At 68.4% G+C, this 186030-nt stretch carries 183 protein-coding genes, 1 tRNA gene and 1 pseudogene (1 of these 185 cut by a window edge); 93 read left to right on the top strand and 92 right to left on the bottom strand.

What is annotated here, in order from left to right:
* Nucleotides 1-153: 153 nt before the first annotated feature.
* Nucleotides 154-573, bottom strand: coding sequence for a DUF5318 domain-containing protein (locus TY25_RS41785; protein ID WP_158439950.1), 420 nt, complete (start codon nt 571-573; stop codon nt 154-156).
* Nucleotides 574-743: 170 nt separating this feature from the next.
* Between TY25_RS41785 and TY25_RS21635 the strand changes: the two genes are divergently transcribed.
* Nucleotides 744-1301, top strand: a complete 558-nt coding sequence (locus TY25_RS21635) for a PadR family transcriptional regulator (RefSeq protein WP_014989047.1) — start codon at nt 744-746, stop codon at nt 1299-1301.
* Entirely contained in the window at nt 1294-2391 is a 1098-nt protein-coding gene (locus TY25_RS21630) for an inositol-3-phosphate synthase (RefSeq protein WP_042258765.1), read from the top strand. Before TY25_RS21635 ends, TY25_RS21630 begins: the two co-directional genes overlap by 8 nt.
* Before the next feature lie 227 nt (nt 2392-2618).
* Here the strand turns inward: TY25_RS21630 and TY25_RS21625 are convergent, their stop codons facing one another.
* From TY25_RS21625 to TY25_RS21600, 6 genes are all read right to left on the bottom strand, one after another.
* Nucleotides 2619-3044, bottom strand: coding sequence for a GyrI-like domain-containing protein (locus TY25_RS21625; protein ID WP_014989045.1), 426 nt, complete (start codon nt 3042-3044; stop codon nt 2619-2621).
* A gap of 9 nt (nt 3045-3053) precedes the next feature.
* On the bottom strand, nt 3054-3512 hold the full coding sequence (locus tag TY25_RS21620; RefSeq protein ID WP_029900839.1) for a GyrI-like domain-containing protein: 459 nt from the start codon (nt 3510-3512) through the stop codon (nt 3054-3056).
* Between the two features lie 304 nt (nt 3513-3816).
* The gene (locus tag TY25_RS21615) at nt 3817-6075 is read right to left on the bottom strand and encodes a transglycosylase domain-containing protein (protein WP_042258762.1); all 2259 of its coding nucleotides are present in this window, start codon (nt 6073-6075) and stop codon (nt 3817-3819) included.
* Nucleotides 6076-6217: 142 nt separating this feature from the next.
* The gene (locus TY25_RS21610; protein WP_042258760.1) at nt 6218-7099 is read right to left on the bottom strand and encodes a carbohydrate ABC transporter permease; all 882 of its coding nucleotides are present in this window, start codon (nt 7097-7099) and stop codon (nt 6218-6220) included.
* A 115-nt stretch (nt 7100-7214) separates the two neighbouring features.
* On the bottom strand, nt 7215-8147 hold the full coding sequence (locus TY25_RS21605) for a carbohydrate ABC transporter permease (protein ID WP_042258838.1): 933 nt from the start codon (nt 8145-8147) through the stop codon (nt 7215-7217).
* Between the two features lie 135 nt (nt 8148-8282).
* Nucleotides 8283-9584: an ABC transporter substrate-binding protein gene (locus tag TY25_RS21600; protein WP_042258758.1), complete on the bottom strand. Its 1302-nt coding sequence runs from the start codon at nt 9582-9584 to the stop codon at nt 8283-8285.
* Nucleotides 9585-9727: 143 nt separating this feature from the next.
* On the opposite strand from TY25_RS21600, the gene TY25_RS21595 reads away from it, so the two are divergent.
* Together TY25_RS21595 and TY25_RS21590 are read left to right on the top strand one after the other, a co-directional pair.
* Nucleotides 9728-10594 carry a DUF2786 domain-containing protein gene (locus TY25_RS21595; RefSeq protein ID WP_226887127.1) on the top strand — a complete coding sequence of 289 codons (867 nt, stop codon included), beginning with the start codon at nt 9728-9730 and terminating at the stop codon, nt 10592-10594.
* A 129-nt stretch (nt 10595-10723) separates the two neighbouring features.
* Entirely contained in the window at nt 10724-11236 is a 513-nt protein-coding gene (locus TY25_RS21590; protein ID WP_042258757.1) for a TIGR04338 family metallohydrolase, read from the top strand.
* Between the two features lie 234 nt (nt 11237-11470).
* Here the strand turns inward: TY25_RS21590 and TY25_RS21585 are convergent, their stop codons facing one another.
* The gene (locus tag TY25_RS21585) at nt 11471-12448 is read right to left on the bottom strand and encodes an o-succinylbenzoate synthase (RefSeq protein ID WP_042258755.1); all 978 of its coding nucleotides are present in this window, start codon (nt 12446-12448) and stop codon (nt 11471-11473) included.
* A 90-nt stretch (nt 12449-12538) separates the two neighbouring features.
* Here TY25_RS21585 and TY25_RS21580 point away from each other — a divergent pair, with 90 nt between their 5' ends.
* Nucleotides 12539-12910: a hypothetical protein gene (locus TY25_RS21580; RefSeq protein WP_042258753.1), complete on the top strand. Its 372-nt coding sequence runs from the start codon at nt 12539-12541 to the stop codon at nt 12908-12910.
* A gap of 10 nt (nt 12911-12920) precedes the next feature.
* Here TY25_RS21580 and TY25_RS21575 read toward each other — a convergent pair whose 3' ends face one another.
* The 3 genes from TY25_RS21575 to TY25_RS21565 are packed head-to-tail and all read right to left on the bottom strand — an operon-like array spanning nt 12921 to nt 14247.
* Nucleotides 12921-13226, bottom strand: coding sequence for a hypothetical protein (locus TY25_RS21575; protein WP_146154115.1), 306 nt, complete (start codon nt 13224-13226; stop codon nt 12921-12923).
* A 50-nt stretch (nt 13227-13276) separates the two neighbouring features.
* Entirely contained in the window at nt 13277-13654 is a 378-nt protein-coding gene (locus TY25_RS21570; protein WP_042258752.1) for a TIGR03618 family F420-dependent PPOX class oxidoreductase, read from the bottom strand.
* A complete protein-coding gene (locus TY25_RS21565) occupies nt 13651-14247 on the bottom strand; it encodes a dihydrofolate reductase family protein (RefSeq protein ID WP_042258750.1) in 597 nt (198 codons plus the stop codon). The genes TY25_RS21570 and TY25_RS21565 overlap by 4 nt, the downstream gene beginning before the upstream one ends.
* 90 nt (nt 14248-14337) lie before the next feature.
* Between TY25_RS21565 and TY25_RS21560 the strand changes: the two genes are divergently transcribed.
* Nucleotides 14338-14790 (top strand): winged helix-turn-helix transcriptional regulator, encoded by a 453-nt coding sequence (locus tag TY25_RS21560; RefSeq protein WP_042258749.1) that lies wholly within the window; start codon nt 14338-14340, stop codon nt 14788-14790.
* Between the two features lie 44 nt (nt 14791-14834).
* On the top strand, nt 14835-15173 hold the full coding sequence (locus TY25_RS21555) for a hypothetical protein (protein ID WP_106387012.1): 339 nt from the start codon (nt 14835-14837) through the stop codon (nt 15171-15173).
* 34 nt (nt 15174-15207) lie between these two features.
* Here TY25_RS21555 and TY25_RS21550 read toward each other — a convergent pair whose 3' ends face one another.
* A complete protein-coding gene (locus TY25_RS21550) occupies nt 15208-16377 on the bottom strand; it encodes a thiolase family protein (RefSeq protein ID WP_042258746.1) in 1170 nt (389 codons plus the stop codon).
* Between the two features lie 100 nt (nt 16378-16477).
* Between TY25_RS21550 and TY25_RS21545 the strand changes: the two genes are divergently transcribed.
* Nucleotides 16478-16996, top strand: coding sequence for a winged helix-turn-helix transcriptional regulator (locus TY25_RS21545; protein WP_081868999.1), 519 nt, complete (start codon nt 16478-16480; stop codon nt 16994-16996).
* A gap of 113 nt (nt 16997-17109) precedes the next feature.
* Here the strand turns inward: TY25_RS21545 and TY25_RS21540 are convergent, their stop codons facing one another.
* A complete protein-coding gene (locus TY25_RS21540; protein ID WP_042258744.1) occupies nt 17110-18192 on the bottom strand; it encodes an ABC transporter ATP-binding protein in 1083 nt (360 codons plus the stop codon).
* A gap of 261 nt (nt 18193-18453) precedes the next feature.
* Between TY25_RS21540 and TY25_RS21535 the strand changes: the two genes are divergently transcribed.
* The 5 genes from TY25_RS21535 (at nt 18454) to TY25_RS41780 (ending at nt 23443) form a co-directional block, all read left to right on the top strand.
* Nucleotides 18454-19392: a tellurite resistance/C4-dicarboxylate transporter family protein gene (locus TY25_RS21535; protein ID WP_088607089.1), complete on the top strand. Its 939-nt coding sequence runs from the start codon at nt 18454-18456 to the stop codon at nt 19390-19392.
* A 104-nt stretch (nt 19393-19496) separates the two neighbouring features.
* The gene (locus tag TY25_RS21530; RefSeq protein ID WP_042258740.1) at nt 19497-20291 is read left to right on the top strand and encodes an LLM class F420-dependent oxidoreductase; all 795 of its coding nucleotides are present in this window, start codon (nt 19497-19499) and stop codon (nt 20289-20291) included.
* A 170-nt stretch (nt 20292-20461) separates the two neighbouring features.
* Entirely contained in the window at nt 20462-22258 is a 1797-nt protein-coding gene (locus tag TY25_RS21525; protein ID WP_042258739.1) for an ABC transporter substrate-binding protein/permease, read from the top strand.
* Between the two features lie 4 nt (nt 22259-22262).
* Nucleotides 22263-22988 carry an amino acid ABC transporter ATP-binding protein gene (locus tag TY25_RS21520; protein ID WP_042258736.1) on the top strand — a complete coding sequence of 242 codons (726 nt, stop codon included), beginning with the start codon at nt 22263-22265 and terminating at the stop codon, nt 22986-22988.
* A 158-nt stretch (nt 22989-23146) separates the two neighbouring features.
* A complete protein-coding gene (locus TY25_RS41780; RefSeq protein WP_029900819.1) occupies nt 23147-23443 on the top strand; it encodes a hypothetical protein in 297 nt (98 codons plus the stop codon).
* 85 nt (nt 23444-23528) lie between these two features.
* Here the strand turns inward: TY25_RS41780 and TY25_RS21510 are convergent, their stop codons facing one another.
* On the bottom strand, nt 23529-23813 hold the full coding sequence (locus TY25_RS21510; RefSeq protein ID WP_042258732.1) for a hypothetical protein: 285 nt from the start codon (nt 23811-23813) through the stop codon (nt 23529-23531).
* A 103-nt stretch (nt 23814-23916) separates the two neighbouring features.
* Nucleotides 23917-24690, bottom strand: a complete 774-nt coding sequence (locus tag TY25_RS21505; protein WP_042258730.1) for an AAA family ATPase — start codon at nt 24688-24690, stop codon at nt 23917-23919.
* Between the two features lie 125 nt (nt 24691-24815).
* Here TY25_RS21505 and TY25_RS21500 point away from each other — a divergent pair, with 125 nt between their 5' ends.
* Both TY25_RS21500 and TY25_RS21495 read left to right on the top strand, forming a co-directional pair.
* On the top strand, nt 24816-25655 hold the full coding sequence (locus TY25_RS21500) for an alpha/beta fold hydrolase (protein WP_042258729.1): 840 nt from the start codon (nt 24816-24818) through the stop codon (nt 25653-25655).
* Nucleotides 25656-25783: 128 nt separating this feature from the next.
* Nucleotides 25784-26071: a hypothetical protein gene (locus tag TY25_RS21495; protein WP_014989020.1), complete on the top strand. Its 288-nt coding sequence runs from the start codon at nt 25784-25786 to the stop codon at nt 26069-26071.
* Here TY25_RS21495 and TY25_RS21490 read toward each other — a convergent pair.
* Genes TY25_RS21490 through TY25_RS21475 form a run of 4 tightly spaced genes read right to left on the bottom strand, consistent with a single transcriptional unit; the run spans nt 26068 to nt 31295 of the window.
* Nucleotides 26068-27327 carry a CHAT domain-containing protein gene (locus TY25_RS21490; RefSeq protein WP_042258728.1) on the bottom strand — a complete coding sequence of 420 codons (1260 nt, stop codon included), beginning with the start codon at nt 27325-27327 and terminating at the stop codon, nt 26068-26070. The genes TY25_RS21495 and TY25_RS21490 overlap by 4 nt on opposite strands.
* Entirely contained in the window at nt 27324-28847 is a 1524-nt protein-coding gene (locus tag TY25_RS21485; RefSeq protein WP_042258726.1) for a tetratricopeptide repeat protein, read from the bottom strand. Before TY25_RS21485 ends, TY25_RS21490 begins: the two co-directional genes overlap by 4 nt.
* 1 nt (nt 28848) lies before the next feature.
* The gene (locus TY25_RS42795; protein WP_042258725.1) at nt 28849-29982 is read right to left on the bottom strand and encodes a hypothetical protein; all 1134 of its coding nucleotides are present in this window, start codon (nt 29980-29982) and stop codon (nt 28849-28851) included.
* On the bottom strand, nt 29982-31295 hold the full coding sequence (locus TY25_RS21475; RefSeq protein ID WP_042258724.1) for a hypothetical protein: 1314 nt from the start codon (nt 31293-31295) through the stop codon (nt 29982-29984). Before TY25_RS21475 ends, TY25_RS42795 begins: the two co-directional genes overlap by 1 nt.
* Nucleotides 31296-31471: 176 nt before the next feature.
* Here TY25_RS21475 and TY25_RS21470 point away from each other — a divergent pair, with 176 nt between their 5' ends.
* The 3 genes from TY25_RS21470 to TY25_RS21460 all read left to right on the top strand — a co-directional run bounded on the left by TY25_RS21470 (nt 31472) and on the right by TY25_RS21460 (nt 35121).
* The gene (locus TY25_RS21470) at nt 31472-32011 is read left to right on the top strand and encodes a lipoprotein LpqH (protein ID WP_042258722.1); all 540 of its coding nucleotides are present in this window, start codon (nt 31472-31474) and stop codon (nt 32009-32011) included.
* 86 nt (nt 32012-32097) lie between these two features.
* On the top strand, nt 32098-32901 hold the full coding sequence (locus TY25_RS21465; RefSeq protein WP_042258721.1) for a hypothetical protein: 804 nt from the start codon (nt 32098-32100) through the stop codon (nt 32899-32901).
* A 153-nt stretch (nt 32902-33054) separates the two neighbouring features.
* The gene (locus TY25_RS21460) at nt 33055-35121 is read left to right on the top strand and encodes a PhoX family protein (RefSeq protein WP_042258834.1); all 2067 of its coding nucleotides are present in this window, start codon (nt 33055-33057) and stop codon (nt 35119-35121) included.
* Between the two features lie 75 nt (nt 35122-35196).
* Here the strand turns inward: TY25_RS21460 and TY25_RS21455 are convergent, their stop codons facing one another.
* Together TY25_RS21455 and ggh are read right to left on the bottom strand one after the other, a co-directional pair.
* Nucleotides 35197-35931, bottom strand: a complete 735-nt coding sequence (locus TY25_RS21455; RefSeq protein ID WP_042258718.1) for a glycoside hydrolase family 25 protein — start codon at nt 35929-35931, stop codon at nt 35197-35199.
* 94 nt (nt 35932-36025) lie between these two features.
* Nucleotides 36026-37363, bottom strand: a complete 1338-nt coding sequence (ggh, locus tag TY25_RS21450; protein WP_042258716.1) for a glucosylglycerate hydrolase — start codon at nt 37361-37363, stop codon at nt 36026-36028.
* A 195-nt stretch (nt 37364-37558) separates the two neighbouring features.
* Here ggh and TY25_RS21445 point away from each other — a divergent pair, with 195 nt between their 5' ends.
* The gene (locus TY25_RS21445) at nt 37559-38260 is read left to right on the top strand and encodes an SDR family oxidoreductase (protein ID WP_042258714.1); all 702 of its coding nucleotides are present in this window, start codon (nt 37559-37561) and stop codon (nt 38258-38260) included.
* 93 nt (nt 38261-38353) lie between these two features.
* Here TY25_RS21445 and TY25_RS21440 read toward each other — a convergent pair whose 3' ends face one another.
* Both TY25_RS21440 and leuS read right to left on the bottom strand, forming a co-directional pair.
* Nucleotides 38354-38572 carry a hypothetical protein gene (locus TY25_RS21440; protein WP_042258713.1) on the bottom strand — a complete coding sequence of 73 codons (219 nt, stop codon included), beginning with the start codon at nt 38570-38572 and terminating at the stop codon, nt 38354-38356.
* A 17-nt stretch (nt 38573-38589) separates the two neighbouring features.
* Entirely contained in the window at nt 38590-41436 is a 2847-nt protein-coding gene (gene leuS / locus TY25_RS21435) for a leucine--tRNA ligase (RefSeq protein WP_042258711.1), read from the bottom strand.
* Nucleotides 41437-41788: 352 nt separating this feature from the next.
* Between leuS and TY25_RS21430 the strand changes: the two genes are divergently transcribed.
* The 5 genes from TY25_RS21430 to TY25_RS21410 all read left to right on the top strand — a co-directional run bounded on the left by TY25_RS21430 (nt 41789) and on the right by TY25_RS21410 (nt 45613).
* Nucleotides 41789-42196, top strand: coding sequence for an SdpI family protein (locus TY25_RS21430; RefSeq protein ID WP_042258710.1), 408 nt, complete (start codon nt 41789-41791; stop codon nt 42194-42196).
* A gap of 154 nt (nt 42197-42350) precedes the next feature.
* The gene (locus TY25_RS21425; protein ID WP_042258709.1) at nt 42351-43271 is read left to right on the top strand and encodes a TIGR04222 domain-containing membrane protein; all 921 of its coding nucleotides are present in this window, start codon (nt 42351-42353) and stop codon (nt 43269-43271) included.
* 15 nt (nt 43272-43286) lie between these two features.
* Complete coding sequence (locus tag TY25_RS21420; RefSeq protein WP_042258708.1) at nt 43287-44165, top strand: MbnB/TglH/ChrH family RiPP precursor modification enzyme; 879 nt, start codon at nt 43287-43289, stop codon at nt 44163-44165.
* On the top strand, nt 44162-44476 hold the full coding sequence (locus TY25_RS21415) for an SCO6045 C-terminal-like domain-containing protein (RefSeq protein WP_042258707.1): 315 nt from the start codon (nt 44162-44164) through the stop codon (nt 44474-44476). Before TY25_RS21420 ends, TY25_RS21415 begins: the two co-directional genes overlap by 4 nt.
* 132 nt (nt 44477-44608) lie before the next feature.
* A complete protein-coding gene (locus TY25_RS21410) occupies nt 44609-45613 on the top strand; it encodes a bile acid:sodium symporter family protein (RefSeq protein ID WP_042258706.1) in 1005 nt (334 codons plus the stop codon).
* Here TY25_RS21410 and TY25_RS21405 read toward each other — a convergent pair.
* The 5 genes from TY25_RS21405 to TY25_RS21385 form a co-directional block, all read right to left on the bottom strand.
* A complete protein-coding gene (locus TY25_RS21405) occupies nt 45610-46644 on the bottom strand; it encodes an aminotransferase class I/II-fold pyridoxal phosphate-dependent enzyme (protein ID WP_052383106.1) in 1035 nt (344 codons plus the stop codon). The genes TY25_RS21410 and TY25_RS21405 overlap by 4 nt on opposite strands.
* Nucleotides 46641-47663, bottom strand: a complete 1023-nt coding sequence (locus TY25_RS21400; protein WP_042258705.1) for a 3-oxoacyl-ACP synthase III family protein — start codon at nt 47661-47663, stop codon at nt 46641-46643. The genes TY25_RS21405 and TY25_RS21400 overlap by 4 nt, the downstream gene beginning before the upstream one ends.
* Before the next feature lie 7 nt (nt 47664-47670).
* Nucleotides 47671-48369 (bottom strand): SRPBCC family protein, encoded by a 699-nt coding sequence (locus TY25_RS21395; RefSeq protein ID WP_172595726.1) that lies wholly within the window; start codon nt 48367-48369, stop codon nt 47671-47673.
* Nucleotides 48353-50041, bottom strand: coding sequence for a thiamine pyrophosphate-binding protein (locus TY25_RS21390; protein WP_042258831.1), 1689 nt, complete (start codon nt 50039-50041; stop codon nt 48353-48355). The genes TY25_RS21395 and TY25_RS21390 overlap by 17 nt, the downstream gene beginning before the upstream one ends.
* A 117-nt stretch (nt 50042-50158) precedes the next feature.
* Nucleotides 50159-50929, bottom strand: a complete 771-nt coding sequence (locus tag TY25_RS21385; RefSeq protein WP_146154116.1) for an MspA family porin — start codon at nt 50927-50929, stop codon at nt 50159-50161.
* Between the two features lie 202 nt (nt 50930-51131).
* Between TY25_RS21385 and TY25_RS21380 the strand changes: the two genes are divergently transcribed.
* The 3 genes from TY25_RS21380 (at nt 51132) to TY25_RS21370 (ending at nt 53518) form a co-directional block, all read left to right on the top strand.
* Nucleotides 51132-51647: an EXLDI protein gene (locus tag TY25_RS21380; RefSeq protein WP_042258703.1), complete on the top strand. Its 516-nt coding sequence runs from the start codon at nt 51132-51134 to the stop codon at nt 51645-51647.
* 129 nt (nt 51648-51776) lie between these two features.
* On the top strand, nt 51777-52754 hold the full coding sequence (locus TY25_RS21375) for a daunorubicin resistance protein DrrA family ABC transporter ATP-binding protein (protein WP_042258702.1): 978 nt from the start codon (nt 51777-51779) through the stop codon (nt 52752-52754).
* Nucleotides 52751-53518, top strand: coding sequence for an ABC transporter permease (locus tag TY25_RS21370; RefSeq protein WP_042258701.1), 768 nt, complete (start codon nt 52751-52753; stop codon nt 53516-53518). The genes TY25_RS21375 and TY25_RS21370 overlap by 4 nt, the downstream gene beginning before the upstream one ends.
* 69 nt (nt 53519-53587) lie before the next feature.
* Here the strand turns inward: TY25_RS21370 and TY25_RS21365 are convergent, their stop codons facing one another.
* The 3 genes from TY25_RS21365 to TY25_RS21355 form a co-directional block, all read right to left on the bottom strand.
* Complete coding sequence (locus tag TY25_RS21365) at nt 53588-54313, bottom strand: anti-sigma factor family protein (protein ID WP_042258700.1); 726 nt, start codon at nt 54311-54313, stop codon at nt 53588-53590.
* The gene (locus tag TY25_RS21360) at nt 54310-54819 is read right to left on the bottom strand and encodes a sigma-70 family RNA polymerase sigma factor (RefSeq protein WP_042258699.1); all 510 of its coding nucleotides are present in this window, start codon (nt 54817-54819) and stop codon (nt 54310-54312) included. Before TY25_RS21360 ends, TY25_RS21365 begins: the two co-directional genes overlap by 4 nt.
* 62 nt (nt 54820-54881) lie before the next feature.
* Complete coding sequence (locus tag TY25_RS21355) at nt 54882-55526, bottom strand: YqgE/AlgH family protein (RefSeq protein ID WP_014988992.1); 645 nt, start codon at nt 55524-55526, stop codon at nt 54882-54884.
* Nucleotides 55527-55642: 116 nt separating this feature from the next.
* Here TY25_RS21355 and TY25_RS21350 point away from each other — a divergent pair, with 116 nt between their 5' ends.
* Nucleotides 55643-56404, top strand: coding sequence for a lysophospholipid acyltransferase family protein (locus TY25_RS21350; protein WP_042258698.1), 762 nt, complete (start codon nt 55643-55645; stop codon nt 56402-56404).
* Here TY25_RS21350 and TY25_RS21345 read toward each other — a convergent pair.
* Nucleotides 56398-56709 (bottom strand): GNAT family N-acetyltransferase, encoded by a 312-nt coding sequence (locus TY25_RS21345; protein WP_014988990.1) that lies wholly within the window; start codon nt 56707-56709, stop codon nt 56398-56400. The two genes, TY25_RS21350 and TY25_RS21345, sit on opposite strands and share 7 nt — an antisense overlap.
* Before the next feature lie 195 nt (nt 56710-56904).
* On the opposite strand from TY25_RS21345, the gene TY25_RS21340 reads away from it, so the two are divergent.
* The 5 genes from TY25_RS21340 to TY25_RS21320 all read left to right on the top strand — a co-directional run bounded on the left by TY25_RS21340 (nt 56905) and on the right by TY25_RS21320 (nt 62214).
* Nucleotides 56905-58494 (top strand): alpha/beta hydrolase, encoded by a 1590-nt coding sequence (locus TY25_RS21340; RefSeq protein ID WP_042258697.1) that lies wholly within the window; start codon nt 56905-56907, stop codon nt 58492-58494.
* A 149-nt stretch (nt 58495-58643) separates the two neighbouring features.
* Nucleotides 58644-59015: a hypothetical protein gene (locus tag TY25_RS40665; RefSeq protein ID WP_014988988.1), complete on the top strand. Its 372-nt coding sequence runs from the start codon at nt 58644-58646 to the stop codon at nt 59013-59015.
* A 141-nt stretch (nt 59016-59156) separates the two neighbouring features.
* Nucleotides 59157-59846, top strand: coding sequence for a nitroreductase family protein (locus tag TY25_RS21330; RefSeq protein WP_042258696.1), 690 nt, complete (start codon nt 59157-59159; stop codon nt 59844-59846).
* A 149-nt stretch (nt 59847-59995) separates the two neighbouring features.
* Nucleotides 59996-61315 (top strand): preprotein translocase subunit SecY, encoded by a 1320-nt coding sequence (secY, locus tag TY25_RS21325; protein WP_042258695.1) that lies wholly within the window; start codon nt 59996-59998, stop codon nt 61313-61315.
* A gap of 29 nt (nt 61316-61344) precedes the next feature.
* Nucleotides 61345-62214 carry a LuxR C-terminal-related transcriptional regulator gene (locus TY25_RS21320; protein WP_226887128.1) on the top strand — a complete coding sequence of 290 codons (870 nt, stop codon included), beginning with the start codon at nt 61345-61347 and terminating at the stop codon, nt 62212-62214.
* Between the two features lie 16 nt (nt 62215-62230).
* Here TY25_RS21320 and TY25_RS21315 read toward each other — a convergent pair whose 3' ends face one another.
* From TY25_RS21315 to TY25_RS21295, 5 genes are all read right to left on the bottom strand, one after another.
* Nucleotides 62231-63265: a medium chain dehydrogenase/reductase family protein gene (locus TY25_RS21315; RefSeq protein ID WP_042258694.1), complete on the bottom strand. Its 1035-nt coding sequence runs from the start codon at nt 63263-63265 to the stop codon at nt 62231-62233.
* Between the two features lie 73 nt (nt 63266-63338).
* Complete coding sequence (locus TY25_RS21310) at nt 63339-63908, bottom strand: TetR/AcrR family transcriptional regulator (RefSeq protein WP_042258693.1); 570 nt, start codon at nt 63906-63908, stop codon at nt 63339-63341.
* Nucleotides 63909-63978: 70 nt separating this feature from the next.
* Nucleotides 63979-64611: a TetR/AcrR family transcriptional regulator gene (locus TY25_RS21305; protein ID WP_081869004.1), complete on the bottom strand. Its 633-nt coding sequence runs from the start codon at nt 64609-64611 to the stop codon at nt 63979-63981.
* Between the two features lie 43 nt (nt 64612-64654).
* Entirely contained in the window at nt 64655-65023 is a 369-nt protein-coding gene (locus TY25_RS21300; RefSeq protein WP_042258690.1) for an MmcQ/YjbR family DNA-binding protein, read from the bottom strand.
* A 114-nt stretch (nt 65024-65137) separates the two neighbouring features.
* Complete coding sequence (locus TY25_RS21295; RefSeq protein WP_042258688.1) at nt 65138-65941, bottom strand: ArsR/SmtB family transcription factor; 804 nt, start codon at nt 65939-65941, stop codon at nt 65138-65140.
* A gap of 162 nt (nt 65942-66103) precedes the next feature.
* Between TY25_RS21295 and TY25_RS21290 the strand changes: the two genes are divergently transcribed.
* The 3 genes from TY25_RS21290 to TY25_RS21280 are packed head-to-tail and all read left to right on the top strand — an operon-like array spanning nt 66104 to nt 68107.
* Nucleotides 66104-67033 carry an ABC transporter ATP-binding protein gene (locus tag TY25_RS21290; RefSeq protein WP_042258685.1) on the top strand — a complete coding sequence of 310 codons (930 nt, stop codon included), beginning with the start codon at nt 66104-66106 and terminating at the stop codon, nt 67031-67033.
* A complete protein-coding gene (locus TY25_RS21285; RefSeq protein WP_042258684.1) occupies nt 67030-67881 on the top strand; it encodes an ABC transporter permease in 852 nt (283 codons plus the stop codon). Before TY25_RS21290 ends, TY25_RS21285 begins: the two co-directional genes overlap by 4 nt.
* Nucleotides 67871-68107, top strand: coding sequence for a helix-turn-helix transcriptional regulator (locus TY25_RS21280; protein ID WP_029900775.1), 237 nt, complete (start codon nt 67871-67873; stop codon nt 68105-68107). The genes TY25_RS21285 and TY25_RS21280 overlap by 11 nt, the downstream gene beginning before the upstream one ends.
* 68 nt (nt 68108-68175) lie before the next feature.
* Here TY25_RS21280 and TY25_RS21275 read toward each other — a convergent pair whose 3' ends face one another.
* Nucleotides 68176-69057 (bottom strand): NAD(P)-dependent oxidoreductase, encoded by an 882-nt coding sequence (locus tag TY25_RS21275; protein ID WP_042258682.1) that lies wholly within the window; start codon nt 69055-69057, stop codon nt 68176-68178.
* A 143-nt stretch (nt 69058-69200) separates the two neighbouring features.
* On the opposite strand from TY25_RS21275, the gene TY25_RS21270 reads away from it, so the two are divergent.
* Complete coding sequence (locus TY25_RS21270) at nt 69201-69551, top strand: winged helix-turn-helix transcriptional regulator (protein WP_042258679.1); 351 nt, start codon at nt 69201-69203, stop codon at nt 69549-69551.
* A 91-nt stretch (nt 69552-69642) separates the two neighbouring features.
* Here TY25_RS21270 and TY25_RS21265 read toward each other — a convergent pair whose 3' ends face one another.
* Nucleotides 69643-70764 carry a glycerate kinase gene (locus TY25_RS21265; protein WP_042258678.1) on the bottom strand — a complete coding sequence of 374 codons (1122 nt, stop codon included), beginning with the start codon at nt 70762-70764 and terminating at the stop codon, nt 69643-69645.
* Nucleotides 70765-70947: 183 nt separating this feature from the next.
* On the opposite strand from TY25_RS21265, the gene TY25_RS21260 reads away from it, so the two are divergent.
* Entirely contained in the window at nt 70948-71394 is a 447-nt protein-coding gene (locus TY25_RS21260) for a nitroreductase/quinone reductase family protein (protein ID WP_042258676.1), read from the top strand.
* A 37-nt stretch (nt 71395-71431) separates the two neighbouring features.
* On the opposite strand, the gene aroQ is transcribed toward TY25_RS21260, so the two are convergent.
* Nucleotides 71432-71872, bottom strand: a complete 441-nt coding sequence (aroQ, locus tag TY25_RS21255; RefSeq protein WP_014988972.1) for a type II 3-dehydroquinate dehydratase — start codon at nt 71870-71872, stop codon at nt 71432-71434.
* A 17-nt stretch (nt 71873-71889) separates the two neighbouring features.
* Nucleotides 71890-72501, bottom strand: a complete 612-nt coding sequence (gene abmR / locus TY25_RS21250; RefSeq protein ID WP_042258673.1) for an ATP-binding transcription factor AbmR — start codon at nt 72499-72501, stop codon at nt 71890-71892.
* 407 nt (nt 72502-72908) lie between these two features.
* Between abmR and TY25_RS21245 the strand changes: the two genes are divergently transcribed.
* Nucleotides 72909-74585 carry an NTF2-like N-terminal transpeptidase domain-containing protein gene (locus TY25_RS21245; RefSeq protein WP_226887129.1) on the top strand — a complete coding sequence of 559 codons (1677 nt, stop codon included), beginning with the start codon at nt 72909-72911 and terminating at the stop codon, nt 74583-74585.
* Nucleotides 74586-74610: 25 nt separating this feature from the next.
* On the opposite strand, the gene TY25_RS21240 is transcribed toward TY25_RS21245, so the two are convergent.
* From TY25_RS21240 to TY25_RS21230, 3 genes are all read right to left on the bottom strand, one after another.
* Nucleotides 74611-74991 carry a DUF3054 domain-containing protein gene (locus tag TY25_RS21240; protein ID WP_042258668.1) on the bottom strand — a complete coding sequence of 127 codons (381 nt, stop codon included), beginning with the start codon at nt 74989-74991 and terminating at the stop codon, nt 74611-74613.
* A gap of 65 nt (nt 74992-75056) precedes the next feature.
* Nucleotides 75057-76145 (bottom strand): lysylphosphatidylglycerol synthase transmembrane domain-containing protein, encoded by a 1089-nt coding sequence (locus tag TY25_RS21235; RefSeq protein ID WP_042258666.1) that lies wholly within the window; start codon nt 76143-76145, stop codon nt 75057-75059.
* A gap of 54 nt (nt 76146-76199) precedes the next feature.
* Nucleotides 76200-77699 carry an adenylate/guanylate cyclase domain-containing protein gene (locus TY25_RS21230; protein WP_172595751.1) on the bottom strand — a complete coding sequence of 500 codons (1500 nt, stop codon included), beginning with the start codon at nt 77697-77699 and terminating at the stop codon, nt 76200-76202.
* 182 nt (nt 77700-77881) lie between these two features.
* Between TY25_RS21230 and TY25_RS21225 the strand changes: the two genes are divergently transcribed.
* The 4 genes from TY25_RS21225 to TY25_RS21210 all read left to right on the top strand — a co-directional run bounded on the left by TY25_RS21225 (nt 77882) and on the right by TY25_RS21210 (nt 81742).
* Entirely contained in the window at nt 77882-79132 is a 1251-nt protein-coding gene (locus TY25_RS21225) for an AI-2E family transporter (RefSeq protein WP_042258665.1), read from the top strand.
* Nucleotides 79113-80294, top strand: coding sequence for a MacS family sensor histidine kinase (gene macS, locus TY25_RS21220; RefSeq protein ID WP_042258663.1), 1182 nt, complete (start codon nt 79113-79115; stop codon nt 80292-80294). Before TY25_RS21225 ends, macS begins: the two co-directional genes overlap by 20 nt.
* Nucleotides 80291-80959: a response regulator gene (locus TY25_RS21215; protein WP_042258661.1), complete on the top strand. Its 669-nt coding sequence runs from the start codon at nt 80291-80293 to the stop codon at nt 80957-80959. Before macS ends, TY25_RS21215 begins: the two co-directional genes overlap by 4 nt.
* Before the next feature lie 81 nt (nt 80960-81040).
* Complete coding sequence (locus tag TY25_RS21210) at nt 81041-81742, top strand: DUF1707 SHOCT-like domain-containing protein (protein ID WP_014988963.1); 702 nt, start codon at nt 81041-81043, stop codon at nt 81740-81742.
* 20 nt (nt 81743-81762) lie between these two features.
* On the opposite strand, the gene TY25_RS21205 is transcribed toward TY25_RS21210, so the two are convergent.
* Nucleotides 81763-82953 (bottom strand): helix-turn-helix domain-containing protein, encoded by a 1191-nt coding sequence (locus TY25_RS21205; RefSeq protein WP_042258659.1) that lies wholly within the window; start codon nt 82951-82953, stop codon nt 81763-81765.
* 147 nt (nt 82954-83100) lie between these two features.
* On the opposite strand from TY25_RS21205, the gene TY25_RS21200 reads away from it, so the two are divergent.
* Nucleotides 83101-83574, top strand: coding sequence for a hypothetical protein (locus TY25_RS21200; RefSeq protein WP_042258656.1), 474 nt, complete (start codon nt 83101-83103; stop codon nt 83572-83574).
* A gap of 11 nt (nt 83575-83585) precedes the next feature.
* Here TY25_RS21200 and TY25_RS21195 read toward each other — a convergent pair whose 3' ends face one another.
* The 3 genes from TY25_RS21195 to TY25_RS21185 form a co-directional block, all read right to left on the bottom strand.
* On the bottom strand, nt 83586-84620 hold the full coding sequence (locus TY25_RS21195) for an isopenicillin N synthase family dioxygenase (RefSeq protein WP_052383102.1): 1035 nt from the start codon (nt 84618-84620) through the stop codon (nt 83586-83588).
* Nucleotides 84621-84903: 283 nt separating this feature from the next.
* Entirely contained in the window at nt 84904-85323 is a 420-nt protein-coding gene (locus TY25_RS21190; RefSeq protein ID WP_042258653.1) for a PIN domain nuclease, read from the bottom strand.
* Nucleotides 85313-85507: a type II toxin-antitoxin system VapB family antitoxin gene (locus TY25_RS21185; RefSeq protein WP_042258649.1), complete on the bottom strand. Its 195-nt coding sequence runs from the start codon at nt 85505-85507 to the stop codon at nt 85313-85315. Before TY25_RS21185 ends, TY25_RS21190 begins: the two co-directional genes overlap by 11 nt.
* A gap of 1214 nt (nt 85508-86721) precedes the next feature.
* Here TY25_RS21185 and TY25_RS21180 point away from each other — a divergent pair.
* Nucleotides 86722-88446, top strand: coding sequence for a DUF2339 domain-containing protein (locus TY25_RS21180; RefSeq protein ID WP_042258648.1), 1725 nt, complete (start codon nt 86722-86724; stop codon nt 88444-88446).
* A gap of 64 nt (nt 88447-88510) precedes the next feature.
* On the opposite strand, the gene TY25_RS21175 is transcribed toward TY25_RS21180, so the two are convergent.
* From TY25_RS21175 to TY25_RS21160, 4 genes are read right to left on the bottom strand one after another with little or no spacing between them, the layout of a single operon-like run.
* On the bottom strand, nt 88511-91558 hold the full coding sequence (locus tag TY25_RS21175) for an MMPL family transporter (protein ID WP_042258645.1): 3048 nt from the start codon (nt 91556-91558) through the stop codon (nt 88511-88513).
* On the bottom strand, nt 91559-92287 hold the full coding sequence (locus TY25_RS21170; protein ID WP_014988955.1) for an NYN domain-containing protein: 729 nt from the start codon (nt 92285-92287) through the stop codon (nt 91559-91561).
* On the bottom strand, nt 92287-93138 hold the full coding sequence (gene trmB, locus TY25_RS21165; protein WP_042258642.1) for a tRNA (guanosine(46)-N7)-methyltransferase TrmB: 852 nt from the start codon (nt 93136-93138) through the stop codon (nt 92287-92289). Before trmB ends, TY25_RS21170 begins: the two co-directional genes overlap by 1 nt.
* 59 nt (nt 93139-93197) lie before the next feature.
* The gene (locus TY25_RS21160) at nt 93198-94541 is read right to left on the bottom strand and encodes a lipase family protein (RefSeq protein ID WP_042258821.1); all 1344 of its coding nucleotides are present in this window, start codon (nt 94539-94541) and stop codon (nt 93198-93200) included.
* Between the two features lie 154 nt (nt 94542-94695).
* On the opposite strand from TY25_RS21160, the gene TY25_RS21155 reads away from it, so the two are divergent.
* The 4 genes from TY25_RS21155 (at nt 94696) to TY25_RS21140 (ending at nt 100327) form a co-directional block, all read left to right on the top strand.
* Nucleotides 94696-95478, top strand: a complete 783-nt coding sequence (locus TY25_RS21155) for an SDR family oxidoreductase (RefSeq protein ID WP_042258640.1) — start codon at nt 94696-94698, stop codon at nt 95476-95478.
* 62 nt (nt 95479-95540) lie between these two features.
* Nucleotides 95541-96674, top strand: a complete 1134-nt coding sequence (locus TY25_RS21150) for a hypothetical protein (protein WP_042258638.1) — start codon at nt 95541-95543, stop codon at nt 96672-96674.
* A complete protein-coding gene (locus TY25_RS21145; RefSeq protein ID WP_042258636.1) occupies nt 96661-98250 on the top strand; it encodes a hypothetical protein in 1590 nt (529 codons plus the stop codon). The genes TY25_RS21150 and TY25_RS21145 overlap by 14 nt, the downstream gene beginning before the upstream one ends.
* Before the next feature lie 244 nt (nt 98251-98494).
* A complete protein-coding gene (locus TY25_RS21140) occupies nt 98495-100327 on the top strand; it encodes a phosphoenolpyruvate carboxykinase (GTP) (protein ID WP_042258633.1) in 1833 nt (610 codons plus the stop codon).
* A gap of 92 nt (nt 100328-100419) precedes the next feature.
* Here the strand turns inward: TY25_RS21140 and TY25_RS21135 are convergent, their stop codons facing one another.
* A complete protein-coding gene (locus TY25_RS21135; RefSeq protein WP_174484639.1) occupies nt 100420-100896 on the bottom strand; it encodes a hypothetical protein in 477 nt (158 codons plus the stop codon).
* 103 nt (nt 100897-100999) lie between these two features.
* Here TY25_RS21135 and TY25_RS21130 point away from each other — a divergent pair, with 103 nt between their 5' ends.
* Nucleotides 101000-101950 (top strand): GlxA family transcriptional regulator, encoded by a 951-nt coding sequence (locus TY25_RS21130; RefSeq protein ID WP_081868998.1) that lies wholly within the window; start codon nt 101000-101002, stop codon nt 101948-101950.
* Nucleotides 101951-102450: 500 nt separating this feature from the next.
* Nucleotides 102451-102654 carry a hypothetical protein gene (locus TY25_RS21125; RefSeq protein WP_042258632.1) on the top strand — a complete coding sequence of 68 codons (204 nt, stop codon included), beginning with the start codon at nt 102451-102453 and terminating at the stop codon, nt 102652-102654.
* 36 nt (nt 102655-102690) lie between these two features.
* Here the strand turns inward: TY25_RS21125 and TY25_RS21120 are convergent, their stop codons facing one another.
* Nucleotides 102691-104136, bottom strand: a complete 1446-nt coding sequence (locus TY25_RS21120) for an aldehyde dehydrogenase (RefSeq protein WP_042258629.1) — start codon at nt 104134-104136, stop codon at nt 102691-102693.
* Nucleotides 104137-104346: 210 nt separating this feature from the next.
* On the opposite strand from TY25_RS21120, the gene TY25_RS21115 reads away from it, so the two are divergent.
* Entirely contained in the window at nt 104347-104649 is a 303-nt protein-coding gene (locus TY25_RS21115) for a hypothetical protein (protein ID WP_014988943.1), read from the top strand.
* 26 nt (nt 104650-104675) lie between these two features.
* On the opposite strand, the gene TY25_RS21110 is transcribed toward TY25_RS21115, so the two are convergent.
* Entirely contained in the window at nt 104676-105461 is a 786-nt protein-coding gene (locus TY25_RS21110; RefSeq protein ID WP_042258627.1) for a class I SAM-dependent methyltransferase, read from the bottom strand.
* Nucleotides 105462-105683: 222 nt separating this feature from the next.
* Here TY25_RS21110 and TY25_RS21105 point away from each other — a divergent pair, with 222 nt between their 5' ends.
* Entirely contained in the window at nt 105684-106856 is a 1173-nt protein-coding gene (locus TY25_RS21105) for a glycosyltransferase family 4 protein (protein ID WP_042258625.1), read from the top strand.
* A 90-nt stretch (nt 106857-106946) separates the two neighbouring features.
* Here TY25_RS21105 and TY25_RS21100 read toward each other — a convergent pair whose 3' ends face one another.
* Nucleotides 106947-108851 (bottom strand): MmpA family trehalose lipid delivery protein, encoded by a 1905-nt coding sequence (locus TY25_RS21100; protein WP_500797171.1) that lies wholly within the window; start codon nt 108849-108851, stop codon nt 106947-106949.
* Nucleotides 108852-109020: 169 nt separating this feature from the next.
* On the opposite strand from TY25_RS21100, the gene TY25_RS21095 reads away from it, so the two are divergent.
* Together TY25_RS21095 and TY25_RS21090 are read left to right on the top strand one after the other, a co-directional pair.
* Nucleotides 109021-110253: a polysaccharide biosynthesis protein gene (locus TY25_RS21095; protein ID WP_042258623.1), complete on the top strand. Its 1233-nt coding sequence runs from the start codon at nt 109021-109023 to the stop codon at nt 110251-110253.
* Nucleotides 110254-110651: 398 nt separating this feature from the next.
* Nucleotides 110652-111056 carry a hypothetical protein gene (locus tag TY25_RS21090; RefSeq protein WP_042258622.1) on the top strand — a complete coding sequence of 135 codons (405 nt, stop codon included), beginning with the start codon at nt 110652-110654 and terminating at the stop codon, nt 111054-111056.
* A 143-nt stretch (nt 111057-111199) separates the two neighbouring features.
* Here the strand turns inward: TY25_RS21090 and pgfA are convergent, their stop codons facing one another.
* Nucleotides 111200-112345, bottom strand: coding sequence for a cell envelope lipid trafficking protein PgfA (gene pgfA, locus TY25_RS21085; RefSeq protein WP_029900918.1), 1146 nt, complete (start codon nt 112343-112345; stop codon nt 111200-111202).
* 206 nt (nt 112346-112551) lie between these two features.
* Here pgfA and TY25_RS21080 point away from each other — a divergent pair, with 206 nt between their 5' ends.
* Nucleotides 112552-113760: an acyltransferase family protein gene (locus TY25_RS21080; RefSeq protein ID WP_256656703.1), complete on the top strand. Its 1209-nt coding sequence runs from the start codon at nt 112552-112554 to the stop codon at nt 113758-113760.
* A gap of 37 nt (nt 113761-113797) precedes the next feature.
* Here the strand turns inward: TY25_RS21080 and TY25_RS21075 are convergent, their stop codons facing one another.
* The 5 genes from TY25_RS21075 to TY25_RS21060 all read right to left on the bottom strand — a co-directional run bounded on the left by TY25_RS21075 (nt 113798) and on the right by TY25_RS21060 (nt 120755).
* Nucleotides 113798-114298 carry a DinB family protein gene (locus TY25_RS21075; protein WP_236639136.1) on the bottom strand — a complete coding sequence of 167 codons (501 nt, stop codon included), beginning with the start codon at nt 114296-114298 and terminating at the stop codon, nt 113798-113800.
* 59 nt (nt 114299-114357) lie between these two features.
* Nucleotides 114358-118749, bottom strand: a complete 4392-nt coding sequence (locus TY25_RS21070) for an alpha-(1->3)-arabinofuranosyltransferase (protein WP_425342588.1) — start codon at nt 118747-118749, stop codon at nt 114358-114360.
* Complete coding sequence (locus TY25_RS41770) at nt 118746-118916, bottom strand: DUF2613 domain-containing protein (protein WP_014988932.1); 171 nt, start codon at nt 118914-118916, stop codon at nt 118746-118748. The genes TY25_RS21070 and TY25_RS41770 overlap by 4 nt, the downstream gene beginning before the upstream one ends.
* 134 nt (nt 118917-119050) lie before the next feature.
* Nucleotides 119051-120145, bottom strand: a complete 1095-nt coding sequence (locus tag TY25_RS21065; protein WP_042258618.1) for an isochorismate synthase — start codon at nt 120143-120145, stop codon at nt 119051-119053.
* A gap of 121 nt (nt 120146-120266) precedes the next feature.
* The gene (locus TY25_RS21060; protein ID WP_014988930.1) at nt 120267-120755 is read right to left on the bottom strand and encodes a universal stress protein; all 489 of its coding nucleotides are present in this window, start codon (nt 120753-120755) and stop codon (nt 120267-120269) included.
* Between the two features lie 160 nt (nt 120756-120915).
* On the opposite strand from TY25_RS21060, the gene TY25_RS21055 reads away from it, so the two are divergent.
* From TY25_RS21055 to TY25_RS21045, 3 genes are all read left to right on the top strand, one after another.
* The gene (locus TY25_RS21055) at nt 120916-122067 is read left to right on the top strand and encodes a glycoside hydrolase family 3 N-terminal domain-containing protein (RefSeq protein ID WP_052383099.1); all 1152 of its coding nucleotides are present in this window, start codon (nt 120916-120918) and stop codon (nt 122065-122067) included.
* A 99-nt stretch (nt 122068-122166) separates the two neighbouring features.
* Nucleotides 122167-122766, top strand: coding sequence for a TetR/AcrR family transcriptional regulator (locus TY25_RS21050; RefSeq protein WP_014988928.1), 600 nt, complete (start codon nt 122167-122169; stop codon nt 122764-122766).
* Between the two features lie 133 nt (nt 122767-122899).
* Entirely contained in the window at nt 122900-124081 is a 1182-nt protein-coding gene (locus TY25_RS21045; RefSeq protein WP_042258617.1) for a DUF5685 family protein, read from the top strand.
* A gap of 107 nt (nt 124082-124188) precedes the next feature.
* On the opposite strand, the gene TY25_RS21040 is transcribed toward TY25_RS21045, so the two are convergent.
* Together TY25_RS21040 and TY25_RS21035 are read right to left on the bottom strand one after the other, a co-directional pair.
* Entirely contained in the window at nt 124189-125055 is an 867-nt protein-coding gene (locus TY25_RS21040) for a MaoC family dehydratase (protein WP_042258615.1), read from the bottom strand.
* Nucleotides 125055-126413 (bottom strand): 3-oxoacyl-ACP reductase, encoded by a 1359-nt coding sequence (locus tag TY25_RS21035; protein WP_042258806.1) that lies wholly within the window; start codon nt 126411-126413, stop codon nt 125055-125057. The genes TY25_RS21040 and TY25_RS21035 overlap by 1 nt, the downstream gene beginning before the upstream one ends.
* A gap of 274 nt (nt 126414-126687) precedes the next feature.
* Here TY25_RS21035 and TY25_RS21030 point away from each other — a divergent pair, with 274 nt between their 5' ends.
* Nucleotides 126688-128010 carry an acetyl-CoA C-acetyltransferase gene (locus tag TY25_RS21030; RefSeq protein ID WP_014988924.1) on the top strand — a complete coding sequence of 441 codons (1323 nt, stop codon included), beginning with the start codon at nt 126688-126690 and terminating at the stop codon, nt 128008-128010.
* A gap of 69 nt (nt 128011-128079) precedes the next feature.
* Here TY25_RS21030 and TY25_RS21025 read toward each other — a convergent pair whose 3' ends face one another.
* Nucleotides 128080-129834, bottom strand: a complete 1755-nt coding sequence (locus TY25_RS21025) for an SDR family oxidoreductase (protein WP_042258613.1) — start codon at nt 129832-129834, stop codon at nt 128080-128082.
* A 434-nt stretch (nt 129835-130268) separates the two neighbouring features.
* Here TY25_RS21025 and TY25_RS21020 point away from each other — a divergent pair, with 434 nt between their 5' ends.
* Both TY25_RS21020 and TY25_RS21015 read left to right on the top strand, forming a co-directional pair.
* Nucleotides 130269-131540 carry a hypothetical protein gene (locus tag TY25_RS21020; protein ID WP_042258612.1) on the top strand — a complete coding sequence of 424 codons (1272 nt, stop codon included), beginning with the start codon at nt 130269-130271 and terminating at the stop codon, nt 131538-131540.
* Between the two features lies 1 nt (nt 131541).
* On the top strand, nt 131542-132867 hold the full coding sequence (locus TY25_RS21015) for a lipase family protein (RefSeq protein ID WP_042258611.1): 1326 nt from the start codon (nt 131542-131544) through the stop codon (nt 132865-132867).
* Nucleotides 132868-133020: 153 nt separating this feature from the next.
* Here TY25_RS21015 and gnd read toward each other — a convergent pair whose 3' ends face one another.
* Nucleotides 133021-134049, bottom strand: coding sequence for a phosphogluconate dehydrogenase (NAD(+)-dependent, decarboxylating) (gene gnd / locus TY25_RS21010; protein ID WP_042258609.1), 1029 nt, complete (start codon nt 134047-134049; stop codon nt 133021-133023).
* A 1010-nt stretch (nt 134050-135059) separates the two neighbouring features.
* Here gnd and TY25_RS21005 point away from each other — a divergent pair.
* From TY25_RS21005 to TY25_RS20995, 3 genes are all read left to right on the top strand, one after another.
* Nucleotides 135060-136685 carry a VanW family protein gene (locus tag TY25_RS21005; protein ID WP_226887130.1) on the top strand — a complete coding sequence of 542 codons (1626 nt, stop codon included), beginning with the start codon at nt 135060-135062 and terminating at the stop codon, nt 136683-136685.
* A gap of 508 nt (nt 136686-137193) precedes the next feature.
* Nucleotides 137194-137424: a hypothetical protein gene (locus TY25_RS21000; protein ID WP_014988918.1), complete on the top strand. Its 231-nt coding sequence runs from the start codon at nt 137194-137196 to the stop codon at nt 137422-137424.
* A gap of 445 nt (nt 137425-137869) precedes the next feature.
* A complete protein-coding gene (locus tag TY25_RS20995; RefSeq protein WP_146154117.1) occupies nt 137870-138964 on the top strand; it encodes a GGDEF domain-containing protein in 1095 nt (364 codons plus the stop codon).
* Nucleotides 138965-139031: 67 nt separating this feature from the next.
* Here TY25_RS20995 and TY25_RS20990 read toward each other — a convergent pair whose 3' ends face one another.
* On the bottom strand, nt 139032-140867 hold the full coding sequence (locus TY25_RS20990) for an acyl-CoA dehydrogenase (RefSeq protein ID WP_042258605.1): 1836 nt from the start codon (nt 140865-140867) through the stop codon (nt 139032-139034).
* Between the two features lie 263 nt (nt 140868-141130).
* Between TY25_RS20990 and TY25_RS20985 the strand changes: the two genes are divergently transcribed.
* Complete coding sequence (locus tag TY25_RS20985) at nt 141131-141727, top strand: alpha/beta hydrolase family protein (RefSeq protein WP_042258604.1); 597 nt, start codon at nt 141131-141133, stop codon at nt 141725-141727.
* Nucleotides 141728-141745: 18 nt separating this feature from the next.
* Here TY25_RS20985 and TY25_RS20980 read toward each other — a convergent pair whose 3' ends face one another.
* Nucleotides 141746-141970 (bottom strand): hypothetical protein, encoded by a 225-nt coding sequence (locus tag TY25_RS20980; RefSeq protein ID WP_042258602.1) that lies wholly within the window; start codon nt 141968-141970, stop codon nt 141746-141748.
* Between TY25_RS20980 and TY25_RS20975 the strand changes: the two genes are divergently transcribed.
* Entirely contained in the window at nt 141955-142185 is a 231-nt protein-coding gene (locus tag TY25_RS20975) for a hypothetical protein (protein ID WP_042258599.1), read from the top strand. The genes TY25_RS20980 and TY25_RS20975 overlap by 16 nt on opposite strands.
* A 108-nt stretch (nt 142186-142293) precedes the next feature.
* On the opposite strand, the gene TY25_RS20970 is transcribed toward TY25_RS20975, so the two are convergent.
* The 4 genes from TY25_RS20970 to TY25_RS20955 all read right to left on the bottom strand — a co-directional run bounded on the left by TY25_RS20970 (nt 142294) and on the right by TY25_RS20955 (nt 146391).
* Complete coding sequence (locus tag TY25_RS20970; RefSeq protein ID WP_042258597.1) at nt 142294-142977, bottom strand: class I SAM-dependent methyltransferase; 684 nt, start codon at nt 142975-142977, stop codon at nt 142294-142296.
* A gap of 26 nt (nt 142978-143003) precedes the next feature.
* Nucleotides 143004-144239 (bottom strand): erythromycin esterase family protein, encoded by a 1236-nt coding sequence (locus TY25_RS20965; RefSeq protein ID WP_042258595.1) that lies wholly within the window; start codon nt 144237-144239, stop codon nt 143004-143006.
* Between the two features lie 106 nt (nt 144240-144345).
* Entirely contained in the window at nt 144346-145431 is a 1086-nt protein-coding gene (locus TY25_RS20960; protein WP_236639135.1) for a glycoside hydrolase family 183 protein, read from the bottom strand.
* A gap of 198 nt (nt 145432-145629) precedes the next feature.
* The gene (locus tag TY25_RS20955; protein ID WP_042258591.1) at nt 145630-146391 is read right to left on the bottom strand and encodes a crotonase/enoyl-CoA hydratase family protein; all 762 of its coding nucleotides are present in this window, start codon (nt 146389-146391) and stop codon (nt 145630-145632) included.
* A 160-nt stretch (nt 146392-146551) separates the two neighbouring features.
* Between TY25_RS20955 and TY25_RS20950 the strand changes: the two genes are divergently transcribed.
* From TY25_RS20950 to TY25_RS20940, 3 genes are read left to right on the top strand one after another with little or no spacing between them, the layout of a single operon-like run.
* On the top strand, nt 146552-148081 hold the full coding sequence (locus tag TY25_RS20950; protein WP_042258801.1) for a TLP1 C-terminal extension domain-containing protein: 1530 nt from the start codon (nt 146552-146554) through the stop codon (nt 148079-148081).
* Nucleotides 148078-148842: a crotonase/enoyl-CoA hydratase family protein gene (locus TY25_RS20945; RefSeq protein ID WP_042258589.1), complete on the top strand. Its 765-nt coding sequence runs from the start codon at nt 148078-148080 to the stop codon at nt 148840-148842. Before TY25_RS20950 ends, TY25_RS20945 begins: the two co-directional genes overlap by 4 nt.
* Nucleotides 148827-149495, top strand: coding sequence for a TetR/AcrR family transcriptional regulator (locus TY25_RS20940; RefSeq protein WP_052383097.1), 669 nt, complete (start codon nt 148827-148829; stop codon nt 149493-149495). The genes TY25_RS20945 and TY25_RS20940 overlap by 16 nt, the downstream gene beginning before the upstream one ends.
* On the opposite strand, the gene TY25_RS20935 is transcribed toward TY25_RS20940, so the two are convergent.
* Nucleotides 149486-150268: an alpha/beta fold hydrolase gene (locus tag TY25_RS20935; protein ID WP_042258587.1), complete on the bottom strand. Its 783-nt coding sequence runs from the start codon at nt 150266-150268 to the stop codon at nt 149486-149488. The genes TY25_RS20940 and TY25_RS20935 overlap by 10 nt on opposite strands.
* 124 nt (nt 150269-150392) lie before the next feature.
* On the opposite strand from TY25_RS20935, the gene TY25_RS20930 reads away from it, so the two are divergent.
* The 4 genes from TY25_RS20930 to TY25_RS20915 all read left to right on the top strand — a co-directional run bounded on the left by TY25_RS20930 (nt 150393) and on the right by TY25_RS20915 (nt 152111).
* Entirely contained in the window at nt 150393-150617 is a 225-nt protein-coding gene (locus tag TY25_RS20930; protein WP_042258585.1) for a hypothetical protein, read from the top strand.
* Entirely contained in the window at nt 150604-150900 is a 297-nt protein-coding gene (locus tag TY25_RS20925) for a hypothetical protein (protein WP_042258583.1), read from the top strand. Before TY25_RS20930 ends, TY25_RS20925 begins: the two co-directional genes overlap by 14 nt.
* A gap of 121 nt (nt 150901-151021) precedes the next feature.
* Entirely contained in the window at nt 151022-151357 is a 336-nt protein-coding gene (locus tag TY25_RS20920; RefSeq protein WP_042258581.1) for a hypothetical protein, read from the top strand.
* Between the two features lie 100 nt (nt 151358-151457).
* Nucleotides 151458-152111, top strand: coding sequence for a hypothetical protein (locus TY25_RS20915; RefSeq protein ID WP_146154118.1), 654 nt, complete (start codon nt 151458-151460; stop codon nt 152109-152111).
* Nucleotides 152112-152114: 3 nt separating this feature from the next.
* Here TY25_RS20915 and TY25_RS20910 read toward each other — a convergent pair whose 3' ends face one another.
* Nucleotides 152115-152414, bottom strand: coding sequence for a DUF1905 domain-containing protein (locus tag TY25_RS20910; protein WP_042258578.1), 300 nt, complete (start codon nt 152412-152414; stop codon nt 152115-152117).
* A 138-nt stretch (nt 152415-152552) separates the two neighbouring features.
* Here TY25_RS20910 and TY25_RS20905 point away from each other — a divergent pair, with 138 nt between their 5' ends.
* Both TY25_RS20905 and TY25_RS20900 read left to right on the top strand, forming a co-directional pair.
* Nucleotides 152553-153776 carry an acyl-CoA dehydrogenase family protein gene (locus TY25_RS20905; RefSeq protein WP_042258797.1) on the top strand — a complete coding sequence of 408 codons (1224 nt, stop codon included), beginning with the start codon at nt 152553-152555 and terminating at the stop codon, nt 153774-153776.
* Nucleotides 153773-155209 carry an LLM class flavin-dependent oxidoreductase gene (locus TY25_RS20900; protein WP_042258577.1) on the top strand — a complete coding sequence of 479 codons (1437 nt, stop codon included), beginning with the start codon at nt 153773-153775 and terminating at the stop codon, nt 155207-155209. The genes TY25_RS20905 and TY25_RS20900 overlap by 4 nt, the downstream gene beginning before the upstream one ends.
* A gap of 10 nt (nt 155210-155219) precedes the next feature.
* On the opposite strand, the gene TY25_RS20895 is transcribed toward TY25_RS20900, so the two are convergent.
* Nucleotides 155220-155708 carry a free L-methionine (R)-S-oxide reductase MsrC gene (locus TY25_RS20895; protein WP_042258575.1) on the bottom strand — a complete coding sequence of 163 codons (489 nt, stop codon included), beginning with the start codon at nt 155706-155708 and terminating at the stop codon, nt 155220-155222.
* Nucleotides 155709-155805: 97 nt separating this feature from the next.
* On the opposite strand from TY25_RS20895, the gene TY25_RS20890 reads away from it, so the two are divergent.
* The 7 genes from TY25_RS20890 (at nt 155806) to TY25_RS20860 (ending at nt 162774) form a co-directional block, all read left to right on the top strand.
* Nucleotides 155806-157191 (top strand): styrene monooxygenase/indole monooxygenase family protein, encoded by a 1386-nt coding sequence (locus TY25_RS20890; RefSeq protein ID WP_042258574.1) that lies wholly within the window; start codon nt 155806-155808, stop codon nt 157189-157191.
* Between the two features lie 116 nt (nt 157192-157307).
* Nucleotides 157308-158423 (top strand): dimethylsulfone monooxygenase SfnG, encoded by a 1116-nt coding sequence (gene sfnG, locus TY25_RS20885; protein ID WP_042258573.1) that lies wholly within the window; start codon nt 157308-157310, stop codon nt 158421-158423.
* On the top strand, nt 158423-159640 hold the full coding sequence (locus TY25_RS20880) for an SfnB family sulfur acquisition oxidoreductase (protein ID WP_042258572.1): 1218 nt from the start codon (nt 158423-158425) through the stop codon (nt 159638-159640). The genes sfnG and TY25_RS20880 overlap by 1 nt, the downstream gene beginning before the upstream one ends.
* Nucleotides 159641-159685: 45 nt before the next feature.
* Complete coding sequence (locus tag TY25_RS20875; protein ID WP_042258571.1) at nt 159686-160198, top strand: NADPH-dependent FMN reductase; 513 nt, start codon at nt 159686-159688, stop codon at nt 160196-160198.
* Nucleotides 160191-160703: a flavin reductase family protein gene (locus TY25_RS20870; RefSeq protein ID WP_042258570.1), complete on the top strand. Its 513-nt coding sequence runs from the start codon at nt 160191-160193 to the stop codon at nt 160701-160703. Before TY25_RS20875 ends, TY25_RS20870 begins: the two co-directional genes overlap by 8 nt.
* A 182-nt stretch (nt 160704-160885) precedes the next feature.
* Nucleotides 160886-162001, top strand: coding sequence for a methyltransferase (locus tag TY25_RS20865; protein ID WP_370466191.1), 1116 nt, complete (start codon nt 160886-160888; stop codon nt 161999-162001).
* A 509-nt stretch (nt 162002-162510) separates the two neighbouring features.
* Nucleotides 162511-162774, top strand: a complete 264-nt coding sequence (locus TY25_RS20860; protein ID WP_014988890.1) for an FDXHR family putative zinc-binding protein — start codon at nt 162511-162513, stop codon at nt 162772-162774.
* 75 nt (nt 162775-162849) lie between these two features.
* Here TY25_RS20860 and TY25_RS20855 read toward each other — a convergent pair.
* The 7 genes from TY25_RS20855 to TY25_RS20835 all read right to left on the bottom strand — a co-directional run bounded on the left by TY25_RS20855 (nt 162850) and on the right by TY25_RS20835 (nt 167372).
* Nucleotides 162850-162920: transfer RNA gene (locus TY25_RS20855), tRNA-Gly, on the bottom strand.
* A gap of 292 nt (nt 162921-163212) precedes the next feature.
* Nucleotides 163213-163737: a barstar family protein gene (locus tag TY25_RS20850; RefSeq protein WP_052383096.1), complete on the bottom strand. Its 525-nt coding sequence runs from the start codon at nt 163735-163737 to the stop codon at nt 163213-163215.
* A 219-nt stretch (nt 163738-163956) separates the two neighbouring features.
* Complete coding sequence (locus TY25_RS20845) at nt 163957-164262, bottom strand: hypothetical protein (protein WP_042258565.1); 306 nt, start codon at nt 164260-164262, stop codon at nt 163957-163959.
* Nucleotides 164263-164385: 123 nt separating this feature from the next.
* Nucleotides 164386-164916, bottom strand: a complete 531-nt coding sequence (locus tag TY25_RS42790; protein WP_146154119.1) for a hypothetical protein — start codon at nt 164914-164916, stop codon at nt 164386-164388.
* 6 nt (nt 164917-164922) lie between these two features.
* Entirely contained in the window at nt 164923-165516 is a 594-nt protein-coding gene (locus TY25_RS42785; RefSeq protein ID WP_146154120.1) for a hypothetical protein, read from the bottom strand.
* Between the two features lie 169 nt (nt 165517-165685).
* Nucleotides 165686-166165, bottom strand: coding sequence for an MspA family porin (locus TY25_RS20840; RefSeq protein ID WP_226887132.1), 480 nt, complete (start codon nt 166163-166165; stop codon nt 165686-165688).
* Between the two features lie 22 nt (nt 166166-166187).
* A complete protein-coding gene (locus TY25_RS20835; protein WP_201773686.1) occupies nt 166188-167372 on the bottom strand; it encodes a serine hydrolase domain-containing protein in 1185 nt (394 codons plus the stop codon).
* A gap of 288 nt (nt 167373-167660) precedes the next feature.
* On the opposite strand from TY25_RS20835, the gene TY25_RS20830 reads away from it, so the two are divergent.
* Nucleotides 167661-168638: an MBL fold metallo-hydrolase gene (locus TY25_RS20830; RefSeq protein WP_226887133.1), complete on the top strand. Its 978-nt coding sequence runs from the start codon at nt 167661-167663 to the stop codon at nt 168636-168638.
* Here TY25_RS20830 and TY25_RS20825 read toward each other — a convergent pair.
* Together TY25_RS20825 and TY25_RS20820 are read right to left on the bottom strand one after the other, a co-directional pair.
* Nucleotides 168531-169328 carry a phosphatase PAP2 family protein gene (locus TY25_RS20825; protein ID WP_146154121.1) on the bottom strand — a complete coding sequence of 266 codons (798 nt, stop codon included), beginning with the start codon at nt 169326-169328 and terminating at the stop codon, nt 168531-168533. The genes TY25_RS20830 and TY25_RS20825 overlap by 108 nt on opposite strands.
* A 69-nt stretch (nt 169329-169397) precedes the next feature.
* The gene (locus TY25_RS20820) at nt 169398-170171 is read right to left on the bottom strand and encodes an SDR family NAD(P)-dependent oxidoreductase (RefSeq protein WP_042258787.1); all 774 of its coding nucleotides are present in this window, start codon (nt 170169-170171) and stop codon (nt 169398-169400) included.
* A 135-nt stretch (nt 170172-170306) separates the two neighbouring features.
* Between TY25_RS20820 and dcd the strand changes: the two are divergent.
* Nucleotides 170307-170884 (top strand): annotated as a pseudogene (gene dcd / locus TY25_RS44180) (dCTP deaminase).
* 55 nt (nt 170885-170939) lie between these two features.
* Complete coding sequence (locus TY25_RS44175) at nt 170940-171581, top strand: DUF3558 family protein (protein ID WP_081868996.1); 642 nt, start codon at nt 170940-170942, stop codon at nt 171579-171581.
* A 48-nt stretch (nt 171582-171629) separates the two neighbouring features.
* Here TY25_RS44175 and TY25_RS20805 read toward each other — a convergent pair whose 3' ends face one another.
* The gene (locus tag TY25_RS20805) at nt 171630-172019 is read right to left on the bottom strand and encodes a hypothetical protein (RefSeq protein ID WP_042258561.1); all 390 of its coding nucleotides are present in this window, start codon (nt 172017-172019) and stop codon (nt 171630-171632) included.
* Between the two features lie 101 nt (nt 172020-172120).
* On the opposite strand from TY25_RS20805, the gene TY25_RS20800 reads away from it, so the two are divergent.
* Entirely contained in the window at nt 172121-172612 is a 492-nt protein-coding gene (locus TY25_RS20800) for a tetratricopeptide repeat protein (RefSeq protein WP_172595724.1), read from the top strand.
* Here the strand turns inward: TY25_RS20800 and TY25_RS20795 are convergent.
* Together TY25_RS20795 and TY25_RS20790 are read right to left on the bottom strand one after the other, a co-directional pair.
* Nucleotides 172579-173424, bottom strand: coding sequence for an AraC family transcriptional regulator (locus tag TY25_RS20795; protein ID WP_052383094.1), 846 nt, complete (start codon nt 173422-173424; stop codon nt 172579-172581). The genes TY25_RS20800 and TY25_RS20795 overlap by 34 nt on opposite strands.
* Nucleotides 173425-173552: 128 nt before the next feature.
* The gene (locus TY25_RS20790) at nt 173553-174002 is read right to left on the bottom strand and encodes a hypothetical protein (RefSeq protein ID WP_014988876.1); all 450 of its coding nucleotides are present in this window, start codon (nt 174000-174002) and stop codon (nt 173553-173555) included.
* A 177-nt stretch (nt 174003-174179) separates the two neighbouring features.
* On the opposite strand from TY25_RS20790, the gene TY25_RS20785 reads away from it, so the two are divergent.
* From TY25_RS20785 to TY25_RS20775, 3 genes are all read left to right on the top strand, one after another.
* On the top strand, nt 174180-175574 hold the full coding sequence (locus tag TY25_RS20785; RefSeq protein WP_029901132.1) for a helix-turn-helix domain-containing protein: 1395 nt from the start codon (nt 174180-174182) through the stop codon (nt 175572-175574).
* 110 nt (nt 175575-175684) lie between these two features.
* The gene (locus TY25_RS20780) at nt 175685-176941 is read left to right on the top strand and encodes a pyridoxal phosphate-dependent aminotransferase (protein ID WP_014988874.1); all 1257 of its coding nucleotides are present in this window, start codon (nt 175685-175687) and stop codon (nt 176939-176941) included.
* A gap of 343 nt (nt 176942-177284) precedes the next feature.
* Nucleotides 177285-178559, top strand: coding sequence for a YibE/F family protein (locus TY25_RS20775; RefSeq protein ID WP_042258558.1), 1275 nt, complete (start codon nt 177285-177287; stop codon nt 178557-178559).
* Between the two features lie 13 nt (nt 178560-178572).
* On the opposite strand, the gene TY25_RS20770 is transcribed toward TY25_RS20775, so the two are convergent.
* Together TY25_RS20770 and TY25_RS20765 are read right to left on the bottom strand one after the other, a co-directional pair.
* Nucleotides 178573-179880, bottom strand: a complete 1308-nt coding sequence (locus TY25_RS20770) for a DUF7159 family protein (protein ID WP_042258557.1) — start codon at nt 179878-179880, stop codon at nt 178573-178575.
* 138 nt (nt 179881-180018) lie between these two features.
* Complete coding sequence (locus TY25_RS20765) at nt 180019-181344, bottom strand: UDP-glucose dehydrogenase family protein (RefSeq protein WP_081869000.1); 1326 nt, start codon at nt 181342-181344, stop codon at nt 180019-180021.
* Between the two features lie 131 nt (nt 181345-181475).
* Here TY25_RS20765 and TY25_RS20760 point away from each other — a divergent pair, with 131 nt between their 5' ends.
* The 3 genes from TY25_RS20760 to TY25_RS20750 all read left to right on the top strand — a co-directional run bounded on the left by TY25_RS20760 (nt 181476) and on the right by TY25_RS20750 (nt 184535).
* Entirely contained in the window at nt 181476-182009 is a 534-nt protein-coding gene (locus TY25_RS20760) for a YdcF family protein (RefSeq protein ID WP_052383092.1), read from the top strand.
* A 148-nt stretch (nt 182010-182157) separates the two neighbouring features.
* Nucleotides 182158-183387, top strand: coding sequence for an acyl-CoA dehydrogenase family protein (locus TY25_RS20755; protein ID WP_042258555.1), 1230 nt, complete (start codon nt 182158-182160; stop codon nt 183385-183387).
* Entirely contained in the window at nt 183387-184535 is a 1149-nt protein-coding gene (locus tag TY25_RS20750; protein WP_042258553.1) for an acyl-CoA dehydrogenase family protein, read from the top strand. The genes TY25_RS20755 and TY25_RS20750 overlap by 1 nt, the downstream gene beginning before the upstream one ends.
* A 21-nt stretch (nt 184536-184556) precedes the next feature.
* Here the strand turns inward: TY25_RS20750 and TY25_RS20745 are convergent, their stop codons facing one another.
* From TY25_RS20745 to TY25_RS20735, 3 genes are all read right to left on the bottom strand, one after another.
* A complete protein-coding gene (locus tag TY25_RS20745) occupies nt 184557-185126 on the bottom strand; it encodes a PIN domain-containing protein (RefSeq protein WP_042258552.1) in 570 nt (189 codons plus the stop codon).
* A complete protein-coding gene (locus TY25_RS20740; RefSeq protein WP_014988866.1) occupies nt 185126-185647 on the bottom strand; it encodes a helix-turn-helix domain-containing protein in 522 nt (173 codons plus the stop codon). Before TY25_RS20740 ends, TY25_RS20745 begins: the two co-directional genes overlap by 1 nt.
* 138 nt (nt 185648-185785) lie before the next feature.
* On the bottom strand, nt 185786-186030 hold the 3' portion of the coding sequence (locus TY25_RS20735) for a (Fe-S)-binding protein (protein WP_042258550.1). Its footprint extends 2950 nt past the window's final position; only the last 245 of its 3195 coding nucleotides appear in the window; the start codon falls outside the window, past its right edge — the gene reads right to left on this strand; its stop codon occupies nt 185786-185788.

Below are 186030 nucleotides of genomic sequence, written 5' to 3'. Positions count from 1 at the left end.
GGGTCATCGCCGTAGGGGGAAGTCTCGTAGGGCGAATTCACTGACAAGATCTCCATAACTCGTGACGTTGCTGGTGGCTCGGTGCGGTCACGCGGACCGCGGCGGACCCGTTTCGGCTCCGCGAGTCACCCGACGGGCAGATGACCAGGCACTTCATTCGGCTGCGGTACGCCGGTTGGCTCGGGTCCCGGTGCGGCGGCGCGTAGGCGCCGGCGCGGTGCCGAGCACATAGGACTGCACCAGATGATTCCAGCTGCAGGACCGGCATACCTCGACGACATGGACCGAGAACTCTTCGCGAGTCTCATCGAGACGCGCCAGCTCCTCCGGGGTGCGAGCCGAACCCGCCATCGGTCCCAGGCCGTCGCCGTAGACCCAAGATACAAGCGTGAGCTGTTCTTTCCGGCAGATCGGGCATGTGACCTCGCTCCCCCGACCATGGAACTTCGCCGCACGCAGGAGATAGGGATTCGCATCACATACCTCGGCGACATCGACACGGCCCGCATACACGTCGGCCAGCAGAGATCGCCGCCGGAGGGCGTAGTCGACCACTTGCCGCTGGATTCGCACGAGAACCAGAGTAGCGGTGTTGCCGAGGGGGTGCCCCGGCTCAGGGGTATGAGAAAGCCGGTAGATCGCGGGTTATATCGAGCGGGGCTGTGCACGGTTATATCGCTCCGATATAGTTAGGAGTCGCATCCATCAGTTAGGTCTGTACAAAGTCAGGGAGGTGAAGCCCGGTGCTCGAGCTGGCAATCCTCGGGCTGCTCCTCGAATCGCCCATGCACGGCTACGAGCTGCGCAAGCGGCTGACCGGCCTGCTCGGCGCGTTTCGTGCCTTCTCCTACGGGTCGCTCTACCCCACGCTGCGCCGCATGCAGTCCGACGGGTTGATCGCGGAGGAGATCCCGGCGGGCGTGGTCGCGCGCCGTGCGCGCCGGGTCTACCAACTGACGCCTGCGGGCCGGGAGCGGTTCAGCGAACTGCTGGCCGACACCGGACCGCAGAACTACACAGACGACGGCTTCGGCGTGCACCTCGCCTTTTTCAGCCGCACCCCCGCGGAAGCGCGGATGCGGATTCTGGAGGGCAGGCGGCGCCAGGTCGAAGAGCGCCGAGAAGGGCTGCGGGAGGCGATCAAGCGGGCCAGCGGGTCGCTCGATCGCTACACCCGCCAGCTCCATCAGCTCGGACTCGAATCAAGCGAGCGCGAAGTGCGCTGGCTCAACGAGTTGATTGCGGCGGAGCAATCGACGAAGGCGGCACCACAGAAAGAGGGAAATATCGGCCATGAGTGAAGCACAGAAGGCTGACAACGCCACCGAAGTACGCGTCGCCATCGTGGGTGTGGGCAACTGCGCCTCCTCGCTGGTCCAGGGTGTGCAGTACTACAAGGACGCGGACGAGACCGCGACCGTGCCCGGCCTCATGCACGTCAAGTTCGGCAAGTACCACGTCCGCGACGTGAAATTCGTCGCCGCGTTCGACGTGGACGCCAAGAAGGTCGGCTTCGACCTCGCCGAGGCGATCTTCGCCAGCGAGAACAACACGATCAAGATCTCCGATGTGCCGCCGAGCGACGTGGTGGTGCAGCGGGGTCCGACCCTGGACGGCATCGGCAAGTACTACGCCGAGACCATCGAGCTGTCCGAAGCCGAGCCGGTCGATGTGGTCAAGGTGCTGAAGGACAACAAGGTCGACGTTCTGGTGTCGTACCTGCCGGTCGGCTCGGAAGAGGCGGACAAGTTCTACGCGCAGTGCGCCATCGACGCCGGCGTCGCGTTCGTCAACGCGCTGCCGGTGTTCATCGCCTCCGACCCGGAATGGGCCGAGAAGTTCACCAAGGCGGGCGTGCCCATCGTCGGTGACGACATCAAGAGCCAGGTCGGCGCGACCATCACGCACCGCGTCATGGCGAAGCTGTTCGAGGATCGCGGTGTGCAGCTCGACCGCACCATGCAGCTGAACGTCGGCGGCAACATGGACTTCAAGAACATGCTCGAGCGCGAGCGCCTGGAGTCCAAGAAGATCTCCAAGACCCAGGCCGTCACCAGCAACCTGAAGAAGGAGCTCGGCGCCAACGACGTGCACATCGGCCCGTCCGATCACGTCGGCTGGCTCGACGACCGCAAGTGGGCCTACGTCCGGCTCGAGGGCCGTGCCTTCGGCGACGTGCCGCTGAACCTGGAGTACAAGCTCGAGGTGTGGGATTCGCCGAACTCGGCGGGCATCATCATCGACGCGGTGCGCGCCGCGAAGATCGCCAAGGACCGCGGCATCGGCGGCCCCGTCATCCCGGCCTCGGCCTACCTGATGAAGTCCCCCCCGAAGCAGCTGGCCGACGACATCGCCCGCGCCCAACTGGAAGCCTTCATCATCGAGGCCTGAGTTGTCTGCCGCGTGGCCGCGGCGTGTTCATGGCCCCTTGGTGTCTCGCGTCCGAGCGGACGAGACTTGCGCCTGCGGCGCGTGCGCTTCGTCCACTCGGACGCGAGACGGGCCATGAACGTGCTCGTCGGGCTCGCACTGTGTGGGCAAGGTTATCGATGCACGAGCCGCCCGGAGGTACTCCTCCGGGCGGCTTCGGTTTTCGGGACTCGGTGCGGTGGGTTGATTCAGTCGAGGGAGACGTAGACCTCTACGGAGGTGGGGCCGGTGTAGCGCTCTAGCTCGGCGGTGTGGGAGCGGGTGATGGTGCCGGCGCTTTCGGCTTTGCGGACCTGGGCCCAGGCGGTGCGGAGCAGGTCGTAGGGCTTGTCGGAGACGACGAACTTGGCGTAGCGGCCCTGCGGGACGCGGGTGAGCACGTCGCCGGCGTCCATCTCGGCCATGCCGGTGATCTCGTAACCGAGCACCGCGACGGCGTGATCGTTCTGGCCGATGTAGGCGGCCACCCGCGGCACGTTCTTTTCCCGCGCGAGGTAGCGGTCCCAGGTGAAGTTCACCAGGTCGAGGTCGCGGGCGGTCACCTCACGCCCGGCCAGCGGGACGGTCAATCCGGCGACCAGGCTCTCGTCCAACGTGACAATCTCGAAGTCCACAGTCTGTTCCTACCCGTCGACCTGATCGTCTGCCAGCGCTACGAAGACTTCGACCGTGCGCGCGTCGGGATAATGCTCCCAATCGCCGGTATAGGACCGCACGAAACGGCCCGCGGCCTCGGCATCCCACACCGAACGCCAGATGTAGACGATGGTGTCGCCGAGGTTGTCACCGCTGGCGATGAACCGCGCGAACCGTCCCGCGGGAACCCGTGCCAGTACGTCGCCGGGCAATAAGTCGTCGAGGCTGCGGCAGCGATAACCCACGATGTGGGTCAGATACGAATTGATCTCCGGCGCGTGGTCGACGTACGCGGTCGTCGGCGGTCCGGGCAGCTGGCGCGCCAGATTGCGCTTCCACGCCTCTTCGACTTTCGCGCGGCGCGGCCCCTCGACCGCGAGCGCCGGGCTGCGCAGTACCGTGCCCGCCACCAGCGTCTCGGGTTGGTCAACGACATTGAAATCCACCGGCGTAGCCCCTATGTCTCGTCTGTCTCCAATTGCGGCGCTCCCTGGCCCTTCGTGGTGCGCCTCCGGGCCGGTTCGCGGGTCGCTGTGTTCCGTTTCGAAGCCCATCGTGGTCAGGCAAGTCGCCGCCTCCGGGCCTGTCGCTCACACCGCTGTGTCGTCGTTCGAGCGCTTATCCTTCCGCATCGATCCCGGGACTCCGGCGTCGGCCTGTTCCGACACAGTCCCTGTTCGCTCTCACTCTGGCAAACGATGCTGCCATGCCAACCGTTCCCCCGGGTGCACGAAGGTCACAGCATCATCGCTATCCCGGGACCGGAATGCTCAGCCCGGGAAAGATCTCCACTTCCTTGGGCGGCTGCGGGGCGGGCGGGATGATGACGACCGGCTCACGCGGGGCGCCCGTCGGCGGGTCCAGGATGTCGTAGGTGCCGCCGGAGGGCTTGTTCGCGTTGGGGGTCGCGGCCGGGCCGGGCCCGTCCACGGCGGGGAACTGCTCGACCGGCGTGCCGTCGAGCGCGTTGTCCATCACCTGCTTCCAGATGTCTGCGGGCAGGCCGGAGCCGTAGATGTCCGACCCGCGGGCGGTGTGGATGGGCTGGGACTGTTCGGTCCCGATCCAGACGGCGGTGGACAGCGACGGGGTGAACCCGATCATCCACGCGTCCTTGTTGTCCGCGGACTCGCCGAGCTGGGTGGTGCCGGTCTTGGCCGCGGACGGCCGGCCACCGGCGAGGGCGTGGCCGTTGGAGTACGCGGCGATCGGCGTCATCGCCTGCGTGGTCTTGTCGGCGATCGCCTTCGGTATGCGCTGTTGCCCTGCGGGCATCTGTTTGCCGATCTGCTGTTCCGGAGCACCGCGGTCCAGCAGCACCCGTCCGTCACCGGTCACCACCCGCTGCACGAAGTACGGCTGGTGATAAACACCGGACGCACCGATGGTGCCATAGGCCGAGGCCATATCGATGGGACGAACGAGATACTGCCCCAACACGATTCCGTTCAACGGCCGCCCGCCGTCCTCGGTGAGCGTCTTTCCGGCCACCCCGGGGATCTCCTCCGGGATGCCCGCCGCGTGCGCCGCGTCGGCGATCGCCTTCGGTCCGTCGAACATCGACATGGTGAGCCGGTAGAAGCTGGTGTTCAGCGACCGTTTGAGCGCCTCGGCCATGGTGCATTTGCCGCACGATTCGCCGTCCACGTTGGTGATCTTCGTGCCGCGGTCGGTGACCGGGGAACTGTCCAGCAGCCGGGTCAGCGGGACGCTCTGCTGCTGCGCGGCGATCGCCGCGAACGGTTTGAACGCCGAGCCGGTCTGCAGCGGCGCCTGGGCGAAGTCGTAGCCGATGCCGTCGAATCCGCCGAAGTAGGCGCGCACCGCGCCGGACCGCGGATCGATCGACACCACCGCCGCGCGCAGTTCCGGCGGCTGACCGGCCAGCCGATCCTGTACCGCGCCGAGCACCGCCTGCTGCGCCTTGGCGTCGATCGTCGTGGTGATCTGCAAAGCCCCGGTGTTCAATTCGTGCTCGCTGATCCCGGAGGAGCGCAACTCCCGCACCACCTGGGCGCGGATCAGCCCCTCGGGACCACGGGCCACGTTCTCGTCGGGAATCTCGTTGAGCGGGATGATCGCCGGGAACGTCGTGGCGTCGCGGGTGCCCGGCGCGAGCACGCCCATCTCGACCATGCCGTCGAGCACGTACTGCCAGCGCGCGGTCAGCTCGGGCAGATGGGTTTCCGGGTCGAGGATGGACGGGGTGCGCACGAGCGCGGCGAGCACCGCGCCCTCGGCCAGGGTCAGCTGATTCACCGGCTTGTTGAAGTACGCCTTGGTCGCGGCCGCGATCCCGTACGAGCCGCGCCCGTAGTAGATGGTGTTGAGGTAGGCGGCAAGGATGTCGTCCTTGCTCCACTGGCGCGCCATCTTGGCCGCGATGATCAGCTCGCGCATCTTCCTGGTGAGCGTGCGCTCGGAACCGAGGAAGGCGTTCTTCACATACTGCTGGGTGATGGTGGAGCCGCCGCCCGCGTCGTCGCGGCCGAGCAGGTTGTCCCGGGCGGCGCGCAGGAAGCCGGAGGTCGAGTAGCCGGGGTTGCTGTAGAAGTTGCGGTCCTCCGCGGACAGCATCGCGTCGCGGGTCGACTGTGGCACCTCGGCCAGCGGGATCGGCGTCCGATTCCCGTTCGGCGGCACGACTTTGGCGATCACCGTGCTGCTGTCGGCGGCCAGGATGGTGGCGATCTGGTTGGTCTGCACCGAACTGGGATCGGGGATCTCGGCGCTCCAGTAGACGAGCACCGAGAGCAGCAGCGGCACCACGCCGAAGATGATGAACAGCGCGAGCACGAGCCGGCGGAACCGCTCCGCCCTGGTGCGCGGCGGGCGATTCGGATCCGGGGTGGGTTTCGGTGTGGCCGGTGGCCGGTCCTTCGCCGCGTGCGCGCGCCGCTTCGCGCGGGCGGCCGGTGAGGTCAGCTCGTTGAAGCCCGCGATGGAGGAGTAGGGCGCGGAATCAGTGCCGCGCCGCGCTTTCCGCCTGCGAATCGAGCCCACGATCATCTCCTCCCGGAGCGTCGGTCGAAACTCACCTGCACGAACAACGATCGGAAATGTGCCCCCACGGCACGACTGTACTCGTGCCGTGGGTGACCCGCGATGCTATCACCGGGCCGTTGCGGCGCACCCGGATGCTGCGCGTGAGCTAGCTCTTGACGCCACCGGCAGTGAGGCCGGAGATGATCCGGCGCTGGAACAGCAGCACCATGAGCACCAGTGGAATGGACACCATCGTGCCCGCCGCCATGATCGCCGCGTAGGGCTCCACCAGCGGGTTGTTCCCGGAGAACCGGGCGACCGCGACGGTCACCGGCTCGGTCTTGTCCGAGGAGAGCAGCCGGGCCAGCAGGTATTCGTTGACCGCCGCGATGAACGCGAGGATCGCGGTGGTGAACACCGCGGGCGCGGCCAGCGGCAGCATCACCAGGCGGAAGGCCTGCATCTTCGTCGCGCCGTCGATCCGCGCGGCTTCTTCGAGCTCCCACGGCAATTCGGTGAAGAAGGAAGCCAGGATGTAGACGGTCATCGGCAGCACGAACGAGATGTTCGGGATGATCATCGCCTGGTATTCACCGATCCAGCCGATGTTGGTGAACAGCTGGAACAGCGGTGTCACCAGCACCACCACCGGGAACATCGAGGCGCTCAGGATCAGGCCCGACACCAGGTACTTGCCGCGGAAGGTGAGCCGCGCCAGCGCGTACGCCGCCATTACGCCGATCAGCAGCGCGATCACCGTGGTGATCGAGCCGATGACCACACTGTTGATCAACGCTCGGCCGAAGTTGTTGCCGCGGCTGGTGTCGAAGGCGTTGCGGAAGTTCTCCAGCGTGACGTGCGTGGGCCACGGGGTGCTGTCGAAGGTGTAGTCCGGGTCGCGGAACGCGGTCACGGCCATCCAGTAGAACGGCCCGAGCCCCCACACCAGCACGATGAACACACCGGCGTACAGCCGCACCGACTTGAGCCGGTGCGTCCACGGAACCGACTGTGGCGGGCGAGTATTCAAAGGATTCGTCGTAGTCATGGGTGCACCGTGCCCGGGTAGGTATAGGTCGACCGGAGAAGCGGAGCGCCTCCGGTGGCGGACCAGCGTCTGGTGGGCAGGACGAAAGCCGAGCGCCAGCAAGGTGTCGTCCTGCTCACCCCGCCTCCCGCTGTTCCTCTTGGGTCCGGACGGCGTTGGCGCCCAAGACCTTCACCAGCACGAAGGCCACCGCGAAGATCAGCAGGAAGGTGATCGTCGACAGCGCGGCCGCGCTGTTGGGGCCCTGCCGGACCTGGTCGACCACCAGGATCGACAGCACCCGGGTGGACGGGTTGTTCAGCGTCATGATCGCGGGCAGGTCGTACATGCGCAGCGCATCCATGGTGCGGAACAGCACCGCGACGAGCAGGGCCGGGCGCAGCAGCGGCAAGGTGATCTGGGTGAAGCGCTGCCAGGCGGTCGCGCCGTCGACCCGGGCCGCCTCGTACACGTCGGCCGGGATCACCTGCAGGCCCGCCAGCAGCAGCAGCGCCATGAACGGCGTGGTCTTCCACACGTCGGCGGCGATGACGGCGAACCGGGCGGCCCAGGCGTCGGAGGTCCACAGGATATGGGTGCCGAACACCCGGTTCACCACGCCGTCGTACTGGAACATGAACTCCCACAGCCGCGCCGTGACCGCAGTGGGGATCGCCCACGGGATCAGCACCGCGGCGCGCAGCAGGGCGCGGCCGCGGAACGTCTTGCCCATCACCATGGCGAAGCCGAGGCCGAGCGTGGCCTCCAGCGTCACCGTGACCACCGTGAAGAACAGCGTGACGCCGATGGCCAGCCAGAACTGCGAGCCGAGGTTGCCGGTGGGACAGCTGACCGTCTCGCCGCCCGCCTGGCACTGTTGCAGCAGCCAGTGCGTGTAGTTCGAGAAGCCGGCGCTGCCACCCTCGGTGAACATGCCCGTCGCCGGGTCCAGCCCCGAATCCTTCTGGAACGACATCCACAGCGCGCGCACCACCGGATAGCCGATGACCACCGCCAGCGCCAGCAGGACCGGCGAGACGAACAGCCAGGCTTTACCGGAGCGCCGCATTTCCAATGCCAGGGTTTCGCCGAGGCCACGCTTGCGTGGCAGGAAATCCTCACTCGACACAGTGCTGGCCGCTCCCGAAGGATCCGACACCGTTTCTCTCTCCTACGGGTCTCGTCGGGTCCGTTGCGCTTCCGCCTACGATCCCGCGGTCTCGATGCCCTTCTGCATGCCGGTGATCGCGTCGTCGACCGACTTGGTCTGCTTCAGCGCAGCATAGGCGTTTTCCTGGATGGCCTTCGACACCGCGGGATAGAACGGCGTGACCGGGCGCGGCACCGCGCTGGCGATGGAATCCTTGAGCGCGGGCAGGTACGGCATCTTCGCGATCAGGGCCGGGTCGTCGTACATCGACGCGCGCACCGAGGGCAGCGCGCCGGAGGCGACGATGTGCTGGGCGTCCTCGCTGATCAGGAAGCGCAGGAAGTCGAGCGCGGTGGCCTTGTTCTTGGAGTAGGCGCTGATCGCCGCGTTGTAACCGCCGAGCGTGGACGCGCCGACACCGTTCTCACCGGGCAGCGGGGCGACCGCGAACTTGTCCTTCACCGCGGACGATTCGCCGCCGACGTCACCGTAGGTGGACGGCCACGAACGCAGGAACATGAGCTTGCCCTGCGCGAACGCGTTGCTGCTCTCCGGCTCCTTGAAGGAGATGGCCTCCGGCGGGATGTCGCCGTTCTTGTAGGCGTCGACCAGCACCTTGAGCCCGGCCCGGGACTGCGGGCTGTTCACCGTCGGGGTCTTGCCGTCGGCGCCGACGAAACTGCCGCCGTAGGCGTTGATCACCTCGGCGGTGTTCACCGTCAGGCCCTCGTACGGCGCGAACTGACCGGCGTAGCAGCCGATGTTCTGCTCCTTGGCCAGCGGGCACTGGGCGAGCAGCTCGGTCCAGGTCTTCGGTGCGTTCGGCACCAGGTCCTTGCGGTAGAACAGCAAGCCGCCGTTGGTGTTTCGCGGGGCCGCGTACAGGGTGTTGTTGTAGGTGGCGCTGGCGACCGGCGGGGAGAGCAGCGCGGAGGTGTCGATGGCGAAGGCGTCCTTCAGCGGCTGGATCCAGCCCTTCGCGGCGAACTCGGCGGTCCAGGGCACGTCGAGGGCGACCACGTCGTAGTTGGACTGCTTGGAGCGCATGTGCTCGACCAGGTCGTCGTACTGCTGCGAGGCATCGTTGGACTGTTCCTTGAACGTCACCTGCTCGTCCGGGTGCGCGGCGTTCCAGCGCTCGATGAGCTGCTTGACCGCACCGGTCTCGGTGGTGTCCTTGCCCTCGACATAGGTGATCGGGCCGCGCCCGGTCAGGTTCTGGCTGGTCGGGCTGCCGCCGCTGTCACTGGAGCAGGCGCTGGTGAACGTCGCCGTCAGCAGCGCGACCGAGACGGCCGCGACCGCGGCCTTCGGTACGAGCGACGTACGTAGGGACGACACCTTTTTCACAGCCATCGCGGACACTCCAGATCGATCGTGAGCATTAGCACACCCTGCCGGTTGCACAACGCAAGATACATGGTGTGGGAGTTACTCGGGGGAATGTGGCGGGAAGTCCTCGCTACATCGCCGCGTCCCGCCGCCTAAGCTCGCAGGTGATGACATCGCCGAACCCGGTTCCCGAACGGATGCTGACACGCATCGGCGGACTGCTGCGCCAGGCCGAGTCCACCGACAACGAACACGAGGCCGAGGCGTTCCTCGCCGCGGCGCAACGCCTCGCGACCCGCTCGTCCATCGACCTCACGGTGGCGCGTGCGCACGTCGCGGGGCGCGAACGCAGGCCGGCGCCGATCCAGCGGATGATCCCGATCGGTGAGCCGGGCAAGCGCGGATTGCGCACGTACGTGCAACTCTTCGTCGCGATCGCGTCCGCCAACGATGTGCGCTGCGATGTCGCTCGCACCTCGACCCAGGTGTACGCCTACGGTTTCGACTCCGACATCGACACCTGCGAGGCGTTGTACGCGAGTCTGCTCGTCCAGATGGTCCGCGCGTCGGATCAGTACATCAAGTCGGGGCAGTACCGTTCGGCGACCGTGGAGAAGGTGGTCACCGAAAAGCGCTGGGGGCGAAAGGTGCAACGCCGGGTGCAGGCGCCGGTCGCGGGCGTGACGGCGCGCCTGAATTTCCAGATGGCGTTCGCGGCGCGGATCGGGCAGCGGCTCGCCGCGGTGAAGGCCGAGGTCGAAGCCGAGGTGGTGCCCGCCGACGCACCCGCCACCGGCACCGCGCTCGCCTTGCGCAACAAGGAAATCGAGCTCACCGACTTCTACGCCCGCACCTCCGAGGCCCGCGGCACCTGGCGTGGACCGCAGGCCTCGGCCGGGCATTCCGCGGCGGCGCGGCGCGCGGGGGACCGCGCGGGCAAAGCCGCCCGCTTGGGCACCTCACCCGAACTCGGTGCGGTGCGCGGACAATTGACCACGCGGAAGGCACGCGGCGGGGGCGACGGATCGGAGTGAGTGCGCCGCGGATTTCCCGCCCGGGTCGCGCATTCGGGTACGTAGGACGATGCTCGTGAGCGTGTGTCAGCTGAGTGACCTGAGCCACAGTGGGTTCGGGCCGAGAACGTACTCGCCAGGAGACCCGTCGTGAGTGCGCGAGATACCCAGCGCGCCAAGGTGTACGACGCGGAGCAACTGGTGCGCGGGGTCTTCGATCGTGCCGACGAGCACGGCAATCGCACCGTCGAACTCTACGGCTCGCACATCACCCTGCCGATCGAACGCCGTTTCGCCTCGGTGGACTCGGTGCAGACCTACGCGGACAAGGTGCTCGCCCTGAATTGGGTTCGGGCGCACTGGGATCGCGCCGACGTACCGGTGCGGGTGCGCGCCAGGTCGGGCGCCACCGCCGCCCACTACGAGTCCGCCGACGCCGTGCTCGCCGTCCCGCTGCACACCGGCGGAACCGCCTGGGCGCTGCGCGAACTCGTCGTCCTGCACGAACTCGCCCACCACCTGGAATCCGCGCCCGAGAAGGTCGCCCCCCACGGCCCCGAATTCTGCACCCGCTACCTGGAATTGGTAGACGGCATCATCGGCCCCGAAGCAGCCCTGATCCTCCGCGCCACAATGCTGGGCTGCGGCGTACGCCTGGGTTGACCAACTCCGGTGCGCCCCAGCGAGCGCGCCTTCCCGGCGCCCTGCGGCGCACCCCGCTGAACCCAGGCGCCAGAGCGAAGTGACCTCGGCGGCGTGCACGCGCCCTGCCGCCCCGCGGCAGTGCTGGGTCAGTTCTGGGCGCCGCTGGGTCGGCGCACGTCTGGGGCTAGGCCGCGAACTATGGGGGAGGCCACGACCCTTCGGGTAGCCGCCGTGACCGGGGGTGGTGGCGAATCAGGTTGCGGCTGGGATCAATTGGAGGGTGCGCGCGAGGCGGTTTTCCCACCAGGCGACTCGTTCGGGGTCGCGTTGGCGGTATTGCTCGAGCAGGGCCGGATCGGGTTGGGGGGCGGTACGGGGGACGGGGAGGTAGCCGTCGGCAGGGCGTAGCGAATCTCGCACTGTGTCGCCGGTGAGCAGGGACAACGTGCCCAGTCCACAGGCGAAGTCGAGTTCGGGCAGAGCGCCGGCGAGGGCCAGTTGAGCGGCCAGGCCGACGCTGGTTTCCAGTGCCGAGGAGATCACGCAGGGTAGTCCGGCGGCCTCGGCTACCCGCAGTGCGCGCCGGACCCCGCCCAGGGGCGTGCATTTGAGTACCGCGATATCGGCGGCTCCGGCGACCGCGACGCGCAGCGGGTCGTCCGCGCGCCGGATCGATTCGTCCGCGGCGATCCGGACGTCGACGCGTGCGCGCACCGCCGCCAACTCCTCGATCGTCCGGCACGGTTGCTCGACATACTCCAAACCGCCTGCGGCCCGGTCGATTCGGGTGATGTGCGCGACCGCGGTCTCGACCTCCCACACCGCGTTGGCGTCGACCCGGATCGCCCCGGCCGGACCCAGGGCGTCTCGCACCGCCTCGACCCGGGCCAGATCTTCGCTCAGCGAATCGGGATGGTCCGCGATCTTCACCTTCGCCGTGCCGCAGCCCGATCCCGCGACGATCGCGTGTGCGCGCTCCGCGTCCACCGCGGGCACCGTGCAGTTGATCGGGATCCGGTCGCGGACCGGCTCCGGCCATCCGGCGCTCACCTGCTCGAGCGCCGTCGCCAGCCACCCGGCCGCTTCCCGGTCGTCGTATTCGACGAACGGACAGAACTCGCCCCAGCCGAGCGGTCCGCGGATCAGCATCCCTTCGCGCACCGTGATACCGCGGAATCGGGTGCGCATCGGTATGGCGTAGACGAAGCTCTCCAGCACTTGATCGCTCATCGCCGCCAGCGTAACCGGCACGGAATCCCCTCATCCGGCCTGAGTAGTTTTGCGGTACTCGCCGTCGGTCGCGCCCAGGATGCTGAAGCCATGACCTACTACCCGGCCGCTTACCAGTCGGCCCAGCCGCAGCAGCGGACCTGGGACGTGATCCTGACCGTCGTCCTGTATTGCGCCGCCGCGGTGCTCGGCCTGCTCGCCGCCTACTGCACCGTTTTCTTCGCCTTCGCCGCCGATGCCTGTGGACCCGGTCGCAACTGCAAGGACGAATATCTGAGTGCGGCTTTCGTCGTTTCCTGGGGTGGCACCGCCCTCGCCCTCGCCGGCTCCTTCGTCATGATCATCATCGCCGCCGTGAAGCGCTGGCTGATGTGGTACTGGCCGGTCCTCGCCATGGTCCTGATCGTGGCCTCGTTCTTCAGCGGTGCGGCCCTCGCCAACGAGGTCTACAACACTGCGTGACGCTCGCGAATTACGTCACCGATCCGGCTGCCAGCCCGGCGAATACGACCACCGGCACCGCGACGATCCGCCACGACCACTGCCGCTGCCTGCCCACCACGTACAGCGTCTTGATCGCCCAGATCAGCAGGCAGACACCCAGCAGTGTCCCGCCGAGCACGATCCCGACCAGCTGATCGGGAGCGGTCAGCGCACCGGCGAACGGAACTCGCCCGAGCCGGACGCACAGCAGAATCACCACGCCGAGAACGGTTCCCGCCAGCACCGCGGCACCCGGCGCGGTGGCGAGGTCTTCACCATCGGGTGCGACAGTCATCACCCCATCCTGCTGCACCACGCCCGAACTCTCAACGGGGCCAAGTGCTCTTACCCCGCGCGCTGGTGGTCGGGCGCGATCAGGGCGACGACGCGGTCGAGGTCGCGGGAGTAAGGCCGGCCCGTGTATTCGATCGCGAGCCGGTCGATGATCGCCCAGGCGGCGTCGCCGTCGAGCCATTCGACGACCCGGCCGCGCAGGATCACCGGGTGAAAGAGGTTGTCGGCGGGGGTCATCGACAACGCGACGCGGGGGTCGCGGCGCAAATTGCGGGCCTTGCGGGAGTCCGGGCCGGTGAAGATGACGACGTGGTCGCCCTCGGTGCCGACGTAGACGGGCACGGCGTGGGGTGAACCGTCGGGCAGCAGGGTGGCCAGGTGCGCGTGCGGGGCACTGTCGAGTACCTGGCGGACGGCGGGGTCGATCATCGCTGAACCTCGTAGTGCAGGTGGGTGACGCCGGGGGCGGGGACGGCTTCGATCAGCCGCAGCTGCACGTGATCCGGGAGCGACTGGAAGAACGGCCGACCGCCGCCGAGCAGGATCGGAACCTGGTGCAGGAGCACCTCGTCGACGAGCCCGGCCCGCAACGCCGCGGCGAGCACACCACCGCCCATCAACCCGATATCACCGCCCCCGCCCCCGGCCGCGGCGCGGGCCGCCGCGATCGCGTCTTCGATCCCGGTCGTGACCAGGATCTGCTGCTCGCTGACCGGCATCGGCCGATGGCTGAGCACGACCAGCCGGGCGTTCGGATGCGGACTGCCGCCGTTGAATCGTTCCGAGTCCTCGTAGGTGTTGCGGCCGGCGACGATCGCGCCCACCCGCCCGCCCGCGGCGTCGAAGACCCGGGCGCTCGGCGCGCTCAGCTGGAAACCATCGAACACCGCGCTGGGTGTGTCGCCGTCGAAGTACCAGTCGAACAGCAGCCCGCCGTCGCCGAGTCCGTGCCCGGCTCGGGGGTCGCGCCCGGTGATGTATCCGTCGACGGATACCGAATGAGCGCTGATGACCTTGCTCATCGTCGCCTTCCTTTCTGAGTTCCTTCAGGAGACTTCAGAACGGTAGCAGTCAAAGTTCCCTAAGGGAACCCCAATTGCTAGACTGATGTCATGCAGCGGACGAACTTCGGTGAGATGGCCTGTTCCATCGCGCGCACCCTCGATGTCATCGGCGAGGCATGGTCGCCGCTGATCCTGCGCGACGTGTTCGTCGGCATGACGCGCTTCGATCAGCTCCAGGCCGATCTCGGTATCTCCCGCAAGGTGCTCACCGAGCGGCTGAACCACCTGGTCGAGCACGGCGTCCTCGAGCGCAAGCCCTACGACCAGCGCCCACGCTACGAATACGTACTGACCCAGCAGGGCATCGAACTGTTCGAAGTGCTCATGGTCATGAAGGGCTGGGGCGACAGGTGGCGCGCGGGGGCGGCCGGCCCGCCGGTCCGCTATCGTCACCACGCCTGCGGCGAGATCAGCGATGTGGAGCTCCGCTGTGACCACTGCGGCGAACCCATGCGCGCCACCGACATCGACCTGCTACCCGGGCCCGGCGCGGCAACCTGAGGGTCGCGCGTTTGGTACGGCGCCGTTGCGGGCAGGAATGAGGGGTGAGTTCGCAATTGCGGGGGTGGGGAGCGGATATCGCGCGGGCGGTGCTCGGGTCGGTGTTCGTGATCGGTTTTGCCTGGGTGGTGGCGGCATTCGTGTCGGTCTACGACGTGGTGGCGTGGGAGGACGCGGACGGCGGGGCGCGGCGCTATCTGGCGGTCGCGCAGTTCGTCGCGTTCGCGGGGATCGTCGGCGCGGTGCTCTGGGCAGTGCTGCTGATGGTGGGAAAGGTCCGGGCCCGCAGGCCCGTTGGGTGGACCCCCGTGGTGGCGGTGCCGGTGATCATCGGGGCGTGGGTGGCCGGACTGCTGGTCGCGATCGTGCTGGTCGCGGTATGACGGTGCCCACCCCGCGAGGTGGGCGCCGATTCGATCAGAGGCGTTCGAGGATCATCGCGTTGGACAAACCGCCTGCCTCACACATGGTTTGCAGGCCGTAGCGGGCGCCGCGCTCCTGCATGGCGTGCACCAGGGTGGTGGCCAGGCGGGTGCCGGAGGCGCCGAGCGGATGGCCGATGGCGATCGCGCCGCCGTGCACGTTGACCTTGGCGAGGTCGGCGCCGGTCTCCTGCGCCCAGGCCAGCACGACGGGCGAGAAGGCCTCGTTGACCTCGAACAGGTCGATGTCGGAGAGCTGAAGTCCGGCCCGCTGCAACACCTTTCGGGTCGACGGGATGACAGCGGTGAGCATCAGCAGCGGATCGTCGCCGGCCACCGCGAAGCTGTGCAGCCGCGCCAGCGGGCGCAGGCCCAGCTGCTTCGCACGCTCGCTGGTCATGATGAGCACCGCGGCACTGCCGTCGCTGACCTGGCTCGCGGACGCCGCGGTGACCGCCCAGCCGATCTGCGGGAAGCGGGCAGCCATGGCCTCGTCGTAGAACGCGGGACGCAGCTCGGCGAGGGTGTCCAGGGTGCTGCCGACCCGGATGCCCTCGTCGGCGTGCAGCCCGTTGAGCGGCGCGAGTTCGCGGGTGAACAGACCGTTCTTCGTTGCCAGGGCGGCCTTTTCGTGACTGCCGATGGCGAATTCGTCGAGCTGTGTGCGGTTCAGGCCCCATTTGGCGGCGATCAGTTCGGCGCTGATCCCCTGCGGTACCAGCCCTTCCGGGTAACGCTCGGCGAAGCCGACGCCCGAGACATTGTCGGAGCCGACGAGGTTGGCGCCCATGGGAACTCGGCCCATCGATTCGACGCCGGCGGCGACGACGATGTCGTACGCGCCGGCGAGCACGCCCTGCGCGGCGAAGTGGATCGCCTGCTGACTGCTGCCGCACTGCCGGTCGACCGTGGTGGCGGCGACGGATTCGGGGTAGCCGGCGGCGAGCGCGGCCCGCCGGGTCATGTTCATGCCCTGCTCGCCGACCTGGGTGACGATGCCGCCGATGACGTCATCGATGAGTACCGGGTCGACGCCGCTGCGGCTGACCACCTCGCGCAGGCTGTGCGCGAGCAGGTCCACCGCGTTGACCTCGTGCAACGCGCCGTTCGGCTTGCCTTTGCCGATCGGGGTGCGTACCGCTTCGACGATCACCGCGTCTCTCATGGTGCAACCTTTCCGGTCCGAGAACCCGGCGACCCTGCCTGGCTCTATCAACACATAGTCAGGTTACACCTGGCAATAGTTGAGGCAAGTCAGCTCGGCTATGATGTCGGTCATGGCAGCAGTGATGGAAGGTCGGTTGGCCGATCTGAGCGCGTGGCAGACGACGGACTGCTCGATCGCCAAGGCGATGGATCTGGTCGGCACCCGCTCGGCCGTCCTGATTCTGCGCGAGGCGTACTACGGCACCACCCGGTTCGACGGCTTCGCGCAGCGCGTCGGCATCACCGACGCGGCCGCGGCGAGCCAGCTGCGCAAACTCACCGCGGCGGGCCTGCTCACCAAGCAGCCCTATCAGGAGCAGGGCAAACGCACCCGCCACGAATACGTGCTGACCGAGATGGGCCGCGACCTGCTCCCGGCCGTCCTCGCGCTGATGCAGTGGGGCGACGCGTATCTGCAGCCGGGCCCCGCCCCGCTGCTACTGGTCGAAGAAGCCACGGGCGCACCCGTGCGCGTCCAGGTCCGCAGCGAATCAGGCCGCGAGATCGCGCTCGAAGAACTCGGCGTCCGCGTCAACGACGACTACCTCGCCGCCAAGCGGTCCCCGCGCCGCTCTTGAATTCCCGCACCCTTTCCGTCTTCCCGCACTCGCTGCGCCACGCCAGAGCGGGTGCGGGAACGCAGAAGTGGTGCGGGAACGATCGACCTGCGCGCGCGGGGGCGCGGTTGGGCTCAGTTCAGACGGCGGCCGTCGGCGGCCGAGAAGAAGTACGTGTGTACTGGGTCGGTGGAGAGCCGGACGCGCGTGCCCTTCGATGGCGGGTTGCGCCAATCTGCCCGCGCCACAATGGTTTCCCCGGCGGCGTTGCCCTGCGAGGTGGTGCGGCCGTAGATGTAGGCGTCGGAGCCGAGTTCCTCGACCACGTCGACTTCCATCTCGATACCGCCGCCCGCGCCGTTGAGTTCGAAGTGCTCGGGGCGGATGCCGACCGACACCGAACCCTCGGCCGCGTCGACCACCGAACGGGGCAGTGGCAGTTCGTGGCCGCCGAGCGACACGGTCCCGCCGGACACCGGCAGCGTGAACAGGTTCATCGCGGGGGAGCCCATGAACCCGGCGACGAACACGTTGACCGGATCCTGGTACAGGTCGCGCGGGGTCGCGCACTGTTGCAGCAGACCGTCTTTCAGCACCGCGACGCGATCGCCCATGGTCATCGCCTCGACCTGGTCGTGCGTGACGTACACGGTGGTGGTGCCGAGCCGGCGCTGCAGCTGCGCGATCTGGGTGCGGGTCTGCACGCGCAGTTTCGCGTCCAGGTTCGACAGCGGCTCGTCCATCAGGAACACCTGGGGCTGGCGCACGATCGCGCGGCCCATCGCGACGCGCTGGCGCTGACCACCGGACAGGGCCTTGGGCTTGCGGTCCAGGTACGGCTCCAGGTCGAGCAGCTGCGCCGCCTCGAGCACGCGCTTGTCCTTCTCCGCCTTGGCGACCTTGGCCAGTTTCAGCGCGAAGCCCATGTTCTCGGCGACGGTCATATGCGGGTAGAGCGCGTAGTTCTGGAACACCATCGCGATATCGCGTTCCTTGGGTTCGGCGTGCGTCACGTCGTTGGCGCCGATCAGGATGCGCCCGTCGCTCACGTCCTCCAAGCCGGCGAGCATGCGCAGCGAGGTCGACTTGCCGCAACCGGAAGGGCCGACGAGGACCAGGAATTCACCGTCTTCGATCTCCAGGTTCAACTGGTCGACGGCGGGTTTGGTGGAGCCGGGGTACAGCCGCGTCGCGCGGTCGAAGGTCACTGTGGCCATGCGAAATCACTTCCCATCACCGGCAGGAACGTGCCGGACGATCCGAGTAAGGGTTGACCCGCGATATTACTGGTTCTGCGCGATTCCTGCTCGAAATGCTCGAGTTCGCGCGGAATCGATCGCTCAGCGCTGGTGGGATCGAGCGCGGGGCGCTGGTGGGATCGAGCGCTGGGCGCTGCCGCTGTTGCGGTCCCAACCCCTCGGCCTCGATCGCTCTCCAGTTGTTTGACCAGGGGCGAGCGCTCGAGTTGTGATACTTGCGTGGCACAGCGATGGTGGCGTGAACTACCGCCCGCGGCGGGGTCGTTCGTGATGGCCACGGGCATCGTGTCGATCGGGCTGCACTTGATCGGATTCGAGGTGGTGTCCTGGGTCCTGCTGGCGCTGGCCGTGCTCGTCTGGCTGCTGCTGGTCTTCGATTTCGCGGAGCGGTTGCTGCGCAACCGCTCTCGCTGGATAGCGGAGGCCGATACTCCGCCCGCGCTGACCGGTGTCGCGGCGACCACGGTGCTCGGCAGCCGGATCGCGCAACTGGGTCTGCCCGATGTGTCCGTGGTGCTGCTTGTCGCAGCGATGGCGTTGTGGCCGTTGCTGTTACACGGTGTGCTGCGGCATACCCGGCGACGCATGCCTGGCGTCGTTTTCCTGGTGTGCGTCTCGACGCAGGGGCTGGCTGTCTTGGCGAGTACCTTGGCGCTCGCCGGGGCAGGCGATTGGCTGATCCTCGCCGCGTCGGTGTTCTTCTCGCTCGGCCTGTTGCTCTATATCGGGGCACTGGTGCATTTCGATGTCGAACAGGTGTGGACCGGGGCGGGCGATCAGTGGATCGCCACCGGGGCGCTGGCCATCTCGGCCCTGGCCGCGTCGAAACTCGTTGCGGCCCACCAGCTGACCGGCGGCATGCACGGACTGCTGCGCGTCGTTGCCCTGCTCGTGCTTGGCCTCGACCTGATCGGCTACGCCGTGCTGATGGTCGCCGAGATCGTGCGCCCGCGCCCCGGTTACGACATCCGGCGCTGGGCCACCGTCTTCCCGCTGGGCATGACCGCCGTCGCGACCCTGTCCACCGGCGCCGCCGTCGGTGTGCCGGCGCTGCATCTCCTGGGGGAACTCCTGCTGGTCGTGGCGGTGGGCGCCTGGGTGCTGACCTTCGCGGTCCTGCTCACCGACCGCAGCACCTTCCAGCCGCATCACGCCTGAACGCTGCGCCGGTCCGCCGGCCGCGGGTAGCCTCGATCGGGGGAAGTGCCGCCGACGTCGAGGAGGAGCGTTGCCATGAGTGAGCGAATCATCGGGGCGCACGGATGAACCGGCCGGTTCGGATCGCAGTCCAACTGAAGCCGCAGCACGCCCCGAAGTACGGACTCATCCGCGACGCCGTGCGCCGGGCCGAGGACGCGGGCATCGACATCGTCTTCAACTGGGACCACTTCTATCCGCTCACCGGCGATCCCGCGGGCGCGCACTTCGAGTGCTGGACCATGCTCGGCGCGATCGCCGAACAGACCGAACGGGTGGAGATCGGCGCGCTGGTCACCGGCGGCGGCTACCGCAACCCGGATCTGCTCGCCGATATGGCGCGCACGGTGGATCACATCAGCGACGGCCGGCTCATCCTCGGCATCGGCGCGGGCTGGTTCCAGAAGGACTACGACCAATACGGCTACGATTTCGGCACGGCGGGCAGCAGGCTCGCGCTGCTGAAGGAGAACATGGCGCGGCTCACCGCCCGGCTGCGGGCGTTGAACCCGGCGCCGACCCGGGAGATCCCGATCCTCATCGGCGGCGGTGGCGAGCGTAAGACGTTGCGCCTGGTCGCCGAGTACGCGCACATGTGGCACAGCTTCTCCGGTCTGGACGAACTCGCGCACAAGAACAAGGTGCTCGCCGAGCATTGCGGCGCCGTCGGCACCGACGACGCGCGGATCGAGCGTTCCGTGCAGTGGCCGGGGCTCGCGCAGGCGCCCGCCTTCGTCGCGGCGGGTGTGTCCACCTTCACGATCGGCGTCGACGGACCCGACTACGACCTGAGCGAGGCCGAACGCGCGATCCGCTGGCGCGACGAGGTGAACCCGGAACAGGTCAGCGGGCTCGCCTGAGCCGGTTCTGCCCGGTCGGAGCCCGATTGCCGGTCCGGGACGGCCTTGGTGCGCCGGAATTCGGATCACGCTGATCCGAATCCGTGCGGTCCTGGTCCGACTTGTCCCGTTCCGGGCGCCGCCGGGGTAGCTGCGGGTTAGCAACCCGCGCGCCGCTAGGGTTGTCCATCATGGCTGGTCTGCCCGCTGTGCGGTCTCGTGCGTTGATCGCCGTGATATTGCTTGCCGTCGGTCTCGCGGCCACGGCGTGTGGTTCCGGCTCCGATGATGCTTCCTCGGAGCGCAACCTGTGTTCCCCGCCCGGGGTGAGCGCGGCCTCGGCCGCGCCGACCAACCTGGCCTCGGCGCAGACCGCGGGCGCGGACAAGTACACCACCGCGACCACCGCGCCGGTGTCCGCGATCGACGTCTCGAAGCTCGGCTTGATCACGCCGGGCAAGCTCAGCGTCGGCACGCTCTCCGACGCGCCGCCGAGCATCTGCGTCAACGGCGCGGGCGCCTTCACCGGCTTCGACAACGAACTGTTGCGCGCGATCGGCGCGAAACTCGGTCTGCAGGTGGAATTCTCGGGCACCGAGTTCGCCGGGCTGCTGGCGCAGGTGGCGGGCGGGCGCTTCGACGTCGGCTCGTCGAACATCACCACCACCGATGCGCGCAGGCAGCTGGTCGGCTTCACCAACGGCTACGACTTCGGCTACTTCTCGCTGGTCGCGCCGGCCGACAGTGCGATCAAAGGGTTCTCGGACCTGAACCGCGGCACCCGGATCGCCGTCGTGCAGGGCACGGTGCAGGACGAGTTCGTGGTCAACACGCTGCATCTGGATCCGGTGAAGTTCCCCGACTACAACACCGCCTACGCGAATCTGAAGTCCGGTCAGGTCGACGCCTGGGTCGCGCCGTCGGCGCAGGCGGAGGGCGCGATCAAGCCCGGCGACGGAACGACGGTGTCGCAGAACACCTTCAGCCTGGACAACTTCGTCGGCTACGCGGTGGCCAAGCACAACCAGCCGCTGATCGACGCGCTCAACAGCGGCCTCGACGCGGTGATCGCGGACGGCACCTACGCCAAGCTCTACCAGGATTGGGTGCCGCGCGAACTGCCGCCGGGCTGGCAGCCGGGCTCCAAAGCCGCGCCGCTGCCGCAGCTCCCCGATTTCGCCGCCCTGGCCGCTCAACAGCAGCCGGAGGACACCGCGCAGAACGCCCCGAAATCCACACTGCAACAACTGAAGGACACGTTCTTCGATTGGTCGTTGTACCGCAAGGCTTTTCCCGATCTGTTCAAGACCGGCCTGCCGAATACCCTGATCCTGGCGGTGGTTTCGGGTGTGCTGGGCACCGTGCTCGGCATGCTGCTCGCCGTGGCGGGCATCTCCCGGACCCGTTGGCTGCGCTGGCCCGCCCGGGTGTACACCGATATCTTCCGCGGCCTGCCCGCGGTGGTGATCATCCTGTTGATCGGCCTGGGCATCGGGCCGGTGGCGCGCAACGTGACCGGGAACAATCCGTACTGGCTCGGCGCCGTCGCACTGGCCCTGCTGGCCTCGGCCTACATCGGTGAGATCTTCCGCTCCGGTATCCAGTCCGTCGAGGCCGGCCAGCTGGAGGCGGCCCGCGCCATCGGGTTCGGTTACCGGCAGGCGATGACGCTGGTGGTGATCCCGCAGGGCGTGCGGCGGGTGCTGCCCGCGTTGATGAACCAGTTCATCGCGTTGATCAAGGACTCGTCGCTGATCTACTTCCTCGGCCTGCTCGCCACCCAGCGTGAGCTGTTCGCGGTCGGCCGGGACCTGAACGCGCAGACCGGAAACCTTTCCCCGCTGGTCGCCGCGGGCCTGGTCTACCTGCTGCTCACCATCCCGCTCACCCACCTGGTGAACTACATCGACCGCCGGATGCGCACCGGCAGGCCGGACCGGCCGATCGACCCGGTCGAGACCGCCACGATCACGGAAGGGCGCGGGTAGACCCATGAGTGCTTCCCTCACCGGTACCGGACTGCATCTCACGCTCGGGCACAACCACGTGCTGCGCGGGATCGATATCCACGTCGACGCGGGCAAGACCACCACGGTCATCGGCCCGTCCGGCTCGGGCAAATCGACGCTGCTGCGCGTGCTGAACCGGCTGCACGAGCCCGACCAGGGTGATGTGCTGCTGGACGGCGAGTCGGTGCTCACCGAGGACCCGGACAAGCTGCGCCAGCGCATCGGGATGGTGTTCCAGCACTTCAACCTGTTCCCGCACAAGAGCGTGGCCGACAATGTCGCGCTCGGCCCGCGCAAGCTGCGCGGGTTGTCCAAGGAGGCGGCCCGCGCGTTCGCGGTGGAACAGCTCGAGATCGTCGGGTTGTCCGACAAGGTCGACACGCGGCCGGCGAACCTGTCCGGCGGGCAGCAGCAGCGCGTCGCGATCGCCCGCGCGCTCGCGATGAAGCCGGAGGTGATGTTCTTCGACGAGGCCACCTCGGCGCTGGACCCCGAGCTGGTCAAGGGTGTGCTCGCGCTGATGGCCGACCTGGCCTCGGGCGGTATGTCGATGATCGTGGTGACCCACGAAATGGGCTTCGCCCGAACGGTTTCCGACAGCGTGGTGTTCATGGACGAGGGCCAGGTGGTGGAGACCGGGACGCCCGACGCGCTGTTCGACAACGCGCAGACGCCACGCTTACAGCGATTTCTGTCGCAGGTGCTCTAACGTCTCCGATGCCGTGGCGTCCGCGTTCCTGCAGCGCGTCGGACGCCACGGTTCCGGGCGGGGCCGGCGCACCCCCAGCAACCTTCATTGATGCGCACATGTTAATGTGTTGGCGATCACAAGTTCCATCTGTCCACGCTGGGAAAGAGGGAGAACTGATGACGACAGCGCATATGCAGCACACCGAGCACGATCACGCGCACGGCCCCGGCTGCGGGCACACCGCGGTCGAGCACGGCGACCACGTCGACTACGCGCACGATGGTCACCTGCATCGCGAACACGACGGCCACTACGACGAGTGCGAGCCGTCGGGCCACACCGAGCACGCCGACCACACCCACGAGCACGGCGAAGGCTGCGGCCACGAGTCCGTCCAGCACGGCGACCACGTCGACTACCTGCACGACGGCCACCGCCACGCCGCCCACAACGGCCACTACGACGAACACTGAGCTCGCCCGCCCGCGAACCGGCCGAGCCCGGTCCTCGCGGGCTCGGCCGAGTCGAGCTTCGGCTACGGCGGCGGGGGTGTCCGGGTCACAGGTGATACACCAGCAGTAACCACAGGGTTCCGCTGGTCTTCGTCTCGTGTGGCAGGCATACCGGCACGTTGCCTGTCCGGCGATAGGCCGCCGAGGCGGATCGGCAAGCCCGTTCGGTATCGAAGGCGCGAACCACCAGATCCCAGTCGATATCGGCGGTGTTCTCGATGCGCACCGTGGTCCGCGCGGGTTCTCGCTCGTCCGGCATGGCGAGCGCGGTGGAAACGGAAACCAGGGCAAGAAAGACGAGCGCTTTCGCGGCAACGATCTTTCGAACCATAGATGCCCAGCCCACCCAACCTCTGCGGCCACCGTATCAAGCGGATCCTCGTTCCGCACAGCCGTTTCCCCGCCGAGCCGATGCCGGCACCGCGCTCCCTCGGCTACCGCCCGTCGGGCAGCAGGTGGCGCAGGAACTTTTCTGGGGCGGCGAGGAAGTCGCGGGTCAGGCGCACCGGGAGTGCGTCGTCGTAGTCCACGGTGCTGATCGTGCCGTCGTCGGCGAGCTCGAGGATGGTCGCGTCCGGGAGTGCGAGCAGCACCGGGGAGTGGGTGGCCACGACGATCTGGCTGCCCTGCGCTGCGAGTTCTGCGAAACGCGCGAGCACCGCCAGGCAGCCACGAACCGAGAGCGCCGCCTCCGGCTCGTCCAGCAGATACAGCCCGCGCGGACCGAAGCGGTGCAGCACCAGATCGACGAACGATTCGCCGTGGGAGCGCTCGTGCGGTGAGACGCCGCCGTAGGCGGGCAGCAGCGGCGGCCCGCCGCCACGATCGAGCCGCTCGATCTCGGAAGCCACGTTGTAGTACGACTCCGCCCGCAAAAAGAAGCTGTTCTGCGGCTTGTGGATGCTTCGCTGCAGGACCAGATGGTCACCCAGCGACGATTCGGTGGCGCGGGTGGCGAACCGGAAGTTCCGGCTTCCGCCCTCCGGGTTGAATCCGGCCGCAACCGCGATCGCCTCGAGCAGCGTGGACTTGCCGGAACCGTTCTCCCCCGTCAGGAACGTGACTCCCGGCGGCAACGGCAAACCCTGGGACCCGGCCAGATACCGCACGGCCGGCAACGTGAACGGGTAGTCGTCGGTGACCGCGTCCGGATGCAGCAGAACGCGGCGGATGAAACCACCTCGCGATGCGAAACGGTCACTCGTCACCAGCGTCGTCCTAAGTATCCGGTCCCCACGACATCACCGTACGTTCCGCCGAGCTGCTCCACTGACGCGCGCCGCCACGCGCTGGGCCGCGACGTGGGCGGGAGGGAGGATCTAGAGTCGGTCGGGTGATCGAGGCGACGGAGATTACTACGGGGGCGGGGACGTTCGATGTGTTGACCTGCGGGGACGTGCGGGGGCGGGAAGTCATGCTGTTGCACGGGTTTCCGGAGGGGGCCATCGAATGGGAGTTCCAGCTGCATACGCTCGGGGGTGGCGGGTGCTATGTGGTGGCACCGGATCAGCGGGGGTATTCCGCGGGGGTGCGGCCGGAACGACCGGCCGAGTACCGGGTCGAAGAGCTGGTCGGCGACGTGCTCGCGATCGCGGACGAATTGGGTTGGCAGCGTTTCGATCTGGTGGGCCACGATTGGGGTGGGTACGTCGGCTGGGCGGTGGCGGCCGAGCATCCGCAGCGGGTGCGGACGTTCACCGCGGTCTCGCAACCGCATCCCGGCGCGCTGCTGAAGGCGATGAAAGAGGACGAGGACCAAGCGCTGCGGTCCCAGTATGTCGCGCGGCTGCGCGAGCCGCGGACCGCGGAGCGCGCCTTGCTCGCCGACGGTGCCATCGGCCTGCGGCGCCTTTTCGAATGGAAGGTCCCGGAAGAGCGCGTCGACCACTACGTGGAGCGGCTCAGTCAGCCGGAAGCGCTGACGGCGGCCCTGAATTGGTATCGGGCCGCGCATTTGTCGGGCCGGGTCGGCGAGGTCACGGTGCCGACGCTGTACGTGTGGAGCACCGAGGACAGCGTCATCGGCTCCACCGCCGCGCTCGCCACGGCGAAATACGTGACCGGTCCCTACCGCTTCGAAATGCTCGAAGACGTCTCGCACTGGATCCCCGAACAGGCCCCGGAGGACCTGACCCGGTTGATCATGCAGCATCTGCTCGCCCATCGGTCCTGAGCCGGGACACCTTCGCCCGGCAACCCTTTCGCGAGCGCGTGCCTCGGTGGGGCGGCCGAGCCGGACGATTGTGTTAACGAATCGGTGACACGCCGATCCAAAGGGGCACGCCGCTCCGAATGCGGAGCATGCCCAACTCGAATACGCGCACTCTGCACGAACTGCCGCCGGCCGTCGCGGCGGTCGTCCGCGAAGTGGTGGCAACCGGCGCGGACGCCGTCGTCACCGACGGCGACACCGAGATCGCGGTGATCATGACGATGGCCGACTACGAACGGCTGCACCAGTACGCGGATCTGGCGGACGCGTCGCGACCGGACTACGCGGGCGAGGTGCAGGCGATGTCCATCTCGCAGATGCTCGACGTGCTCGGCGTCGATCCGACGGTGGTCCGGACGGTCCGCGGCCGGGCTTAAGCTCGCAGCGTGGCGAAGGCCGACCAGAGCAGCGGCGAGTGCTCGATCGCGCCGTCGCTGCGCCAGCGGTTCAATTGCGCGCGTTGCCATTCGGCGAGCGCGGTGACCGGGTCGTCGGCTTCGTGCGCCGCGTCGATCGCGCAGATCGCCTGCTGGAGCGGATGGGCGTCCGGCGGGGCGCCGGCGAGCCGGTGGAAGGCGAGGTCGGTGGGCAGCGGCCAGCGGCTCGCCGTCACCAGCTCGGCGCCGCCGTTGATCATGGCCGCGGTCAGGCCGAGCGCCTCGGTGAAACGCATGTCGCCGCCGCTCTCGCAGGCGATCAGGGCGACCCGGCTGGGGATGGGCCAAAGGTCTTGGCCGCTCTCGGGTTCCGTGGTCAGCGTGTGGGTGCCGAGCAGAAAGTCCTTGGCGGACAACGGCCGATGGGTGCGATCGGTTGCGGCGAAGCCGAGTGTGTCCGCGGTGCAGGACAGATGGAGTTGTGCGGCTTCGCTCTGGCCCGACTCGGGCGGTGCGGCGGTGACGTGGCCGACGTAGACGAGCCTGCTCGGCCCGGCGCGCAGGATCGCGCCGAGCCAGGTGCGATCGAGGTCGGTGCGGCGGAAGATCTCGGTCGGCGCATCGACTGCGGGCAGCAGGCGACCCTGCGCCGCGTAGTCGGCGATACGCCGGGTCAGTGGGGCGTCCTCGGGCATCCGGCCGAGCACCGAGCCGAGGATCGAGTCCGCGCGGAAGCCGGGAACGCGCGGATCGAGCACGGCGACAACGGGTTCGCGCCGTGACCGAGCCCAGCTGCGTGCGGTGCGGCCCGGCGCCTGCACGATACCGGCCGGCGCCAGCAGGCTGATATCGGCGATGTCGATCAGGCGCAGCTCGGGCGCCGGTGCGAGCAGCTCCCACGGCACCTGCGCCACTCGCGGCGACGGTTGCAGGCGGATATGCGGTCGAATGTCCTGCCGATACAGCTCGTACAGCTGGGCGGCGAGTCCTTGGGGCAGCAATGCACGGGAAAGCGCCTGGGCGACCAGGTATTCGGTATCGAGTGCGGCGAACGGGCCGGCCGTCATGGCGTGTTCCAGCCCGCCGGGTTGTTCCGGGTGCGGGAGCGCGTCGGTCAGTCGTCGGACCGCGTCGCGCACCGCATCGCCGGGCAGCATGGCCGCGCCGCGCGCCGCGGTGCCGTCGGGCCAGCGCCAGGACATGTACACGTCGCCCGCGTCCGCCATGCGCACCAGGACCGTCGGCTGTGGCGTCATACGGTGAGCACCTTGCTGTCTCGGATCGGCCGGCCGTATCGCTGCTCGGCGGCGGTGATGTAGGGGTCCAACGCGATCCGGCCCTCCGCCGCCAGCGCCAAACGTGGCGGCGGCGATACCGGGAGTCCTGCCTCGGCCGCCACCTCGGCGAGCGCGGCACCGAGCTGTAGTGCGTCGACGCCGGGATGTGCCGCCGACTCGGCGGGCAATTCGAACAATTCCAGTGGCAATCGCACGGCGGCGGTCGTTTCGGCTCGGCCGAGGTTCAAGGTGGTTCCCGCGCACTGGGTTTCGATCAAGTCCGCGAGCAGTAAACCGTTGCCGGAAAGGTAAGCGAAGCGGAACGCCAAGCGCATGGCTGGATCGGCGATCTGCCGGTTCCACTGGTCTCGCTGATTGCCGTTGGGCAGGGTGTAGCGCACCGCATCGATGGCCAGTGCCGCCGGGACGGCCACGCCTACAGCCTGTGCAAGCAGCTCTGCTGAGGGCGACTCCGCTGCGGCCACCGCGCCTTCCAGCAACGTCGCGTGCCAGTAGTCGAGTTGGGCGCAGTGCAGTCCGAGGCCGCGTTCGGCGTAGGCGCTGAAGGCTTGCGCGAGCAGTGCCTCGCACTCCGCGACCCGGCCGTTCTTGAACGCCACGGTTGCCAACCGCATTCGCAGATCCGCGGCGTCCAGGACCGCGCCGGACTCGGCGAAGTAGGCCAGACTGCGCTCGTAAAGGTCCTGTGCCTGGGCGAGATCCGCGCGGCCCTCGGCGAGGAAGGCCAGGGTCTTGAGCCCGATACCCGCCCGGTGGCCCAGCCCCGCCTGCTCGAAATACCGCTGACTGGCCCGCAACGGCGGCTCGGCCTCGTCCAGGCGCTCCAGCCGGACCAGCATGGTGGCGAGATTCTGCTGAGTCTCGGCGACGGCATTGCGGTCGCCGGCCGCATCGAACGCGGCGAGCGCTTGCCGGGCGAAATCGATGGCCAGCTCGCGCCGCCCGGTCTCGAAATAGGTGGCGGCCAGGTTCATCAGCGGATGCCCGGCCAGCTGCGGGGCGAATCGTTGTGCCGCGTCCAGTGATTCGCGGGCCAGCTCGGCGGCGTAGGCCCAGTGCTGTCGATGCAGCGCGACGGCGGTCAGCGACAGCAGACAGGCGACCCGGAGCACACCTTGATCAGGATCGGTGCTCGCCGCCAACAGCGTGCGCGCCTGCTCCAAAGCCTCCTGCGCGGCGTCGAGTTCGCCGAGATGCTGTAGCGCCTGCGACATATTGACCAGCGCATTGGGCCGCAACCGCGGAGCGTCCGCCGGCATGGCCGCCAACGCCGCCCGATAAAGCCGCAACGCCGTCGCATGCTCCCCGAGTTCGTCGGCCATACTCGCCGCGTTGACCATCGCCCCGATCCGCACATCCCCGGTCGTGGTCCGCGCGGCATCCTCGAAAATACGCAGCGCCCCGGCCGTATCACCGCGGGTGTAAGCTTCCGCCCCCGCCGCCAGCAGTGCGCGCCCGTCATCCGGTGTCTCGGCCATGTCAGAAGTCCGAATCCGAAGCGGCGGCGGCGGTTTCGGCCGCCAGGGGTGCGGCGTCCGGGTCGGTCGCGCGCAGCAGGCGCGCTGCGGCGAAATCCCTGATGCGGCGGCGCATCTCCGCATCGCCCGACCCGCCGCTCGGTTCACTTCCACCTTGCCGGGCGTTGCTCGAGGCGGTCCCGCCGGACTCGCTGCCGCTTGGTCCGGGGTTACCCTGTGCAGTGCCGCTCGACCCACTGTCCGGCTCGGCGCCGCCCGAGCCATAGTCGACATCGCCTACGCCCGGTATTGAAACCACCACGCGCACAGCCGGATCCGCGATATCGGGCGCGGCTACCTCGGCGGTCCACTGGTCACCGTGCAGCGCCAAGGCTGTTTCGACGGTTCCGGTGCAGGTGTGGATCGCGGCGTGGGGGTGTAGGTGTTCGGGGACTTCGGCGGGCAGGCCGGGGGCGGCGACGGCGCGCACCGCGACGGTGGTGCGGCCGCCCTCGCGCCGGACTTCCCAGGAGATCGCGCGTTCGGAGGCGTCGAGCAGGCCGGGTGGGCAGCAGCGCCAATCCCAGCCGGTGCTGCCTCGGGCGAGGACCAACGCGCCGCTCGGCGCGGCAGCGGGTCCGGCGGCCAGCGCGTAGTCCTCGGCGCGCCCGGCGTACACCGGCAAGTCCACTTCCTCGACTACCTGGTCGGCCCCGTCGACGAGCATCTCGCATTCCGCGCTGAGCACGGCGATCTCGTCGAGCAGCAGCCGCTCGTCCAGCGGCGCGATCCCGTCGAGCACGGACGCGGGCCACCAGCGGGCCGCCCAGTGCGCGTAGCCGAGCCGCCACGCACTCAGCACCAGCTCCGGCAATTCGGGGGCGGCGGGCAGTTCGACGTCGTCGCCCGCTTCGACGGCGAGCGCGACCTGTTCGCCGAACACCGCCCACACCCACTCCTGCGCGAGGTCGGCACGATCGAGCACCGCGGCGGGCAGCGACCCGCCGTCGAGCAGGCTCCACGTCAGATGCCCGCCCAGCACCTCGAGCACGGTCACGTCCAGCCGCGCCGCCGCGTCGAGGACGGTCGGCGCGCCGGCGGGGGCGATCACCACGAGCCCGTCGTCGGCTCGGTGGATGTGCACCGCATCGTTCATCAGCTCGCCCTCGATTCGGTCGAATCCGGCTCGGCCGCCATGACACTCAACGCCTGTTTGACCCTGGTGCGGTGATCGAGGATGACCGAACGAGCGACACCGTCGAGCAGATCCCACAGTTCGTCCGGGTCGTAGACCGCGAACTCCCGGACATCCCGGCCGTGCAGCCGCACCCACAGCCGCCGCAGGTACGGCCGCCACGGAGTGGACAACTCCGCGGCGATGGCGGCGAGCGGCCCGGCGGGCGGCGGTGTGGCGGCGCTACGGACCACCAGCCGCCGAGCTTGCAGCACATACGCTTCCCGCCGCCACCGGCTGTTGATCACGCGGTGCGCCGCGGTTGCCGGACCGCGGGCCTCCTGCCCGCCGATCGGCGCGAGACCGTGTGCCAGCGTGACACCGATGGTCGCCGCCACCCGCAGTGTTTCGTCCAAAAACGCCCAGGGTGCACAACTCCGGGCGATCTCGGTGCGCACCAGCTCGGGAATCGGTGGTAGATCGGCGCGTTCGGTCGAGGCCTGTAGCGCGGTGAACACGCGCTCGTAGACGGTGCGGTCGAACGGCAAGCCGAGGGTGGCCGTCGAGGCCGAGACGCCGACCTCGGGCGGGCGCGGCACGGGATGCATCGTGAGCCCGAGTTCGCCTGCGGAGCACGCGGATTCGTCCTGCCACAGCCGTATCCCGGCGTGGGTGCCCGCGTGTGCGGCGACCAGCCGATCCAGCGCCCCCTGACCGTTGTCTCGACGCTGCCCCTGTCGCGCGGCGGCGCACGCATCGAGCAGCTCGATGATCGCGGCCGTGTGGTCACCGCCCGCCGGACCGCTCAACGGCCTGCGCCGCCAAGCGATTTCGATCAACCCGGCGAGTTCGGCCGTGCGTTGCGCGACATACTCTTTGAGCGCCTGGGTGGTCCGGCCTGCCGCGAGATCGTGCACGTCGCGCAGTGTCGCCTCGGCGACCGCGCGGTCGCGTACCGCGTCCGGCGGGCCCGCCGTCGTCGCGAGTTCGAAGCAGCGCTGGAAGTACAGGTCCTGCGGGTTCCCCTCGGTGATCCGCAGGGCTCGGCGCACCTGCTTGAGCAGCGTGAACCAGGACGCGGTCGCGCGCAGCACGTCCGCCGCGGCGTGCACACGGGTGGCGAGCAGCACCGCACCGTCGGCGCTGAGGACCGGCCCGGCGCAGAGCGGATGCTGCACGGGCCGGATCACCAGCGGATCGAGCACGAGTTTCACCGTGCGGCGCAACGGCCCGCCGTGCGGACCGCTGAGCGGTTCCACTCCGTCGAGCTTGCGCCACACCTCGTCGAGCACCATGGCGCGCGGTCGTCGCATTCGACCAGGTTAACGGACATTTGTCGGATTCGGACCGGCGCAAACCTGGGATCGGTAGGGCGCGAACCGTTCCTACCTTTCTCGTATCGGCCCAGCCACACCGGGCCGGCCGAACTCCAGGAAGGCACCGAGCCCTCCACAGACAGTCAGGAAGCATCATGAACACCAAGTCCGTCACCGCCGTCCTCGTCACCGCCGCCGCCGCTACCGCGCTGTTCGTCACCGGATGCAGCGACGACGCGAGCAGCAGCCCGGCCAAGTCCTCGGCCGCCGCGACGCCGTCCGCGCAGGGCAACCCGGGGCCGGCGGGCAAGTCGACCGCCTCGGTCGACGGCAAGGCCCTCACCGCGACGTTCACCACCACCTGTGCGAAGCAGGCGGGCACGCTGGCGCTCGCGCTGACCGACACCGCCAACGCCACCTACGGCACCCTGTCGGTGAGTGCCACCATCACCGGCACCGACACGGTCCAGGCGGTGGGTTTCGCGGGCACCAAGGGCGGCGAGTCGGGCCAGCCCTACGCGATCGGCTTCGGCAACGGCATGCCGGGCGGCTCGGCCACCCTCACCAAGGACGGCAACACCTACAAGATCTCCGGCGAGGGCGTCGGCGCCCCCGACCTGACCAACCCGCTGGCCGGCCCGAAGACCTCGAAATTCGACGTCACCTTCGCCTGCTCGGACATCGTCGGCGGCTGATCGCCTTCGGCACCAACTCTTTCCGCCCCACCCCGTCGTCGCGACCACGATCGTGACGACGGGGTGGGCTCGAATCCATCAGGAGCATCATGAAATACCTGCGCTGGGGCGCCGTCGCGGTCGGGGCGCTCGCCATCGGCTACTACGTCTTGCACGGCCTCACCTACGCCCGCACCGATGTCTACGAACCGGCCGGAATGGGTTGGCTCGGTTGGCAGATGGTGCTGCCCATCCTCGCGCTCACCCTCGTCCCGACCGTGTTCGCGTTCACCGGCGAGGGCATCGCCGCCGCGTTCACCGGCCGTAACAGTGCGGCGTTCCGCGACGGTCTGCTGGGCCTCGGCACCATCAGGTCGGTCGGCCAGACGGGGATAACCGTCAACGATCAACCACAGGTGCGGATCGAGTTCGCCGTCGAGGGCGCCGATGGGAAGAACTTCGTCGCGGCTGCGAAAATGATTGTGCCGCTGACCGAATTGGCTCTGTTGCAGCCCGGGGTGGTGCTGCCGGTGCGCTACCTGCCGGACCGCACCGACAAGGTCGAGGTGGATCTTTCCGGTGATACCGCCCAGGCGCAGCAGGCCATGAACGAGTCGATGATCCGCAAGGGCATCACCACGCGGCACAAGCTCGACATCGCCGAGCGGGGCATCGCGACCCAGGCGGTGGTGCGCTCGCTCTCGGTGACCGGCGAGATCCGCGACGGCCACTCGAAGATCGCCCTCGGGCTGGTCGTGACCAGGCCGGACGGGTCGACCTTCAGCACGCTGGTGGAGAAGTTCCTGGCCCCGAGCAGTGTCGGCCAGGTGCAGGTCGGTCGCATCCTGCGGGTGCACTATCTGCCGGAAGCCGAGCACGAGGTCGTCATCGCGCTCGCCGTCAATGCCTGAACCCCGGCGAATGCCGCGCTGCTCCGAATCATGCGGAGGGCGCGGCATTTGTTCGTGCCGAGTGGCAGCTGGGCAAACTGAGGGTTACCTAATTGGTCAGCTGTTCACCTTTTGTCCGTTTCTGGATTGTCCGGATCGTTTAGCGTGCCGTTCGTGAAGTTGCAGCCCCTCGCCTTGTTCGTGAAACACGACGGCCAGTCCTCGCGCGCCGCGGTCACGTGTGAATACAAATGCGCGAACGCGTGTTTCCACGAGGTCCCCAACACCTCGGCGGGCGCCTACTTCGGCGACATCGTCAGCTCGCTGAACCGCCGCGGCCTGATCAAGGGCGGCGCGGCGGCCGTGCTCGCCGTCGGCGCCGGCAGTGTGCTCGCGGCCTGCGGCGACGATGTCGAGCAGACGGGGTCGATCAGCCCGTCGCCCAGCGGCCCGCCCGGGACCGGCACCGACTTCGCCGCGGTCGCGCCGAACAAGGAAGACGCGCTGGTGATCCCGGAGGGCTATGAACAGGGCGTCGTGATCCGCTGGGGCGACCCGCTTTTCGCGGACGCACCCGCGTTCGATTTCGACAAGCAGACCGCGGCCGCACAGGCCGAGCAATTCGGTTACAACAACGATTTCGCCGCGCTCTTGCCGATCGAGGGGCAGGCGAATGCCTTCCTGCTCGTGGTGAATCACGAATACACCACCGGCCCGCACATGTTCCGCGGGTACAACAAGGACGCACCGACCGATGAGCAGATCGCGATCACCCAGGCCGCACACGGCCTGACCGTGGTCGAGGTGCGCGGCGAAGCGGGCACGGGCAAGCTGACGCCCGCCTTCGGCAAGTACAACCGCAGGATCACCGCGACCACCGAGTTCAAGCTCACCGGCCCGGCCGCGGGCAGCGATCTGGTCAAGACCTCCGCCGACCCGACCGGCACCAAGGTGCTCGGCACCTTCGCCAACTGCGCGGGCGGCGTGACCCCGTGGGGCACAGTCCTTTCCGGCGAAGAGAACTTCAACGGCTACTTCGCCAACGGCGACAAGCTCACCGAGCCTGCCGCGGCCGCGCGCGCCAAGCGGTACGGCTTCGCCGCGGGCAAGACGCCCAACCAGTGGGAGCGTGCCGACAAGCGGTTCGACCTGGCCCAGGAGCCCAACGAGGCCAACCGATTCGGCTACGTGGTGGAGGTGGATCCGTGGGATCCCACCTCCACGCCGATCAAGCACACCGCGATGGGACGGCTCAAGCACGAGGGCGCAACCATCTACGTCACCGCGAAGGGTGAGGTCGTTTCCTACACCGGCGACGACGAAAAGTTCGACTACATGTACAAATTCGTGTCGTCGCGGAAGGTGGAGCCGGGTGCGGGCGCGTCGAGCATGCGGCACAACCTGACCATCCTGGACGCGGGCACGCTCTACGTCGCCAAGCTCACCGGCGACCATCCGGACAAGGTCGACGGCACCGGTGCGCAGCCCTCCGACCAGGGTTTCACCGGTACCGGCCAATGGATTCCACTGCTGGAGACCGGCGCGGACGGCAAGGGCAAGTCGCTGGTCGACGGCATGAGCGCGGAAGAGGTCGCGGTGTTCACCCGGCTGGCCGCGGACAAAGTCGGCGCCACCAAGATGGACCGTCCCGAGGATTTCGAGGCCAACCCGTACACCGGCAAGGTCTATGTCGCGTTGACCAACAACGACAATCGCGGGGCCGCCGGCAAACAGGGCCCGGACGAGGCGAATCCGCGCAACCTGAACAAGAACGGTCAGATCCTGGAGATCGACGACGAGCACGCGGGCACGAAGTTCACCTGGTCGCTGCTGCTGGTCTGCGGTGACCCGAACGCCGCGGACACCTACTTCGCCGGGTACGACAAATCGAAGGTCAGCCCGATCTCCTGCCCGGACAACCTGGCCTTCGACCCGTACGGCAACCTGTGGATCTCCACCGACGGCAACGCGCTGAAGTCGAACGACGGCCTGTTCTCCGTCGTCCTCGACGGCGCGAATCGCGGTGCCACCAAACAATTCCTGACGGTGCCGCGAGGCGCGGAGACCTGCGGCCCGGTGGTCACCGAGTCTCGCGTGCTGGTGTGCGTGCAGCATCCCGGCGAGTCCGACGACGCCACCCCCGAGAACCCGCTGTCGCATTGGCCCGACGGCGGCACCGCGCAACCGCGTCCTTCGGTTGCCGCGGTGTGGAAGAAGAACGGCGGCCGGATCGGCGCCTAGCGTCTTCGGTGCACCGCCCTGCGAAACCGCCACTGTATCCCTGCAGGAGTGGCGGTTTCGTGGTTTCCGGGTGCGCTACATGTTGGCGAAGCGGGCGAAATCGCCCTGCGCGCCGCTGTAGCGGTTCAGGTCGGTGTTGCCCGCGATGCCGTCGATCCGGCCGCTGTCGGTGGTCTGCCAGAAGGTCCAGTGCGGCCAGCCGCCCGGCACCTCGGGATCGTCGTTGTCCCGGTAGTCGGCGATCCACAGCGGATACCGGGTGAACTCGTCGGTATCGGCCATCGCCGTCCGCCAGAAGTGTGGATAGGTGTAGACGATCGGGACGCGTCCGGTGAGGGCCTGCACCGTGCCGAGATACCGCCGCGTCCAATCGATCAGCGCGGCGGGCGGCAGTCCGCCGGTGGTCTCCAGATCGAGCACCGGCGGCAGGTCCAGTGCGCCGTTCTGCCCGAGTACCACGGTCGCGTACAGCGCGGCCTGCGGCTCGGGCGGCAGGTTCGGCCGGGCGTAATGGTAGGTCCCGCGAGCCACCCCGGCCGCCCGCATCAGCAGGCTGTCCGGAACGAAATACGGGTTGATGTAGCTCAGGCCCTCGGTGGCCTTCACCATGGCGAAGTCGTGGCCGGAACGCTTGACCGCGAACCAGTCGATCAGCCGTCCGTCGATGTGCTGCCAGGACGAGACGTCCGGACCGGTCGGCGTGGCCACCGCGGTGCCGGGCAGGGTTGCGGTGAGGATGCCGGTGAGCGCGAGCAGGGTCAGCGCCGAACCGCGGCGACGGATGGTCGAGCTCCAACGAGGGATGTCCATGGCGTTCGACGATAGCTATTTGATCTTCCTGTGACCAGTGTTGCGTAAGAGGCAGTTGCGGAACATTTACCCAACGGCATGCGAACTCGGTGGTTCAGCCCAGCCAATCCAGCACCGACGCGGCGGTCCACGACTGCTGCATGCTGCCGAGCGGTTCGCCGGTGAATGGTTCGTAGTACTCGGCGAAGCTGCCGTCGCTGGCCTGGCGCAGGCCCTCGGCCCGCAGCATGAACGAGCGTTCGGCCCAGCCGCGCCGGGCGAACACCCAGGAGAACAGCCAGCTCATCACCGGCCACACCGGCCCGCGCCAATACTCGCGGGACCGGAACTCCCGCGACACCGGCGAGGTCGAGGGCGGCAGCGCGTAGCGCAGATCGGGATGCCCGCAGAAGCGCGGACCCTCGAACGTGCGCAGCAGTGCCCGCTCGGTATCGCGCGCCAGGCCGCCGCACAGCAGCGGCGCGAACATCGCCAACGTCTCGGTGCTGATCCAGCGCTGCAGGCGCACATCGAAATCCCGGGCCGCGCCGGTGCGCGGATCCGTCGTCGCGACGACGCCCGCCCGGAAACGATCTGCCCACGCGTACAGCTCGCGCACGTCGGCGTGCGGCTGCTTGTACTCCTCGCCGATATTCGCGAGCACCTCGCACGCCAGCGCGAAGATCCCGGTGACGAACACGTCCTCGACGGCGAAACTCATCGTCGAGGAGAGCTGGTAATCGTCGTAGCCCGCCCGCCGCATCTGCTCGACCAGCCAGAGATAGCGGTCGTACTCGCGATCGCTCGGGCGCTGGGTGGGATCGGCGACCACCGCGGTGTCCTCGCGCCGGTAGGGCGGCAGATCCTCGGGAACCACGTTGGCGTAGGCCCGATCCCAGCGCGGCGAATTGTCCATGCCGGATTCCCAGCCGTGATACAGCGTGATCCGGCCGGTCTCCTTGGGGTCGCGGGCGTGCGCCAGCCAGCGATGCCAGCGCACCAGGTCGGGCCAGCGCCGGTGCAGGAAGTCCTCCGCGACCGCGCGGGTGCTGCGGCCGTGCCTGCGCGAGTGATCGAGGATGCGCTGCACCGCGATGGCATGCACCGGCGGCTGGGTGATCCCGGAGGTGTCCGGCCCGTCGGGCGCGTTCGCGGCCAGCCTGCGGCACTCCCACCGCGAGGGACCCGGAAAATAGCCGTCGACGCCGTTGGCGAACACGATGTGCGGGATCATGCCGTTCTTCCACTGCGCCGAGAGCAGCGTGTCGAGCTCGATCACGGCCCGCTCCACGCTCAGCGGGGCCAAGCCGACCGCGACGAACGCGGCGTCCCAGCTCCACATGTGCGGATACAGCCGCGGCGCCGCGCTGGTCATCGTGCCCAGGTCGTTGCCGCGCAGCAGGTACGCGGCGCGAGCCGCGAGCTGCGTGGGCGTGAACCCCGGGTGTGCCATCCCCCTATTCTGCGGTGCCACCCGCAAGTACGCCCGTTCTGTGATGTCCGACTCGGCCTCGTCCCACCTGGTGGCGGGGGGCTCGTGCGCGGCGGTTGTCACTCTCGAATGCCCCGTCCGTATTTCACTGCTCGAGATGGTCGATCGATATATGCATGCATCGCTCTGTTTTCCTGGGCTATTACGGTGGGGCGCATGACCAATGCCGTGACCAGCTCCCCGAAGCCGACCGCGCTGATCACCGGTGCGAGCCGTGGGCTCGGCGCCGCGATCGCCCGAGAGCTCGCACCGACCCACGACCTGCTGCTCGGTGCCCGCTCGGCCGACGCGCTGCGCCCCGTGCTCGACGAGCTGCCCGGCGCGACCGCGTGGCCGGTCGAGCTGACCGACTACCCGGCGGTGGCCGCGGCGACCGCGCAGATCCCGCGCCTGGATGTGTTGGTGCACAACGCCGGTGTCGCGGATCTGAACAGCATCGCCGAGTCCACCGTAGAGCAGTGGCGACATACGTTGGAAGCCAACGTGATCGCCGTCGCCGAGCTGACCCGCCTGCTGCTGCCGGCGCTGCGGGTCGCGAACGGCCATGTGGTGCTGATCAATTCGGGTGCGGGCCTGCGCGCCAACGCGGGCTGGGCCTCCTACGCCGCGAGCAAGTTCGCGTTGCGCGCCTTCGGCGATGCGCTGCGGCTGGAGGAGCCGGCCCTGCGCGTCACGGCCATCCATCCCGGCCGGATCGACACCGACATGCAGCGCGAGATCATCGCCCACGAGGGGCGCGAATATCAGCCGGAACAGTTCCTGCGCGCGGAGACCGTAGCCGGCGCGGTCCGCACCGCCGTCGAAACCCCGCGCGACGCCCATCCCACCGAAATCGTGCTCCGCCCGATACCCGGCTAGCACCGGAAAAACTACGGCCCCTTCCCGTTCCGTCTACCGGAAAGGGAAGGGGCCGAACCAGTTCGCGCAGGAACCGGTCACCCGTGCCGTCGATCAGTCGGCGCCGTCGGTCCTGGTGTAGTAGACCGTGACCGACGGCCAGTCACCTTCGGCGGTCACCTCGTTGTGCAGCACCAGATCCTGCACGCTGACCGCGCCGAGTCCCTCCACCGTCGCGGCGATCCTGCGCAACAGCGCAGGCACGTCCCCCTGCCCAGCCCCCCGCGGATTCGCCTGCGAGAAATGCAGCGCACTGTATTCGGTCTTCGACATACCGATTCCCGGGTGGGTCAGGCGACGATGTTGATCAGGCGGCCGGGGACGACGATCAGTTTGCGGGGGGCGGCGCCGTTGAGGAGAGCCGCGATCTTTTCGTCGGTGAGGGCGGCGGCTTCGATCGCGGCGTTGTCGGCGTCGGCGGGGACCTGGATGCGGCTGCGGACCTTGCCGTTCACCTGGATCGGGTACTCGACGGACTCCTGCACCAGCAGCGCGGGATCCGCCACCGGGAACGGGCCGTGCGCGAGGGACTCGTTGTGGCCCAGGCGTTCCCACATCTCCTCGGCGATATGCGGAGACAGCGGCGCCAGCATCAGCACCAGCGCCTCCACCACGGTGCGCGGCGCGCCGTCGGGATAGGTCTTGGTGAGATGGTTCGTCAGCTCGATCAGCTTGGCGCCCGCGGTGTTGTCGCGCAGCGCGGCGTAGTCCTCGTCCACACCGGCGATGGTCTTGTGCAGCAGGCGCAGCGTTTCCGGCGTCGGATCCAGTTCCGCGACGCGCACCGCGCCGGTCTCCTCATCCACCACCAGCCGCCATACCCGCTGCAGGAAGCGGTGCGCGCCCACGACGTCCTTGGTCGCCCACGGCCGCGAGCTGTCCAGCGGGCCCATCGACATCTCGTAGAAGCGGAAGGTGTCCGCCCCGTAGAGGTCGTACATCTCGTCCGGCGAGACCGCGTTCTTCAGCGACTTGCCGATCTTGCCGTACTCCTGGAACACCTCGATCTCGGTGCCGCCCGGCTCGGTCCAGAAGAACTTGCCGTCCCGCTCGACGATCTCGGCCGCGGGCACGTACGCGCCGCGCGCATCGGTGTAGGCGTAGGCCTGGATGTAGCCCTGGTTGAACAGCTTCCGGTACGGTTCCCGGCCGCTGACATCACCCAGATCGAACAGCACCTTCTGCCAGAACCGCGCGTACAGCAGGTGCAGCACCGCGTGCTCCATGCCGCCGATGTACAGATCGACGCCGCCCGGATCGTCCGGGCCGTGTTCGGCCGGACGCGGGCCGAGCCAGTACTGCTCGTTCTCCTTGGCGCAGAACGCTTCCGAGTTGGTCGGGTCGGCATAACGCAGCTGATACCACGAGCTGCCCGCCCAGTTCGGCATGACGTTGGTGTCGCGCCGGTACATCTTCGGGCCGTCGCCCAGGTCCAGTTCGACGTTGACCCACTCGGTGGCCTTGGCCAGCGGCGGTGACGGCTCGGAGTCGGCGTCGTCCGGGTCGAAGGTGACCGGGGCGAAATCGTCCAACTCCGGAAGCTCCACGGGCAGCATCGATTCCGGCAGCGCGTGCGGCCTGCCGTCCTCGTCGAAGACGATCGGGAAGGGCTCGCCCCAGTAACGCTGCCGGGCGAACAGCCAGTCGCGCAGCTTGTACTGGATGGTGCCGGTGCCGTGACCGTCGGCTTCCAGCCGGGCGATGATGGTCGCCTTGGCCTCCTCGACGGACAGTCCGTCGAGATAGCCGGAGTTCACCAGCTCGCCGCCGCCGGAATACGCGGCCTCGGCGAGGTCGCCACCGGTGATGACCTCCACGATCGGCAGGCCGAGCACGGTGGCGAATTCCCAGTCGCGCTGGTCGTGGCCGGGCACCGCCATGATCGCGCCGGTGCCGTAGCCGCTCAGCACGTAGTCGGCGACGAAGACCGGCACGGCCTGGCCGTTGGCCGGGTTCACGGCATGGACGCCGAGGAAGACGCCGGTCTTCTCCTTGTTCTCCTGGCGCTCCAGATCCGATTTGGCCACGATCGACTTGCGGTATGCCGCAACGGCATCCGCGGGATTCGCGGCGCCGCCGTTGGTCCAGCGGGGATCGGTGCCGGCCGGCCACGCGGCCGCGGTCAGCTTGTCGACCAGTTCGTGTTCCGGCGCGAGCACCACGTAGGTCGCGCCGAACAGGGTGTCGGGACGGGTGGTGAACACCTCGATCTGCTCGCCCGCGACGTCGAACTTCACCTGGGCGCCGCGCGACCGGCCGATCCAGTTGCGCTGCATCGCCTTCACCTGATCCGACCAGTCCAGGTGGTCCAGGTCGTCGATCAGCCGGTCGGCGTAGGCGGTGATCCGCATCATCCACTGCCACAGGCGCTTACGGAACACCGGGAAGTTGCCGCGCTCGCTGCGGCCGTCGGCGGTGACCTCCTCGTTGGACAGCACCGTGCCGAGGCCGGGGCACCAGTTGACCATCGAATCGGTCAGGTACACCAGGCGATACGAGTCCAGCAGTGCGCCGCGCTCGGCGGCCGAGAGCGCGTCCCATGTCTTGCCGTCCGGGACCGGCCGTGCGCCACCGGCGAATTGAGCTTCGAGCTCCGTGATCGGGCGCGCCCGGTCGAGTTCCTGGTCGTACCAGGAGTTGTAGATGCGCAGGAAGATCCACTGGGTCCAGCGGTAGTACGCCGGATCGGTGGTCGCGAACGAGCGCCTGCTGTCGTGGCCGAGTCCGAGCCTGCTCAGCTGGCGCTGCATGTTGGCGATGTTCGACTCCGTGGTCGCCCGCGGGTGCGCGCCGGTCTGCACCGCGTACTGCTCGGCGGGCAGGCCGAAGGCGTCGAAGCCGAGCGCGTGCAGCACGTTGCGGCCGTGCATCCGGTGGTACCGCGCGAACGTGTCGGTGGCGATGTAGCCGAGCGGATGCCCGACGTGCAGGCCCGCCCCCGACGGGTACGGGAACATGTCCTGGATGAACAGCTTGTCCGCCGGGGTGTCGCCCGCCAGCGGACCGACCGGGTTCGGCGCATGGAAGGTCCCGCGGTCGGCCCACGTCCGCTGCCAACGCGCTTCGATACGGGCGGCAAGCGCGGCGTTGTACCGATGCTCGGGTACATCGCTATCGGTCGCACGAGTGTCCTGCACGGTCCTGCCTTCTTGTTATCGCCGATCCCCGACAAACTTCGTCTATCAGGGTAGAACGTGCACACCGCAGTACTGAAAATCGGGCTGTGCCGACTCCGGTCGCGCCGCCGTGCCGATCTCTGTTCCGGGGTTACCCACCCGTCGGTATGCGGCTGTGGCACACCGGTTTCGCGGTACCGCAGGGTTGGCATTCTCCGCTCGGCGGACCCAACAGTGCGTTTGGTTGCTGGGTCCGCGAGCTGCCCCGGCGCAGTGTGGAAAGCGCTTGTCCGCAGCGGTGACGCGCCGGGTGCTGCAGGGTTGCGCGGGAGCTGTCGGCGGTCCGCCGACACCGATGCGATAGCCTGCATGGGTGTTCGTCGTCGCTCTCGTCTTGTTCGTGCTCGGCCTCGTCGCCCTCGCGACCGGAGCGCTCGGGCTGACCGGCCGGCTGCCGCGCAACCGCTTCGTCGGGGTGCATACCGAGGCCGCCCTTTCCGATGACGAGACCTTCCGCGTCGCGAATCGCATCGCCGCCCCCACCTCGCTGGCCGCGGGGGCGCTGCTGGTGGCCGGTGGCCTCGTCGTGCTCGCCGCGGGTGGTTTCGTGGCGCTGTTCGTCGCCGTCGGTGTCGCCGTCGTCGCGCTGTTCACCCTGGGCGCGGGCGCCAACGTCGCCGCGGCCAAGGCCGCGGCGATCGCCCCGCCCGCCGAGGTCGGCGGTTGCGGCAGCGCGTGCGGCGCCTGCTCGCTGCGCGACGCCTGCCAGCCCGCGACCTAGCCGCCGGCCCGTTTCACTCGGTCGAACCATTCCACCGGCCCGCTCGTAACCCTATTCGCCCAGGTTTCGATGCGGTCTCCTCGCCGAATCCGGTTGGCACCGGTGTGCGGCGGTCCCATACTGGGGAAACTACTGGCACGACTCCGGGGTGGATATGGGTACGTTCGACCGGAGCGCGGGCTCCGACCTCGTCGTCGCGGCAGGCGATACGTGGGGCATCTCCGGATCCGATTTCTTGGCGATCTATCTGCCGTTCGCGCTGCTCGCGGTGGTGCTCGGGGTGTGGATGCGGCTACGGGTGACGCGCGCTGCGCCGGACCCGGGCCCCGCGCAACCCGGCGCCGAATTGTCCGCGCCCGAGGTCGGCCTGCTGTTCGACGACCGCCGCGCGGTGCTCACCGCGCTGGCCCGGCTGCGCAGCGCCGACCTCATCGATTCCGGCGCCGCGCCGACCCGGCCGCTGGAGCAGGCGGACGAATTCCGGTTGGACCCGTTCACGCTGGCGGTGCACCGGCAGATCGTCGCCGGCACCAAGCCGACGGTGGCGGCGCTCACCGTCGCGTTGTCGGGCACGCTCGCCGAACTGCGCGATTCGATGGTCCGGCGCGGCTACTTCCCGGATGCGGACTTCAAGCGGCGGATCTGGGACGCGGGCCTGCCGACACTGGTCGTCATGACGGTCGGCGTGGTGCGGCTCATCGCGGGCATGCTCAACAACAACCCGGTCGCGTTCCTCGTCCTCACCCTGCTGGCGCAGTTCCTCTGCTACTGGTTCCTGGTGGGCAAGCCGCGGCTGACCCCGCTCGGCAAGCGGGCCCGCACCGACGCGAGGACCAGCAGTCAGCATCTGCGGCCGGCCAACTCGCCCGCCTACGCCACCTACGGGGTGGAGAGCGCCGCGCTCGCGGCGGCGGTCTTCGGTGGGGCCGCGCTGTTGTCGCTCGATCCCGGGCTGGCCGGTGCGGTCGAACCGCCGAGCTCGTCCGGTGGCGACAGCGGCGGGAGCGGGGACAGCGGTGGCGGCGGTTGCAGCGGCGGCGGTGGCTGCGGTGGCGGTGGCGGCTGCGGTGGGTGACGGTCCGGCCGTCCGATGAATGGACTGTTGCCGGCGGCGGCGCTCGGCATCGGCTGGCGGCCCGAGATCTGTGGCCTCATCGCCGAACTGGACGGGCTCGGTTTCGCCGAGGTGATCGCGGAGTCGCTGCCGCTGCGGCGGCGGTCGCGGCTGCGCGGCGGGCTGACAGCCGTGCCGCCCGCCGAGCTGACCGCTCTGATCGATCGCGGCGTCGCCGTTGTGCCGCATGGTATTTCGCTGTCGCTGGGCGGGGCCGAGCCGGTCGATGAGCAGCGGATCGCGCACCTGGCCGCCGGTGCGGCGGCGCTGGACGCTCCGCTGGTGAGCGAGCACATCGCCTTCGTGCGCGCGGGCGGGGTCGAGGCGGGACATCTGCTGCCGGTGCCGCGCTCGGCCGCGGCGCTGGCTGTGCTCGAACGCAACATCGCCCGGACCCAGGCCGGGCTCGGGGTGCCGCTGGCCGTGGAAAACATTGCCGCGCTGTTCGATTGGCCAGACGACGAATACACCGAATCGGAGTTCCTCGCCGAGTTGGTCGAGCGGACGGGGGTGTATCTGCTGCTCGATATCGCGAATGTCTATGCCAATGCACGCAATCGAGGCCGCGCTCCGCTCGGCGAACTACAGCGCCTGCCCGCCGACCGGGTGGCCTACTGTCACGTCGCCGGCGGTCACGAGGCCGGTGGCCGCTACCACGACACGCATACCGACCCCGTTCCGGCCGAAGTGCTCACCCTCGTAACGGAATTCATCGCCCGGCAGCCGGTGCCCCTGATGCTCGAGCGCGACGGCGACTACCCGCCCGCCGCCGAACTCCTGGACGAGCTCGACGCGATCGCCGCCGCGGCGCACCGCCCGTCGATCACCGGCCGGGCCCGGGCGGTGCGCGCATGAGCGCCGAATTGGCCGAGCAGCAAGCGGCTCTGGTCCGCGCCCTGGTGGCCGGTGCCCCGGTGCCCGCGGGATTCGACCGCGCGGCCGTCGCCGCCGCCGCGCACGCCCTGCTTCGCAAGCGCGCGGACGAGGTAGCCCGCCGCTTCCCGATGCTGGCCCAAGCCTGCGGCCCCGACTATCGCGAACGTTTCCTCGCCTGGGCCGACGGCAGACCGAAGACCAGCACCGCGGCGGATGCCGCGGCGTTCGCGGCGTATCTGGGTCTACCCGCGCCTTCCGGCACCACCGCGAAGAGATGGCCGCGCCACTGATCCCGGCGCACTCGCGACCCCGATGAGCGCGAACGTTCGGCTTCGTCCGGAGTGATATCGCAATTCATGGGATGTGAGAAAGTACGCACGGTGTGGGCGCGCTCGGGGCCCGGTGCGGCGTTAGCCTGGGCTGTGCGATTCCTCAGCAAGTTCTATATCGACGGATTCATCCTGTCGATCCTCGCTTCTGTCGCCCTGGCCAGCGTTTTCCCGGCCAGAGGTACCGCGGCGGACGTGGTCGACGTGCTGACGAAGATTGCCATCGCATTGCTCTTCCTGCTGTACGGCACGCGGTTGTCGCCGAAGGAGGCGCTGGCCGGCCTCACGCACTGGCGGTTGCATCTGGTGGTGCTCGCCTGCACCTTCGTCGCCTTCCCGTTGCTGGGGCTGGCGGCCCGGGTGCTGGTGCCGAGCGTGCTGACCGACGACCTGTACACCGGTCTGCTGTTCCTCTGCCTGGTCCCGTCCACCGTGCAGTCGTCCATCGCGTTCACCTCGATCGCGAAAGGCAACGTGCCGGGCGCGATCGTGAGCGCGACGACCTCGAACCTGCTCGGCGTGTTCATCACCCCGCTGCTGGTGATTCTGTTGATGAACACCACCGGCCATGCCAGCGTGGACTTCTCGTCGATCGGCGACATCGTGCTGCAGCTGCTGGTCCCGTTCGCGATCGGGCAGCTGATCCGGCCGAAGGTGATCGGCTGGCTCAGCCGCTACGCCGAGCCGACGAAGCTGGTGGACCGCGGCTCCATCCTGCTCGTCGTCTACGCCGCGTTCAGCGCGGGCATGGTGGAGGGCATCTGGCACATGCTCTCGCCGTGGCGGATTCTCGCCCTGGCCGGTGTGTGCTGTCTGCTGCTCGCGCTCGTCATCGCGTTGACCATGCTGATCGGCCGCTTCGCCGGCTTCTCCCGGGCCGACCGCATCGTGATCGTGTTCTGCGGCTCCAAGAAGAGCCTCGCGACCGGATTGCCCATGGCGACGGTGCTTTTCGCGAGCCAGCCGGTGGGCCTGATCGTGCTGCCGTTGATGATGTTCCATCAGATCCAGCTGATCACCTGTGCCGCGCTGTCGCAGCGCTGGGCCAAGCAGGCCGACGAGCCGGGGGAAGCCAGCGAATTGAAACCTGCCGCTTAACGCAGTCCCGCCAGCGCGTGCCGCACGGCCCGGTCCGCGTCGGGGTCGCCGACCGAGATACGCGCGCTCCCATCGGGATACGCCTTCGCCGCGATACCCGCCCGGCGCAGCGCGGTGGCCACGCCGGGACCGGGCAGGAACAGGAAGTTGGCCTGGCTGCGCGGCACCGCGATACCGCAGTCCCGCAACGCGGTGCGGAGTTCTTCGCGCGCGGCGGTGATGCGCAGGGTGCGCGCCGCGAGCTCCGGCGCCGCGGCGTAGGAGGCGCAGACCGCCGCTTCCGCCGTCGCACTCATCCCGAACGGCAGTTGCAGCCTGCGGACCCGGGCCGCCAGTTCGCGCCTGCCGAACGCGTAACCGATGCGCAGCCCGGCCAGGCCGTAAGCCTTCGAGAAGGTGCGCAGCACAAGCAGGTTCGCATGTCTGTTCAGCAGGGCATGCGGGTCGACGTGGTCGGCGGCGTCGAGGAATTCGACATAGGCCTCGTCCAGGATCACCGGCACCCGGGCGGGCACCGCGCGCAGGAACGCGGCCAGCTCTGCGGCCGGGACCACGGTGCCGGTCGGGTTGTGCGGGCGGCACACCACCACCAGCCCGGTGCGCTTGTCGACGGCCTTGGCCAGCGCCCGCAGGTCCTGATCGCCGCCGGCGTCCAACGGCACCGGCACCGGGTCGAGCCCGGCCATCTCCGCCATGATCGGGTAGCCGTCGAAAGTCGGTGATCCGTAGACAATTCCGGCGCCCGGTGTGGTCAGCGACTGGATGATCTGCCACGCGACCCCGGTCGCGCCCGCGCCGACCACGAGCTGATCCGCTCGGACGCCGAGGTGCCGGGCGATCAGCCGGGGCAACCGGTCGGGCAGGAACTCGGGGTACCGATTCGCCCGCGCCAGTGTGCCGTGCATTGCAAGCAGTACGGAAGGCAGTGGCGGGTAAGGGTTTTCGCTTAGGGTCAGATCGAACCGCGACGGCGTAGCGGTGCCGCGCTGCTGTCGTGACGGCGTGGTCTCCTCGACGAGCCGGACGTTCATCGGGCCGCGCCCCACCGGATGGCCGCGGCGGCCGCGAAGTCTCCCGCGTGCGCGAAGGCCGACAGCAGGACCACCGAGCCGTTGCGCAGCCGGCCCGCTTGATTCTCCACATCCAGGGTCACCGGAATGCCCGCGGCGAACAGGTTTCCGCACCGGTCGAAGGTGTCGGGGTGCCGTTCGGCGGGCAGCTCCAGCGCGTCGTGCCAGTTCCGCAGGAACAGGCGGTTGGGTTGATTGGTGACGAAGGTGTCGATGTCGCGGCCCTTCACCCCGATCCGATCGCACACGGCCAGCGCCACTTCCGGCACCAGCCGGTTACCGCGGGCGAACACCTTGGTGATCTTCGATTCGGTGAAGCTCACGCAGCCCTGTCCCTCGCCCGGCTCCCAGTACTTGCGGTCGCCGTTGGTGGAGAACTCCATGTCACCGGCGAACTCGGGGTAGGTGCGGCATTCGATGTCCAGGATCGGCGCGCTGTCGTCCTTTACCAGCAGGCCGACGCCGCACCCGTCGCCGGGCACCGGCGCCTGGGGCAGCTTGCGGATCTCGGGCTGGGTGAAGACCGGTCCGGCGCAGTTCTGGGTGGCCGCGATCAGCGCGGTGCGCGCGTCGGTGGTCTGCAACACCATCTGCGCCATCGACATCATGTGCACGAAGGCCGCGCAGCCGCCGTTGTGCACGTCGTAGACGAAGCCGGGGCGGGCGCCGAGCCGCCGGGCGACCTCGGGCCCGCACCCCATGACCGGATTGGTCGGCAGCTGGGTGTGCGTGATCAGCACGTCGATCTGCGAGAGGAATTGTGCCCCATGCCGTTCGATCAGCGGCGCGACCGCGCGCTCGACCATGTCCACCGCGGTCTCGTCGCGATCCACGTGATGGCGGGCCTTGGGCGACCGGAACATCACGTTTTTCGCCATCCGGTCCGAGCGGGAGAACTGGGTGAAATATTCGGTGCCGACCGGTTCGCCGGGCAGATACCCGGCGACGTCGACGAGGCTGACCGTGGGAAAGGAGTGCATACCGGGCTCAGTTCATCCAGTCGGGCTTGACCGGCAGGCCGTTGGCCGCCCGGTACTCGCAGATCGCTTTGAGGTTGTCCATTTCCAGCTGATGGCCCGCGGAGAACATCTCCCAGAAGTCACCGACCCACACCGGTCGCTGCGGCGGGGCGGTCTCCGGGTAGGGGTTCTCGTCGTAGAAGGGATGCTTGCAATTGACCCACAGCACAACCGATCCCGGCTTGTCGAACACCGTCTGGGCATCGATCACACGCAGCAGGTAGATCATCCACAGGTGCGCCGATTGATCCCAGGCGCAGTGGTAGTCCACGGTCATCGCCTCGGGATGCGCCACGGTGCGCGTGAAGATCTGGGTCTCGTCGCCGAGCCGGTCGTAGGCCAGCCAGAGGCCGGGCTCCCCGGTTTCGACGAAGCCGCGCAGGCTGTAGGTCCACTCCTCCAATGACCTGGTGTCCGCCAGGTATTCGTAGACCTCGCCCGGCGGTGCGGCGATATACGCCTGCACCGGGCAGTACTCGCCGAAGATCTGGTCGTGCGGATACACCGACCGCAGCATGTCCATGATGATCGGGGTGGTGGCGTCCTTGTCGGAGTTCTCGATGCGCAGCACACCCGGAACGACCGCCGCCGGGATATCGCTGAGGGCGGGCAGCGTGCCGGTCGTCCGGACACCGCTGCTGCGGGAATCGCTACGCGATGCGGTCATTTCTACTCCTGGAGTGTTCGATGGTCGTCAGGAACGGGAGGAAGGGCGGGACCTCGTCGGGATCGACGTCGATCGAAAGGAACGACGGCCCAGGGGTTTCCAGGCAGGCGCGCAGTGCCGCGGGGAGTTCGCCGGGCGCGCGCACCGACACGGCGGGCAGCGCCGGGAACATCGCGCCGACGCCGTCGCCGAGTTGCGCGGGCCGGAACCTGTTGTAGCTGTAGCGATCCCGGTAGTACAGCTGCTCCCTGGTCACGCACATGGCGTGCGCGTTGTTGTTGAGCACGATGAAGGTGATCGGCAGCGCGTGCTCGACCGCGGTGTGTATCTCCATGCCGTGCATGAAGAACGCGCCGTCGCCCGCGATCACCACGGTGCGCCGGCCACCGGCGCGCCGGGCGAACGCGGAACCGATGGCGGCGCCGAACGCGTAGCCCATGCCGCCCATCCCGAGCGCCACGGCGAACCGGCCACCGCGCGGCACCCGCAGCTGATGCACCACCGCCGCGCCGGTATTGCCCGCGTCGGCGAAGACGTCGGTGCCCGCGGGCAGTGCCGCCTCGATGGTTTCGACCAGTTCGCGATAGCGCAGCCCGGGGCCGGTCGCGGCGGGCACGTGCAGCGGTGTGAGCGTGGTGGCCGTGTGCGGTGCGGAAGGTACTGCGGTGGTGGCGAATTCGTCGGCCAGCTCACCCAGGGTGCGCGCCAGGTCCGTGCTCGTCGCGTGGATCGCGGGCAGGTGTGGCGCGACGACGCCGAGGCTCGCCACGGCACAGCCGGTCAGCGTGTCGTCCAGTCCGGTGCGCGCCGTGATCGGCATGGGGGTGCCGATGATCAGGCACAACGCCGAGGTCCGCAGTGCGGCGGCGAGTTCGGGATGGCCCATGCTGCCCGCGACCCCGCAGAAACCGGGGTCGGTGTTGTCGAAGGTGTCCTTGGCGTCGGGCGCGACCCCGACGGCGGCGTCCAGCACCGCGGCCAAGCGGGCCAGCTCGTCGCGGGCATCGTCCCTGGCCACCTGGTCACCCGCGATGAGCACGATCTTGCCGATCTGCCGCGCCGCCCGCAGTGCGGTGACCACGCGCGTGAGCCCCGCCCGATCACGCCGATATGTCTTCACGGGCAACCGGAACGGCGGCGCCTGGCCGAGGCCGGCCTGCTGCACGTCCTTGGGCAGCAACAGCACCGCGGGGCCGCCGCGGCGGGCCGCGCCGACCGCCGCGGCGACCTGTTCGGGCAGGTCGGCGGCCGCCTCGACGCGGGCACAGTACCGGGTGATCGCACCGAACACGCGGGCGGCGTCGATGGTGCCCGCCCGTCCGCTGGTGTCCTGGAAGGCGCCGTGGCCCGCCGACGCGGTCGGCGGCTGACCCACCAGCGCGAGCACCGGAACTCGAGAAGCAAACGATTCGGCAAGGCCCGCAACGAGATTCATGGCGCCGCCGCCGGAGGTCGCGGCTACGACGCCGAATCCGCCGGTGGCGCGGGCATAACCGTCGGCCATGGTCGCCGCGCCGAACTCATGTTTGGCGACCACCGCGGTGAGGTCGTGCGCCGTGTCGAAGACGGCGTCGTACAGGTCCTCGATGTTCGCGCCGTCCACCCCGAAGATGTGCCGTACGCCCAGTTCCGCGACCACTTGGACCAGATAATCCACGACCCGCGTCTGCATCGGCACTCCTCCCCGCGTGGCCGTGTGCCGGGCTCCGCGAGATCACTTCCTGCGTACAGAGGTGATACGGGTGAGCCCGGCAGACGGTTCAACGGTGAACCAGTACGTGCCCGCGGGTCAGAGCGAGATGGGGTCGCTGTACACCGCGTCGCTGGCCTGGCCCGCGCCGGTGACCAGGGTGAATTTCACGAAGGTCCGGATGGTGACCGGACCGAGGGCGCCGGTGACGGTGAGGTGGGTGTTGGACAGATCCGCGTAGGCGAACGGCTGGGTCAGCGTGAATTTGGCCAGCGACACCTCGGTGATGCCGCCGTGCCCGACCTGGAAGGACAGCTGCTGCGAGGGCAGGATGGTGGCCTGGGCGCCCAGTTCGGCGCCGAGTTTGGCGCCGAGCGGGAATTCGATCTGCGCGCCGGGGGTCGGCGCGATGTTGATCTGCGGGGTCACCCCGGCCGACAGTTCGGGGCGGACCGCACCGGAGACCGAGACCGAGGGTGAGTTCAGGGTGACGGTGATGCCGTTCGGGGCGAACGACATCGGATAGCCGACCTCGTAACCCACCTCCATCACCGCGCTGGCGACGTGCGCGTCGGGTGGTCCGTCGACCTGCCCGATGCCGATGCCCGACAAGAACGCCTCGCGGCTGAACGGGCTGCCGTCCAGCGGTGGGATGACCCGCGCGTTGGTGTTCGCCTCGGTGGTCATCATGGCGAAGCCGTCGAGCGTGGGTTTCACCTCTTGGTGGCCGATGCGGATGTTCAGCGTCGCCGGATCGACGAACTGGGCCGACGCGGGGGCCGCCGTGCTCAGCAGTAGCGTCGAGACGAGGAGGCCGATCGCGAGCGCCACCGGCGCCGGTAGCTTCCGCAGGTTCTTCAGAGAGATCACCACAGCACCTTTTTCGCTTTCCGGGCGGCACCGGGTGCTCACCCAGCATCCTGCCGGTCGAGTCCCTGAGCTCAGGCAGCGTCGGCTGAGTAAATCTCAGTGAATGTTCAGCAACTTACAAGAAGATGTTTCGCAATGGAAGCGTCGGCGGACGTCTTCTTCGCCACTTGCGTGTACGTATACATCTACGTATAGTCGTGTCATGCCCAACAAGACGATCTATGTTGCCGATGACGATCTGGCGCTGTTCCAGCGAGCCCAGGAGCTGGTTGGCGGCAATCTCTCCGGAGCGGTGACCACGGCGCTGCGCCGTTTCATCGAGCTGGAAGAGGGTCGCCAGGAGGGGTTCGAGGAGATTATCGCCCGGGTCGGCCACAATGGGGTCCGGCAGGTCCGCTTCTCCGGTGCGCTGCTCATCGAATCGAACGAGTACACCGACGAACGGCAGGAACACATCCGCGTCTATCGGAGTCGCAAAGGCAAGTACGTGCTGCACGCGCACTACAACGACTGGTCCGAATATCCCCAATCCAGCAACTGGGTCAAGGATTTGACGAACTGGCGGCGCATGCTCGGTGTCGGCGACCAGGACTGGGGCGAGTACGTCCTGGAGGTCGTCGACACGATCGAGGAGTTGAAAGACAAACTGCCCCCGAAGCTCTACGAACGGGCGGTCGATCTCGCGAAACGTCCCCAGATCGAAGACCTCGACATCTAGTCGAATTCCCTTTCTGCACAACTGAACAGCAGCTGACCGGCCCCCATGCCGCCCCGGGACACCGGGAGCGGTGTCGATCGGTCATGCACTCATGCGCATTCAACGATGAGAAATATCGAAAGGACCGTCATGGTCAACGGCCATCGCGCACCCGCCATTTCGGCGGTGGGGCTGCGCAAAGCATTCGGCGAGCAGGTGGTGCTCGACGGGATCGACATCGTCGTCCCCGAGGGCACGATCTACTCGCTGCTCGGTCCGAACGGTGCGGGTAAGACCACCACCGTGCAGATCCTCAGCACGCTCATCCATGCCGACGGCGGCGAGCTGCGGGTCGGCGGCTACGACGTGGCGGCCGAGCGGGCGTCGGTGCGCGAAACCATCGGCGTCACCGGTCAATTCGCGGCGGTCGACGAACTGCTCACCGGCCGGGAGAACCTGCTGCTGATGGGCGACCTGCACCATCTGCCGCGGCGCGACACCAAGCGGCTGGCGGACGATCTGCTGGCACGGTTCGACCTGGTGGAGGCCGCGGACAAGCCCGCGTCCACCTACTCCGGCGGCATGACCCGGCGCCTGGACCTGGCGATGACGCTGGTCGGCGATCCGCGCATCATCTTCCTGGACGAACCGACCACCGGCCTCGATCCGCGCAGCAGGCGGGTGATCTGGGAGCTGATTCGCGGCCTGGTCGACGACTACAACGTGACGGTCTTCCTCACCACGCAGTACCTCGAGGAAGCCGACCAGCTGGCCGATCGCATCGCCGTGCTCGACCACGGCCGGATCGTCGCCGAAGGCACCGCGGCGGAACTGAAGCGGATGGTGCCCGGCGGGCACATCCGGTTGCAGTTCGCGGTGCGCGAGGACCTGTTCGCCGCCTCGGCCGCGCTGGGCGTGGCCGCCAGGATCGCCGCCGACGACGAGGACGAGGACCTGACGCTCGCCGTGCCGAGCGACGGCAGCGTGAAATCGCTGCGCGCCGTGCTCGATCGGCTCGACTACGAGCAGATCGAGGTCGAGGGCCTGGCCGTACACACCCCCAACCTCGACGATGTCTTCCTCACCCTCACCGGTCAGCCCACTTCCGAAAAGGAAACCGTCGCATGAGCATCTCCTTCGCCCTGGCCGATTCGGCGACGATGTTGCGGCGCAACCTGACTCATGCCAAGCGCTATCCGAGCATGAGCATCGGTGTCATCATGATGCCGACGCTGTTCCTGCTGATCTTCAAGTTCGTCTTCGGCGGCGCGCTCGAAAAGTCCTCCGGCGGTAACTATGTCGACTATCTCGCGCCTGGCATGCTGCTGATGGTGCCCGCCTACATCACGGCGTCGGTGGCGGTGTCCATCGCGAACGACGCGGCCAAGGGGATCGTCAACCGGTTCCGGACCATGGGCATCACCCAGTCGTCGATGCTGACCGGTCACGTGCTGGGTGCACTGCTGCAGGCCCTGCTCGGTATCGCGGTCATGTGCGTGGTCGCGCTGCTGATCGGCTGGCGGCCCGATGCCAACCCGGTCGAATGCGTCGCCGCGCTCGGCCTGCTCACGTTCATGATCTTCGGGCTGAACTGGCTCGCCGTGGCACTCGGGCTGCTCTCGCCGAATGCCGAGGGCGCGAGCAACATCGTATTCCCGATCATCATGCTGCCGTTCCTCGGCAGCGGCCTGGTCGCGCCCGACACGATGCCCGCCGGCCTGCGCCAGTTCGCCGAGTACCAGCCGTTCACGCCGATCACCGAGACCGTCCGCGGTCTGCTGATGGGCAGCGAGATCGGCAACAACGGGCTCATCTCGATCGGGTGGTGCCTGGTGCTCACCCTCGGCGGATTCTGCTGGGCCAACGCGATTTTCCGGCGCAAGACCGCCTGAGCCGCCGTCGCCGGAACCGAGATCCCCCGCCAGGAGATGGGGCTTGGCGGGGAATCTCGCTGTCCGGGTCTAGACCGCGCCGCGCAGGATGGTCTGATCCGACTTCAGCGACCGGATCTCCACGCTCTGGATCCGCTCCGGGGCCACCTCCGTGGTCCTGGTCAAGGTCAGGGCGTCGCCCGGTCCGGCCGTCCAACCGGCCAATTCGGCGGTGCTGCCGTCCTTCAGCGTCATCCACATCTCGAAGTTCCAGTTGTAGTCCGGACCGCCCGCGGCATAGCTGCACGACATCTCGACGGTCGTCTTACCCTCGTTCGCGAGCAGCTTGAAGCTCGCCTGCACCGGCGTCGGCACCAGTGGATCCATCTGCCGCTGGGCGAAAACCTCTGCGGTAGCGGGCGAATCGTGGGCGGTGACAGTACTGACCACGGGTACGGCGATGGCTACCGCCGCGGCGGCGGCCGCCACCGCGGCGCCGATCGAGACCCAGCGGCTGCGGCGCCTGCGCCGCTCGGCCGCCTCGGCGAGCCGCGGCAGCAACCGCGGTACCGGCGGACTCGTCTCTACCGGAACCGGCTCTGCCGCAAGGACTTCGGTCGGTTCGAGCAGCGCGAGCGCGGTGTCCTGGTCGACCATGGCGAGCATGCCCGGCAGACCGGAAAGTTCCGCCACGGCGGCCTGGCAGGCCGGGCAGCCCGCGAGATGTGCCTCGTACTCCTGACGTTCGGTGCGAGTCAGGGAGCCGAGCACGTACGGGGCATCCCACGTGGTGTAGTCGTCGGCAAGGTCCGTCATTGGTTCGTCACCCCCATCTCCTGTAGTGCCAGTCGTAGCGCCCGCATGCCGTAGTGCATCCGGGACTTCACCGTGCCCGGTGGGATGTCGAGTTCCTCGGCGATCTGGTGGGTGGACAGACCCCGATAGTAGGCCCGCACGATCACCTCGCGATGGTCGGAACTCAGCTTGCCGAGCGCGTCCGCGACCAGCCATTTGTCCAGGGCGCGGTCGGCCTGGTCCGGCGTGGCCTGCTCGGGCGGGCTGTCGGTGCGGTACTCGCGCCGGTTGCGGGCGCTGCGGTGTTCATCCACGGCGAGATTGCGCGCAACCGTGAACAGCCAAGCGCGCGCCGAGGTCGTGGCCTGATCCAACACGTTCGGGCGTTGCCAAGCCCGCAGCAAGGTCTCCTGCACGATGTCCTCGGCCCGGCCCGGATCGCGGACCAAACCGAGGGTGTACCGCCACAGCGCAGACGCGTGTTCGTCGTAAAGGACCCGCAGCAACTCGCTTTGGTCGTCCGGCATTGCTCACCTCCCGCACATCCCACGAATCAGCAGGGGCGAACGGTTCAATACCGACCGACATCTCAATTGCGTTCGAGTTCGATCGGGTGGGTGGCGAGCAAGGAAAGGGGGAGGGGCTGGCGACGGAGTACGTGTGCCCACAGGTCGGCGCGGCCGGTGCTGATCGGATCGGAGGGCAACGCGGACAAGACGATCCAGTCGTCGTTTTCCAATTCGCCTTCCAGCTGACCGAAAGTCCACCCCGCATAGCCTGCGAAAATGCGGATGCCTTCGACCAGCCGGCCGATTTCTTCCGGGTCGGCGTCCAGATCGACGAGCACCACGCGTCCGTCGATCCGGCGCAGGCCGGGCACGCCGTCGATGCTCGCGCCGACCCGGACGGTGCCCAGGCACAGCGCCGCGTCGCGTTTGACCGGACCGCCGATGAACAGGGTGCGCGGCGCCGCGGTCAGCTCGGTCCAGCGGGGCAGCACGTCGTGCACGGCGGTATCGCTGGGCCGGTTCAGCACGACGCCGAGGCTGCCCGCCTCGTTGTGCTCGATGATGTAGACCACGGTGCGCCGGAAGGTCGGTTCAGCCAGTTCTGTCGCCGACACCAGCAGGGTGCCGGCGCGCACCACCTGCTCGCCGTGCCGGAAATCGCGCCGCTTGCGGTCGCCGTGCCCGCCGCGAGTTTTCCGATCATCCGGGTCGTCTGCGCGTGCCACTCGGACATCATCGCAGTTGTTTCGGCGATTTGCTCCTTCTGCGGCGGAGTTCGGGGTAACGGATTTCGGCTCGGGGGCTCGAACTCGGCACCGCGCGGCGTCGTAGAGTCCGTGTCATGGAACCGCCCGAGGTGCGCCTCGAGAACAGCGACACCGTGTACGACTTCTATCTCGATCACCGGCAGAATCGGCTCAAAGCCTGGGGTGCCTACGCCATTCTCGCCCGCCGCTACTACCCGCGCGTCGCCTATGCCGAGGGTGCCCGCGAGGGCTTGCGCGCGGCGATAAAACAGCGCCGACCGCTGTTGATCTCGATCAATCATCTTTCCGAGAACGATCCGTATACCGTCGCGGCCGCGGCGTGGCGCAGTGCCCTGCGACCGGTGATCGGCCGGGTGCGGGTGCTGGCCAAGGACGAACTCTTCGAAGAGCCCGAGCAACGGCGCAAGATCGACATGATGGGCGGGATCCCGGTGTTCCGCGGCAAAGACCACGGCATCCGCGCGGTGAACGCGGCCGGTCAGCGCATGATGGACATCTGCGCCCAGCGGATGGCCCGCGGTGACGGCGTCGCGGTGTTCCCCGAGGGCACCTGCAACGAGGTCGATCCCAGCCAGGTGCAATCGGTCGGCAGCGGCATCGGGCACATCGCGTTCCGCGCGATGAAGCTCGGGGCCGAGCCGGTGCTGGTGTCGATGGGACTGAGCTACGGCAAGCGCGACGATCCGACGGTGCAGCCGACGAAGGAGCAGGCCAAATCGGCGAGCTTCTATTTCGGCGTGCCGATCACCGAACTGCCGGCCAAACCGGGCGAGATCGCGCGACTGGTCCGCACCGATCTGCAGCGGGCGCTCGACGGGGCGGTCGCCGCCTACTGAGGCAGGTTGAGGCTGTCGCGCGCCCAGTGCGGCACCATCACCAGGTATTCCGGCCTGGTCTGGATGAAGTGGTGCACCATCGGACACATCGGCAGTGCGCCGAGCTTGTCCGCCGCCGTGCTGTTCAGTGCCGCCTCGAGCAGGTCACGGCCGTAGCCCTGGCCTTCGTAGCTGGGGTAGATCTCGGTGTGCACGAACGCGCGTTCGGACTGGGTGTCCTGGTATTCGGCATATCCGGCGATCGCACCGTCGACATGGATCTCGAAACGTTCCAATGCGGTGTTGAGACGGACCTCGGTCGACATGGCTCGACGCTACTCCCGTGCGACGTCATCCGCGTATTCCAGAACATATCTCGCGCTATGCCGACCCTCGCCGTGGCCCGCGCGCTGACCGGCGAAAACCGGTGTTCGACTTGTCTGTTGCTCCCCACCTGCGCAGAATGCTCATGATCGGGGTCGCGCGCGTGCACGCGGCGGCGGCCCGGGGAGGTACGAAACATGATGAAGGTACGGCTGTTCTCGCGGGCGGCGGCTGCCATGGGCGCCGTGTGCCTGCTCGGTCTATCGATCGTGCCCGGCTCGGCCGTCGCCGCGCCCGGGGTCGGCTTCGGCGCCTGCCCGGACGGTGCGGTGGTCGCGGGGCACGGCGTGCGGTGCGCGGTCGTCGCGGTGCCGATGAACTACGCCGACCCGGACGGGCCGCGGATCGAACTGACCGTCAGCCGGATCGCGGCGAGCGGGGAACGCCGCGGCGTACTGTTCGCCAACCCCGGCGGCCCGGGCGCGGACGGACTGGACTTCTGGGGGCTGCGCACCGATGTGGTGCCCGCCGAGCTGGCCGCCCATTACGACCGGGTCGCGGTGCAGCCGCGCGGTTTGCGCTGGGCCACGCCGCTGCTGTGCGCGGGTGCGGTGAAAGCCGAAGAGGGCGCCCAGGTATCGCTCGGCGGCGGCAATCGCGACGAGATCAAGCAGGCGTGCGAAGCGTCCCGGCCCGGTTACCTCGACACCATCACCACCGAGAACACCGCGCGTGACCTCGACGCCGTGCGGGCCGCGCTCGGGCTGGAGCGGATCAGTTATCTCGGCACCTCCTACGGCACCTACCTCGGCGCGGTGTACGCCTCACTGTTCCCGGACCGGGTCGAGCGAATGGTGCTGGACTCCAACGTCAATCCCGACTGGGTGTGGACCGAGGAGTTCGCCCAGCAGCAGGTGGCCGGCAAGCAGCGCCTCGACGACCTGTTCGCCTGGATCGCCGAGCACAACGCCGAATACCACTTGGGCGACACCGCTTTACAGGTCTATCAGCACTGGGTGCGGCTCGCGGTCGACCAGGGCGGCGGCTGGTACGCCAACCTGACCCCGCCGCCCGCCAGCCTCGCCGACCTGCCCGGCGCGCTGCCCGAGCCGCTCGCCGAGATCGCGCGCGACGGGTACAGCGGCAGCGTCGAGCAGGCGGGCAAACTGCAGAACCTGGTGCGCACCTTGATCTCCGGCGGCGTCTCGGCCCAGGGACCGCTGCTCGGCGCCACCTCCGTCGCCAGCTACACCCGCACGTTCTGGCCCCCGTTCGCGCGCGCCATGTCCGAGGCCGCCGCCGATCCGGCGAACGTGCAGCGCCTGCGCACCATCGCGGGCGCCACCTCCACCGACCCCACCGGGCGGTTCGTCTTCGCCGCGATCACTTGCAACGAGAACGCGATTCCCGGGCGGGTGGACGTCATCGGTTCGGCGATCGCCACGATCGTCTCCGGCGGCAACGCGATGGACGCGCGGGCCGATCTGGTGCGTTCCGGAATGAGTTGCGGCACTTGGAAACCTGTTACGACGCCAGTGAAGATCAGCGGCGCGGGCCTGGCCACACCGCCGCTGGTGCTGCAGAGCCGGCACGACGCGCTCACCAAATACGAAGGGGGACCGGCGATGGCGCACGCGCTGAACGGTTCGCTCGTCACGGTGGCGGGCGGCGATCACGGCAACTTCGCCCGGGGGAACCCGGTCGTCGACGACGCCGTCATGACCTATCTGCGCACCGGCCAGGTCACCATCACCGAAGCGGCCGAGGCTCCGATACCCGGCCGTTGACGAACACCGGTTTTTCCTCCTGAAAGTGTTCGGCACACCTCGATTATTCTCGGCCCCGAAACTCGCGGGCAGCCGATTCGGCGGCGGCAAATGTAACGTTTCCGCGCGCGGCCCCGACGAACAGCACAATGCAAACCGGAGGAGTTTTCATGAGAAGTGCAATTGCCACCGCCGCTCGGGTCGCGGCCGCGGGCATTTCGGGGCTGGCGTTCGTCGGCGTCGTCGGCGTGGCCGGGGCGGGCACCGCCCAGGCGGCCCCGCAGGACTGCGTCGTCGAGAAGGGCCTGTTCGACGCGTCGGCGGTATGCCAGGCCGACGGTGGTTCGAACTATGTCCTGCACCTGGACTGCGTCGGCCTCTACGCCGGGCCCGCCTTCCCGATCTACAACATCGGGCCGTACAAGGTGCTCAGCTATCCGTTCACGCCGTCGGGTCAGCGTACGACCGCCGCGTGCACGGGTATGGGCCCCGGCGTTTTCGCCTTCGCCACCAATGCTTATGTGGAGATCTATAACGGGTGAATCCCGTCGCGTAGCCCGTCTCGGGAATGGACCCGGCCGCCACCGGGCCATTCCGAGACGGGCTTTTCGTGCGTCTGGTGGAGTGGACAGTAATCGCGCCGTAGCGTTGTCCGTTCCGGCGGCGCGGTTCACACTCCACCTATGATGACGTGGACTCCGCTGCATGGGCACCCGTACGAACCAATTCCCTACCACCCGAACCGGATTCCGGTGGAGCAGGCGCTCGCCGCGTCCGCCGTGCTGCGCGCCAGAATGGACGAGCGCCGCACGGTGCGGATGTTCTCCACCGATCCGGTACCCGAGCAACTCGTGCTCGACGCCATCGCGGTGGCGAACACCGCGCCCTCGGGCGCGCATCAACAACCGTGGACCTTTGTCCTGGTGGAAGATCCCGAGGTGCGCGCCCGCATCCGGGAGGCCGCCGAAGCCGAGGAGCGCATCTCCTACGGCGGCCGCCTCGGCGAGGAATGGCTCTCCGCCCTGCGTCCGCTCGGCACCGACGAGCACAAACCGCATTTGACCGATGCCCCTTACCTTTTGGTGGTCTTCCAGCAGCGCTACGGCCTGCGCGCGGACGGCACCACCTACAAGCACTACTACGGCGACGAATCGGTCGGCATCGCCGTGGGCATGCTGCTCACCGCCCTGCATCTGGCCGGCCTGGCCGCCCTCACGCACACGCCGAGCCCGATGAAATTCCTCGGCGAGGTGCTGGCCCGTCCCCGCAACGAGAAGGCTTTCGCCGTCATCCCCATCGGCTACCCTGCCGACGACTCCGTCGTCCCCAACCTGACCCGCAAGTCGCTGGACCAGGTGCTGGTTCGCGTCTGATCATCCGACCGCATCGCCCGCGTTCCCCCGATGGAGGGAGGCCGAATTCCGACTCGCGGGCGACGTGAGCCGCCCCCGGTGCTCCGTACCGTTCGAAGGCCACGGCAGGTATTCGTCCTGTCCGACACTGCCTTTCGTCAGGAGGACCCGTGCTTTCCGCCCTCGTACCGGCCTTTCGGACTCCGGACCTGCGGCGGAAAATACTCTGCACGCTGGGGTTGCTCGCGCTGTATCGCCTCGGTGCGGCCCTGCCCTCGCCCGGGGTCGACTTCACGGCGGTGCGCACCTGTGTCGCGATCGCCTCCGGCGGCGACGCCGCGGGCATCTACCAGCTGATCAACCTCTTCTCCGGCGGGGCGATGCTGCACCTGTCGGTGTTCGCGATCGGCATCACGCCCTACATCACCGCGGGCATCATCACCCAGCTGCTGACCGTCGTGATCCCGCGGTTCGAGGAGCTGCGCAAAGAAGGCGCCACCGGTCAGGCGAAGATCACCCAGTACACCCGCTACCTGGCGATGGCGCTGGCGGTGCTGCAGGGGTCGACACTGGTCGCGCTGGCCGCGCGGCGTCAACTGCTGCGCGGGTGTCCGCAGGACATTCTGGCCGACGACGGACTGTTCGGCATGGTCGTGCTCGTGCTGGTGCTGACCGCCGGTGCGGCGCTGGTCATGTGGTTCGGTGAGCTGATCACCGAACGCGGCCTGGGTAACGGGATGTCGCTGCTGATCTTCGCCGGTATCGCGGCCCAGCTCCCGAGTCAGGGTAAGGCGATCCTGGACAGCAAGGGCGCGTTCGTTTTCGCCGGCGTCTGCGTCGCGGTGCTGCTGGTGATCGTGGCCGTGGTCTTCGTCGAGCAGGGGCAGCGCCGGATTCCGGTGCAGTACGCCAAGCGGGTGGTCGGCCGGAAGATGTACGGCGGCTCGTCGACGTATCTGCCGTTGAAGGTCAATCAGGCCGGCGTCATCCCGGTGATCTTCGCGTCCTCGCTGCTTTACCTGCCGAACCTGCTCACCCAGCTCACCCAGGGCAGCGCGGGACCGACCGCGACCTGGCCGGAGCTGATCCAGAAGTACCTGGTGAACCCCAACAACCCGGTGTACGTAGCGAGCTACTTCGCGTTGATCGTGTTCTTCACCTACTTCTACGTCGCGATCACCTTCAACCCCCAGGAGCGCGCCGACGAGATGCGCAAGTTCGGCGGATTCATCCCGGGGTATCGCCCCGGTAAGCCGACCGCGGACTATCTGGCCTTCGTGCTCAGCCGGACCACGCTGCCCGGCGCCTGCTATCTCGGTGCGGTCGTGGTGCTGCCGAACGTACTGCTCGGCGTCGGTGCGGGCGGCGGGGTGTCGAGCCTGGCATTCGGCGGCACCTCGGTGCTGATCATGGTGAGTGTGGGGCTCGACACCGTCAAACAGCTCGAGAGCCGGCTGATGAGCAGGAGCTACGCGGGATTCCTGCGCTGACCCGCGGCGTGGAACATAAGGTCGCAACCATGACACACCCATTGCGTCGAGTGGCGTCGTCGCTCGTGCTCGCAGTCACTGCGGCCACGCTGTCGGTGAGCGCCACGCACAGCGAGCCGGCCGCGGCCCGCTACGCCGCCGAGGAGCAGCGGCCCACCGCGACCGACCGGCACGACGATCGCACCCCGGATCGGATCGAAACCACCTCGGGTTCGGCGATTTCGGTGGTGCTCGCGGACAACCACGCGATCTTCCGGTCCGGCCTGCGCGCGGCGATCGGTACCCAGTCCGATATCGAATGCGTCGCCGAGGCCGACCACAGCGCCGCCGCGGTCCGCGAGATCGAGCGCCTGCGCCCCGACGTGGCGCTGCTCGACCTGGACTTGCCCGGTTTCGAGAGCCCCGCCGCCGTCGACGCCATCGCGGCGCTGGGTGGCAGCACCCGGATCCTCACCCTCACCAGCAGCGACTCCGACGAAAACCTCTACCGCGCACTCTGTCTCGGTGCGACGGGCTTCCTCGTCAAGACGCTGCCCGCCGACGGGCTGATCTCGGCCATCCGGATGGCCGCGCGCGGGGACGCCCTCATCGACCCGCACCTGACCCGCCGCCTCGTTACCCGGCTGACCGCTGGCATCGAGCCGTTCCCCAGTGCGCCGGAAGTCGAAACCCTCACCGCCCGTGAGCATCAGGTGCTGCTGCTGATCGCCAAGGCCTATACGAATCCGGAGATCGCCGCGGTGCTCGGGGTCGGCGAGCAGACGGTCAAAACCCACGTGTCCAACGTGCTGGCCAAACTCGGTGTCCGGGATCGGGTGCACGCGGCGGTCTACGCGCATACCCGCCGGATCGTGCCGCTCCCGCACCGACCGTGGCTGCCCGACCCGATTCGGGCCTAGCCCCGATGCTGCGCTTTCAGCGCTGCACGTCGGGGACGAGCACGACTTTGCCGGTGACGGTGCCGGATTCGGCGAGTTCCATGGCCCGGGCCGCCTCGGTGAGCGGGAAACGCGCGGCGACCTGCGCGCGCAGCGTGCCCTGGGCGGCGAGTTCGAAGACCGCGCCGAGGTCCTCGGTGATCCGGTTGCGGAACCGCGCGGCGTTACGCTTGCCCGCCCAGATGTTGTAGAAGTGCGCGTTGCGCTTGTTGGGCAACGCATTCCACCAGAGCAGGCGGGCGAACAGTCGCAGCACGGGCAGCCGGGAGTTGCCCTCGTCGTTCTTGGTCGCCGCGGTGCCATAGGAGACCAGGGTGCCGCCGGGGGCGAGCAGCCGGAACGAGTCGACGATGCCCGGCCCGCCGACGTGGTCGAAGACTGCGTCCACACCGTTCGGGGCCAGGACCCGAACCTGTTGCGCCACATCGCCGCGGTAGTCGATCCAGGTCGCGCCGAGCGCCTGCACCGCCGCCGCGTTACGGGCCGATGCGGTGCCGATGACGGTGATGCCGGCGGCGCGCGCCAACTGGACCAGGGTCGAGCCGACGCCGCCGTTCGCTCCGTGCACCAGGATGGTCTGGCCGCGGCGCACCGCGGCGGTGCGGTGCAGCATCTGCCATGCCGTGATCCCGTTCACCACAAAGGTTTCCGCTTCGGCCGGATCGAGTGCGCCGGGTACCCGCACGAGTTCCGCGGCTTCGAGCAGGACCATGCTGCTCCAGCCGCCGACCTTGGTCAGCGCGGCGACGCGACGGCCGAGCAGCGCGGGATCGACGCCGGCGCCGAGTTCGGCCACCGTGCCGACCAGGTCGTAGCCGGGTACGAAGGGGAAGGCCGGCTGGTCGTAGTACTTGCCGCGGCGCATCTGCTGTTCGGCGAAGGAAACGCCGGAGGCTTCCACCTGGACGAGTACCTGGCCCGGTCCGGGAGCGGGCAGCTCGCGCGTGGTGACCCGCAGGCCGTTCGGCTCGACGCGGTCCGGCAGCACGATTTCGAGGGCGGTGGTGGTCATGATGTCCTCCTGGTGTGTGACTGGTCAATCACTATGGCGGTAAAAAGAGTGCCCCGGTCGGGGCGCGGTCGGACTAGGGGGTGTTCGGGTGCCGAATGCCCGCGGTCAGGATGGCGGCCCAGGGGCCGTCGCCGGCGTCGAGGCCGAGGGTGGTGATCATGTGGCAGAGCTCGCCGTAGGCGATGAAGCGCTGGACCTGCTCGTCCCCGGCGCCCGAGCGCTGCTTGGCAAAGGTGGTGATCTGCTGGGTGCCGCGCCGCATCGCGTCGGCGACCTCAGGGATGTCGTTGGCCGAGCGGGCGTGCACCTGCAGCATCAGCAGCCGCTTGTCCGCGATGAGTTCGGCGTAGGCCCCGCCCATTTCGTGCAGGATCTGGTCCGGGCTCGCCCCGGCGGCGCGAGCCGCGCCCGCCGACATGGCCTGCTCGACCAGTTCATAGCAGCGGTCGAGCGCGGCCACGAACAGGGCGACCTTGCCGGGAAACAACTTGAAGACGTACGCGGGCGAGATCTCCGCCCGTGCCGCCACGTTGTTGATCGGCGTGCCGTGATAGCCGGTCTTGGCGAACTCGGTGATGGCCGCGTCCACGACGGCGTCGCGGCGGACCTCCGATGTGGAGAGAGTGGCACCTCGCTTGCTCATGTGAGTGACTGTACACTCACTCTTCGGGCAAGGTCAACGGTTCGATCGAACCTGCTGGTAGACGTGGCCTTCAGCGCATCTTCAGAGCTGCGGCGTAGGTGGCGAGCATGTCGAGGGTGACCTCGAGGATGCGATCCTGGATATCGGGGCGCGGGTACGCGACGCGGGTGAGGGCCTCGCCTGAGAACAGGTGCACCACGATGAACGTGAGCGGCTCGCGGACGTGTGCGGGGAACTGCGCCAACGCGTCCGTCTGCTCGGCGTGCGTGGTGAGTTCGCTGTAATAGCTGCTCACCGCGGGCGCGATCCGGGCCTGCAACTCCGGATCGTGCAGGGTGGCGATATAGATCTGGCGCAGGGCGTGAGTGAGCGGCGTGCTCATCGCCGAGCGCAGGAAGCCAACCGTCGCCTCGAGCGAACTCTCGCCCTGCGCCAAATGGTCGACCACCGCATGGAACTGGCGCAGCAGACGGGCCAGGATCTCCTCCGAGGCCGCCGCGATCAGCTCCGGACGGCCATCGAACTGCTTGAACATCGCGCCGCTGGACAGTCCGGCGCGACTGCAGATCTCGCGCACCGAAGCCCGATCGATGCCGACCTCGCAGATCGCCTCGATGGTCGCGTCGATCAACTTCGCGACCGTGGCCTCGCGGCGCTGCTGCATGGTCCGGCGCCGGGGCGCTCGTTCGATCGCACTGCTCATGCGATCCATCCTGCCGCCTGGCCGATTCCCGCGCCCGGCGCGGCTACCGCGATTGCCGGTGCGGTGCCGGACTCCACTCGGGCACCTCGTCGAGCAAGGCATCGGGGGCGGACAGGCGCCATGCCTCGAAGACGAGTTCGGCCAGTTCGTCGGCCTCGATGCCGTCCAGATGGACGACGACCCAGCCGAAACCGCCTGCGGTGAACTGCTCTTCGAAAACCTTCGGCCGCTCGCAGACCAGGGCCTGCTGCTCCGACAGCGTCTGCTTCAGGCCGACGGTCTGGGTGCGCGGCCAGTAGTAGCCGAACAGTTTCCCGCGCACCTTGTAGGAGGTGTATTTCTCGCCCGCAGTGCTGCGCACGTCGACGAGCGCGTCGATGATCCGGAAGAACTCGTCACTGTGTACCGCCACCGCAAACCTCTGGCCTTCGAACTCGCTCGGTGCTGACCGGCGTCCGTCACCTCGGGTGCGGCCTCGATGCCGGAGTCCGAATATACAACGGCCGCCGCCCCGCCGGTGGTGCCGTCAGGACTGCGCAGGTTGCGGGTCGGGCAGCGGCTCGCCGGTCTCCAGCAGGGTTTTGAGCCCGGACAGGATCGCGGGCCAGCCGCCGCTGATGCCCTCCAGCACCGCGCTGCCCGGCGCGAAGCCGTCGTGCACGACGGTCAGCTTGACCACCTCGCCCGCCGGCTCGAGCTCGAAGGTGACCTTGGAGCGCGGTTCGCGGCCCCAGGCGGCGACCTCGTCGGGGTTCATCTCGAAGGTCGCGGCGAACTCGGCGTCGAAGCTGTGCCAGGTGTAGGACAGTCTGGTGTACGGGTCGGCCTCGAGCACCACCTGCTCGGAGTCCTTGCTGCTCCAATCACGTTGGTGCCACACCATTTCCGAGCCCGGCCGCCAGTCGGTGTCGAACGTCGCGCCCCAGTAGCGACTGGTGAACGCCGAATCCGTCAGCGCCCGCCACAGCTGCTGTGCGGTGGTTCTGATGTAGGTGGTGTAGACGAATGTGTTGTCGCTCATGGGATGTGCCTCCAGTGCTTGCTTCAGGTCGGCGAGTGCGCGCACTCGCGAGCGGTCGTACCGGTTGATCCAGCGCTCGGTGATGGCGTTGATCGGCTCGGCATTGAGGTAGTGCAGTTTTTCGCGGCCGCTGCGCCGGGCGGTGATCAGGTTCGCGGCCTCGAGCACTGCGAGATGTTTGCTGACCGACTGCCGTGCCATCGCCAGCCCCGCGCACAGTTCGCGCAGGGTCTGCCCGTTGCGTGCGTTGAGACTGTCCAGCAGTCGTCTGCGGTGCGGATCGGCCAGCGCTTTGAATACCTCGTCCATGCCCCACCTTACCGGGAATATGCACCCTTCCGGCTGCCTGTTGCAGGATAGGCAGCCGTTTGGCTGCGTGTCAACCGGGGATCGATCAGTGCTGCGCATTGTCGCGGCGGAATGTAGTAGTTATGCTACGAATCGAGGGATGCCCACCATCGGGAGGGAATTATGACAGTGGGTCAGGACGTCGTCCTCGACGTCGAAAAGCTGCGGATGCGTTACGGCTCGACCGACGTGCTGCACGACGTGACCTTTCAGGCCCGCCACGGTGAAGTGCTCGTGCTGCTCGGGCCGAACGGGGCGGGCAAGACCACCACCATCGAGATCCTCGAAGGCTTCCGGATGCGGTCGGCCGGCCGGGTCGAGATCCTCGGCGTCGATCCGGCACACGGCGACGAGACGTGGCGGGCCCGCGTCGGCGTCGTCTTGCAGTCGTGGCGCGATCACGGCAAGTGGCGTGTGCGTGAACTGCTCGACTATCAAGGCGCCTTTTACGCGCCCTACGGCACGGATCGGATCCGAAGGCCGTGGGACACCGACGAACTCATCGAGGCCGTCGGTCTCACGCATCGGGCGAACCATCGGCTGCGCGACTTGTCCGGTGGCCAGCGGCGCCGGATGGACGTGGCGATCGGCATCGTCGGGCGTCCCGAGGTGCTGTTCCTGGACGAGCCCACCGCCGGCTTCGATCCGGAGGCCAGGCGCGAGTTCCACGACCTGGTGCACCGGCTCGCCGACGACCAGCAGACCACCATCCTGCTCACCACACACGACCTCGACGAGGCCGAGAAACTCGCCGATCGGATCATGATCCTGGCCGGCGGCCGGATCATCGCCGACGGCTCGGCCGACGAACTGTCGCGGCGGGTCTCCGGCCAGGCCGAGATCAGCTGGACCAACGACGGGCAGCGGTTCGTGCACTCGACCGCCGAATCGACCGAGTTCGTGCACGAACTCTTCAAGCAGTACGGCAGCGCGATCGGCGATCTGGAGGTCCGGCGCGCCTCGCTGGAGGAGACGTACATGACGCTGGTGCGCCGGTACGAAGCCGGCGAACTCGAGTCCGACGTGCACACCCTCGAGGAGGTAGGACGATGAACCCGCTGCTGCCCGCGGTCCGGCAGGGTCTGATCCGCGGCCGGATCGAATTGCGCCAGGGACTCACCAACGGGCAGGACCTGTTCGGGCTGCTGTTCTGGCCGTTGGCGATGCTGGTCGTGCTGTTCTTCATGCGCAACGCGTCGTTCGAGTCGAGCGGGCTGCTGCTCGGCTCGCTCGCGCTGCCCAGCGTGATCGGCATGCTGGTCGCGATCAACGGGATGATCGGGATGGGTCAGCAACTGGCCATGGATCGCGAGGACGGCACGCTGTTGCGCGCCAAGGCGACCCCCAATGGCATGGTCGGCTACCTGCTGGGCAAAATCGTCCAGGTGTCCGGTTGGGTTGTCATTCCTGGTGCCATCGTCCTGATCCCCGGGATGTTCTTGGTCGACGGCCTGGCGTTGAACACCGCCGGGGCGTGGCTGACGCTGATCGGGGTGATGGTGCTCGGACTGCTCGCCACCCTGCCGATCGGCGCGATCTTCGGGTCCATGTTCGACAACCCGCGCAACTTCTCGTTGATGACCTTTCCGATCATGGGGGTGATCGCGGTGTCCGGCATCTTCTATCCGATCACTTCGATGCCGGGTTGGGTGCAGGGACTCGCGCAGGTGTTCCCGGTGTACTGGCTCGGGCTGGGGATGCGCTCGGCGATGTTGCCCGGCGAGGCGGTCGCGATCGAACTCGGACAGTCCTGGCGGCATCTGGAAACCGTTGCGGTGCTCGGTGTCTGGGCCGTGGTCGGCTTGGTGGTCGCACCGTTCGTGCTACGCCGGATGGCCCGGCGGGAATCCGGTTCGAGCGTGGCCGAGCGCCGCGAGAAAGCGATACAGCGTGCCTACTGAGGTCATCTACAACCGCATCGCGATGCTGCGCGCCGAGCGTGGTATCTCGCGGCGTGAGTTGGCGGAGGCGCTCGGCGTGCACTACCAGACGATCGGTTACCTGGAACGCGGCGAGTACAGCCCCAGCCTGCATCTCGCCCTGCGTATCGCGGCCTACTTCGAGGTGGCGGTGGAAATCGTCTTCTCCACCAACCCCTTTCCCCGCCTGGGCACCGAAACGGCTTGAGCGGGCGGCACTCTCGTGCCGGGGATGACCGCCGCCCGGTGTGGCGGCGGTCAGCGGTCCCGGTCGGCTCACGCGTCGGCGCCACGCATCAGGGCGTAGGTGGAGACGGCCTCGCCCTTCTCCTCGCTGGCCGCGATGGCCTTGCGCCAGTAGGCCTGTGCGGTGTGCGAGAACGTCGCGTCGACACCGACCTCCTCGCTGGCATCGATGATGTGCTGCGCGCCCGCGTCCATCATCTTCAGGCTCGCCAGCGTGGCCCAGCCGCCGTTCTGGTTGGCGACCGAGAACTCCTCCATGAAGTAGGGGTACGCGGCCGCGGAACGCACGGCGAACGGGATGAACTGCGCGATGCTGTTGCCGGACCGCTCGATCATCGCGGTCGCCTGGTCGAAGGCGAGCAGCCACGGGTGGAAAATGGTCAGCAAAGCCTGGTAGAAGACCTGCGACAGACCGTCGTCCGGGCCGAGGTACTCCTGCGGGCTCAGCGGGCGCAGCAGTTCGGCGTGTGCGTCGAAGACCTCGCGCGGACCGCTGTAGAAGATGTACGACGCCGGGTGGGCGATGTTGTCACCCGCCGACATCACACCGCCGGCCAGGAATTCGGCGCCGTGCGAGCGGACCCACTCGGCGCCCTTGCGCGCCTTCTCCGGGGAGTCCGAGGACAGGTTGACGATCACCTTGCCGGCCAGCTGATCCGCCGCCTGCTCGAGCACGCTGTACATGGCGGCGTAATGGGTGAGGCTCAGCACGGTCACCTCGTTGGCCGTCAGCGCCGCCGCGACTGTATCGGCTCGCTTGGCGCCCAGTTCGACCATCGCGTCGACCTTGTCGGTGCTGCGATTCCACACCGTCACCTCGACGCCGGCGTCGAGCAGGGCCCGGACCATGGACTGACCCATCGGCCCGAGGCCCACTACGGAAACGGAACGGGGGGTGTTCTGCTCGGACATTGTGTGTCCCTTCGGTTCTCGATTCGGATGGTTCGGCGCCGAGATCCATGGTCGTTGTCGCAGGTAGAGTCGGGAAGACCGCACGTTCAGGTGTGGTTGCTTACCTCGAGGTTCGAAACGAGGTCAGAAGGAGTGCGGGGAACATGAGTAGTGACGCGGATCACGACGTGTGCGGCATGTCCGTGGCGATCGATGTCGTGGGCGGCAAGTGGAAACTGCACCTGATGTGGGCGCTCGGCGCCAGCCCGCAGCGCTTCGGCGAGATCCGCCGCCTGCTCACCGGCGTCAGCGAGAAGGTGCTCGCGGAGAACCTGCGCCAGCTCGAAGCCTCCGGTGTCGTGCACCGCGAGGTTTATCCCGAGGTCCCGCCCCGCGTCGAATACTCGCTCACTCCGCTCGGCCAGGAACTCGCCATCGCCTTGCGGCCGCTCGAAGAGTGGGGCGACAAACACCGCACCGAACTGCTCGGCAATCTGCTGGCTTCGGCGAGTTAGGCAGTCCGAGCGCTCGGCCCTGTGCAGTCGTGGCTGGGATCAATGGTTGCGAAGCGGCGCTGTGCCATTCAGCGAAGCGGCGCTGTGCAACTCAGAGGTGACGGCGAGCGATCTGCGTGCCGATCTGCTCCAGTAGCGTGGCGGCCGCCGCGATCGAGCGGTCCGGATCCGGTTCGAGATCGCTGAGCGCGTAGCAGTCCGTGAAGCCCGCCGCTCGAATCTCCTGTGCGGTGAGCGAGGTTCGGCCGACGGCCGCGACGGCGGGGACGTGCAGCGAATTCGCGACTGTGCAGACACCGATCGGCGCTTTGCCGTGCAGACTTTGCCGGTCCAGGGCGCCCTCACCCGTGACGACCAGTGCCGCTCCCTCGAGAAGCGTTCGGAAATCGAGCAATTCGAGGATCACCTCGATGCCGCTGCGCACCCGCGCGCCGAGCACGGCCAGCGCCCCGAATCCGGCCCCACCCGCGGCGCCCGCCCCGGGGTGGTCCGCGAACTCCGGCCCCGCCAGCCGTGCCCAATTGGCGAGCGCCGTCTCCAGTGTATCGAGATCCGTTGCGTCCGCGCCCTTCTGCGGTGCATAGACCGCGACCGCTCCCGCGGGGCCGAGCAGGGGATTGTCCACATCGGAGGCGACCGTAACGGTGACGGAGCCGAGGCCGGGATGCAGGCGTGACCGGTCGAATCGCACCGCCTGCGCCAAAGCCGCACCGCCGCGGGGTAATTCGCGGCCCTCGGCAGTCAGGATGCGTCCGCCAAGCGCCTGCACCATGCCCGCGCCGCCGTCGGTCGAGGCGCTACCGCCGAGTCCGAGCACGATATCGGTGACGCCGTGGTCCAGTGCGTGCGCTATCGCAACGCCCAGCCCATAGGTACTCGCGCGGAGCGGATCGGGTTGTCCCCCTGGAAGTTTCACCAACCCGACCACAGCGGCCAGTTCGATGACGGCGGTCGTGCCCTGCACCGCATACGACGTGTCCGTCACGACACCCGTCGGGCCGGGCGCGCGCAACGCCACCCGCTGCCATCCCGCCGCCACGAAGGCGTCCACCGTGCCGTCGCCCCCGTCGGCGACCGGTACCGGCTCGACCGTCACGTCCGGTGCGCCGCGAGTGATGCCGTCGGCCAGTGCCGCCGCCACCCGCGGCGCGGGCAGCGACCCCTTGAACTTGTCCGGCGCGAGCACCACCCGGCGCGAGGCTTCCCGTGTCATCCCCACATTGTCCGGTGGGGTCGCCCGCGCGGGTTATCCACAGGCGTTGTCGACGGCGGCGCGGGTCTGAATGTCGGGGTCTACCTGCAACTATACAAACAGAGAGCGGTGCTCTTGTTTTCTGAATCGCCCTGTGGAACACTTATCGCAATAGAGAGCAGTGCTCACGCAAGGAGTGAAGAAATGGACCTCAGCACCCGGTATATCGGCCCGTCCGGCCTGGATCCGATCATGAACCGGATCGCCAACTGGCTGCCCCGGCTGGGCATCAGCGTGCTGGGTTCGCGGCTGCTCGCGGTGCGTGGCCGCAAGAGCGGGGAGTGGCGGACCACGATGGTGAATCTGCTGGTGCGCGAGGACGGCGTGCGATTCCTGGTCGCCCCGCGCGGACATACCCAGTGGGTGCGCAACCTGCGCGTCGCGGGCACCGGTGAACTGCGGCTCGGCCGCAAGGCCGAGGAATTCACCGCGATCGAGGTGGCCGATGCGGACAAGGTGCCGCTGCTGCGGCTCTACCTGCAGAAGTGGGGCTGGGAGGTGGGCAAGTTCTTCGAGGGCGTCACCAAGGACGCCACCGACGACGAACTCGCCGCCATCGCGCCGGGCTTTCCGGTCTTCCGGATCGCCTGACCCCGGCTCGACGAGACCTCGAGCCGGAATCGACGGATCAGGCGGAGCGGACCAGGAATTCGATGGCTGCCGCGTACCCCTGGATACCCATGCCGGCGACCACCGCGGTGGCGATCGGCGAGATATAGGAGTGGTGCCGGAATTCCTCCCGCGCGTGCACATTGCTGATGTGCACCTCGACGATCGGCACCTCCGGAATCACCAGCGCGTCCCGCAGTGCCACCGAGGTGTGGGTGAGTCCGCCCGGATTGATCACGATGGCCGATTCCACACCACGCGCGCGATGGATGCGGTCGATCAGCGCGCCTTCGGAATTCGACTGGAACGCCGCGATCTCGCGACCGTAGCGTTCGGCGGTCTGCCTGCAGAGCTCGACGACGTCATCGAGCGTCGCCGACCCGTAAACCTCCGGCTGCCGGGTGCCGAGCATGTTCAGGTTCGGGCCGTTGAGGACCAGGATCGGACCAGGTGCGGACATGCCCGCAACACTAGTCCTTACAGACCCTGCGGCCCCTCCGCGCGCAGATCATCCACTTTGCGCATGGCGTCGCGCAGTTCCGCCAGCCACGATTCCGCATGCTGCCCGGCCAGTTTCACCGTCCAGGCCAGCGCGTCGGCGCGCGAGCGCGCCACGCCCGCGTCGACCAGGGTGTCGAGCACTTTGCGCTCGGGCTGACGCAACCGCGTCATCACGGGCACGGCCAGGTGGGTGAACAGGAGGCGTTCCCCGTCGACCGAGACGCCCCAGGCCACGCTGCGACCGTAGCGGCGCTGCGCTTCGTCGGCGATCTGCATCCGGGCGGCGCGGGTGGATTCGCGGAACCGGGAGACGGCCCCCTCCTTGGTCGCCCGCGGAACTTCCTCGGTCGGCGCTTCGGGATCGCCTTCCGCGGGTGGGTCGACCGGGGTCTGCTCCGGCTGCCTGATCGGCAACTCACCGATCACGACGATCTCGTCCCGGTCGATCTCGATGACGGGCGGGCCGGCGAACCAGTCGGCGGGCAACCTGCCCGCGAACCAATCCGGGGCATCCGCGGGATCCGGGAGGTCGGCTTGCTGCCAGCCGCCGGGTCGGCCGAAGCCCCGTCCCCGATGGTGCTGTCTCATGGGGAATCACCTACTTACCGTGTAGTGCTGCTTACGTTGATTACAAGATTACGTCGCAATTCGCGCGAATGGTTCCGCTCTGTGCGAACAGAGTTCGCCGCTGGTTCAGGCGGTGGTCGGGCGACTGTTCTACGGTTCGTCCGGACCCCGTCTGGGTACCCATTGATCCGAAACGCCGAGTAAGTCAGTAAGCGCACGACTTTGCGGGAGTGCCCGGTACGGTAGCGGCGCCGGTTGTCGCCGTAGCACTGGACACCGATCATGATCGGGCCCCCGAGATGGGAGATTTCGGGCACAATTGAGATGCTGAGCATGGGTAACGTCCTTGCGGCGGAGGCACCGCAGACAGGTCTTTTTCAGGTACGGTGGTCTTGTTACTGGAGTGACAAGAGTGAAGAGTGGGCGACATGGATGTGTGGGGATCCCGCCGCTTCCGCGTCCGGGGCGCTATGGCACTCGCGGGGGTGGCGGCGCTTGCGATCGCGATGGGATCGTGCGGGATACACGAGGGTAAAAACGAGGCCGAGGCGGTCGTCGAGCGTTTCACCGAACTGCTCGACAAACAGGACTACACCCGCGCCTCGGAACTCACGTCGTATCCCACCGCAGCTTCGGCAACCCTGAAGCAAATGTTTGCCGGCCTGCAGCCGGGCAAGGTGGATTATCGGAAGACCCAATTCATCGGGCTCGACGCGGAGTCGGCCATCTTCAGCATGGATGCCGACTGGAACTTCGGCGACCGCAAAAACTGGAACTACAGCCTGCAGGGCAACGTGCGCAAGCTCGCGATCGGCTGGCGCATCTCGTGGGATCCGGCGATCGTCATGCCGCAGCTCGATCACAACCGCACCGTGCGGCTGGTGCGTACCCAGCCCGCTCCCGCGCCGAAGGTCAACGACATCGCGGGCCAGCCGCTGATGACCGAGCAGCCGATCAACGTGATCAAGCTCGACCCGGCGAAGATGCCCGACCCGGTCGGTTCGACCAACGCGCTGGCCAAGGCGATCGAGCCGGTCGCCCCGCTGATCACCGGGCCGTCGCTGATGCAGCAGGTGGCCACCTCGCAGGGCAAGCCGGTGGTCGCGGTGAACCTGCGGGAATCCGATTTCGAACTGCTGCAGCCGGATATGGCGCCGATCCCCGGCGTCGTGATGGAGAAGCAGCAGCGGCTCATCTCCGCCGACCGCCGCGTCTGGTCGCCCATGCTGGACGCGCTGCGCAAGGTGCAGCAGGAGAGCCAGGATCAGCATTCCGGCTGGGGCGTGCAGGTATTCGAGCAGGACGGCCGGTTCGTCACGCAGTTGGCCGGCGAGCAAGGCCCGCCCGGCCCGGATATCGCGGGCACCATGGACCAGCGTTTGCAGCGCGCCGCCGAGGACGCGGTGGTCAGCGCGCCGACCCCCGCCTCGATCGTCGCGATCCAGCCCTCCAGCGGCGCGGTGGTCGCGGTCGCGCAGAACACCCAGGCCAGCGAGCACGGGCCGGTGGCGTTCACCGGGCTGTACCCGGTCGGCGGCAATATCGAGCTGTTCCGCGCCGTCGCCGCGCTCACCAAAGGTAAGGCGCCGCAAGATGTTCCGGTGCCGGAGGCGGCCGAGTTCGCGCCCGCGCTCGGGGTCGGCGTCGATTTCAAGGTGCCCGGCCTCGACGAGGTGACCGGGCGGCTCGCGGTCGCGGGACGCAGCGAGCAGGTTCGGCAGGGCGGCGGCTCGGACGCGGTGCTGGCCAGCCCGTTCGGCATGGCGATCGCCGCGGCGGCGATCGCGCGCGGCTCGGTGCCGCCGCCGCTCATCGAGGTCGCGCGGCCGAGCACCACCGACGCCCAGCTCGCGCCGCTGGCGCCGGAGATCACCGAGCGGCTGCGCGCGATGCTGCGGGACGCGACCAATGCCCCGGAATTCGCGAGCCTGCGGATGTATCGCGACGTCACCGGTTTCGCGGCGACCGCGGGACGCGACGGCTGGCTCATCGCGAACATGGGTGACCTGGCCTTCGCGGTGCACATCAACGATGTGGACAGCGGCGACGCGACCGCGCGGATGGCGGTGCGGATGCTGCAGTCGCTGGCTGCCCCCGAGCCCTGAAACAGCGGTCAGGTCAACGCAGCGATCAGTTCAACGCTTTGATGGCCGCGCGCCAGCCGAGCAGGAACAGCGCCAGCACCACACCCGCGACCAACACGAAGCTGAACGCCGTGCCCTGACCGCTGACCACGCGCAGCAGCATGCCGCCGCCCAGCGTGCCGAGCCACACCAGAATTCCGGTGGGCCACAGCGCCGTGCCGTCGAAGCGCGCGACCCGCCCGGCGTCGCCGAACAACCTGCTCGCCGCGGCGACGGCGACCAGCCAGCCCAGGGCCAGGCCGATCGCGAACGGCCAGAGCGTGCGCAGCAGGCCGGTGAGTACCGCTTCGTCGTGACTGCGCCTGCCGATCGCGCAGAACAAGATCACCAGCAGCGCATCGACGACCAACGGCACCAGTTTCTTCACGCGGGCCAGCGTAGTGGGCGCGGCCGCGCCGAATGTGAAGCACCTGCGGCACTGCGTGTTCGCGCTCAGAACCGCCGCTGGGAGAATTCCTTCTCGTATTCGGCGTCGTCGTCCTGCGGGGTACGGAACAGGAAGAGGAAGACGATCCAGCCGACGATCGCCACCAGGATGAAGCTCACCAGCCGGTAGACGAACGCGGCGGCCACCGCCTGCGCCGCGGGCAGCCCGGCCGCCGCGGTGAGGCCGTAGATCAGGGTCGCGTCGACATAGACGATGCCGCCGGGCGCGAACGGGATCGAGCCGACGGCCTTACCGATGGCGAAGGCGAGCAGCAGTCCGGCCAGCCGTGGGTCGGCGCCGACGGCGTAGCAGGCGGCGCCGAGACAGGCCACGTCCGCGAAGCGGTGCAGCAGCGCCCACAGCGCGACCAGCGCCCCGTCGCGTTTGCCGAGTTGCACCGACTCCAATTGCGCCAGCACGTCGCCGACCTTGCTCGCGCCCTGGTCGGCGGGGCGTTTGCGGAGCCGGTTCAGCAGCCCGAGCGCCCGGCGCAGCAGGGCCTCCAGCGAGCCGGGGTTGTTCGAGACATAGTTGCCGCCCCACACCAGGGCGATCACTGCGGCGACCGACAGGACCAGTTTGAACGGCCCGATGCTGCCGCCGGACAGGAACGTGCCGCTCACCCCGAGCAGCGCGAGTCCGACCGCGGCGACCACGCCGGAGAACACGAGTTGCCAGGACGCGACGATCGGGCTGGCGCCGAAGCGCCGGGTCTGCCGGTAGGTGAACGCGGTGGAAAACACCTGCCCCGCGGGCAACGTGACGGACATGGCGGTGGCACCGTAGACCACCGCGACGGATTTACGCTGGCTCACTTCGACGCCGCCCGCGTTCAGCAGTTGTTTCTGCACGCGGCCGAATCCGCTCATCGACAATGCCTGCAACCAAATACACGCGGCGACCCAGCCCCAATGTATGTCGCTGAGTTTTTGCCACGATTCGTGCAGCCGGGGCCACAGGTAGATGCCCTCGGCGATCAACAATGCCAGCAGGGCAATGCCGCCGACCCATTTCAGCCACCAGAATTTGCCACGGCGGGTCTGGTCCGTGTGCGCCGGCGCAGGTTCTCCTGCCAGTTCCCCGTTGGCCGTCACCCAGTCAGCCTAACTCGGGAACGCTGGTGTTTCATCGGTCTACCGCGTGGTCGGCTAGGTGGCGACCTGCGTGTCGACATCGAAGCTTTCTTTCGGCCAGGCGAGCATGGTTTTTCGGCGCCGGCCGCGCAGTTGTACTTCTTCGCCGGTTTCCCACTTGTCCTGCTCGCTTTCATCGGCGAAATACAGCGCGCTGCCCGAGGCCAAGGTGCGCCCCGGCTGATCTTTGGCGAGCTCGGTCAGCCGGGAGGCCTCGTTGACCGGATCGCCGATCACCGTGTATTCGAAACGATTTGCCGCGCCGATATTTCCGGCGACGGCCAGTCCGGCCGATACCCCGATCCCGATATCGAGGCCGGGCACCTCGCGCAGTACTTCGCGTAGTTCCCGGGCCGCGGCCAGCGCCGCGGTCGGCGCGTCCGGGCGGTCTAGCGGCGCGCCGAAGATGGCCAGCGCGGCATCGCCGACGAACTTGTTGACGAACCCGTTGTGCCGGTCGATCACGTCGACCACGATCCGGAAGAATTCGTTGAGCAGGCTCACCACCTCGGTGGGCGGTCGCTCGGCGGCGGTCGCGGTGGACCCGACCATATCGACGAACAGCACCGCCACGAACCTGGTCTCGCCGCCGAGTTCGGTGCCGTAGTCGAGCGCGCGCTGCGCCACCTCCTCGCCGACGTGCTGGCCGAACAGTTCCTGCAGCTGGCGGCGTTTGGCCGCCTCTTCCATCATCCGGTTGAAGCCCACCTGCAGCAGGCCGATCTCGCTGCCGTCGAAGACCTCGACCTGCACGTCGCGCGCGCCCTCCTGCACCCGGTCGATGGCCTGGCTGAGCTGGCGGACCGGATCGGAGATGCTGGAACCGGTGAGCATCGAGAGCGCGAGCGCCTGCAGGATGACCACACCGCAGAGCAGCAGGATCGAGATCGCCAGCGATTGGGCGGAGAATTTCACGTCCGAGGAGATCTGCGTGATACAGAGCAGCACGATGGCGATGGTGGGGGCGAACGTGCCCATGCCCCAGGTCATGGCCATCCGGGTGCCGACGCCCGGGGTCAGCGTGTGATCGAAGGTGCCCGCGGTCAGCGCCTCGGCGGCGACGGGGCGCAGAATCCGCTCGCCGAGCATGTAGGTGAAACCGAACACGATGGTGGCGGCCATGCATTCGGTGACGATCACCGCGCCCGCCAGCTTGGGTTCTTCGGAAATGATCAGGGCCGCCAGGATCGCGCCGCCGATCAACCACAGCGCCAGATGCAGGATCGCCTGGCGCAGCGGCGCGTGCAGCGCGGCCATCTGTTCCTGCCTGCTCGGCGGTCCGCCGCGCATCTGCCAGCGCATCACCGGGCGCAGCATCAGCGCGGACGCGGTCGCGCTGAGCACGCCGCCGGTGATGAACACCAGACCGGGAATCACCAGGCCGGTGTGCCTGGCACCGCTCTGCGCGTCTTCGGGGACCGGGAGGCCGTACTGGATGAACGCCCACACCAGCACCGCGCCGAAGGCGTTGGCCAGCAGCATCGATGCCAGGTACAGCGGCCAGCGCGTTCGCATGGTCTGTTTGACCGCTTCCAAGGGCGCTGACACAACCAACAATCTAGCGTTTCGATCACGCGTCCATCGCTGCGGCGCTGTTGCGCCGGTCCGGCTCAGCTTCGGTCCGGGTGCGGTTCTGCCCCGGCTCGGCGCGGGTCGACGCGGGACTTTGCCCTGATGCGCCCGTTAAGCTCGGCGAGGTGACCGACCCCAAGCCGAACACGAAGCGGAAAGCCTCTCTGCCGCGGCCTGCCGCTGACTCCGTGCATCCGATCGTCCGGGTGTCGGCGGAGTGGGGTTGGCGGCTGCTGATCCTCTTCGCGGTCGCGCTGGCGCTGGTCGCGGTCATCCAGAAGCTGGCGACGGTGGTGATTCCGCTGGCCATCGCCCTGCTCGCGGCCGCCCTGCTCGCGCCGCTGGTGGACTGGCTGCAACGACTAGGGGTGCCGCGCTCGGTCGGCGTGTTCGTCGCGCTGGTCGGTTCGCTCGGGCTGGTCGCGGGCATCATGACATTCGTCGTGGAACAGTTCATCGCGGGCGTGCCGCAGTTGTCCCGCGAGTTCACCAACAGCATTCACAAGATTCAGGACTGGCTGATCACCGGTCCGCTGCATATGAGCAACGATCAGATCGGCAATGCCGGCGACCAGATCGTCAAGGCCATCCAGTCCAATCAGGACCGGCTCACCAGCGGGGCGCTGACCACCGCGACGGTCATCTTCGAACTGCTCACCGGCATCTTCCTGACGCTGTTCATCCTCATCTTCTTCCTCTACGGCGGCGATCAGATCTGGCAGTTCGTCACCCGGATCGTGCCCACTCCGCAGCGGGAGCGGGTACGTACCGCCGGGCAGCTCGGCTTCGGCACGCTGGTCGGATTCGTGCGCGCCACCGTGGCCGTGGCGGCGGTGGACGCCATCGGCATCGGCGCCGGGCTCGGCATACTCGGTGTGCCGCTGGCGCTTCCGCTGGCCTCACTCGTGTTCATCGGCGCGTTCATCCCGATCATCGGCGCCTTCGTCGCCGGGTTCGTCGCGGTGTTCATCGCGTTGGTGACCAAGGGACTGATCACCTCGTTGATCGTGCTCGGCATCATCATCGCGGTGATGCAGCTGGAAGGCCATGTGCTGCAACCGCTGCTGCTCGGCCGGGCGGTGAGCATCCATCCGCTGGCGGTGGTGCTGGCGATCACGGCGGGCGTGGTGCTCGGCGGGATCGCGGGCGGTCTGCTCGCAGTGCCGTTCGTCGCGGTGATGAACACGGCCATCCGCTCGCTGCTCGCGGATACCCCGGCGGAGTTGTTCGAGGATCTGCAAACCGGCGAGGTCGAACCCGACGAGCCGGACCCGGACCGCTTCGACGTGGCGGCGACCTTGACCAAGGCCGCGGACGAGACCCCCGAGGCCCGGTCCGCCGAGCCCGGATCCGGTGATGGCGCGCCGCGGGGCTGAGCCGCGTTCGTCCGACGTGGCCACGACGCCGCTGTGGCGGGCGGTGCAGGCGCTGCGCCTGGTCACTCTGCTGTACGCGGTCGGTCAGCAGGTCGCCTCGGTGCCCTATTACCAGAACCAGCGGTTGAGCTGGGTGCTCGTCGCGCTGATGGCGGTCTGGTCGGGTGCGTCGGCGATCATGCTGTCGCAGTGGCAGTTTCCCGATGTGCGGCGGCTGCGCGGCTGGGTGGTGCTCGGTGACCACGTCGTCGTGATCGCGCTGATGGCCGCGACCCGGCTGGTCGCCGACTACGACTGGTATCACGGACATCAGACGCTGCCGACCACGCTCTGGGCCGCCAATGCGGTGATCGGGGCGGCGATCCTGCGCGGGCCGATCGCGGGCGTGCTCTCCGGCGCGCTGATCGCCTCGGCGGCACTGACCGTGCGCGACCAGTGGGGACAGGACGTGTGGACCGATGCGACGGTGCCGGTGCTGGTCTCGGTCGGCCTGGCCCTCGGCCTGGCGGCGAACACCGCGCGCCGCTCGCAGGACCAGCTCGAACGCGCCGTCCGGCTGACCGCCGCCGCCGAAGAGCGCGAACGGCTTTCGCGCGAGGTGCACGACGGCGTGCTGCAGGTGCTCAGCTACATCAAGCGGCGCGGTACCGAGATCGGCGGTGCCACCGCGGAACTGGCGCAGCGGGCCGGGGAACAGGAAGTGGCGCTGCGGGTCCTGATCAGCGAGCAGGCCGATCGAGGCGATTCCGGCGGCGCCGAGGTAGACCTGCGGCCGCTGCTCACCGTGCACGCGAAGCCGACCGTGTTCGTCTCCACCCCCGGCGATCCGGTGCTGATCGGACGGTGGGCGGCGGGCGAGCTCGCGGCCGCCGTCGCCAACGCGCTGTCCAATGCCGAACTGCATGCCGGGCCGGACGCGAAAACGTATGTGCTGCTGGAGGACACCGGCGACGAACTGGTGATCTCGGTGCGTGACGACGGCGTCGGCATCGCGCCCGGCCGGCTGGCCGAAGCGGAAGCCGAAGGGCGACTGGGCGTTTCCCGATCGATCGTCGGACGGATCGCCGCGCTGGGCGGTACCGCCGATCTGCTCACCGAAATCGACGGCGGTGTCGGCTTCGGCACCGAATGGGAATTCCGGGTACCGAGGAGCGGACTATGACCGACAGTGCTGCGACCGAAGCGATTTCGGTGATGGTGGTGGACGATCACCCGATGTGGCGCGACGGGGTGTCGCGCGACCTCACCGAGGCCGGGTTCGAGGTGGTCGCCACCGCGGACGGGGTGGGCAGCGCGACCAGGCGGGCCGCGGCCGTGCAACCCGCGGTGGTGCTGATGGACATGCAGCTGACCGACGGGAACGGCGCGCAGGCGACCGCCGAGGTGCTGCGCGTCTCGCCGCAGAGCCGGGTGCTCGTGCTCTCCGCCTCGGCCGAACGCGACGACGTGCTCGACGCGATCAAGGCCGGAGCCTCGGGGTATCTGGTGAAGAGCGCGTCGGTGGCGGAGCTGATCGAGGCGGTCCGCGCGACCGCGGCCGGGCAGCCGGTGTTCACCCCCGGCCTCGCCGGGCTGGTGCTCGGCGAATACCGGCGGATGGCGACGGCGCCCGCCGCGCCCGACGAGCCGCACCGTCCCGCGCTGACCGAACGCGAGACCGAGGTGCTGCGCATGGTGGCGAAGGGGTTGTCCGCCAAGCAGATCGCGTCCCGGCTCAACCTGAGTCATCGCACCGTGGAGAACCACGTGCAGGCCACGCTGCGCAAGCTGCAACTGGCCAACCGGGTGGAATTGACCCGCTATGCGATCGAGCAGGGACTGGAGTAGTCCGGCGGAGGTACGAAACGCCCTGCGGAATCCGGGATCGCCCTGATACGCCGGAGCCGGTGAATCGGTAATCTCGAAACCATGGGCGGACCCGAATCGACATCCCACGGCGTCGGCCCCGGTGACGCGATCGGCGACCGGGATCTACGCGTGTCCGACGCCGAGCGCGAGCACGTCGGGCAGCTGCTGCAACGTGCCGTCGGGCTCGGCATGCTCTCGCTGGGCGAGTTCACCGAGCGGATGGACACCGCGCTCGCCGCGAAGACCCGCGGTGAGCTGAACGCTGTGCTCATCGACCTGCCTGGGGTCCGGCTGGTCGGTCAGCCCACCGCGCCGCCCTCCACCTTTGTGAACACCACGCCCTCGTTCGTGAAGCACCGCCCGGCGCCGCCGCCGATCAGCCCGGTCACCGGCAACGGCAGCGTGATCCGCAGCAGGCTGTCCGGGGTGAACCGGCGCGGGCCGTGGCAGGTCGCGCCGACCCTGCACCTCAACAACTGGCTCTCCGGCGTCACCCTCGACTTCACCGAGGCGATCATGTCGACCCAGGTGGTCGAGGTGAACGTGGACGATTTCTGCAGCTCGCTCACCCTCATCGTGCCGCGTGAGGCCACCGTGGACCTCAACGAGGTGGACCTGATCGGCTCCAGCGTCAACAACAAGGTGCGCACCGGCCCGCCCATCGGACCGCTGCACGTCGTGGTCCGCGGCCGGATCCGCTTCGGATCGCTCACCGCCAAGCACACCTTCATGGCGCACTGGCGTCGCATGATGGGCCACTGAGCAATTCGATCGGCGTCGGCTCAGGTGTTGACGCCGATGCGACGGGCGAAGGCGCGCAACGGGACTCTGCGGTCGTGATCGAGCAGCTCGGCCACGATGTGGCGGGGCAGCGACTGATACTTGAGCCAGTCGGTGCCGCCCACCCGTTCCGCGGTGAGCAGGGCGCCGAGCGCGCGCTGATGCTGGCCGGTGCGGGACAGGGCGACGGCGGTATCGGTGAGGTGCCGGGCGCGCGAGGACTGCGGCAGGCCGCCGTTGGCGGGCATCTCGCGCGCGGCGGCCAGCGCCTCCGGATAACGCTCGGACGAGACCTGCACATCCACCGTCTGCATGACGATTTGTGCTGGGCCGAAATAGGTTTCGTAATCCGTGCGGTCACTGCCGATCCGCTCCGCGACCGCGCGCGCGGCCTCGACCAGCGACAGCGCTTCGGGCACAGCCTGAGCCCGGCCCGCGGCGGTCGCGCCCTGCAGTACCAGCGAGCCGTAGGCGGACAGGTGCGCGAGCGGGACATCACCTTTCGGCTCCAGCTCGGCCGCCGCGCGCAGCGCGACGCCCCTGGACTCCGCGTAGCGGCCCTGCACCAGCAGTTGCCAGGCGACCGAGCCGCGGATGGTGCCGAGCAGCAGCGGGTCGTCGCCCGCGGCCGCCGCCAGCAGCGCCTGCCGGATCGCCAGGAACGCCGGATCGGTCTGTCCGAGGTGTACCAGCGTGCAGCCGGTCACCCAATACATCCGCGCCAGTAGCTCGTTCGCGACCGGGACCGAGCCGTTGCGCGCGGCGTGCACGGTCGCGCGCAGCTGGGTGATCCCGGTCGGCAGCACCGAGGTGAGCAGCTCGTAGCGGCCGGCCCAGTACGCGCCCCACGCGTAGTCGACCGCGCGCTGCCCGTCCTCGAGGCTGACCGCGGCCTCCTCCTCGGTCACGCCGAGCAGGTCGTCGACCGGGGTCAAGGCGCGGCGGATCGCGACGATGCCGGAATCCGGGTCGCCGGACGGCACGCCCGCGCGCTTGCCGATGAGGTCGGCGATGTCCACATCCAATGCGCGCGCGAGCTTTTGCAGGCTGGCGATGGACGCGGTCTGCCTGCCGCCCTGCTCGAGTTTGCGCACCAGGTCGACGCTGACCCCCGCCTGATCCGCCAACTGACGCTGGGTGAGCGCCCGGCCGCGGAACCTGCGGATGCGGACACCGATCGACGAATCGTCCATGGACCCAATTCCTTTGTTAAATCTGGGTTTCAGAGTACGACGCTAAGTCACGGTGTTCGGCCGAAGTGGGACATTACGTACGACTCGTTTTCCGGCGCGTGGAATATCGTTGCCTTTCTGCAACTTTCATAGCAAAGGGCGGCGGCAATGAACATCGTGCCGAACACCGAGCGTTGTCATTCATCCCACGAGATCGCGCACCGGCTGCGCCATTTGCACGGGCTGCCGGTGCAACTACTCGGCGGACGCCCGATGGTGGTTACCGGCTCGGTCCTCGGCGCCGTCGCGATGCCGCCGGACCTGGGCCGCGCCGTGCTCGTCGCCCTCGAGCGCACCTACACGGCGCCCGTGATCGCCGATCCCGGCGAGCACACCTGGATCTTTCTGGTCGCGCCGCCGAGCCCGGCCAGTCCCGTCGAAGTGCCGATGCGCCGATATCTGGCCGGGTATCAGGTCACCGTGCTGCCCGGTGGGCAGCACATCATGGTGCCCACCGGCGACTGTGCGCGCGGCTGGCACTGGGCGGGCGAACCGGCCCCCGGCGTGCTCCGGATGCCGCCGCGCAGCGCGGTGCTCGACGCCGTCCAGCAGGTGACGACCCGCCATTCCGGTACGGCGTGAGCCTCCGGCGCTCAGTCGGCCGTCCGGTAGTGCTGCGGATCGGCGGCGAACGTCTTCTGCATCTTGCGCGAAATCCATTGGCCCGCGGTCTCCGCGCCGAACTGCTGCTGCGCGGCATGACCCGCGAAGGAGCCGATCGGGTCGATCGCCGCGTCGTGACTCGGCAGGTAGAAGAACGGGATCGACAGGCGTGCGGACGTATTGCCCCGTTCGGGATTGATCACCCGGTGCAGCGTGGAGACCCAGCGGCCCGCCGTCCACAGGGCCATCAGATCGCCGATATTGACGATGAAGCCGCCGGGAACGGCCGGGACGTCACGCCACCCGCCCGTGCCGTGACGTACTTGGAGGCCGCCGACAGCGGTGTCCTGATACAGGATGGTGAGGCTGCCCCAATCGGTGTGCGCGCCCCGGCGCAACTGGCCGGGCAGCGGCGCTGCGCGTTGCGGGAAGTAGTAGTTGACGGCCACCGACGAGACGTGGCGGGCGAAGATGTCGTCGAAGAAATTTTCCGGCAATTCCAGTGCCAGAGCGAACAATCGCATGAGATCCGCCGCCAAATCGGTGAGGGCCGCCATGTATTCGCGCCAGGTGTCCGCGAAATTCGCGGGCACGGCAGGCCAGATATTGGCCAATTTCCAGGACGCCCAATAGTCGCCGAGGCCCGCGCGTTCCTCCTCGCTCAAATCGCCGGTCACGTGCGCCGAGAAGACTTCGCACAGGTCCGGCGGTGACGGCTGGTCCAGGCTGTGCGCGGTCGCGCCCGCCATCCGCCGGAATCCGGATACGCCCGGCCGATGTGCGACCGAATCCTTCAGCGCATCGGGCAGCTCGAAGAACTCCCTGGTCGTCTCGCACATCCGCGCCACCAGCTCCGCCGCAACCCCATGACCCACGATGGTGAAGAACCCCGATCTCGCACAAGCCTGTCCGATCGCCCGCGCAATGTCCCCACGTCTGTCGGCACAGTGCCGGTCCGACAGATCGATCACCGGCACGAACCCCTCCAGCACCGTCACCCCGTCACCCGTCGCTGTTCCACTCAATGTCGTTGTCCTTCCTCGTCTTACGAGCAGACACCGAGTATTCGACCCACACCCCACGAAGTCGCCACCTGAGCTGGTCGCCGAGTTTTTCCGCTGGAACTCGACACCACCACACGAAAATCCTCCACCCACCAGCCTCCCGACCGCCCAAATCCTGCGCCTCGACCTGGCCACGCGATCGCCAGGTGCCGGTGGGGGCAATGCCTGCGAGCGCTGCCGCGTGGTGATCAGCCCCCAAGGCCGGGCAAACGTCGATCATGTGCTTGCGCCGCAACGACGTTCGTCAGTCGGCGTGGCCGGCAGGAACCACCCAGCTGCTCGGGTGGCCGGTGATGGCGGCGATCAGGTCGTAGTCGCCGTCATAGTGCAGGACGGTGTGGCCGTGGCGTTCGGCCGTGGCGGCAATGATCAAGTCGGGCAACGAGATCGCCCGATGGGTGCCTGCGCGGATCAGGTCGAGTTGGATGTCGTTGACACGGTCCCAGACTTCGTCGGGTGTGGGCAGCCAGTCGAAACCGCGCAGCATGTCGCGGACCGACTCGAGTTCGGTGGACTTGCGGACGTTGTACAGCACCTCGTATTCGACGGCACCGCAGATGGCCAGCGTCCCGCGCGATGACAGGTCGTCGAGGATCGGCGCGACGGCAGGCCTGCCCCAGCGGGCGAGGGCGGATTTGTCGACGAGGTAGCGCTCACTGCTCACCGGGAGCCGACGGTTCGTCGTTCAGTCCACCGGACTTCACCCATGCGGCGAACTGCTCGCGTTTGCGGCGGCGCACCACGTCGGCAAGGGCGGCGTTGACGGTCGCGACCTTCTTCGAGGTGCCGAGAACCTCTGCGGCCTGGGCCAGCAGATCGTCGTCGAGATCCAATACGGTGCGAGCCATCGGGACCTCCCGAACTGATATCATTTGCCGCTTCAAAGTATATCATTTCCTTCCTTTTCGCTGGTAGAGCTAAGTTGTGGTCGCCGTTGCCACCCGCGAGGACCAGGATCGGCGTCTGGATGGGGGCGGTCGGTCGAGCGATGTGGTCTTCAGTAGGTATTCATCGGTGCGGGATCCGGCGGATCGGACGTAGACAAGGCCGAGTAGAGGTTGGCAGTCCTGGCAGTCGGGTAGATCTCGGGTGGTCAGCAGGGGTTACTACTCATGTTTCGGGGGCCGGTGGGGGTGAGCATGGGTGCATGACCACATCTATCGATCCGGCGCTGATCTCGCGCCTTTCGGGGGAATTCGCTGCGTTGGGGACGCAGATGGGTGTGCTCGGGCGGGACCTGGAGCTGTTGCGTACTCAGGTAGTGACAGGTTCTGCTGGGGCGCAAGGGGTTTCGGCTCCCGAACGGGGCTCGGCCGCGACGACCGGCGCAGCTGCGGGAACTGCGACCGCGCCGGGAGCGGGACGGGTGCCGCCCGCATTGGCCGCGACTTCGGGCGCGGTGCCGGCTGCCGCGCCGGGGCAGATTGCCGGCGCTGCGACTGCGGCACAGGGACAAGCCTTCGCAGCGGGTCGCACCCCGGGCCCAACGGCCGACGCGATTGCGCACGGCCACGGCTCGAGCGCCGCTTTCACTCCGGACATGGGTGCGCAACCCGATGACTTGGCCGCGCCCGCGGCGGCTGATGCGGCGGGTGGGGTTCCGGGAGAACAGGATTCGGCGGCGCGGACGCCTGGCGCGGATAAGTCCGCGGCGTCTTCTGCGGCAGCGGGCACGGCACCGGGTGAGTCGGCAGGTCCGGGTCTGGATCGGGTTCCGGGAGTGGGTTCGGCACCTCAGGCGCATGGCTCGGGCACGGCTCCTATCTCGGGTGCCGGTTCGCCGGGGCTGGGTGTCCAGGCGGGGGCAGCCGGGGTTCCGCCTGCGGCCGCTCAGGTCCCGGGCGCTGCGCTGGCGCAGGGTGCGTCTGCGGCGGGCACGGGCTCGCCTGTGGCGGGTCGAATCCCCGGTGTCGCATCGGCGCAGGGTGCGCCTGCGGGGGCCCAGATGCCGGGTGCGGTACCGCCTGCACAGGGCTTCGGTGCGGTTCCGCCTGCGGCAGCGCAGGTGCCGGGTGTGCCGGTGGGGTCTGAAGGGGCTTGGGCGGCAGCAGGTTCTGGGGCGATGCCGCCGCCGTACGTGCCGATGCACGGTCCGCCGGGTGGGGCGTGGGGTGGGCGGCCACCGATGCCGGTGCGCGGGATGCCGGGGCCGGGGATGCGGCCGCCGGTGCCGCCGCGGGCCGGGCCGCCGGTGCCGCATACGCCGTGGTGGCAGCGGGACGGGTTGATCAGCAAGCTGCTGGCGGTGGCGGGGGTGGGCGTCACGTTGATCGGCGTGGTGATGCTGCTGGTGCTGGCGGCGCAGGCGGGGTTCTTCGGGCCGGTGCCCAGAGTGGTTGCGGGCGCAGCGTTCTCGGCCGTCCTGGTGGCGGCGGGCATGCGGGTGTTCGATCGGCCGGGTGGCCGGGTCGGCGGTATCGCGTTGGCGGCCACCGGTATCGCGGGCGCGTACCTCGATGTCGTCGCGGTGACCGCGATCTATCACTGGCTGCATCCGGTGCTCGGTTTCGCGGTGGCGCTCGGCGTCGCGGCCATCGGGGTGGCGTTGGCGATGCGCTGGCAGTCGCAGCCGTTGGCGGTCCTGGTGGTGCTCGGCGCCGCGGTGCTGTCGCCGGTGCTGACCACCGAACTGGTGTTGCTCGCTTTCCTGATCGTGTTGCAGCTGGCCTGCCTGCCGGTGCAGCTGCTGCGGGACTGGCCGTATCTGCACGTGGTGCGGACGCTGCCCGCGGCGTTGGCCACCTTCGTCGCCGTCGCCGGTGCGCTGCTCGACACGTCCGGCGACCGGCTGCGCCTGCTGGTCGCGGCCGTGGCGGTGGCGGCGGTCGGACTGGCCGGAACCATCCTGGTGGTCCGGCGGCGGCCGGCCGATATCACCGCCTCGCTGGCGCTCGCCATCGCGACCGTCCCGCTGCTGAGCGCGCCGGGGATGTACAAGTTCGATCGACCGGTCGCGACGCTGATCGCCGCGGTCTGTGCGACGGTGCTGCTGCTCGTGGCCGCCACCGCCCTGGTGCCGAGAATCGCGGCGCTGGTGCAGATTCCGGGTCACACCGCAACGGTCGCGGCGGTCGCCGGATCGATCGCGCTACTGGAGGTCTGCGTCGCCGTCACCGATGCCCGCACCTTGCCGATCGCGTGGTTCCTGGTGGCACTTGGCTTCCTCGGTGTGGCCGGACAGCGCCGCTCCGGTGTCGCCGCCGGTCTCGGTGCGGCCTTCGCGGCGCTGGGCGCCCTCGCGTTCCTGAACATCGCGAGCCCGGAAATCCTTGCCGCGCAGCATCGCTCGGAGCAGAGCCTGAGCTTCGCGACGGCGCTGGCCGCGGTGCTCTTGATGGCAGTCGTGGCGGTGGGGGTGTGGTGCGCGCGCACCGTACCGGCCCTGCGGAACACCGCCGAGTTGCAGTGGATCGTGGCCGGTATCGCGGGGTTGTATGCGGTGACCGCCGCGGCGGTGTCGATCGCCGTCGCGACCGGCGCGGACGACGGTTTTGTGATCGGGCACAGCGCGGCGACGATCCTGTGGATGGCGGGCGCGACCGCGTCCCTGTTCTACGGCCTGCGCAACCTCGGAAAGGCCTCCGCCGTGGCGAAACTCGCCCTCGGTTCCGGTCTGCTGGTCACCGTCGCCGCACTGGCCAAACTGTTCCTGTTCGACCTGGCCACCCTGGACGGTCTGGTGCGGGTCGCGGCCTTCCTCGTGGTGGGCGTCCTGCTCCTGGTCGTCGGCACGAGGTACGCCCGCGCTTTCGCGGAGGCTGCGGCCACGCCGCCCCCGGCGGACTGACCGGCCGAAAAAGCACCGCCCCCGCGCCGAGATATGGCGCGGGGGCGGTGCTTTCGTGTGCTGACTATTCGGTGTCGCGGCGGCGCAGCAGTTCGTTCACGCTGACGGTGCGGCCGTCGCCACCGGAATGACGACCCTCCTCGACCTTGCCGGGCGCTTTCCCGCCGCGCCGCGAGGAGCGCAGTTCGGCCATCCAGTTCTCGATGCTGTTGCGGTTCGGATCGTCGGGTTCCGCCGCGGTCTCCGGCGCTCCGTGCTGGGCCGACCGGTCTGCCGAATCGTCCTGTGTCGCATTGCGATCGACGAACCTGGGCAGCGGCATGGACGGCCGCGGGTCCGCGCCGGCGAAGGGCGCGACGGACGGCGTGGGCTGTGTCGGCTCGAATTTCGCCTCGGGACGCCGGGCACCGTCCTGCGGCGCGGCCGGTGGCTCGAAAGGCGCCGGGGCGGGCGGCTCGAAGGTGTTCGCCGCGGGCGACTCGAACGCCGAGAACGGGGCACCGGCGGACGTTTCGGTCCGGGGCGCCGGCGGCGGCGTGGGCCGGGGGCCGGTGGGGTCGTGCGGGATGGACGAAAACGGGCGGGCCGCAGCCGAATCCGGTCTGCTCGTGGTCGGCGGGCTGACCCGCGGCGTGATCGGTTCCGGCGGGGCCGCCGCATATCCGGTCGGGCGCGGCATGTTCGGGTCCGACAAAAAACCGGCGGGCGGGATCGGCCGCTGCCGCGTCGGGTCGAGCGGCGGCGGCGCGGGCGAGGCCTGCGGCGGCTTCGGGGCGGCGGGCTTGATCTTGTCGAGGTGCTTGGTCGGCGCCTCGGCCTCGATCTCCTCCACCGTGCGCGGTCTGCGGGGCTTGCGCGGCTTGTTGGGGTCGGCCACGGCGGGGATCTGCATGGTGACCGGGTCGGTGATCGGCGTGGTCTTCACCAGGTCGACGACCTCGCCGCCGCCGGGCCGTTCGTCGTCGAGAATGGGTTCGCCGAGCCCGATCTTCTGCTGGATCTTCTTCATCCAGGCGGGCGCCCACCAGCAGTCGTCGCCGAGCAGCTTCATGGTGGCGGGCACCAGCAGCATGCGCAGAATGGTGGCGTCGATGAAGAGCGCGGCGATCATGCCGTACGCGAGGTACTGCATCATCACCAGGTCGGAGAACGCGAACGCGCCGGTGACCACGAGCAGGATCAGCGCGGCCGCGGTGATGATCCGCCCGGTCTGCGCGGTGCCGATGCGGACCGCCTCGGTGGTGGACGCGCCCTGGGTGCGCGCCTCGACCATGCGGGAGAGCAGGAAGACCTCGTAGTCGGTCGAGAGACCGTAGATCACCGCGATGATCAGCACGAGCACCGGCGACATGATCGGCTGCGGGGTGAAGTTCAGCAGCCGCGCGCCGTGCCCGTCGACGAAGATCCAGGTCAGGATGCCGAGCGTGGAACCGAGGCCGAGCGCACTCATCAACGCGGCCTTGATCGGCAGCACCAGGGAGCCGAAGGTCAGGAACATCAGCAGCGTGGTGACGAACAGCACCAGCGCGATCATCAGCGGCATGCGATCGAGCAGCGCGTCGATGCTGTCCTTCTGGATGACCGGCTGCCCGCCGACGTACATGGTCACGCCGTCGGGCACGTTGATCGAGCGCAGGTATTCGATCGTCGGGTCGGCGTTCTCCGAGTCGGCGAGCGTCGCGCTGGTGCGGTAGACGTTCGGATCGGTGTTGGAGCGCGACGGCACCTCGAAGGTGCCGGCGAGTCCGGGGGCCTGTTTGGCTTCGGCCCACGCCTTGCCGACCTCGTTGCTGTTGTCCGAGACGAACACCAGCTGGATCGGGTCGGACTTGCGCAGCGGGAAGATCGAGTCGAATTTCGCCTGCGCGAGCCGGGTCGAGTTGTCCGGCGGCAGGTACCGCTCGTTGATGCCGCCGAAGGCGAGGTTCTTCACCGGGATGATCAACAGGAGCAGCAGGATGCAGATCGGGATGGCGATCTTGAGCGGATGCCGCATCACCCAGCGGGTGCACTTGCCCCAGAAGCCGTTCTCGACTTCCTCGGCGGTCTTGGTCTTGCGGAACCGCTTGAGCCCCAACGCGTCCACTCGCGGCCCCAGGACGCCGAGCATGGCGGGCAGGATGGTGATGGAGGTCAGCGCGGCGAGCGAAACCGTCGCGATGGAGCCGTAGGCGATCGACTTGAGGAAGCCCTGCGGGAACAGCAGCATGCCGCCGAGGCTGGCGATGATCATGGTCGCGGAGAACACGACGGTGCGCCCCGCGGTCATCACCGACCGGCGGACCGCGGCGGAGGTGCTGTAGCCCTCGGCGAGTTCCTCGCGGAACCGGCTCACGATGAACAGGCCGTAGTCGATCGCCAGGCCTAGGCCGATCATCGAAACGACCGGCGCGACGAACGAATTCACCTCGGTGAACTTGGTGATGAACAGGACGATGCCCTGCGCGCCGATCACCGTCAGACCACCGACGATCAGCGGCAGCCCGGCCGCGATCAAGCCGCCGAAGATGAAGAACAGCAGCACCGCGACCGCGGGGATGGCCAGGATCTCCATCCGGTGCTGGTCTTCGGCCATGGTGTCGTTCAGCGTGCCCGCGACCGCCTGTAGCCCCGCGACCTGCACCGTGACGCCCGGAACGTCGAAGACGTTCTTGACCTTGCGGAAGTTGTTCAGCATCTCGGTGTCGTTGTCGCCCTTGATGGCCAACGACGCGAACGTGTACTTCTTGTCCTTCGAACCGAAGGTGAGCGGAGAGGCGGGGCCGGTCTCGGTCTGCCAGTAGGCGCCGTTGACCTTGGTGATCTCCGGGTACTTCTTCGGCAGGCTGTTCAGGCTGTCGAGCACCTTCGCCTTGAACTCGGGATCATCGATCGTCTTGCCCTCGGGCGCGGTGTACAGCACGATCACGTCGCTGGTGTGATCGCGGCCGAACGCGGCGTCGGCGATCTTGGCGCCCTGTGAGGATTCCGACGTCGGGTCGTCCCACCCGCTGGAGCTGAGGTGGCTGCCCAGACCGAGGCCGTACCCGCCCAGCGCCAACAGCGCGGCCGCGACGACACCGACCACGCCGAAGCGCAGTTTGTAGACCAGATCGCCCCAGCGTGTGAACACTTAAGCGACTCCTTGCGCGGGGCGAGAGGTGAGCAGCGCCGACAGCGGCCGGAACGGCTGCAGCCAGGCGCCCTCGTCGGGCAGCGAGTCGAGGCTGACCCTGGGCAGCGGTTCACGGAACACGCCCGGGATGTCCTCGAGATCGATGAACTCGAGGGTATCGGATGTGACGGCCCAACTCGCGTGCTCGCGGAACCCGAGTACCTGAACAGGGATTCCGGCGGCGGCGAGTTCCTCGAGCGGCTCCCGGAACGCCTGACCGTCGGCCGAGGCGACCATGATGCCGGCCAATCCGGCACCGCGGCTGCGCAGTTCGATGTGCGCCAGCATGTCCGCGTCGACGTCGGAGTCCTCGTCGATCTTCGGCTTCGCGAAGACGGCATAGCCGACGTTGCGCAGCGCCTCTACCCACGGCCGCACCACATCGGCGGTGCCGGGGGCGATATTGGTGAAGACGGTCGCTTCCGGTTCGACCCGGTGCACCGTGCCGACGGACAGCTCGGCCGTGCGCGCCAGCAGCCACCGGCCGAGCGCGTCGAACCGGGGCCGGTAGGCGGCGGTCGGCCGCCCACCGAGGATGGCCCCGAGACCCATGTCGAGGTTCGGGGCGTCCCACACCAGCAGGACCCGGCGCACGTCCGGCGTCGCGCCACCGAGACCCTCGGATCCGGTGCCCTGCACCTCCCCGGCAACTTCGACCACCTCGTGGGCCATCTCACTGACACTCATTATTCGATCTTCCCCCATATGAGCTCCGTGATGGCGCTACCCGCACGATGTGCCTTGCCTTCGAATTTCGTGACGGGCCTTTCGAAGCCGATCGCAGCGCTGTCCCGATGGTCCGCGCTGACCCCGCCCGTGCTCTCGTTCAAGCCTCTGAGCTGGGTTTCTTGCGCGCCGACCTCGGCAATATGTTCGGCATAGCCGGCATGGTCGGTCGCGACATGCAACACACCGCCGGATTTCAATTTATTCGCGATCAAGGTGAATGTGGCGGGTTGCAAGAGCCGGCGTTTGTGATGGCGGGCCTTCGGCCACGGGTCCGGAAAGAAAACGCGGACGCCTGTCAGCGACTCGTCAGCAACCATGTTTTCCAGCACGTCCACGGCGTCACCGCGCAGCAGCCTGATGTTCGGGATCTGCTCGCGTTCGATCCGCTGCACCAGTTGCGCCAGGCCGGGCTGATAGACCTCGATCCCGATCAGGTTCAGGTGCGGCTCGGCCTGTGCCATGGCGGCGGTGGCGGTGCCCGTGCCACAACCGATTTCGATGACCAGCGGAGCTTCGCGGCCGAACCAGGCGGCGGCGTCGAGCGGTTCGTCGGCCACCTCGCGCCCGATCGTGGGCCACATGCGGTCCCACGATTGCTGCTGGGTCGCGGTCAGCGCGCCACGGCGCGACCGGAAACTGGTCACGCGTGGGTACAGGCGGGAGCCGGTGGTGCTCCGGGGGGCACGGTCCGCGGGACGGCCGGCGGCGGAGCCGACGGGGTGGGTGGGTTCAGTCGGGGCCGATCCTGTGGACGGCGGGCCCGGAACTGACTCGGCAGTATGGTTCGCGGCGTCGTTCACGGCGTCCATTGTCCAGCATCCGGCCAGTGGTGCGGCAATCGACTGCGCGCAAGCCGGCGAGCAGGAGGTCAGGCGGCGCGCGCGGGGGCGATCGGGACCGCCGCCGCACTCTCCTGGCGCAGCGGACGGCCGAGCGCGACCTTGGCCGCGGTCACCATCATCTCCAGTAGTCCGCGCGCCGCCGCCGGCGACGCGGCGACCGACCAGACGGTGCTGTCGCCCTCGTCGCTCACCGGTTGCCCGGCCAGCCGGTCGGCGAGCCAGTCCAGGCTGAGCGGCGTGGACAGCGGCAGCAGCGAGAAATGCTCGCTCAACCGGTCTCGCACGTAGCTGACCAGCGCGCCGCCGCGCCGGTAGCGGTCCACCTGGCCGTCGATGCCGTCCATGTGGATCACCTGATCGTGCACCGGCTGCACCACCAGCAGCGGACAGGCCGGCGTCGAATTACCGAGGCGCAGATCATCGAACATCGCCTGGAACTCGGGGGTGGCGATCACCTCGTCGAGCGGGCGGGTCAGGTAATCGTCCATGCGCTTGTTGGCCAGGCCGAAGATGGCGCCGAAGGGCGTCGAGGTCTCGGCGCGGGCGACGAAACGGTGCCCGTCCAAGGTGAGTTCGTTCTGCAGCAGCGCGCCGAGTGCCGGGTAAAGCCTGCGCAGGGCGGAGATCACGATGGCGGGCAGGCCCGCATAGCTGGTGCCGTTCAACCGGGCGAACACCGCACCCGGATCGCCCACCGGCGCCCCTAGTACCGCGCCGGCGATATCGAGTTCCGGGGCGTAGGTCGGGGCCATCTCGACCGTCCACGAACTCGCCATGCCGCCACCGGAGTAACCCCACACCGCGATCCGGGTGTTCGGACGCAGGCCGAGCGGCGCGAAACGCAGTGCGGCGCGCATGCCGTCGAGTGCGCGGTAGCCGGGTTCACGTGGGGCGCCGAAGTTTCCGCGCGGGCCCTCGTGATCGGCGATGCTCACGGCCCAGCCGCGGCGCAGCGCGTTCGCGACGAGCAGCCATTCGAACTGGGTGACCGAGCCGAGCGCGCGGGCGCCGTAGCGCAATGCATAAGAAGGAGAACATCTCTCGGTGACCGCGTCCATCGCGGTCTGAAAAGCCAGCAGCGGCCGGTCTTGCGACGGGTCGGCGTCCTGGGGCAACAGGACGGTGGTGATCGCGGCCTCGGGTGTGCCGTGCATATCGCTGCTGCGGTAGAGCAGTTGCCAGGCGCAGACCTGCTGGGGGACAACGCCGAACAGGGCGAGTTCGATCTTGCGGCTGCGCAGGATGGTGCCGGGCGCCTTGGCGGCGTACCCCTTGGGCGGCCGGTGGAACGGATCGGCGCTCGGCAGCAGTGGTTTGCGACCCGCTAGGGCGGGCTCCGAGGCGCCGGCGTCGACGATATCCGCGGTCATCTCGACCTCCTCATCCGTGAGGCCGGTGTACCGCACTCGAAAAGCGAAGTTACGCACCAACTATGGCGCCGACCATATCGAAGCAGGGTAAATGACCGGCGCCGGGTCTGGGAAGACGGCAGGATCCTGCCAGTTCCCCACTACACTCGCCGACATGGGCAGACCAGCAGTGTTCATCACCGGCGCCGCAGCGGGTATCGGCCGGTCGACGGCACTGCTTTTCGCTGCGCAGGGATATCGGGTCGGCGCCTACGACATCGACGAGGTGGGCCTGGGCAGGCTCGCCGCGGACATCACCGGCCAGGGCGGCAGCGTGCACACCGGCGTGCTGGATGTGACGAACGCCACCCAGTGGGCCGAGCGGCTCGCCGAGTTCCACGCCGCGGCCGGTGGCTTGGACATCCTGATCAACAACGCGGGCATATTGCGCGCGGGCCAGTTCGAGACGCTCGAGCTGGCCGCCCATCAGGCGATCATCGACGTCAATCTCGGTGGGGTGCTCATCGGCACGCACGCGGCGTTCCGCTATCTGCGGGACACGCCGGGCGCCCAGGTGGTGAACCTGTGCTCGGCCTCGGCCATCTACGGCCAGCCCGAACTCGCCAGCTACGGTGCGAGCAAGGCCGCGGTCAAAAGCCTTACGGAGGCACTGGATCTCGAATGGGAGCGCTTCGACATCCGGGTGATCGCGATCTGGCCGTTGTTCGTGGACACCGCGATGACCGACGGGGTGCAGACCGGCACCACCAAATCGCTCGGCGTGCGGCTGACCGCACAGGACGTCGCCGAGGGCATCTGGGAGGCCACCCGTAAGCGCGCCAGGTTGCCCCGTGTGCACTACGAGATCGGGACGCAGGCGAAAGTATTGGCCACCGCCGCCAAATACGCCCCGAACTGGGCGGTGCGCACCGTGAACAAATACTTCAGCGGCACCTGACCGGTCGCTGCCTGCTTCGCCGCGACTTCTGCAAGAATTGCGCACCGTAAAGGGGGTGCAGCATGCCGACAGCCACCGAGCACGAGGGACCGTTGCGCGAACGCGGCGTGCCGACGGGGGAAAAGGACTACCTCGATCAGCTGCTCGCGGACCTGGCCTTCGGGACCGGGCGGGACGCGCAGATCGGGTACGCGGCGGGGGCCGCGGTCAGTACGTGGCGTAAACCGCCGCGAATCCAGGTCACCGGCCGGGCCAACGCCGGCCGCACCACGGTGCTGCACGCGCTGGCCCTCATGTCCGCCGTGGAAACCGGGCCGGTCGACGAACCGGAGACGCCGGAGCCGACGCTCGACGCCGACATCGTCGTCTACGTGCTGTCGGCGGCTCCGTCGCCCGCGGATCGGCGGCTGCTCGCCACGTTGCCGTCCGAGCGCACCGTCGTGGTCTTGAACAAGGCCGATGCGATCGGCGCGCGCTGGGCCGACGCGGTCACCGCCGCGGAGCAGTACGGCAGGGAACTCGGCGTCGCCGTGCTGCCGGTGGTCGCCTCGCTCGCCGTCCGCACCCGAGCCGGCGCCATGACCGACGTCGATATCGCCGCGCTGCGCCGCCTGCTCGCGAACGACGATGCGGCGCTGACTCTTTCGCCGGACCTCTTCGTCGCGCCCGGCCCGGACCAGGCCGCCCGCGTAGAACTGCTGCAGCGCTGGGATCTGTACGGGGTGACCTGCGCGCTCGCCGCGCTGCGGCACGATCCCGACCTCGCGCCGCAGACCCTGCTGCAGATCCTGCACGCGGCGAGCGGTATCGACGCGCTGCACCGGCTGCTGCATCGGCGCTACGAGCAGGTCTCCGCGCTGCGCGGCGGCGAACTGCTCGACGAACTCACGCGCCTGGCCGCCCGCGCGGTGCCTGCGAAACAGAGCCGGGCCCGCGACATCCTGGAGCAGTATCTCTTCGGGGACGACGCCCGCTGGCTCGGTCTGTGCGCCGGGCTGGCGCATCCGTCCGTCGCCCACCTGGCCGCGGGCTACCCCTCGCCCGCGCCGGCCGACGCCGACGACGCGATGGCCCGCGCGGCCCGCTGGCGCGCGGTCGTCGCCAGCGATATGCCCGCCACCGCCCGCCGCGCGGCGTTACGGGTGCACAACGGCTACGTCCGACTATGGGAACGGATGAGCAGTGCCGGTCTCTGACATACCGGACGGATCGCCGGGCGCCGTTCCGGCGGCCGATTCGCTGGACCTGCCCGCCGAGGACGAACAGCCCGGATCGGCTGCGCGCCCGTCCGGTCCGCTCGCGCCCGACGTCGAAGCGGTCGTCGCGCGGTGGAATCCGCAGGGGACCGCGCTGCTGCGCGCCGTGCGGGAGGGTGGGGCGGCGGGTTCGGTCCTGCTCATCGGTCCCCTCGACGCCAACACCACGCTGCTGCGGACCGAACTCGCGCGCTTCGAACCGCGGATTCCGCTCGCCGACCCGGTGGCCGAACCGGGCCTGCCCGCGGAGACCGGATCGGCGCCCGCGTCGCTCGCGCTGATCCTGCTGGACGCGGGCACCACGCTCGGCGCCGACACGCTGCAGATCGTGCGGCGTCTGCGGTCCGACGGCACGCGGATCCTGCTCGCGATGAACGGCATTCACGCGTATCAGGACTGGCGCGCCGTGCGCGAGCGAGACCTGACCCTGCTGGCCGGGCAGGGCGCGGGCGAGCTCGACATCCTGCCGGTCTCGGCGCGACTGGCGGCGGCGGCCCGCGCGTCCGGGGACGCCGGACTGATGGACCGCTCCGGGCTGGGCGCGCTGCACGCGCAGCTGGCCGCGGCGGCGCAGAGCGCGGAAGCAAACGGCGGTGACCGGCTCGCCGCGGTGACCGCGCGCGTGCTGACCGAAACCCGCCAGCGGGTCACCGAGCAGGTGACCACCCTGCGCTCCGGCGTCGAATCGGCCCGGCTGCGCGAGGAACGCGCGGTGCTGCTGGCCGGCCGCGACGGCGGCCGGGCCACCGCCATGTCGACCCTGCGCGGGCAGTTGCACCTGGCCCGCGTCGACCTGATGACCGAGGTGGGCGCGCGGATCCGGGCGTTGCACACCGCGACCCGCGGCGATCTGGACCGGCTGCGCCGCCGCGACCTGACCGGCTACCCGGATCGGTTGCAGCACGCCGTGACCGAACTCACCGGCGGCGTCGACCAGGCCATCGACCAGCGGCTCGCCGAGCTGGCCGCGCACATCGGCGGCGTCGCCGCGCCCGAGACCGGACTGCCGCCGCGCCGCCGCGACCCCGCGCCCCGAGTCGGTCCGGACCCCGATCCGCGGCACCGGGGTGTCGAAGATCACCTCATGATTGTGCTCGGCGCGTCGGCCGGTGTCGGCCTCGGCCGCCTGCTGGTTTCGCCCTTCGCGCTCGTTCCGGCCTTGGACGTGGCGAGCGTGCCGGTGACCTTGTTACTCGGCGCGGGCGCCGCGGGCTGGGTGGTGCGGGCGCGCGGGCAGCTCGCCGATCGCGCGCACGTGCGGCAATGGGTCTCCGATGCGCTGATCAACGTAAAAGCCCAGCTCGAGCAGCGCGTGGCGACGGCGCTCGTGGAAACCGAGACGGTGCTGGCGGATCGCGTCGTGCGCGCCAGCGCCACCCGCATGGTCGATACCGATCGCCGGGTCGCCGAGGTCGAAGCGCGATTACGCCGGACCGTCGCCGAACAACCCGGACAACTCGCCGCATGTGAACGCGACATCGAGATCCTCGACCGCTGGATCACGCCGGTTGAATAACTATTGAGAATGGGTACATAGTGACGAACCCGATTCCGTACCGGTCGTCACATCGCGTTAACCTCTAATCAGGAACTTGGGCGTCCGCTAAGTCCTCGTCCGCCGTCCAGCCGGGGCGCGGCTTTCGACTGGTCGTAGCGGGTGCCTTCCCGCCAATGGTGGCGCTCGGTGTGTTACCGCTGGTCAAGGGCCTTGGGCCAAGCGGAGGCAGATCGTAGGGACCGCCCATCTCAGGAGAGTTTTCATGACCTCAGCGACCATTCCTGGTCTTCGTGGATCCGACGGCAAACCGCCGACCGAGCACAGCGAACTACTCGCCTGGGTACAGGAAGTCGCAGAACTAACTCAGCCAGAGCGCGTGGTCTGGGCGGACGGTTCCGACGAAGAATGGGATCGCCTCACCACTCAGCTCGTCGAGGCGGGCACCTTCAAGCAGCTCGACCCGAAGAAGAAGCCGAATTCCTTCCTCGCGCTCTCCGATCCCTCCGACGTGGCCCGGGTGGAGTCGCGCACCTACATCTGTTCCAAGAGCGAGTCCGACGCCGGACCGACCAACAACTGGGTCGACCCCGCCGAGATGCGCGCCACCATGACCGAGCTGTACCGCGGCTCGATGAAGGGCCGCACCATGTACGTGGTGCCGTTCTGCATGGGCCCGCTCGGTGCCGAGGACCCCAAGCTCGGCGTGGAGATCACCGACTCGGAGTACGTCGTCGTCTCGATGCGCGTGATGACCCGCATGGGTACCGCCGCGCTGGAGAAGCTCGGCACCGATCGCCCGTTCGTGAAGGCGCTGCACTCCGTCGGCGCCCCGCTGGCCGAGGGTCAGGCCGACGTGCCGTGGCCGTGCAACGACACCAAATACATCACCCACTTCCCGGAGGACCGCGAGATCTGGAGCTACGGCTCCGGCTACGGCGGTAACGCGCTGCTCGGCAAGAAGTGCTACTCGCTGCGGATCGCCTCGGCCATGGCGCACGACGAGGGCTGGCTGGCCGAGCACATGCTGATCCTCAAGCTGATCTCCCCGGAGAACAAGGCCTACTACATCGCCGCCGCCTTCCCGAGCGCCTGCGGCAAGACCAACCTCGCGATGATCCAGCCGACCGTCCCGGGCTGGCGCGCCGAAACCCTCGGTGACGACATCGCCTGGATGCGGTTCGGCAAGGACGGGCAGCTGTACGCGGTGAACCCGGAATACGGCTTCTTCGGCGTCGCGCCCGGCACCAACCGCAGCTCCAACCCGAACGCCATGGCCACCATGGAGGCGGGCAACACGGTCTACACCAACGTCGCGCTGACCGACAACAACGACGTGTGGTGGGAAGGCCTGGAGGGCGAGCCCGATCATCTGATCGACTGGAAGGGCAACGACTGGTACCTGCGGGAAACCGAGACGCTGGCCGCCCACCCGAACTCGCGCTACTGCACGCCGATGGCGCAGTGCCCGATCCTGGCCCCCGAGTGGGACGATCCGCAGGGCGTGCCGATCTCGGCGATCCTGTTCGGTGGCCGGCGCAAGACCACCGTCCCGCTGGTCACCGAGTCGTTCGACTGGCAGCACGGCGTTTTCATGGGCGCCACCCTGTCGTCGGAGCAGACCGCGGCCGCCGAGGGCAAGGTCGGCACCGTGCGCCGCGACCCGATGGCGATGATCCCGTTCATGGGCTACCACGTCGGTGACTACCTGAACCACTGGATCAATCTCGGCAAGAACGCCGACGCCACCAAGCTGCCGAAGATCTTCTACGTCAACTGGTTCCGGCGCGGCGAAGACGGCCGCTTCCTGTGGCCCGGCTTCGGCGAGAACTCCCGCGTGCTGGAGTGGATCGTCGGCCGCGTCGAGGGCACGGCCGAGGCCGAGGCCACCGCGATCGGCAACGTCCCCGTCGCCGCCCAGCTCGACCTCGACGGCCTGAAGGTCGACCCCGACGACGTCGACGAGGCGCTGAAGGTCGACGCCGACGAGTGGCGCAAAGAAATCCCACTCATCGAGGAATGGTTCGAATTCGTCGGCGACAAGCTGCCTTCCGGAGTCCGTGACGAATTCGAGGCCCTGAAAGAACGCCTCGGCTGATCCCCCCAGTCCGAACCGCCCGCACCGTTTCGGTGCGGGCGGTTCTCTTTTGCCCCCCAACATTTCCGAGCGAATAGCAGCGGCGGGCGGAGTTATTCGGCGAAGGGGGCGTGGGTTATCAAGGGGCGCATGGCGGCTCGGGTGAGGAGCCATCGGGTGCGGCCGCGGGGGACGGCGGCGGCCTCGTCGGTGAGGGCGGCGGACATGTGGGCGGCGAAATTGTGGCGGGGGTGCCGGTGCAGGAGTTCGGTGACCCAGGCGGGGTCGAGGTCGGCCATGCGGGCGCCGACGACGTCGACGGACGCGCCCGCATAGATGAAACGGCCTGGCTCGCTGAGGTTTTTGCCGGTGCTGGGGGTGATATGGGTGGCGATGGCGGTGCCGATCGCGGCGGCCTGTTCGGCAGTGGCGCCCGCGCCGGTGACGAACTCGACGGCCCGTTCGGCGCCGGTGACCGCGAAACAGCGACCGGGCGTGGGGTGTTCGAGTTGCAGGTCGTGCAGCAGGCTGGCGACGTAGACGAGTTCGTCGTCGTAGCGGGCACCGTCGATGCCGCTCGGCGTGCCCATGCGAACTCCTCTCCACTGACTCGAGTTCAGTGAATCGCACGCAGGAGCGAGCAACGAGTGGCGGAGATGCCACGGATGCTCGGATTCGTGCCAAACTGCAGGGGTGAAACAGGTCGTCGCGCTCGCCTTGGACGGCGTCATGACTTACGACCTGGCCTGCGCCGTCCAGGTCTTCCGGCACGGTCCGAGCAAGTTCGGCGAACCGGTGGGCTTCGAGATGACCACGTGTGGCTTGCGCAGTGGGCCGGTGTGGACGCCCAACGGATTCGATCTGCGGGTGGAGCACGGGCTGGAAGCGCTCGAGCAGGCCGACATCGTCGTGGTCCCCGGTATCGCCCTGCCGACGCTGCCACCACCGGACGACGCCCTCGCGGCACTGCGTGCCGCGGCGGCCCGGGGCGCGATCCTGGTGAGCATCTGTGTCGGCGCGTTCGTGCTGGCCAGGGCCGGGCTACTGGACGACCGGCCCGCGACCACGCACTGGGCGTACTGCGACGAGTTCGCCGACCTGTTTCCCGCGGTGAAGTTGGACCCGGCGGCGCTCTACGTGGACGACGGCGACGTCCTGACCTCGGCGGGTTTGACGGCCGGATTCGACCTGTGCCTGCATATCGCGCGCCGGGAGTTGGGCGTGAGCCCCGCGGCCGAACTCGCCCGGTGGAACGTGACGCCGCCGCACCGGTCCGGCGGTCAAGCGCAGTACATCCCGGATCCGTTGGCGGGTGGCAGCTTCCAGGGCGGTTTGGCCGCGACGCTGGCGTGGGTGACGCGGGACCCGGCTGTCGCACCGGATGTTTCGGCGATGGCGGCGCACGCGCTGATGAGCGAACGGACGTTCATTCGCCGGTTCAAGCAGGAGGTCGGCACGACACCGCGGCGGTGGCTGGACGCGCAGCACACGGTGCGCGCCCGCGAATTGCTCGAAACCACGGACCTGCCAGTCGAAGTGGTGGCCGAGCGGTCCGGTTTCGGCAGTGTCACCGCATTGCGGACGCATCTGCGTGCCGCGACCGGTGCGACCCCGGCGGACTATCGACGGTCGCTACGCCGTTGACGTGTGCTCCCCAGTTCCGCTCGGGTGCGAAGTGGGGATGACGCGACAACGGGGTGCGCGCGAGCCTTTCGGTCGCGCACCGGCTTTCGCGGTGACGGGCTCGAATCCTGTTCCATACCAATAAATACCCGCCGAGAACGGCTCAGGAAGAGCGCGAAAATCCTGGCCGGAAGCAAGGCGACGCCGCCCGGTCGATGACACATCATCCACATCCGTTGCGCGTGTTTCCCGCCGCGCGAGCCGGAATGTGTGGTGCTATTGGTCATGGTCGGTGGTCACGGAATCGCGAGCAGGGGGCGTTTGCCAAGACGCGGCATGGGGTAGTTGCCTGATGTGCGAGGTTTGCGCAGAGGTGGCTTATGCTTGCAGTGTTCTTGGTCTCATGACCTGTCAGTCCGATTGCTAACCGTTAACTGATCGACTGAACTACTTCCCTATCGACATCGAATTCCCGCGCTGCGGCAAGACGATGAGATCGACGCGCGAGAGGTGGTTGGAGCATGACCGATCTGGAGACGGGCGCGTCCATCGCGCCCCTGGTGGCCGGCTTCGAGCTGACCACGCTCAGCACGCCGTTGCGCCGCGCCGCCGGGCGCCTGCAGGCCGTCCTGCCGCCGGGATGGCGCGTCGAGATCGTCGACGCGCCCGGCCTGACCGGCCGCGAGAGCGAGCCGGTCCTGCGGGTGGTCATGCCGACGGACTGAACCGCCGCCGCCTCCCGGCCGGTTCCGCCGCGCGGACTAGCCGGTCCACCCCATCGGCATGAGCACCGACTTCTGCTCGCAGAACGAGTCGAGCCCTTCGGGGCCGTTCTCGCGGCCGAGCCCGGAATTCTTGTAGCCGCCGAACGGTGAGCTGGGGTCGAACGCATACCAATTGATCGCGTAGGTGCCGGTCCGCACCCGCGCGGCGATCTCGGCACCGTGCTCGACGTCGGTCGTCCAGACCGAGCCCGCCAGGCCGTAGACCGAATCGTTGGCGATGGCCACCGCCTCGTCCTCGGTCTCGTACGGGATCACCGACAGCACCGGCCCGAAGATCTCCTCCTGCGCGATGGTCGACTTGTTGTCCACATCGGCGAAGATCGTCGGCTCGACGAACCAGCCGCGATCCAGGCCCGCGGGGCGGCCGCCGCCGAGCACGAGTCGCGCGCCCTCCGCCTTGCCCTTCGCGATGTACCCCTCGACCCGTTCGCGCTGCCGCTCGGAGATCAGCGGGCCGAGTTGCACCGCGGGATCCGCGGGATCGCCGACCTTCATCGTCTGCACGTGTGCGACGAGCGCGTCGACGGTCTCGTCATAACGACTGCGCGGCGCGAGAATTCGGGTCTGCGCGACGCAACCCTGCCCGCTGTTCATCAGTCCGGAGAAGGCGAGCACGGGAATGGTGGCCGCGATGTCCATGTCCGGCAACAGGATTGCCGCGGACTTGCCGCCGAGCTCCAGGGAGACGCTCTTGAGCTGACCGGTGGCGATCGCGCCGATCTTCCGCCCGACCGCGGTGCTGCCGGTGAAGGTGACCTTGTCGACGCCCGGATGCGAAACCAGGTATTCCGCGGCCTCGGGCTCGGCGGGCAGCACCGAGAGTACGCCCTCGGGCAGGCCGGCCTCGGTGAAGATGTCGGCCAGCAGATTGGCCGTGATCGGTGTCAGCGGTGCGGGTTTCAGCACCACGGTGCAACCGGCGAGCAAGGCCGGTCCGAGCTTGTTGGCGGCGAGGAACAGCGGGACATTCCACGCGGTGACCGCCGCGACGACCCCGCGCGGCTCCCGGCTCACCCGCGCGGTGCCGAAGAGTCCGGTGCGAGTCTCGTTCCAGGGGAACGTTTTCGCGAGCGCCGCGCACGCGTCCAGCGCGGCGACCGCGGGAATCTGGTTGAGCGTCATGGCGATCATCTGCGGTGCGCCCATTTCCGCGGTGAGCGCGGCGAGCAGTTCGGCCGAACGCTGCTCGATCAGCCGCGCGGCGCGGGTGAGTACTTCGGCCCGTTCCTGCGGCGGCGTGGCCGGCCACGGGCCGTGGTCGAAGGCGTGCCGGGCGGCGGCGACCGCCGCGTCGACGTCGGCCCTGGTGACCGCGGGGACGCTGCCCACCGGCTCGACCGTGACCGGCGAGATGACCTGAACGCGCTCGGTGGTGGCCGGCGCAGTCCAGCGGCCGCCGATGAACAAGCTGTCGTAATGCATGAGAACACGTTACAGTTTTGTGGTCCGATTGTCTGTAACCTGTTCCAGTTCTGCTCGGGGAGGGTGGCGCTGAGCTGGACGGATCCCAACCTGTCGGTTCGCTTTTCGTAGAACGCACTATTGCGTTCTGTTGCTGAAAAGAGGATGCTATTAGCTACTGATCAGCTCGCTCGATTTCTGAACCGATACCGCAATTGGGGAGACCGAGTCATGGCGGTGCAAGTAGTCGGCAGATCGCTGATGACCAGCGACCAGACCGAACATCAAGCGAAGAGCGTAGGCGCGGGCGGCTGGGTGGTGTCCTTCCTACCGGGGCGCACGCTGACCATCGAGCAAGCAACCGCCGCCATGCAAGCCGCTGAAGCCGTAGCCGTCGTGGGGGCTTTAGCCGACCAGGTCGGTCTCACCACACTGGAAACCGTCGGTCTCGCGATCCAGGAATCGCCGTGGAGCCGGCCGCTGCACGAACCGTGTGGCAGGCGCACCTGGCGGCGCGGCTGGCTCGAGCACTGAGCCGTCCGCTGAACGCGGAGTAGTCGCTATTCCTTGGTGGCGACCACGACGAGATTGCTCACCAGTAACTCGCGCAGCGCCGGAATGCGCACGAGCCACCACGCCCAGCGCGGATGATAGCGCGGGAATACGGTGCGCACGTCGGCCGAAGTCGCTGCCGCCCACCGTAATCCGTCCGAAGCGCGCACCGCGAACAGAGACCTGCCGAACCGGTTCTTCGGTTCCCGCCCCTGCTTACGCCGGTACCGCCGCGCCGCGTACTCGCCACCGAGGTAGTGCCACGGCCCCGTTTCGTGCCCGCCGAACGGGCCGAGCCACACCGTGTACGACAGCACGATCAACCCGCCCGGCCGGGTCACACGCACCATCTCGTCCGCCATCAGCCACGGATCCGGCACATGCTCGGCGACATTCGACGAGAAGCAGATGTCCACCGCGTCATCGCGGAACGGCAGCGCCATCCCCGAACCGCGCACCGCACCCGCCGCCGACAAACCGGCCGCGTGCATTTCGGAGGGGTCCGGCTCCACCGGGATATACCGCGCGCCCGCGCGCCGGAACTCGTCGGCGAAGTAGCCCGGGCCGCCGCCGACATCGAGAATCGTCGCCCCGGTCAGATCCTGGCCGGTGAGGTCTGTGTAGAAATCGCCGAGCATCGCCGCGCTGTCCTCGGCGAGGCCGCCGTAGAACACCGCCGGATCGGACTGCTCGAACCGGAAACTGCCGAGCAGGCGCAGCGACCGGCGCAGCGTCGCGCGGCGCGCGAACCGGGGGGCCGCGCCGTCGGCGGGCGATTTTTCGGCTCTCAACACGGCGCCGAGTCTCGCATAACGGTGTTGTGGCGCTGTCGTCCGCTCCTGCGCTCGCGCGGGGCCGCGCACGCTCGTCGATAACCAGGTCGGCGGGGCGCGGTTGCCGATCATGTGCCTGCACAAGCGCCGGTGATCGGCTTTCCGGCGGGTCGCCGGGTTAGGGTGTAGCGCGATATCCGACGTTCCCGATGCCGGGACCACCTGACCGAGAGAAGCTCGACCGTGCGCGAAGTCCTCCTGCTGTGCTGGCGCGACACCGGGCACCCGCAGGGCGGCGGCAGCGAACGCTACCTCGAGCAGGTCGGCGCGCAGCTCGCGGCACGCGGTGTCAAGGTCACCCTGCGCACCGCTCGCTATCCGGGCGCGCCGAAGCGCGAACACCTCGACGGCATCGAGATCAGCCGGGCCGGTGGGCGCTACTCCGTCTATCCGCGGGCGCTGGCCGCGATGGCGTTCGGCAGGCTCGGTCTCGGTCCGCTGCGCGATGTGCGACCGGACGCCATCATCGACACGCAGAACGGCATCCCGTTCTTCGCCACCGCGGCCGCCAAGGCGCCGTCGGTGGTGCTGGTGCATCACGGCCATCGGGAACAGTGGCCGGTCGCGGGGCGGCTGGTCGGCCGGATCGGCTGGTGGATCGAATCGCGACTCTCGCCGCGCGTGCACAAGCGCAATCAATACCTGACCGTTTCGCTGCCCTCGGCCGAAGAACTCGCCACCCTCGGCGTCGAGCAGACCCGGATCGCGGTGGTGCGCAACGGGGCTGAACCCGTCCCCGCCGACGCGCCTACCGGCGCCGCGGAAACCCGCACGGACAACCCGCGCATCGTGGTGCTGTCACGGCTGGTGCCGCACAAGCAGATCGAGGACGCGCTCGCGGTCGTCGCGCGACTACGCCCCGGCATCCCCGGCCTGCATCTCGACGTGATCGGCGACGGCTGGTGGGCCGACAACCTGAAGGCCGACGCCGCGCGCCTCGGCATCGCCGACGCCCTCACCTTCCACGGGCACGTCGACGAACGCCGCAAACACGAATTGCTTTCCCGCGCTTGGGTGCACGTGCTGCCCTCGCGCAAGGAAGGCTGGGGACTCGCCGTCATCGAAGCCGCCCAGCACGGCGTCCCCACCATCGGCTACCGCAGTTCCCGCGGTCTCACCGACTCGATCATCGACGGCGTCACCGGACTGCTCGTAGACGACGTCCCCCAATTGTCCGACGCGGTAGGCGAACTGCTCGGCGATCACGCCGCGCGCACCGTAATGGGCGAGAAGGCGCGGGCCCGAGCCCGGGAATTCTCCTGGGAGCAAACGGGAAACGGGGTGTACGAGGTGCTGGCCGCAGTCGCCCGCGGCGAGCACACGTCAGGGTTGATCGCCCCGCGCCCTGTCAGTTGAGTTCGCGCCGCCCTTTTTTGCGCCACTGTGCGGCGGGCTCGGCCCTCTGCGACTTCGTGCGTGACCTTTTCGCAGGTGCTGCTGGTGGTTCTATGTGTGGCTGGAATCGCCCGGCTGAGAACGTGGTGCGCGTGCCCCGGGGTGTTGCGGTCTCGGCGCGAGGATGCGCACCATGACTGCGAGGAGTAGGCCGCCGAGAAGTAGTGCGGCCCATAAAACGTGGGCGGTGATGACGAGTAGGCGATTCGTGGCGGAGCCCGTGCGCTCGTCGATCGGGCCGGGCACGCGGTACAACGTGAGGTCGGTGTCGGTGTACACCTGATCCAGTTGCGCGAGCGTCGTTTTCGAGTCGCCGAGCGGTCCGGGGGTGCCGCGTTCCAGCAACACCCAGCCGACACCTTGCCCGGCCAACTCCGCAGCCGAACCGCCGTGCAGGAGCAGACTTTCCACCGTGCGGGCCCGCGTGCCCTCCCCGGCCACGGTGCGCCCGCGCACCGGCAGCTCGCCGGTCTGCAACACGTCGCGCGGCAACATCCGCGGCGCCGGGTCGAGCACCGGAACCGTCCCGCTGTACCGGAACTTCCGAAACATGCCCCCCGGCAACACCGCAACGTCCCCCGGCCCATCCATCCGCTCGCCAACCTGCTGCCACCCCGCGGGATAGTGCACCGGCCGCAACGCACCACCCGCGCCCCAAGCGAGATCCAGCAGCGGCAGCACCAGCAAAACGATGAAAACGGCTGCGACCGTACGGGTCAGCGCTCTGCTCCGAGTAGTGGGTAGCGTGCCGACATGCGATGCCGGGGCGGAAAGAGTGGCGTGGCCGGAGTGGAAGCGGGCGGCGAGCAGCGTGCAGCTTGCGGCGGCGCACAGGGCGTAGGCGGGCATGGCGAGGGCGACGTATTTTTGGGTGTCGCGCAGTAGTCCGGTGCCGGGGACGTGGGCGACGAGCCATTCCAGCAGCTGCATGCCCCAGGGGGTGGCGCCGAGCGCGGGCAGCAGGATCGCAAGTGCTGCAAGAAAGACGAGGGCGCGGAGCACGTAGCGATTGCTCTGGGCGGTCCAGACGGATCGCACGCCGGTGGCGACGATGGCGAGCAACAGGAGCGTCCCGATCACCGCGAGCAACGTGGTCCGCGTAGCCGGTACCGCGTCCCCGTTCCAGATCCCCCCGAGACCCGCCAGGCTTCCCAGCGTGCCGAGACCGGGTTCGGCCCGAGCGGCGAACGCGGCGATCCCCGCCGGATCCGACGGTTCGCTCCCGGACCCGGACACCGCGGTCGCCACCAACCACGGCACGGACGCAAGCGCGACCAGCACCGCAACCCCGGCGAACCGCCGCCGCCCGACCACCACCAGCGCCGTAACCGCGCCGAGCACCGCACCCGTCGGCGTAAGCCCCGCCGCCGCCAGCACCCCCGCCAACCCGGCCCAATCCCGCAGCGCAGCAAACCGATCCGGCCTCGGATCCGTCTGCGCGTGACCGGTGAATGTTCCAGGTGCATGACCGCTGTGCGACGGCACTCGAATGCGGTTGGCGGTCAGGATGATCCAGGGGAGGGCGGCGTAGCCGGTGAGCAGGCTCCAGTGTCCTTGAAGGAGTCGCTCGGCGAGGTAGGGGTTCCAGAGCGCGACGGTGCTGGCGACCAGTTGGGCGGGCACGGGTGCGTGGAGGAGTTCGCGCACCAGTGCGGCGGCGCCGTAACCGGCCGCCCACAGCGCGAGGAGCAGGATCGCTTTGACGATGAGGCCGCCGTCGAGCAGCGGTGACAGCACCGCCAGCAGCGCGTCCTGCGGGACCGCGCGCGGGGCCGCGTCACCGAGTCCGAGGGCAGAGCCGGTGAGATAGGAACGCGGGGTACTCACCGCGTCGCGCAGCAGCAGATATCCCGGGCCCAGCAGCGGTCCCATGATGAGCAGCGTGAGCACCGCGCTGTACCCGGCGGGGACGAACTTCCCCCACCGCCCGCGCACCCTCGGCTCGCTCTCGTTCACGCTTGTGCACCCTACGTCCATTACGCCGAGGCATCCCCGGCGGACGCGTTCATGATCAGGGGGAACTGACGGCGGCGGCTCCTCGAACGATGCCGCCACCAGTTCCTCCTGATCTCGAACACGCGCGACCAGGGGGTGCGCAGCCGCCGACGCGCCACCGGGTGGGACGATGGCGAACGTGTCTGCGGTCCGTCGGTTTCCTGTGGTGGCGGATCTGACGTTGGTGACGGCGGGTGCGATGACCGCCAACGTGGCCGGCTATCTGTTGCAGTTGCTGGCGGGGCGGTGGCTGGGCGTCGCCGGATACAGCGAGTTCGCGAGCCTGCTCGCGGTGCAGCTGCTGTGCGCCGTGCCCGCGCTTGCGTTGCAGAACGTAGTGGCCAGAGAACTGGTCCGGGGCGCGAGTGCCGCCGCGTTGCGCGGGTTGCAGTGGCGGTGCGCGGTGATCGTGGCGGTGGTTGTCGCGTTGTTGATTCCGGTGGTGACCACGGCGTTGAACGTCGGCGCCGCCGCCTGCGCCGCCGCGTTGTGTGCGGCCCCCGCCCTGGTGCTGCTGTCCGGTGAACAGGGAGTGTTGCAGGGCGGCAGGCGGTTTCGGGCGTTGGGCGTCGTGCTCGGCGCAGCCGGGATCGCCAGGGTCGTGCCCGCGCTCGTCGTGCTCGCCGCGGGGGGTGGCGCGGCGCCGGCATTGATCGCGGCGGCGGCGGGTATCGCGGTGGCGGCGGCGTTCGCCAGGTTCGTCGCGGGCTCGCCTGCTCCGCGCGACCGCACCGCCGACGTGGACGAAGACGGAGTAGGGCAGGCCATCGGGGTGCTGCCGGTGCTGCGGGCCGCGCAGGTGCAGGCGGCGCTGATGGCACTGTCCTCCGCCGATCTCATCGTCGTTCGCATGGTCCTGGACGACGCGGACGCCAGCCGTTACGCGCTGGGCACCATCGCGACCAAGATCGCGTTCTGGCTGCCGCAGGCGGTCGGCGTGGTGCTGTACCCGCGGATGGCGCAGCCGACGCATTCGGCGCGCGCGATCCGGTCGGCGCTGGCTGTGCTGTCCGGTATCGGTATCGCCGCCGTGCTGTGCGCCGTCCTGGCCGCACCGATCGCGCCGGTGCTGGCGGGCCAGGACTACGCCCCCATTCAAGGACTGCTGTGGCTGTTCGCCTTGCACGGTGCGATCCTCGCCGTGCTCCAGGGCGCGATGCTGTCCGCCATCGCCGTCGACCGCACCGCCCTCGCCGCCCTGACCTGGCTGGGCTTGGCGATCGAGGTGACGCTGATGGTCGCGTTCGCCCGCTCCACACCCGCCCTCATCACCACCGCCGCCGCCTGCGCCGCCACCACGACCCTCGTGGTCGCCGCCATCGTCCTGCGCACAGCAGAGCGCGACCGTCGCCAGATCCGCTGACGCATCCGAGATAGGCACGGCGGCAACGTCTCCCGCCCCGCGCACTTCTCGTCATCCCGCGCGCATGTCGGTCAGCTGACACGCGCGCGGGATGACATCAGGTGCGCGCGGTGGTGTGAGGTGCGCGCGGGTGGCGTGGGGTGGCGTGAAGTGCGCGGGTGGCGGTGAGGTGTGCGCGTGGCGTGCGGTGCGCGACCTCGCGCCAGGGACCGCGTCGCGACCGTCGCGTTCACGGGCTGGGGAAGACCCCGGCCTGCGCCCACTCGGTGTCAGCGGGAGTGTCAGTTGGCTGTCAGGGCGGTGTCAGGCGACCCGGCGAAAGTACATCCATCGAACAAAGCGGCCGGCGCCAACGGGGTTCCGGCCACTGCCACAAACGATTTCGAGGAGTACCCACCATGAGCATCATCACCAGCACCCTGACCGACCAGGACAAGGCCACCCTGCGCACCGCCGCGTACGGCGCGGTTTCGCTGATCGCGGCCGCCGGCGCGTCGCACAAGGGCATCGCGCAGGGCTCCACCGCCTTGACGTCGGCGACCGGCCTGGTCGGGCATGTGCTCGCGGCCAAGTCCCGGGACATCCACCTGCCCGGCAAGTCCGTCGCCGAACTCGCCGACCAGGTGCTGCCCGCCCTGACCGCGGCCATGCACCTGCTCGGCGAGCAGTACCCGGCCGAGGCGGTCAACTTCCGCGACACCGTCCTGGTCGCTGTCGACGCGGCCCAGTCCGGCAAGGGCACGCCCGCCCCGGCCGTCGCGGCAATGGCCCGCAAGATCGGCGCGGCCCTCGACGCCGCCTGACCGATGCACCGGACCGGCTGTGCCGCGGGCTCCGCTCCGGACTCGCGGCACACCGCATGCCGAGCCGATCGCCGAATTCAGCTCGGCAGCCGGCAAAGAAACGGCCCCCGGTCGAGGACCGGGGGCCGAATCATGGTGCTACATCACGGTTGTTTCGTGATCTTGATCTGTTCGGTCGGCGGATCGTTGTCCACGGGCCGCGTCCCACCGGCCGCGGCCGAACCACCGGAGCGCCGGTTCAACGGCCCGCCGCTACCTGCCGGGGCGGCCGCGGAGCCGCCGCGCACGCCGAGGATCACGCCCACGATCAACGCGATCACGCCGAGCACACCGAGGATGATCGGCATGATCCGGCCGTACAGCGACAGCTTGTCGATGTTCTCCTTGGCCACCGCGATCTGCGACTCGATGGTGTTCTCGTTGAAGACGATATGCGACTTCAGCGCGCTGACCTCGGGCTTGTCACCGGAACGCGCGTAGAACAGGTGCAGCTGCTCGCCGCCCTTGATCACGGTGCCGGTCTGCGGCTCGACCCACACGTCGCGGGTGTTGCTGTACCAGCGGGCCATGGTGACGTCACCCTCGCCCTCGACGCCCCATTTGGCGGCCGGGAAGGTCAGCTTGTTGGTCGGCGCGGGCACCACGTCGTAGAGGTTGGTCGCCGGGATGGTCTGCTGGAAGTGGTAGACCTTCAGGCTGTTGATCTCGGTTTCCTCGACGAAGTTGATGTCGTAGGTCTTGCGCACGTTGAGATCGAAGTACGGGTAGGTCTTCTTCTCGGTACCGATCGGGAAGCGGTACTGCAGGCCGGTGTGCTGCACCGGGTCGGCGACCGACTGCATTTCCTTGTTCACCGTGACCGCGATCGAGCCGTTCGGCTCCTTGTCGACCGGCTCGCCGGTCTTGCGGTCGATGGTGACGCGGTCGATGGTCGCGGTCAGCAGGCCGGTGTCGCCCTGCTTGTCGGTGCGCCGCAACGTCGAACCCGCCTGCACCGTCATCTCGGAGGCATCGGAGGGCTCTTCGACGGTGAGGAAGCGCTGCGAGACCAGGTTGACGTCCTTGTCGATCTTCGCGACGCCGTCGCCGGTGAGCGACTTGGAGTCCAGCACGAGACTCTCTTCACCGGGTTGGTTGGTCGCGATCGTGGTGATCTCGAGATCGAGAGGAGTCTTCGCCAGTTTGCCGACGGTGTATGTCGGGATCATCAGCGCGGCGACGATCAGCAACGCGCCGAGACCCACGAGCAGGCAGGCCACCGTCCTTCTGGTTCCGGCACTCAGTGCCATGCAAACTCTCCTCGTCGTAGAACAGGGTCGTTCCGGCGAATGCCCCGGGCTCAACCCCCGTGGCACTCGTGAGCCCCGACACTAACAGTCCGATGTCGTACCATGCGGCGTCGAGGCCGGAAACGGCCGAGAAATCGACCGAGTTTAGCGCGAAATGTGAAACGTAGAGTTATCACCTGAAAATCGGCAAGGCAGACTGGAGCCCGATGACCGCAACGCTGCCCACCGCCGACGCGACCGTTCCCGCGGCCGCCGAATCTGTCCCCGCGCGCGCATTTCTGCCCGCACTGGAAGGTATGCGCGGACTGGCCGCGCTCGGAGTGTTGTTGACGCACGTGGCTTTTCAAACCGGTGCGGCCAATACCCCCGTGCTCGGACGGGTGTGGGGACGGTTCGACATGGCGGTCGCGGTGTTCTTCGCGCTCTCCGGTTTCCTGCTGTGGCGTCCGCACGCGACGGCGGCGCGCGGGCTGGGACCGGCCCCGTCGGTCGGCTACTACCTCCGGCATCGTGCCGCGCGCATTCTGCCCGCGTACTGGGCGGTGGTCATCGCGGTGCTGGTGCTGCTGCCCGGTGCGGCCGGGACCGCGGGCCTGCGCGTGTGGGTGTCGAATCTGGCGCTGCTGCAGGTATTCGTGCCGTTGACGCTGACCGACGGGCTGACTCAGATGTGGAGTCTCTCGGTGGAGGTGGCCTTCTATCTGGTGCTGCCGTTGCTCGCGTTCGCCCTGGTGTGGTTGCGCGGGAACGCCGCCCGCTACCGGGTTCCGGTGCTGCTCGTATTCGCGGCGGTGTGCCTGGGCTGGAACTTCATTCCGGTGCCGACCCCCGACGCCATCCATTCCGATAATTGGCTGCCCGCATATCTGCCCTGGTTCGCGATGGGAATGGTGCTGGCCGAACTGTCACTTCATAGCGATCGGCTATCGAAGGGTTGGCGTTTGGTGGGGAACCAGCCGCTGATGTGGGCGCTCGCGGCGGTCGCGTTCGGTGTCTCGGCGACCGATGTCGCGGGCCCCGCCGGACTGACGCACGCGCAGCCGTGGCAGTACGCCGCGAAGATGGGTCTCGGCGCGATCATCGGCTTCACCCTGCTCGCCCCGCTGGTCCTCGGTGCGCCGGGCCGGTCGCACCGGTGGCTGGAGTCCCGGCTGGCCGCGACCGTCGGGCGCTGGTCCTACGGCATCTTCATCTGGCATCTCGCGGTGCTCTCGGTGGTCTTCCCGGTGTTCGGGATCCTGCCGTTCGCCGGCGATTTCGGCTACGTCCTCGTGCTCACCATCGCGCTGACCCTGCCCGTGGCCGCGGCCAGCTATGCGTTGATCGAGGAGCCGGTGCGGCAGTGGATGCGGCGCTGGGACCGGCCGAAGCCGCCGCGCGAAGTCGAGGAAGAGGACCGCCTCGCCGCCCCGTGAGCCGGATCGCCTCGCGCGGCAGCCGTCCAGCCGCGCGTCAGCTGTCCAGCTGGAGGTGCATGTCGCGCAGGTGATGGCGCAATTCGTGCAGGGTGTGCAGCGCGAGCCAGCGCACCGAACGTTCCTGGCGCTCCGGGAAGCTGTAGATCAGGGTGCGCTCCCAGTCCTCGCCCTTCAACCGGTCCAGCACATTGGCGAACAGCTGCGCGGCGTCGCGAAGCTGCCTGCCGACATCCGACGGACGCTGATCCGCGTAGCCGTCGTGCTCGACACGTTCGTCGCGGCCCATCGGCGTCGCCTCCGGGGTGTCCCAGCGGCGGGCGGCGAGCGCGCGTTCACGTTGCACGAACAGCACATCGCGCATGTGGCAGGCGTATTCGAGCGGCGACCACACCTCGGGCGCCGGGCGCTGCCGTAGTTTCGGCGAATCGGTGAGGAGCAGGTCGGCGTATTCGACGGCGTGCTCGGTGGCCAGTGACGCCACGTCGGTCGCGCGGGTCAGGTCGTACACGAAACCACATTCTGCACAGGTGTCCACGCCGGGCCACATTAGCAACGAGGTCCGTTGCGCCGCAGCCTGAATCGATACCCGGCCGGTCAGTTCTTCCGGCGCGCGGGCGGCAGCGCCGCGACTCCCACGGCGACCACGGCGAGCAGCGCGGGCAACTGTGCCCAGAGCGAGCCGCCGAGATAGCCGTCGCCCGAGCGCCACGGCCCGGTGGACAGCACCGCCGCCGACAACACGGTGCCGACGCCCGCGACGACGACCAGCGCGCGTGCCGCATACCGGGGCCGGAACCGGATGGCCGCGAGTGTGCCTGCGGTGAGCAAGGTTCCGACCGGACCGGCGATCACCGTCGCGGCAGCGGCGAGCCCGAGCGCCCCGAGCCAGCGGGTGCCCCACGTGCGCGGCGCGGAATCCGGCTCGTCGGCAGGGGCTTTCGGTGTTGCGGCTATGTCGCGCGGGATGTGGGGTTCGTCGGCGCCGGTTTTCGTTGCCGCGCCTGTGTTGGGCGTGGTGTCCGGCACTTCGGAGTCCGGTGAGGCAGCGTTTTCGGGCGCGATACCCCCCTCGGCGGCAGCCTTTTTCGAAGTACGCGTACGGCGGGGAAGCGCGAGGAAGAACAGCGGGAACAAGAGCAGGAGCCCGCCGAAGATCCCGAGGCGATACCAGCGATCGATCGGGAACGACACCGTGACGGGTCCGCGGGCGTCGGCCGGGACCAGCCAGGCCTGCTGCCAGCCGTCGACGACCACGGGTTCCAGCGCACGCCCGTCGGCCGTTTTCGCCTGCCAGCCGACGTTCGTGCTCAACGGCAGCACCAGCACGCGGGTACCCTGGTCCGCCGGGGTCGCGGCCGTGAAATCGGTGCGGTCCAGGCGAAGCCGGTCGACGAAGAACAGGTCGGTCGGGCCGACGGTGACCTCTGCCCGGCCCGATGCGAGCCCGAGCGCGTCGGAATCGGTCTGCGGCGCAGCGTCGTCCGCGCACACGCGCGCGGCGACCGGTGCACCGGAGCGCAACTCGTCCGCGGTGGCGGTGACCGACGTATGCCGGATCTGTCCGTCGACGGTGATCGTCGGTCCGAGCGCGCAGGGGACGGTGATCTCTCGATCCAGCGGCGCGGGGGCCGGGTAGCCGGGGCCGAGCACCTCGACCTCGGCCAGTCCGGGCGGTTGCGAGAGCACGAAGCCGAGCGCGGTCTGGTCGAGCACCGGCCGCCAGGACTGCAGGCTGAGTTCGATGCGGTCGGTCACGGTGGGGTGCAGCGAGATCCGGCGCGGGGTGCCCGGATCGCCCGGCTCCAGTTCCCGCACCTGCGGTCCGTCGCCCAGGTTCACCACCACCGCGGTGGGCGTGGCCGGGAGTCCACCCAGCGGCGGCGTGAGGTCGAGGCCCGTCACCAGCGCCGGCTCGGGAAGTTCGAGTGTCAGTGTGGGTTTCGGACCGGTCAGCGCGCGCACCGAGTCCTCCGGCGCGGTCCAGCTGGTCCGCGGATCGCCGTCCGTCGCCGCGAACGCGGCTCCGCGCAGGTCCCCGACGTCGGCCTGGCCGCGGGCGACCGGCCGGCCGGGGTCGGTGAGCAGTGCCTCCAGCGCAGGGCCCTGCCGAGTGCGGACGGTCAGTTCGGGTGTCACCGACATCGGTTCCGGCACCGAGAGGGTCCGCTGGAAGGTACCGGGTTCCTCCGGCGCGAGGGCCAGTCCCTTGCTGCAGCGCACCCGATTCGGCGAATCGAAACAGCCACTGCGACCAGGGAATTCCTGCCCGAGATCCCAGCCGCGCACCTGGGCGCCGGGCTGCGTCGGCGGCAGCACGGTCCGGTGCCGGATATCGACGCGGACCGGTTGGTCGCGCACGGAGTAGTCGTCCAGCGTCAGCTCGCTGATACCGAACTGCCCACCGCGCTTGCCGGTTTCGGTGCGGACGGCGGTGATGGTGACCCAGTTGGTCTTGCCCGCGGGCAACGAAACCGACACCGGCGTCCCGGGTTCGGGAATCCTGGTCGTCACGGTGCCGTTCGCCGTGCGTACCTCCACCCACTTCACCGGGTCGCCGATGGCGGCCGCGCTGGTGCTGAAGGTGAGCTGTCCGGCCTTGACCGGCTGGTCCAGCTCGAGCCGGAGCCACTGTCCCAGTGCGTGTTCGGTGCCGTTGCTGATCCAGGCGGTCGCCGGATCGCCGTCGACGGCGGCCGCGGTCGAGCTGCCCGGCGCGGCACCGCCGAGTTGTGTGGCGTCGGCGGCGGAGCTCGACGCCGTGACAGTTGCCCCCGACCATTCTCCGCGCACCGGTTCCGCGCCGTCGACCGGGTAGTCGGGCACCAGATTGTGCGTGCGGCGGGCGTCGCCGGGCGCGCGCAGCGCCGAATTGTGGTTGTCCACCCGGCCGAAGTCGGCTTCGCGATCCATGGGGGTGTCGGTGACGGTCAGCGGTCCGATCGGCAGCCCCGCGCGCACCGCATCGGCGGCGAGCAAGGCGGGGGTATTGGCCGTGCCTGGGTCGCGGCGCAGCCGTTCGAGCACCTCGGGCCCGCCTCGGACGACCGGCATCGTGCCGAGCGGCACCGTGTACGCCCCCGGGAACGATTGCGGCGCACCGGTTCCGCTGCGCACCTCGGCAGGTGCGCCCGGTGCCGGAGCGCCCACCCGATAGATCTCGACGGCGGGGTAGGCAGGCCGCAGATCGCCGTCGGCGACCAGATCTTCGGCGATGACGGCAGATTCGATCGGCGCGCCGAATTCGGCGACCTTGGTCAGGCCCGGCGAACCCTCGATCGCCCGGTGCGCCAGCATCGGCCGGGTCGAGCGCGCGGTCTCGGCGTCGAGGTCGTTGCGCAGCACCAGGATTCCGATGCCCTGCCCGGCCAGGGTGGGGGCCAGGCCGGAGGACGGCCTGCCGTCGGCGATCAGTCGCTGCACCGAATCCATCGCGCGGATCGTGCCCGGCGGGTTCAGCGGCACCGAGTCCCGGACCGCCCACGGCGTGCTCGCCAAGGCCTGCAACGGTTCGTCCCGGGTCAGCCCCCAGACCTGGCTGCCGAACGGTGCACCGGGCACCACCAGGGCGCGGGTGTCGGCGGCGTGGTCGTGCAACCACTGCGCGGTCTGCTCCCAGTACGCGGGCACCCGGTCGTAGGCGCCGCGTGGTGCCAGCCGGCCGGTCCAGGCCAGCGACGTGGCTAGGGTGAGCGCGGTCAGCACCAGGGCGGCGACGGCGACCACCCGGTCCCGCTCGGGATGGGCGAACGCGCTGCGCCACACCGGCATCGGCACCGAGGCCGGTAGCGGCACCCGGGCCAGCAGCTGGGCGAGGCCGAGTACCAAGGGAATTCGGATCAGCGGCTCGAGTTTGTGCACGTTGCGCAGCGGTGCGCCGCCGGAGTCCAGGAACAGCCGCACCGATTCGGCGAACGGACCGCCCAGCTCGCCGACGTATCCCGCACAGATGCCGACCAGGCCGACGCAGAGGATGAGCGCGAGCCGCCCTCGGTACGGCATGGACCGCAGCGCCAGCCCGGCCATGCCCGCCGCGGCGAGCAGTCCGGTGGCGAGTACCGCGGCGGGCTGGGTCACCAATACCGCGCCCGCGATGCGTTCCGGTGAGACGAACGGCGTCCAGCTGTCCGTGCCGCGCAAGACCTCGGCGAGCGAGGCCCATTGCGTTGTCACGCCGGAGGATTCGATGTAGTCCAGGAACGGCGGGCTCACCTTGCCCAGCAGGAGCAACGGCACCGCCCACCAGAACGTGGCGAGCACCAGCAGCGGCACCCAGGCCCGGGTGAACCGCCACCATTCGCGATTCGGCCGGTAGGAACCCCACCAGAGCAGCGCGGGCAGGAACGCGGCGACCGTCGCGACCGCGTTGACCGACCCCATCAGCGCCAGCGCGAGCGCGCTGCCCGCGGGCGAGGCGGCCCCGCCGCGCCGGCCGACGCGACCGCGGAGCCCGAGGGCGGCCGGCGCGAGCAGGACCCACGGGGCCAGCATCATCGGCAGGGTTTCGGACGAGATCGAGCCCAGCGTCGTGAGCACGCGCGGCGAGAGCGCGAAGGCGATCGCCGCGACGATCCGGGAGCCGCGGGTGCCGATGCCGAGGGTCTCGCACAGCCGGACGATGCCCCAGAATCCGGCGAGCAGCAGCAGCGCCCACCAGATCCGCTGGGTCGCCCAAGCGGGTACGCCGAGCACATGCCCGGCCGAGAAGAAGGCGCCGTGCGGGAAGAAATACCCGTAGGCCTGGTTCTGCACCTGACCCATCGGAGCCTGACTGCTCCACAGATGGCTGGCACGTTCGAGGAAACCCAGCGGGTTCTGCGCCAGGTCGTATTTGGTGTCCGCGACCGTGCGCCCGGGAGCCTGCAGAAAGGTCAGCAGAAACGCGGCGAGAACGGTTCCGGCGAGCCAGCGTCTACCCAGCGGCGCAGTACTGTGCCGCCGCGACGCCGCGGCCGGTGCGAGCGAGTCGGCGGTTAGGGCCGAGGTCAGCGACTGCCGTACTCGACGTTGTTCAGCAGCGACGAGTCCTTGTCGCCGCTGCGGTCGATGTCCGGACGCGTGTTCTGCTGCACCGCAACGGTCACGAGGAGCACCGCGATCACACCGAGCACGGCGCCGCCGACAGCACTCGCAACACCAGGAACAGCAAACTTCATTGCGGCACTCCAATACATCGATGCAGGCACATTCCCGGTCAACCTAGCAGCCCGCTCGCCGATTCGGTGCGTTCAGCCCGCCGATTCCCCGGTGATAGTCGATGGATATCGCCGGGTACGGCTCCGGTCCATGGTCAGTGGGCGGGGATCGCGCAGTGCAGGCTGCCGAGCAGCGTGCGGAGTTTGGCGGTGGTCTCGTCGAGTTCGGCCTTGGGATCCGAGGCGGCGACGATGCCGCCGCCCGCGTAGGCGTGCACCGTGCGGCCGTCCGCGGACAGCTCCGCGCAGCGGATCGCCACCACCCAGGAACCGTCGCCGTGCGCGTCGCACCAACCGACCGCGCCGCCGTAGAAACCACGGTCCTCTTCGAGGTCGGCGATGGTCGCCAGCGCCAGGTCGGTCGGGGTGCCGCAGAGGGCGGGCGTCGGATGCAGCAGCAGGGCCAGCTCGAGCGCGGTGGTCGCGGGATCGCGCAGCGTGCCGGTGATGGGCGTGGCGAGGTGCCAGACCTCGTGGGTGCTCACCAGTTCCGGCCCGTCGGGAATGGACAACTCGGCGCAGACCGGCCCCAGCTGGTCCCGGATCCAGTCGATGACGAACGCGTGCTCGTCCCGGTTCTTGCCGCTGGCCAGCAGCTCGCGCGCCCGAGCGGCGTCGGCGTCCGGATCGGCCAGGCGGGGCACGGTGCCCGCCAGCGGATGCAAGGTGACGGTCCGGCCGCGGCGCTCGATCAGCACCTCGGGGGTCGCGCCGACCAGTGTCGCGCCCGTGCGTCCGGCCGCGCTCAGATCCACCGCGAACACGTTCGCGTGCGGATGGCGCGCGAGCAGATGCGCGGCGACCACCTCGGGGTCCAGCGCCGACGCCGCCTCGGCGAGGACGGAGCGGGCCGCGACCACCTTGCGCAACGGCTGCGCCGGATCGCCGAGCTGCTCGACCAGCTTCGTCACTCGCGCGATATGTTCAGCGGCACTGGGGATTTCGGTGAGGAACTGCACCGCGGGCAGCTCCGGCAAGGCCGCGGGCCGCCACGGTCCCGCCGTGTGCTCGGCCTGTTCCGGCACGGTCAGCGCGGCCGGTTCGCGCGGATCGAACGGCAACGCGCCGACGATCAGATCGGCACTGCCCGCACGCAACGCGGCGACCGCGCGTTCGGGCTCGCGGAAAGCGATCCGGCTACCGGAAGCCCGGACCACCCCGCCGGGCTGAGCAAGCAGGAATCCGTCCATAGTCTTTCGACCCTAACCCCGCTCCGGCCGCCGCCGCGGCCCGCGTGACGGCACTCACGGTCACACCGCGCCCGCGCTCCAGACCCGTATGCGCGCAGCGACTTCCGTGCCCGCGAGCGGGTCAGCGGGATTTGGCCGCGGGCTCCTTGCCGGGCGGAACCATGAGGACCGGACGGTGACAATGCTTGAGCACGGCGTCGGCCACGCTGCTGTGCATCAGCGCGCGGATGCCGGTGGCGCCCCTGGTGCCCGCGACGATGATGTCCACATCGAGGTCGTCGGCGCATTCGACGATGGCGTTCCAGATGGTCGTGGTGCATTCGGCGGTGCGCGCCTCGGCATTGAGCCCGGCGAGTTTGGCCAGGCGCACGCCCTCGGTGTTGATGGTGCGCGCGTCGACGTAGGCGACGTCCTCGACCTCCTCGTCGGGCACCCATTCGGGCTGCATCACCCCCGACAGCCCGGAGAGGCGGGCGGCTTGGCGCACCATCGGTTCCCACGCGGTCAGCACGATGGCTCTGTCCGCGCTGAGGAATCGCCCCGCGTATTCGATGGCGCGCTTGGCGTTTTCGGAACCGTCGTAGGCAATGAGCATCAGATCGCACGGCACGATGGACCTCCTGGTGGGAGTCTCCCGGCTACAGGTCAAGGTTACCGTGGGAAACGCTTGTTCACCTGCTGGCGCGCGGGATCGGACCTTCCACTCGGAAAGGGTCCGGCGGCCCACCCCACCGTGGCGCAACGGCGCTCGAACAGTACCGTTGACCGTCATGCGGAAGACGCCCCTGCTCGTGTTCGTCGTGCTGGCCGCCGTCGCGACGGCCTGCTCGAGCGGCGGCGACGGCAGTCCCACGCCGTCGCGCGCGGTCATCCCCGAAACGGCCACGCAACCGAGCGCCACCCCGAAACCGGATTGCACGGCGGGCTACCTCGCGCAGTTCACGCTGCGGCAGAAGCTGGCGCAGCTGTTGACGGTCGGTGTCGCCGACCGCGCCGACGCCGCGAACGTGGTGCAGACCGAGCAGGTCGGCGGCATCTTCATCGGCGGCTGGACCGACCCGTCGCTGCTCGGTGCTGGGCAGATCGAGCAGGTCAAACAGGCGGCGAAGGTGCCGCTGATGGTCACCATCGATGAAGAGGGCGGGCGGGTCTCCCGCGTCCGGTATCTGATCGGCCCCGCGCCGTCGGCCCGGACGACAGCGCAGAGCAGCACACCCGAGCAGTTCTACGAAGCGACGCTGACCCGGGGCCGTGCGTTGAAAGACATCGGCATCACGGTGAATTTCGCACCGGATGTGGATGTGAGCGCGCAGCCCGACGATTCCGTCATCGGCGACCGCTCCTTCTCCGACGACCCCGCGGTGGTCACCCGCTACGCCGAGGCCTACATCCGTGCCATGCGTGAGGTCGGCGTCGGCACGGTCATGAAGCACTTCCCCGGCCACGGCTCCGGGTCGGGCGATTCGCATCGCGGCGCGGTCCGCACACCGCCGCTGGACAGCCTGCGCACCGTCGATCTCGTCCCGTACCGCGATCTCATCGGTTCCGGTGCCGGGGTGATGGTCGGTCACCTGGACGTGCCGGGCCTGACCACGCCGAACGTGCCGGCCAGCATCAGCCCGGAGGCGATGGCGCTGCTGCGGGAGGGGACCGGCTACGGTGCCGCGCCGTTCCAGGGCCCGATCTTCACCGACGACCTCAGCGGCATGGCCGCGATCACCGACCGGCTGTCCATCGAAGACGCGGTGGAAGCCGCGCTGGTCGCCGGGGCGGACAACGCCCTGTGGATCAGTACGGACGCGGTCTCGACGGTGCTCGACCACCTCGAAGCGGCCGTGACGGCGGGACGGCTGCCCGCGGCGCAGGTGAACGCTTCGGTGTTGCGGATGGCGGCGTTCAAAGGGGTGCTGCCGCGCTGCTGAACGCGCGCGGCGGCATTGGTTCCGCGACTGGGGAGCAAATCCGACCCGCGGAACTTACCTTGGAGTAATATATGAGATTCACCATTGGTAGGAGAGCGGATGGCGGGCGGAACGAAGCGACTTCCTCGGGCGGTTCGTGAGCAGCAGATGCTCGACGCCGCCGTCGAGGTGTTCTCGCGGAAAGGCTTCCACGATACGTCGATGGACGCCATTGCCGCCGAGGCGAAGATATCGAAACCGATGCTGTATCTCTACTACGGCTCCAAGGACGAACTCTTCCGCGCCTGTATCCAGCGCGAGGGCCTGCGCTTCATCGAATCGGTGGTGCCGGCGGGTAACCCGCAGCTGTCCCCGCACGAACAGGTGCGGGTCGCGCTGGAGGGCTTCCTCGGCTACGTCGACCGCAACCGTCGCTCCTGGCAGGTGCTCTACCGGCAGGCCATCGGCCAGCAGGCGTTCGCCTCTGAGATCGAGAACGCCCGCGAGCGGTTCATCGAGCTGACCGCCAAGCTGCTCGAATCCAGCGCCAAACACCCGGAGCCGGGCACCAACTTCGACGTCGTCGCGGTCGCGGTGATCGGCGCGGGCGAGGCCATCGCCGACCGGGTGGCCAGCGGCCGGATCGAGGTCAGCGAGGCCGTCGACCTGCTCGACGATCTCGCCTGGCGTGGTCTGGCGGGGCGCAAGAAGACGGAATAGCGGCACCGCGGCGGGTGCGCGACGAGTAACCGGCGTGTAGCGGTTGCCGCGTCGCGGGCGGCCTGCCAGAGTGCGGGGGTTCGATAAGCACAGACCGGCTCCGACGAACGAGCCGGGAGGAAACGGGGCGGAATTGTTCGGGTTGCTCAGGCCGTGCGCGCACGGGGCGGCGAAGTACGGCATCGATGCGGCGCAGTGGCGCAGCCAGCTGTGCGGACTGTGTCTGGGGCTACGGGATGAGCACGGCCAATTGGCCCGTGCCACAACCAATGTCGATGCCATCGTGCTGAGCATGCTCACCGAGGCGCAGGCCGGTGGTGCGGTGCAGCGCACCGCGGCCGGGCGGTGTGCGCTGCGCGGCATGCAGCGGGCGTCGGTCGCGTCGGCGAGTTCACCGGGGGTGCGACTGGCCACCACCGCGTCACTGTTGCTGGCCTCGGCCAAGATTCACGATCATGTGGCAGACGGCGACGCCGGTGTGCTGGCCCGCGCGCCACTCGCCCAGGCCGCGACCCGCTGGGCCGGGCAGGCGCGGGTGAGTGCGCAGCAGATCGGCTTGGACGTGGCACCGCTCGTCGCCGCGCTGGGCGCGCAGTCACGGCTGGAGCGGGCGGCGCAGGAACTGGCGGTGATCGATCGCACCGACGCGCTCACCTCGCTGACCATCCCCACCCAGCTGTGTGCGTCCGAATTCTTCGCCCACACAGCGGTTTTGGCCGAGCGGCCGGAGAATGTCGACGCGCTGCGCGCGGCAGGCTGGCAATTCGGCCGGATCGCGCACCTGGCCGACGCGGTCCAGGACTACGAGCAGGATCTGGCGCGCGGGCGATTCAATCCGCTCGCGGCGACCGGCACCACCATGCCGCAGGCCTACGACCTGCTGCGGGAATCGGATGCGCGACTGCGGGAATCGGTCGCCGACGCCGAACTGGACCGGGTGCCCACCGTGCGCTGGATGCTGCTCGATCCGCTGACCTCGGTGCTGCGCAAGCTCACCCGCGGTATCGGCGCGGCGGTCGCGCACAGCTGCGCCGTCACGCCCGGGGACGTGGCCGCCGGGCCGCGGGCGCAGCGCACCGGTCATCGTCCGCCGACTCGGCGGCCGGGTATCGGCGAATCGCTGACGCTGATCCTCGGGGCCTACTGCACCGGTTACGCGTGCTGTGCCGACCACACCCAGCCGTGCACCGGCGAGCGCAAGGACGCCTGGATCAAGAACTGCGACTGCAGCGGCTGTAGCGATGGCGGTTGCGGCGGCTGCTGTGAATCCGACTGTTGCGGTTGTGATTGCTGCGGTTGTGATTGCAGCTGCTGAACAGTTCTGCGGTGCACCGCTGCACGTGTTGTGCGCGGGAACCGAACGGCCGGAAACGAACTGCGCCGCACCCCTCGAAAGAGGTGCGGCGCAGGGGTTTTCGTACGTCAGCGCAGCGTCGCGGTGAGGTGCGGGTAGCCCTTCTTCGGGTTGCGCAGCGCCAGATCCCAGCCGCCTTCGACCTGGTCGGTGTACACATTGACCTTGGCGGGCAACAGGATCGGCTTGCCGAACTTCACCGTGTAGGTGGCCTTCGCGGGCACCCGGCCCTCGATCTCGCCGAGGATGTGCGCGGCCGACCACATGCCGTGCGCGATCGGCCGCGCGAAGCCGAGCGCCTTGGCGCCGAGCTTCGACACATGGATCGGGTTGTGGTCGCCCGAGGCGGCGGCGTACTGGGTGATCGTCTTCTGATCGATCTTCCACACGCGTGACGTCGGCGGGGCCGCCTCCTCCGGCTTGGGTTCGGGCTTCGGCCCACCCGAAAGCGAGGTGCGCTGCTGATGCAGGAACGTGGTGACCTGACGCCACACCAGTTCCCGCCCGACGCTGATCTCGCTGATCGCGTCCACCAGCAGGCCCTTCGGGTGTTCGCGCAGATTCTCGATGTGCGACCGGATGTCCAGCGGCTCGCTCACCGAGATATCGCGCGTCCGCTCGATCACGTTCTCCGCGTGCACCGCGCCCACCGCGACGAACGGGAAGTCGCGCTGCACCACCAGCTGCATCACGATCGGGAAGGTGAGGATGAAGGGGTAGGTCAGCGGCAGCGCGTCGCCGAACCGCAGGCCGGTCGCCCGGCAGTAGGCGGCCAGGTGCTCCGGGTCCACCTGCAGTCCGTCCAGCTGGATCGCCCGATCCGGCAGTGCCGGCTTGCGCGCCGAGACCAGCGGCAGCGGCACCGCACCCAGCGCGGCCTTGAGGTAGAGCGGGCCGTTCTTGGGCGGTTCCGTCAGCGTGATCATCTGGGTCATCATGCTCCGATCAGGCTCTGCCCGCAGACCCGAACGATGTTGCCGGTCACCGCGTTCGACGCCGGGCTGGCGAAGTAGGCGATGGTCTCGGCGACGTCGACCGTCTGACCGCCCTGCAGCAGCGAGCTCATCAGGCGGCCCGCCTCGCGGGTGGTCAGCGGGATGGCGGCGGTCATCGCGGTCTCGATGAAGCCGGGCGCCACCGCGTTGATGGTGATGCCCTTCTCGGCCAGCTTCGGGGCCTCGGCGTTGACCATGCCGATGACACCGGCCTTGGACGCGCCGTAGTTGGTCTGGCCGCGGTTGCCGGCGATGCCCGCGATGGAGGACACGTCGATCACGCGGCCGCCGTCCTTGAGCGCGCCGCGTGCCACCAGGCCCTCGGTGATCCGGTGCGGCGCAGCCAGATTCACGTTGAGCACGGAGTTCCAGCGGCCCTCGTCCATGTTGGCGAGCAGCTTGTCCCGGGTGATGCCGGCGTTGTGCACCACGATGTCGATGCCGCCGAAACGCTCGGTGGCGAACTCGGCCAGCTTCTCCGCGGCGTCGGGCGAGGTGACGTCGAGCGCGAGCGCGGTGCCGCCGACCTTGTTCGCGGTCTGCGAGAGCGCCTCACCGGCGGCCGGGATATCAGCGACGATCACGGTCGCGCCGTCGCGGGCGAACACCTCGGCGATGGTCGCGCCGATGCCGCGCGCGGCACCGGTGACCACGGCGACCTTGCCGTCGAGCGGGCGGTCCCAGCTGGCGGGGGCGGTGGCGTCGTCCTTGCCGACCCGGATCACCTGGCCGTCGACGAAGGCCGACTTGGCCGAGAGCAGGAAGCGCAGGGTCGACTCCAGGCCGGTCGCGCCGGTCGACGCCGCCGGGTGCAGGTAGACCAGCTGTGCGGTGGCGCCGCGCAGCAGTTCCTTGGCCACCGAGCGGGTGAAGCCCTCGAGCGCGCGCTGGGCGATCTGCTCGTCCACCGATGCGGCCAGCTCCGGGGTGGTGCCGATGACCACGATGCGGCCGGAGGCGGCGATGCTGCGCATCGCGGGCTGGAAGAACTCGAACAGCTGCGAGAGGTCCTCGATCGACCCGATGCCGGTCGCGTCGAACACCAGCGCGCCGTACTTGGTGCCCGCGCTCGCCGTATCGGCGAAGGTGTAGTCCGTCAGCAGGGTGCGCAGCGGTTCGGCGACCCGGCCCTTGCCACCGAGCAGCACCGGGCCCGGAAGCGCGGGCTCGCCCTGCTTGTAGCGACGCAGATTCTCCGGCTGCGGCAGCCCGAGCTTGCTCGCCAGGAACTGACCCGGGGAGGAGTGTACGAACGATCCGTAGAGGTTGGGCGCACCCTTGCTCTTACTGGCTGCCACGGTCCCTGCCTTTTCTGTGTGGTCGGCGGCGTGCACGGTCCCTGCCAAGCTACCGCCGCCGGGGACTGTCGCTCACGCCGCGATTCTGTTCTCGGGTCTGCCGTTTCCCCGGCATTCGGTCTGCTCACGCACATTTGCGGGGGTACGGTGTCGACAACAAACTTACTCCAGAGTAAGTTTAATGTAAACCAATCGCGACGGGGCGCCGATCTGTGGAGAACTTCCACGCGGACTCCGGAGCGCCGGACATCCCCAACGAGACCTGGAGACTCGAGTGACAACCAAATCCCGTTCGGCGAAGAGCACCGCCAAGACCGGTAAGACCGCCCGCCCGGTCGCGATCGTGGGCGGCAACCGGATTCCGTTCGCTCGCTCCGACAAGGCCTACGCGCACGCGTCCAACCAGGACATGTTCACCGCCGCGCTGGACGGCCTGGTCAGCCGCTTCGGCCTGCAGGGCGAGCGGCTCGGCATGGTCGCCGGCGGCGCCGTGCTCAAGCGGGTCGGCGAGCACGGCATGATCCGCGAGAGCGTGCTCGGCAGCACGCTCAGCCCGTACACCCCCGCCCACGACCTGCAGCTCGCCTGCGGCACCGGCCTGCAGGCCGTGGTCACCGTCGGCGACGCGATCGCCGCGGGCCGGATCGAGGCGGGCGTCGGCGGTGGCACCGACACCACCTCGGACGCGCCGATCGGGGTCAGCGAGGGCATGCGCGAGTGGATGCTCGACGCCAACCGCGCCAAGTCCAACAAGGACCGGCTCAAGCTGGTCGGCCAACTGCGCCCGAGCATGCTCGGCATCGAGATCCCGCGCAACGCCGAGCCGCGCACCGGGCTGTCCATGGGCGAGCACGCCGCCATCACCGCCAAGGAATTCGGCATCGCGCGCGAGGCGCAGGACGAACTGGCCTACCTCTCGCACAAGAACATGGCGGCCGCCTACGACCGCGGTTTCTTCGACGACCTGGTCACCCCGTTCCTGGGCCTGACCCGCGACGACAACCTGCGTCCCGGCTCGACCATCGAAAAGCTCGCCACCCTCAAGCCGGTCTTCGGCGTCAAGGCGGGCGACGCCACCATGACCGCGGGCAACTCCACCCCGCTCACCGACGGCGCCTCCGCCGTGCTGCTCTCCAGCGAGGAGTGGGCCGCCGAGCGCAAGCTGCCGGTGCTCGCGCACCTGGTGGACAGCGAGGTCGCGGCGGTCGACTACATCCACGGCCCCGACGGCCTGCTGATGGCACCCACCTACGCGGTACCGCGCCTGCTCGCCCGCAACGGCCTGACCCTGCAGGACTTCGACTACTACGAGATCCACGAGGCGTTCGCCTCCGTGGTGTTGGCGACGCTGGCGGCGTGGGAATCCGACGCCTACTGCAAGGAGCGGCTCGGCCTCGACGGCGCGCTCGGCTCGATCGACCGCAGCAAGCTCAATGTCAACGGTTCGTCGCTGGCGGCCGGTCACCCGTTCGCCGCGACCGGCGGCCGCATCGTGGCCTCGACCGCGAAGATGCTGGCGGAGAAGGGCTCCGGCCGCGCGCTGATCTCCATCTGTGCCGCGGGTGGCCAGGGCGTGGTCGCCATCGTCGAGCGGTAAGCCTCACGAAACAGCAAGTGCCAGATGGTGCCCGGCCGCTCGCGGCCGGGCACCATCGGTGTTTTCAGTTCAGCGCACCAAACTCGTTCGGGCAGCGGCGAATCGGGCCAGCGCGGGTGCGATGCGACCGAAGACGTACTGCAGGCGGGCTTCCGGGGTCACCGGGACCACGTCGCGCTGCTGTCGTACCGCCCGCACGATCTGATCGGCCACCTTGGCGGGCTTGTATCCGCGCAACCGATACAGCCGGTCGTAGCGTTGCTGCCTGCGCTGCTCTTCCGCGGCCGAGACACCGGACATCTTGGTGTTGCGGACGATATCGGTGTGCACGATGCCGGGGCAGATGGTGCTGACCCCGATTCCGCTGCCCGCCAATTCGGCACGCAGACAGTCGGAGAACATGAAAACCGCTGCCTTGCTGGTGGAATAGGCGCTGAAGGCCTGCTGCGGCGTGTAGGCCGCCATGCTGGACAGATTGACGATGTGCCCGCCCGCCCCGCGCTCGGCCATCGCGCCGGCGAAAGCCCGGCAGCCGTTGACGACGCCGTGCAGATTCACCGCGAGCACGCGGTCGAAATCGGCTGAGGGGGTGTCGAGGAAGCGCCCGGCCTGCCCGATGCCCGCGTTGTTGATCAGGATGTCGGGCACGCCGTGTTCGCGCAGCACCGCGTCGGCGTGCTTGCGCACCGCCGATTCGTCGGAGACATCCAGTTCATAGGCGTGCCCCTGCCCGCCCGCCTGGGCGATCAGCGCCACGGTCGCCTCCGCCGCGATGTCGTTGACATCGGAGACCACGATTTCCGCACCCGCCCTGGCGAATGCGAGCGCGGTCGCCCGGCCGATACCGCTGCCGCCGCCGGTGATCACCACGAGCTGATCCTCGAAAGGCTTGCGCGGCACCCCGATTCGGGACCGGCGCAGGGCGCGTGCCGGTGGCGCACCGGTGACCGTGTCGATCAACTCGACGGTGGCCGCGGCGAGCAGCCGCGGATGTGAGAACGGCAGCCAGTGCCCGCCTTTCACCACACGCAGCCAGACCTGCTCGGCCCAGCGATCCTCGTCGGCGAAGCTCGATTGCCGCACCGCGGGATCGCGGGTGCCGACGATGATCTGGGTGGGCACCGCGGTGCGCTGCTCGCGCGTCCGGAACGGGTTCGCGGCCCAGGTGGAGCGGTAGATGCGCAGCCCGTTCGCCATGTCCGTGGTGAAGGTCGGCCCCAGATGGATCTGCTCAGGCGGCGCGCCTTCGGCGGTGGAAAGCGCGGCGCGCCAGCGATCTTCGCTCATCCCGAGCTTGATCGCGGCCTGCGGGAGCACCGGCAGCGCGAGGAAGGTCGAGTAGGCGAAGGAGCCGAGCTGCACCAGCGGCAGCGCGATATTGCGCGGGGTCGGCCGGGCCAGGCGCCGCCGGGCCCACTGGGCGACGTGCGCGATATGCGGTCCCGAGACCGAGGTGAACGAGGCGATCAACCGTTGCGAATCCGGGCCGCAGACGATTTCCCAGGTCGCGACGCTGCCCCAGTCGTGGGCGAGCACGTGCACGGGTGCGCCGTTGCCGAGCGCCTCGATCACCGCGACGTAGTCCGCCGCCAGGGCCGTCGTCGAGATAGCTTTACTACCGGGCGGGTTGGTCGACGCGCCGTGCCCGCGGTTGTCCACGCACAACACGCGGAACCGTTCGGTCAGTTCCGGCACCACGCTGTCCCACAGCCGATGCGAGTCCGGCCAGCCGTGCAACAGCAGCACCGTCGGGCCGTCCGGATTGCCCTGCTCGTACACGGCGATGTCGACCTCGCCGTTGCGCACCACATGCTTCTCGGCCATGGATTCACCCCACTATCCGGGCCGCGAGCCGCGCGGTCCGTGGACGTAGTTGTCCGCCTCATTCTGTCTGAGACGGTGCGATTCGGGTAGTCCCCGGTTGCCGCGATGCGGGGCCGGGTGCTGCTGTGAGGTTTGTCATGAATGTCTGTCACGATTCGAGTCGCATTTCACTGTATTAATTCAATGATTTATTAGCTACTAGCAGGCAACTTTCGTGTTACAGCTTTAATTCGGTTGCTGCCGATCGGTCACATTCGTTCTTGCGGCGGGGCTGATCTGTGTGTTTACCTGCACGTCACCTACTGTGCTAGCGGTATCCGGTGGTGAAACGTGCGTTTTGTCACCGCGCAACGAACACGCAGCTACTGAAAAGACATCTCTTCGCTCAACGAATTGTTCGACTCGAGCAAGCAGAGAGGAAGGCTGAACAGCTGATGCGAATCGGTATGGCGCTGCGCGCCACCGCGCTGGCCCTCACGGCCGCGGTGGGTCTCGGACTCGCCGCCGCGGCCCCGGCGGGGGCGGCCGGTGACCTGGCCCGCTACCTGGATCTACCGCTGGTGAATCGGGACGCGGCGAGCGGACCCGGCGGAGTCAACCCGGAATTGCCCTACGACGCGGCCGAATTGCGCGGTCTGCTCGACGAGGCGCGGGCACAAGGTATCGCGCCGACTCGGTACGCCGCGCTGCTCTATCAATATTGGCTCGTCGACGCGACCGGCAAGGCCGGTATCGACCTGCGGTCCTGGGACCCGCGCGCGGGCGTGGAAGCCAACCGCGCCAACCTGATCAAGTCCTACCGCTATTACGAAGACCTGCAGTTGAGCCATCGCGAACTGCAATGGGCGGGCATGGGCGGCCAGGTCGGCGCCGACTTCGGCGGCGGGCTGGTCGATTTCGAGCTGATGGGCAATATCTACAGCCTGCCCGGCCTGTCCGAATCCGCGCGCGGCATCCTGGCCGCGGTCGAGCAGACCGCGGGACCGCAAGCGGTGGCGCAACTTCCGAGCGGCCTGCGCGCCCTCGCCGCGGCCGGTCCGCAGATCACCCCGGCGGACCTGCACTACCTCATCGGGATGATCCTGGTGATGCAGAAGAACATATTCTCGGATCTGATGCCGATGCACGATGCGTACGTCACCGAGGGTCTGCCGGCGCTGGCGGAGTTCCACGCGGCCGGACTGTTCGACGGCGAGGTGCTGGCCGCCTGGCGGGACGTGGCCTCCGGCGATCAGGACCGGATCGCCGCGGGCAACGCGGCACTGCTGCGCCGCGAACAGTATTGGGCCATCCGGGATCAGTGGGACGAGACGCGCAACTACAAGGGCGTGGTCGGCGAAGCGATCACCTACGTCAGCGGCGCGGCGGGATCGCCGTCGGTCGCCGGTGTCGCGCCGCCGCGGGAATTCCACCCCGTGCGCATCCCGGTCACCATGGCCGACGGGCGCCCGGGGTTGTTGACTTTGCCGCTGCCGGACTGGAATTGGTCGGAGTTCGATGCGCGCTGGGACTACATCACCACCGAGTTGCTGCCCAAGTACAAGTTCCAGGTCGAGAACAACTGGCCCGCACTGGAAGCTGTGATGCGTACCCCCTACGAGGTGCAGCTGGAATCGCATCGTCCGCTGTTCAACATCCCGCAGCTGCTGGACTCGGCGGCGCGCCAGCTGCAAGTGACCCCGACCGAGACGATGGCGGTGCGCTGAGATGAAACGATTGACCGTGGCGGTCGCGACGGCCACCGCCCTGCTGTTGTCCGCGGGCACCGCGGCGGCGGAACCGGGTCCGCAGGGCACACCCGGACTGGACAAGGTCTTCAACGGCTTCGTCGTCGGGCAGATCCAAGGCGCGCAACCGGTTCCGCCGGATCAGGCGTTCCAGGCGCTGCTCGCCAATGACCCGTTCTACGAGGAACCGCCGCTGACCGGCACCGAGCAGCCGGGCACGCTGCTCAAGGCCAAGAAGGTCGACGTGATGTTCCTCGGCATCACCCCGCCCGATATCGAGGCGTACAAGCTGATGTACGTGACCACCGGCATCGACGGCGTCACCCCGATGATCAGCACCGGCATCCTGATGATCCCGAATCACGGTGCACCGGTGGGGGAGAAGAAGGTTGTCTCCTATCAGGAGGCCAACGACAGCGTCGGCTGGTCCTGCCACCCGAGTACGCAGTGGACCGGTGGTGATCCGCTGGACGGCTCGTCGTGGTCGGCGCTCGGACCGCTGGCGCTGATGTTCGACAAGGGTTACGCGGTGATGATCTCCGACGTGGGCAACGACGGAGATCGCAAGCCGCACGGCGTGTTCGCGGGCAAGTTCGCCGCGCACGCCCAACTCGACGGCGTCCGTGCGGCTTTGGGCTACCAGGAGGCCGGACTGAATCCGAAGGCGCCGATTTCGCTGTTCGGTATCGCGGGCGGCGGGGTCGGGGCGGCGTTCTCCGCCGAACTGCAGCCGACCTACGCACCCGAACTCGACGTGAAAACCGCTGTGCTGGAAGGCATGGTCGTCAACCCGCGCAACTTCATGCGGGTCGCCGACGGTTCGGTGGGCTCGGGCTTCGCGCTGGCGACCCTGCTCGGGCTGGAGCCCGCGTACCCGGAGATGCGGGTGAACGAGAAGCTGAACCCGGCGGGTGTCGCGCTGGCCAACGCGTTCCGCACGCAGTGCCAGACGCCCGCGTACTTCGGGCTGCCCTTCCTGCCGCTCAACACGCTGTTCAACTCGGGGCTCAGCCCCGCCGACGAGCCCGCTTTCCAGCACGCGTTCGAGGAGAACATCCTCGGCCGATCCGGGACGCCGAAGGCCAAGGTGGCCATCACCTCCTGCGCCGCCGACGACTCACCCATGTCGCTGGTGCCCGCCAAGGACTCGCGGGAACTGGCCGAGATCTATCGGGCGGGTGGTGCCGACGTCACCTACCAGCCGACCGATTGCAGCATGGTCCGGATGCTCACCGACATCTACGGCTGGGGCACCGACCTGTTCGGCATGCAGACGATCGACTGGATCGACCGTAACTTCGACTGAAAAGGACTGACCGCCATGGCATTTCTCTATGGACTCAACTATCTGTTCTGGTACGGCCCGCTGGCGGTCGCCAAGCTGATGGCCCAGGCCGCCGGCTTCTGATCCCCGCGCCGACGGCCGCGGCGCCCGCACTCGCGGGGCCGCGGCCGTCGGTCACTTTCCGGGCAGCTCGTTGTGCCCGCCGAAGGCTTTGCGCATGGCCGAGAGCATCTTGTCCGCGTACAGCGATTCCCCGCGCGAGGAGAACCGCTGGAACACCGCGGCGGCGAGCACCGGTGCGGGCACCCCGGTGTCGATCGCGGCGTCCAGGGTCCACCGGCCCTCGCCGGAATCGGAGACCCGCCCGCTGTAGGAATCCAGGTTCGGATCGGCGTACAGCGCGCTCGCGGTGAGGTCCAGCAACCACGAGGCGACCACCGAACCGCGCCGCCACACCTCGGTGACCTCGGGGATGTCGAGGTCGTACCGGTAGTGCTCGGGATGCTCGAGCGGGGTCTCCTCGGCCGAGAACTCGCCGGCGTGCTCCGCGCCGAAGTTGGCCTTGTGCAAGATGTTCAGCCCCTCGGCGTAGGCCGCCATCGCCCCGTACTCGATGCCGTTGTGCACCATCTTCACGAAATGACCCGCGCCCGCCGGACCGCAGTGCAGGTAGCCCTGCTCGGCCGGGGACGGCTCGCCCGTCCGTCCCGGCGTCCGTTCGGCCGCCTCGACACCCGGCGCGATGGAACGCAACAGCGGATCCAGATATCGCACCGGCTCCGGCTCACCGCCGATCATCAGGCAGAAGCCGCGGGTCAGGCCGAAGACGCCGCCCGAGGTGCCGATGTCCACGTAGTGGATGCCCTTCGGGGTCAGCCGCTCGGCCCGGGCGATGTCCTCGTGATAGCGGCTGTTACCACCGTCGATGATGATATCGCCGGGTTCGAGCAGTTCGGCGACCTGATCGATGACCGCGCCGGTGGCGCCCGCCGGGATCATCACCCACACCACCCGCGGTGTCTGCAGCGCCTGCACGAATTCCGTGAGGTCGGTGCTGCCCCGGAAATCGTCGCCGAGTTCCTGCCGCAGTTCGTCGATGGCCTTGGGGCGACGTTCGTAGCCGACCGCGGTGTGCCCGTCCTTGACGATGCGGCGCACGATGTTGGCGCCCATCCGGCCGAGGCCGATCATTCCCAGCTGCATTCCATCTCCCTCGTGTATGCGACGCCGGACGTCCGTCCGGACGCTCTGCGAGCCCTGGTGGCGAGAGGTCGTCCTCGATTGTCTCGCGCCGGTGCGAATCGAATTTGCCCGGCTGTGTAACGCATGGTGCGCCCTACCGATAATCAGATCGGCTCCGCGTAGTTGCCAGACCCCCGACCCGGCAACTGCGCGGGGCCCTTTGCGTGTGTCACCCGGCGCTTTGCGGGCGGTTAGCTGCACTTCGGTGCTCGCCTGACGTCGTCGGGACGGCGCACTATCGTTGGCGGGTGACTCGCACCGGGCGGGTCCCGAAGACACCCGAACGGGGAGGACGGTTCGTGACGAGCCAGCCGAGCACCGGACGCCGCGGCCGACAAGCAGGCGGCGAGGTGGGCCTACGCCAGCTGCTCGAGTCGGCCCAGGCGAATGGCGCGAACAGGGCTGCGGGGGAAGCGCCGGGCGGGTCGAACCCGGCCCCCGGCCCGTCGAACCCCGCACCCGACCGGCCGAACCCGGCCGCGCACGAGTCGAGCCCCGCGCCGTACGGGTCGAGGCCGGCCGCATACGGCTCGGACCCGGTTCCGTACGGCTCGAATCCGGCGCGGCGCGGATCGAACTCGGCTCAGTACGAGTCGAATTCGGCCCAGTACGGTTCGAACCCGACTCAGTACGGATCGAATCCCTCTCAGTACGAGTCGAACCCGGCCCAGTACGAGCCGAGTCCGTCCCAGTATGGATCGAATCAGGCTCCGTACGAATCGAATCCGGCTCATCCCTCGAACCCGGCTCCGGGAAGGCCGAATCCGGCCCCGTATGAGCCGAACCAGGCCGCGGAGTGGGTCAGCGACTCGGCTCCCACCGAACCCCTGCGGGTCACCACTCCCGCATCGAACACGCACCGCGCCAGGCCCGCTGAGCCGCGGCCGCCGGGGCGCCGCCCGATCTCCGGACCGCCGCCGAAGCGATTCGACCGCACCACGATCCGGCGGGCCGGCATCGCGGTCGGCGCCGTGTGCGCCGTGGTCGGCATCGCCTACGGGATCGACCTGGCGCTGTCCTCCGGTGAGGTGCCGCGCGGCACGGTCGTCGCGGGCATCGATGTCGGCGGCATGGCCACCGCGGCGGCGGATGAGCGGCTGCGCGCCGAACTCGGCCCGCGCACCGAGCGTGAACTGCCGTTGCGTATCGGCGACGTGCAGACCCGGATGATCCCGAGCGCCGCGGGCCTGTCGGTCGACTGGGATCGCACCTGGGCGCGGGTCGGCGGTCAGCCGCTCAATCCGATCACCCGGTTCACCTCGCTGTTCAGCGCTCGTGATGTCGCGGTCGTGAGCGTGGTCGACGACGCGGCACTGGATCGTCAGCTGGAGGCGTTACGCGTGCACGACCGCCCGTCGGTCGAGGGCACCATCGCCTTCGACAAGGCCAGACCCGTCGCCGTCGCCCCGGTGCCGGGACGCGTGCTCGATATCGCCGCCGCGCGCCGAGATCTCATCGACGAATGGATCAGCGGTCTCACGGTGGATCTGCCGGTGCACCCCGCCCCGTTGAACGTGCGACCGGAAGCCGTCGACATCGCCTTGCGTACCGTCGCCGAGCCTGCGGTGCGCGCGCCGATCACCTTCGCGGGCAAGGGGGCGGCCGCCAAGCTCGACCCGGAGCAGATCGCGACGACGCTGTCGTTCGCACCCGACGGCAACGGCGGGCTGGCCCTCGCCGTGGATCAAAACATCGCGGTCGGTTTGCTGGCGCCGCAGCTGGCGGCCACCGAGGTGGAGGCGAAAGACGCCACCTTCGCGCTGACCGGCGGCAAGCCCACCGTGGTGCCCGCCGTGGTCGGCGACAAGATCAACTGGCCGAAGACGCTGGAGCAGTACACGGCGCTGCTCACCGCGCCGGGTGAGCGCGCCGCGCAAGCCGTCTACGAAAAGGTCGAGCCGAAGCTGACCACCGAGGCGGCCCAGGGGCTCGGCGTCGTCGAGACCATGGGTTCGTTCACCACCAACGGCTTCAGCGGCCCCTCCGGTGTGAACATCCGGGTGGTCGCCAAGAAGGTCAACGGCGCCGTCGTGAAACCGGGAGATACCTTCTCGCTCAACGATTTCACCGGCCCGCGCGGCGCCGCGGAAGGCTATGTGGAGTCCGGCATCATCGATCACGGCAGGCCCGCCACCGCCGTCGGCGGCGGCATCAGCCAGTTCGCCACCACCCTCTACAACGCCGCGTATTTCGCGGGCATGGAGGACGCGGGCCATACCGAGCACAGCTACTACATCTCCCGGTATCCGGCGGCGCGGGAGGCGACCGTGTTCGACGGTGCGATCGATCTGCGCTTCCGCAACAACACCCCGACCGGTGTCTTCATCGAGGCGCTCGCCACGGATTCCGAAGTGACGGTTCGACTTTGGGGCACCAAGACGTTGAACGTCGAATCGGTCACCGGCGAGAAGAGCAAGCCGACCGAGCCGTCCACCATCAAACTCCCGAAGGGCAAGGACTGCATCGCCTCCGAGGGCGCCCCGGGCTTCACCATTTCCGACACCCGGATCATCACCGACCGCCGCACCGGCAAAGAGGTCTCCCGCGCGACCCGCACCGTCAAATACGACCCCATCCCCGTGGTGAAGTGCGAGTAAGGCCAGTTCAGTGCGCCGCCTTCGAATCGGCGTGCTGCGCAGCGAGATTCGGTTCGGCACCGCCTTCGGGATAAGGCCGATAATGTTACGTCTGCCGGTTATGTAATGAATCACATAATTGCGGCCGGATTGCTGTGGACCGGCCGCGGCATGGGTCGCTTAACACTTATCGGATTCGTTCCGATGCCCAATGCTGACAGGTTGTCGTACATTTGCCTGCGGCTTGGTCATGTAGGCCCGCTATCGCATTGCTTGTACTGCGGTTTCGCGTGTGGAAAATTGGTGCCACCGGCTTCTTTGCCGGTGAAAATAGGGTCGTAGCAGGCGAGTTGGTGGCGCGGCGCAGTTCTTCCTTGATGTTTGCGCGGTGCAATCAAAGGGCTAATCGTGACCGAATTCCGCGATGACTGAATAGTCGCTGGCCGAGTTTATGCGTGATAGAACTGCTTTCGGCTGAAACCGTTCGGGTTATCGGCCTGGAAAGAAATCGGTTAAAGGAAGAAGTTACATGAGCAAAACACGAGTGTTCGGTGTCGTCCTGGCCGCGGCGGCCGGTCTTATCATCGCCGGGTCGGGCATGGCCGGTGCGGCGCCGGGTCTCCCGTTGGAGACCGGCGCGGCCCAGCCGGTGGTCGCCCCGGGCGAACCCGATCCGACCGGTACCGGCTCGAGCAAGGCCATCGCCGACATCGTCAAGCAGCTGTCGAGCGGTTCGGGCAAGGGCACGCCCGCCACGTAGGTCACCGATCGGCCCCGCGTGAGTGTGGGGATGGGCGGCGGGGCGTCCTGAATTCTGCGCAGCGGTCCGGAGCGATCCGGGCCGCTGCGGCTGTGCACGGATCGACCACGAACTGCTCACAGCGGTCGGCGGGCGATCTCACGCATCGTTTGCTGGTGATTCACGACGCGGCCCGGCAAAGCGGGCAAACCGGTCTCCCGTGCGCAATTCCGCGCCACCGGTCGTGTCCGCGCTCTTGGTTGGAGTGACAGACAATCCGCTGACCAGCAATGATGTTTGACAAATAGGCCATTCGCCGAGGTGTCGGCCGTATGCGCCGCCGCGCCGGGCGCAATACACTTGCCTGGTAGCTGGTGGGATCTAATCGACCCGATCCCGCGCTCGTCGCAAGCACACGGTACGGATCCCTCTGCACTAGGCGGTGACGGTGGCCCACAGCGGCGCGATGTTCAGAGCTTGGTGGCGGGATCCGGCCGACTATGCCTGGCTCGCGCGGGCGCTGGACTCCTACACGGCGGTGGCCTGGCTGAAGGTGGTGGTCGGTGCGGGCGGCGTCTTCCTGGCGGGGATCGCCCTGCTGGCGATGTCCTCCGACGGTGGCCCGCCGAACGACTTCGGTCTCGCGATCGACTGGATCATCGCCGGGTTCGCGGTGTTCTGGGCGCTGCGCTGGTGGCTGCTGCCGTGGCCGTCCCGGGTCGAATCGCTGCTGCTGTTCGGGGCGGCCGACGTCGCGATCACCGTCGCCAACCTGCAGGAATCCAACCGGCTCTACGGTGCGCTCGGCCTGACCCTGCTGGTGATCACCGGCGGCTACCTGGCGGTGATGCACAACGCGAAAGTGCTGGCGCTGCACGCGGTGTGGACGGTGTTCTCGGTGGTGCTGCTGACCGGCCGGATGGTGGCGGGCGGCGGCGATCCGATGATCGGTGCGGCGATCGTGCTGATGACCGCGGCCTGCGGCGTCGTCCTGATGCCCGCGATGCAGTTCTGCTTCTGGGTGCTGCGCCAGGACGCGGTCCGTGACCCCTTGACCACGCTGCTGAATCGGCGCGGACTGGAGTTGTACCTGGCGGCGCTGGCGGGCTCGGGTTGTCGCAGGCCGGTCTACGCGATCGCGCTCGATCTCGATCGGTTCAAGGACGTCAACGATCGCTTCGGTCACGCGGTGGGTGACGAGGTGCTGGTGCGGACGGCGCAGCGCCTGCGTGCCGTGCTGCGCGCACCGTTCGTGGTGGCGCGCACCGGTGGGGAAGAGTTCGTGATCTTCGGCCGGATCACGGAGCGGACCGCGCAGGCCGAGGCCGAACGGGTACGGCTGGCCGTCTCCGAACCGCAGGCGGTGTGCGCGGAGACGGGCGAGCCGGCGGAAACGATCTCGGTGACCGCGAGTCTCGGGGTCGTGGTCTACGAGGGCACGTGCGATTCCGCGCTGCCCTACTCGATGCTGCGACGGGCCGATGACCTGATGTATCGCGCGAAACAGCTCGGCGGGAACCTGGTCGTCACCGACGAACTCGTCGCGTCCGCCGCCACCTGAGACCCGGCGACGAAAAAGCGGCCCGGATCGCTCCGGGCCGCTTTCGTTGTTCGGTGGATCCGCCGGATCAGAACGCTGCTTCGTCCAGCTCCATGATGTCGTTGTCCAGGTTGGCCAGCACGGCGCGGGTGGCCGTCAGCTCCGGCAGCATGTTGCGGGCGAAGAACTGCGCGACGCCCACCTTGCCCTGGTAGAACGACTCGTCGGCACCGGTGGCGCCGTTGTCGAGCGCCTTGATGGCGATCTCGGCCTGACGCAGCAGCTGCCAGCCGATCAGCAGGTCACCGACGGCGAGCAGGAAGCGCACCGAGCCGAGGCCGACCTTGTACAGCTCGGACGGGTTCTCCTGGGCGCCCATCAGGTGACCGGTGAGCGTGGCGGCCATGGCCTGCACGTCCTCCAGCGCGGTGGCGAGCAGCTTGCGCTCGCCCTTGAGCCGGCCGTTGCCCGCCTCCGAGTCGATGAACTTCTGCACCTGGCCGGCCACGTGCGCCAGCGCGACGCCGCGGTCCCGGGCGATCTTGCGGAAGAAGAAGTCCTGCGCCTGGATGGCGGTGGTGCCCTCGTACAGCGAGTCGATCTTCGCGTCCCGGATGTACTGCTCGATCGGGTAGTCCTGCAGGAAGCCGGAGCCGCCGAAGGTCTGCAGCGATTCGGTCAGGTACTGGTAGGCGCGCTCGGAACCGACGCCCTTGACGATCGGCAGCAGCAGATCGTTGACGCGGAACGCGACATCGGCGTCCGCACCCGAAACCTGCTGGGCGATATCGGCATCCTGGTGCGCCGCGGTGTAGAGGTAGATCGCGCGCAGGCCCTCGGCGTAGGCCTTCTGGCTGGCCAGCGAGCGGCGCACGTCGGGGTGATGGGTGATGGTCACGCGGGGCGCGGCCTTGTCGGTCATCTGGGTGAGATCGGCACCCTGGACGCGCTCCTTGGCGTAGTCGCGAGCGTTCAGGTAGCCGGTCGACAGGGTCGCGATGGCCTTGGTGCCCACCATCATGCGCGCGTTCTCGATCACGTCGAACATCTGCGCGATGCCGTTGTGCACCTCGCCGACGAGCCAGCCCTTGGCCGGAATGCCGTGGCCGCCGAAGGTCAGCTCACAGGTGGCCGAGACCTTCAGGCCCATCTTGTGCTCGACACCGGTGACGAAGGCGCCGTTGCGGTCGCCGAGTTCACCGGTCTCGTGGTCGAAGTGGAACTTCGGTACGAAGAACAGCGACAGTCCCTTGGTGCCCGGGCCCGCGCCTTCGGGACGGGCCAGCACCAGGTGGATGGTGTTCTCGAACATGTCGTCGGCGTCGGCGGAGGTGATGAAGCGCTTCACACCCTCGATGTGCCAGCTGCCGTCTTCCTGCTTGATCGCCTTGGTGCGACCCGCGCCGACGTCGGAGCCCGCGTCGGGCTCGGTGAGCACCATGGTGGCGCCCCAGTCGCGATCGATCGCGATCTTGGCCCACTTCTTCTGCTCGTCGGTGCCGTTGTTGTGGAAGATGGTGGCGAAGCCGGGGCCCGCGGCGTACATGTACACGGCGGGGTTCGCGCCGAGGATCAGCTCGCTGATCGCCCAGTGCACGGTGCGCGGGACGCCCAGTCCGCCAAGTTCCTCCGGCAGGCCGAGCTTCTCCCAGCCGCCTTCCTGCAGGGCGCGGAAGGACTTCTTGAACGACTCGGGGATCGCGACGGTGTGCGTTTCCGGATCGAACACCGGCGGGTTGCGGTCGGCGTCGGCGAACGAGTCCGCGAGCGGGCCTTCGGCCAGGCGGCGGACCTCGTTCAGCATCTCCTTCACCGTGTCGGCGTCCAGATCGCCGTAGGCGCCGCCGTCGAGGATGGAGCCGAGACCGAGGACCTCGAAGAGGTTGAACTCCAGGTCGCGGACGTTGCTCTTGTAGTGACCCATGTCGGTTACTCACTCTCCGTTGAGTTGGTGCGGTCGGTTGGTTAGCCGTTCCCGCCCGTTTGTCGCTCTACCGGTGGCCGGACTCCGTAGCGACTGCTTGCAGGTCGCTCGAAATGATCAGCCGCATGCTACTCGCGGGTAACTTACGGACCATATTACCGACCGGTAATGGGCAGGCAAAGGCTCCAGCGGGCAATGTGACGCGGAAAACATCGACGCGCGCGGCGGCGGCGATCGGACCGGTGCTCCGGTTACGGTGAGACGTGCGCATCGAGACGAGTGCCGGACCGGCCGAGATCGAGCTCGACCGGCCACCCGAACCGACCTTCCTGCTGCTGCTCACGCACGGTTCCGGCGGCGGCGTCGACGCGAAGGATCTGCTGGCCGTGCGGGACCGCGCGGTGGAACTCGGCGGTGCCGTCGCCAGGGTGGTGCAGCCCTATCGAGTCGCGGGGCGAAGGGCCCCGGGGTCCGCCGAGAAGCAGGACGAGGCGTGGTTCGAGATCGTCGCGGCGTTGCGCCGCAAGGTCAAGGGGGTGCCGTTAATCCAGGGCGGGCGCAGCAATGGTGCGCGGGTGGCCTGCCGGACGGCGGTCGCGGTGGGCGCGCGCGGTGTGCTCGCGCTGTCGTTTCCGCTGCATCCGCCGGGCAAGCCGGAGAAGACCCGGCGCACGGAGCTGGTGGCTGCCGCTCCCGTCGAGGTGGTGGTCATCAACGGGAGCAGCGATCCGTTCGGGATCCCGGACCCGGCCGATGCCGCGGAGGTCCGGGTGATCGCGGGTCAACCGCATTCGTTCCGCACCGGGTTCGATGTCATCGCCGACACGGTCACGCCGTGGCTGCGGCGGTGGAGCGCGTAGTTCGGCGCGGCTGCGAGATCAGAGGCAGTATTTGGCGCCGTAGGACAGTGACTGCACCAGGCAGGCCAGCGACGCGGCGTCGCTCGAACCGGGCGAGACCCCGATCTCCTCGTTGCCGACCGGCGTCACCTGGCTGTGCTGGGCCGGTTCCAGCGGCAGCCCGGGCGCCGCGTTTGCCACACCGGCCCCCGCGCCCAGTGTGAGCGCAACGGCGGCAACGATTTTCAGTGGGACACGGCGCATGGAACAACTCCTGTGAGACGGATCGGATCTCCGCCACGCTAACCAGCGCCCCCGCGTCGTGGCACGCCCCCGATTCCGGTGGCCGCGATGTCGACGGCACAGTCGGATACGAGCCGGTCCCGGTGCTGGAGCGGTCGCGGCTGCCGGTCCTGGCGCTGTGGGGCGTGCGCGTCACCGTGACCCCGCCCGCGGAGAGCGCGGCGGTCTTCCAGTAGGCGCCGGCGGGCAACCGGCACCGGCGTCGATCGGGTCCGGCTCGCGCTGGTGCTCGCCGGGATCGTGTTCCTTCCCTGGGCACTGGGGCCTGTACTCGCTGTGACGGCTCAGTCGGTGGGCTCGAGTGCGGGCTCGGCAGGCCGGGTCGCGATGACGAGCGCGTCGATGGCGTCGCGCCCTTCGGTCGGGCGTAAGACGCGGTCGGCCAAGCGGATTCGGATGCGGTGGTCGTCGATGGCGGGTGCCAGGTCGGCGATCACATCGTCCGGCGTGAACAGGACGTCCGGGTCTTTCGGGCCGCCGTATCCGTCGGTGCGGTTGGTGGTGTCGTGGCCGAGGACGAGCAGGGTGCCCTCGGGCGCGAGCAGGTCGGCCGCGTGCCGCAGCACGATTCGCCGCTGGTCGGCGGGCAGGTGCAGGAAGACCATCAGGACGAGTTCGAACGGGCCCGGGACTTCGAGTTCGGTCACGTCGGCGCATTCCCAGGTGATCCGGCTGCGCACCGAGCGGGACAGCCGGGTCGCGATGGTGCGGCCCTTGTCCACCCCGACCTGGGAATAGTCTACGGCGTAGACCTGCCAGCCGTGCGTGGCGAGCCAGAGCGAATTACGCCCTTCCCCGCAGGCCAGGTCCAGGGCGCGGGGCAATTCCGGGATCTGGCCGGCGCCGTCGGGCGCGAGCGGGGTGCGCCGCTCCAGCCCGAAGACGTGCTCCACCACGGTGCTGTTCGGTGGCGCACCCCAGACCAAATCGGATTGGGCATAGCGCTCGTCCCACTCGGTCGCGTCCATGATCGCGAGTCTATTGACGAGCGCGGCTACCCCGCGATCTCGGTCTCGGGCAACCAGTGCACCGGGGTGGTCTCGCGCACGTGCGCCAGCACGTCGAAGGCCCCGGCGAGCGAAGGCACGGTGATGTTCGCCTTGTCGTCGTCGGCCGGGTCGTAGACGCCGCTGATCACACGCAGCTTCGCCGGCGCCCCGCGCCACGCGTCGACCGCCCGCGGCGCGTCCGCGCGCAGGTCGAGGTAGTAACCGGGCAGCTCGACCGCGCCGAGTGCCGCGTCGACCAAATCGGGCAGCGGCTCGGGCGCGTGGTGTGCGCCGAGGTCACCGTGCCCGAAACCGAGGGCGACCGAGGCATAGCCGTCGCCGAACTCCGCGCGCAGATAGCTACCGACGCTACGGAATTCGGCGCTGCCCAGGCCGAGCGGGTGCGCCGCGGTGTGTGCGATGCCGTCCCAGTAGACGATCTTGGCGCCGGTGGCGCGCTGCTGTTCGATCACCCGCATACCCGCGGGGCGTTCGTCGCGCGCGAACCCGCCCTGCCCGGCGACGCTCTGCTCGTGGAACTCGACGATCAACCGGGCGCGCTGCCGTGCTTCGACGTATTGCGCTGCGACGGGCAAGGTTTCGAACAATTCGAAGGCGGCGCGCGCGTGCTCGGCGAACGGGCGGCCCGGGTGGGTGCCGAGATGGCGCTGGACATGCTCGTCCACCTGGTGCGCGGTGCGGATCGGGGCCAGCTGTGCGTCGATGGCGGCCACCTGGTCAGGGGCCACGCGGCGCACGTAATCCAGCACGACGTCGTAGTCCGCCGGCTCGGCCCGCGGCGGCTCGATGCCGAAGATCCGCACCTGATCGTCGGGGTTCGCCTTGTTGTAGGCGCGGATCCATGCCAGTGCCGCAACGGTTTCCGCGGTGCGCCACGGCCGCCACGATCCGGCGAGCACCGTTTCGGGATCGCCCGCGCCCGCCCGCACGTACGCGTCCCACCGCTCGCCGGAGCGGGCGCTGTCCTGAATCGCCAAGGCGCGGAACCCATATCGCTGCACCAGCGCGCGGAAGATCCGTTCCTGCAGCCCGTAGATCTGCCGGGAGAAGCGGGTCGATTCGCCGAGCCCGACCACCGTGGCCGCGCCGAGTCGGTCGAGCAGCGCGGCGAGATCGGGGCCGGTGTAGCCGGGCGCGGTATCGCTGATCGGACGGGCGTGGGCGGCGAGCCAGTCCCGCACGATCGGCCACTCGGGCACGGCGGGTGTGCTGGTTCCCATGGTTCCTCCTGAACAGACGACGATCCGACGCGGTCCAGCCTCATAGGTGAACTCGGGTTGAGGTCAAGGACCGCGCCGGATCGTGGGTGTCCGGTGGCGCGAACCGCTAGAGCTGCGTGCGCATGAGCAGCACGTTGTACTGGCTGTGCACGGTCGTGAGGTAGTACAGATCGCGGCCGGTCTGATACGGGAAGATCGACGGCGCGTACGCGCTCGGCAGTTCCCTGGTGTCGATCAGCACCTCGGGCTCGCTCCACGGCCCGGTCGGCGCGGCCGCCCGGCGCAGCACCACCGAGTTGAACGGGTCGGTGGTGAGCGAGATGTACTGGCCGAGGTACGCGTTGTACATCACCGACAGCTCGCCGACGCCCCACATGATCGGGGCGGCGGCGTTCACGTCGTCGCGCCGCCAGTCTCGGCCGTCCCAGTATTCGTACGCACTGAGATCGGTGATCTGGGCTTCCGGGACGCGCGCGACGAACGCCGCCTGGTTGCGGCCGGACGGCGTGCCGTACTCGTAGATGAAGCCGCCGTCCTTCAGGAAGGCGTTCATCTGGAAGTTGCCGTTGCCGCCCTCGTCGGGCCGCCGGGTGGCGGGCAGCTCTCCCCAGGTTTCCCCGTTGTCGCCGGAGGCGGCGAGGCTGGAGAAGTTGGTGCTCCACTGCCCGACCTCGTCCCAACTACGGACCGACATCAGGCTCATGAATTGGACATCGCCCACCGAAATGCCCGCAGTAGGGATACGGCTAATCTCCAGAAACGGAATTTTCGGACTGGGTATCAGATCACGCGCCTGACCGAAAACATCGCGCACGACGCTGTCGAAATATATGCCGTTGACCGGGTTGGTCGTGTGGCTGCGCATCAGGATGTTGGAGCGCCACGACCACATGCTGCCGGCCAGCAGGTTGGGGAAACCGACGCCGGCGGTGTCACCGAACGCGGTGAGCAGCTCGCCCTTGCCGTTGTCCCACATGATGCCGAGATCGGTGCCGAGCACGTTGTAGGCCTGAGTGTTGTTCGGGCTGGCCATGCCGGTCATCTGGAACACGGCCCGGGACCGGCCGACGAGGTTGGGCAGTCCGTTGCTGCCGTTGAGTACCGGAATCGGATTGATGGTGTTTGGATTGGCGGTGGCCGGGGTAATCGCTGTAGTCAGTAAGGTTGAAACACCCGCCAACGCGGTAAGCACAATGGCTACGGTTCTGTTCAAGTCTGTGCGCCCTCCGGAATCACGCCGAAAGCAATGCGAAACACAGACTTCCGCGATACACAGACCCCTCGCGGTGTGTAGCGCACCACAATTCGACTGGCTGGCAAATCTGCGGAAAATGCTAGCAGTGATTTCGTCGAAAAGGGCGGCCTCGGTCCCGGAACTGCCGGGCCGGATTCAGTCGGTGCCGGATTTCCCCCGGTTGACGGCCAGCCGGATGACCAGCGGCAGCTGCGTCGCCCGCTCGATGGCGAAGGTGCGGCGGGTCGAGGCGTGCCAGGCCTTGTCGAAGAGCCGCTTGGCCCCGGCGACGGCGTGCGGCGAGCGCGTCGCGATCCGGTCGGCCAGCTTCTCCGCGGCGGCGACCGGGTCTGCGGTGACCTCGGTGACCAGGCCGATCCGTTCGGCGTAGGCGGCGTCGACGGTGTCCGCGGTCATCGTCAGCAGCAGTGCCTTGTCGACACCGATCAGCCGGGAGAGGGTGGCCGCGCCGGTCATGTCCGGCACCAGGCCGTGTTTGCCCTCCATTACCGAGAACTCCGAATCCGGGGTGGCGAAACGGAAGTCGGCGGCCAGCGCGAGTTGCAGTCCGCCGCCGTAGCAGCGGCCGTGTACGGCCGCGATCACCGGCACCGGCAGCCTGCGCCAGGCCCAGCAGGCTTCCTGGAAGACGTTGGTGCCGCGCCAGGGCAGCGGCACGAAGGCGCGCACGATGGACAGCGGATCGCCGGCCGCCTTCGCGATGTCCAGGCCGCTGCTGAAGCTGGGGCCGTTGCCGGACAGGATCACCGCGCGCACGTCGTCGCGGCCCGCGATGGTGTGCGCGGTGTCGATCAGCTCGCGCAGCATGTCGATGGTCAGGCCGTTGTGCTTGTCCGGCCGGTCGAGGGAGACGTAGGCGCGATCGCCGTCGAAGCGCAGCGCGATGTGGGTGCCCATGCCCGGATCTTACCCGTGAGTCAGTTCGATGCCAGTGGGGCATTGCCCGGCCACGGGGACTCTGCTCTAATCGAACCCAGGTTACCGTCAATGTTGACGGTAATTGCGTCGGCCGCCGCACTGGGCGCGCGCGACGGCACGCCTGATCTGCGGAGGAACCATGCTGCCAGCGGGAATTGATCCCCGAACGCCGGTGCTCGTCGGCGCCGGGCAGGTCGTACACCGGAACGGCGAACCCGGCCTGCCGGGCCCGGTCGAACTCGCGGCCGAATCGCTGCGCCGCGCGGGCGCCGACAGCGGCACCGGCGATCGGCTCCTGCGGGCCGCGGACCTGATCGCGGCCGCGGCCCCGGTCAGCAGGCCGTACCCGGATCTCGGCGCGCTGGTCGCCGCCGAACTCGGTGCCGACCCGAAGCGGACGATGCAGTCCGTGCGCTTCGGCGGCGATGCGCCGCAGCGTCTGCTCAACACCGTCGCCCAGACCATCGCGGACGGACAGTCCGAGGTCGCGCTGATCACCGGCGCCGAGGCGGTGGCGGCGTGGAACAGCGCGACCCGCGCGGGCGCCACCCTGCAGTGGCCGGAGCAGCCGGACGACGTGCAGCCGACCGACCTCGTCGGTTCCGACCGCGCCCCCAATTCCGAGATGGAAACCGCCGCCGGGATGTGGGGACCGGTGTACTTCTACGCCCTCATGGAGACCGCGCTGCGCCATCGGCTCGGGCTCGGCGTGGACGAGCACCGGGCCCGGATCGGCGGGCTGTGGTCGCGGCTGTCCGCCATCGCGGCGCGCAATCCTTATGCGTGGCAACCGGAATCGCACGACGCGACCGAGTTGGTGACGCCGGGTGCGGCCAACCGGCTGGTCTCGACGCCGTATCCGAAGCTGCTGGTCGCGAACCTATCGGTAAATCTCGGCGCGGGCTTGATCGTGTGCAGCGCGGCCACCGCCGACGCGGCCGGGGTGCCGCGGGAGCGCTGGGTGTTCCCCCACGGCGGGGCGAGCGCCACCGACGAATGGTTCGTCACCGAACGCGCGGACATGTCGGTGTCGCCCGCGATCGCCGCGGCGGGCCGGGCGGCGCTCGGCGCCGCAGGCATCGGTATCGATGACGTCGCGCACATCGATCTCTACTCCTGCTTCCCGGTCGCGGTGCAGGTCGCGGCCGAGGCGCTCGGCCTGCCGATCGACGATCCAGCGCGCCCGCTCTCGGTCACCGGCGGCCTCACCTTCGCGGGCGGGCCGGGCAACAACTACAGCACGCATTCGATCGCGACCATGGTCGGGCTGCTGCGCGAGGATCCGCAGGCTTACGGGCTGGCGACCGCGCTCGGCTGGTACATCACCAAACACGGCGTCGGCGTGTACTCGGCGAAACCGCCTGCGGGGCTGTTCCGTTCGCTGGCAGCCGAGGTGCCCGCCGCCCGGCGCGCCGCGGCTCCGGGATATACCGGTCCGGCGACCGTCGAGGCCTACACCGTGGCCTACCGCAAAGGGCCCGCACCAGCCCATCTCGACGAACCCGAGGCCGTCGTGGTCAGCGCCTTGAACCCGGCCGGTGCCCGCATACTGGTCCGGACCTCCGCCGCCGATACTGTCGCGGCGTTCACCGGGGGCGACCCACTGGGCGACGCCGTGAATATCACTGCCGCCGACGCGCTCACGCTCACCGAAGGGACTGCCCGATGACCGAAAAGATCTTGGTGGAGCGGCACGACGCCGTCACCGTGCTCACCGTCAACCGCCCCGAGGCCCGCAACGCCATCGACCTCGCGACCGCGTTGGCGATCGAAGCCGCCGTCGACGCGTTCGAGGACGATGCGACAGCGCGCGTGCTCGTGCTCACCGGCGCGGGCGCAACCTTCAGCGCCGGAATGGATCTCGTCGCCGCCTCGAAGGGCGAGATGCCGATGACGCAGCGGCGCGGTCCGCTCGGCATCGCCGCGAAACCGCCTGCCAAGCCGATGATCTCGGCGGTCGAGGGGTTCGCGCTGGCCGGTGGTTTCGAACTCGCTCTCTCCGGCGACCTGATCGTTGCCGCGAGCGACGCGCAGTTCGGCATCCCGGAGGTCAAGCGCGGGCTGGTCGCCGCGGGCGGCGGGGTGCTGCGGCTGACCCAGCGGCTGCCGCGCAGCATGGCCGCCGAACTCGCGTTGACCGGCGGCCGGGTCGGTGCCGAGCGGTTGTACCAGCTCGGCCTGGTCAACCGGATCACCCAGCCCGGTGGCGCGTTGGCGGTGGCACTGGAGCTGGCGGCCGAAATCGCCGCCGCGGCACCGCTGGCCGTCGCCGCGAGCAAGCGCATCATCGACGAGTCACCCGATTGGGCGGTCGGCGAGGCCTTCGCCAAACAGGGCGAGATCGCTTTGCCCGCACTGTTTTCCAAGGATGCCGCCGAAGGCGCGCTCGCCTTCGCGCAGAAGCGTGAACCGCAGTGGCAGGGCCGCTGACCGGCGCCGGGGAACGCGTCCGGGAGACACAGGCGCAGCGCAGGGCGCGCATGCGCACGCGACTGCTGGACGCGGCGGTCGAGAGCCTGGTGGAGGTCGGCTACGCCGGCACCACCACGCTCGAGGTGCAGAAACGGGCGGGCGTGCCGCGCGGCACCCTGCAACACCATTTCCCGACCAAGGCCGAGCTGCTGGCCGGGGCGGTCGAGCATCTTGCCGCCCGCCGATTCGACCAGCTGACAAGCGAATTCGCGGATATCCCGCCCGCGGTGGATCGGCTGGAGACCGCGGTCGAATTGACCATGCGCATGTTGAGCGGCCCGTCGTTCTGGGCCGCGCTGGAGATGTGGGTCGGCGCGCGCACCGATCCGGAGCTGCTCGCCGCGTTCCTGCCGCTGGAGCATCGGCTGTTCGAGTTGATGCACACCAGCATTCGGGACGTCTTCCGCACGGAGTTCCCCGATGACCCACGGGTGCCGACGATCACCGAGTTCACCATCGAGATCATGACCGGTCTGGCCATGCGCGTGCTGCTCACCGGCGATCTGGACGGGAATCGAATCATCCAGCACCGCTGGCGAAACGCGGTCCGCATCCTGCTCGGCGCGGCCCCGGCGGACACGCTGCTGGCGCGTCCCGACCGTCAGGCGTAGACGGTGCTGCGGATCACCGCGGCGCAGGCGGCGGGGTCGTCGTAGTACGGGGTGTGCCCGCTGCCGGGTAGCGTGACGTGCCGGGCGTCCGGCAGGGTCGCGCGGGCCCGGCGGCTCTGCGTGGCGTAGGTGAGCAGGATGTCGCGATTGCCCCAGGCGATGGTGACCGGAATGTCGGCCAGCGCACCGATTTCGTGCAGTCGCGCCCTGTCGAACGAGGCGAGCGCCGCGGTGAAACCCGGTGCGTCGGCCGCGCCCGTCGCGGTGTCCAGCCCCACCTGCTTGCCGACCGCCCACGGCTTGCCGAAGACCAGCTGCAGGAACAGGGTGCGGCCCAGGGCCGTGCCCATCACCGCGGGCAGCGCGGGCCGCAACAGTCCCGCGAGCTGCTGTGATCGGCCGAGAGACTGCTGGCACCAGATCCGACCGGCCTTGTCCCAGAACGCGATCGGGGAGAACGCGGTCACCGAGCGGGCCAGTCCGCGGGCGCCGAGGTTCAGCGTGATCAACCCGCCCATCGAGTTCCCGGCCAAGTGTGGCCGCTCGATCCCTTGCGCGACAAGGAATTCGGCGAGCGCGTCGGTGAGCGTGTCGACCGTGGTGGTGGCCAGCGGGGCCGAGTCGCCGAACCCCGGCAGATCCACCGCGATCACGTCGTGGGACTCGGCGAGGGTGTCGATGACCGGTTCCCACACCTGCCACCGGCTGCCGACGCCGTGCACCAATACCAGCGGCTCGCCCGCACCCGCCCGGTGGTAATTCAACGTCGTCATCGCACTCCGCCTCTCCGCTGCGTCAACCCTAACAGCAGGCACCAGCCCTCAGTTGCCCTGGCTGCGCCGCTCGACACCCGATCGCCGCTGGCAGTGCCGGGAATATCGCGGTACGGTAATTGGTATGGCAACGCGTAAGGTCACCCTTTCGCTGGACGAGGCCGCCTGGTCCTATGCCGAGCAGGCCGCGGCCCGCGCGGGTATGTCGCCGTCGGCGTGGATATCGAAAGCCGCGCGTCGTGAGGCCGTGCGCACCGGCTGCGTCCCGGCGCCCGATGTGACGGCCGAGGCGGCCGCGGACGCGGCCGAGCTGGCCGCCGCCGAGGAGGCGATGCGTGCGGCGGGGTGAACTGTGGATCTACAACCCGCATGGTTCGCCTCGACGGCGCACGGTCGTGCTCATCAGCAGTGACGGCATCAACGAGTCGCCGCGCCCGTGGCTGATCGCCGCCGAGGTGGTGGCCGACGACCCCCGGGACATCCTCGCGGTGCCGGTGCAGCGGCACGGCTGGGTGCACGCCGGCAACATCGGCCGCATCTTCCGCGGCTGGCTCGCCGAGCGGGTGGACGAGATGGAGTCCGAGACGCTGGAACGCCTGGACACCGCGCTGCGCGCCGCGATGGATTTGTGAAAACGGCATCGGCACGACGGTTTCCGGCTCGATCGGTACCATCGGGGCCGACGTCGGCGCTGTCGTGACGTCCGTTCGGTCCAGGCAATGGCTAGTGCCCATTCGAAAGAAGAGGATTCAGGTGCGGATCTCCCTGATCGCCGCGGCGCTCATCGCGCTGCCGGTGCTCGCGGCATGCGGAAGCGACAAAGCGGCGGCGGCGCCGGCCGTGACCCAGGCCGACCTGGCCAAGTCACTCCAGGACAAGGGGCTCAAGAACCGGGAACTCGCCGAGTGCGCGGCGAAACTCTTTGTCGAGCAGGGTATTTCGCAGGACGGCCTGCGGGTGATGGTGAGCGACGAGTACGACACCAAAGCCGCCGACCAGCAGACCCTCGGCATGAGCAAGGAAGACGCGGAGAAGGCCCGCACCGCGAGCACCCGCATCGCCACGGAATGCATGGCCACCCCGCGCTGAACTCTTCCCAGCCCGAGTAATCAGCGGCCTGCGCCGGGGGTTGTGTCCGACTTATCCTGAGATCGCGTCGACGTGCGTCGACGAGAACACGGGGGTGGACATGCAACCGCAATATCCGGGATCGCCCTATCCGCCGCAGCCTCGGGTCACGCCGTCGGGCTGGTGGTTCGCGCTCGGCGCGGTGCTGATCGCCCTCGGCGTGCTCGGCGGCGCGGCCTTGGCGGTGGGCAGTTTCGCCCAGGTGTCCGGCCGGGTCGACGACTTCCAACGGATCGAGGTGCCGGGGGCCGGCGCCGTGCGACTGTCCGAGACCGGCGGATACACGGTGTATTTCGAGTACCCGGGAGCCTCGGAAGCGATTTTCGGTGGCGAGGTGAATGTGCGTATCACCGACCCCGGCGGAGCGCCGGTGCAGTTGCGGCGCTACGACTCGGACGTCACCTACTCCTTCGGCAAGCGCGAGGGGCGCGCCGCATTGTCCTTCGAGGCTGCGGCGCCGGGGACCTATCAGGTGGCGATCCAGGGCGACTCGGGCACCAGCGCCACAGCGGCGATCGGCCGCGGGCTCGGCACCTCGTTCGTCGGCACTCTGCTCGGCGGCATCGCGATCGGCGTCGTGGGACTGCTGCTCGGCCTGGCGGTGATCATCGTGGTCGCGGTCAAGCGCAGTGGCAGCAAGCGCCGGGCCGCGGCGTCCGGCTTCACCGGGGGCTATCCCTCCGGTCCTCCGCTACCCGGCCCGTACCAGTACTGAGCCTCACAGCGCGACGACGAGTTCGACGTGGGTGCGGGTGCCCGCGTCGAGTTCCTCGGCGGTGCGGATCGCCTTCTTCACCGGTAGCACGTAGGTGGCGCGCGATTTGTCCGGGAAAAGGGAGGTGGACCAACGGCTCGCGCCGATGGTGACGTGCACCCGGACCGAGCCGAACCCGCCGACCCGGTGCGCGTAGCGCTCCTCGATGTCGTCGGCGACGTCCTCGGGCAGCGAGACGAAATACCAGGAGCCCGCGTGGTGCTCCCACACTTGCGCGTCGAACGAGTACTGCGATCCAGCCACGCCGCGACTGTAGCGCCGCCCTCTGACAATTGGTCAGGACCAGCACTTTCGGCGTGAGCGCCCGGGGTGGCGTGGCGGATTCGGATCGCGCTGCGCGCAACCCGTGAGCTCCCCCGCGGCGTGCGCGATCGTGGGGTGATGACATCCATCGAAGCCAGATCCGCCACCGACGCCGAACTGGATGCGGTCTTCGGGCCGATCTTCGACCGGATCGCGCAGGGCGCGGTGGAGCGGGAGATCGATCGCCGGCTGCCGTTCGGCGAGGTCGGGTGGTTGCGCGAGGCGAAGTTCGGCGCGCTGCGGGTACCGGTCGAGCTCGGCGGCTACGGCGTCACGGTGCGTCAGCTGTTCCGGTTGCTCATCGAGCTGGCCGCGGCCGAGTCGAATCTGCCGCAGGCGCTGCGCGTGCACTTCTCGTTCGTGGAAGACCAGCTGCTCGCCGAGCCCGGTCCGGCCCGCGAGCAGTGGCTGCGGGCCGTGGCCGCCGGCACGCTGGTCGGCAACGCGATCACCGAGCCGGGCGTCGGCGCGGTCGACCGCTACCGGACCCGGCTGACCAGGGACGGCGACCGTTGGCTGCTGAACGGCGTGAAGTACTACAGCACCGGTTCGCTCTACGCGGACCACATCCTGGCCGCGGCCGACCGCGACGGCGAGCGGGTCGGCGTGCTGGTCGACGCGAGCGCCGACGGGGTGCGGCAGCACGACGATTGGGATGGTTTCGGCCAGCGGTTGACCGCAAGCGGCACAACGGAATTCACCGATGTGGCGGTATCCGAGGAGCGTATCCTCGGGCCAGGCTACGGTGCGCCCGGCCCCACCTACGGGACGTCGTACTTGCAGTTGGTGCAGCTCGCGGTGCTCGCGGGCATCGCGCAGCGCGCGGAATCAGATGCCCGTGCCTGGGTGGCGGGCCGGACCCGCAGCTACACCCATTCCGCCGCCGGGCTGCCGCGCCAGGATCCGTTGGTGCAGCAGGTGATCGGCAAGTTGTCGGCGGCGGCCTTCGCGGCACGGTCGACCGTGCTCGCCGTCGCGGACGTACTGGATGACGTGCTCGCCGCCGGCGCGACCGACGAAAAGTCGCTGGTCGCCGCCGAACTCGCGGCGGCGCAGGCTCAGCTCGCGGTGATCGACCTGGTGCTGCCCGCCACCTCGCTGTTGTTCGAAGTCGGTGGCGCGTCGGTGGTTTCGGAGCGACAGCGGCTGGATCGGCACTGGCGCAACGCTCGCACCCTCTCGGTGCACAATCCGGCGATCCAGAAGGCGCGCGCGATCGGCGATCACCTGTTGAACGGCACGGACCTGCCCTTCGCCTGGAGTGCGGGAGAACGCAAAGCCACCGAAGGAGCGGCCGAATGACCCGTCGAATTCGCTTGAACGCCTTCGACATGAACTGCGTCGCCCACCAATCACCCGGCCTGTGGCGGCATCCGGACGACCAGTCGCATCGATACAAGGAACTGAGCTACTGGACCGATCTGGCGCGACTGCTGGAGCAGGGCCGGTTCGACGGCATCTTCATCGCCGACGTGCTCGGCACCTACGACGTCTACGGCGGCACCGATATCGCCGCGTTGCGTCAGGGTGCGCAGATCCCGGTGGCCGATCCGCTGCTGTTGGTTTCGGCGATGGCCGCGGTCACCGAGCATCTCGGGTTCGGCATCACCACCGGCACCGGTTTCGAGCATCCGTTCCCGTTCGCGCGCCGGCTCTCCACCCTCGACCACCTGACCAACGGCCGAATCGGCTGGAACGTGGTGACCGGCTACCTGCCCTCGGCGGCAACGAATTTCGGCGCCGCCGATCAGCTCGACCACGACGAGCGCTACAACCAGGCCGACGAGTACCTCGAGGTGCTGTACAAGCTGTGGGAAGGCTCGTGGGAGGACGACGCCGTGGTGCGCGATGCCGCTCAGGGCGTTTACGTCGACCCGGCCAAGGTGCATCACATCGGCCATCAGGGCAAGCACTTCACGGTCCCGGGGATTCATCTCGCCGAGCCGTCGCCACAGCGCACGCCGGTTATCTACCAGGCGGGCGCCTCCACCCGCGGCGTGCGCTTCGCCGCCGAGAACGCCGAAGCCATCTTCATCGCCGCGCCTTCGAAACGGCTACTGGCGCAGACGGTTTCCCGGATCCGGTCCGAGCTGGCGCAGGCCGGGCGCGACCCGTACGCGGCGCGGATCTACGCGCTGGCCACCATCATCACCGACGCGACCGACGAGGCGGCCCAGCGCAAGCACGAGGAGTATCTGTCCTACGCCAGCATCGAGGGCGGCCTCGTGTTCATGTCCGGCTGGATGGGCATCGATCTGTCCGGTTACGACCTGGACGACCCGATCGGGCAGGTGCAGAGCAACGCCATCCAGTCCGCGGTGGCCGCCTTTCAGGAGTTCGATGACGACGGGCGCGAATGGACCGTGCGCGATATCGGGCGGTGGGCCGGTATCGGTGGCATGGGACCGGTCTTCGTCGGCTCCGGTGCGACCATCGCCGACCTTCTGCAGGAATGGGTCGCCGACACCGACCTCGACGGTTTCAACCTCGCCTATGCGATCACCCCCGGGTCCTTCGAAGACGTTGTCCGCCACGTGGTTCCCGTGCTGACCGAACGTGGTGCCTACGCCGCCGACTATGTGCCGGGCACCTTGCGCAACGCGCTGTTCGGGGCGGGAGATCGGCTGCCGGACGAGCACCGCGGCGCCCGCTACCGCGTCGGCGCGGCGGGGTCGACGGTGCTGCCCGACGAGGTCGCGCGGCCCGGCGTCGCGGTCGCCACACCGAATCTCTAACGACAGTCGATTACGCAGGGAGTGCGGCGAGGAACGCCTGCGCGACGGATTCGAGGCCCTGCCGGTCGATTTCGTCGAACCGGCCGGGTTCGGGGCTGTCCAAATCGAAGACACCGATCAGTGCACCGTTGTGCACAAGGGGGACAACCACTTCCGAGCGGGTATCGGCGTCGCAGGCGATATGGCCGGGGAAAGCGTGCACGTCCGGCACCAATTGTGTTTCCCTGGTCTGTGCCGCCGTGCCGCACACGCCTTTTCCGAGGGGGATGCGCACACACGCCGGTTTGCCCTGAAACGGCCCGACCACGAGTTCGTGCCCGTCGTGAAAATAGAAGCCGACCCAATTGACGTCGGGCAGTGCGTGAAATACCAGCGCCGCGATATTCGCGGCGTTGGCGGTCCGGTCCGGTTCGCCCGCGACCAGCGCGCTCGCCTGCTCGGTGAGCTGGCGGTACTGCTCGGTGCGGTCGCCGGTCAGCTCGGCAACGATAAACGACATGGGCCGAATGGTACGCCTGCGCAAAGGCCGGTTCGCTCATTGATTCTCGGTGATCGCAACACTCACGAGGGCCGCGTCACACCCTGATGATCCCTACATGACAACGCAGAATTCCGTTCCCCGTTCCCCCCGTTCGGCCGCGGTGATCGGTGCGGGCCAAACCGGCGCCACTGCGGCACTGGGTTTGCTCGACGCCGGATTCGACGTGACCCTCTACAGCGACCGCGATCAGCGCAGTCTGCGCGACGACGTACCGGCCACCGGCACCGCGCTCGAATTCGGCGTGACCCAGCAGGCCGAGTCGGCGCTCGGCCTGGACACCTACACCGGTCGCGCACCCCGGCACACCGGCCTCAGCGTCCGGATCGCCGGACCGGAAGGCGCCGAATTGATCCAGTTCGACGGCACTTTCGACGGCTACGTCGGCGTCGCCGTCGACACCCGGCTGAAGGCCGACGAGCGTTTGAGCGCGTTCCTGGCGCGCGGCGGTCGCTTCGTCGTCGAGTCGGTGACCCCGGAGACCCTCGATTCGATCGCCGCGGCGAACGATCTGACCCTGGTGGCCACCGGCCGGGGCGGGTTGTCCGACCTTTTCCCGATCGACGAGACGCGTACCCCCTACGACGCGCCGCAGCGGTCGCTGCTCACCGTCACCGTGACCGGAATCGGCCACGACAAGGATGTTTTCGCGCACCGCAGCCCCGCGGGCGGCGCGCACAGCGGCTTCTCCATCCTGGCCGAGCAGGGCGAGGCCTGGTGGGGCCCGTACCTGCACAAGGACGCCGGACCGAGTTGGGCGTTCCTCGGCTGGGCGCGCCCCGGTAGCGACTGGGAAACCCGTTTCGCCACAGCGGATTCCGCGGAGTCGGCGTTGCGTGTCGTGCAGGATCTGTACCGGGACTTCATCGATTGGGATCTGCCGGAGGTGCTGGCCACCCAGGTGCTCGCCGACGACCCGCACTCCTGGCTGAAAGGCGCGGTGCGGCCGGTGGTCCGGGCGGCCGTCGGGCACACCGCGGGCGGCCACGTGGTGGCCTCGCTGGGCGACACCTCCGCGGCCTACGACCCGATCGCGGGCCAGGGTGCGCAGAGCGGGCTCATCCAGGCCCAGCGGCTGGTGGCCGCCGCGGCGGTGCACGACGGTCCGTTCGACGAGGCCTGGTTCACCGAGCAGTACGCGGAGTTCCTCGCGGTGCGCGGTGACGCCGCCAACAAGGTCACCCGGCTGTTCCTCGGCGACCCCGAGCTGGCCGAGATCGGCAACCAGCTGTTCGCCGCGGCGAGCGTCGCGCCGAAGTTCGCCGCCGCGCTGGTCGGCCTGCTGCACCACCCGCAGCCCTTCCTCGAGGTCGACTCGCTCGACGCCGCCAACGCCTTCATCACCCGGGTCACCGGCGAGGACGCGCTCGCCGTGCTCGGCCGGTTCACGCCCGCGGGCAGGTTCGCCCGGTCCACCTTCTCGGCAGCCCTCGCCAGCGCCTGATATCGGCACCTCTCGGCACAGCGATCCGATCGCACAGATTCAAACCCTCGTGCCGATCGGGTCGCGGTGCTGGAGTGGTGTAGATCGACGGCTACCCCCGAAACCATGGAGCAGCTATGACCACGGAGCAGATCGCCGACCAGATCACATTCGCCTATTGGGTGCCCAATGTCAGCGGGGGACTGGTCACCAGCGATATCGAGCAGCGCACCAGCTGGGATTTCGAGTACAACAAGAAGCTGGCGCAGACCGCTGAGCGCAACGGCTTCGAATACGCGCTGTCCCAGGTGCGCTACACCGCGTCCTACGGCGCCGAATTCCAGCACGAGTCCACCTCGTTCAGCCTCGCGCTGCTCGGCGCGACCGAGCGGCTGAAGGTGATCGCGGCGATCCACCCCGGTCTCTGGCATCCCGCGGTGCTCGCGAAGTTCGGCGCCACCGCCGACCACCTCTCCAACGGCCGCTTCGCCATCAACGTCGTCTCCGGTTGGTTCGCCGGTGAATTCACCGCGCTGGGCGAGCCGTGGCTCGAGCACGACGAAAGGTACCGGCGCAGCGCCGAATTCCTCGAGGTGATCCGCAAGATCTGGACCGAGGACAACGTGAACTACGGCGGTGACTTCTACCGGATCCGGGATTTCACGCTGAAGCCGAAACCGCTCAACACCGCGCAACGGCCGAATCCCGAACTGTTCCAAGGCGGCAACTCCACTGCCGCCCGCCGCAACGGTGGCCGCTACGCCGACTGGTACTTCTCCAACGGCAAGGACTTCGACGGCGTCACCGAACAACTCGACGATCTGCGGGCGGTCGCGCGGGAGAACAATCGCGAGGTGAAGTTCGGCCTGAACGGTTTCATCATCGCCCGCGACACCGAAAAGGAAGCGCAGGACACGCTGCGTGAGATCATCGAGAAGGCGAACAAGCCTGCTGTGGAAGGTTTCCGGGACGCGGTGCAGCAGGCGGGCGCGTCCACCAAGGACCACAGGGGCATGTGGGCCGACTCGACCTTCGAGGATCTCGTGCAGTACAACGACGGCTTCCGCACCAAACTGATCGGCACCCCCGAGCAGATCGCCGAGCGCATCGTCGCCTACCGCGAGCTCGGTGTCGACCTGATCCTCGGCGGCTTCCTGCACTTCCAGGAGGAGATCGAGTACTTCGGGGCGAAGGTGCTGCCGCTGGTCCGGGAACTGGAGGCCGCGCGGCGGCCGGTCGGGGCGGTCGGCTGATGACCTCGGTCGCGGCCGATCGCATCACCTCGGCGGCGCAGGCGTTTTCGGTCGCGCAGGGGCTCGCGGCGCAGTTCGCCGCCGGTGCCGCCGTGCGCGACCGCGACCGCGTCCTGCCGCACGACGAGGTGGATCGGCTCGCGGCCGCCGGCCTGCTCGCGGTGACCGTGCCCACCGAATACGGCGGCGCGGAGCTGCCGCCGAGTGCGGTCGCGGAGGTGGTGCGGATTCTCGCGGCCGCCGACCCGAATATCGCGCAGATCCCGCACAGCCACTTCGTCTATCTGAACCTGTTGCGGCTGGCCGGTTCCGACGCGCAGCGGCGCAGGTATTTCGGGCAGGTGCTCGACGGTGCGCGCATCGCCAACGCGCAGTCCGAACGCGGCGGCGCGACCATCGCCGATATCAGCACCACGTTGCGTCCGGAGGGCAAGGGGTTTCGCGTCGACGGTCGCAAGTTCTATTGCACTGGTTCGTTGTTCGCGAATCTGCTGGCGGTGCTGACCACGCTGGACGATCCGGATCGGCGCAGTGGGCTGGAGTCGGGGGAGTACATCGTGTACCTACCCGTTGATACTCCCGGCGTGCAGATCATCGACGACTGGAACGGCTTCGGCCAGCGCACCACCGGCAGCGGCACCGTCGTTTTCGATGCGGTCCTGGTGGATCCCGACCAGGTGATCGCCCGTTCGGCGGCGGTGCGGGCACCGCACGCGTACGGCGCATTCGCGCAGCTGCTGCACGCCGCCATCGATACCGGTATCGCCCGCGGTGCGCTCACGGCGGCAACGGAATTCGTGCAGACCACCAGTAGGCCCTGGTTCGAAGCCGATGTCGCCCGCGCGATCGACGACCCCCTGCTGATCCAGCGCTTCGGCGAGTTGTCCGTGACAGTCACCGCCGCCGAGGCCACGCTCACCGCGGCGGGTCTCGCCGTCGACGCGGCGACCGGTACTGCGGCGGACGCGAATTCGGCCGCGCGGGCCTCGCTCGCGGTGGCGGCCGCGAAGGTGCTCGCCGACCGGGCCGCAACCGAGGTGTCCAGCGCTCTGTTCGAAGTGGGTGGAACACGCAGTGCCGCAGCCGATCTGAACCTGCATCACTTCTGGCGGAACGCGCGCACGCACACCTTGCACGACCCGGTCCGATGGAAGTACCAGCACCTCGGCCGTGCCCTGCTGCACGGCACGGCACCGCCGTTGCACGGGGTGGTCTGACCGCTCGCGCGGTCGAACAGTTTGTCAGCGAGAGGGATACGAACAGTGACAGTGACGGTCGTAGTCGGCAATCCGAAGCCCGCTTCCCGCACCCTGACCGCGGCCACACTGGTCGCGCGGGGGCTGCGCCCCGAGGTGGAGCCCACCGTGCTCGATCTGGTCGAGTTAGGTCCCGCGCTGCTCGGCTGGGGTGATCCCGCGGTGGGCGCGGCGGTGCGCACCGTAGCCGATTCGGAGCTGGTCGTTTTCGCCAGCCCCACGTTCAAAGCCACCTATACCGGGCTACTGAAGCTGTTCCTCGAACAGTTCGACGGCGGCACCGGATTGGCCGGTGTGCTCGGCGTCCCCGTGATGCTCGGCGCCGGCCCGGTGCACGCGCTCGCCCCAGACCTGTTGCTCAAACCGGTCCTCGTCGAACTGGGCGCCACCGCCGCGCTGCCCGGCCTCTACCTCTCCGATCGCACCTTCCAGGAAGACGGCGCGATCGACCGCTACAGCGACCGGTGGCGCCCCGTCGCCCAGGCGCTGGCCACCGTGAAGGCGACCGATCATGCATGAGCTCTTCGAATCCCCCGCCGACGGCAGCGGCCTACGCCGCGCTTTCGCCAACTTCCCGAGCGGCGTGGTCGCCGTCTGCGCCGATATCGACGGTGCGCCACACGGTCTCGCGGTGAGCACCTTCGTGCCGGTCTCCCTCGATCCGCCCCTGGTGTCGTTCTGCGTGCAGAACTCGTCCTCGACCTGGCCGAAACTCGCCGCCGCGGGACATCTCGGCCTCAGCCTGCTCGGCACCGAGCAACAGGACGCCGCCCGCTCGCTCGGTGCCCGCAACGGCGACCGTTTCCGCGGCACCGCACTACATCGCGGCACCGGCGAGGCGGTGTTCATCGACGGGGCGTCGGCGTGGATCGAAGGGGTGCCGGAGGCGGAGGTGCCCGCCGGCGATCACGCGGTCGTCATCCTGCGCATCCACCGCATCGCCACCCGTACCGACGTCGACCCGCTCGTCTTCCATGGCAGCAGGTTCCGTCGCTTGCATGCCGAAGTCGACATCGCGTCGTGAGGTAGCTCAACGGGTGTGCGAGACTGGTGGCACATTCGTTCGGAAGGGTCTGTCATGACCATGGGCATGGTTGTAGGGGACGGCTCCGCGCGCACGTCGACGCGGGAGCGCTAGTCACACCCACTCGCAGTAACTCCTCGTCGAGGTGCACTCCGTGCCCCTGACTGCCCGACCACGAGGAGTTGTCCGTGTCCACCGTGACCTGGACCGAAGCCGACACCGTCCGATCCGCCCGCTGGCATTCCGAAAGCGCGACACCGGCGCCGAGCCGCGTCCTGATCGCCGACGACCGGCTGCCCGCCGCCACCGCGTACCGGCTGGCCTGTGAAGGCACCGCACTGCTGTGGCGCGGCGACTATCACAATGCCCGTCAGCTGCTGCGGGCGATGGCGCGGCGGATCGATCGGAAAGCGCTTGCACGCCAAGCGGATCCGGCTGAGATGTTTCGAACGCAGCGCCGGGCCCGCAACCAGCGGGCCCGGATACTCGGGAAGCTGCTCGTGCACCTCGAGCACGACCATGCGCTCGCGTTGCGCCGCGCCCCCGACGTCCGCGCGGCTTGTGATCAGGCGTACGGACCGGGTCGCGGACCCGTGCTCGTCGCGCTCACCGAACTCCTCGGTGTGCTCAGTGCCGCGCAGTGGCGCGAAAAGGGTGTTCCCATAACGGCTCTCGGTGACCGCGTCCATCCGCACTACGGCGTGTTCGCGCCGGTCCGCGGTGAATATGTCGACCTCGTCGCGGGTGCGCCCCTACCGGCCGGTGCGGCGACTGCTTTCGATCTCGGCACGGGCACCGGCGTGCTGGCCGCGGTGCTCGCCCGGCGCGGCATCCGGCGGGTCGTCGCCACCGACGACAACCCCCGCGCCCTGATCTGTGCCCGCGAGAACACGGACCGGCTGCGGCTCGCCGACACGGTCCACGTCACCGGCCCCACCCTTTATCCCGAAGGCCGCGCCGACCTGATCGTCTGCAATCCGCCCTGGCTGCCCGTCCGCCCCACCTCCGCCCTCGAGCGCGGCGTCTACGACGCGGACAGCGGGATGCTGCGCCAGTTCCTCGCAGGCCTGCCCGCCCACCTCACCCCCACCGGCGAAGCCTGGCTCGTCCTCTCCGACCTCGCCGAACGGCTCGGCCTGCGCACCCGGCCCGAACTCCACGCCCACATCGCCGCCGCCGGTCTCCGCGTCCTCGACCGCCTCGACACCGCCCCCCACCACCCCCGCGCCCGCGACACCACCGACCCACTACACGCGGCCCGCGCCGCCGAGGTCACCTCGCTCTGGCGCCTGGGCTGAGCACCGCCGCGCACCTTTCGTCATCCTGCGCGCGTGTCAGTCGACCGACACGCGCGCGGGGCGCTGAAAGGTGCGCGGGACGCTGAAACGTGCGCGGGACGCTGAGAAGTGCGCGGGATGCGCGGGACGCTGCGGCGCGGGACCGCATGGCGCGTGCACGCCGCCCACGCCGCGGAGGTCACCTCGCTCTGGCGCCTGGGTTGAGCGCTGCCGCGCACCTTTCGTCATCCTGCGCGCGTGTCAGTCGACCGACACGCGCGCGGGGCGCTGAAACGTGTGCGGGATGCTGGAGTGCGCGGGGCGCTGCGCGTGTGGGGACGCCGAACCGCAGCGGATGTCGCGAGTTGGTTGCGGATGTTGTTGCATTGCCGCATCATCCGCGCTGCACGGGTTTGCTCACCGGGGGTGTGGAAATTATCCTCGGCAAGAACCGCACCGGGCCGGCACCTTCCGTGGTGGAGCTCCCGTGGCGGAGTATCTGATGAGGGTCGGTAAGGAGTGTGGCCACGATGTCGGCCGAGATGGTGAAGTGCCGAGGCTGCCACCACCAGTGGCCGTTGAGCGCGCACAACGTGTGCCACTGCGCGCAATGCCATCAGACGTTCGCCGACGAAGCGGCGGCCCTACGCCACCAAGACGTCTCCTACACCCGCCGCAAGCCCTACGTGCGCTGCCGCACCCCAGCCGAAGCAGGCCTCGTCGATGGCGCCAGAACCTACGCAGGCAAGCCCTACCTCTGCCTGGTCCCCGCCACCGAAACCCCCACCCCCTGAACAACATTGCTGCAGCGGATACCCCCCCGAAACGCAACCGGCTCCGACCTGAACCACCAGATCGGAGCCGTACTGAGCCGATGACGGGAATCGAACCCGCGCTGTCTGCTTGGGAAGCAGAAGTTCTACCATTGAACTACATCGGCATGCGCGTGAGCGCGTCCGCGAGCCTATCAGACCAGCCACTGCGCCGGTCAACTCTCTTCGCAGTTGCTTCGGATCGGTGCTGGTAGAAGCCCAACTCCGGATTTCAGCTGAGGTCGGCGAAGTATTCCAGGAACCCCCTCGCCTCAGACCCTCGTGAGCGGGCTCGACGTAGTGACGTCGGTTTGCAGACTCGAGACGTGGGCGGTGCTGTATCGGACCGGCGGAGCTGTCACGTCGGGCACCGACTGCCGGCGGAACCAGGTGCAGGAGTTGAGGTATCGCCACAGTCGATCAGAGATGTGCGGCGGCGGGCGGGTTGAGCCGGGCTCCGGCGTGAGTCCACCTGCTGAGCAACCGATCATGAGCGCCGGGTTCGCAATGCAGCACCACCTGGAACCCCCTCGGTGTCGGCGAGGCGACGCCGGTGCCGGTGCCGGTGGAGACCAGCCCTGAGGGTTCCGCGAGTTCCTGATGAATGAAGTTCAGACTGTCGACGAACGCCTCCAATGCTGACTTGTCCTTGACCAAGACGGTGTCAGCGTTCCACACGGCAAGGGCGTATCCCTGCGTTCCTGGCGGAAGCCATTCGTCGAGATCTCTCATGCATTCGTCGAAAGCGGCCCAGTTCTGCCCGAAGTACCAGGGGAATTGGAACGCTGCTGCGAACTCGGTGAACAACTCCGCGGTTGTGGCAATGTGCTGCCCACGCACGTGCACGGCCCGGTAACCCGAGTTCTCTCGTTGGATCTCGACAGCACTGAAGTCCTGGAGGGTGGAGGCGACGACGTCCAAGTGCAGCCCTTGGTTCTGATCCATGTGCCGGTTACCTCATTCGCTCGAAGGTCTTGACCGCTCGCGACCAATTCGCCCGCGATCTCGCGAGATATGTCGATCGCGTCGTCGTCACTCAGATCGAAGTCGGGCCCTCGTAGCAGCCACAAGAGCTGGTAGACGCCGAGGTAGTCGGTCGCGAGGTGCTCGTGTGCTTCGGTCATCAGCCACTCGGTCGCAGCCGTTGTGTTGTCGAGTTGACGATCAGCCGTAGAAGACACCGAAAGCCTCTTGGCCTTCGCCCTCGCCAGATGGGTCCTGCCGGTAGCCCGCTGTCAGCTCATCGAGCTGCTGATCGAGTGTGCCCGGTGCCGGGCGCCATTCCCCTCGTTCATCCACGGCACCGAGCCCAGCCAGTTGTCCGGTGACCAGCCAGCGCACAGCATCGACGGCCTCTCCGAAAGCCTCATCCGGCCGGACGAGCTGCCGCGCATTGTTGTAGACGTCGACAAAGGCGACCACGTCGTCGGTGCCGGCGTAGAGAACGTGTTGTGCGAGTAATTCGTTCATTGCCGGTGCACCTTCGCTGTCGTCTTGTCTGGATAGGTGACGTCGTTGGTCGTGCCCCACTGGTTGCTTTCCCTCAACCCGATTTCGGTGCCGTCGGACAGCTTCCGGCCTCACCGCAATTTCTCACGCGATTGATGGGGAAGCAGCCGTGTAAACCAGGCTGATGCTGGACTCCCAACTCTGAAACCCGGTTCTCGGTAGCACTTTGCCTTCCAACGTTGGCTGCGCCTCGCCGATGCCGTCGACATTGCCAACATGAAAATATGCTTGACCGCCCGAAACGGATATCAAGGAGCTTGGCATACAGGCAATCTCGATGCCGTAACCTGCGGAAGAATTTGCGCGCGGAACCGATCCCACAATGGTTCGGACCATTGGACCGTGCGATTTTTCGGTTGATATTTTCAGGTCGAGATCTTGTTCGACAACAAGCAGCCCTGTGTTTCCTTCGTCAATCTGAAGCGCGGTGCGTAGGTCCAAAAGCAATCCGACCGATGAAATATGAGAAATATAGCGAACGTCTATAATGCATGCTTCCAGCAGTAGATCCTCGGTAGTGAGCGGATTCCATTGAATTTCTTCTGGGACACGGCCATGGTCGCCGGAAAGGAGCGATTCGAGTCGTACCACCCGAGCTTCATTATCACTGGTCAACTGAGCCTACCTAGGTGGGAGTTCGATGTGGGCGTAAGGATCGGCATTTGAAACCGTTCGACCGGTCAAGGGATTTACAGTCTGGCCACTGTTGTTCATGTACACCACGTAACCATTGGGGTATTGATACTTTCCGGTACTGACAGGATCCATCACACGAATGGACGTTACCTTGGCGTCGAGTCCGGCCGTACCCTGCGGAATCGGGTACTCGATACCCTTACCTGTCGGCGTTGTTGTTCCTGTGGCCCCAGATGGAACGGCTGGAATGGTTTCACCTTTGGGACCGGTTATCGTCGCAGGCTTCGGCGGCCCGCTGGGGCCTGGTCGAACCCTGGGGCCGTCACTGCGGCCACCGCCTCCCGTTCCGGGTGCCGGTCGTTGGAAGCCCCACATGGCCAGGCCGGCGGCCATGGCCGCAGCGGTGGCGCTGCCATTGGCGGGTGGGTCGGTGACTTGGTGGTAGCCGTTCTGGTCCTGGACGATCAGCGCGTAGGGCAGCCAGCCGTCTTTGCCTTTCGCGCCGGGGTCGTCCAGGCGTGGGTCGATGTAGGTGTAGGCGACGTACCAGTTGTGGTTATCCCCTTCGGGGCCCGGCACCCGTGACAGTCGAACCCCCTTCGCCGAACCGATACCGGACCTGAACAAAGGCAGAGCATCAAACTCACACAGCGTCACGCTGTTTATACGCGGAAGCTATCACATGGAAGGAGCTGGCCTTCGGCAAGTTTCGTCGTCTGCCGCACGAGCAGTTCAGCGATCGCGATGCTCAGAGATAGACGGGGTCGCCGTAGACCGAGAACGAGTCGGTACTCGTCGGTGTGGCGAGTGACACCGTGACCACCGAACGCACCGAAACCGGTCCGCCACAGGCGTCGACCTTCATCTCGGCCTCCCGCGTGGCGATCGAACCATAGGCGCCATTCAGTGATTTCGCGCCGAGAACCAACTGTGTGATGCCGCCGGGCTTGAGTGTCCCCGACACGCTCGGATTCACACCGGCGTTGCCGCCCACCAAGCCCGACGGATACTGCGACACCGTCACCACTCCGTTGACACCGACGTTGAGTCCCAACCCCGCGGTGAGACCGGTACTCACATCGATCTGACACCCGAGCTGCAATCCGATCTGCACGGCCGCCGCGTTCACCGGCGCACGCCCCTCCCCCTTGATCGACACCGCGCCTTTCACGCTGTAGAAGCCCTTGTCTGCGAACGCTTCTGCGAGAACTCGGGCCTCCGGTGGCACGGGATTGCGCAGACAGCACCCGTCAGGCGAGGGCTTGGTGCAGGGCGTTCAGCCAGGGGGTCCACCGCGGATCCGGCCCTACGGCGACGTCGGCGGTCATGTCGGTGCAGGTGTAGCCGACCGCGGTGCCGGAGGCGGGGTGGGCGAAGCCGATTCGGCCGCCGGTGCCGACGTGGCCGAAGGAGGTGGCGCCGAGCATGGGGTTGCTGGTTTGGGGGAGTTCGTAGCCGTTGGCGAAGCGGTGGGTGACGGGGAGGAGGTCGATGGGGGCCGGGTGGACGAGGTGGTCGGTGCCGGGGCGGCAGGCGCGTTCGACGGTGGCGGGCGTGAGCAGGCGGATGCCGTCGACGGTGCCGATGGTGGCGGCGTACATGCGGGACAGGGCGCGGGCGTTGCCGATGGCGTTGCCCGCGGGGACCTCGGCCGCGTGCCCGGCGCGGGTGTTGAGCAGTTCGATGCCGTCTTCCCGGGTCGCCACGGTTTCGAGAAGGTTGCGCACCAGGCGGGATTCGAGATCGATACCCATCCGCGCGAGCACCGCCGATACCTCGGCGGCCGACGGGGAGGGCGTCCGGGTGAACTGTGGAACAACCCGGGGCTCTTCGGTTTCCGGCAGACCTATCCACAGGCTCAGCCCGAGCGGATCGGCGATTTCGGCGGCCAGGAATTCGCCGACGCTCTTCCCGCTGACTCGCCGCACCAGTTCGCCGGCCAGGAAACCCCAGGTGATGGCGTGGTAGTAGAACGCGGTACCCGGTTGCCACAGCGGCGCCATCGTTTCGAGCGCGGACACACACCGCCCCCATTCGGTGAAGTCCGCTGCGCGGATACCGGATTCGGGCTCGAAGCCACACAGCCCGGCCCGGTGGGTGAGCAGGTCGGCGACCGTCACGTCGGCTTTGCCGTTGGCGGCGAACTCCGGCCAGTACTCCCGGACCGGCGCATCGAGGTCGAGCTGTCCACGGTCGACGAGCAGATGCACGCAGGTTGCCGTCACCCCTTTCGAGGCCGACATCAGCACCACCAGCGACTCTGCGTCCCAAGGTTTTCCGGAGATCGGGTCGTGCCCGGTGCACAGGTCGACGACGACCCGGCCGTGACGATGGACACACAACTGCGCGGCGCCCGCGTCTTTCTCGTGCGCCTGCCCGAACGCGGCCCGAACGTCCTCGTATCCGCGCTCGACGAACCCCTCGACCAACACCACAACTCCTCCTCATGATCCGGCGGCACCGCCTGACCCGGTGAAAACCCTTCGGTGCCAGACAGTATTGGACGGCACGGCAGGTGCAGCGTCGTTCAGCCGGGGTTCACCAGCTGGACGTCTGGACGGACTGTTCGCGCGCGAGGTTGCTGGACACGATCTTGATACGGACTCTCGGGTTCTCACGTTCTCTTTCCCGACCGACACCGGCCCGCGCCCCGGGCGACGAAAGCCGGGTCACGCGAACGGTATTCGCGCGCTACTGTCAGATCTCGACCGAGGAGTATTGACGTGACATCATCGCGGATCGATTCGAGGCACGGCTGGGCGGCGGGCCGGCCCGACACCCGCCCGGCCGCTACGGCGCAGCGCGAGCGGTTGCGGCGGCCGCCGCGGTTGCGCACGATCCGGCTGGGACGGATGGAGCTGACCTACGTGCCCGACGGCGCGGTCTTCCTGAAGCCGACCGGGTGGTTACCGGACGCCACCGCCCAGGATTGGGCGGCCTACGCCGACCACCTCGACGAGAACGGGCACCTGGTCGCGGGCATCGGCGCGCTGCTGGTGCGCTACCGCAGGCGTGCGCTGCTGATCGACGCGGGGATCGGCCCGGTCGTCATGCCGGACGAGCCGGACAACCCGATGACGGGCGCGACGCACGGGGGCGCGTTGCTGCGCAACCTGGCGCGGCTCGGCGTGGCCGGCCGGATCGACGCGGTCGCGTTCACCCACTTGCACACCGATCACTTCGGCTGGACGTTGTATCCCGGCCCGGGCGGTGTGCCGCCGTTCGGCACGGCCCGGTATCTGGTGAACGAGTCGGAGTGGGACTGGTGGCATGCCTTGCCGCCGGAATTGGTCGCGGCGCTGCCGGATTGGGCGCGCAACAGCATCACGACGCCGCAGATGCTGGCGGCCATCACGGCCAGGGTGCAGCCGTTCGTGAACGGCGCGGAGGTCTTTCCCGGCGTGCGTGCCCAGGAGATCCCCGGGCACACCGCGGGTCATACCGCGTTCGCGCTCAAGTCCATGGGCCGGCGCCTGGTGATGATCGGTGACGCGCTGCACAGCCCGGTGCAGGTGCGGCATCCGGAGTGGGCGTGTGGCTCGGATTTCGATCCCGCCGAAGGGATTCGCCGGCGCCGGATGCTGGTCGACCGGCTAGCCACCACCGGCGATCTGGCCTTCGGAATCCACTTCGCCGACGTCCCGTTCGGCCGGGTGCACCGGGACGGGGACGGCCGCACCACCTGGATCCCCTACGGCTGACCGGTGTTTCGCGCCGTCGCGCCCGGCATCGTGTTCGCGCGCTTCGAGATAGCGGTAGCCGCTGAAGGTCGCGATCACCAGCAGCGCGCCGATCGCCCACCCGCCGAGCACGTCGGTGGTCCAGTGCACACCGAGGTAGATGCGGGAAAGGCCCACCGCGGCAACGAAAGCGGCGGCCGCGGCCGCGGCGATCCAGCGCGCGGCGCGGCGGCGCAGGCGGGGAATCAGCAGCACGGACACGATGCCGACGATCGCCATCGACCCGAGGCTGTGCCCGGACGGGTAGGCGAAGTTGGTCTTGACGACGACGTGCAGGTCGACCGGCGGGCGCGGCCGGGCGATCAAGTTCTTGCCGCCGTCGACGAACAGCCAGGACAGCAGACCGGTCACGATGACCAGTCCGGCCGCGCGCCAGTACCCGAACCAGCCGAAGGCGATCACGGCCACGGTGGCCAGCGTGGTCATCGCGACCGTGCCACCGATATTGCTGACCGTGATCGCGATCGGGGTGAGTACGCCGTTGCGATGCGCGACCGCCCAGTCCGCGATATCCGGATCGATCGTGGTGAGCCCGTCGCGGGCCACCACGTTGGCGGTGAGTCCGGCGATGAAGACGGCGAGCAACCCGGCCACCACCGCGAGCGGCGGTACCCGGCGTGGAGTCGGGACGAGCGTGGGAGTCGGGGTCACCTTTCCCAGGATGTCATTGCCATGCTGTGTATTCGCTGAGTACTGGAAAATCGGACAAAACGGACCAGGTTAGAACATGCTGTAGCCGCCATCGATCAGCAGCGTGTCCCCGGTGTGGTACGCGCTGGCCGGGCTGGCCAGATACACCGCGACGGCCTCGAAATCGGTGGCCGTACCCCAGCGCTTGGCCGGGATCCGCGGCTGCACGCGCTCCCGGAAACGATCCCAGGCGAACACCCCGTCCGTCATCGGCGTCTCGACCCAGCCCGGCAGCACCGAGTTGGCGCGGATGCCGTATTTGCCGAGCTCGACGGCGATCGAATTCGTGATGGCGATCAGGCCCGCCTTGCTCGCCGCATAGGACTGGCCGCGCGGCACACCCTGTTTGGCGGCCAGGCTGGCGGTGCCCACCAGGCTGCCGCCCTCGCCCTGCGCGACCATCACCTTCGCCGCCTCGCGCAGCGTGACGAAGGCGGCGTCGAGGTTGATCGAGGTGACCCGCCGGAACTCGGCGAGGTCGGTCTCCAGGAACGGCAGACCGCCCTGCGGTACACCGGCATTGGCGAAGCACGAATCGATCCGGCCGAGTTCGTCCACGACCCTGGCCATCGTGTCGCACACCTGCTGCTCGTCGCCGACGTCGCAGGACAGGGTGAGCACCCGGCCGCCGTAATCGCGCAGGATCTGCGCGGCGTCGGCGTTGCGCTCGGTATTGCGGCCGACGACGCACACGTCGGCGCCGGCCCGCGCGAGCCCGCGGGCGAAGCCGAGACCGATCCCGGAGTTGCCTCCGGTCACCACGGCCACGTGGCCGCTCAGGTCGAACAGTGCGGGCTCGGTCATCCGGTTCATCCCTTCGGTCACGGGCGGTGCGGGGCGTGAATGTCCGGCACCGCCTCGAACGAGTGGAGGATATCGCCGCGGCCGCATCGATGTGCGCCTGAAGACCGGCGGCGAGCAGGCGCTACGCTGCTTGCCGTGCTGCTTTCCGATCGTGACATCCGTGCGGAGATCGCCGCTGGGCGTCTCGGCGTCGAGCCATTGCTGGAGACGCTGATCCAGCCGTCGAGTATCGACGTGCGCCTGGACGGGATGTTCCGGGTGTTCAACAACACCCGCTACACCCACATCGACCCGGCGCAGCAGCAGGACGAGCTGACCAGCCTGGTCGAACCGGCCGAAGGCGAACCCTTCGTGCTGCATCCCGGCGAGTTCGTGCTCGGCTCGACGCTCGAGGTGTGCACGCTGCCCGACGACCTGGCCGGACGGCTGGAGGGCAAGTCGAGCCTCGGCCGGCTCGGCCTGCTGACGCACTCCACCGCGGGCTTCATCGACCCCGGTTTCAGCGGACACATCACACTGGAACTCTCCAACGTGGCCAACCTGCCGATCACCCTGTGGCCCGGCATGAAAATCGGCCAACTCTGCCTGCTCCGCCTCACCAGCCCCGCCGAACACCCCTACGGCAGCGCCACCGCCGGCTCCAAATACCAAGGCCAACGCGGCCCCACCCCTCCCGCTCCTACCTCAACTTCCCCCTCCCCACCAGCCCGTAGTCCCACCGCGACACCGTCGGCTTACTGCCATTCAGCTGGTCAAAGGGGGAAGACTGTGCGTGATCGTCGAAGTCCGTTGGTTGGGCATCGAACACTGGGTGTTGTGGTTGGGGCGGTTTGTGCGCTCGGTGTATCGACGGCTTGTTCCGACACCGACAACGCGGCCGGGCTGACGACGTCCAAGTCAGCGACCAGCGCTGTCGCTGCCCCCGGGGCGGTGCGGGTGGCCGTGCCTCCTGCCGCCGATGGTGTGGTTCCCCGGGTCGTCGCGTTCGATCCTTGTTTCCGGGTGGATGATTCGCGCATCGCCGAGGCGGGTTTCGATCCGGCTTCGCGCGAGCGCAATGCCACCGAAGTGACCGCGATGAGCAGTCTCACGAAGATCGGGTGCAGCTTTCGAGGTCTGTCTTCGGGGGCGCAGGTGGCCGACTTTCTCAGCATCACCACGAGCACTGAGACGCTGCCGGAGGTGACCGGCTCTGCGCGCAACGAGGTCGTCGAGACGACTTCGATCGGGCAGCGGCCCACGACGATCTATCGTTCCATGCCCGCCGCTTGTGACGCGGCCGTCGAATCACCGGACGGGGCCTTGCAGATCTCGCTGATCGTGCCGCCTGGCGCGGCTGAAGCCCCGAAGGCGTGCGATCGGATTCGGGATGTGGCCAGCAAAATAGCGGTCGCGCTCGACGTCGGGTAGCTACGCGCCCGAAACACCCATCATCGCAGCATGTCTCGATAGAACACGTCACGCCGACTGTGCTTCTGACGGGATCTCGGTACGCACGCGGCGGAAGTGGTGGCGGGTCGATTTCGGCACCCAGAGCAGGGCGAAGATGACGAGGGAGAGGGTCCAGCCGGCTAGGAGGGCCAGGTGGGCGCCGGTGGTGGGGAACAGGATCCAGATCACGAATCTGCCGAGAAATTGGCCGCCGAGCAAGGCGGTGATGGTGATGCGGGCCCAGTTGCGGCCGCGTAGGACGGGCAGCAGCAGGGCGGCGTAAAGCGGGGCGCTGATCAGGTGGAACACGGTGCCGACGTGCCAGCTGAATGGTGAGAACACCAGGACGAGAACGTGATTGACGGCATGTATGCCGATGCCGAGTGCGGCCAGACGCACGGTGAGCGGTGCGGACATCGCGGGAGTCCCTTCGCGGTCGGGGTGCGGGGAACGCTACGGGTCCACGCGCGCCGCGGTATTGGACGAATAGGACATCGCCCTGTGCGACAGTGATCGGCGTGAACCAGGATTGGGAAGATCGGGTAGCCGCCGCATGGACCACGATCGATGAGCACGACGCCGCCGACTTCCGGGCCGCGATCGACGCCCTGGTCGCCGAATTGCCGGACGAGCATCCGCGCGGGGCGTTCGAGCGGGCGTGCGCCTGGGACTCGACCGGTCACTCCGACCAGGCGGTGCCGCTGTACCGGGCGGCGTTGGCGGGCGGACTCGACGACTACCGGCGCACGCGCGCAACGATCCAACTGTCCAGTTCGCTGCGCAACATCGGTGCGGCCGCGGAGGGCGTCGAGCTGCTGACCCGCGAACTCGACGCACCCTCGGACGAACTCGACGACGCGGTGCGCGCGTGCCTGGCGCTGTGCCTGTCCACGCTCGGTCGCGACCGAGAGGGACTGTCCCTGGTGCTCGAAGCATTGGCCGCGCACCTGCCCCGGTATCAACGGTCCATGGCGAATTACGCTCGGCTGCTGGTCGAACCGGCGAGGTAACCCTCAGCCGAGCAGGCGTCCCGGCGCGGCCCCGCGAAGCGGCGGAAGTCGCGGATGAGATGCGATTGGTCGTAGTAACCGAATTCGCCGGCGAGGCTGCTCATGTCGCGGTCGGGCCGGTTGGTCAGGGCGGTCAGAGTGGCCGAGAATCGAAGCAGGGAACCGTAATCTTTGGGTGGCAATCCGATCTGCTCGGCGAAGCGGCGCCGGAAATGCCTTGCGCTCCAGCCGCTTTCCGCCGCCAGCGCGGTGACCGGCCGGATTCCGTTGGACCGGCGCAGTTCCCGCACGGCATGCACGATCGCCCGATCGGCGTGGTCGTCGCAGTCGCGGGCGCGTCGGCGCAGGTATTCGCCCAGTAGCGCGAATCGGGTCGGCCAGCTGGGGGATTCGGCGAGCCGCTCGGTCAGCTGCCGCACCGGCGGCCCGAGTAGTTCGGCGAGCGGGACCGCCTCGTTGCGTAATTCGTCCAACGGCACACCGAGCAGCCGACGCGCGGTCAGTGGATCGAGTTGCAGCTGAACGCTGCGCATCCGTCCGGCGTGCCCCGCGCTGCCCGCGCGGTCGTGCAAGCCGATGACCAGCGCGGTCGGGTCGAGACTGCGTCCCTCGAAGATCCCTTCCAACGCGAAGACGAGCTTCACGGTGCCGCCGGGAATCTTCCTGCGGCGCACCGGGTTCGGTTCCAGCACGTCGAAGCCGAAGCAGCGCAGCACGTCGAGGCCGGCGAATGCGGCGGGCGGCGCGGCCACCACCTGGTGCGCACGCACCTGGTAGGTCCCGCGCAGATCGCCCAGCCGATCGTCGCCCATGTTCCGAGCCTACGACCCCGCGCGCACCGAAGCACCGGGTCGAGTCCGCCCCGCCGACTGCCAGAATTAAGGGGCGGACTCGACCCGGTTTGCGCCGGGCGGCAACGGGAACCGATCGCGGCGCGTGATCAGTCCCCGCCGCCCGCACCCACCGCCAGTGCCGTCGTGATGATGACGGATAACGGTGGGAGCGTGTCGCCGCGTCTCGGTGGGGATACCCAGAAGCACCCTTCCCGGGTCCACCGCCCGAGACCGGTCGGCAACATCACGGCACTACCTATGGCGGGGATACCGATATCGAGACGATTGAGCACGTCCAATACCTGCACCCCCGGCCTGCTGTCCGGTTCGGCGAGGAAGCTCCACCGGATCTGCCTGGCCAGCATGGGCCCCCTGGTACCCTGCTGTTCCAGTGCGGCCCGGACCTTTTCGGCACGAGCGGTCGGCAAGTGGACGACGCAGACACGGTTGGTGATCGGCAGCATGACGAAGCCGCCACGTTCGGTTACCGGTAGCCCGAACTCGTGCCGATAGAACGCCACCCAATCGTCGACAGTCCTGAGTTTCTCCACATTCACGGCGAACTCCTTGCCTCCCGCCTCAAGGTTCCAGGTAGGAACCCCGTTTCGGTATCGCCCGCACGCCCACTTTCCGCTGCCTTTCCGCTGCCTCTGGTACCAGCTCTGTTTCGTATGTAGCCGTGCCAACGAACCCCTCGTACCCTGGGAAAGAGTTCGTTCGGAAGGGATGACATCGTGGTCCGGCAATGGTCAGGTAAAGAGGCCCGTGCCCTTCGCGATGCCAAAAGGATGAGCATCAGGCAGTTCGCGGCTCATCTCGGGGTGCATGAACGCCTGGTCTCGAAGTGGGAGGCCGGTGGCGTCCGGGTGCACCCACGTCCGATCAACCAAGCCGCGCTCGATACCTCCCTGGCCAGGTCCGACGACGTTGTGCGGGCACGGTTTGCGGCAATGATCGATCAGCCGATGGCCGATCGACCGACCGCGCCCGGATTCGATGCGCCCGCCGATACCTCGGCGCGCGCCCAATATTCGAGCGACGCGGACCTTTTGGCTCTCATAGACGCCGGTGCGATGAGAGGGGATGCGTTAGCAGCGATTTCGGAGAGGGATCTCATCATGGCGGCTGCCCATGAGGCCAGCGAGCACGCCGGCCAGGCCGAGAGCACGAATGTGGGTGCGACCACGTTGGACCAGCTCGACGCCGATGTCAGACGCATCGCGAACGATTATGTGCACGTGCCACCGGTGCCGATGATGGTGGAGATGCTACGGGTGCGCCGCCGGGTGTACCGGCTGCTGGAAGGCCATCAGCGCCCCGCCGACACCAGTCATCTGTACCTGTTGGCGGGCACCCTCTCGGGTCTGCTCGCCAATGCGAGTACCGATCTGGGCTATTACGACGCGGCGGGCGAACAGATCAGAGCCGCGTGGGCCTATTCGGAATTGTGCGGCCACAACGGATTACGGGCCTGGACCCGGGGCATGCACGCGCTCATCGAGTATTGGTCGGAACGGCCGCGCCGTGGGGTGCTGCTGGCGCAGAGCGGCCAGGAATTCGCCGAATCCGCCACGGCGAAGGTGCGTTTGCTCAATATCGAGGCCAGAATCTGGTCGCGCCTGGGCAATTCGACCGATGCCGATCGCTGCATCCGGGCGGCCGACGACGCGCGTGAGGTCACCGAGACCGACACGCTGCACGACGAGGTGGGCGGCGTGTTCGGCTTCAACGACGCGAAGGCGCAGTACTACGCCGGCGCCACCTACATCCATCTCGGTCAGGCGACGCCCGCGCTGGCGGCCACCCAGCGCGCCATCGAGCTGTACTCGAACGGACCGTCGGAGCAACGTTCCTATGGCGCCGAATCGCTGGCCCGGGTCGACTGCGCCGCGGCGCACCTGATCAACGGCAGTCTCGACGGCGCCGCCGAGGCGTTGCGGCCGGTGCTCGGGCTGGCCGAGGACAAACGGATCGCGCAGCTGGAAGAGCGGTTGACCGGGGTGCGCCGGCGGATCGCGGGCCCGGACTTCCGGGACGCGGTCGGCGCGCGCTTCCTGGACGAGCGGATCGAGGAGTTCTGCGGCACGACGGCGGCGAAGGGGATACCTCCTGGCAACCCCGCTTCCTGAGGTGCTCGTCACAATCGCGCGCCCGGCGAGGGGCCGGTTCGCGTCGTCCCGGTGAAATACCGGCAATCGGCGCGAGCTGGACGTTTATCGGCTTGCGCGCACCTGGCACCATGGGACGGGTGAGCCCCAGTCATCTACCGCATCGCCCGCCGCGCGTACTCGAGCAGTCCACGAAGCTGCAGAACGTCGTCTACGAAATCCGTGGACCGGTACACGCGCAGGCGGCACGGCTGGAGGCGGAGGGGCATCGCATCCTCAAGCTCAATATCGGCAACCCGGCGCCGTTCGGTTTCGAGGCGCCGGATGTGATCATGCGCGACATCATCGCGTCGCTCCCGTATGCCCAGGGCTATTCCGAATCCAAGGGCATCACCTCGGCCCGGCGCGCGGTCGTCACCCGCTACGAGCTGGTGCCGGGCTTCCCCGAACTGGACGTGGACGACGTCTACCTCGGCAACGGCGTCTCCGAGCTGATCACCATCACCATGCAGGCGCTGCTGGACAACGGCGACGAGGTGCTGATCCCGGCGCCGGACTATCCGCTGTGGACCGCGATGACCAGCCTGGCCGGGGGCACCCCGGTGCATTACCTGTGCGACGAGTCCAGCGGCTGGCAGCCCGATATCGCCGATATCGAATCGAAGATCACCGACAAGACCAAGGCGCTGCTGGTGATCAATCCGAATAATCCGACGGGCGCGGTGTATTCGGCGGAAATTCTGCAGCAGCTCGCCGATATAGCGCGCAAGCATCAATTGCTGCTGCTCGCCGACGAGATCTACGACAAGATCCTCTACGACGACGCCAAGCACGTGTCCATGGCCTCGGTCGCGCCGGATCTGCTCTGCCTGACCTTCAACGGCCTGTCCAAGGCGTACCGGGTGGCGGGGTATCGCTCCGGGTGGCTGGCGATCACCGGTCCGAAGGAGCACGCGGCCGGTTTCCTGGAGGGGATCGACCTGCTGGCCTCGTCTCGCCTGTGCCCGAATGTGCCTGCGCAGCATGCGATTCAGGTGGCGCTCGGCGGTCATCAGAGCATCGAGGATCTGATCCTGCCCGGCGGGCGCCTGCTGGAACAGCGCGACGTCGCGTGGGAGCGGCTGAACATGATTCCCGGTGTGTCCTGCGTGAAACCGAAGGGCGCGCTGTACGCGTTCCCCCGGCTGGACCCGAATGTGTATGAGATCCATGATGATTCGAAGCTGATCCTGGATCTGCTGCTGCAGGAGAAGATCCTGATGGTGCAGGGGACCGGCTTCAACTGGCCCAACCATGATCATCTGCGGATCGTCACGCTGCCGTGGGCCAGGGACCTCGCGGTCGCCATCGAGCGCTTCGGCAACTTCCTGTCCAGCTATCGCCAGTAGCTTGCTCGCCACCCTCCGGCAACGGCAGCGCCCTGGTTTCAGGCTCTAAACATACCGAATGTATGAATACATGCGAGGTTTGGAGACTTCTCTAGCGCAAACGAAGTACTTTTGTGTACAGTAGGAATCGGCACTTTCGAGTGTCCGACCGAGTTGCCTACCCCCCTGGGTTAACTCGGTCTCGGGTTCGGCCGCCTACCCCCCTGGGCCGCCAGCCCTGTGGGCGGCGGAGACATCCCCCTGCTCTCCGCCGCCCCCTCCCGAACTTCTCCGCAAGTCAGCGGCATACCCCCTCGGCTGTTTCCGGTCGCAACTTGAAAATGAAATCCTTTAAGCTCTGCGCGTGACCGATCACCACCACCATCACCACGATCACTCCGGTCCCATCGCGATCGGCGACACCGCCGCCCGCGTGGTCATCGGACTGCTCACCGTCATCGGCATCGTGGTGCTGGCAGGCGCCTTCCTGCTCTGGCCGAGCAAACAGCACATCGACATCCCGCTGCCCATGCAGAACGCCGGCGGCGGCGCGGTGCAGACCGAGGCGGGCACGGTGGTGCTGCAAGACATCGGGCCGTGCGGCAGCGCCTCGATCGGCAAGGTCTTCGTGGAGAAGCCCGACGCGCCGCGCAACAACGCCTACACCTGCCAGCGCAGTCTCATCGAGATCGAATCCGGCCCGCACAAGGGCAACCGCACCCTGCTCGAAATCGCCCCCGGCCCTGGCCAACCCGATCTGCACGCCGGCGACAAGCTGCGCCTGGTGCGCCAGACCGACCCGAGCGGCACGCCGATGTACTCGTTCGAGGACTACGCGCGCGGGCTACCGCTGACGCTGATCGTCGTCGCCTTCGTCGTGGTGATCGTGGCGGTGGCGCGCTGGCGCGGCCTGCGCGCGCTGCTCGGCCTGGTGTTCGCGTTCGCGGTGCTGGTGCTGTTCATGCTGCCGGCGCTGCTGGACGGCAAGCCCGCCATCCCGGTCGCGCTGGTCGCGGGCGCGCTCATCCTCTACGCGGTGCTGTACCTGGCGCACGGGGTGAACCTGCGCACCAGCTCGGCCCTGCTCGGGACGCTGACCTCGATGATCGTCGCCGCGGTGCTGTCCTGGGTGGCGATCAAGATGACCAATCTCACCGGCCTGTCCGAGGAACAGAACACCGACGTCGCCACCTACATCGAACACGTCAGCATCACCGGGTTGCTGCTGGCCGGCTTCATCATCGGTTCGCTCGGCGTGCTGAACGACGTCACCATCACACAGGCCTCGGCGGCCTTCGAGCTGGCCGCCATCGACAAGGGCGCCTCGCGGCGCGAGGTCTTCACCGCGGCGATGCGGGTCGGCCGCGACCACATCGCCAGCACCGTGTACACGCTGGTGCTCGCCTACGCCGGTGGGGCGTTGCCGCTGCTGCTGTTGTTCAGCGTCGCGGGGCGTTCCATCCGGGACGTGCTCACCGGCGACGCCGTGGCCATCGAGATCGCCCGCTCGTCCGTCGGCGGTATCGCCCTGGCCCTGTCCGTCCCGCTGACCACCGCCATCGCCGTGATGCTCGCGCGTCCGTTCGGCAGCCACGCGCCGGTCGAGCCGCCGCGCCGGGCGCGGCACGCACGGAACTGAAAACCGGCCGCGGCTAACGCGGCGGGGGCGGTGGGAAGGGGAAGACCTCGGGCGGGATCGTGGGCACCACGATCGGCGGAAGTCCCGGTACGACAATGGTGTTGGGGCCCGGGGCCGGTGGCGGCGGGGGCTCGGTGGTGGCCCGGCGCGGCGGCGGCGCGGCCACCGATTCCGCGGGCGTCTCCGACGGTGTCGCGGGGGCGACGGCGATCTGCGGGTCGAGCGTGGTGGTGCGCGGGGCCGTGGTCGTCGGCACGGTGGGCGAACCTTCGCTGTGCGAATCGCGTTGCAGTACTTGGGGACCGTAGCCGAGGCCCAGGCCGATCGCGGCGACCACCGCGAGCGCGCTGACGGTCAGCACCGCGCCGCTGATCTCGCGTTTGCCGCGCTTCTTCGGCGGCGTCGATAACCAGGCCGGGGATAATTCGTCGTCGAGCACCGCGCCGACGGCCGCCGCCTCTGGCTGCACCGGCCGGGCGAGCAGCGCGGCCCCGCGGGCCACCACGGTCTCCGGGCTCTGCGGCACGATCACCGGAACGCCCATCCAGCGTTCGAGTACCTTGGCCACCAGCGGAATCCGGGCGCAACCGCCGATCGCGAGCACCCCGTGCACGGGGCGGTCGGAGCGGGTGATCACATCGCGCGCCATCCGCGCCGACGATTCGATCGCCAGCATGATCAGCGACTCGAAGTTCTCCTGTGCCAGTAACACCAGGCCCTGCTCGCTGGGGAGCGCGACCGCGGTGTTGGAGGATAGTTGTTCCTTGGCTTCGCGGCACAGCCCGTCCAGTGCGGCCAGGCCCGCCGCGTCCGGCGGATGCGCGATCCGGCCGGAGGCGATCTGCTGTTCGCGGATCAGCGAGTCGAGGTAGTCGCCGCTGATATCGCTGGTGCGCTCGCTGTAGCGGATCTCGCGCGACTGGGTGTCCACCACGCTCACCGACAGGCCTGAGCTGCCGAGGTCGTAGACCACCAGCGAGGAGATGCCGCGGATATCGCCGGTGGACTGCGCGAACTCCAGCGCGGCGACCACCTCGGGGACGAGTTCGTAATTGGTCAGCTGCTGGCGGGCCATGGCCGCGCGCACCGCGCGGGCGTGCTGCTCGCTGCGGTAGGCGATCGCGGTGGCGGTGATGCCGGGCGTGGTCTCCAGCGTGACGCCGATGGCCTCGGCGGCCAGCTCCTCGACCGTCTGGCCGGCGACCGGAACGGTCTGCAGATCGAACGAATGCGGCTCGACGTGCCCGTGGGGGTTCGCGGTGTGTGGTCGCGCCATACGGACAGCGCCGGCCCCCACCGAAACTCCCAGTACCGAACTCATCAGCTGCCCATCTCGTTCACACTTCACGACATGCGAGCCAGCGCGAAGGCCCGCTCCCCGGACCATACCGTCGGCGAGCGTCTGTGCATACGGCAGGACCGTGCCTCCCGCCGCAGACCGCGCCGCCGCGACGCAACTCTACGGGGTACCCAGTCCGGCGTACACCCATCCGGCTTCTCGCCAAATGGCACGATTGAGACAATTCCTCCCGTCGATGATCGACCGGGACCGCACCACTCGCTCCAGATCGGCCGGACGCAATGAGGTGAACTCGTCCCATTCGGTGAGCACCAAGACTACATCGGCGCGATCGCACGCTTCCGCGATCGAGGTGGCGTAGTTGAGCGTCGGGAACACCCGGCGCGAATTCTCCAGTGCCTTCGGGTCATACACGGTCACCACCGCGCCGTGCAGCTGGATCATGCCCGCCACATTCAGCGCCGGGGAGTCGCGCACGTCATCGGATTCGGGTTTGAACGCGGCGCCCAGCACCGCCACGTTCGCGCCGAGCAGCGAACCGCCACAGGCGCGCGCCGCCATGTCCACCACCTTGGTGCGGCGGCGCATGTTGATGTTGTCGACCTCGCGCAGGAACGCCACCGCGTGATCGGCGCCGAGCTCACCGGAGCGCGCCATGAACGCGCGGATGTCCTTCGGCAGGCAGCCGCCGCCGAAACCCAGTCCGGCATTGAGGAATCGGCGGCCGATGCGGGCGTCGTAGCCGAGCGCGTCGGCCAGCATCGTCACGTCCGCGCCGGTCGCCTCGCACACCTCCGAGACCGCGTTGATGAACGAAATCTTGGTCGCGAGAAAGGCGTTGGCCGAGACCTTCACCAATTCCGCGGTGGCCAGGTCGGTGAGCAGGAACGGCACCTCGGCGGTGATCAGATCCGCGTAGACCTCGCGCACCAGCTGCTCGACCCAGGTGGCCGCGTCGCGTTCCCGATCCACGCCCAGCACAAGACGATCCGGGCGCAGCGTGTCCTTCACCGCGAAGCCTTCCCGGAGGAACTCGGGGTTCCACGCCACCTCGACCTCGGCCGAGGCGAGCGCGCGGGCCCTGGTGCCGAGCGCGGTCGCGGTGCCGACCGGCACGGTCGACTTGCCGATGATCACCGACGGACGCTCCAGCATCGGGGCGAGCGTATCCACCACGGCGTGCACGTATTTCAGGTCCGCGGCGTACTCACCCTTCTTCTGTGGCGTGCCGACGCCGAGGAAGTGCACCTCCGCATGCGCCGCGGCTTCGGCGTAGGACGTGGTGAACCGCAACCTGCCCGCGTCGAGATTGCGCCGCAGCACCTCCTCGAGACCGGGTTCGTAGAACGGCACCACACCATCGGACAGCTTCGCGACCTTGCCCGGGTCGACGTCCACCCCGATCACGTCGTGCCCGAGTTCGGCCATGCACGCCGCGTGCGTGGCCCCGAGGTACCCGGTTCCGAAGACTGTGCATCGCGTGATCGATTGATAAGCCTCCCCGATGGCCACACCACGTCACCGAGGCAAGGGTCACGGCAACGGTAGGTGTACATGTGGCGACGCCGCCCGGGTTGGCCGCCCTGACCTGCGACGACACGGCTAGCATCGACGGGATGCGACGTTTGCGGTGGGCCGTGCTCGGCCTGGTCGCCGCCGTGTCGGTCGTGGCGGCGCTATGGCCCGTCTACGTCCGGCCGCGCACCGATGTCCCCGTGTCCGCCGACGCGATCCTGGTCCTCGGCGGGGCGCACGACGGCCGCGAACAGCTGGCGCTGCGGCTGGCCTCCGAGGGCTTCGCGCCCCGGGTCCTGATCTCGGATCCGTACGAGCACAGCACCCTGATCAATCGAATCTGTCACGGCAGCTACAGCTTCCAGGTGATCTGTTTCGACCCCGCGCCCCGCACCACCCGCGGCGAGGGGCGTTTTCTCGCGCGGATGGCGCGGGCCGGCGGCTGGCAGCGCGTCATCGTGGTCACCTTCACCCCGCACATCTCCCGGGCCCGCTACATCCTCGGCAAGTGCTGGTCCGGCGAGCTGCTCTTCGTCGACCCGGCACCCCGCCTCTCCGTCCCGCGCTGGGCGTGGGACTACGCCTATCAGTCGGCGGGCTACGTCCGGGCCTTCTTCGAGGATTGTGACGCCTAGCTCGGGTTTTACCGGGAATAGGCGCGTGCTTCCGTTAATTGCTGGCAGGTGACATCAGTTTGCTACAGTGGCGGGACACACGTAGGTCCTGTCTCGTTTCGGCTCCGGCCGATGGCGACGCACTGGCGCACACCCTCCGGGAGGGCTGATGGAATTCGACTGGTCAGCGGCCGATCTGGCATTTCGGGACGAGGTGCGGGCGTTTCTCGACGCCGAGCTGACGCCGGAGTTGCGGCGCGCCGGACGGTTGGCGACGAGCGTCTACCCCGATCACGAGGCCAGCATGCAGTGGCAGCGGATCCTGCACGCGCGCGGCTGGGCGGCGCCCGCCTGGCCCGTCGAATACGGCGGGTGCGCGTGGAGCCTGACCCAGCACTACATCTTCGCGCGGGAATCGACACTGGCGGGAGCGCCCGCGCTGTCCCCGATGGGGATCAAGATGGTCGCGCACGCGATCATCGCCTACGGGACCGAGGAACAGAAAGCCTTCTACCTGCCGCGCATCTTGACCGGGGAAGTCTTCTTCTGCCAAGGCTATTCGGAACCGGAGGCGGGATCCGACCTCGCCGCGCTGACGATGGCCGCGGTCGAGGACGGCGACGACCTCGTCTGCACGGGCAGCAAGATCTGGACCACCCATGCCACCGAGGCGAATTGGATCTTCTGCCTGGTGCGCACCTCGCGGTCGGGAAAGAAGCAGCAAGGCATCACCTTTCTGCTGATCGATATGACCTCGCCCGGCATCGAGATCCGCCCGCTGGTGATGACCTCCGGCGAACAGGTGCAGAACCAGGTCTTCTTCGACAACGTCCGGGTACCGAAAAGCAATGTGCTCGGGCAGATCGACGACGGCTGGACCGTCGCCAAATACCTGCTCGTGCACGAACGCGGCGGTGCGATGGCGCCGTACCTGCAGGCGATGGCGCAGGAAATCGGCCTCGAAGCGGCCCAGCAGCCGGGACCGGACGGCAATCCGCTGATCGACGATCCGGCATTCTCGGCGCGCCTGGCGGAGGCGCGGATTCGCACCGAGGTGCTCGAAATACTGGAGTACCGCACGATTTCGGCGATGGCGCGGGGCAAGAACCCGGGACCGGCCGCCTCCATGTTGAAGATCCTCGCCACCGAGCTGAGCCAGCAATTGACCGAACTGGCCTTGACCGCCGCCGGTCCGCGCGCCCGGGTGTATCAACCGCATGCCACCAAACCCGGTGGGCCGATCGCCGAATTCACACCGCCCGCGGACGGTTACCACAGCGGCACCGAATGGCAGGCGGTCGCGCCGCTGCGCTACTTCAACGACCGGGCCGGCTCGATCTACGCGGGCAGCAACGAGATTCAGCGAAACATCCTCGCCAAAGCAGCATTGGGGCTCTGATGGACTTCACACTCACCGACGAGCAGGAACTGCTCCGCACCGCCCTCGCCGGCTTCCTCGGCGCGCGGTATGACCTGGAAAAGAGCCGCACCGCGGTCAAATCCGGGCCGGGCTGGCAGCCCGCGATCTGGCACGCGTTCGCCGACGAACTCGGCATCCTCGGCGCGATCCTGCCCGAGCGGGTCGACGGGATGGGTGGCGGGCCGGTCGAAATGATGGTCATCGCCGAGGAACTCGGCCGCGCGCTGGTCGTGGAACCGTTCGTCGACACCGTCGTCGTCGGCGCCGGACTGCTGAACCGCTCCGGCGGGGAACGCGCCGACGCGGTGCTGCGGCAGATCGCGGCGGGCGAGGCGCGCACGGCTTTCGCTGCGCTGGAACCGACTTCGGGCCAGACCTGGCACGACGTCAGCACCACCGCACGGCAGGACGGTGACTCGTGGGTGCTCGACGGCGCGAAGACCGTGGTGACCAGCGCGCCGCTGGCCACGCACCTGCTCATCACCGCGCGCACCGCGGGCAATCGGCGCGATCAGCGCGGTATCTCGTTGTTCTGCATGGATTTCGACGCGGAAAACCCGCCTGCCGGTGTCGAAGTGCACCCGTACCGGACCATCGACGACCGGGTCGCCGCCGACCTCGTATTCACCGATTTCCGGGTGCCCGCCGACGCGTTGCTCGGCATCGAGGGGACCGCCTGGGTCGCGATCGAACCCACCGTCGACACCGCCATCGCGGCCATCGCCGCCGAAACCGTCGGCTGCCTGCGTACCGTGCTCGCCGACACCCTCGAATACGCCAAGCAACGCAAGCAGTTCGGTCAGCCGATCGGCAGTTTCCAAGTGCTGCAACACCGCATGGTCGACATGTATATGGAACTCGAACAAGCCATCGCCGCCACCTATCTCGCGATCTACTCGCTCGCCGCCGAACCCCCGGCCCGCGCCCGCGCCGTCGCCGCCGCCAAGGTCACCGTCGCCCGCGCCGCCCGCTTCATCGGCCAGAACGCCGTCCAACTACACGGCGCCATGGGCATGACCGAAGAACTGGCCATCGGCCACTACTTCAAACGCCTCACCGCCATCCAGCACGAATACGGCACCCCCGACCACCACCTCACCCGCTACGCCACCCTCACCCACCCCTGAATCGGCCCGGGCGGTCGAAACCTACGCATTCGATATCAGTTCGACCGCCTCGTGCATCCCGTACCGCGTCGAAAGGACCTCGAGCAGCTCATCGACCGACTGCGGGGGATTACAGTGCCGACGCGAGAGTCCCTGTAGAGAAGTCAGCGCACGGGCCGGATCGACGGCACAGGTATTCGCGGCGAATTCTGCGGCACCGATCACCTGCAGTCCCGCGGGTAGCAGGCCGCCCGGAAAGTGGCGCCGATTCTCGGTGACGATCGCTCCCGCCGCGCCGACCACGGCCGCGGCCACAACGTGCTCGTCATCGACGTCGGGGAGCCCGAACGAGCCCTCGAGCGGCTCCCACCCGCAGACGAGTGCGTCGTCGAACGCCGTCGTCATCCTCGCGACGAGCCTGGACGCCGTGGCCTGTGCGGTGTTCGGAACTTGGCCACGGCGAACGAGTTTACGAGCTTCGTGTCGTTCGAGTTCCTCGAGGATCGGACTGCTCCAGAGTGGCCGATAGAGGTTCTCCACAGCCAGCGAGAGCAGGAAGTCACGTTGCAGGCTCGGCCACAGTACGCAGGTGTCGAGCAGGGCGCCGAACATCAGCTGCGACGTTTTCGCGCAGCTTCCTTTCTGATCTCACGTAGCTCTGCCAGGACCGCTGCCGGATCTTCTTCGTCGTCCAAGCCGAGCGCGGTCGCGGCGAGTGCTTCGTACTGGCGGTGACGCCGCTGTTCTCGATAAGCCAGGACATCGGTGAGCAGTAGTCTGCGCCGGGATCCGGCGCGTTCCGCGGGGATCTTGTTCGCATCGATCAAGCGGACCACGGTCGGCCGGCTGACGCCGAGCAAGTCCGCGGCTTGCTGGGTGGTCAGGGTCATGCTTTGCGGCGCGACCGTCACTGCCTTCCCGTCGCGCAGCGCGGACACCACTTGAACCAGGACGCGGTGCAGGGACTCCGGCAGCTCTACTTGATCGTGCTCGTCGGCACCGACCAGCAGGTAACGCGGCCGTACCGTGTCGCCATGACGCGCCTCGTGCGCGGCCAGGAAACTGACCACGGGGGCCAGCTCCTCGGCTGGTTCGGGCAGGTATGTGTGCTGGCTCGAGGCCTCGGACGGCATGTTGCCACCTCCTTCGAACAAATCGTAACCTATTTCGAAACGTTCGAAAGACGAATTCGGGACCGCTCGCGTGACGGGATCCCAAAAGAATCGGCCCGGGCGCGTTGCACGCCCGGGCCGACCTCGCTGTTCAGTTGTTCAGTTCTTGCGGCCCGGGGCCTTGGCGCCGGACTTGAAGCCGAGGCCGCCTGGTTTGGCGGTGGGGGGTGTGGCTTCGCCGTTGCCGGTGCCGTTGGTGGGCTGGGGCGGCTCGGGGGTGTCCTCGGCGGGGGATTCCGCGACGGGTTCGGGGTCGGCCTGGGGTGCCGGGTCGGACGGGGTCGCGGGGGTGCCGGGGGCCTTGGGGCCGGGGCGCTTGAAGCCGGACTTCATGGCCAAACCCT

Source organism: Nocardia brasiliensis NBRC 14402 (assembly GCF_000308475.2).
Taxonomy (GTDB): domain Bacteria; phylum Actinomycetota; class Actinomycetes; order Mycobacteriales; family Mycobacteriaceae; genus Nocardia; species Nocardia brasiliensis.
This window is presented reverse-complemented; position numbering and strand designations above follow the sequence as displayed.

Bases quoted from the DNA above. Each gene is read 5' to 3' on its own strand.
- TY25_RS21630 (WP_042258765.1), top strand. From the start codon at position 1,294: ATGAGTGAAGCACAGAAGGCTGACAACGCCACCGAAGTACGCGTCGCC.
- TY25_RS21615 (WP_042258762.1), bottom strand. From the start codon at position 6,075: ATGATCGTGGGCTCGATTCGCAGGCGGAAAGCGCGGCGCGGCACTGAT.
- TY25_RS21610 (WP_042258760.1), bottom strand. From the start codon at position 7,099: ATGACTACGACGAATCCTTTGAATACTCGCCCGCCACAGTCGGTTCCG.
- TY25_RS21605 (WP_042258838.1), bottom strand. From the start codon at position 8,147: ATGCGGCGCTCCGGTAAAGCCTGGCTGTTCGTCTCGCCGGTCCTGCTG.
- TY25_RS21600 (WP_042258758.1), bottom strand. From the start codon at position 9,584: ATGGCTGTGAAAAAGGTGTCGTCCCTACGTACGTCGCTCGTACCGAAG.
- TY25_RS21595 (WP_226887127.1), top strand. From the start codon at position 9,728: ATGACATCGCCGAACCCGGTTCCCGAACGGATGCTGACACGCATCGGC.
- TY25_RS21585 (WP_042258755.1), bottom strand. From the start codon at position 12,448: ATGAGCGATCAAGTGCTGGAGAGCTTCGTCTACGCCATACCGATGCGC.
- TY25_RS21580 (WP_042258753.1), top strand. From the start codon at position 12,539: ATGACCTACTACCCGGCCGCTTACCAGTCGGCCCAGCCGCAGCAGCGG.
- TY25_RS21575 (WP_146154115.1), bottom strand. From the start codon at position 13,226: ATGACTGTCGCACCCGATGGTGAAGACCTCGCCACCGCGCCGGGTGCC.
- TY25_RS21570 (WP_042258752.1), bottom strand. From the start codon at position 13,654: ATGATCGACCCCGCCGTCCGCCAGGTACTCGACAGTGCCCCGCACGCG.
- TY25_RS21565 (WP_042258750.1), bottom strand. From the start codon at position 14,247: ATGAGCAAGGTCATCAGCGCTCATTCGGTATCCGTCGACGGATACATC.
- TY25_RS21560 (WP_042258749.1), top strand. From the start codon at position 14,338: ATGCAGCGGACGAACTTCGGTGAGATGGCCTGTTCCATCGCGCGCACC.
- TY25_RS21550 (WP_042258746.1), bottom strand. From the start codon at position 16,377: ATGAGAGACGCGGTGATCGTCGAAGCGGTACGCACCCCGATCGGCAAA.
- TY25_RS21545 (WP_081868999.1), top strand. From the start codon at position 16,478: ATGATGTCGGTCATGGCAGCAGTGATGGAAGGTCGGTTGGCCGATCTG.
- TY25_RS21540 (WP_042258744.1), bottom strand. From the start codon at position 18,192: ATGGCCACAGTGACCTTCGACCGCGCGACGCGGCTGTACCCCGGCTCC.
- TY25_RS21530 (WP_042258740.1), top strand. From the start codon at position 19,497: ATGAACCGGCCGGTTCGGATCGCAGTCCAACTGAAGCCGCAGCACGCC.
- TY25_RS21525 (WP_042258739.1), top strand. From the start codon at position 20,462: ATGGCTGGTCTGCCCGCTGTGCGGTCTCGTGCGTTGATCGCCGTGATA.
- TY25_RS21520 (WP_042258736.1), top strand. From the start codon at position 22,263: ATGAGTGCTTCCCTCACCGGTACCGGACTGCATCTCACGCTCGGGCAC.
- TY25_RS41780 (WP_029900819.1), top strand. From the start codon at position 23,147: ATGACGACAGCGCATATGCAGCACACCGAGCACGATCACGCGCACGGC.
- TY25_RS21510 (WP_042258732.1), bottom strand. From the start codon at position 23,813: ATGGTTCGAAAGATCGTTGCCGCGAAAGCGCTCGTCTTTCTTGCCCTG.
- TY25_RS21495 (WP_014989020.1), top strand. From the start codon at position 25,784: ATGCCCAACTCGAATACGCGCACTCTGCACGAACTGCCGCCGGCCGTC.
- TY25_RS21490 (WP_042258728.1), bottom strand. From the start codon at position 27,327: ATGACGCCACAGCCGACGGTCCTGGTGCGCATGGCGGACGCGGGCGAC.
- TY25_RS21485 (WP_042258726.1), bottom strand. From the start codon at position 28,847: ATGGCCGAGACACCGGATGACGGGCGCGCACTGCTGGCGGCGGGGGCG.
- TY25_RS42795 (WP_042258725.1), bottom strand. From the start codon at position 29,982: ATGAACGATGCGGTGCACATCCACCGAGCCGACGACGGGCTCGTGGTG.
- TY25_RS21475 (WP_042258724.1), bottom strand. From the start codon at position 31,295: ATGGTGCTCGACGAGGTGTGGCGCAAGCTCGACGGAGTGGAACCGCTC.
- TY25_RS21470 (WP_042258722.1), top strand. From the start codon at position 31,472: ATGAACACCAAGTCCGTCACCGCCGTCCTCGTCACCGCCGCCGCCGCT.
- TY25_RS21455 (WP_042258718.1), bottom strand. From the start codon at position 35,931: ATGGACATCCCTCGTTGGAGCTCGACCATCCGTCGCCGCGGTTCGGCG.
- ggh (WP_042258716.1), bottom strand. From the start codon at position 37,363: ATGGCACACCCGGGGTTCACGCCCACGCAGCTCGCGGCTCGCGCCGCG.
- TY25_RS21445 (WP_042258714.1), top strand. From the start codon at position 37,559: ATGACCAATGCCGTGACCAGCTCCCCGAAGCCGACCGCGCTGATCACC.
- TY25_RS21440 (WP_042258713.1), bottom strand. From the start codon at position 38,572: ATGTCGAAGACCGAATACAGTGCGCTGCATTTCTCGCAGGCGAATCCG.
- TY25_RS21425 (WP_042258709.1), top strand. From the start codon at position 42,351: ATGGGTACGTTCGACCGGAGCGCGGGCTCCGACCTCGTCGTCGCGGCA.
- TY25_RS21420 (WP_042258708.1), top strand. From the start codon at position 43,287: ATGAATGGACTGTTGCCGGCGGCGGCGCTCGGCATCGGCTGGCGGCCC.
- TY25_RS21415 (WP_042258707.1), top strand. From the start codon at position 44,162: ATGAGCGCCGAATTGGCCGAGCAGCAAGCGGCTCTGGTCCGCGCCCTG.
- TY25_RS21405 (WP_052383106.1), bottom strand. From the start codon at position 46,644: ATGAACGTCCGGCTCGTCGAGGAGACCACGCCGTCACGACAGCAGCGC.
- TY25_RS21400 (WP_042258705.1), bottom strand. From the start codon at position 47,663: ATGCACTCCTTTCCCACGGTCAGCCTCGTCGACGTCGCCGGGTATCTG.
- TY25_RS21395 (WP_172595726.1), bottom strand. From the start codon at position 48,369: ATGACCGCATCGCGTAGCGATTCCCGCAGCAGCGGTGTCCGGACGACC.
- TY25_RS21390 (WP_042258831.1), bottom strand. From the start codon at position 50,041: ATGCAGACGCGGGTCGTGGATTATCTGGTCCAAGTGGTCGCGGAACTG.
- TY25_RS21380 (WP_042258703.1), top strand. From the start codon at position 51,132: ATGCCCAACAAGACGATCTATGTTGCCGATGACGATCTGGCGCTGTTC.
- TY25_RS21375 (WP_042258702.1), top strand. From the start codon at position 51,777: ATGGTCAACGGCCATCGCGCACCCGCCATTTCGGCGGTGGGGCTGCGC.
- TY25_RS21370 (WP_042258701.1), top strand. From the start codon at position 52,751: ATGAGCATCTCCTTCGCCCTGGCCGATTCGGCGACGATGTTGCGGCGC.
- TY25_RS21365 (WP_042258700.1), bottom strand. From the start codon at position 54,313: ATGACGGACCTTGCCGACGACTACACCACGTGGGATGCCCCGTACGTG.
- TY25_RS21360 (WP_042258699.1), bottom strand. From the start codon at position 54,819: ATGCCGGACGACCAAAGCGAGTTGCTGCGGGTCCTTTACGACGAACAC.
- TY25_RS21350 (WP_042258698.1), top strand. From the start codon at position 55,643: ATGGAACCGCCCGAGGTGCGCCTCGAGAACAGCGACACCGTGTACGAC.
- TY25_RS21345 (WP_014988990.1), bottom strand. From the start codon at position 56,709: ATGTCGACCGAGGTCCGTCTCAACACCGCATTGGAACGTTTCGAGATC.
- TY25_RS21340 (WP_042258697.1), top strand. From the start codon at position 56,905: ATGATGAAGGTACGGCTGTTCTCGCGGGCGGCGGCTGCCATGGGCGCC.
- TY25_RS40665 (WP_014988988.1), top strand. From the start codon at position 58,644: ATGAGAAGTGCAATTGCCACCGCCGCTCGGGTCGCGGCCGCGGGCATT.
- TY25_RS21330 (WP_042258696.1), top strand. From the start codon at position 59,157: ATGATGACGTGGACTCCGCTGCATGGGCACCCGTACGAACCAATTCCC.
- TY25_RS21320 (WP_226887128.1), top strand. From the start codon at position 61,345: ATGACACACCCATTGCGTCGAGTGGCGTCGTCGCTCGTGCTCGCAGTC.
- TY25_RS21315 (WP_042258694.1), bottom strand. From the start codon at position 63,265: ATGACCACCACCGCCCTCGAAATCGTGCTGCCGGACCGCGTCGAGCCG.
- TY25_RS21310 (WP_042258693.1), bottom strand. From the start codon at position 63,908: ATGAGCAAGCGAGGTGCCACTCTCTCCACATCGGAGGTCCGCCGCGAC.
- TY25_RS21305 (WP_081869004.1), bottom strand. From the start codon at position 64,611: ATGAGCAGTGCGATCGAACGAGCGCCCCGGCGCCGGACCATGCAGCAG.
- TY25_RS21295 (WP_042258688.1), bottom strand. From the start codon at position 65,941: ATGGACGAGGTATTCAAAGCGCTGGCCGATCCGCACCGCAGACGACTG.
- TY25_RS21290 (WP_042258685.1), top strand. From the start codon at position 66,104: ATGACAGTGGGTCAGGACGTCGTCCTCGACGTCGAAAAGCTGCGGATG.
- TY25_RS21285 (WP_042258684.1), top strand. From the start codon at position 67,030: ATGAACCCGCTGCTGCCCGCGGTCCGGCAGGGTCTGATCCGCGGCCGG.
- TY25_RS21275 (WP_042258682.1), bottom strand. From the start codon at position 69,057: ATGTCCGAGCAGAACACCCCCCGTTCCGTTTCCGTAGTGGGCCTCGGG.
- TY25_RS21270 (WP_042258679.1), top strand. From the start codon at position 69,201: ATGAGTAGTGACGCGGATCACGACGTGTGCGGCATGTCCGTGGCGATC.
- TY25_RS21265 (WP_042258678.1), bottom strand. From the start codon at position 70,764: ATGACACGGGAAGCCTCGCGCCGGGTGGTGCTCGCGCCGGACAAGTTC.
- TY25_RS21260 (WP_042258676.1), top strand. From the start codon at position 70,948: ATGGACCTCAGCACCCGGTATATCGGCCCGTCCGGCCTGGATCCGATC.
- aroQ (WP_014988972.1), bottom strand. From the start codon at position 71,872: ATGTCCGCACCTGGTCCGATCCTGGTCCTCAACGGCCCGAACCTGAAC.
- abmR (WP_042258673.1), bottom strand. From the start codon at position 72,501: ATGAGACAGCACCATCGGGGACGGGGCTTCGGCCGACCCGGCGGCTGG.
- TY25_RS21245 (WP_226887129.1), top strand. From the start codon at position 72,909: ATGGATGTGTGGGGATCCCGCCGCTTCCGCGTCCGGGGCGCTATGGCA.
- TY25_RS21230 (WP_172595751.1), bottom strand. From the start codon at position 77,699: ATGCGAACGCGCTGGCCGCTGTACCTGGCATCGATGCTGCTGGCCAAC.
- macS (WP_042258663.1), top strand. From the start codon at position 79,113: ATGGCGCGCCGCGGGGCTGAGCCGCGTTCGTCCGACGTGGCCACGACG.
- TY25_RS21215 (WP_042258661.1), top strand. From the start codon at position 80,291: ATGACCGACAGTGCTGCGACCGAAGCGATTTCGGTGATGGTGGTGGAC.
- TY25_RS21210 (WP_014988963.1), top strand. From the start codon at position 81,041: ATGGGCGGACCCGAATCGACATCCCACGGCGTCGGCCCCGGTGACGCG.
- TY25_RS21205 (WP_042258659.1), bottom strand. From the start codon at position 82,953: ATGGACGATTCGTCGATCGGTGTCCGCATCCGCAGGTTCCGCGGCCGG.
- TY25_RS21200 (WP_042258656.1), top strand. From the start codon at position 83,101: ATGAACATCGTGCCGAACACCGAGCGTTGTCATTCATCCCACGAGATC.
- TY25_RS21185 (WP_042258649.1), bottom strand. From the start codon at position 85,507: ATGGCTCGCACCGTATTGGATCTCGACGACGATCTGCTGGCCCAGGCC.
- TY25_RS21180 (WP_042258648.1), top strand. From the start codon at position 86,722: ATGCCGCCGCCGTACGTGCCGATGCACGGTCCGCCGGGTGGGGCGTGG.
- TY25_RS21170 (WP_014988955.1), bottom strand. From the start codon at position 92,287: ATGAGTGTCAGTGAGATGGCCCACGAGGTGGTCGAAGTTGCCGGGGAG.
- trmB (WP_042258642.1), bottom strand. From the start codon at position 93,138: ATGGACGCCGTGAACGACGCCGCGAACCATACTGCCGAGTCAGTTCCG.
- TY25_RS21160 (WP_042258821.1), bottom strand. From the start codon at position 94,541: ATGACCGCGGATATCGTCGACGCCGGCGCCTCGGAGCCCGCCCTAGCG.
- TY25_RS21155 (WP_042258640.1), top strand. From the start codon at position 94,696: ATGGGCAGACCAGCAGTGTTCATCACCGGCGCCGCAGCGGGTATCGGC.
- TY25_RS21150 (WP_042258638.1), top strand. From the start codon at position 95,541: ATGCCGACAGCCACCGAGCACGAGGGACCGTTGCGCGAACGCGGCGTG.
- TY25_RS21140 (WP_042258633.1), top strand. From the start codon at position 98,495: ATGACCTCAGCGACCATTCCTGGTCTTCGTGGATCCGACGGCAAACCG.
- TY25_RS21135 (WP_174484639.1), bottom strand. From the start codon at position 100,896: ATGGGCACGCCGAGCGGCATCGACGGTGCCCGCTACGACGACGAACTC.
- TY25_RS21125 (WP_042258632.1), top strand. From the start codon at position 102,451: ATGACCGATCTGGAGACGGGCGCGTCCATCGCGCCCCTGGTGGCCGGC.
- TY25_RS21120 (WP_042258629.1), bottom strand. From the start codon at position 104,136: ATGCATTACGACAGCTTGTTCATCGGCGGCCGCTGGACTGCGCCGGCC.
- TY25_RS21115 (WP_014988943.1), top strand. From the start codon at position 104,347: ATGGCGGTGCAAGTAGTCGGCAGATCGCTGATGACCAGCGACCAGACC.
- TY25_RS21095 (WP_042258623.1), top strand. From the start codon at position 109,021: ATGGCGAACGTGTCTGCGGTCCGTCGGTTTCCTGTGGTGGCGGATCTG.
- TY25_RS21090 (WP_042258622.1), top strand. From the start codon at position 110,652: ATGAGCATCATCACCAGCACCCTGACCGACCAGGACAAGGCCACCCTG.
- pgfA (WP_029900918.1), bottom strand. From the start codon at position 112,345: ATGGCACTGAGTGCCGGAACCAGAAGGACGGTGGCCTGCCTGCTCGTG.
- TY25_RS21080 (WP_256656703.1), top strand. From the start codon at position 112,552: ATGACCGCAACGCTGCCCACCGCCGACGCGACCGTTCCCGCGGCCGCC.
- TY25_RS41770 (WP_014988932.1), bottom strand. From the start codon at position 118,916: ATGAAGTTTGCTGTTCCTGGTGTTGCGAGTGCTGTCGGCGGCGCCGTG.
- TY25_RS21065 (WP_042258618.1), bottom strand. From the start codon at position 120,145: ATGGACGGATTCCTGCTTGCTCAGCCCGGCGGGGTGGTCCGGGCTTCC.
- TY25_RS21055 (WP_052383099.1), top strand. From the start codon at position 120,916: ATGCGGAAGACGCCCCTGCTCGTGTTCGTCGTGCTGGCCGCCGTCGCG.
- TY25_RS21050 (WP_014988928.1), top strand. From the start codon at position 122,167: ATGGCGGGCGGAACGAAGCGACTTCCTCGGGCGGTTCGTGAGCAGCAG.
- TY25_RS21040 (WP_042258615.1), bottom strand. From the start codon at position 125,055: ATGACCCAGATGATCACGCTGACGGAACCGCCCAAGAACGGCCCGCTC.
- TY25_RS21025 (WP_042258613.1), bottom strand. From the start codon at position 129,834: ATGGCCGAGAAGCATGTGGTGCGCAACGGCGAGGTCGACATCGCCGTG.
- TY25_RS21020 (WP_042258612.1), top strand. From the start codon at position 130,269: ATGCGAATCGGTATGGCGCTGCGCGCCACCGCGCTGGCCCTCACGGCC.
- TY25_RS21015 (WP_042258611.1), top strand. From the start codon at position 131,542: ATGAAACGATTGACCGTGGCGGTCGCGACGGCCACCGCCCTGCTGTTG.
- gnd (WP_042258609.1), bottom strand. From the start codon at position 134,049: ATGCAGCTGGGAATGATCGGCCTCGGCCGGATGGGCGCCAACATCGTG.
- TY25_RS21000 (WP_014988918.1), top strand. From the start codon at position 137,194: ATGAGCAAAACACGAGTGTTCGGTGTCGTCCTGGCCGCGGCGGCCGGT.
- TY25_RS20995 (WP_146154117.1), top strand. From the start codon at position 137,870: ATGTTCAGAGCTTGGTGGCGGGATCCGGCCGACTATGCCTGGCTCGCG.
- TY25_RS20990 (WP_042258605.1), bottom strand. From the start codon at position 140,867: ATGGGTCACTACAAGAGCAACGTCCGCGACCTGGAGTTCAACCTCTTC.
- TY25_RS20980 (WP_042258602.1), bottom strand. From the start codon at position 141,970: ATGCGCCGTGTCCCACTGAAAATCGTTGCCGCCGTTGCGCTCACACTG.
- TY25_RS20970 (WP_042258597.1), bottom strand. From the start codon at position 142,977: ATGGACGCGACCGAGTGGGACGAGCGCTATGCCCAATCCGATTTGGTC.
- TY25_RS20965 (WP_042258595.1), bottom strand. From the start codon at position 144,239: ATGGGAACCAGCACACCCGCCGTGCCCGAGTGGCCGATCGTGCGGGAC.
- TY25_RS20955 (WP_042258591.1), bottom strand. From the start codon at position 146,391: ATGGGCACCCACATCGCGCTGCGCTTCGACGGCGATCGCGCCTACGTC.
- TY25_RS20950 (WP_042258801.1), top strand. From the start codon at position 146,552: ATGCTGCCAGCGGGAATTGATCCCCGAACGCCGGTGCTCGTCGGCGCC.
- TY25_RS20945 (WP_042258589.1), top strand. From the start codon at position 148,078: ATGACCGAAAAGATCTTGGTGGAGCGGCACGACGCCGTCACCGTGCTC.
- TY25_RS20935 (WP_042258587.1), bottom strand. From the start codon at position 150,268: ATGACGACGTTGAATTACCACCGGGCGGGTGCGGGCGAGCCGCTGGTA.
- TY25_RS20930 (WP_042258585.1), top strand. From the start codon at position 150,393: ATGGCAACGCGTAAGGTCACCCTTTCGCTGGACGAGGCCGCCTGGTCC.
- TY25_RS20915 (WP_146154118.1), top strand. From the start codon at position 151,458: ATGCAACCGCAATATCCGGGATCGCCCTATCCGCCGCAGCCTCGGGTC.
- TY25_RS20905 (WP_042258797.1), top strand. From the start codon at position 152,553: ATGACATCCATCGAAGCCAGATCCGCCACCGACGCCGAACTGGATGCG.
- TY25_RS20900 (WP_042258577.1), top strand. From the start codon at position 153,773: ATGACCCGTCGAATTCGCTTGAACGCCTTCGACATGAACTGCGTCGCC.
- TY25_RS20895 (WP_042258575.1), bottom strand. From the start codon at position 155,708: ATGTCGTTTATCGTTGCCGAGCTGACCGGCGACCGCACCGAGCAGTAC.
- TY25_RS20890 (WP_042258574.1), top strand. From the start codon at position 155,806: ATGACAACGCAGAATTCCGTTCCCCGTTCCCCCCGTTCGGCCGCGGTG.
- sfnG (WP_042258573.1), top strand. From the start codon at position 157,308: ATGACCACGGAGCAGATCGCCGACCAGATCACATTCGCCTATTGGGTG.
- TY25_RS20880 (WP_042258572.1), top strand. From the start codon at position 158,423: ATGACCTCGGTCGCGGCCGATCGCATCACCTCGGCGGCGCAGGCGTTT.
- TY25_RS20870 (WP_042258570.1), top strand. From the start codon at position 160,191: ATGCATGAGCTCTTCGAATCCCCCGCCGACGGCAGCGGCCTACGCCGC.
- TY25_RS20860 (WP_014988890.1), top strand. From the start codon at position 162,511: ATGTCGGCCGAGATGGTGAAGTGCCGAGGCTGCCACCACCAGTGGCCG.
- TY25_RS20850 (WP_052383096.1), bottom strand. From the start codon at position 163,737: ATGGATCAGAACCAAGGGCTGCACTTGGACGTCGTCGCCTCCACCCTC.
- TY25_RS20845 (WP_042258565.1), bottom strand. From the start codon at position 164,262: ATGAACGAATTACTCGCACAACACGTTCTCTACGCCGGCACCGACGAC.
- TY25_RS20820 (WP_042258787.1), bottom strand. From the start codon at position 170,171: ATGACCGAGCCCGCACTGTTCGACCTGAGCGGCCACGTGGCCGTGGTG.
- TY25_RS20805 (WP_042258561.1), bottom strand. From the start codon at position 172,019: ATGTCCGCACCGCTCACCGTGCGTCTGGCCGCACTCGGCATCGGCATA.
- TY25_RS20795 (WP_052383094.1), bottom strand. From the start codon at position 173,424: ATGGGCGACGATCGGCTGGGCGATCTGCGCGGGACCTACCAGGTGCGT.
- TY25_RS20780 (WP_014988874.1), top strand. From the start codon at position 175,685: ATGGGACGGGTGAGCCCCAGTCATCTACCGCATCGCCCGCCGCGCGTA.
- TY25_RS20770 (WP_042258557.1), bottom strand. From the start codon at position 179,880: ATGAGTTCGGTACTGGGAGTTTCGGTGGGGGCCGGCGCTGTCCGTATG.
- TY25_RS20760 (WP_052383092.1), top strand. From the start codon at position 181,476: ATGCGACGTTTGCGGTGGGCCGTGCTCGGCCTGGTCGCCGCCGTGTCG.
- TY25_RS20755 (WP_042258555.1), top strand. From the start codon at position 182,158: ATGGAATTCGACTGGTCAGCGGCCGATCTGGCATTTCGGGACGAGGTG.
- TY25_RS20750 (WP_042258553.1), top strand. From the start codon at position 183,387: ATGGACTTCACACTCACCGACGAGCAGGAACTGCTCCGCACCGCCCTC.
- TY25_RS20745 (WP_042258552.1), bottom strand. From the start codon at position 185,126: ATGTTCGGCGCCCTGCTCGACACCTGCGTACTGTGGCCGAGCCTGCAA.
- TY25_RS20740 (WP_014988866.1), bottom strand. From the start codon at position 185,647: ATGCCGTCCGAGGCCTCGAGCCAGCACACATACCTGCCCGAACCAGCC.